This window comes from Salinarimonas sp. (assembly GCF_040111675.1).
Lineage (GTDB): Bacteria > Pseudomonadota > Alphaproteobacteria > Rhizobiales > Beijerinckiaceae > Salinarimonas.
This window is the reverse complement of the sequence record NZ_CP157794.1, coordinates 225,090-447,490: the sequence shown is the minus strand read 5'-3', so window position 1 is coordinate 447,490 and position 222,401 is coordinate 225,090. Positions and strand designations below refer to the sequence as shown.

General features: G+C 70.9%; 205 protein-coding genes, 3 tRNA genes and 1 pseudogene (1 of these 209 only partly in view). 105 read left to right on the top strand and 104 right to left on the bottom strand.

Annotated elements, in window-relative coordinates:
* Positions 1–237 precede the first annotated feature (237 nt).
* Both ABL310_RS02065 and ABL310_RS02060 read left to right on the top strand, forming a co-directional pair.
* On the top strand, positions 238–2,433 hold the full coding sequence (locus tag ABL310_RS02065) for a bifunctional (p)ppGpp synthetase/guanosine-3',5'-bis(diphosphate) 3'-pyrophosphohydrolase (protein ID WP_349370059.1): 2,196 nt from the start codon (positions 238–240) through the stop codon (positions 2,431–2,433).
* A gap of 19 nt (positions 2,434–2,452) precedes the next feature.
* Complete coding sequence (locus ABL310_RS02060; RefSeq protein ID WP_349370058.1) at positions 2,453–2,905, top strand: DNA polymerase III subunit chi; 453 nt, start codon at positions 2,453–2,455, stop codon at positions 2,903–2,905.
* A 15-nt stretch (positions 2,906–2,920) separates the two neighbouring features.
* Here ABL310_RS02060 and ABL310_RS02055 read toward each other — a convergent pair whose 3' ends face one another.
* The 5 genes from ABL310_RS02055 to ABL310_RS02035 form a co-directional block, all read right to left on the bottom strand.
* Positions 2,921–3,448: a GNAT family N-acetyltransferase gene (locus tag ABL310_RS02055; RefSeq protein ID WP_349370057.1), complete on the bottom strand. Its 528-nt coding sequence runs from the start codon at positions 3,446–3,448 to the stop codon at positions 2,921–2,923.
* A complete protein-coding gene (gene xth / locus ABL310_RS02050) occupies positions 3,445–4,260 on the bottom strand; it encodes an exodeoxyribonuclease III (RefSeq protein WP_349370056.1) in 816 nt (271 codons plus the stop codon). Before xth ends, ABL310_RS02055 begins: the two co-directional genes overlap by 4 nt.
* Before the next feature lie 121 nt (positions 4,261–4,381).
* A complete protein-coding gene (locus ABL310_RS02045) occupies positions 4,382–5,389 on the bottom strand; it encodes a KpsF/GutQ family sugar-phosphate isomerase (RefSeq protein ID WP_349370055.1) in 1,008 nt (335 codons plus the stop codon).
* A gap of 93 nt (positions 5,390–5,482) precedes the next feature.
* Positions 5,483–6,061 (bottom strand): cysteine hydrolase family protein, encoded by a 579-nt coding sequence (locus ABL310_RS02040; RefSeq protein WP_349370054.1) that lies wholly within the window; start codon positions 6,059–6,061, stop codon positions 5,483–5,485.
* A 64-nt stretch (positions 6,062–6,125) separates the two neighbouring features.
* Positions 6,126–6,623, bottom strand: coding sequence for a DUF427 domain-containing protein (locus ABL310_RS02035; protein WP_374730361.1), 498 nt, complete (start codon positions 6,621–6,623; stop codon positions 6,126–6,128).
* A gap of 198 nt (positions 6,624–6,821) precedes the next feature.
* Here ABL310_RS02035 and ABL310_RS02030 point away from each other — a divergent pair, with 198 nt between their 5' ends.
* On the top strand, positions 6,822–7,133 hold the full coding sequence (locus ABL310_RS02030) for a DUF2293 domain-containing protein (RefSeq protein WP_349370052.1): 312 nt from the start codon (positions 6,822–6,824) through the stop codon (positions 7,131–7,133).
* A 7-nt stretch (positions 7,134–7,140) separates the two neighbouring features.
* Here the strand turns inward: ABL310_RS02030 and ABL310_RS02025 are convergent, their stop codons facing one another.
* Together ABL310_RS02025 and ABL310_RS02020 are read right to left on the bottom strand one after the other, a co-directional pair.
* Positions 7,141–7,716 (bottom strand): cytochrome b, encoded by a 576-nt coding sequence (locus tag ABL310_RS02025; RefSeq protein ID WP_349370051.1) that lies wholly within the window; start codon positions 7,714–7,716, stop codon positions 7,141–7,143.
* A complete protein-coding gene (locus ABL310_RS02020) occupies positions 7,709–8,458 on the bottom strand; it encodes a RibD family protein (protein ID WP_349370050.1) in 750 nt (249 codons plus the stop codon). The genes ABL310_RS02025 and ABL310_RS02020 overlap by 8 nt, the downstream gene beginning before the upstream one ends.
* Positions 8,459–8,688: 230 nt before the next feature.
* Between ABL310_RS02020 and ribA the strand changes: the two genes are divergently transcribed.
* The gene (gene ribA / locus ABL310_RS02015; RefSeq protein ID WP_349370049.1) at positions 8,689–9,798 is read left to right on the top strand and encodes a GTP cyclohydrolase II RibA; all 1,110 of its coding nucleotides are present in this window, start codon (positions 8,689–8,691) and stop codon (positions 9,796–9,798) included.
* Between the two features lie 273 nt (positions 9,799–10,071).
* Here the strand turns inward: ribA and ABL310_RS02010 are convergent, their stop codons facing one another.
* Positions 10,072–10,329: a hypothetical protein gene (locus ABL310_RS02010; RefSeq protein WP_349370048.1), complete on the bottom strand. Its 258-nt coding sequence runs from the start codon at positions 10,327–10,329 to the stop codon at positions 10,072–10,074.
* Positions 10,330–10,589: 260 nt separating this feature from the next.
* Between ABL310_RS02010 and ABL310_RS02005 the strand changes: the two genes are divergently transcribed.
* The 12 genes from ABL310_RS02005 to ABL310_RS01950 all read left to right on the top strand — a co-directional run bounded on the left by ABL310_RS02005 (position 10,590) and on the right by ABL310_RS01950 (position 25,871).
* Positions 10,590–11,174 carry a hypothetical protein gene (locus ABL310_RS02005; protein WP_349370047.1) on the top strand — a complete coding sequence of 195 codons (585 nt, stop codon included), beginning with the start codon at positions 10,590–10,592 and terminating at the stop codon, positions 11,172–11,174.
* Between the two features lie 275 nt (positions 11,175–11,449).
* Positions 11,450–11,863, top strand: coding sequence for a universal stress protein (locus tag ABL310_RS02000; protein ID WP_349370046.1), 414 nt, complete (start codon positions 11,450–11,452; stop codon positions 11,861–11,863).
* A 55-nt stretch (positions 11,864–11,918) separates the two neighbouring features.
* Positions 11,919–13,583, top strand: a complete 1,665-nt coding sequence (locus ABL310_RS01995; protein ID WP_349370045.1) for a BCCT family transporter — start codon at positions 11,919–11,921, stop codon at positions 13,581–13,583.
* A 124-nt stretch (positions 13,584–13,707) separates the two neighbouring features.
* Complete coding sequence (locus ABL310_RS01990) at positions 13,708–14,457, top strand: SDR family oxidoreductase (protein ID WP_349370044.1); 750 nt, start codon at positions 13,708–13,710, stop codon at positions 14,455–14,457.
* 110 nt (positions 14,458–14,567) lie between these two features.
* On the top strand, positions 14,568–15,773 hold the full coding sequence (locus tag ABL310_RS01985; RefSeq protein ID WP_349370043.1) for an FAD-binding domain-containing protein: 1,206 nt from the start codon (positions 14,568–14,570) through the stop codon (positions 15,771–15,773).
* Positions 15,774–15,954: 181 nt separating this feature from the next.
* Positions 15,955–18,618, top strand: a complete 2,664-nt coding sequence (gene clpB, locus ABL310_RS01980; protein ID WP_349370042.1) for an ATP-dependent chaperone ClpB — start codon at positions 15,955–15,957, stop codon at positions 18,616–18,618.
* A 385-nt stretch (positions 18,619–19,003) separates the two neighbouring features.
* Complete coding sequence (locus ABL310_RS01975; protein ID WP_349370041.1) at positions 19,004–20,293, top strand: amidase; 1,290 nt, start codon at positions 19,004–19,006, stop codon at positions 20,291–20,293.
* Between the two features lie 67 nt (positions 20,294–20,360).
* Positions 20,361–21,620 (top strand): phosphoribosylamine--glycine ligase, encoded by a 1,260-nt coding sequence (gene purD, locus ABL310_RS01970; RefSeq protein ID WP_349370040.1) that lies wholly within the window; start codon positions 20,361–20,363, stop codon positions 21,618–21,620.
* Between the two features lie 39 nt (positions 21,621–21,659).
* On the top strand, positions 21,660–22,568 hold the full coding sequence (locus ABL310_RS01965) for an alpha/beta hydrolase (protein ID WP_349370039.1): 909 nt from the start codon (positions 21,660–21,662) through the stop codon (positions 22,566–22,568).
* A 181-nt stretch (positions 22,569–22,749) separates the two neighbouring features.
* Positions 22,750–23,718, top strand: coding sequence for a patatin-like phospholipase family protein (locus ABL310_RS01960; protein WP_349370038.1), 969 nt, complete (start codon positions 22,750–22,752; stop codon positions 23,716–23,718).
* 97 nt (positions 23,719–23,815) lie between these two features.
* The gene (locus ABL310_RS01955; RefSeq protein WP_349370037.1) at positions 23,816–25,048 is read left to right on the top strand and encodes a Fic family protein; all 1,233 of its coding nucleotides are present in this window, start codon (positions 23,816–23,818) and stop codon (positions 25,046–25,048) included.
* A 97-nt stretch (positions 25,049–25,145) separates the two neighbouring features.
* A complete protein-coding gene (locus ABL310_RS01950; RefSeq protein ID WP_349370036.1) occupies positions 25,146–25,871 on the top strand; it encodes a DUF805 domain-containing protein in 726 nt (241 codons plus the stop codon).
* A gap of 4 nt (positions 25,872–25,875) precedes the next feature.
* Here the strand turns inward: ABL310_RS01950 and ABL310_RS01945 are convergent, their stop codons facing one another.
* Positions 25,876–26,616 (bottom strand): 16S rRNA (uracil(1498)-N(3))-methyltransferase, encoded by a 741-nt coding sequence (locus ABL310_RS01945; protein WP_349370035.1) that lies wholly within the window; start codon positions 26,614–26,616, stop codon positions 25,876–25,878.
* 220 nt (positions 26,617–26,836) lie between these two features.
* Here ABL310_RS01945 and ABL310_RS01940 point away from each other — a divergent pair, with 220 nt between their 5' ends.
* The 6 genes from ABL310_RS01940 to ABL310_RS01915 all read left to right on the top strand — a co-directional run bounded on the left by ABL310_RS01940 (position 26,837) and on the right by ABL310_RS01915 (position 31,956).
* The gene (locus ABL310_RS01940) at positions 26,837–27,313 is read left to right on the top strand and encodes a hypothetical protein (RefSeq protein ID WP_349370034.1); all 477 of its coding nucleotides are present in this window, start codon (positions 26,837–26,839) and stop codon (positions 27,311–27,313) included.
* Between the two features lie 45 nt (positions 27,314–27,358).
* Positions 27,359–28,264, top strand: a complete 906-nt coding sequence (gene ubiA / locus ABL310_RS01935) for a 4-hydroxybenzoate octaprenyltransferase (RefSeq protein WP_349370033.1) — start codon at positions 27,359–27,361, stop codon at positions 28,262–28,264.
* A gap of 129 nt (positions 28,265–28,393) precedes the next feature.
* Positions 28,394–29,713 carry a glucose-6-phosphate isomerase gene (locus ABL310_RS01930; RefSeq protein WP_349370032.1) on the top strand — a complete coding sequence of 440 codons (1,320 nt, stop codon included), beginning with the start codon at positions 28,394–28,396 and terminating at the stop codon, positions 29,711–29,713.
* Between the two features lie 142 nt (positions 29,714–29,855).
* Positions 29,856–30,497 (top strand): DUF6498-containing protein, encoded by a 642-nt coding sequence (locus ABL310_RS01925; protein ID WP_349370031.1) that lies wholly within the window; start codon positions 29,856–29,858, stop codon positions 30,495–30,497.
* A gap of 183 nt (positions 30,498–30,680) precedes the next feature.
* Positions 30,681–30,878 (top strand): hypothetical protein, encoded by a 198-nt coding sequence (locus ABL310_RS01920; RefSeq protein WP_349370030.1) that lies wholly within the window; start codon positions 30,681–30,683, stop codon positions 30,876–30,878.
* Positions 30,879–31,023: 145 nt separating this feature from the next.
* Positions 31,024–31,956: a histone deacetylase family protein gene (locus ABL310_RS01915; protein WP_349370029.1), complete on the top strand. Its 933-nt coding sequence runs from the start codon at positions 31,024–31,026 to the stop codon at positions 31,954–31,956.
* Positions 31,957–31,984: 28 nt separating this feature from the next.
* Here ABL310_RS01915 and ABL310_RS01910 read toward each other — a convergent pair whose 3' ends face one another.
* From ABL310_RS01910 to ABL310_RS01900, 3 genes are all read right to left on the bottom strand, one after another.
* Positions 31,985–32,185: a CsbD family protein gene (locus ABL310_RS01910; RefSeq protein ID WP_349370028.1), complete on the bottom strand. Its 201-nt coding sequence runs from the start codon at positions 32,183–32,185 to the stop codon at positions 31,985–31,987.
* Between the two features lie 117 nt (positions 32,186–32,302).
* Positions 32,303–32,734 (bottom strand): hypothetical protein, encoded by a 432-nt coding sequence (locus tag ABL310_RS01905; RefSeq protein WP_349370027.1) that lies wholly within the window; start codon positions 32,732–32,734, stop codon positions 32,303–32,305.
* A 361-nt stretch (positions 32,735–33,095) separates the two neighbouring features.
* A complete protein-coding gene (locus ABL310_RS01900) occupies positions 33,096–34,409 on the bottom strand; it encodes a hypothetical protein (protein ID WP_349370026.1) in 1,314 nt (437 codons plus the stop codon).
* 197 nt (positions 34,410–34,606) lie between these two features.
* Between ABL310_RS01900 and ABL310_RS01895 the strand changes: the two genes are divergently transcribed.
* A protein-coding gene (locus tag ABL310_RS01895) for an IS630 family transposase (protein WP_349368028.1) occupies positions 34,607–35,559 on the top strand; the annotation gives its coding sequence in 2 pieces (ribosomal slippage) (positions 34,607–34,949 and positions 34,949–35,559; 954 coding nt in all).
* On the top strand, positions 35,553–36,311 hold the full coding sequence (locus ABL310_RS01890) for a hypothetical protein (RefSeq protein ID WP_349370025.1): 759 nt from the start codon (positions 35,553–35,555) through the stop codon (positions 36,309–36,311). The genes ABL310_RS01895 and ABL310_RS01890 overlap by 7 nt, the downstream gene beginning before the upstream one ends.
* Positions 36,312–36,756: 445 nt before the next feature.
* Here ABL310_RS01890 and ABL310_RS01885 read toward each other — a convergent pair whose 3' ends face one another.
* The 6 genes from ABL310_RS01885 to ABL310_RS01860 all read right to left on the bottom strand — a co-directional run bounded on the left by ABL310_RS01885 (position 36,757) and on the right by ABL310_RS01860 (position 41,918).
* Positions 36,757–37,038: a GIY-YIG nuclease family protein gene (locus ABL310_RS01885; RefSeq protein ID WP_349370024.1), complete on the bottom strand. Its 282-nt coding sequence runs from the start codon at positions 37,036–37,038 to the stop codon at positions 36,757–36,759.
* Between the two features lie 247 nt (positions 37,039–37,285).
* Positions 37,286–38,524 (bottom strand): bifunctional glutamate N-acetyltransferase/amino-acid acetyltransferase ArgJ, encoded by a 1,239-nt coding sequence (gene argJ / locus ABL310_RS01880; protein WP_349370023.1) that lies wholly within the window; start codon positions 38,522–38,524, stop codon positions 37,286–37,288.
* Positions 38,525–38,615: 91 nt separating this feature from the next.
* On the bottom strand, positions 38,616–39,452 hold the full coding sequence (locus ABL310_RS01875; protein WP_349370022.1) for an SAM-dependent methyltransferase: 837 nt from the start codon (positions 39,450–39,452) through the stop codon (positions 38,616–38,618).
* Positions 39,449–40,516, bottom strand: coding sequence for a glycosyltransferase family 4 protein (locus ABL310_RS01870; RefSeq protein ID WP_349370021.1), 1,068 nt, complete (start codon positions 40,514–40,516; stop codon positions 39,449–39,451). The genes ABL310_RS01875 and ABL310_RS01870 overlap by 4 nt, the downstream gene beginning before the upstream one ends.
* A 2-nt stretch (positions 40,517–40,518) precedes the next feature.
* Positions 40,519–40,917 (bottom strand): 6-carboxytetrahydropterin synthase, encoded by a 399-nt coding sequence (locus ABL310_RS01865; protein WP_349370020.1) that lies wholly within the window; start codon positions 40,915–40,917, stop codon positions 40,519–40,521.
* Positions 40,918–40,922: 5 nt separating this feature from the next.
* Positions 40,923–41,918, bottom strand: a complete 996-nt coding sequence (locus tag ABL310_RS01860; RefSeq protein WP_349370019.1) for a zinc-binding alcohol dehydrogenase — start codon at positions 41,916–41,918, stop codon at positions 40,923–40,925.
* A gap of 74 nt (positions 41,919–41,992) precedes the next feature.
* On the opposite strand from ABL310_RS01860, the gene mdoH reads away from it, so the two are divergent.
* The 3 genes from mdoH to ABL310_RS01845 all read left to right on the top strand — a co-directional run bounded on the left by mdoH (position 41,993) and on the right by ABL310_RS01845 (position 44,986).
* Positions 41,993–43,849 (top strand): glucans biosynthesis glucosyltransferase MdoH, encoded by a 1,857-nt coding sequence (mdoH, locus tag ABL310_RS01855; RefSeq protein WP_349370018.1) that lies wholly within the window; start codon positions 41,993–41,995, stop codon positions 43,847–43,849.
* Positions 43,846–44,589 carry an FkbM family methyltransferase gene (locus ABL310_RS01850; protein WP_349370017.1) on the top strand — a complete coding sequence of 248 codons (744 nt, stop codon included), beginning with the start codon at positions 43,846–43,848 and terminating at the stop codon, positions 44,587–44,589. Before mdoH ends, ABL310_RS01850 begins: the two co-directional genes overlap by 4 nt.
* Before the next feature lie 67 nt (positions 44,590–44,656).
* Entirely contained in the window at positions 44,657–44,986 is a 330-nt protein-coding gene (locus ABL310_RS01845; protein ID WP_349370016.1) for a hypothetical protein, read from the top strand.
* Here the strand turns inward: ABL310_RS01845 and ABL310_RS01840 are convergent.
* Positions 44,946–45,712: pseudogene (locus tag ABL310_RS01840) on the bottom strand (IS5 family transposase). The gene ABL310_RS01845 and the pseudogene ABL310_RS01840 sit on opposite strands and share 41 nt — an antisense overlap.
* Positions 45,713–45,848: 136 nt before the next feature.
* Complete coding sequence (locus tag ABL310_RS01835; protein ID WP_349370015.1) at positions 45,849–46,601, bottom strand: hypothetical protein; 753 nt, start codon at positions 46,599–46,601, stop codon at positions 45,849–45,851.
* Between the two features lie 173 nt (positions 46,602–46,774).
* Between ABL310_RS01835 and ABL310_RS01830 the strand changes: the two genes are divergently transcribed.
* The 3 genes from ABL310_RS01830 to metH are packed head-to-tail and all read left to right on the top strand — an operon-like array spanning position 46,775 to position 52,490.
* The gene (locus ABL310_RS01830) at positions 46,775–47,785 is read left to right on the top strand and encodes a metalloregulator ArsR/SmtB family transcription factor (RefSeq protein ID WP_349370014.1); all 1,011 of its coding nucleotides are present in this window, start codon (positions 46,775–46,777) and stop codon (positions 47,783–47,785) included.
* On the top strand, positions 47,785–48,684 hold the full coding sequence (gene metF, locus ABL310_RS01825) for a methylenetetrahydrofolate reductase [NAD(P)H] (RefSeq protein ID WP_349370013.1): 900 nt from the start codon (positions 47,785–47,787) through the stop codon (positions 48,682–48,684). The genes ABL310_RS01830 and metF overlap by 1 nt, the downstream gene beginning before the upstream one ends.
* 56 nt (positions 48,685–48,740) lie before the next feature.
* A complete protein-coding gene (metH, locus tag ABL310_RS01820) occupies positions 48,741–52,490 on the top strand; it encodes a methionine synthase (RefSeq protein WP_349370012.1) in 3,750 nt (1,249 codons plus the stop codon).
* A 27-nt stretch (positions 52,491–52,517) separates the two neighbouring features.
* On the opposite strand, the gene ABL310_RS01815 is transcribed toward metH, so the two are convergent.
* Positions 52,518–53,264 carry an SDR family NAD(P)-dependent oxidoreductase gene (locus tag ABL310_RS01815; RefSeq protein WP_349370011.1) on the bottom strand — a complete coding sequence of 249 codons (747 nt, stop codon included), beginning with the start codon at positions 53,262–53,264 and terminating at the stop codon, positions 52,518–52,520.
* 166 nt (positions 53,265–53,430) lie between these two features.
* On the opposite strand from ABL310_RS01815, the gene ABL310_RS01810 reads away from it, so the two are divergent.
* From ABL310_RS01810 to ABL310_RS01800, 3 genes are all read left to right on the top strand, one after another.
* Complete coding sequence (locus ABL310_RS01810; protein WP_349370010.1) at positions 53,431–54,105, top strand: hypothetical protein; 675 nt, start codon at positions 53,431–53,433, stop codon at positions 54,103–54,105.
* 216 nt (positions 54,106–54,321) lie between these two features.
* Positions 54,322–54,918: a transposase gene (locus tag ABL310_RS01805; protein WP_349370009.1), complete on the top strand. Its 597-nt coding sequence runs from the start codon at positions 54,322–54,324 to the stop codon at positions 54,916–54,918.
* Positions 54,900–55,316: a transposase gene (locus ABL310_RS01800; protein ID WP_349370008.1), complete on the top strand. Its 417-nt coding sequence runs from the start codon at positions 54,900–54,902 to the stop codon at positions 55,314–55,316. The genes ABL310_RS01805 and ABL310_RS01800 overlap by 19 nt, the downstream gene beginning before the upstream one ends.
* 291 nt (positions 55,317–55,607) lie before the next feature.
* On the opposite strand, the gene ABL310_RS01795 is transcribed toward ABL310_RS01800, so the two are convergent.
* Complete coding sequence (locus tag ABL310_RS01795) at positions 55,608–55,841, bottom strand: hypothetical protein (protein ID WP_349370007.1); 234 nt, start codon at positions 55,839–55,841, stop codon at positions 55,608–55,610.
* A 44-nt stretch (positions 55,842–55,885) separates the two neighbouring features.
* Between ABL310_RS01795 and ABL310_RS01790 the strand changes: the two genes are divergently transcribed.
* From ABL310_RS01790 to ABL310_RS01775, 4 genes are all read left to right on the top strand, one after another.
* A complete protein-coding gene (locus ABL310_RS01790; RefSeq protein ID WP_349370006.1) occupies positions 55,886–57,031 on the top strand; it encodes a type IIL restriction-modification enzyme MmeI in 1,146 nt (381 codons plus the stop codon).
* Positions 57,032–57,106: 75 nt separating this feature from the next.
* Positions 57,107–58,059, top strand: a protein-coding gene (locus tag ABL310_RS01785) for an IS630 family transposase (RefSeq protein ID WP_349368028.1) whose coding sequence is annotated in 2 segments (ribosomal slippage) — positions 57,107–57,449 and positions 57,449–58,059 — 954 coding nt in all. Because the reading frame shifts where the segments join, the coding sequence is not laid out codon by codon here.
* 90 nt (positions 58,060–58,149) lie between these two features.
* Positions 58,150–59,469, top strand: a complete 1,320-nt coding sequence (locus ABL310_RS01780; RefSeq protein WP_349370005.1) for a DNA methyltransferase — start codon at positions 58,150–58,152, stop codon at positions 59,467–59,469.
* Between the two features lie 15 nt (positions 59,470–59,484).
* Entirely contained in the window at positions 59,485–60,555 is a 1,071-nt protein-coding gene (locus tag ABL310_RS01775) for a type IIL restriction-modification enzyme MmeI (RefSeq protein ID WP_349370004.1), read from the top strand.
* Positions 60,556–60,639: 84 nt separating this feature from the next.
* Here ABL310_RS01775 and ABL310_RS01770 read toward each other — a convergent pair whose 3' ends face one another.
* Positions 60,640–61,569, bottom strand: coding sequence for an HNH endonuclease (locus tag ABL310_RS01770; RefSeq protein WP_349370003.1), 930 nt, complete (start codon positions 61,567–61,569; stop codon positions 60,640–60,642).
* A gap of 189 nt (positions 61,570–61,758) precedes the next feature.
* Between ABL310_RS01770 and ABL310_RS01765 the strand changes: the two genes are divergently transcribed.
* From ABL310_RS01765 to ABL310_RS01745, 5 genes are all read left to right on the top strand, one after another.
* Positions 61,759–62,784 carry an IS110 family transposase gene (locus tag ABL310_RS01765; RefSeq protein WP_349370002.1) on the top strand — a complete coding sequence of 342 codons (1,026 nt, stop codon included), beginning with the start codon at positions 61,759–61,761 and terminating at the stop codon, positions 62,782–62,784.
* Positions 62,785–63,304: 520 nt separating this feature from the next.
* A complete protein-coding gene (locus tag ABL310_RS01760) occupies positions 63,305–64,756 on the top strand; it encodes a LutB/LldF family L-lactate oxidation iron-sulfur protein (protein WP_349370001.1) in 1,452 nt (483 codons plus the stop codon).
* Between the two features lie 10 nt (positions 64,757–64,766).
* The gene (locus tag ABL310_RS01755) at positions 64,767–65,471 is read left to right on the top strand and encodes a lactate utilization protein (protein WP_349370000.1); all 705 of its coding nucleotides are present in this window, start codon (positions 64,767–64,769) and stop codon (positions 65,469–65,471) included.
* A 101-nt stretch (positions 65,472–65,572) separates the two neighbouring features.
* A complete protein-coding gene (locus tag ABL310_RS01750) occupies positions 65,573–66,136 on the top strand; it encodes a PilZ domain-containing protein (protein ID WP_349369999.1) in 564 nt (187 codons plus the stop codon).
* A 179-nt stretch (positions 66,137–66,315) separates the two neighbouring features.
* The gene (locus ABL310_RS01745; RefSeq protein ID WP_349369998.1) at positions 66,316–68,664 is read left to right on the top strand and encodes a mechanosensitive ion channel domain-containing protein; all 2,349 of its coding nucleotides are present in this window, start codon (positions 66,316–66,318) and stop codon (positions 68,662–68,664) included.
* A 22-nt stretch (positions 68,665–68,686) separates the two neighbouring features.
* Here the strand turns inward: ABL310_RS01745 and polA are convergent, their stop codons facing one another.
* On the bottom strand, positions 68,687–71,677 hold the full coding sequence (gene polA / locus ABL310_RS01740; protein ID WP_349369997.1) for a DNA polymerase I: 2,991 nt from the start codon (positions 71,675–71,677) through the stop codon (positions 68,687–68,689).
* Positions 71,678–71,852: 175 nt separating this feature from the next.
* Here polA and ABL310_RS01735 point away from each other — a divergent pair, with 175 nt between their 5' ends.
* The 5 genes from ABL310_RS01735 to ABL310_RS01715 all read left to right on the top strand — a co-directional run bounded on the left by ABL310_RS01735 (position 71,853) and on the right by ABL310_RS01715 (position 75,035).
* Positions 71,853–72,083: a colicin E3/pyocin S6 family cytotoxin gene (locus tag ABL310_RS01735; protein WP_349369996.1), complete on the top strand. Its 231-nt coding sequence runs from the start codon at positions 71,853–71,855 to the stop codon at positions 72,081–72,083.
* Positions 71,995–72,339, top strand: a complete 345-nt coding sequence (locus ABL310_RS01730) for a hypothetical protein (protein ID WP_349372147.1) — start codon at positions 71,995–71,997, stop codon at positions 72,337–72,339. Before ABL310_RS01735 ends, ABL310_RS01730 begins: the two co-directional genes overlap by 89 nt.
* 6 nt (positions 72,340–72,345) lie before the next feature.
* On the top strand, positions 72,346–73,080 hold the full coding sequence (locus ABL310_RS01725; protein ID WP_349369995.1) for a DUF429 domain-containing protein: 735 nt from the start codon (positions 72,346–72,348) through the stop codon (positions 73,078–73,080).
* Between the two features lie 97 nt (positions 73,081–73,177).
* Positions 73,178–74,134 carry a threonine/serine dehydratase gene (locus ABL310_RS01720; RefSeq protein WP_349369994.1) on the top strand — a complete coding sequence of 319 codons (957 nt, stop codon included), beginning with the start codon at positions 73,178–73,180 and terminating at the stop codon, positions 74,132–74,134.
* A gap of 334 nt (positions 74,135–74,468) precedes the next feature.
* Positions 74,469–75,035: a PAS domain-containing protein gene (locus tag ABL310_RS01715; RefSeq protein WP_349369993.1), complete on the top strand. Its 567-nt coding sequence runs from the start codon at positions 74,469–74,471 to the stop codon at positions 75,033–75,035.
* On the opposite strand, the gene ABL310_RS01710 is transcribed toward ABL310_RS01715, so the two are convergent.
* Together ABL310_RS01710 and ABL310_RS01705 are read right to left on the bottom strand one after the other, a co-directional pair.
* Positions 74,946–75,302, bottom strand: coding sequence for a phage tail protein (locus ABL310_RS01710; RefSeq protein WP_349369992.1), 357 nt, complete (start codon positions 75,300–75,302; stop codon positions 74,946–74,948). The genes ABL310_RS01715 and ABL310_RS01710 overlap by 90 nt on opposite strands.
* A gap of 126 nt (positions 75,303–75,428) precedes the next feature.
* Positions 75,429–75,890, bottom strand: coding sequence for a hypothetical protein (locus ABL310_RS01705; protein ID WP_349369991.1), 462 nt, complete (start codon positions 75,888–75,890; stop codon positions 75,429–75,431).
* Positions 75,891–76,172: 282 nt separating this feature from the next.
* Between ABL310_RS01705 and ABL310_RS01700 the strand changes: the two genes are divergently transcribed.
* The 12 genes from ABL310_RS01700 (at position 76,173) to ABL310_RS01645 (ending at position 95,715) form a co-directional block, all read left to right on the top strand.
* Entirely contained in the window at positions 76,173–76,808 is a 636-nt protein-coding gene (locus ABL310_RS01700) for a GbsR/MarR family transcriptional regulator (RefSeq protein WP_349369990.1), read from the top strand.
* A 63-nt stretch (positions 76,809–76,871) separates the two neighbouring features.
* A complete protein-coding gene (locus tag ABL310_RS01695; protein WP_349372142.1) occupies positions 76,872–78,260 on the top strand; it encodes a cytochrome ubiquinol oxidase subunit I in 1,389 nt (462 codons plus the stop codon).
* A 12-nt stretch (positions 78,261–78,272) separates the two neighbouring features.
* The gene (locus tag ABL310_RS01690) at positions 78,273–79,280 is read left to right on the top strand and encodes a cytochrome d ubiquinol oxidase subunit II (protein WP_349369989.1); all 1,008 of its coding nucleotides are present in this window, start codon (positions 78,273–78,275) and stop codon (positions 79,278–79,280) included.
* 226 nt (positions 79,281–79,506) lie between these two features.
* A complete protein-coding gene (locus tag ABL310_RS01685; RefSeq protein WP_349369988.1) occupies positions 79,507–80,127 on the top strand; it encodes a hypothetical protein in 621 nt (206 codons plus the stop codon).
* A complete protein-coding gene (locus ABL310_RS01680; RefSeq protein WP_349369987.1) occupies positions 80,124–82,928 on the top strand; it encodes an EAL domain-containing protein in 2,805 nt (934 codons plus the stop codon). Before ABL310_RS01685 ends, ABL310_RS01680 begins: the two co-directional genes overlap by 4 nt.
* 97 nt (positions 82,929–83,025) lie before the next feature.
* Positions 83,026–83,556, top strand: a complete 531-nt coding sequence (locus tag ABL310_RS01675; RefSeq protein WP_349369986.1) for a MarR family winged helix-turn-helix transcriptional regulator — start codon at positions 83,026–83,028, stop codon at positions 83,554–83,556.
* Between the two features lie 401 nt (positions 83,557–83,957).
* Positions 83,958–86,105, top strand: a complete 2,148-nt coding sequence (locus tag ABL310_RS01670) for an EAL domain-containing protein (protein WP_349369985.1) — start codon at positions 83,958–83,960, stop codon at positions 86,103–86,105.
* On the top strand, positions 86,102–88,699 hold the full coding sequence (locus ABL310_RS01665) for an ATP-binding protein (RefSeq protein ID WP_349369984.1): 2,598 nt from the start codon (positions 86,102–86,104) through the stop codon (positions 88,697–88,699). The genes ABL310_RS01670 and ABL310_RS01665 overlap by 4 nt, the downstream gene beginning before the upstream one ends.
* Before the next feature lie 287 nt (positions 88,700–88,986).
* Entirely contained in the window at positions 88,987–90,081 is a 1,095-nt protein-coding gene (locus ABL310_RS01660) for a hypothetical protein (RefSeq protein ID WP_349369983.1), read from the top strand.
* Positions 89,966–91,543: a DNA polymerase Y family protein gene (locus ABL310_RS01655; protein ID WP_349372141.1), complete on the top strand. Its 1,578-nt coding sequence runs from the start codon at positions 89,966–89,968 to the stop codon at positions 91,541–91,543. Before ABL310_RS01660 ends, ABL310_RS01655 begins: the two co-directional genes overlap by 116 nt.
* Positions 91,544–92,071: 528 nt before the next feature.
* Complete coding sequence (locus ABL310_RS01650) at positions 92,072–95,509, top strand: error-prone DNA polymerase (RefSeq protein WP_349369982.1); 3,438 nt, start codon at positions 92,072–92,074, stop codon at positions 95,507–95,509.
* 129 nt (positions 95,510–95,638) lie between these two features.
* Positions 95,639–95,715, top strand: a tRNA-Arg gene (locus tag ABL310_RS01645).
* 19 nt (positions 95,716–95,734) lie between these two features.
* Here the strand turns inward: ABL310_RS01645 and ABL310_RS01640 are convergent.
* Positions 95,735–96,622: a LysR family transcriptional regulator gene (locus ABL310_RS01640; RefSeq protein ID WP_349369981.1), complete on the bottom strand. Its 888-nt coding sequence runs from the start codon at positions 96,620–96,622 to the stop codon at positions 95,735–95,737.
* 85 nt (positions 96,623–96,707) lie between these two features.
* Between ABL310_RS01640 and ABL310_RS01635 the strand changes: the two genes are divergently transcribed.
* On the top strand, positions 96,708–97,358 hold the full coding sequence (locus ABL310_RS01635) for a class I SAM-dependent methyltransferase (protein WP_349369980.1): 651 nt from the start codon (positions 96,708–96,710) through the stop codon (positions 97,356–97,358).
* Between the two features lie 19 nt (positions 97,359–97,377).
* On the opposite strand, the gene ABL310_RS01630 is transcribed toward ABL310_RS01635, so the two are convergent.
* Positions 97,378–98,424, bottom strand: coding sequence for a MaoC family dehydratase (locus tag ABL310_RS01630; protein WP_349369979.1), 1,047 nt, complete (start codon positions 98,422–98,424; stop codon positions 97,378–97,380).
* A 259-nt stretch (positions 98,425–98,683) separates the two neighbouring features.
* Positions 98,684–98,953 (bottom strand): hypothetical protein, encoded by a 270-nt coding sequence (locus ABL310_RS01625; protein WP_349369978.1) that lies wholly within the window; start codon positions 98,951–98,953, stop codon positions 98,684–98,686.
* A gap of 375 nt (positions 98,954–99,328) precedes the next feature.
* On the opposite strand from ABL310_RS01625, the gene ABL310_RS01620 reads away from it, so the two are divergent.
* The gene (locus ABL310_RS01620; RefSeq protein ID WP_349369977.1) at positions 99,329–101,947 is read left to right on the top strand and encodes a TIGR02302 family protein; all 2,619 of its coding nucleotides are present in this window, start codon (positions 99,329–99,331) and stop codon (positions 101,945–101,947) included.
* 6 nt (positions 101,948–101,953) lie between these two features.
* On the opposite strand, the gene ABL310_RS01615 is transcribed toward ABL310_RS01620, so the two are convergent.
* From ABL310_RS01615 to ABL310_RS01600, 4 genes are all read right to left on the bottom strand, one after another.
* Positions 101,954–102,316, bottom strand: a complete 363-nt coding sequence (locus ABL310_RS01615) for a DUF427 domain-containing protein (protein WP_349369976.1) — start codon at positions 102,314–102,316, stop codon at positions 101,954–101,956.
* A 100-nt stretch (positions 102,317–102,416) separates the two neighbouring features.
* Entirely contained in the window at positions 102,417–105,113 is a 2,697-nt protein-coding gene (locus ABL310_RS01610; RefSeq protein WP_349369975.1) for a bifunctional acetate--CoA ligase family protein/GNAT family N-acetyltransferase, read from the bottom strand.
* 148 nt (positions 105,114–105,261) lie between these two features.
* The gene (locus ABL310_RS01605; protein WP_349369974.1) at positions 105,262–105,825 is read right to left on the bottom strand and encodes a PAS domain-containing protein; all 564 of its coding nucleotides are present in this window, start codon (positions 105,823–105,825) and stop codon (positions 105,262–105,264) included.
* Between the two features lie 93 nt (positions 105,826–105,918).
* Positions 105,919–107,184, bottom strand: coding sequence for a lytic transglycosylase domain-containing protein (locus ABL310_RS01600; protein WP_349369973.1), 1,266 nt, complete (start codon positions 107,182–107,184; stop codon positions 105,919–105,921).
* Positions 107,185–107,462: 278 nt separating this feature from the next.
* Between ABL310_RS01600 and ABL310_RS01595 the strand changes: the two genes are divergently transcribed.
* The 6 genes from ABL310_RS01595 (at position 107,463) to ABL310_RS01570 (ending at position 112,276) form a co-directional block, all read left to right on the top strand.
* Positions 107,463–107,741: a hypothetical protein gene (locus ABL310_RS01595; protein WP_349369972.1), complete on the top strand. Its 279-nt coding sequence runs from the start codon at positions 107,463–107,465 to the stop codon at positions 107,739–107,741.
* Positions 107,742–107,943: 202 nt separating this feature from the next.
* Complete coding sequence (gene sdhC, locus ABL310_RS01590) at positions 107,944–108,351, top strand: succinate dehydrogenase, cytochrome b556 subunit (protein WP_349369971.1); 408 nt, start codon at positions 107,944–107,946, stop codon at positions 108,349–108,351.
* Positions 108,352–108,363: 12 nt separating this feature from the next.
* Entirely contained in the window at positions 108,364–108,762 is a 399-nt protein-coding gene (sdhD, locus tag ABL310_RS01585; protein WP_349369970.1) for a succinate dehydrogenase, hydrophobic membrane anchor protein, read from the top strand.
* A 16-nt stretch (positions 108,763–108,778) separates the two neighbouring features.
* Positions 108,779–110,620: a succinate dehydrogenase flavoprotein subunit gene (gene sdhA, locus ABL310_RS01580; protein WP_349369969.1), complete on the top strand. Its 1,842-nt coding sequence runs from the start codon at positions 108,779–108,781 to the stop codon at positions 110,618–110,620.
* Between the two features lie 12 nt (positions 110,621–110,632).
* Positions 110,633–111,415 (top strand): succinate dehydrogenase iron-sulfur subunit, encoded by a 783-nt coding sequence (locus ABL310_RS01575; RefSeq protein WP_349369968.1) that lies wholly within the window; start codon positions 110,633–110,635, stop codon positions 111,413–111,415.
* A 243-nt stretch (positions 111,416–111,658) separates the two neighbouring features.
* Positions 111,659–112,276, top strand: coding sequence for an AprI/Inh family metalloprotease inhibitor (locus ABL310_RS01570; RefSeq protein WP_349369967.1), 618 nt, complete (start codon positions 111,659–111,661; stop codon positions 112,274–112,276).
* Between the two features lie 92 nt (positions 112,277–112,368).
* Here the strand turns inward: ABL310_RS01570 and lpdA are convergent, their stop codons facing one another.
* The 8 genes from lpdA to zapE all read right to left on the bottom strand — a co-directional run bounded on the left by lpdA (position 112,369) and on the right by zapE (position 123,662).
* Entirely contained in the window at positions 112,369–113,772 is a 1,404-nt protein-coding gene (gene lpdA, locus ABL310_RS01565) for a dihydrolipoyl dehydrogenase (protein WP_349369966.1), read from the bottom strand.
* A 74-nt stretch (positions 113,773–113,846) separates the two neighbouring features.
* The gene (gene odhB, locus ABL310_RS01560) at positions 113,847–115,118 is read right to left on the bottom strand and encodes a 2-oxoglutarate dehydrogenase complex dihydrolipoyllysine-residue succinyltransferase (RefSeq protein ID WP_349369965.1); all 1,272 of its coding nucleotides are present in this window, start codon (positions 115,116–115,118) and stop codon (positions 113,847–113,849) included.
* A 79-nt stretch (positions 115,119–115,197) separates the two neighbouring features.
* Complete coding sequence (locus ABL310_RS01555; protein WP_349369964.1) at positions 115,198–118,161, bottom strand: 2-oxoglutarate dehydrogenase E1 component; 2,964 nt, start codon at positions 118,159–118,161, stop codon at positions 115,198–115,200.
* Positions 118,162–118,344: 183 nt separating this feature from the next.
* Positions 118,345–119,229: a succinate--CoA ligase subunit alpha gene (sucD, locus tag ABL310_RS01550; RefSeq protein ID WP_349369963.1), complete on the bottom strand. Its 885-nt coding sequence runs from the start codon at positions 119,227–119,229 to the stop codon at positions 118,345–118,347.
* A gap of 21 nt (positions 119,230–119,250) precedes the next feature.
* Positions 119,251–120,447, bottom strand: coding sequence for an ADP-forming succinate--CoA ligase subunit beta (gene sucC, locus ABL310_RS01545; protein ID WP_349369962.1), 1,197 nt, complete (start codon positions 120,445–120,447; stop codon positions 119,251–119,253).
* Positions 120,448–120,520: 73 nt separating this feature from the next.
* A complete protein-coding gene (mdh, locus tag ABL310_RS01540) occupies positions 120,521–121,483 on the bottom strand; it encodes a malate dehydrogenase (protein WP_349369961.1) in 963 nt (320 codons plus the stop codon).
* A gap of 318 nt (positions 121,484–121,801) precedes the next feature.
* Positions 121,802–122,413, bottom strand: a complete 612-nt coding sequence (locus ABL310_RS01535; protein WP_349369960.1) for a TetR family transcriptional regulator — start codon at positions 122,411–122,413, stop codon at positions 121,802–121,804.
* Positions 122,414–122,456: 43 nt separating this feature from the next.
* A complete protein-coding gene (gene zapE / locus ABL310_RS01530) occupies positions 122,457–123,662 on the bottom strand; it encodes a cell division protein ZapE (protein ID WP_374730360.1) in 1,206 nt (401 codons plus the stop codon).
* A 152-nt stretch (positions 123,663–123,814) separates the two neighbouring features.
* On the opposite strand from zapE, the gene ade reads away from it, so the two are divergent.
* From ade to ABL310_RS01505, 5 genes are all read left to right on the top strand, one after another.
* Positions 123,815–125,530: an adenine deaminase gene (ade, locus tag ABL310_RS01525; RefSeq protein ID WP_349369959.1), complete on the top strand. Its 1,716-nt coding sequence runs from the start codon at positions 123,815–123,817 to the stop codon at positions 125,528–125,530.
* A gap of 223 nt (positions 125,531–125,753) precedes the next feature.
* Positions 125,754–126,023, top strand: coding sequence for a 30S ribosomal protein S15 (gene rpsO / locus ABL310_RS01520; RefSeq protein WP_349369958.1), 270 nt, complete (start codon positions 125,754–125,756; stop codon positions 126,021–126,023).
* 240 nt (positions 126,024–126,263) lie between these two features.
* The gene (pnp, locus tag ABL310_RS01515) at positions 126,264–128,477 is read left to right on the top strand and encodes a polyribonucleotide nucleotidyltransferase (RefSeq protein ID WP_349369957.1); all 2,214 of its coding nucleotides are present in this window, start codon (positions 126,264–126,266) and stop codon (positions 128,475–128,477) included.
* A gap of 160 nt (positions 128,478–128,637) precedes the next feature.
* Positions 128,638–129,696 (top strand): N-acetyltransferase, encoded by a 1,059-nt coding sequence (locus ABL310_RS01510; RefSeq protein ID WP_349369956.1) that lies wholly within the window; start codon positions 128,638–128,640, stop codon positions 129,694–129,696.
* Between the two features lie 81 nt (positions 129,697–129,777).
* A protein-coding gene (locus ABL310_RS01505; protein WP_349368304.1) for an IS5 family transposase occupies positions 129,778–130,544 on the top strand; the annotation gives its coding sequence in 2 pieces (ribosomal slippage) (positions 129,778–130,087 and positions 130,087–130,544; 768 coding nt in all).
* Positions 130,545–130,553: 9 nt separating this feature from the next.
* Here ABL310_RS01505 and ABL310_RS01500 read toward each other — a convergent pair.
* Both ABL310_RS01500 and ABL310_RS01495 read right to left on the bottom strand, forming a co-directional pair.
* Complete coding sequence (locus tag ABL310_RS01500; RefSeq protein WP_349369955.1) at positions 130,554–131,039, bottom strand: ASCH domain-containing protein; 486 nt, start codon at positions 131,037–131,039, stop codon at positions 130,554–130,556.
* 137 nt (positions 131,040–131,176) lie between these two features.
* A complete protein-coding gene (locus ABL310_RS01495) occupies positions 131,177–131,521 on the bottom strand; it encodes a DUF1902 domain-containing protein (RefSeq protein ID WP_349369954.1) in 345 nt (114 codons plus the stop codon).
* Between the two features lie 11 nt (positions 131,522–131,532).
* Between ABL310_RS01495 and ABL310_RS01490 the strand changes: the two genes are divergently transcribed.
* From ABL310_RS01490 to ABL310_RS01475, 4 genes are all read left to right on the top strand, one after another.
* Entirely contained in the window at positions 131,533–132,042 is a 510-nt protein-coding gene (locus tag ABL310_RS01490) for a GNAT family N-acetyltransferase (RefSeq protein ID WP_349369953.1), read from the top strand.
* Positions 132,043–132,177: 135 nt separating this feature from the next.
* A complete protein-coding gene (gene ppa / locus ABL310_RS01485) occupies positions 132,178–132,714 on the top strand; it encodes an inorganic diphosphatase (RefSeq protein WP_349369952.1) in 537 nt (178 codons plus the stop codon).
* A 99-nt stretch (positions 132,715–132,813) separates the two neighbouring features.
* Positions 132,814–133,488 (top strand): DsbA family protein, encoded by a 675-nt coding sequence (locus ABL310_RS01480; RefSeq protein ID WP_349369951.1) that lies wholly within the window; start codon positions 132,814–132,816, stop codon positions 133,486–133,488.
* Between the two features lie 18 nt (positions 133,489–133,506).
* Positions 133,507–134,067 (top strand): thioredoxin family protein, encoded by a 561-nt coding sequence (locus ABL310_RS01475; protein ID WP_349369950.1) that lies wholly within the window; start codon positions 133,507–133,509, stop codon positions 134,065–134,067.
* A gap of 76 nt (positions 134,068–134,143) precedes the next feature.
* On the opposite strand, the gene ftsH is transcribed toward ABL310_RS01475, so the two are convergent.
* The 8 genes from ftsH to ABL310_RS01435 all read right to left on the bottom strand — a co-directional run bounded on the left by ftsH (position 134,144) and on the right by ABL310_RS01435 (position 144,318).
* Positions 134,144–136,072: an ATP-dependent zinc metalloprotease FtsH gene (gene ftsH / locus ABL310_RS01470; protein ID WP_349369949.1), complete on the bottom strand. Its 1,929-nt coding sequence runs from the start codon at positions 136,070–136,072 to the stop codon at positions 134,144–134,146.
* A 182-nt stretch (positions 136,073–136,254) separates the two neighbouring features.
* Positions 136,255–137,268, bottom strand: coding sequence for a tRNA lysidine(34) synthetase TilS (gene tilS, locus ABL310_RS01465; protein ID WP_349369948.1), 1,014 nt, complete (start codon positions 137,266–137,268; stop codon positions 136,255–136,257).
* Between the two features lie 11 nt (positions 137,269–137,279).
* Positions 137,280–138,194, bottom strand: coding sequence for a tol-pal system protein YbgF (gene ybgF / locus ABL310_RS01460; RefSeq protein ID WP_349369947.1), 915 nt, complete (start codon positions 138,192–138,194; stop codon positions 137,280–137,282).
* Positions 138,195–138,304: 110 nt separating this feature from the next.
* On the bottom strand, positions 138,305–138,820 hold the full coding sequence (pal, locus tag ABL310_RS01455) for a peptidoglycan-associated lipoprotein Pal (protein ID WP_349369946.1): 516 nt from the start codon (positions 138,818–138,820) through the stop codon (positions 138,305–138,307).
* Positions 138,821–139,051: 231 nt separating this feature from the next.
* Complete coding sequence (gene cueR, locus ABL310_RS01450) at positions 139,052–139,441, bottom strand: Cu(I)-responsive transcriptional regulator (RefSeq protein ID WP_349369945.1); 390 nt, start codon at positions 139,439–139,441, stop codon at positions 139,052–139,054.
* Between the two features lie 15 nt (positions 139,442–139,456).
* Entirely contained in the window at positions 139,457–141,892 is a 2,436-nt protein-coding gene (locus tag ABL310_RS01445) for a heavy metal translocating P-type ATPase (RefSeq protein WP_349369944.1), read from the bottom strand.
* Positions 141,893–142,007: 115 nt separating this feature from the next.
* Entirely contained in the window at positions 142,008–142,967 is a 960-nt protein-coding gene (locus tag ABL310_RS01440) for a CAP domain-containing protein (protein ID WP_349369943.1), read from the bottom strand.
* Between the two features lie 238 nt (positions 142,968–143,205).
* Complete coding sequence (locus ABL310_RS01435; RefSeq protein WP_349369942.1) at positions 143,206–144,318, bottom strand: S-(hydroxymethyl)glutathione dehydrogenase/class III alcohol dehydrogenase; 1,113 nt, start codon at positions 144,316–144,318, stop codon at positions 143,206–143,208.
* A gap of 310 nt (positions 144,319–144,628) precedes the next feature.
* Here ABL310_RS01435 and ABL310_RS01430 point away from each other — a divergent pair, with 310 nt between their 5' ends.
* The 3 genes from ABL310_RS01430 to ABL310_RS01420 all read left to right on the top strand — a co-directional run bounded on the left by ABL310_RS01430 (position 144,629) and on the right by ABL310_RS01420 (position 148,171).
* On the top strand, positions 144,629–145,897 hold the full coding sequence (locus tag ABL310_RS01430; RefSeq protein ID WP_349369941.1) for an aromatic ring-hydroxylating dioxygenase subunit alpha: 1,269 nt from the start codon (positions 144,629–144,631) through the stop codon (positions 145,895–145,897).
* A gap of 43 nt (positions 145,898–145,940) precedes the next feature.
* Positions 145,941–147,032, top strand: coding sequence for a hybrid-cluster NAD(P)-dependent oxidoreductase (locus tag ABL310_RS01425; RefSeq protein WP_349369940.1), 1,092 nt, complete (start codon positions 145,941–145,943; stop codon positions 147,030–147,032).
* A gap of 77 nt (positions 147,033–147,109) precedes the next feature.
* Positions 147,110–148,171: a GSU2403 family nucleotidyltransferase fold protein gene (locus ABL310_RS01420; protein WP_349369939.1), complete on the top strand. Its 1,062-nt coding sequence runs from the start codon at positions 147,110–147,112 to the stop codon at positions 148,169–148,171.
* Between the two features lie 15 nt (positions 148,172–148,186).
* On the opposite strand, the gene ABL310_RS01415 is transcribed toward ABL310_RS01420, so the two are convergent.
* Entirely contained in the window at positions 148,187–149,020 is an 834-nt protein-coding gene (locus ABL310_RS01415) for an isocitrate lyase/phosphoenolpyruvate mutase family protein (RefSeq protein ID WP_349369938.1), read from the bottom strand.
* Between the two features lie 85 nt (positions 149,021–149,105).
* On the bottom strand, positions 149,106–149,393 hold the full coding sequence (locus ABL310_RS01410; RefSeq protein WP_349369937.1) for a hypothetical protein: 288 nt from the start codon (positions 149,391–149,393) through the stop codon (positions 149,106–149,108).
* A 204-nt stretch (positions 149,394–149,597) separates the two neighbouring features.
* Between ABL310_RS01410 and ABL310_RS01405 the strand changes: the two genes are divergently transcribed.
* A complete protein-coding gene (locus ABL310_RS01405; protein ID WP_349369936.1) occupies positions 149,598–150,074 on the top strand; it encodes a PRC-barrel domain-containing protein in 477 nt (158 codons plus the stop codon).
* Positions 150,075–150,097: 23 nt separating this feature from the next.
* Here the strand turns inward: ABL310_RS01405 and ABL310_RS01400 are convergent, their stop codons facing one another.
* Complete coding sequence (locus ABL310_RS01400) at positions 150,098–150,325, bottom strand: hypothetical protein (RefSeq protein ID WP_349369935.1); 228 nt, start codon at positions 150,323–150,325, stop codon at positions 150,098–150,100.
* Positions 150,326–150,475: 150 nt separating this feature from the next.
* Between ABL310_RS01400 and ABL310_RS01395 the strand changes: the two genes are divergently transcribed.
* Positions 150,476–151,615: an anhydro-N-acetylmuramic acid kinase gene (locus ABL310_RS01395; RefSeq protein WP_349369934.1), complete on the top strand. Its 1,140-nt coding sequence runs from the start codon at positions 150,476–150,478 to the stop codon at positions 151,613–151,615.
* Here the strand turns inward: ABL310_RS01395 and ABL310_RS01390 are convergent.
* A complete protein-coding gene (locus ABL310_RS01390) occupies positions 151,588–151,959 on the bottom strand; it encodes a hypothetical protein (RefSeq protein ID WP_349369933.1) in 372 nt (123 codons plus the stop codon). The genes ABL310_RS01395 and ABL310_RS01390 overlap by 28 nt on opposite strands.
* 251 nt (positions 151,960–152,210) lie before the next feature.
* On the opposite strand from ABL310_RS01390, the gene acs reads away from it, so the two are divergent.
* Positions 152,211–154,169, top strand: coding sequence for an acetate--CoA ligase (gene acs / locus ABL310_RS01385; protein ID WP_349369932.1), 1,959 nt, complete (start codon positions 152,211–152,213; stop codon positions 154,167–154,169).
* A gap of 93 nt (positions 154,170–154,262) precedes the next feature.
* Here acs and ABL310_RS01380 read toward each other — a convergent pair whose 3' ends face one another.
* Positions 154,263–155,228, bottom strand: coding sequence for a hypothetical protein (locus ABL310_RS01380; protein ID WP_349369931.1), 966 nt, complete (start codon positions 155,226–155,228; stop codon positions 154,263–154,265).
* 294 nt (positions 155,229–155,522) lie between these two features.
* On the opposite strand from ABL310_RS01380, the gene ABL310_RS01375 reads away from it, so the two are divergent.
* Entirely contained in the window at positions 155,523–156,572 is a 1,050-nt protein-coding gene (locus ABL310_RS01375; RefSeq protein ID WP_349369930.1) for an ester cyclase, read from the top strand.
* 55 nt (positions 156,573–156,627) lie between these two features.
* The gene (moaB, locus tag ABL310_RS01370) at positions 156,628–157,179 is read left to right on the top strand and encodes a molybdenum cofactor biosynthesis protein B (protein ID WP_349369929.1); all 552 of its coding nucleotides are present in this window, start codon (positions 156,628–156,630) and stop codon (positions 157,177–157,179) included.
* Here the strand turns inward: moaB and ABL310_RS01365 are convergent.
* Entirely contained in the window at positions 157,176–157,676 is a 501-nt protein-coding gene (locus ABL310_RS01365) for a hypothetical protein (RefSeq protein WP_349369928.1), read from the bottom strand. The genes moaB and ABL310_RS01365 overlap by 4 nt on opposite strands.
* Before the next feature lie 236 nt (positions 157,677–157,912).
* Between ABL310_RS01365 and ABL310_RS01360 the strand changes: the two genes are divergently transcribed.
* The 7 genes from ABL310_RS01360 (at position 157,913) to flgI (ending at position 162,907) form a co-directional block, all read left to right on the top strand.
* Positions 157,913–159,151, top strand: a complete 1,239-nt coding sequence (locus ABL310_RS01360) for a PA0069 family radical SAM protein (RefSeq protein ID WP_349369927.1) — start codon at positions 157,913–157,915, stop codon at positions 159,149–159,151.
* Positions 159,152–159,291: 140 nt separating this feature from the next.
* A complete protein-coding gene (gene flgB, locus ABL310_RS01355; protein ID WP_349372139.1) occupies positions 159,292–159,669 on the top strand; it encodes a flagellar basal body rod protein FlgB in 378 nt (125 codons plus the stop codon).
* 5 nt (positions 159,670–159,674) lie between these two features.
* Positions 159,675–160,091: a flagellar basal body rod protein FlgC gene (gene flgC / locus ABL310_RS01350; protein WP_349372138.1), complete on the top strand. Its 417-nt coding sequence runs from the start codon at positions 159,675–159,677 to the stop codon at positions 160,089–160,091.
* Entirely contained in the window at positions 160,091–160,435 is a 345-nt protein-coding gene (locus ABL310_RS01345) for a flagellar hook-basal body complex protein FliE (RefSeq protein WP_349369926.1), read from the top strand. Before flgC ends, ABL310_RS01345 begins: the two co-directional genes overlap by 1 nt.
* 14 nt (positions 160,436–160,449) lie before the next feature.
* A complete protein-coding gene (flgG, locus tag ABL310_RS01340; RefSeq protein WP_349369925.1) occupies positions 160,450–161,235 on the top strand; it encodes a flagellar basal-body rod protein FlgG in 786 nt (261 codons plus the stop codon).
* 44 nt (positions 161,236–161,279) lie between these two features.
* The gene (gene flgA / locus ABL310_RS01335; RefSeq protein WP_349369924.1) at positions 161,280–161,753 is read left to right on the top strand and encodes a flagellar basal body P-ring formation chaperone FlgA; all 474 of its coding nucleotides are present in this window, start codon (positions 161,280–161,282) and stop codon (positions 161,751–161,753) included.
* Positions 161,750–162,907: a flagellar basal body P-ring protein FlgI gene (gene flgI / locus ABL310_RS01330; RefSeq protein WP_349369923.1), complete on the top strand. Its 1,158-nt coding sequence runs from the start codon at positions 161,750–161,752 to the stop codon at positions 162,905–162,907. The genes flgA and flgI overlap by 4 nt, the downstream gene beginning before the upstream one ends.
* Here flgI and ABL310_RS01325 read toward each other — a convergent pair.
* Both ABL310_RS01325 and ABL310_RS01320 read right to left on the bottom strand, forming a co-directional pair.
* Positions 162,864–163,586, bottom strand: a complete 723-nt coding sequence (locus ABL310_RS01325; RefSeq protein WP_349369922.1) for a hypothetical protein — start codon at positions 163,584–163,586, stop codon at positions 162,864–162,866. The genes flgI and ABL310_RS01325 overlap by 44 nt on opposite strands.
* Entirely contained in the window at positions 163,583–163,924 is a 342-nt protein-coding gene (locus ABL310_RS01320) for a hypothetical protein (RefSeq protein ID WP_349369921.1), read from the bottom strand. Before ABL310_RS01320 ends, ABL310_RS01325 begins: the two co-directional genes overlap by 4 nt.
* A 74-nt stretch (positions 163,925–163,998) precedes the next feature.
* Here ABL310_RS01320 and ABL310_RS01315 point away from each other — a divergent pair, with 74 nt between their 5' ends.
* On the top strand, positions 163,999–167,340 hold the full coding sequence (locus ABL310_RS01315; protein ID WP_349369920.1) for a CHAT domain-containing tetratricopeptide repeat protein: 3,342 nt from the start codon (positions 163,999–164,001) through the stop codon (positions 167,338–167,340).
* Between the two features lie 19 nt (positions 167,341–167,359).
* On the opposite strand, the gene ABL310_RS01310 is transcribed toward ABL310_RS01315, so the two are convergent.
* From ABL310_RS01310 to ABL310_RS01295, 4 genes are all read right to left on the bottom strand, one after another.
* Positions 167,360–167,677 (bottom strand): DUF6916 family protein, encoded by a 318-nt coding sequence (locus ABL310_RS01310; RefSeq protein ID WP_349369919.1) that lies wholly within the window; start codon positions 167,675–167,677, stop codon positions 167,360–167,362.
* A 109-nt stretch (positions 167,678–167,786) separates the two neighbouring features.
* A complete protein-coding gene (locus ABL310_RS01305) occupies positions 167,787–169,565 on the bottom strand; it encodes an ABC transporter ATP-binding protein (RefSeq protein ID WP_349369918.1) in 1,779 nt (592 codons plus the stop codon).
* Positions 169,566–169,625: 60 nt separating this feature from the next.
* Entirely contained in the window at positions 169,626–170,345 is a 720-nt protein-coding gene (locus tag ABL310_RS01300) for an endonuclease/exonuclease/phosphatase family protein (protein WP_349369917.1), read from the bottom strand.
* A gap of 45 nt (positions 170,346–170,390) precedes the next feature.
* Positions 170,391–171,539 carry a hypothetical protein gene (locus ABL310_RS01295; protein WP_349369916.1) on the bottom strand — a complete coding sequence of 383 codons (1,149 nt, stop codon included), beginning with the start codon at positions 171,537–171,539 and terminating at the stop codon, positions 170,391–170,393.
* Positions 171,540–171,694: 155 nt separating this feature from the next.
* On the opposite strand from ABL310_RS01295, the gene ABL310_RS01290 reads away from it, so the two are divergent.
* Positions 171,695–172,951 (top strand): CaiB/BaiF CoA-transferase family protein, encoded by a 1,257-nt coding sequence (locus ABL310_RS01290; protein WP_349369915.1) that lies wholly within the window; start codon positions 171,695–171,697, stop codon positions 172,949–172,951.
* On the opposite strand, the gene ABL310_RS01285 is transcribed toward ABL310_RS01290, so the two are convergent.
* Positions 172,952–173,836 carry a uracil-DNA glycosylase gene (locus tag ABL310_RS01285; protein ID WP_349369914.1) on the bottom strand — a complete coding sequence of 295 codons (885 nt, stop codon included), beginning with the start codon at positions 173,834–173,836 and terminating at the stop codon, positions 172,952–172,954.
* A gap of 213 nt (positions 173,837–174,049) precedes the next feature.
* Between ABL310_RS01285 and ABL310_RS01280 the strand changes: the two genes are divergently transcribed.
* Together ABL310_RS01280 and ABL310_RS01275 are read left to right on the top strand one after the other, a co-directional pair.
* A complete protein-coding gene (locus tag ABL310_RS01280; RefSeq protein ID WP_349369913.1) occupies positions 174,050–175,621 on the top strand; it encodes a pilus assembly protein TadG-related protein in 1,572 nt (523 codons plus the stop codon).
* An 87-nt stretch (positions 175,622–175,708) separates the two neighbouring features.
* Positions 175,709–176,839, top strand: a complete 1,131-nt coding sequence (locus tag ABL310_RS01275) for a mechanosensitive ion channel domain-containing protein (RefSeq protein ID WP_349369912.1) — start codon at positions 175,709–175,711, stop codon at positions 176,837–176,839.
* 28 nt (positions 176,840–176,867) lie between these two features.
* Here the strand turns inward: ABL310_RS01275 and glcF are convergent, their stop codons facing one another.
* The 3 genes from glcF to ABL310_RS01260 all read right to left on the bottom strand — a co-directional run bounded on the left by glcF (position 176,868) and on the right by ABL310_RS01260 (position 181,122).
* Entirely contained in the window at positions 176,868–178,229 is a 1,362-nt protein-coding gene (gene glcF / locus ABL310_RS01270) for a glycolate oxidase subunit GlcF (protein WP_349369911.1), read from the bottom strand.
* Between the two features lie 254 nt (positions 178,230–178,483).
* A complete protein-coding gene (glcE, locus tag ABL310_RS01265) occupies positions 178,484–179,662 on the bottom strand; it encodes a glycolate oxidase subunit GlcE (RefSeq protein WP_349369910.1) in 1,179 nt (392 codons plus the stop codon).
* Positions 179,659–181,122: an FAD-linked oxidase C-terminal domain-containing protein gene (locus ABL310_RS01260; RefSeq protein ID WP_349369909.1), complete on the bottom strand. Its 1,464-nt coding sequence runs from the start codon at positions 181,120–181,122 to the stop codon at positions 179,659–179,661. Before ABL310_RS01260 ends, glcE begins: the two co-directional genes overlap by 4 nt.
* A gap of 137 nt (positions 181,123–181,259) precedes the next feature.
* On the opposite strand from ABL310_RS01260, the gene ABL310_RS01255 reads away from it, so the two are divergent.
* Positions 181,260–182,165 (top strand): LysR family transcriptional regulator, encoded by a 906-nt coding sequence (locus ABL310_RS01255; protein WP_349369908.1) that lies wholly within the window; start codon positions 181,260–181,262, stop codon positions 182,163–182,165.
* 50 nt (positions 182,166–182,215) lie between these two features.
* Complete coding sequence (locus ABL310_RS01250; protein WP_349369907.1) at positions 182,216–183,943, top strand: acyl-CoA dehydrogenase family protein; 1,728 nt, start codon at positions 182,216–182,218, stop codon at positions 183,941–183,943.
* Here ABL310_RS01250 and ABL310_RS01245 read toward each other — a convergent pair.
* Complete coding sequence (locus tag ABL310_RS01245) at positions 183,940–184,854, bottom strand: 2-dehydropantoate 2-reductase (protein WP_349369906.1); 915 nt, start codon at positions 184,852–184,854, stop codon at positions 183,940–183,942. The genes ABL310_RS01250 and ABL310_RS01245 overlap by 4 nt on opposite strands.
* A 231-nt stretch (positions 184,855–185,085) precedes the next feature.
* Here ABL310_RS01245 and ABL310_RS01240 point away from each other — a divergent pair, with 231 nt between their 5' ends.
* Positions 185,086–185,343: a hypothetical protein gene (locus ABL310_RS01240; RefSeq protein ID WP_349369905.1), complete on the top strand. Its 258-nt coding sequence runs from the start codon at positions 185,086–185,088 to the stop codon at positions 185,341–185,343.
* A gap of 64 nt (positions 185,344–185,407) precedes the next feature.
* Here ABL310_RS01240 and ABL310_RS01235 read toward each other — a convergent pair whose 3' ends face one another.
* Both ABL310_RS01235 and ABL310_RS01230 read right to left on the bottom strand, forming a co-directional pair.
* Entirely contained in the window at positions 185,408–185,563 is a 156-nt protein-coding gene (locus ABL310_RS01235; RefSeq protein WP_349369904.1) for a hypothetical protein, read from the bottom strand.
* 103 nt (positions 185,564–185,666) lie between these two features.
* Positions 185,667–186,257, bottom strand: a complete 591-nt coding sequence (locus ABL310_RS01230; protein ID WP_349369903.1) for an NADPH-dependent FMN reductase — start codon at positions 186,255–186,257, stop codon at positions 185,667–185,669.
* Positions 186,258–186,391: 134 nt separating this feature from the next.
* On the opposite strand from ABL310_RS01230, the gene xseA reads away from it, so the two are divergent.
* Entirely contained in the window at positions 186,392–188,047 is a 1,656-nt protein-coding gene (xseA, locus tag ABL310_RS01225) for an exodeoxyribonuclease VII large subunit (RefSeq protein WP_349369902.1), read from the top strand.
* Between the two features lie 4 nt (positions 188,048–188,051).
* On the opposite strand, the gene ABL310_RS01220 is transcribed toward xseA, so the two are convergent.
* Positions 188,052–188,450 (bottom strand): DUF302 domain-containing protein, encoded by a 399-nt coding sequence (locus ABL310_RS01220; RefSeq protein ID WP_349369901.1) that lies wholly within the window; start codon positions 188,448–188,450, stop codon positions 188,052–188,054.
* 122 nt (positions 188,451–188,572) lie between these two features.
* On the opposite strand from ABL310_RS01220, the gene ABL310_RS01215 reads away from it, so the two are divergent.
* From ABL310_RS01215 to ABL310_RS01205, 3 genes are all read left to right on the top strand, one after another.
* On the top strand, positions 188,573–188,956 hold the full coding sequence (locus ABL310_RS01215; RefSeq protein ID WP_349369900.1) for a type II toxin-antitoxin system RelE/ParE family toxin: 384 nt from the start codon (positions 188,573–188,575) through the stop codon (positions 188,954–188,956).
* Positions 188,953–189,291 carry a helix-turn-helix transcriptional regulator gene (locus tag ABL310_RS01210; RefSeq protein WP_349369899.1) on the top strand — a complete coding sequence of 113 codons (339 nt, stop codon included), beginning with the start codon at positions 188,953–188,955 and terminating at the stop codon, positions 189,289–189,291. Before ABL310_RS01215 ends, ABL310_RS01210 begins: the two co-directional genes overlap by 4 nt.
* 70 nt (positions 189,292–189,361) lie before the next feature.
* Positions 189,362–189,589, top strand: coding sequence for a DUF2093 domain-containing protein (locus tag ABL310_RS01205; RefSeq protein ID WP_349369898.1), 228 nt, complete (start codon positions 189,362–189,364; stop codon positions 189,587–189,589).
* Here ABL310_RS01205 and lpxK read toward each other — a convergent pair.
* The 5 genes from lpxK to ABL310_RS01180 form a co-directional block, all read right to left on the bottom strand.
* Complete coding sequence (lpxK, locus tag ABL310_RS01200) at positions 189,580–190,581, bottom strand: tetraacyldisaccharide 4'-kinase (protein WP_349369897.1); 1,002 nt, start codon at positions 190,579–190,581, stop codon at positions 189,580–189,582. The two genes, ABL310_RS01205 and lpxK, sit on opposite strands and share 10 nt — an antisense overlap.
* A complete protein-coding gene (locus ABL310_RS01195) occupies positions 190,581–191,873 on the bottom strand; it encodes a 3-deoxy-D-manno-octulosonic acid transferase (protein WP_349369896.1) in 1,293 nt (430 codons plus the stop codon). Before ABL310_RS01195 ends, lpxK begins: the two co-directional genes overlap by 1 nt.
* Positions 191,870–192,619 carry a lysophospholipid acyltransferase family protein gene (locus ABL310_RS01190; RefSeq protein WP_349369895.1) on the bottom strand — a complete coding sequence of 250 codons (750 nt, stop codon included), beginning with the start codon at positions 192,617–192,619 and terminating at the stop codon, positions 191,870–191,872. The genes ABL310_RS01195 and ABL310_RS01190 overlap by 4 nt, the downstream gene beginning before the upstream one ends.
* 30 nt (positions 192,620–192,649) lie before the next feature.
* On the bottom strand, positions 192,650–192,916 hold the full coding sequence (locus tag ABL310_RS01185; RefSeq protein WP_349369894.1) for a DUF4170 domain-containing protein: 267 nt from the start codon (positions 192,914–192,916) through the stop codon (positions 192,650–192,652).
* Positions 192,917–192,990: 74 nt separating this feature from the next.
* Positions 192,991–193,827 carry a 3'(2'),5'-bisphosphate nucleotidase CysQ gene (locus ABL310_RS01180; protein ID WP_349369893.1) on the bottom strand — a complete coding sequence of 279 codons (837 nt, stop codon included), beginning with the start codon at positions 193,825–193,827 and terminating at the stop codon, positions 192,991–192,993.
* Positions 193,828–194,223: 396 nt separating this feature from the next.
* Here ABL310_RS01180 and ABL310_RS01175 point away from each other — a divergent pair, with 396 nt between their 5' ends.
* Positions 194,224–194,709 carry a DUF6101 family protein gene (locus ABL310_RS01175; RefSeq protein ID WP_349369892.1) on the top strand — a complete coding sequence of 162 codons (486 nt, stop codon included), beginning with the start codon at positions 194,224–194,226 and terminating at the stop codon, positions 194,707–194,709.
* Positions 194,710–194,775: 66 nt separating this feature from the next.
* On the opposite strand, the gene ABL310_RS01170 is transcribed toward ABL310_RS01175, so the two are convergent.
* The 28 genes from ABL310_RS01170 to ABL310_RS01035 form a co-directional block, all read right to left on the bottom strand.
* On the bottom strand, positions 194,776–195,180 hold the full coding sequence (locus ABL310_RS01170; RefSeq protein ID WP_349369891.1) for a group II truncated hemoglobin: 405 nt from the start codon (positions 195,178–195,180) through the stop codon (positions 194,776–194,778).
* A gap of 18 nt (positions 195,181–195,198) precedes the next feature.
* Positions 195,199–195,546, bottom strand: a complete 348-nt coding sequence (locus tag ABL310_RS01165; RefSeq protein ID WP_349369890.1) for a DUF1467 family protein — start codon at positions 195,544–195,546, stop codon at positions 195,199–195,201.
* A gap of 5 nt (positions 195,547–195,551) precedes the next feature.
* Entirely contained in the window at positions 195,552–195,956 is a 405-nt protein-coding gene (mce, locus tag ABL310_RS01160) for a methylmalonyl-CoA epimerase (protein ID WP_349369889.1), read from the bottom strand.
* A 35-nt stretch (positions 195,957–195,991) separates the two neighbouring features.
* Positions 195,992–197,662: a ribonuclease J gene (locus tag ABL310_RS01155; protein ID WP_349369888.1), complete on the bottom strand. Its 1,671-nt coding sequence runs from the start codon at positions 197,660–197,662 to the stop codon at positions 195,992–195,994.
* Between the two features lie 45 nt (positions 197,663–197,707).
* Positions 197,708–198,493: a biotin--[acetyl-CoA-carboxylase] ligase gene (locus ABL310_RS01150; protein WP_349369887.1), complete on the bottom strand. Its 786-nt coding sequence runs from the start codon at positions 198,491–198,493 to the stop codon at positions 197,708–197,710.
* A gap of 5 nt (positions 198,494–198,498) precedes the next feature.
* Positions 198,499–199,959 carry an NADH-quinone oxidoreductase subunit NuoN gene (nuoN, locus tag ABL310_RS01145; RefSeq protein WP_349369886.1) on the bottom strand — a complete coding sequence of 487 codons (1,461 nt, stop codon included), beginning with the start codon at positions 199,957–199,959 and terminating at the stop codon, positions 198,499–198,501.
* A 9-nt stretch (positions 199,960–199,968) separates the two neighbouring features.
* Positions 199,969–201,480, bottom strand: a complete 1,512-nt coding sequence (locus ABL310_RS01140; protein WP_349369885.1) for an NADH-quinone oxidoreductase subunit M — start codon at positions 201,478–201,480, stop codon at positions 199,969–199,971.
* Positions 201,480–203,537 carry an NADH-quinone oxidoreductase subunit L gene (gene nuoL / locus ABL310_RS01135; RefSeq protein WP_349369884.1) on the bottom strand — a complete coding sequence of 686 codons (2,058 nt, stop codon included), beginning with the start codon at positions 203,535–203,537 and terminating at the stop codon, positions 201,480–201,482. Before nuoL ends, ABL310_RS01140 begins: the two co-directional genes overlap by 1 nt.
* 10 nt (positions 203,538–203,547) lie before the next feature.
* Positions 203,548–203,856 (bottom strand): NADH-quinone oxidoreductase subunit NuoK, encoded by a 309-nt coding sequence (nuoK, locus tag ABL310_RS01130; protein WP_349372137.1) that lies wholly within the window; start codon positions 203,854–203,856, stop codon positions 203,548–203,550.
* A 14-nt stretch (positions 203,857–203,870) separates the two neighbouring features.
* Positions 203,871–204,482, bottom strand: a complete 612-nt coding sequence (locus ABL310_RS01125) for an NADH-quinone oxidoreductase subunit J (protein ID WP_349369883.1) — start codon at positions 204,480–204,482, stop codon at positions 203,871–203,873.
* 161 nt (positions 204,483–204,643) lie between these two features.
* On the bottom strand, positions 204,644–205,132 hold the full coding sequence (gene nuoI, locus ABL310_RS01120) for an NADH-quinone oxidoreductase subunit NuoI (protein ID WP_349369882.1): 489 nt from the start codon (positions 205,130–205,132) through the stop codon (positions 204,644–204,646).
* Positions 205,133–205,168: 36 nt separating this feature from the next.
* A complete protein-coding gene (locus tag ABL310_RS01115) occupies positions 205,169–205,414 on the bottom strand; it encodes a hypothetical protein (protein WP_349369881.1) in 246 nt (81 codons plus the stop codon).
* Positions 205,415–205,418: 4 nt separating this feature from the next.
* The gene (nuoH, locus tag ABL310_RS01110) at positions 205,419–206,447 is read right to left on the bottom strand and encodes an NADH-quinone oxidoreductase subunit NuoH (RefSeq protein ID WP_349369880.1); all 1,029 of its coding nucleotides are present in this window, start codon (positions 206,445–206,447) and stop codon (positions 205,419–205,421) included.
* A 16-nt stretch (positions 206,448–206,463) separates the two neighbouring features.
* Entirely contained in the window at positions 206,464–208,545 is a 2,082-nt protein-coding gene (nuoG, locus tag ABL310_RS01105; RefSeq protein ID WP_349369879.1) for an NADH-quinone oxidoreductase subunit NuoG, read from the bottom strand.
* 14 nt (positions 208,546–208,559) lie between these two features.
* Entirely contained in the window at positions 208,560–208,937 is a 378-nt protein-coding gene (locus tag ABL310_RS01100) for a VOC family protein (RefSeq protein ID WP_349369878.1), read from the bottom strand.
* Positions 208,938–208,950: 13 nt separating this feature from the next.
* Positions 208,951–210,252, bottom strand: a complete 1,302-nt coding sequence (gene nuoF, locus ABL310_RS01095) for an NADH-quinone oxidoreductase subunit NuoF (protein WP_349369877.1) — start codon at positions 210,250–210,252, stop codon at positions 208,951–208,953.
* A gap of 15 nt (positions 210,253–210,267) precedes the next feature.
* Positions 210,268–211,497, bottom strand: a complete 1,230-nt coding sequence (gene nuoE, locus ABL310_RS01090; RefSeq protein WP_349369876.1) for an NADH-quinone oxidoreductase subunit NuoE — start codon at positions 211,495–211,497, stop codon at positions 210,268–210,270.
* Between the two features lie 92 nt (positions 211,498–211,589).
* On the bottom strand, positions 211,590–212,780 hold the full coding sequence (locus ABL310_RS01085; protein ID WP_349369875.1) for an NADH-quinone oxidoreductase subunit D: 1,191 nt from the start codon (positions 212,778–212,780) through the stop codon (positions 211,590–211,592).
* A gap of 20 nt (positions 212,781–212,800) precedes the next feature.
* Positions 212,801–213,433, bottom strand: a complete 633-nt coding sequence (locus tag ABL310_RS01080; protein ID WP_349369874.1) for an NADH-quinone oxidoreductase subunit C — start codon at positions 213,431–213,433, stop codon at positions 212,801–212,803.
* Positions 213,434–213,446: 13 nt separating this feature from the next.
* Entirely contained in the window at positions 213,447–214,028 is a 582-nt protein-coding gene (locus ABL310_RS01075) for an NADH-quinone oxidoreductase subunit B family protein (RefSeq protein ID WP_349369873.1), read from the bottom strand.
* Positions 214,019–214,384 (bottom strand): NADH-quinone oxidoreductase subunit A, encoded by a 366-nt coding sequence (locus ABL310_RS01070; RefSeq protein ID WP_349369872.1) that lies wholly within the window; start codon positions 214,382–214,384, stop codon positions 214,019–214,021. The genes ABL310_RS01075 and ABL310_RS01070 overlap by 10 nt, the downstream gene beginning before the upstream one ends.
* A 294-nt stretch (positions 214,385–214,678) precedes the next feature.
* On the bottom strand, positions 214,679–215,086 hold the full coding sequence (locus tag ABL310_RS01065; RefSeq protein ID WP_349369871.1) for a DUF4760 domain-containing protein: 408 nt from the start codon (positions 215,084–215,086) through the stop codon (positions 214,679–214,681).
* Between the two features lie 64 nt (positions 215,087–215,150).
* A tRNA-Asp gene (locus ABL310_RS01060) sits at positions 215,151–215,227 on the bottom strand.
* Positions 215,228–215,364: 137 nt separating this feature from the next.
* A tRNA-Val gene (locus ABL310_RS01055) sits at positions 215,365–215,440 on the bottom strand.
* Between the two features lie 108 nt (positions 215,441–215,548).
* Positions 215,549–215,839 carry an HU family DNA-binding protein gene (locus ABL310_RS01050; protein ID WP_349372136.1) on the bottom strand — a complete coding sequence of 97 codons (291 nt, stop codon included), beginning with the start codon at positions 215,837–215,839 and terminating at the stop codon, positions 215,549–215,551.
* Positions 215,840–216,032: 193 nt separating this feature from the next.
* Positions 216,033–218,456, bottom strand: a complete 2,424-nt coding sequence (gene lon, locus ABL310_RS01045; RefSeq protein ID WP_349369870.1) for an endopeptidase La — start codon at positions 218,454–218,456, stop codon at positions 216,033–216,035.
* Positions 218,457–218,733: 277 nt separating this feature from the next.
* A complete protein-coding gene (locus ABL310_RS01040; protein WP_349369869.1) occupies positions 218,734–219,816 on the bottom strand; it encodes an acyltransferase family protein in 1,083 nt (360 codons plus the stop codon).
* 130 nt (positions 219,817–219,946) lie between these two features.
* Positions 219,947–220,714: a protein phosphatase CheZ gene (locus tag ABL310_RS01035; protein WP_374730420.1), complete on the bottom strand. Its 768-nt coding sequence runs from the start codon at positions 220,712–220,714 to the stop codon at positions 219,947–219,949.
* Positions 220,715–220,985: 271 nt separating this feature from the next.
* Between ABL310_RS01035 and ABL310_RS01030 the strand changes: the two genes are divergently transcribed.
* Together ABL310_RS01030 and ABL310_RS01025 are read left to right on the top strand one after the other, a co-directional pair.
* Positions 220,986–221,759 (top strand): L,D-transpeptidase, encoded by a 774-nt coding sequence (locus ABL310_RS01030; protein ID WP_349369867.1) that lies wholly within the window; start codon positions 220,986–220,988, stop codon positions 221,757–221,759.
* 161 nt (positions 221,760–221,920) lie between these two features.
* A protein-coding gene (locus ABL310_RS01025) for a homospermidine synthase (RefSeq protein ID WP_349369866.1) crosses the window boundary here: on the top strand, positions 221,921–222,401 show its 5' portion. It continues 953 nt past the right edge of the window; 481 of the gene's 1,434 nt are visible here — the first part of the coding sequence; the start codon lies at positions 221,921–221,923; its stop codon lies beyond the right edge, outside the window.

Here is a 222,401-nt window from a genome sequence, read left to right as displayed (position 1 = left end):
CGTTAGAGTGGAACTTGGCGAAACGCCAAGGCCGTCTGGGCGGCTTCCTGAGCGGAATCCGACGAATTCAGGATTTGTTGACGACGACGCCGCACGGCGGCCCGGCCGGCGCCGCACCCTGCTGAATTCCCCCCGCGCATCCCGCCTTTTCGCCGCACGGCCCTGTTCAGACGCCGCGAAAACCCTCAAATTGGGAGGAGAGCGCGAAACGTCCGCGCATGGAGGTCCCTCACGCGCATGATGCGTCAATACGAGCTCGTGGAGCGGGTGAAGCGCTACAATCCCGCCACCGACGAGGCCCTTCTCAACCGCGCCTACATCTACGCCATGCGTGCGCACGGCACGCAGACGCGCGCCTCGGGCGACCCGTTCTTCGCGCATCCGCTCGAGGTCGCCGCCATCCTCACCGACCTGAAGCTCGACGACGCGACCATCGTCGCCGCCGTGCTGCACGACACCGTGGAGGACACCGAGGCGACGCTCGACGAGATCAACCGCAGCTTCAACCCGGAGATCGGCGCCCTCGTCGACGGGCTGACCAAGCTCAAGCGGCTCGACCTCGTCTCCAAGCGCGCCGCCCAGGGCGAGAATTTCCGGAAGCTGCTGCTCGCCATCGCGCAGGACATCCGCGTGCTGCTGGTCAAGCTCGCGGACCGGCTGCACAACATGCGCACGCTGCACTTCATGCCGGCGGAGAAGCGCGCGCGCATCGCCGAGGAGACGCTCGACATCTACGCGCCGCTCGCGGGGCGCATGGGCATGCAGGAGATGCGCGAGGAACTCGAGGACCTCGCCTTCCGGCACATCCGCCCGGACGCCTACGAGACCATCACCAAGCGCCTCGTCGACCTCTCGGCGCGCAACGAGCGCCTCGTCGAGGAGATCGAGCGCGACCTCGCAGAGCGCCTCGCCGCGCGCGGGGTCGCGGCCGCGGTGAAGGGGCGGCGCAAGCGCGCCTATTCCATCTGGAAGAAGATGGAGCGCAAGTCGGTGGCCTTCGAGCAGCTCTCCGACATCTTCGGCTTCCGGATCCTGGTGGGCGACGTCGGCGCCTGCTACGCCGCGCTCGGGCTGGTGCACTCCACCTGGCCGATGGTGCCCGGGCGCTTCAAGGACTACATCTCGACGCCCAAGCAGAACGACTACCGCTCGATCCACACCACGGTCGTCGGCCCCGGCCACCAGCGCGTGGAGCTGCAGATCCGCACCCGCTCCATGGACGAGATCGCCGAGCTCGGCATCGCCGCGCACGCGCTCTACAAGGACACGGGCGAGAGCTCGCGGCGCGTCACCGAGAGCCGCGCCTATCAGTGGCTGCGGCGCACCATCGACCTCCTGGCGGAGGGCGACAACCCGGAGGACTTCCTCGAGCACACCAAGCTCGAGCTGTTCCACGACCAGGTGTTCTGCTTCACGCCCAAGGGCCGGCTCATCGCGCTGCCGCGCGGGGCGACGCCGATCGACTTCGCCTACGCGGTGCATACGGATGTCGGCAACACGGCGGTGGGCGCCAAGATCAACGGACGCATGGCCCCGCTCCTGACCGAGCTCGCCAACGGCGACGAGGTCGAGATCGTGCGCGCGGGCGGCAACCAGGTGCCGCCCGCGGCCTGGGAGAGCCTCGTCGTCACCGGCAAGGCCCGCGCCGCCATCCGCCGCGCCACCCGCACCGCCGTGCGCAAGCAATATGCCGGGCTCGGCATGCAGATCCTGGAGCGCGCCTTCGAGCGCGCCGGAAAGGCCTTCTCCGAGGAGAAGCTCAGGGCCGCCCTCCCCCGTCTCGCCCGCACCTCGGTGGACGACGTGCTCGCCGCGGTGGGTCGCGGCGAGATGTTCTCGGGCGACGTGGTGCGCGCGGTCTATGCCGACTTCAAGGACGTCGGCCGCCTCACCAGCGGCCTCGCGGCGAACGGCGCGGGCTGGGTCGCGCTCGGCGCCGACCCGTTGAAGATGAAGCTCCCGGACGGCTCGGACGACAAGACCGCCATCCCCATCCGCGGGCTCAACGCCGATCTGCCGGTGCGCTTCGCGCCCGAATCGGGCGCGGTGCCGGGGGACCGCATCGTCGGCATCATCACGCCGGGCGAGGGCGTGACCATCTACCCGATCCAGTCCCAGGCGCTCGCCGCCTACGAGAACGCGCCGGAGGCCTGGGTCGACGTGCGCTGGGACGTGGAGGCCATCGCGACGAAGCGCTTTCCCGCCAAGGTGAAGCTCGAGGCCATCAACGAGCCGGGCTCGCTCGCGCAGATCGCGCAGGTGGTGGCCGACCACGACGGCAACATCGAGAACATCCACATGCAGCGCCGCACGCCGGACTTCACCGAGATGGCGATCGACGTCTCGGTGTGGGACCTGAAGCACCTCAACGGCATCATCGCGGAATTGCGGGCGAAGCGGGTGATCTCGAAGGTCGAGCGGGTGACGGGGTGATGGCACGCGCGAGAGCACGATGAGCGACGTCTGGTTCTACCATCTGCAGAACGCGAGCCTCGCCGAGACGCTGCCGAAGCTCGTCGCCAAGGCCCGCGCGGCCGGCTGGCGCGTCGCCGTGCGCGCCGCGAGCGAGGAGCGCCGCGACGCCCTCGACGACCTCTTGTGGACCTACGAGGAGGACGGCTTCCTCCCCCACGTGACCGACGCCGACCCCGACGCCGCGGAGGAGGCGGTGGTGATCCAGGCGGGCGAGGCCGACCTCAACGCCCCCGACGCCGTCCTCCTCGTCGACAACGCCCCGCTCCCCCCCGATCTCGCGCGCTACACCCGCGTCATCCTGATCTTCGACGGCAACGACGCGGAGGCCACCGCCGCGGCCCGCGAGCGCTGGAAGGCGGTGAAGTCCGCGGGGCACCAGGCGTCCTACTGGGCGCAGGACGAGGGGGGGCGCTGGGTGAAGAAGGGGTGAGCCCCGACGCGAGGCTCACCGCGGCGGCAGCGCCATGACTCGCCGGCCCGGCCGTGCGCCGGGCTCGCCCGTCTCGACGAAGCCGAGGGCGCGCAGCAGCCGGGCGGAGGCGTGATTGTCCGGGTGCACCTCGGCGAGGATGGCGGCCTCGGGCGCGAGCGCCCGCAGGCGGGCGATCAGGCCGCTTGCCGCCTCGCGGGCATGGCCGCGCCCCCGCGCATCGGCGCCGAGCCAGTAGCCGATCTCGACCACCGGCGCGCCGCCCCGCGAGGGGTGCGCGTGCGCGCCGATCACGCCGACCAGCGTTCCCTCATGAAAGATGCCGAGGAAGCGCTCGCATGCGTCCGGCGCATTGCGCGCCACGAGCGCCCGCGCGTCGTCCTCGCCGAAGGGAAACGGCAGGAACGAGATCGCCGGGGCGACCGCGGGATGGTTGGTGAGCGCCGCCAGGGCCGGCGCGTCCGCGGGAGCGAGCGGGCGCAGGACGAGACGCTCGGTGTCGCAGGCGAGGGCGGACCAGAGGCTCCCGGGAAGGTCGCTCACAACTCCAGCCGCGCCGTTACCGGGGCGTGGTCGGAGGGCCGCTCCCAGCCCCGCGCGGCCTCGAGGATCGCGACCTCGCGGCAGGTCCCCATCAGGTCCGGCGACAGCCAGACGTGGTCGAGGCGTCGGCCCTTGTTCGCCTTCGCCCAGTCCGGCGAGCGGTAGCTCCACCAGGTGTAGATCTTCTCCGGCTCGGGCGTCAGCACCCGCGCCGCGTCGGCCCATCCGGCCTCTTGGCGCAGGGTCTCCAGCGCCTCGGTCTCGACGGGCGTATGCGAGACCACGTCGAGGAGCTGCTTGTGGCTCCACACGTCGTGCTCGAGGGGCGCGACGTTGAGGTCGCCGACCAGGATCGCCGGGGCCGCAGCGGGCCGATCGCGCCCGCCCCAGGCCCGCATCTCCTCGAGGAAGGCGAGCTTGTGCGCGAACTTGTCGTTCACCGCCGGGTCGGGCACGTCGCCGCCGGCCGGGACGTAGAAATTGTGGATCACGAACCCGGCCGCCGCGCCCGCCTCGCGCCCGAGCGTCACGGCGATGTGGCGCGCGTCGCCCTTGCCGCAGAAGCTCATCGAGCGCGTCGTCTCGATCGGCAGGCGCGAGACCACCGCGACGCCGTGATAGCCCTTCTGGCCGAGGAACTGGATGTGCGGGTAGCCGGCCTTGCGCAGCTCGGAGGACGGGAACTTGTCGTCCGGGCACTTGGTCTCCTGCAGGCACAGGACGTCGGGCCCGTGCTCGGCGAGGAAGCGCAGCACCAGAGGCAGGCGCAGGCGCACGGAATTGATGTTCCAGGAGGTGATCGTCAGTCGCACGGGCGGCTCCTTCTCGCCTCCCCCGTACGACGACCGCCCCGGTGGAGGGAAGCGGGACCGTGCGCCGCGGCCCGCCTTGTCAACAGCCGAGGCTCACGCCGCGCAAGTCACGCCGCTCGAGTCACGCCGCCCCTGCGCGCAGCAGGTCGAGCACGTGCACGAGGCCGATCGGCCGCCCCTCCGCCACGACCACGAGGGCGGAGACCTTGCGCGTCTCGACGAGCTCCAGCGCCTCGCCGAGCAGCATGTCCGGGCCGATGGCGAGGGGGCGCTTCGTCATCACCTCCTCCACCGTGCGGGAGAGGAGGTCGTTCGCCATGTGCCGGCGCACGTCGCCGTCGGTGACGATGCCGGCGAGGCGCCCGTCGGCGTCCACCACGATGGTGCAGCCGAAGCTCTTCTCGCTCTGGATCCGCAGCGCCTCGCTCATCGGCGTGCCGACGGGGGCGAGCGGCAGGCGCTCGCCGACATGCATCACGTCCTTGGCCGTCTTGAGCAGCGCGCCGAGCTTGCCGCCGGGGTGGTAGAGCCGGAAATCCTGCGCCGTGAAGCCGCGCGCCTCGAGCAAGGCCACGGCCAGCGCGTCGCCGAGCGCGAGCTGCATCGTCGTCGAGGTCGTCGGCGCGAGCCCGTTCGGGCAGGCCTCCTTCGCCTTCGGCAGCGTCAGGCAGACGTCGGCGGCGCGCCCGAGCGTCGAATCGGCGCTCGAGGTGAAGGCGACGAGCGCGACGCCGTGCCGCTTGGCGTAGGCGATGAGATCGGAGAGCTCCCCCGTCTCCCCCGACCAGGACAGCGCGAGGATCGCGTCCTCGCGCATGATCATGCCGAGATCGCCGTGGCTCGCCTCGCCGGGATGGACGAAATGAGCGGGCGTGCCGGTCGAGGCGAGGGTCGCCGCGATCTTGCGCCCGACATGGCCGGACTTGCCCATGCCGGTGACGATGACGCGCCCGCCGAGATCCTTGAGCGTCGCCACCGCCGCCGCGAAGGGCGCGCCCAGCCCGTCGCAGAGCGCCTCCTCCAGCGCGGCGAGGCCGCCGCGCTCGGTGGCCACCGTGCGCAGGGCGGAGGCGAGCACCGCGTCGGCGCTGGCGGGGTCGAGATCGAGGGGAAGGGGCTGTGGGGTCATGTCGGCTGTGCTTTGGGCGCGCGAGTCGCGGCGCGAACGGCGCCTCTCTAGCACGGGCGCGGGGCGGAGGCGACCTTTCCGGACCTCGGCCCCTCACCCTCGGGCGAGGGCCTCCGTCACCTCCTGCGCCGTGACGATGGTCGCGAATTCGCCCGAGAGGTTGGCGAGGGTCACCGCGTGGATGGTCTCGGCCGGGATCGTCTCGCCGTCGAGGCCGGGATGGTCGAACGTCCAGGTGGCGTCGCGCACGAAGACGGTGCGAAAGCCGAGATTGCCGGCCATCCGCGCCGTGGTCTCGCAGCAATGGTTCGTCGTCGCGCCGACGATCGCCACCGTGTCGATGCCGCCCGCCCGCAGGCGCGCCTCGAGATCGGTGCCGATGAAGGCGCTGTTGACGTGCTTCACCAGGACGGGCTCGCCCTCCCGTTCCCGCGCGAGCGCGAGGGCGGCGTAGCCCGGCCGGTCCGGACGCAGGCGCGAGCCGGGCCTGGTCGAGGCGTGGCGGATGTGGATCACGGCCGCGCCCGCCGCGCGGAAGGCCTCGAGCAGCGTGGCGATCCGCGCCTCCGCGCCGGGATTGTCGCGGCGCTCGCCGGCGGCCTCGCGCTCCGCGAAGGCCTCCTGCACGTCGACGAGGATCAGGGCGGTGCGGGCGGGCTCCAGCGGGCTCATTGGCGATTCTCCGGGGACGACGCCTCGCGCTAGAGCCTCCGCGCCCCGCCGGCAAGCGTCTCGCTCACCAGAAGCGCGTGCCCGGCGCCCCCTTGAACGGCCCGACCACCGTCGAGGTGATCCAGCCGCCGTAGAAGCCGCCCTCCTGCGGGGTCACCCGCTCGCCGTCGACGAAGCAGGCCTCCATCGCCGCCGGGTAGAAGGTCACGTAGCCCGCCATCGGCCCGAACGCGGGCGTCGGGCTCGGATAGCACCAGGCGGCCCGCCGGGCGCGGGCCTCGCCCGCCACCACGTCGAAATAGGCGGCCTGCCCCTTCCATTCGCACAGCGAGCGCTCGCCGGTGGGCGCGAGCGCGGCGGCGTCGACATCCTCCGGAGGGAAGTAATAGGATGGCGGATGCGAGGTCTCCAGCACGCGATAGCCGCGCGTCGTGCGCGCGATCGTGCGCCCGCCGAAGACGACCTCGAGGCGCGCGGGCGTCGGCTCGCAGATCGCCGGGCGCGGATAGTCCCAGACGCTCTCCTGCCCCGGTCCCGGAGGTATCGGCTCGGGCCTGAACATGACCATGCTCCCTCGGTTCTATCCTTTGATGAAGTCTCGAACGGGTTCCCGCGTATCCGCGAGTCCGTCCGGGTGCGTCTTTGCCTGTTGTTCGGACATCGGTAACCCTGCTCCATGCCTCCAGAAAGAACAGGAGGCGACACCATGGGTTTTCTTCCGTCGACCGCGGTCCGGGCCAGCCTTCCTTCGGCGGGCGTCATGAGCGCCAGGAGCAACGCCAAGCGCCTGCGTATCGGCGAGGCGCTCGATCGCCTCGCCCCGCGCGTCCCGGATTTCGAGCGCGAGGCCATCCTCGATCACGCGCTCGACAGCCGCGGCCTGTCGACGGCGACGCCCGAGACCGCCGCCTGGCTCTCGATGGTGTCCTACGTCCGCCATGTGATGACGGATTACGACGCCCTGCTCGCGGAAGGCTACGATCGCGACTCGGCGCGCTTCTTCGTCGCCGACGCCGCCAGCGAGATCCTCGAGGGCTGGGGCTGCCGGCGCCGCCTCGACGAGGAGGGCTGAGGCCGCGTCACTCGAGCGTGAGCCCCGCCTTGCGCGGGCGCCCGCTCGTCATCCGCGCGAGCGTGTCGTCGCGCCGGGAATAGTGGTGGTGCAGCGCCGCGCCGGCATGGACGAGGACCACGAAGGTCAGAAGGTAGGCGGCGTAATTGTGCACGACGAAGATCGGGCGGGCGACGTCGAAGCCGCGCGCGACCGGCAGCGTCATGTCCACCGTCCAGAACAGGTTCACCGGCGCGCAGCAGGCCGAGGTGGCCGCCCAGCCCGACAGCGGCACGATCACGATCAGCAGGTAGAGCGCCACGTGGCTGATCCGCGCCGCGAGGATCTGCCAGCCCGGCATCGGCGCGTGCTCCGGCGCGCCGTGGGCGGCCCGCGCCAGGAGCCGCGCGAGGACGAGCCCGACCACGATCAGCCCGAAGGACTTGTGCAGCTCGTAGAGGGCGTTCGTCAGCGTCCCCGGCCCGATCCGGGTCATGATCAGCCCGGCGGGGATCAGGCCGACGATGCACAGGGCCGTCAGCCAGTGGATCCAGATCTGGACCGTGGCGTAACGCGGCGCCGCGGCCGCCGTCACCCTAGCCATGCTCCCCTCCCTCCGCTCCGTGGCGACGCAGGTCGCAGTCGAACAGGACGTCGCCGTCCTCCAGGAGATAGGCGCGCGCCCGCGGACGCAAGGCCTCGCCGAGGCGATCGATGGGCGCGAGGGAAAGCCCGATCTGCCCCGAGCCGATGAGCAGCGGCGCGACGAGCACGTGCAGCCGGTCGAGGCAGCCCGCCTCGAGGAAGCGCGAGACCGTGTTCGCCCCGCCCTCCACCAGGATGCGCGCGAAGCCGAGCCGGCCGAGCGCCGCGACGATCGTCGTCGGCGCCACCGCGCCCTCACCCGGCAGGTCGAGCCGCTCGACGCCCGCGGGCAGCGGGGCGCCGACCCCGGCCCGGCGCAGGGCAATGCGCCGCGTCCCGTCGTCGCGCCAGACCTGGGCGCGCGGGGGCAGGCGCCCGTTCGGGTCGAGCACGACGCGCGCGGGGCTCTGGCCCGGCACGCGCCGGACCGTCAGCAGCGGATCGTCGGCGAGCGCCGTGCCGACGCCGACGAGGACGGCGTCCACCCGCGCGCGGATCGCATGCAGGTGATCGAGGGCGGCCGATCCGTTGATGTACTTGGAATCGCCGGTGGGCGTGGCGATGCGCCCGTCGAGCGACTGGCCGAGCTGCCCCACGACGAAGGGCGCGTCCGGCCGGCCCGCCGCGAACGGCCCGAACAGGGCCGCCTCCCGCGAGGCCCGCGTTCCGCTCTCCTCCCTCGCTCCGCCGCCGAGATCCATGCCGTGCCCCCTGCCTGATCCGCCCCGAGCGGTACCACGTACGTGATTTGCGTTTGCGCCCGAACGCGACGATATGAACGATCGTCGCCGGCAAAATGCGCCCTAGTTCGACATCGGCGCCAGCTCGAGGAGGAGCTAGCGGAGCCGGAACGAACGGCCAGGGCCGCGGCTTGACCGTAGCTCGGCCGGCGTTCCGCTACGGGAGCCCGTGCAAAGGCCAGGATGTGATGATGCGTCTCGTTTTGGGGTTGAGCGGCGACATCGACCGGATGCAGGTCGAACGCGCCATCGCGGAGTTCCGGCACGGCCGTCCCGTGCTGATCGAGGACGGCGAGGCCGCGCTGCTCGCGATCGGCGTCGAGGATCTGGACGCGGAGGCCTGCGCGCGGCTCGACGTCGTGGCCATGGGGCGCGCCCGCCTCGTCCTCACCGACAAGCGGCTCGGGCGTCTCGGCAAGGAGCGGACCGTGCCCGGCGCCGTCGCGCTGCCGACGGTCGACGCCGCGCGCATCGAGGCGCTCGCCCGTCGCATCGATGCGCGCCTCGATGCGCCCGCGCATCCGATCGCGCCGCTCGACGCCGACGCGCTGGAGCTCGCCCGCCTGTCCTTCGTCACGCCCGCCGTCGTGACCGTTCCCGTCCCGGCCGAGGTCGAGCGCGAGCCGAGCCTGGTGCGCGTTCCCGGCGCCGCCGTGCGCGGCTTCCGCCGGGCGCAGGCGCGGCTCCTGCGCGTCGCGAGCCGCGCGCCGGTGCCGCTGGACGGCGCCGTCGAGACCGAGTTCGTCGTCTTCCGCGGCGGCGAGGGCATGCGCGACCAGGTCGCCGTCGTGGTCGGCGCGCCGGACCTCTCCCAGCCGGTCCTCGTGCGGCTGCATTCCGCCTGCCTGACCGGCGACCTGTTCGGCTCGCTGAAATGCGATTGCGGCGACCAGCTGCGCGGCACCGTCCAGGCGATGGCGCAGGGCGAGGGCGGCGTGCTCCTCTACCTCGACCAGGAGGGCCGCGGCAACGGCATCGCCAATAAGATCCGCGCCTACGAGCTGCAGGCCGAGGGCTTCGACACCTACGAGGCCGACGAGGCGCTCGGCTTCGGGCTCGACCAGCGTCGCTTCGACTTCGCCGCCGAGATGCTGCGCCAGCTCGGCGTCGCCAAGGTGCGGGTGATGACCAACAATCCCGAGAAGATCGCCGCGCTCGAAGCCGCCGGGCTCGAGGTCGTCTCCGACCTGCGCAGCGTCGGGCGCCGCACGGCCGAGAACGTGCGCTATCTCGCGACGAAGCGCGACAAGGCCGGGCACATGATCGAGCTGGACGGGGCGACGGCGCCGAAGGCCGACTGAGCAGGGGAGCGCGGGACCCGGACCGGGCGGAGAAGGCGGCGGGAAAAGATCGGGGCGGCCGTCTCGGGCTCTTCCCCGCGCCTCCCACGGGCTCGCTGGGCAGCCTAGCCGTCGCTACGGCGAGGTCCAGGGTCCGCCGCGCGATTGTTCACAGCTTTGCGGCAGCGCGGTTCCCGGCGGTCTGCGCGACCTTAAGCCGCACAAGGCTTTGCGTCGTTCGTGTGCATCACCGCATATGCGAATGGGCGGAACCGCTCGGGCGGATGCGGCGGCTCAGAGGTCGAGCGAGCCGTCCGGGTCGACGAGCCCGGCGCGCAGGCCGGCGGCCTCGCCGCGCGCCAGCAACGCCGCCACCCGCAGCTCGCGGGCGCTGACGACGGCGTCCTGGGCGTCGCGCGCGAGGCCCCAGCGCCGGCAGTCCTCGGCATAGCCGAAAAACGCGTCGGCCGCCGCCTCGTCCGCCGTCGCGCGGGACAGCACGCGGGCGATGTCGCGCAGCCTCTGGAGGATCGAATCGGCGTCGTCGGTCATGAGCCCCGCTTAGCATAGGCGAGAGGCGGACGCGAGCGATCCGGCGACGCCCTCCACAGCTGCGTGCCGGCGGCGTGACGCGACCGCGACCTTAACATTCGTTAATGTATTCGCCTGTAAATCAAAGTAAGTAACTTCATATCGACTGCTCATGCCGGGTCGGGCCACAAAATGGCCTTGATCCCTCGAAAGTAAATGCGCTAACAGAAACCGAAAAACAAGGTAAGGGGGCTCCGCTTACGACAACGGTGGAGGACCAGATGCCGACGTCGGAGATCGAAGAGCTGAACGCGGGCATGAGCGAGATCGTGCGCAGCGAAGTCGCCAGGGAAGTCGCCAAGAGCGCGAACGGCGCCGCGCATCCGAACGGGCACGAGCCCGCCCCGCACAACGGTCACGCCGCCCCGACCATGGCCGCCTCGCGCGAGCCTGTCCGGCTGCCCCGGCGCATCGCCGGCGGCTTCCGCGGCCTGACCGACGACCTCGACCGCCGCGCCCGCGACTGGCGCGCCGTCGTGCGGCTGATGGAGCAGCAGCGTCCTCAGCTGGAGATGGCCGAGACCGAGCGCGAACGCCTCGCCGAGATGCTGGCGCGCGCCGTCTCGGAGGTGCAGGAGAGCGGCAAGAACCTCAAGGCCATGCTCGACAACACCCGCTCGGGCGACGTGTCCGGAGACCTCGCGGCGCAGTTCGCGCGACAGGTCGGCGCGCTCGAGCAGCTCGAGGACGTGACCGAGAGCCTCATCGCGAACTTCATCATGCTGCGCTCGACCTGGGAGCAATACGCCCGCAGCGTCATCCAGGCGCAGGGCCTGCGGGACGAGCTCAAGCCGAGCGCCACCTGAGGCGCCGCCCGGCGGCGGTTCGCGCCGCCCCCGTCGCAACACCGTCGCGACCGTCGCCGGGCTTCCGAAGATCTCGGCATGGCGCCGGCCGCTCGCGCGCGCACGCGTGAGCGTATAAGCGCGGCCGTTGAAAATCCAGACGGGTCTACGCATTGTTTCCGAAGCATTGCTGACGTAGTATCACCCTCCGAGCGCGCGACGGTGCAGCGGGTTTGCTGTCCGGCGCCGCGCATCGACATCGGACGAGCCGCAAGGCTGACGGGCGGAGGGCCGACTTGTACAAGAAAATCCTCGTTCCCATCGATCTCGCCCACAAGGACCGGCTCGCCAAGGCCGTCGACGCCGCCGTGGATCTGGCGCGCCATTACGGCGCGGCGCTCGTCGTCGTCGGCGTGACGGAGGAGACGCCGAGTCCGGTCGCGCACAATCCGCGGGAATACGCGCAGAAGCTCCAGGCCTACGCCGCCGAGCTGGCCGGCGCGCACGGGATCGCGACCGAGGCGAAGGCCTATTCCGCGCACGACCCGGCGGTCCAGATCGACGAGACGATCCTGAAGGCGATCGGCGAGACCGGCGCGGACCTCGTGGTGATGGCCTCGCACGCGCCGACGATCGGCGACGCGCTGGTCCCCTCGCACGGCGGCAAGGTCGCCTCCCACACGGCCGTCTCGGTCTTCCTCGTGCGCTGAGCGCGCGACAGACGCGGACCGGAGCCTCCCCGAGGACACAACGCGAGGAATCGATATGGACGATCAACCGACGCGCCAGGAGCCCCCCGTCGAGGAGACGGGCATCGAGCCGATCCCGGCGCCCGAGGGCGAGACCACCCTGATCGAGACCGATTACACGGTCGGCCAGAGCAATGTCGAGTTCAAGCTCGGCCCCATTCCCGTCGACATCCACAACCCGGTCTTCCCGATCTCGGGCGTGATCATCCTGGCCTTCGTGATCCTCACGCTGGCCTTCCAGAACTCGGTCGAGCCGCTGTTCGTCGGCCTGCGCGACTGGCTCACCGGCGCCTTCGACTGGTTCTTCCTCGGCGCGGCCAACGTCTTCGTCATCCTCTGCCTGGTGCTGATCGTCACGCCGCTCGGGCGGGTGCGGCTGGGCGGCAAGGAGGCGACGCCGGACTATTCCTATACCGGCTGGTTCGCGATGCTGTTCGCCGCCGGCATGGGCATCGGCCTGATGTTCTACGGCGTCTCCGAGCCGATCTCGCACTATTCGACGGCGCTCGGCGGCACGACGGTCGAGAACGGCGTACGCACCGACTGGGCGCCTCTCGGCGCCGCCGCCGGCGACCCGGCCGAGGCCGCGCGGCTGGGCATGGCGGCGACGATCTTCCACTGGGCGCTCCACCCCTGGGCGATCTACGCCACCGTCGCCCTCGCGCTCGCCCTGTTCTCCTACAACAAGGGCCTGCCGCTGACGATCCGCTCGATCTTCTATCCGATCTTCGGCGAGCGCGTCTGGGGCTGGACCGGGCACATCATCGACATCCTGGCCGTGCTCGCGACCCTGTTCGGGCTCGCGACCTCGCTCGGCTTCGGCGCGGAGCAGGCCAATGCCGGCCTCGCCTTCCTCTTCGGGCTGCCGAACGACGACACGTCGAAGGTGGTGCTGATCCTCGTCATCACGGCCGTCGCCCTGGTCTCGGTCGTGGCGGGCCTCGACGCCGGCGTGAAGCGGCTCTCCGAGATCAACATGGTGCTCGCCGCCCTGCTGCTCGGCTTCGTCGTCCTGGTCGGGCCGACCATGCTGATCCTCACCGGCTTCTTCCAGAACCTGTGGGCCTACGCCGAGTACCTGCCGGCCCTGTCGAACCCGATCGGGCGCGAGGACGAGAACTTCAGCCAGGGATGGACGGCGTTCTACTGGGCCTGGTGGATCTCCTGGTCGCCGTTCGTGGGCATGTTCATCGCGCGCGTGTCGCGCGGGCGCACGGTGCGCGAGTTCGTCACCTGCGTGCTGATCATCCCCTCCATGGTCTCGGTCCTGTGGATGACCGCCTTCGGCGGCACCGCCATCGACCAGATCGTGAGCCAGGGCATGTCGGCCGTGCAGGACGCGCCGCTCGAGCTCAAGCTGTTCGAGATGCTGGCCGGGCTGCCCTGGACGGCGATCACCTCCTTCATCGGGATCGTGCTGGTGATCGTGTTCTTCGTCACCTCGTCGGACTCGGGCTCGCTCGTGATCGATACGATCACGGCCGGCGGCAAGGTGAACGCGCCGGTGCCCCAGCGCGTGTTCTGGGCCATCTTCGAGGGTCTGATCGCCGTGGCGCTGCTCCTCGGCGGCGGGCTCGCGGCCCTGCAGGCCATGGCGGTCTCGACCGGCTTCCCGTTCACGATCGTGCTGCTGCTCGGCTGCTACGCCATCGTGAAGGGGCTGATGGACGAACCGCGCTGAGGCGTCCTCCTCGCGCGCGTCGGCGCAGGAGCGCACGGCGCGCGTGAGCCCCCGCCGGATTGGCGCGCCCGTCCCCGCGGTCTAGTCTCGCCTCCACAGACGCGAACGAGAACGGGAGGACGGGATGCGCAAGGTGGCGGTCGTGACGGGGGCGGGCTCGGGCATCGGGGCCGCCTCCGCGCTCGAATTGGCGCGCGGCGGCTTCGACGTGGCGCTCGCGGGGCGCAGGCCCGAACCGCTCGAGGCGGTGGCCGGCGAGATCCGGGCGCTCGGCCGCGAGGCGCTGCCCGTCCCCACCGACGTCGGCGACGAGGAGGCCGTCGCCGCCCTCTTCGCCAGGGTGGGCGAGGCCTGGGGCCGGCTCGACTTCGTCTTCAACAACGCCGGCGTCTCGCCCCGCGCCGTCGACATCGACGCGCTCTCCGTCGCCGAATGGCGCCAGGCGGTGGACGTCAACCTCACCGGCGTCTTCCTGTGCGCCCGCGAGGCCTTCCGCATGATGAAGGCTCAGGACCCGCAGGGCGGGCGCATCGTCAACAACGGCTCGATCTCGGCCACCACCCCGCGGCCGAACTCCGCGCCCTACACGGCGACGAAGCACGCGGTGACCGGCCTCACCAAGACGCTCGCGCTCGACGGGCGGCCCTATTCCATCGCGGTCGGGCAGATCGACATCGGCAACGCGCACACGCCGCTCGCCCAGCGGCTCGGCGAGGGCGCGCGCCAGCCGGACGGCTCGGTCCGGCCCGAGCCGATGATGGACGTCGTCCACGCGGCGCGCGCGGTGGCGCACATGGCGAGCCTGCCGCTCGACGCGAACGTGCTGTTCATGACGGTGATGGCGACCAACATGCCCTTCGTCGGGCGCGGTTGAGAGCCGGTCGCGACCGCGGGTCGCGACGTTAAGCCGCGCGGCGATGGGCGCAGGTCCGCGCCGCGCTATCTGAGCACAGCATCGACAGATCTCCGTCGAAGGAGGCGGCGATGCAGCACCCCCCCACCCGCGCCGAGGGCCTGGCGCGGCTCGAGCGCTTCGTACCGCGCGCCGGCGCGGACTACGCCCGCACGCGCAACGAGGATCGCGGGCCCCACGACCGCGGGAACGTCTCGACGCTGTCTCCCTACATCCGCCACCGCCTCGTCACCGAGCACGAGGCGCTGGAGGCCGTGCTCGCCCGGCACACGCCGGAGGCGGCGGAGAAGTTCGTGCAGGAGGTGCTCTGGCGGACCTACTGGAAAGGCTGGCTCGAGCAGCGCCCGGGAATCTGGACGCGCTACCAGGTGCGGCTCGCGGCCGATCTGGACGGGCTCGCGGGGGACATCTCCCTGCGCCGGCGCTACGAGGAGGCGATCGAGGGGCGCGTCGGCATCGAGGGCTTCGACGACTGGGCGCGCGAGCTGGTCGAGACCGGCTACCTCCACAATCACGCGCGCATGTGGTTCTCCTCGATCTGGATCTTCACCCTGCGCCTGCCCTGGACGCTCGGCGCGGATTTCTTCCTGCGCCATCTCCTCGACGGCGACCCCGCCTCGAACACGCTGTCCTGGCGCTGGACCGCCGGGCTTCAGACCCCGGGCAAGACCTATCTGGCGCGGGCCGACAACATCGCCCGCTACACCAACGGCCGCTTCTCCCCGCGGGATCTCTCGCGCAGCGCCGAGCCGCTGATCGAGCCCGCGCCGCCGCCGCCGGCCGGCGTGCCGCCGGCCGATCCCTCGCGAAGCGGCGAGGCCGCGCTCCTCCTCACGGAGGAGGACCTCACCCCCGAGCAATGGGCGCTCGGCGGCCTGCGCCCGCGCGCCGTTCTCGCCGGCCACGCGGCGGCGCGGCGCTCGGCGCTGCCGGTCTCGCGCCTCGTCCTCGACTTCAGCGACGGGGCGCTCGCCGACGCCGGCGCGCGCGCCGCGAGCCGTTACGGCGTGCCGGCCCACGCCGTGGCGCTGGAGCCGCAGACCCTGCTCGACGCCGCACGGGCGCTGCGGGTCGGCGCCCTCGTCACCGGCTACGCGCCGGTCGGCCCCGCCGCGGAGGCGCTGGCGCGGGCGAAGGCCGCCCTCGCGGATGCCGGCATCGCCCTCGTCCAGCTGCGCCGCAGCCTCGACGAGCGCGCCTGGCCCCACGCGACGCGGGGCTTCTTCGGCTTCAAGAAGCGCATCCCGGAGCTCCTGGCGGCGGAAGGGCTGGGCTGACGGCGGTGTCGCCGGCGCGTCCCGATGCGCCTTCCGTAAAGCCCCGGAGCAGCTTGCGCGGCGAAAATGCCACACCCATCTCAAGGCGGAGCCGGTCGCTCGCGAGGAGGGCCGGGTGATGCGTATCGCGGCGCGCGCGCCTCTTCCGAGGGCGTTCGCCGCCCGTCATGAAGGTTCGGACATGAACATCGAGAAATACACCGAACGGGCGCGGGGCTTCCTCCAGTCCGCGCAGACCCTGGCGCTCCGCGAGGGTCATCAGCAATTCTCCCCCGAGCACGTCGCCAAGGTGCTCCTCGACGATGCGGACGGCATGGCCGCGGGCCTGATCGCCCGCGCCGGCGGCGACGCGAAGGTGGCCAGGCAGCTCGTCGAGCAGGCGCTCGCCCGCATGCCGAAGGTCGAGGGCGGCGGCGGCCAGCTCTATCTCCAGCCGGCGCTGGCGCGCGTCTTCGACGCCGCCGAGAAGGCCGCCGACAAGGCGGGCGACTCGTTCGTCACCGTCGAGCGGCTGCTCCTCGCGCTCGCCGTCGAGAAGGACACCGAGGCGGGCAAGGCGCTCGCCAAGGCCGGCGTCACCGCCGCCTCGCTGAACCAGGCGATCAACGCCCTGCGCAAGGGCCGCACGGCCGATTCCGCCTCCGCCGAGAACCAGTACGAGGCGCTGAAGAAATACGCCCGCGACCTCACCGAGGCGGCGCGCGAAGGCAAGCTCGACCCGGTCATCGGCCGCGACGAGGAGATCCGCCGCGCGATCCAGGTCCTCTCCCGGCGCACCAAGAACAACCCCGTCCTCATCGGCGAGCCCGGCGTCGGCAAGACCGCCATCGTCGAGGGCCTCGCCTTGCGCATCGTCAACGGCGACGTGCCCGAGAGCCTGAAGGACAAGAGCCTCCTCGCCCTCGACATGGGCGCGCTCATCGCCGGCGCGAAATATCGCGGCGAGTTCGAGGAGCGGCTCAAGGCCGTGCTCCAGGAGGTCACCTCCGCCGAAGGCGGCATCGTCCTGTTCATCGACGAGATGCACACCCTCGTCGGCGCCGGCAAGGCGGACGGGGCGATGGACGCCTCGAACCTCCTCAAGCCCGCCCTCGCCCGCGGCGAGCTTCACTGCGTCGGCGCCACCACCCTCGACGAATACCGCAAGCACGTCGAGAAGGACGCGGCGCTCGCCCGGCGCTTCCAGCCGGTCTTCGTCTCGGAGCCGACGGTGGAGGACACGGTCTCCATCCTGCGCGGCCTCAAGGAGAAGTACGAGCAGCACCACGGCGTGCGCATCACCGATTCCGCGATCGTCGCGGCCGCGACGCTGTCGAACCGCTACATCACCGACCGCTTCCTGCCCGACAAGGCGATCGACCTCGTCGACGAGGCCTCCGCGCGCCTGCGCATGCAGGTCGATTCGAAGCCCGAGGAGCTCGATTCGATCGACCGCGAGATCGTGCGCCTGAAGATCGAGGCCGAGGCGCTCAAGAAGGAGACGGACGCCGCCTCCAAGGACCGTCTCGCCAAGCTCGAGGGCGAGCTCGGCGAGCTCGAGGCGCAGTCGGCCGCGATCACCGGGCGCTGGCAGGCGGAGAAGAACAAGCTCGGCCGCGCCGCCGACATCAAGAAGCGCCTCGACGAGGCCCGCACCGAGCTCGCCCAGGCCCAGCGCAAGGGCGAGTACCAGCGCGCGGGCGAGCTCGCCTACGGCGAGATCCCGCAGCTCGAGCGCGAGCTCTCCGAGATCGAGGCCGCGGGCGGCGACGTCGCGGAGGTCGGGGCGGGCAACGGCGGCGACAAGGGCCTGATGGAGGAGGCGGTGACGCCCGACCACGTCGCCTCCGTCGTCTCGCGCTGGACCGGCGTGCCCGTCGACAGGATGCTCGAGGGCGAGCGCGAGAAGCTGCTGCGCATGGAGGAGGCGATCGCAAAGCGCGTCGTCGGCCAGGCGGAGGCGGTGACCGCCGTCTCGACCGCGGTGCGGCGCGCCCGCGCCGGGCTGCAGGACCCGAACCGGCCGATCGGCTCGTTCATGTTCCTCGGCCCCACCGGCGTCGGCAAGACCGAGCTGACCAAGGCGCTGGCGCACTTCCTGTTCGACGACGAGACCGCGCTCGTGCGCCTCGACATGTCGGAATACATGGAGAAGCACTCGGTGGCCCGCCTCATCGGCGCGCCTCCGGGCTATGTCGGCTACGAGGAGGGCGGCGCCCTCACCGAGGCCGTGCGCCGGCGGCCCTACCAGGTCGTGCTCTTCGACGAGATCGAGAAGGCGCATCCGGACGTGTTCAACGTCCTCCTCCAGGTGCTCGACGACGGGCGGCTGACGGACGGGCAGGGCCGCACGGTCGACTTCCGCAACACGCTGATCGTCATGACCTCGAATCTCGGCGCCGAGTACCTGGTCAACCAGCCCGAGGGCCAGGACACGGACGCCGTGCGCGACGAGGTGATGGGCGTGGTGCGGGCCTCCTTCCGGCCCGAGTTCCTCAACCGCGTGGACGAGATCATCCTCTTCCACCGCCTCCAGAAGAGCGAGATGGGCGCCATCGTCGACATCCAGATGCGCCGGCTCGCCCGGCTGCTGGAGGAGCGCAAGATCGTGGTCGAGCTCTCCGAGGACGCCCGCACCTGGCTCGCCGAGAAGGGCTGGGACCCGGCCTACGGCGCGCGGCCCTTGAAGCGCGTGATCCAGAAGTCGGTCCAGGACCCGCTCGCCGAGCTGATCCTGTCCGGCGCGATCAAGGACGGCGAGAGCGTGCCGGTGACGGTGGGGCCGCTCGGCCTGATGATCGGCGAATACGCCGCCGGCGAGGACCGCGCGGCGCGGCTGAAGCCCACGGGCGCCGCGCTGCATTGAGCATGGGACGAGCGCGAGCCGCCGCCGGGTGACCCCGGCGGCGGTCTTGGATTCGGTGAGCGCGCCGCCACCCCTGTCATCCCCGGCCGGAGCCGCGAAGCGGCGCAGGAGAAGGGGACTTGGGTGCAGGATGTCGCGCCGAAGGCGCTCATTGCGCCGCCGACCAGGCGGCTGGTCGCCGCCGACGGACGCCGCTTCGCGGCGAGCAAGTCGTGCTGGGTCCCCTTCCCCTTCGTTCGCTTCGCTCACTTCGGCCGGGGATGACACGGGAGAGCGCCGCCAGCCGTGCCATCCCCCCTGCGCATTCCCGAACGCGCCGCGGCCTTGACGCCCGCGCGCCCACATGTCCGCATGGCCGCTCGTTTCCGCCATGCAGAAGAGACCGATGCCATCCGTCCGCGATCGCCTGGAGAGCGTCCTCTCCCGCCTCGACGCCCGCGCCGCCGAGGAGCGCGTCTTCACGAAGCTCTACCATGCCCCCGCCCGCGCCGCCGCGGACGCCGCCGACGCGCGGCGCGCCGCCGGCCTTTCGCTCGGGCCCCTCGACGGCGTGATCGTCTCGATCAAGGACCTGTTCGACGTCCAGGGCGAGCCGACGCTCGCGGGCTCCGCCATCCTGCGCGAGGCCGCGCCGGCGGAGCGCGACGCGCCGGTCGTCGCCCGGCTGCGCCGCGCCGGCGCGGTGATCGTGGGGAAGACCAACATGTCCGAGTTCGCCTTCTCCGGCATCGGCATCAACCCGCATCACGGCACGCCCGGCAACGCCGCCGATCCGGCGCGCGTGCCCGGCGGCTCCTCCTCCGGCGCGGGGGTGAGCGTCGGCGAGGGCACGAGCGAGATCGCGATCGGCACCGACACAGGCGGCTCGGTGCGCATCCCCGCCTCGCTCAACGGCGTCGTCGGCTTCAAGCCGACCACCGGCCGCGTGCCCACCGAGGGCGCCTATCCGCTCTCCTGGAGCCTCGATTCCATCGGCCCGCTGGCGCGGAGCGTGGCAGAATGCGCGGCGGCCGACGCGGTGATGGCGGGTCTCGAGCCGCAGGCGCTCGACGCCATGCCGGTGGCGGGCCTGCGCATCGGCGTGCCGCGCGGCCTGCTCTTCACCGAGACGGAGGACGTGGTCGCGCAGGGCTTCGAGGAGGCCCTGTCGCGCCTCTCGGCCGCGGGCGCGCGCATCGTCGAGCACGGCATCGACGACCTCCTCGCCGCCATGAACGACGCCACAGCGGCGGCCCCCCTCGTCGCCATCGAGGCGGCGGCGGTGCACGCGGACATGCACGAGCCGCACGCGGCGCGCTACGACCGCAACGTGCTCGCCCGCATCCGCCGCGGCGCGGGCGTCAGCGCGGCCGCCTACCTGCGGCTGACGGAGACCCGCCGCCGGCTCATCGCCGCCATGGACCGGCGGCTCGCCCCCCTCGACGTCCTGGTCCTGCCCGCCACCGCCACCACCGCGCCGCCCATCGCGGCGCTCGAGGCGGACGACGAGGCCTTCATGCGGGCGAACCTGCTGATGCTGCGCAACACCACCTGGGGCAACCTGTTCGACCTCACCGGCGTCAGCCTGCCCATGCCGGGCCTCCCGCGCCCGGCCGGCCTGATGCTGATGAAGCGCAACGGCCACGACCGCGCCCTGCTCGAGGTGGCGGCGGGGATGGAGCCGCTGCTCGTGTGAGGCGGGCGAGCCCTCCCCGCGCACGTCCCGATGGACGCCGCGCCCCCGCCTGCGCTAGACGATCGCCATGAACATCCTTCTCATCGGATCGGGCGGGCGCGAGCACGCCCTCGCCTGGGCCATGGCCGAGAGCCCGCTCTGCGAGCGGCTCTATTGCGCGCCGGGCAATGCCGGCATCGCGTGCGAGGGCGAGACCGTCGTCCTCGACGTCGCCGACCACGCGGCGGTGATCGCCTTCTGCCGGACGATGGGGATCGGCCTCGTCGTCGTCGGCAACGAGGCGCCCCTCGTCGCCGGCCTCGTCGACGATCTCGCCGCGGCGGGGGTCCGGGCCTTCGGACCCACCGCGGCGGCCGCCCGGCTCGAGGGCTCCAAGGCCTTCACCAAGGCGCTGTGCGACGAGACCGGCATCCCCACGGCCGCCTATGCCCGCTTCGAGGCGGTGGAGCCGGCCCTCGCCTATCTGCGCGCGCAGGGCGCGCCGATCGTGGTGAAGTACGACGGCCTCGCCGCCGGCAAGGGCGTCGTCGTGGCGCAGACGCTTCCCGAGGCCGAGAACGCCGTGCGCGCCATGCTCGCGGGCCCGCAGGACGTCGTCGTGATCGAGGCGTTCATGGAGGGCGAGGAGGCGAGCTTCTTCGCCCTCTGCGACGGGACGACGGCGCTCCCCCTCGCCTCCGCGCAGGATCACAAGCGCGCCTTCGACGGCGACCAGGGCCCGAACACGGGCGGCATGGGCGCCTATTCGCCGGCCCCGGTGCTCACCCCGGACCTCGAGGCGCGGGTGATGGCCGAGATCGTCGAGCCGACGCTCGCGGCCATGGCCGCGCGCGGCACGCCCTTCGTCGGCGTGCTCTATGCCGGCCTGATGATCGGCCCCGACGGCGCGCCCCGCCTCGTCGAGTACAACGTGCGCCTCGGCGACCCGGAGGCGCAGGCGCTCATGCCGCGGCTCCTGTCCGATCCGGTCGAGGCGATGCTCGCCGCCTGCGACGGGCGGCTGAGCGAGGTCACCCTCGCCTGGCGCGAGGAGGCCGCCCTCGTCGTCACGCTCGCGACGACGGGCTATCCGGGCGCGGTGGAGAAAGGCTCCGAGATCCGCAACCTTGAGGCCGCGGCCGCGCTGCCGGGCGTGCGGATCTTCCACGCCGGCACGAAGCGCGACGGGGACCGCATCCTCGCGAACGGCGGCCGCGTTCTCTCGGTCGTCGGCCTCGGCGCCGACATCGCGGAGGCCCGCGCGCGCGCCTATGCGGCGGTGGACGCCATCGACTGGCCGGAGGGATTCTGCCGGCGGGACATCGGCTGGCGGGCGCTCGCGCGTTAGGCTGGGGCACGCACCACGCACCCGCTAGGAGGCTTTCGCATGTCGGACCTGTTCCCGGGCTTCACCTCTCACTGGCTCGACACGGAGGTCGGCCGCGCCTTCGTGCGCAAGGGCGGCGAGGGGCCGCCGGTGCTGCTCCTCCACGGCTTCCCGCAGACCCACGCCATCTGGCACCGCGTGGCGCCCGAGCTCGCGAAGACGCACACCGTCGTCCTGATGGACCTGCGCGGCTACGGCTGGTCGACGGCGCCGGCGGGCGATCCCGCCCACGAGACCTATTCGAAGCGCGCCATGGGCGCCGACGCCATCCGGGTGATGTCCGATTTCGGCTTCGCCCGCTTCGCGCTCGTCGGCCACGACCGGGGCGCGCGGGTGGGCTATCGCCTGGCGCTCGACCATCCGGGGCGGCTGTCGCATCTCGCCATGCTCGACATCCTGCCGACCTTCCACGTCTGGCGCGAGATCGACGCCGGGCGCTTCCCCGGAGCGCACTGGGAATTCCTGGCGCGCCCGGCGCCGGAGCCCGAGGAGGCGATCGGCAGGAACCCGAACGGCTTCTTCGACAAGCTGATGGCCGGCTGGACGCGGGAGGGCACGCTCGCGCCCTTCGATGCGCGGGCGATGGAGTCCTACCGCCAGGGCGCCAACGAGCCCTTGCGCATCCACGCCATGTGCGAGGACTACCGCGCCGGCGCCACCCTCGACCGCATCGCCGACGAGGACGACCTGCGCGCGGGCCGCACGATCTTCTGCCCCGTGGCGCTCGCCTGGGGCACCTTCTTCCTCACCGGCCGCGACGAGGGCGGCCCCACCCCGCTCGACGTCTGGCGCGCGAGCTTCGCCCCGGACGCCTTCGGCCGGCAGGTGGAGGCGGGACATTTCGTGCCGGAGGAGGACCCGGCGGGGACGCTCGCGGTGGTCCGGGAGCTCCTGGGGAGGGAGGCGTGAGGACACGGAACGATGCGACGAGCGCGCCGACCCTTCTCCTTCCCTGTAGGGGAAGGACAGACGATGCGTCGCTCGCGAACCCGACGTCGCGATCGATCGGCGGGCCGTTCGGCGTTCGCGAAGGTGGGCGGTCCACTGATGCCGTCGAGCGACACGGTTCCGTCCGGCGGAGCCCCGCCCCATGACCACCCCGACGAACCCCTTCCCCACGCCCTCCCAGCAGGCGCGCCGGCGGGCCGCGCTCGCGCCGCGGGAGCGGCGGGGCCGGCTCGAGCCCACCGACAGCGGGCCGACGGTGGCGCTGGCGCTCGGATCGGGCGGGGCGCGCGGGCTCGCCCACGTCGTGGTGCTCGAGGCGCTCGACGAGCTCGGGATGACGCCGTCCGCGATCGTCGGCTGCTCCATGGGCGCCGTCGTCGGCGCCGCCTATTGCGCCGGCATCCCGGCCAGGGCGCTGCGCCGGCACGCCCTGGACAGCCTGCTCGACAAGCCGAAGGTCATGGCGCGGCTGATCGAGGCGCGGGTCGGCAAGCTCATCGACGTCTTCAACGGCTTCGGCAACCCGCTCCTCCTCGACGCCGAGAAGGTGCTCGACGCCTTCCTGCCGGGCGGGCTGCCCACGCGGATCGAGGAGATGCGCGTCCCCTTCTCGGCCGTGACCTGCGATTTCTTCGCCCGCACCGAGGTGGTGTATTCCGAAGGGCCGGTGCGGCCGGCGGTGGCGGGATCCATGGCCATTCCGGGCCTGTTCAAGCCCGTGACCCACGGCGCGCGCACGCTGATCGACGGCGGCGCGGTCAACCCGCTGCCGTTCGATCTCCTCATCGGCAAGGCCGACGTCGTGATCGCGGTGGACGTCGCGGCCGGGCCCGAGCCCGATCGGGACCGCCTGCCCGGCGGCCTCGACGTCACGATCGGCGCGATCCAGATCATGCAGGAGGCGATCGTCCAGGCGAAGCTCAAGCTCGCGCGCCCGCAGATCCTGCTGCGCCCGGACGTGCAGCGCTTCCGCGTGCTCGACTTCTTCGACGCCGAGGCCCTGTTCGCCGCGGTCGACGCCATGAAGGACGACCTCAAGCGCGAGATCGCCCGCCAGATCGAGGGCGCCGCCCCCCGCGAGATCGGCCCGCCGCCGCCGGAGACGAGCTGAGCCGCGAGATCGGCCGGAAAGATCGGCAAGAATCGGCTTGTGGCGTCGGAAAAGCATTCATATTCTGTTTCTTAGCCCGCCCCGAGATCGGCAGGAAATGATCGAGACCCCCGCCCGTATCGAGCCCTGCTTCTTCGAGGACGAGATCCCGCGCGTCCTCGCCGACCTCGTGAGCGAGATCCAGGCCGAAGCCGGCGAGCTCGGGCGTGGTCTTCATGCGGACGCCGCGGCGGAGCTCGCCGAGCTCGTCCGCGTCATGAACTGCTACTATTCGAACCTGATCGAGGGCCACGACACACGGCCGAAGGACATCGAGCGGGCGCTCGCGGGGGCCGAGCTCGACCCCGAACGTCGACCCTTGGCGCTGGAGGCGCGGGCGCACGTGCTCGTGCACCGCGCCATCGACGAGGCGCATGCGGAGGGCCGGCTGGAGAGCCCGACCTCCGTCGCCTTCGTTCGGTGGGCGCATCGGCGCTTCTACGAGGAGATGCCCGACGAGTTCCGGGCAGCGCGGGGGCGTGACGGCGCGCTGCTGCCGGTCGTGCCCGGCTCTTTTCGGACCGACGACCGGGAAGACGTCGCGGTTGGCCGGCATGTCCCGCCGTCGTCGCACCGGGTCGCGGACTTCATGGCGCATTTCGAGCGCCGCTTCGCCACGGCTGAGAGGTGGCCGAGCACCCGCGTGATCGCCATCGCCGCGGCGCACCATCGGCTGAACTACATCCATCCTTTCGTCGACGGGAACGGCCGGGTGAGCCGCCTGATGTCGCACGCCATGTGCCTGAGGGCCGGAATCGGCGGGGGCGGGCTCTGGTCGATCTCGCGGGGCCTGGCCCGGGGCCTCGCGGATCGCGGCGAGTACAAGCGTATGATGGACCACGCCGACAGCCCGCGGCGGGGCGATCTGGACGGGCGGGGCAATCTCTCCCAGGCGGCGCTGCGGGACTTCTGCGAGTGGTTCCTGTCCGTCGTGCTCGACCAGATCCGGTTCACCCGGGCGGCGTTCCGGCTGGACACGCTGGAGGACCGCTATCGCCGCCTGCTTCGGGATCTCGGCTACGACGCCCGCTCCGAGGGCCTGGTCGCGGCGGCGCTCCGGTTCGGCCGGATCGACCGCGGCGACGCGCATATCGTGCTGAAGGCGCCCGAGCGCACGGCGCGGACCGTCCTTTCGAAACTGGTCAAGGCCGGCTTCCTGACCTCGGCCACGCCGAAAGGACCGGTACGGATCGCCTTCCCGCTGGACCATCGCGATCGTCTGTTTCCGAACCTGTTCGCCGATGGCGTCATCGACGCGCCGGAGCCTCGGGCGATCGGGCGTGGGACCTGACGGACCTGCGGCCTGGGGCGGACGCACGTTTACAGTCACCTTGCAGCTGCGCAATATGCGCCCGCCGAACGGCGAACCGGAGGGCGAGGGGAGCGGCATGAACGACGGGCAGACGTGGTACTACGCCGAGAACGGCGCGCAGCGCGGTCCCTACTCCGAGGCGCAGATGACGGCCCTCGTCCGGGACGGCGCGCTCGCCCGCGAGACGCTGGTCTGGAATCCCGGCCTGACGGAATGGACCGCGCTCGGCGAGACGAGCCTCGGCGGCCTCCTGCCCGCCGTGCCGCCGCCCCCGCCGCCTCCGCCGCCGCCCGCCGGGAGCGGCTCGGTCCCCTCCGTCGGCGCCCCGAGCCTCGCCAAGAACGCCCCGGCCGGCGCCCCCGCCCCGGCCGCCGCCGGCGCGCCGCCCCATGCCGACGCTCGGCCCGCGCCGGACGACGCCGATCTCTCGATGTGGGACTATTTCGTGCGCGCCGTCACGCGCGACTACGTCGGCTTCCAGGGCCGCGCCCGGCGCAAGGAGTACTGGAGCTACGTGCTCTTCTCCTTCCTGATCATCGTCGGCGCGACCTTCGTCGCCGCCCTCCTGTTCGGGGAGGAGCTCGGCAACGTCGTCAACGGCCTCCTCGGCCTCGCCTTCCTGCTGCCGGGCCTCGCGGCGCTCGTCCGGCGCCTGCACGACGGCGGCTATTCCGGCTGGCTCGTGCTGCTGCTGCTGATCCCCTTCCTCGGCTTCGTCGCGCTCCTGGTGCTCGCGGTGCTGCCCACCGAGCCGCGCCCGAACAAGCACGGCCCCGTCCCCGCCGGCGTCGACGTGGCCTGACCCGTCAGCGCCAATCGCCCCGCGCCGCCTGCACCAGCGCGAGCGCCGCCACCGCCGCGGTGTCGGCGCGCAGGATGCGCGGGCCGAGCGACAGGCGCACGATCCGCTCGCGGGCGAGCAGGACCTCCCGCTCCGCGGGATCGAAGCCGCCTTCCGGCCCGATCAGCACGGCGAGCGGTCCTTCCGGCGCGGCCGCGAGCGCCGCCAGCGGATCGGATACGGGGGCGTTCTCGTCGCAGAAGACGAGCACGCGCTCGGGCTCCAGCGCGGCGAGGGCGGCGTCGAGCTTCGCCTCCTCCGCGACCTCCGGGATGACGAGGATGCCGCATTGCTCGGCCGCCTCGATCGCGTTGGCGCGCATGCGCTCCAGGTTGACGCGCGCGGCCTGGGTGCGCCGCGTGAGGACGGGGCGCAGGCTCCCCGCGCCCATCTCCACCGCCTTCTGCGCCATGTAGTCGAGCCGTGCGTGCTTGAGCGGCGCGAACAGCCAGGCGAGCGCCGGGCGCGGGGTCTGCGGGCGCGTCTGCTCGAGGGCCAGCAGGGAGGCGGCCTTGCGACCCTCCGGCTGCACCTGCGCCCGCCATTCCCCGTCGCGCCCGTTGAAGACGAGCACGTCCGCGCCGGGGCCGAGCCGCAGCACGTTGAGCAGATAGTTCGCCTGCGCCCGCTCGAGATCGAGCCGCGCGCCGCGCGTGAGCGGGCGATCGAGGTAGAGCCGCGGGGCGGCGAAGTCGGTGGCGGCCAAGGCGGTCTCCTGGCAGGTCGAGCGAAAGGCGGCATTCTCGCCACAATGGAATGGTTCACCCGCGCGGTTCGTCGGCGCGGTTCGCCGGGGTTCGCCGCGACGGCGCGCGCGCTGGCGTGGCCGGCCCGGATCTGATAAGCGCGAACGAACCGATCGAGCAAGTCGCCGCGCCGGACGCGGCGCGGGGCAGGGGCGAGGGCGAGATCCCTCGACGAGGACCATGAGCATCGACACCACCCGTCCGAAGCGGCTTTTCCCGGAGCGGATCCTTCCGGCGCTCGGCCTCGCCGCCGCCGTCGCTCTCGCGCCGAGCGCGGCCGTCGCGCAGGCCAACGTCTGCCAGAGCGTCGGCCCGATGCTGGAGGAGCGCCGCTCCATCGTCGAGAAGCTGAACGCGCTCGGCGACGAGAACGTCGATCCGCGCCCGGCCTGCTCGGCCCTGCGGGAGCTCGAGGCGAACGGCCAGAAGCTCGTCGACTTCATCGGCGAGAACCAGGCCTGGTGCCAGATCCCCAACGATTTCGCCCAGAACGTCCGCCAGGATCACGAGCGCGTCTCCGGCATGCGCGCCGAGGCCTGCCAGGTGGCCGCGCAGGTGAACCAGGCCGAGCGCGCCGCGCGCCAGGCCGCCGAGCAGCAGCAATTCGGCGGGCCCGGCCTCACCGGCCGCTTCCCGATCCCGCAGGGCGCGCTGTAACGCGCCGTGCGTCGCTCAGGGTTCTTCCGCGGCGCCGACCGGCCCGTGCCAGACGCGGTCCGGGGGCATTGGGCCGATCGGTTCACGCCGGTCTCGGCGCGCCCCTACCTGCGCCTCGCCCGAATCGAGCGGCCGATCGGCTGGTGGCTGCTGCTGATCCCCTGCTGGTGGTCGGCGGCGCTCGCCGCGCTCGCCGCCGACGCGCCCTTCCCGAACCTCTGGCATCTCGCGCTCTTCCTCGTCGGCGCGGTGGCGATGCGCGGGGCGGGCTCGACCTACAACGACATCGTCGACCGCGAGCTCGACGCCCGCGTCGCGCGCACGCGCGACCGCCCGCTGCCCTCGGGCCGCGTCTCGCTGAAGGGCGCATGGGCCTTCGTGCTGGCCCAGTGCGCGGTCGGTCTCGCGGTGCTCCTCCAGTTCGACCTCTTCGCCATCGCCACCGGCTTCGCCTCGGTGGCGATCGTGCTCACCTACCCGTTCATGAAGCGGGTGATCTGGCTGCCGCAGCTGGTGCTGGGCCTCGCCTTCTCCTGGGGGGCGCTGATGGGCTGGGCCGCCGCCTTCGGGTCGCTGGCGCCCGCCCCGCTCCTGCTCTACGCCGCCGCCATCGCCTGGGTGGTGGGCTACGACACGATCTACGCGCTCCAGGACATCGAGGACGACGAGATCGCCGGCATCAAGTCGGCGGCGCGGCTGTTCGGGGAACACGTGCGCCCGGCGGTGGGCGCCTGCTACGCGCTGAGCGTCGCCCTCCTCGCCGGCGCGCTGGCCGCCATCGACGCCGGCCCGATCGCCTGGCTCGGCCTCCTCGCCTTCGCCGCCCATCTCGCCTGGCAGGTCGCGACCCTCGACCCCGAGGACGGCGCGCGCGCGCTCACGCTCTTCCGCGCCAACCGCGACGCCGGGCTGATCCTGTTCCTCGGCCTGTGCCTGCAGGCGCTGGCGTGAGGGCACGGGGGCGAGCGCCTGCATCGTCCGCGCCGCTCGCGCGTTGACCCCTCGAGGCATGCGCGCGGCGGGCTGGCCCGCGACCCGCGCTGGGATTATCGTCGGCGCAAACCGAACAGGGAGACAGGGATGGCTTTCAAGCACGCGATCGACCTCGCGCTCGGCCGGCAGATCGGCGGCGCCGGCATTCCGGAGACGGCGATCGAGGCGGCGCAGACGCTCTCGCAGACCGGAATGGAGCGCCTGCGCCAGGAGGCGCAGGCCGGCAAGCTGCCGCTTCTCGCGGTCCCCGCCGACACGAGCGACCTCGCCGCGATCCACGAGGCGGCCGAGCGCATCCGCGGCGGCGGGACGACCGACGTCGTCTTCCTCGGCACCGGCGGCTCGAGCCTCGGCGGGCAGACGCTCGCCCAGCTGAAGGACTACGCGGTGCCGGGGCTGGGCCGCCTGGCCGAGGGGCCGCGGGTCCATTTCCTCGACAATCTCGACCCGCTCACCTTCGATCTTCTGATCGAGAAGCTCCCGCTCGAGACGACGCATTTCGTCGCGATCTCGAAATCCGGCGGCACCGGCGAGACCCTGATGCAGACGATCGCCGTGCTCTCGGCGCTCGGCCGCGCGGGCGTGAGCGCCGGCGCGCGGATGACGGGCCTCTCCGAGCCCCGCGGCGCCGGCGGCGCCGGCACGAACGCGCTCAGGGACCTGCTGGAGCCCGAGGGCGTGCCGTTCCTCGACCACCACACCGGCATCGGCGGGCGCTACTCGGTCATGACCAATGTCGGCCTCCTGCCGGCCGCGGTGATGGGGCTCGACGTCGACGCGATCCGCGCCGGCGCGCAGGACGCCGTCGCGCCGATCCTGGACGCGAAGCAGGCCTCCGAGATCCCGGCCGCGGAAGGCGCGGCGCTCGCCATCGCCTCCGCGCTCGAGGGCAAGCCGATCAGCGTGATGATGGCCTATGCCGATCGGCTGGAGCGCTTCACCCGCTGGTGGGTGCAGCTCTGGGCCGAGAGCCTCGGCAAGGACGGCAAGGGCTCCCAGCCCGTCGCCGCCATCGGGCCCGTGGACCAGCACTCCCAGCTGCAGCTCTATCTCGGCGGGCCGAACGACAAGGTGTTCACCGTGATCACCACCGGCTGCGCCGGTCTCGGTCCGCACATGGACGCCGAGCTCGCGAAGCGCGCCGGCCAGGAGGGCTTCGCCGGCAAGACGATCGGCGATCTCGTCGCCGCGCAGGGGCGCGCCACGGCCGACACGCTGGCCAAGAACCACCGCCCCGTGCGCACCATCCACGTCGACCGGCTGGACGAGCGCGCCATGGGCCACCTCCTCATGCACTTCATGCTGGAGACGATCCTCACCGGCTACGCGCTCGGCGTGAACCCCTTCGACCAGCCCGCGGTCGAGGAAGGCAAGATCCTGGCGAAGCGTTACCTGGCGGAGGGTTGAGCGGGGGAGCGGGGCGCCCCCGGGGCGCCCTTCTTCCGACGATCTCGGACGATCTTCTCGGAAAACCGCGCGGGCGCGGTCGACACGGGGACGAATTGCGGCTCCAATGCGGCGTCCCGTCGCAGACGCGTTCCGGCCGCCCATGATTCGCTCCCCGCGCCGCCCCCTCCTCGTCTCCGCGACGGCGCTCGTCGCCGCCAACCTGATCCCGCTCGCCGGCGTTCTCGCCGGCGGGTGGCGCGTCTACGACGTGCTCCTGCTGTTCTGGGCCGAGAACGTGATCATCGGCCTCGTCAACGTGGCGCGGCTCCTCACCCTCTCCGCCCGCGGCGATCTCGGCGCGGCGGGCCTCGCCGCCTTCTTCGCCGTGCATTACGGCCTCTTCACCCTGGTCCACGGCGTCTTCGTCGTCACCCTGTTCGGGCCGGCGGGGGCCTCGCCCGTCGTGGCGCTGGGGCTGCTCGCGAACCCCGCGCTGGCGCTCCCCCTCGCCGCCCTGGCGGCGAGCCACGGCGTCTCGTTCCTCGCGAATTTCGTCCTCGGCGGCGAGATGGACCGGGTGACGCCCGGCGCGCTGATGAAGGCGCCCTACGGACGCGTCGTGGTCCTGCACGTCACCATCATCTTCGGCGGCTTCGCCGTGGAGGCCTCCGGCGCGCCGATCGTCGCGCTCGCGCTGCTCGTCGCGCTCAAGATCGCCGTCGATCTGGCCGCCCACCTCGCCGAGCATCGGCGCATGGGGGCTCCCAGGGAGGCTCGAAGGCCCGCGCCGCGCTCGGCCTGATCACGCCGATTTCACGCTCCTTTCGCGCGGAACCCGTGTCCGGAAAGACACGTTCACCCCGATTGCAGGCGCCTGCGGTGCCGGCCCACCGGCCGCCACAATCCCGCCGCAAGCTGGGACCGTTCGCGACCTACGCGTCGACCCGCGGCCGACCCTGTGAGCCGCGCAAACGATGGACCCGACATGCCGGACAACGCCGACCCTCAGCCTCGTCAGACCGCCTCCACCGCCGGAGGCGCGCCAACCACGTTCAAGCCGGTCGCGCTGCCGGCGCTCGCCGGCGTGCTGAACGCCCGCAAGGTCTGCGAGCGCAAGGCCGCCCAGCAGGCGACGCCACGGCACGAGGATCTCGACCGCTTCGGTCGGTCCTACACGGCCTGAGGACACGGCCCGCGGCGTCGGCGCGCGCTCACGGCGCGACGCCGGCCGCATGCGGACAAACCCGCGGGGGATGGACAGCCTCCGGCGCGGCTGCGACGATGCGGCGAGAAGAACACGAGCTCGCACGAGCCGAGGCACGCCGCTTATGCAGACGCTGTATCTCTGCCATCCCGCCGCTCTCGATCACGAGACGCCGCTCGGCCATCCCGAGCGGGCGGACCGCATCCGCGTGATCGAGCGCGCCCTCGAGGACGAGGCGTTCATGACCCTCGTGCGCGAGCAGGCGCCCTGCGCCGAGCGGGACACGCTCGCGCTGGTTCATCCGCGCCGCTACGTCGACGCGCTGATCGAGGCCTCCCCGCGCGAGGGGATCGTGCCGATCGATTCCGACACGGTGCTCTCCCCCGGCACGATCGAGGCGGCCTTGCGCTCGGCCGGCGCCGCCGTGCAGGCGGTCGACGAGGTGATGTCCGGCAAGGTCGCCAACGCTTTCGCGGCCATGCGCCCGCCCGGCCATCACGCCGAGACGGCCCAGGCGATGGGCTTCTGCTTCTTCAACAATGCGGCGATCGCCGCGCGCTTCGCGCAGAAGACGCACGGGGCCGAGCGCATCGCCATCGTCGATTGGGACGTGCACCACGGCAACGGCACGCAGGACATCTTCTGGGACGATCCCTCCGTGCTCTACTGCTCGACGCACGAGATGCCGCTCTATCCCGGCACCGGCGCGCTCGGCGAGCGCGGCGAGCACGACACCATCGTCAACGCCCCGCTCTCCGCCGGCGACGGCTCCGACATCTTCCGCGAGGCGATGGAGACGCGCGTCCTGCCCCGCATCGAGGCCTTCGCGCCCGACCTCGTGGTGATCTCGGCCGGCTTCGACGCGCATTGGCGCGATCCGCTCGGCAACGTCATGCTGACGGAGGCGGATTTCAGCTGGGCGACACTGAAGCTGATGGAGATCGCGGACCGCCGCGCGAAGGGCCGCGTCGTCTCGCTGCTCGAGGGCGGCTACGACCTCGAGGGCCTCGCCCGCTCCGTCGCCGCCCACGTCAAGGCGCTGATGGGGCAGGCCTGACGCCCGCCCCACGGCCGCGCCCGGGCCTTCAGGAGAGCCCGCGCTCCCAGTCGGAGACCTGGCGTTCGGCCTCCTCCTTCTGGATGCCGTAGCGCTCCTGGATGCGCCCGACGAGCTCGTCGCGATGGCCCTCGACCCGCGTCAGGTCGTCGTCGGTGAGCTTGCCCCATTGCTGCTTGGCATTGCCCTTGAACTGATTCCAGTTCCCGCGCACCTGCTCCCAGTTCATGATCTCGCTCCTCGTCTCGTGACGTGTGCAAGCCGAACGAGGACGGGCGGAGCCGGGTTCCGGGTGTCGCCCCCGCGCGCCCGACGCCCCGGCCGTGAATGACAGGGGTGGGGTGCCTCACTCCGCGAGCCAGCCCAACGGATCGCCGTCGACCTGCATCCAGCGGCTCGACACCGGGCCGGGGAGGGGCTCGTCGGTCTCGAGGAAGGCGCGGAGCGCGTAGAGCCGGCGACGCAGCCGGGCGGCGGCGTCGGTGTCCTCCCCGACGGTCTTCCCGGCGCTCGTCCCTGCGAGCGTCTCGGCGTCCGCGGCGGCGAGGGCCAGCGTGAAGAGCGCGCCGCGGCGGCTCTCGGGCCTGAGGTCGCTCGCCCGGGCGGCGATGTGCGCGAGCGAGAGATCCGCCTCCCGCACCACCCGCGCCGCATGCTCCCGCTCCTCCGGATACCGCGCCTCCTCCACCACCCGCTCCGCCGCCGACCGGCGTACGAGAAGCCGCTCCGCCTCGGCGCACAGACGCGCGAGCGGACACGCGGAAGCGTCGTCCGGCATGGGGTGGGACTTTCGTTGCGTTGTGGGTCTAGGGGACTGTATAGTCGAGATCGCAGTCCAATGCAAGATGCTATATCTCACTTTTTGCGAGTTTCGCGTGCCGAAGTCGTCGATCAGCAGCGAGCAGGTGCGGGCCGCCCGAGCGCTGCTGCGCTGGGAGCAGACGGACCTCTGCCGCGAGTCGGGGGTCTCGCTGGCGACGATCCGTCGGCTGGAGGGGCGGCCGGGGCCGCTGGCCGGGCATGCGAGTACGGTGGAAAAGCTGCGGGGGGCGTTCGAGCGGGCGGGGGTGAAGTTCTTGGGGGCGGATGGGGCCGAGGGTGAGGGATTGCGTCTTTCAGGAGCGCCGCAGAGGGTACTTTCAATCCGGCAGGTACAAAGATGAACCGGGGAAAACAACTCGCAACAGTGGATTCAGGGCCCGACTGATTGCCGAAAAGTCTTTAGCGACATCAATTGCCAGTTCGAGACCGCGCTTCTCGCCCTTCAATTTTCTCAAATCGCTCTTCGAAAATCCATTAGATCGAAACAAGGCCAGAACGATCTCGGACCATATCAGTTCCTTCTTATTTAAATTGTCGATTACCCAAAACACGTCGTTACCGTTATTTGTATATCCTAAGGCAGGTCGTAGTTGGTTCTGTTCAAGAGAGAAGCCGATTCGGAGAATATGTTCGATCGATCTGTGTCTTATGCCTCGAAGCCCAAACTGCTCAAGGAGGTGATCAAGCGCATTCTCATACTCGATGTAACCAACGTTGCCTTGAAAATACATCCTTAGAGTATCAACGTTCTCCTTGAATTTTCCATGCAATTGCAGAGATTGCATTTCGACTGGATCCGTCAAAAAATACGACTGGCTGAATGGATGAGCTTTCAACGATGAGAATGCGACGCAAGCGGTCTTGAGTATATTCATTTCACCGCTGATGTCGGGTTCGAACCAAAATACTTTTAGGTGGAGATGGCCATGATTAAGAGACTCTTGAAATGCGCCTTCGTCAAGGGCAAAACCATTCCACTGATTGCAGTGAATGATCTCAAGAAACTTTCGGCTTTCGAAGATCCGGTCAATTGTGTCAAAAACCCAAATCACCTTCGCATTCGTTATTTCGGAGAATCGTCTTCTGAAGTAGTGATCCCTATGCAAAGGAGAGCTAACCTGACACTCAAAGTGCAGGAGCTGCGAGCCCATCTGCGCCGAGATATCAGGACGCCGACGAAGATTTGTTGTTTTGTCTACAACTGTCTGCTCAAGCCGTACATCCGAGAACGAACCATCCCTGAGCAATATGTTCAATAGGCGAGCCTCAAGCTCTCGGTGGGTCTCGCTTTCTTGGCGGCCTTGGTACTTGTCTTTTCGTTCAAAGTGTCTGTCTCCAGTGTACCAAGGGCAGTTTTCATTCGCATCTTTATGCTTGAAGAATACCGATTTCATATCTACGTCGTCTATAGTTTCGTATACAAAATAATCAGAATTATCTGAACGTCGCCTATATGCGCAAAGCAGCTCGCCTGCGCAAATCGCACAGCGAAAAGCTGCCTGGTGGGAGGTTCTGCTAGAGAGAATTTGCTCGCGAAGCGGCGCTAGACTCGCGTACGCATCGAGAATAGCATCTGCGTCACGAATTTGCCCTAGTCTGGTTTCGTAGACGCGCTTTATTCTGCGGTCCATTCTGGCAATCTCCAGCCTGATTCGGATAGAATAGTACAATATGGGCGAGCGGATCCAGCTCGCCGTCGGCGTTCGCAAGGGAGATTTTTGAGTGCGCACACCTAGAGCAGATCGCTTCCTGATGGAATCGCGCGGGGGATTCCCTTCGAGGCCAGTTCGTGATTCACGGTAGAGGCTGGCGGAGGAGGCCAGCCGCCATGACGAAGCCCCTCTCGATGGATCTGAGGCAGCGCGTCCTCGCTGCGGTCGATGCCGGCATGAGCCGCCGGGCCGCGGCGGACCGCTTCGGGATCGCGCCGTCCGCGGCGGTGAAGTGGTTCAACCTTCGGCGCGAGACGGGCTCGGTCGCGCCGCGGGCGCAAGGCGGCGACACGCGGTCCGGGCGGATCGAGGCGCTCGGCCCGGTCATCCTCGCGATGGTGGAGGAGGCGCCGGATCTCACCCTCGTCGAGATCGCCGAGCGGCTCGAGCGCGAGCACGGCGAGCGCTTCGCGCCCTCGACGGTGCACCGCTTCTTCGGCCGCCACGGCCTGACGTTCAAAAAAAGTCCGGCCACGCCAGCGAGCAGGACCGCGCCGACGTCGCCGCGGCCCGCGAGGCCTGGTTCGAGGAGCAGCCCGAGCTCGACCCGCAGCGGCTGATCTTCATCGACGAGACCTGGCTCAACACCAAGATGGCGCGGTTGCGGGGCCGCGCCCCCGAAGGCGAGCGCCTGCGCGCCGGCATCCCTCACGGCCATTGGCGCACCACGACCTTCGTGGCCGGGCTCAGGATCGGCGGGATCGACGCGCCGATGCTGATCGACGGCGCGATCAACGCGGCGAGCTTCCTCGCCTACGTCCAGCAGGTCCTGGTTCCGACGCTGAGCCCCGGCGACGTGGTGATCATGGACAACCTCGCCAGCCACAAGACCCCCGCCGTGCGCGAGGCCATCGAGGCGGCCGGAGCCGAGCTGCGCTTCCTGCCGCCCTACAGCCCGGACTTCAACCCCATCGAGAACGCCTTCGCCAAGCTGAAGGCCCTGCTCAGGAAGGTCGCCGCCCGGACGCGCGACGCCCTCTGGAGCGCCGTCGCCGACGCCATCGAAGCCTTCCCGCCAGAGGAATGCGCGAACTTCTTCACCGCAGCAGGATATGAACCCGAGTGGTGAGAATCTGCTCTAGTGAGCGGAAGCCCTTGTCGCTCTCCACACTAACCGCCGCAATCGCGCCCGGACTCGTGACCGTCAAGGATTACGGGGACGCGAGCTTCATCAGCCTGCCGATGGTCTATCCCAGCGGCGCCTTCGTCGCCGTGCGGCTGACCTATGCTCCGGCGGGCATTCGGGTGAGCGATTCCGGCTTCGCCTATCGCGAGATCGAGAGCTTCGGAGCGGGGCGGTCGTTCGCGAAGACGGCGCGCGCGATCGCCGACGAGCACGACGTCGAGGTCGGCCCCCGCGAGGTGTTCGTCGACGTGCCGGTGGATCAGGTCGAGCGGGCCATCTTCGACGTGAGCGCCGCCTCGAAGGCGATCGCCGAGCGCATCGTCACGAACGCATCGCAGGCGGCGGAGATCGCCATCGAGGAGGTGCTGCAAGAGCGGCTCGAGCGCGTGTTCCCCAAGGCGGTGGAATATCGCGGCAAGCTCCAAGGCGCCTCGGCGACCGAATGGGATCTGACCGCGATCGCGCGGCTGAACGGCCGCGTCGCGGTTTTCCATGCGGTGCCGAACTATCCCGTCTCGGTCTTCAAGGCGAGCACCGCCTTCCACGACCTCGCGGCCCGCACCGATCCGCCGGGCCTCGTCGCCGTCGTGCGCAGCAAGGCCGAGATGGGGCCTTCCTATGCGCTGCTCGCGCAGGCGGGACGGGTGATCGAGGTGGACCAGGCGGACGAGGCGTTCATGCGCGCGGCGGCCTAGAGCCGGAGCGCTGCGTCCCCACCGGGGGAAGGATGATGTCCCACGGGAGCCGTCGCTCCTGCATCGTTCCCGTGTAGAGTCGGGCGCGGTCGTGTTCCCGCGGAGCCGTCGTGCCTGCCCTCCGCCGGCGCGCGCAGGGGAGGTCACCGCGCAGCGGCCGAAGCGTAGCGGAGGAGGGCGAAGCCCTTGACCGGACCGAGCACGACGGCACGCTCGGAAAAGGAGACGACAACGCGCCGCTCCCCGTGTCATCCCCGGCCGGAGCCGCGAAGCGGCGCAGGAGAAGGGGACCCAGCACGACTCTTCGCCGCGCAGCGGCGGCTTCTGGCGGCGACCAGCCGCCCGGCCGGCGGCAATAGAGCGCCTTCGGCGCACTTTCTGCGCTGGGTCCCCTTCCCCTGCGCGCCTTCGGCGCTACGGCCGGGGATGACAGGGGTGGCGCGGGTCAGGTCGGAACGAGCTCCTCCCAGTCGGGGTTGCCGGCCTCGATCAGCTTCAGCTTCCAGGCCCGGATCCAGCCCTTGAGCTGCTTCTCCCGGGCGATCGCCTCGCCGACATCCTCGTAGGTCTCGTAGTAGACCAGCGTCGCCACGCCGTAGCGTCGGGTGAAGCCCGGGACGTCGCCGCGCTTGTGCTGCCCGGCGCGGCGCGCCAGGTCGTTCGTGACGCCGATGTAGAGCGTCCCGTTGCGGCGGCTCGCGAGAATGTAGACGTAGTAGAGGCGCATGGGTCATAGAAGTTGTACTTCACCGCATCATACGACCAAACGCCGCCCCTGTCATCCCCGGCCGGAGCGCGCTTGCGCGCGCAGGGGAAGGGGACCCAGCGAAAGAATGCTCGCGGCGAAGCCGCGTCTCATTGGCGGCGACCAGCCGCCTGGTCGGCGGCCATGGAGCGCCTGCGGCGCACATCCATGCGCTGGGTCCCTTCCCCTCCGCGCCTGCGGCGCTCCGGCCGGGGATGACAGCCCCACCTTACGACCGGTAATCCCCGTTGATTTCCACATAGGCCTTGGTCAGGTCGCAGGTCCACACCCGCGCCTCTCCGGCGCCGAGCCCGAGATCGGCGGTGATCAGGATGTCCTCGCCCTTCATGTAGGCGGAGGTCGCCTCCTCCGAATAGGCCGGGTCGCGGGCGCCCTCGTGGGCGACGCGGATGTCGCCGAAGGAGATCGAGAGCCGGTCGCGGTCGGCCGGCTCGCCGGCCTTGCCGACCGCCATCACCACGCGGCCCCAATTGGCGTCCTCGCCGGCGACCGCGGTCTTCACCAGCGGCGAGTTGGCGATGGAGAACGCGACCCGCTTCGCCGAGGCGTCGTCGACCGCCCCCCGCACCCGCACGGTGACGAACTTGCGCGCGCCCTCCCCGTCCTTGGCGACGAGCTGGGCGAGCGCGACGAGGAGATCCTCCAGCGCCGCCGCGAAGGCGGCCGCGCGCGGATCGTCCTTCTGCGCGATCGGCGCGAGCGCCGCCTTGCCCGTGGCGAAGGCGATGAGCGTGTCCGAGGTCGAGGTGTCGCCGTCCACCGTGACGCAGTTGAACGAGCGCTCCGTCGCGGCCGAGAGCAGCGCCTGCAGCACGGGCGCGGCGACGGGCGCGTCGGTGAAGACGAAGGAGAGCATGGTCGCCATGTCGGGCTGGATCATGCCCGCGCCCTTGGCGATCCCGTTGATCGTCACGCGCGCGCCGTCGATCTCCACCGTGCGGGTCGCGAGCTTGGGGAACGTGTCGGTCGTCATGATCGCCTCGGCCGCCGCGCGCCAGGCGGCGGCGTCGCCCGTCGCGCGCCCGGCGCACTCCTCCAGCACGCCCTCGAACTTGGTGGCGTCGAGGGGCTCGCCGATCACGCCGGTGGACGCCACGAACACTTCCGCAGGCCGGCACCCGGCCGCCCGCGCGGCGATGTCGGCGGTGAGCGTCACCGCGTCCGCGCCCTTGCGGCCGGTGAAGGCGTTGGCGTTGCCCGAATTGACGACCAGCGCCCGGGCCGACCCGCCGGCGAGGTTCGCCCGGCACCAGTCCACCGGCGCGGACGGGCATTTCGAGCGCGTGAACACCCCCGCCACGCTCGTCCCGGCGTCGAGCCCGACATAGAGCACGTCGGTGCGCCCCCGATAGCGGATCCCCGCCGCGGCGGTGGCGAGCCGCACGCCGGCGATCTCCGGCAGGTCGGGATGGGTCTTGGGCGCGAGCGGGGAGACGGGATGAGCCATGGCGGGTTTCGTCCGATGCGAAAGTGGCGACGCGCCGCCTCTATCGCATTCCCGCGGGCGTTCGGGAAGACGGGTGGGGTCCCCACATCCCTCACGGCCGTGCGAACAGATCCTTGTGCCCGATCGTCGCCGCCCGCGCGCCGACCCGGGCGGCGCGCCAGCCCGCCAGCGTGTCGGCCGCCACGCGCCCGGTCTCGGCGACGGCGTCCGCCTGGCCCTCGGCGAGGGCGCGGAGAAGGGCCGCGTCGCGGGGGGCCTCGAGCCGCCAGGGGCTGTCGCCGATCTGCGTCTCGTAGCCGGCGGCGGCGAAGGCGCTGGCGAGCGCGCGGGTGGCGGCGGGACCGGCGGAGGGGCCGAAGCCCTTGTCCTCGCCCTGGTGCGACAGGAAGGCCGCGCGCACGGCGTCGTCGGCGGGATGCGCCGGCTCCCAGGTCTCGCGGCCGTCGTAGGTCAGCGCGGTGTGGAACAGCGCGCCCCGCCGCGCCACGGCCTGCGCGAAGCCGGCGATCCAGTCCGCGCCGCACAGGTCGAACAACGCCGCCGCCGTGACGAGATCGGGCCGCTCGCCGAGCGCCGCGTCGAGATCGCGCGCGAGGTCGGCCTCAGCGAAGCGCACGGTCAGGCGCCGCCCGTCCTTCCCCAGGAGAAGCGCCTCCCCCTCCTCCCGCGCCGTGTCCGCCCAGGCGGCGAGGCGCGCGCGCGCCCCGGCGAGGAGCGCCGGGTCGTGGTCGACGAGCCGCCAGTCCTGCCGGGTCGGCAGCGCGCGCCAGAGCCCGCGCAGGTTCGAGCCGAGCCCGCAGCCGAGATCGACCACCGAGACCGCCTCGCGGTCGGCGAGGCAAGTGGCGAGCCGCTCGGCGAGGGCGGGATTGCGCGCGCGCCGGTCGGAATCCTCGCGCAGGTCGAGCCAGTCGGCGGAAAAGCTCATCGGGTCGCCTCCAGGCTGGCGCGCAGGGTGGCCGCGATGCGCGCGCTCGCGTCGTCCCAGGTGGGCAGAAGCCGGCCGGCCGCGTAGGACGCCTCCGCGAGGCGCGCCCGCAGCGCCGTGTCGTCGAGCACGCGGACGAGCGCGGCGGCGAGGGCGTCGACGTCCCCCGGCGGGACCTTCAGCGCGGCGGCGTCCGGCACCGTGTCCGCCGCCGCCCCGCCGGTCGAGGCGACGAGCGGCAGGCCCCGCGCCAGCGCCTCCGCCAGCACCATGCCGTAGCCCTCGTAGAGCGAGGCCGAGACGAACACGTCCGCCCCGGCATAGAGCGCATCCCGCGCCGCGTCGTCGACCGACCCCGTGAAGCGCACGCGATCCGCGAGACCGGCCTCGCCCGCCTGCGCCCGGAGCGCGGCGACGGTGGCCGGATCGCGGTCCGTCGGTCCGACGACCGTGAGCGTCCAGTCCCGGTCCGCGAGCCGCGCCAGCGCCGCGATCAGCACGTCGTAGCCCTTGCGCGGCGAGATCGCCCCCACCGCCAGCAGGGCCGGCGGCGCGCCCTCCGGCGAGCCGCTCGCCCGCGGGGCGGGCGCGGTCCCCGGCTCGGCGACGACGAGCCTGTCCTCCGGCACGGCGAAGTCGCGCACGAGCGTCGCCGCGGTCGCCGGGCTCGTCACCACGACACGCACCGCGCGGGCGAGCGCCGCGCGCTCGCTCGCGACCAGGGCCGCCGCGCGCACCGGGGAGAGCCCCGCCTCGAGCCCCAGCGGATGATGGCACAGCGCCACGATCGGCCGCGCCAAGGCGTCGATCGTCGCCGCCGGGATCGCGCCGTAGGCGAGCCCGTCGACGAGGAGCGCCGCCTCCGCCGGGACGTCCGCGAGAAGCCGCGCCGTCTCGACGAGGTCGGGCTCGCTCGGGTTCGGGAAGCCGTCCGGCAGCCGCACGAGCGTCGCGGCGATCCCGTGCGCCGCAAAGCGCGCCAGGATCGCGCGGGCATAGGCGTAGCCGCCGGTCGGCGTGTCGAGCGCGCCCGGCACGGCGAAGGCCGCGGGAAGCGGGGTCATCGTCAGAGCGCGGCCTCGTACCAGGCCCGAGCCACGTGCGATTCCTCGATCGAGACGCGGATCTTCGACACGCCCTCGCCGCCCGGCCCGAGCCGCCCCTCGCGCGCCGCCGCCGCCATGGCGTCGAAGACGTGCTTGCACAGGAACTCGGTCGTCGTGTTCTGCCCCGAGAATTGCGGCAGCGCGTCGAGGTTCTGATAGTTCAGCGGCGAGAGCGTCGCCTTCAGGGCGTCGTGCGCCCGGCCGATGTCGACCACCACCCCGTCCTGCGTCAGCGCCTCACGGAAGAAGGCGACGTCGATGACGAAGGTCGCGCCGTGCAGCTTCTGCGCGGGGCCGAACAGGTCCCCCCGGAAGCTGTGGGCGATCATGATGTGGTCGCGGACCTCGACGGCGAACATGGATCTCACTCTCCTGATGAATAGCGAATGGCGGTGGCGAGCCCCGGCGCGCCCGGCGCGAAGAGCCGCGGCAAAGCCTCGGGCAGGTCGTCAAAGGCGACCTCCTCGGTGATCAGCGCGTCGAGGCGATCGTCGTCGAGGAGCGCCAGCGCCTTGGCGAGGCGGCGTGCGTAGGACCAGCGCCCGCGCCGGCTCTCGGAGACGCGCCCGACCTGGCTCGAGACCAGCTTCAGCCGGCCCGAATGGAAAGCGGCGCCGAGCGAGACACGGGTCGAGGCCTCGCCGTACCAGGACATCTCGACGATGGTCGCCTCGTCCCCGGCGCAGGCCAGCGCGCAGGACAGGCCGGCGGAGGTCGCCGAGGTGTGGAAGACGAGATCGGCGTTCCCCGGCGCGTCGAGCGGCTTCGAGAAACGGCAGCCGAGCCGCTCCGCCACCGCCCGGCGGGAGAGGTCGACGTCGACGAGCGTCACCTCCGCCCCCGGCAACCGGCTCGCCAAGGCGGCGACCAGCGCCCCGACGACGCCCGCGCCGACGACGACGATCCGGTCTCCCGGCCCCGCCCCGCCGTCCCAGAGCGCGTTCAGGGCCGTCTCCATGTTGGCGGCGAGCACGGCCCTGCGCGCGGGAACGTGATCGGGCACGGGCTGGACGAAATCGGCGGGAGCGTCGAAGACGGTCTCATGTGGGTTGAGCGCGAAGACCGTGCGTCCGACGAGCTCGTGGGGGCCTTCGCGCACGATGCCGACGGCGGCATAGCCGTATTTCACCGGGAACGGGAAAGCCCCCTCCTGGCGCGGCGCCCGCATCCGCGCGTATTCGGAGGCCGGCACCCGGCCCGTGAAGACGAGCCGCTCCGTGCCCCGGCTGAGCCCGCTCCACAGCGTCTCGACCCGCACCTCGTCGTTTTGCCGCGGGGAAAGCGGGCGCGCGCGCAAAACCGCACGGCCGCGGGACGCGTACCACAGAGCGCGCGCCTGTCCCGCCGGCGCGTCCGTCACGGCGTTCCTCCCTGTCCAGCGTCGTCGCGCGGCATGGTTCCCCCTGGCTCCCCTGCTGACTTCGAGGACGGCTGATGAACGACATCGTGCGCCCGACCGACCTGACGAGCCCGACCCCGCTCGGCGCGCATGACATCGCGCCCGCGGCCCCGGGTTCTTCCCATACGGCCGCGCGCGCTGTCCAGACCAGCCTGTTTCGTCGCCGGCTCCTCGTTTCGACGCTCACGCTCCTCGTCTTCGGCGCCCTGCTGGCGGCCGCGGCCGCGATCCTCGCCGCGGACGGGCTCGGCGCGCTCGACGCCGTCCTCCTCCTCGCCTTCGCCGCGAGCGCGCCCTGGACCGTGCTCGGCGTCGTCAACGCCGGCATCGGCTTCGCCCTCGCCCGCCTCGCCCGCGACCCCTTCGCTTCGGTCGCGCCCTTCGCCGCCGCGGGCGAGCGCGCGACCCCGATCGCCTCGCGCGTCGCGGTCTTCATGACGCTGCGCAACGAGGACGCCGCGCGCGCCATCCGTCGCCTCGCCCGGGTGCGCGACGGCCTGGAGGCGACCGGCGAGGGCCGCGCCTTCTCCTTCTTCGTCCTCTCCGACACGTCCGACCCCGCCGTCGCCGCCGCCGAGGAGGCCGAGATCGCCCGCTGGCGGCGCGAGGCCGGGCCCTCCGCGCGCATCGCCTATCGCCGCCGCGCGGAGAACGTGGGATACAAGGCCGGCAACGTGCGCGACTTCCTGGAGACGCACGGGGACCGGTTCGCGCTGATGTTGCCGCTCGACGCCGACAGCCTGATGTCCGGGGCGGAGATCGTGCGCATGACGCGCATCATGGAGGCGCATCCCGAGATCGGCATCCTGCAGAGCCTCGTCGTCGGCGCGCCGTCGGGCAGCGCCTTCGCGCGGATCTTCCAGTTCGGCATGCGCCAGGGCATGCGGCCCTACACGCTGGGCTCCGCCTGGTGGACGGGCGATTGCGGGCCCTATTGGGGCCACAACGCGCTCGTGCGCGTCGCCCCCTTCCGCGCGCATTGCCGGCTGCCGATCCTCCCCGGCCGGGGGCCGCTCGGCGGCCATATCCTGTCGCACGACCAGGTCGAGGCCGTGCTGATGCGCCGCGCCGGCTTCGAGGTCCGCGTGCTGCCCCGCGAGGGCGGCTCGTGGGAGGAGACGCCGCCGACCTTCCTCGACTTCTCCAAGCGCGACCTGCGCTGGTGCCAGGGGAACCTGCAATATCTCGAGCTCCTGCGGATGCCGGGGCTCCTGCCCATGAGCCGGCTCCAGCTCGTCTTCGCCATCATGATGTTCGCCGCCGTGCCGGCGATGACGCTGATCCTCGCCCTCGCGCCGGTCCTCGCCGCCACCACCGATCCGGAGGCCTTCCCCGTCGCCGCGGCGCTCGGCTTCTACGCCGCCTTCCTCGCCCTCTCCCTGACGCCCCGCGCGCTCGGCGTTCTCGACGTGGCGCTGACGAACGGGGGCATGGCGTCCTATGGCGGGCGGGCGCGCTTCCTCGTCGGAGCCGCGGGCGAGTTCGTGTTCTCCGCCTTTCTCGGCGCGGCGGCCTCGATGCGCATCACCTTGTTCATGATCGGGCTCCTCTTCGGCAGGGCCGCCGTCTGGAACGGCCAGGCGCGCGACGCCCACGGCCTCGCCTGGCGCGACGCCGCCCGCGCTTTGTGGAGCACGACGCTGTTCGGGGTGGCGATGATCGGGCTCGTCGCGGCGCTGGTCCCCGTCGCCCTGCCGATCGCGCTCGTGATGTGCGCCGGCACCCTGCTCTCGATCCCCTTCGCCGTCCTCACCGCCGACCCGCGGCTCGGCCGGGCCATGGTCCGTAGGGGGCTCTGCGCGACGCCGGAGGAGGTGGCGCGCCTCCCGGATCTCGCTGGGCTCGACGCGCCGCCCGCGGCCGCCCCGCGTGCGGAAAGGCGCGCCGCATGAGCGCCGCCACGGCGATCGGCCGGTCGCTCCGCATCTATTACGGCGACCCCGCCCGCGGGGCGGCGATGGACGCGCTCTACCGCCCGCATCTCGCGCCCGGCGACCTCGCCTTCGACATCGGCGCCCATGTCGGGGACCGGATCGCGTCCTTCCGCCGGCTCGGCGCGCGCGTGGTTGCGCTGGAGCCGCAACCGGCCCCGTTCCGGGCCCTGCGCCTGATCCACGGCCGCGACGCGGACGTCATTCTGGTTCAGGCCGCGGCGGGAGACGAAGCGGGCGAGGTGCGGCTCGCCGTGAACAGCGCCAACCCCACCGTCTCCACCGCCTCCGCCGATTTCGTCGCCGCCGCGGCGGGCGCGCAGGGCTGGGAGGGCCAGGCCTGGGACCGGGAGATCCTCGTCCCCTGCCTCACGCTCGACGCCCTGATCCGCGCCCACGGCGTGCCCGCCTTCGTCAAGATCGACGTCGAGGGCTTCGAGGACCGCGTGCTCGCCGGCCTCTCGACGCCGGTCCCGGCCCTCTCCTTCGAGTTCACCACCATCGCCCGCGCCGTCGCCCACCGCTGCCTCGCCCGCATCGCGGCGCTCGGCCATTACCGCTTCGCCCTGTCGCTGGGCGAGAGCGCCCGGCTGGAGGAGCCCGCCTGGATCTCGGCGGTGGAGATGGCCGCCACCCTCGACGCCCTGCCGCACGAGGCGAATTCCGGCGACGTCTACGCCACGCTGACGCCGCCGGGGTGACGGGGGCGATGGAACTAGTCGTCCGGGATGAACCTTGCTATCTTATGTCGAGCACTGGAACGAGCCCATGATCGTTGCACGCCACCGCGAACGAGATCTCTGCTTCGTCGAAGCCTACGACGCGGGCGTCGGCGTGCCGCTCATTCGGCATCCGGACGGCGCATGGGAGCTCGCCGCCGTCGACCCCGAGGAACTGTGGGACGACTACATGGACGTCGGGAATTCGTCCGAGCGCTCGGCGCTTCTCGACGAAGCCAAACGAGCCTGGCAGGTCTTCAGGGCGAGTGTGGGCGAGGTGGAACTCGATATCCTCACCGTCTCGCAGATTCGTGATCGTATCTCTCTAGGATGCGGACTCATTTCGCGGCAAGCCAAATCCGGATCGCGGCGAGCTTGAGCGCGGCGAGGAAGTTGTCGGGCGAGCGGTCGTAGCGCGTGGCGAGGCCGCGGAAGTGCTTGATGCGATTGAAGAAGCGCTCAACGAGGTTTCGCTGGCGGTAGAGCCAGGAGCTGAACGGGAAGCTGCCCTTTCGGATCGCGCGGGGCGGGATGTTCGCCCAGGCGCCGCGTTCGGTCACCGTCGCGCGGATCGCGTTCGTGTCGTAGGCGCGGTCGGCGATCAGGATGGCGTCTTTCGCGACGAGCGGAAGGAGCTGCTCGCAGGCCGGTGCGTCGTTTGCCTGCCCTGCGGTGAGCAGGAGGCGAACCGGCCGCCCTTCCGCATCGACGAGGGCGTGGATCTTGGTCGTCAGGCCGCCGCGGGAACGTCCCATGCGACCATCTCCGGCGGCCTCCGAATCCCCCTTTTTCCCGCGGCCCCGTGCTGGTGGACGCGGACGCAGGAGCTGTCGATCATCACGATGTCGCCGTCGTAAGCCTCTGAGACGGCGTCCAGAATTCGGTCCCAGACGCCTGCTTTCCGCCATCGGACGAAGCGGTTGTAGAGCGTCGTGCGCGGGCCGTAGCGCTCGGGCACGTCGCGCCAGGGCGCACCCGTCCGGAAGCGCCAGACGATCCCGTTGATCACCCGCCTGTCGTCCACCCGGGGCACGCCGCGCACCTTGTTCGGCAGAAGCGGCTGGATGATCGCCCATTCCTCGTCGGTCAGCTCATGGCGGCGCATCGAATCCTCCCTCGATCAGGAAGGTTGAATCATCCTACGCTCGAGCGATCAAATCCGCTTTGCCGTTTATGGGGCCAGAGCCTAGCCGGCGACCTCGTCCTCTATCCCGCGGACCTCCGCGAGCGCTCCGCACACGCTAAAGCTGGGTCTTGAGTCGGTCCATCGTTCGGCAGAAGCTTTCGGCTGAACAGGCGACCTCTGCGCGAAGCATCTCGAGCAGGTCGGCGAGGCCCGGGTCGTCGCCTCGTCCCGCGGCCTCAGCGAAAATGGTCAGGTTGGCGGTCCTGCACAGGCCGATCTCGGCGACCATGCGCTTCCGATCGGCGATGGTCAGGTCCTCGCCACGAGGCCGCCATCGCTCGTACACGGCGTGCGTCATCGCTCCGTTCGCCAGGATCATGTCCGCGTAGGACATGTAGTGCTCCACGATCATTCCCGTACTGGCAAGCCTGATGTCCGTCGCGATCATGCGCCAGCCATAAGGGTTGGGGCGCGCGAACTTCGCCGTCTCGAACTTGACGATGCCAAGGCGGCCATGGTCTGCTTCGAGGGTGAAGAACGCCAGAATGGTCAGAGCCTCATCAAGGCTCGTAAATCCGGTTCGAAAGCGAAGGAAATCACGAATATGCGCAATCGTGAACCAAGGTTTACTTTTTAGTGTTGACGGGCGATTCGCTTTTTCTTCGGTCGAATTTCGCGTCTTCGCATTAATTTCGCTGCGCAACCCTGTTCCGGCCTCCATTCGCTTTGTCAGCTCCTTCAGCTGCGGCAGCGATTCTTCGCGCAATTCGTGCAGGGCAACCAACAAACCTTCGGGAGAGCCGAGCAAGCTCAGCGGAATAGGGTTCACGATCGCTTCAGGGCGGCTCTGGTCTTCCTCGGTGCGCATGTCCGGGTCTCGAGATCGTCGGGATCGCGGAAAGCTAGCAGACGCCCCTTGATGGTCAATCTCCAGTACACATTCCGGCCACCCTCCACATGTAGATATCTTTATATCTTTCTTCCCGCCGCCGACGGTGCTATGGTCGGCTCTCATCGCGACCGCCCGCCGGAGGTGCGCCCATGACCGATCCGACGCTGACCTCGTCGACCGCCCTCGCCGCCCTGCGCGCGGCGGGCGAGGAGACGCGTCTGCGCATCCTGGCGCTCCTCGCCCAGGGAGAGCTGTCGGTCTCGGACCTGACCGACATTCTCGGCCAGTCCCAGCCGCGGATCTCGCGGCATCTGAAGCTCCTCGTCGAGGCCGGCCTGGTCGAGCGCCACCGCGAGGGCGCCTGGGCCTTCTTCCGCCTCGCCGATCGCGACCCGGCGGCGTCGCTGCTGCGGCCGCTGCTCGATGCCCTTGACGAGCGCGATCCCACCATCACCGGCGACCGGGACCGTCTCGCCGCCGTTCGCGCGGCGCGGGCTGAAGCGGCGCAGGCCTATTTCGCCCGCCTCGCGCCGGACTGGGACCGCGTCCGCCAGATGCAGGCGCCGGCGGAGACCGTGGAGGCCGCGATCGAGGAGGCGCTCGGCGACCGGCCCGTGCGCGCCCTCGTCGATCTCGGCACCGGAACGGGGCGCATGCTCACCCTGCTCGCCCCCCGCGCCCGGCGCGCGGTCGGCCTCGACGCGAGCCACGCCATGCTGTCCGTCGCCCGCGCCAACCTGGAGAAGGCGGGCGTGCGCGGGGTCGAGCTGCGCCAGGGCGACATCCACGCGCCGCCCGTGGAGCCCAACGCCTTCGATCTCGTGATCATCCATCAGGTGCTGCATTATCTCGACGAGCCGGCCCGCGCCCTGCGCGAGGCCGCGCGCCTCGTGGCGCCGGGCGGCAGGCTTCTCGTCGTCGACTTCGCCCCGCACGAGTTCGAGTTCCTGCGCACCGCGCAGGCGCATCGTCGCCTCGGCTTCGCGCGCGAGCAGGTCGCCGGCTGGCTGGGCGAGGCCCGTCTCGCCTGCACACTCCACCGCGATCTCGCGCCTCCCGACGGCGCCGAGAACGCCCTCACCGTGTCGCTGTGGCTCGGCCAGGATCGCCGCGCCGTGACCGACATGCCCTTCCGCAATCCCGACAGAGAGGTCGCCTGATGACGTCCGCCTCCGAGAGCCGCGCCCGCCCGGCCATCGACGTCTCCTTCGAGTTCTTCCCGCCGAAGACCGAGGAGATGGAGAGGACGCTGTGGGCCTCCATCGAGCGGCTCGCGCCCCTGTCGCCGCGCTTCGTCTCGGTGACCTACGGCGCCGGCGGCTCCACCCGCGAGCGCACCCACAACACGGTGGCGCGCATCGTCCGCGAGACCGCGCTCGAGCCCGCCGCCCACCTCACCTGCGTCGCGGCGACCCGCGCGGAGGTGGACGAGGTGGTGCGCGGCTACTGGGACGCCGGCGTGCGCCACATCGTGGCCTTGCGCGGCGATCCCGTCGGCGGGCCCGGCACGGCCTACGAGGCGCATCCGGGCGGCTACGCCCAGGCCTGCGACCTCGTCGCGGGCATCCGCAAGGTCGGGGATTTCGAGATCTCGGTCTCGGCCTATCCCGAGAAGCACCCGGAGGCGGCGACGTTCGACGCCGACATCGACGCGCTCAAGAAGAAGGTCGACGCCGGCGCGACGCGGGCGATCACGCAGTTCTTCTTCGACAACGCGATCTACTACCGCTACGTCGATCGCGTCCGCGCGGCCGGCATCGAGATCCCGATCGTGCCGGGCATCGTGCCTGTGCAGAACTTCAAGCAGACGGCGAACTTCGCGCGCCGCACCGGCGCCTCCGTGCCGGATTGGCTCGCCCGTCGCTTCGAGGGGCTCGACGACGACGTCGAGACGCGCAAGCTCGTCGCGGCCGCCGTCGCCTCCGAGCAGGTCATGGACCTGCGGGCGCACGGCGTGGAGGAGTTCCACTTCTACACGATGAACCGCGCCGAGCTCGCCTACGCCGTCTGCCACATGCTGGGCCTGCGCCCGGCCGAGGCGTCCGCCGCCGCGGCCTGATCCGCGCGGCGCGCCCGTCGCCAACGCCCCGTTCCCGTCGAGAGAAGAGCGCTTTCATGTCCGACATCCGCCCCGCCGACGGCGCCGAGATCCTCGCAGCCCTGAAGGACGCCGCCCGCGAGCGCATCCTCGTGCTCGACGGCGCCATGGGCACCGAGATCCAGAACCGGAAGTTCTCGGAAGAGGACTTCCGCGGCGCGCGCTTCGCCGATCACGGCCACGATCTCAAGGGCAACAACGATCTCCTGATCCTGACCCAGCCCGACGCCATGCGCGACATCCACCTGGACTACTTCCGGGCGGGGTCGGACATCGTGGAGACGAACACCTTCTCGGGCACCTCCATCGCCCAGGCCGATTACGGCATGGAGGACATCGTCTACGAGCTCAACCGCGAGGGCGCGCGCCTCGCCCGCGAGGCGGCGGCGATCGCGGCCGCGGAGGACGGGCGCCGGCGCTTCGTCGCGGGGGCGATCGGGCCGACGAACCGCACGCTCTCGATCTCGCCGGACGTGAACAACCCGGGCTACCGCGCCGTCACCTTCGACCAGGTGCGCGAGGCCTATGCGGAGCAGATCCGCGGCCTCGTCGACGGCGGGGCGGAGATCGTGCTGATCGAGACGATCTTCGACACGCTCAACGCCAAGGCGGCCATCGTCGCCGCGCGGCAGGTCTTCGCCGAGCGCGGCGTGGCGCTGCCGATGATGATCTCGGGCACGATCACGGACCTCTCCGGGCGCACGCTGTCGGGCCAGACCCCGGAGGCGTTCTGGCATTCGGTGCGGCACGCCGAGCCCTTCACCATCGGGCTCAACTGCGCGCTCGGGGCCAAGGAGATGCGCGCCCACATCGCCGAGCTCTCGCGGGTGGCCGACACCTTCGTGTGCGCCTACCCGAATGCGGGCCTGCCCAACGAGTTCGGGCTCTACGACGAGAGCCCGGAGGCGACGGCGGCGATGATCGCCGAGTTCGCCGAGGCGGGCCTCGTCAACATGGTGGGCGGCTGCTGCGGCACGACCCCGGCGCATATCCGCGCCATCGCCGAGGCGGTGGCCGGCAAGGCCCCGCGGCAGTTCGGCGAGAAGCCGCGCATGCTGCGGCTGTCCGGCCTCGAGCCCTTCACGCTCACCCCGGACATCCCCTTCGTGAACGTGGGCGAGCGCACGAACGTGACGGGCTCGGCCAAGTTCCGCAAGCTCATCACCAACGGCGACTACGCCGCCGCCCTCGACGTCGCCCGCGACCAGGTGGCGGCGGGCGCGCAGGTGATCGACGTCAACATGGACGAGGGCCTGCTCGATTCGCACAAGGCCATGGTCGAGTTCCTCAACCTCGTCGCCGCCGAGCCCGACATCGCCCGCGTGCCTGTGATGATCGACTCGTCGAAGTTCGAGGTGATCGAGGCGGGCCTGAAGTGCGTGCAGGGCAAGGCCATCGTCAACTCGATCTCGATGAAGGAGGGCGAGGACGCCTTCCGCGCGCAGGCCCGGATCTGCCGGGACTACGGCGCGGCGGTCGTCGTCATGGCCTTCGACGAAGAGGGGCAGGCCGACACGGCGGCGCGCAAGATCGAGATCACGAAGCGCGCCTACGACATCCTGGTCGAGGAGGTCGGCTTCCCGCCGGAGGACGTGATCTTCGACCCGAACGTCTTCGCGGTCGCCACCGGCATCGAGGAGCACGACAATTACGGCGTCGACTTCATCGACGCGACGCGCGCCATCCGCACGAACCTGCCCCACGCCCACGTCTCGGGCGGCGTCTCGAACCTGTCCTTCTCGTTCCGCGGCAACGAGCCGGTGCGCGAGGCGATGCACACCGTGTTCCTCTACCATGCCATCCAGGCGGGGATGGACATGGGCATCGTCAATGCCGGCCAGCTCGGCGTCTACGACGAGCTCGACCCGGAGCTCAAGGAGCTGTGCGAGGACGTCGTCCTCAACCGCCGCTCGGACGCCACCGAGCGCCTGCTCGAGGTCGCGCCCCGCTTCAAGGGCGACGGCTCCGGCGCGGCGAAGACGCAGAACCTCGAATGGCGGACCTGGGAGGTCCAGAAGCGCCTCGAGCACGCGCTGGTCAACGGCATCACCGAGTACATCGTCGAGGACGTCGAGGAGGCCCGGCAGACGGCCGAGCGCCCGCTCCACGTCATCGAGGGCCCGCTCATGGCGGGCATGAACGTGGTCGGCGACCTGTTCGGCGCGGGCAAGATGTTCCTGCCGCAGGTGGTGAAGTCGGCGCGCGTGATGAAGCAGGCGGTGGCCCATCTCACCCCCTACATGGACCGGGAGAAGGAGGAGATGGGCCTCGCCGACAAGCCGGCGGCGGGCAAGGTTCTGATGGCGACCGTCAAGGGCGACGTGCACGACATCGGCAAGAACATCGTCGGCGTCGTGCTCGCCTGCAACAATTACGAGGTGATCGACCTCGGCGTCATGGTGCCGGCGGCGAAGATCCTCGACGAGGCGAAGAAGCACGGCGTCGACATCATCGGCCTGTCCGGCCTGATCACCCCCTCTCTCGACGAGATGGTGCACGTCGCCGCCGAGATGGAGCGCGAGGGCTTCGACATTCCCCTCCTCATCGGCGGGGCGACCACGAGCCGCGTGCACACGGCGGTGAAGATCCACCCGGCCTACGAAAAGGGCCAGGCGGTCTACGTCACCGACGCCTCGCGCGCGGTCGGCGTGGTGTCGAGCCTGCTCTCCGACGAGCAGAAGGGGCCCTACGTCGAGACCCTGCGCAAGGAATACGCCCGCGTCGCCGACGCGCACGCCCGCGCCGAGCAGGACAAGCAGCGGCTTCCCCTGCCAAAGGCGCGGGAGAACGCGACGCGGATCGACTGGTCGGGCTACACGCCGACGAAGCCGAGCTTCACCGGAGCGCGGGTGTTCCGCACCTACGACCTCGCCGACCTCGCCGCCTGCATCGACTGGACGCCCTTCTTCCAGACCTGGGAGCTGAAGGGGCGCTTCCCCGCGATCCTCGAGGACGAGAAGCAGGGCCCGGCGGCGCGCCAGCTCTACGAGGACGCGCAGGGCATGCTGCGCGAGATCGTCGAGAACCGCTGGTTCACGCCCAAAGCCGTGATCGGCTTCTGGCCGGCGAACAGCGTGGGCGACGACATCCGCCTCTACAAGGGCGAGAGCCGGGCGGAGACGCTCGCGACCTTCCACGGCCTGCGCCAGCAATTGTCCAAGCGCGACGGGCGGCCGAACCAGTGCATCTCCGATTTCGTCGCCCCGGCGGAGACGGGGATCGCCGATTACGTCGGCGCCTTCGTGGTCACCGCGGGCCTGGAAGAGGTGCGCATCGCCGAGCGCTTCGAGCGCGCCAACGACGACTACCGCTCGATCATGGTCAAGGCGCTCGCCGACCGCATCGCGGAAGCCTTCGCCGAGCGCATGCATCAGCGCGTGCGCACGGAGTTCTGGGGCTACGCGCCGGACGAGGCCCTCTCCAACGAGGACCTGATCAAGGAGACCTATCAGGGCATCCGCCCCGCGCCGGGCTACCCGGCCCAGCCCGACCACACCGAGAAGGAGACGCTGTTCGCGCTGCTCGGCGCATCGAAGGCGATCGGCGTCACCCTCACGGAGAGCTACGCCATGTGGCCGGGCTCCTCGGTCTCGGGCCTCTACCTCGCCCATCCGGAGGCGCATTATTTCGGCGTCGCCAAGATCGAGCGCGACCAGGTCGAGGACTACGCCGCACGCAAGGGCATGGACGTGCGCGAGGTCGAGCGCTGGCTCGCGCCGGTGCTGAACTACGACCCGGCGCGCTACCTCGCCGCCGCGGCTGAGTGAGGTCGGGACGCGTCGTGGAGAGGTCCCTCAATACGTCGCGCGCCCGCCGCTGAGGTCGAACACCGCGCCCGTGGTGAAGCTGTTCTCCGCCGAGACCAGCCACGCCACCATGGCGGCGATCTCGGCGGGCTCGACGAAGCGGCCGCGGGGGATCTTCGAGAGCATGTAGGCCACGTGCGCCTCGCTCATCTGGTCGAAGATCGCCGTGCGCGCCGCCGCCGGCGTGATGCAGTTCACCGCGATGTCGTGCGCGGCGAGCTCCTTGCCGAGCGACTTCGTCAGCGCGATGGCGCCCGCCTTGGCGGCGCTGTAGGCGGCGGCGTTGGGGTTGCCCTCCTTGCCGGCCACAGAGGCCGTGATCACGACGCGCCCGTAGTTCCGCGCGATCATGCCCGGGATCAGCGCCCGGCAGGTGAGGAAGACGCCGGTGAGGTCGATGTCGACCACGCGCCGCCATTCCTCCACCGGATAATCCCAGGTCTTGCCGTTGGCCCCGGCGATGCCGGCATTCGCGCACAGGATGTCGATCCCGCCCATCAGCCGCTCGGCCTCGGCGGCGGCCGCGGCGACGGCGTCGGCGTCGGTGACGTCCACCGCCTGCGCCGAGACCGCGGCGCCGAGCGCCTCCGCCGTGCGCGCGGCGAGATCCGCGTCCCGGTCCCACAGCACGACGCGGGCGCCGCTGTGCACGAGCCGCTCGGCGATGGCGCGCCCGATGCCCTGCGCGCCTCCGGTCACCACCGCCCGCCTGCCGTTGAGCCCGTAATGGATCATGGCCGTCCTCCCTCTCGCGTCTCCCGCGGCGAGCCTAGCACGGCGGGCGCGCGACACGCCCCTGCGCGGCGGGCCAACACGGATGAGGAAGACGCGCGCACGGGGGCTTGACGCGGCGGCGCAGCGTGTTCTATCTTTGTTCCGTCATTGCGAGGGAGGAGCGCGCATGGTGCGGGTGCCCCTGTTCGAGCCGACGGTGATCCGCATCCGCCCATGCGGCCTCGCGGGGGAGCCGCCGCGGGTGCACGAGCGCCAGGCGCATCATCCCTCGACCGTCGCGCTGGTGCGCTCCTACATTGAGGGCACCACCTGGTCGCACCGGATCATCGCCGGGAAGACGAAGGTGAACCCCGGCACGATCTCGCGCTGGCAGGCCCGCCACGGCTGGCGCCGCCCGCCCGGCGCCTGCCGCCCGGCCCCGCGCCCGGAGGCGGCGCGCTACGGGCCGAACCTCACCGGCCGGGCGCTGGCGCGCGCGCTCCTCGTCCAGGTCGAGCGGCTGGTGGTCGAGATCGCCGACGAGGAGCGCGTCGACCCCGCCCGCATTCGCGAGGCCCTCGACCTCCTCGCCCGCGCGCGGGAGGAGGACAAGATCCGCCGCGGCAAGCGCCTGAAGCCTCCCGAGACCCCGCCTGCGCCGAAGCGCAAGCCCAAGCGCAAGCCCGGGGACCCGCCCATCCGCCGCCGCTCCCGCCGCGCGCTGAACGAGGCCCTGCGCCGCATGGAGGGCCTGCGCCCCGAGGACACCCTCGCCGCCGAGCTCCGCACCCAGCTCCGCCGCGAGCCGCGCCGGCGGGGCCCGCGGAGGCGGGTCGAGGGGGAGGGATGGGGGCGGGCGTGACGCCCCGCAGGCTCGCCGCATCATGAAGCCCGCCGCGCGCCTCCCCTCTCCCGAACGGGAGAGGGGCCCCGGGGTGAGGGCCTGCCGCCAGCCGGCCTCGCGCAGGACGCACGCCCCCGTCTCTCCTTCCCTGTAGGATTTCTCTGCGAAACTCCGGCTTGGCCGCGGCGGGGCGTTCTGATTCACTGAGGATGGATCGGGTTCTGGAGATTCGTCATGGCGCCTTCTCAGATCAGCTTCGCCGACCATTTCACGGATTCTCGCCTCGGGTCGAACAAGCCGTTGGAGGCGATCGACGCACTGATCGACTGGACCCCGCTGGAAGCGCAGGCGCGGGAGATCCGCAAGGGGCAGACCGGTCGCCCGCCCTACGCGGCGCTCGCGATGCTCAAGGCGTTGTACCTCCAGACGCTTTATCAGCTCTCCGATCCGCAGCTGGAATCGGCCCTGCTCGACAGGCTCTCGTTCCGCCGCTTCTGCGGCTTCGGGCTGGACGAGCGCACGCCCGACGAGACGACGATCCTGCGCTTCCGGCACGCGGCGGCGGAGGTGGGGCTTCTGGAGGCGTGCTTCGAGGCGGTCAACGCCCAGCTCGAAACCAAGGGACTGATCGTCAAGAAGGGCACGCTGATCGACGCCACGCTGACCGAGGCGGCCCACAACAAGCCGCCTTTCGAGAAGGGAGCGGCGTCGGCGCGCAGCCCGCACTCGCCGGACGCGACCTTCACGCGCAAGAACAACAAGACCTATTTCGGCTACAGCAGTCGATCGGCGTCGACGAAGGGTCGCTCCTGGTGCGCCGGATCGTGGTGACGCCCAATTGCGTGTCGGACAGCGAGGCGGCCGACGCGCTGATCTGCGGGGACGAGCGGGCGGTCTACGCCGATCGCGGCTACACGCAGAAAGCGCGCCGCGAGCGGCTCGCGGGTGCCGGCATCAAGGACCGGATCATGCACCGGCGCACGAGCAACCGTAAGCCGCTGCCGCCCTGGAAGGAGCGTCTCAACAAGCTGATCTCCCGCCGTCGCGCCCCCGTAGAAGGCGTCTTCAGCGTCGTGAAGCGTCTCTACGGTCAGGGCCGCGCGCGATGTCATCGTCTCGGCACGGTGAGCGTCGACGCTGTCGCGGCAGTGACGGTCTACAATCTCAAACGCGCGGTGCGTCTCCTCGAGCCTCCGAACCGGCGCCGACGGGCGCCGGCGGGCGCATGAACGCCGCCCGAAACACGCCTCGGGCGCCCGCTCTGGCGCCCGAGGCGCCCCCGAGACGGGGCTCTGCGCCACCCGCGGCGCCCCCGAAGGGCTGGGATCGCGCGAACCGGCGCTCGAAAAAACGCCTCCTGAGCGCCCATGGCGGCGTAGGCCGCCGTTTCGCAGAGGAATCCTGTAGGGGAAGGTGGCTCGGCGAAGCCGAGACGGATGGGGCGCGGCGCGAAGCGACGCGTTCCGCGAAGCGGAACCCTCCCGGCGACCACCCCGCGCTGGAAGACCGGCCCGCCGCCCTCACCCCTCCCCGGAAACCTCCCCCTCCCCCGAGCCCTCCCCCGCGAGCCCCTTCGCCGCCAGCCGCCGCAGCGCCTCCGGCCGCGAGGGCCTCGGCTCGGGCTGGCGCGCGATCCACGCGTCGAGCGCCGCCAGCTCCTCCGGCGGCACCCGCACGGTGAGCGGCTTCGCATCCACCCGGGGCCGGCCACGGGGCTTTCGGATCGGTTTTCCGATGTCGGATATTGCGCTCATGGTCTTTTCTGATGTTGTTTATTTTTGCTTTTGACTCGTCCTAATTGCACCGTCAAGATGCCGTATCAAGACATCCGGGGGCGGTCGAATTGGCGTCGGCGTACGAGGACGAAGCGCGCGCGGAGGCGTTCATCCGCGCTTGGAAGCATCAGCCCGGAAGCGAGCGCGCGGACGCGCAGAGCTTCCTCAACGAGCTCTGCGACCTGATCGGCGCTGAGCGGCCGCACGCGGCGCGCGCCCGCGGCGTGCCGGATCTCGATTACGGCTTCGAGCGCCCCGTCCACTTTCGCTTCGAGGACGGCTCGACGGCGCCGGGCCGAATCGATCTCTACAAGAAGGGCGCCTTCGTCCTGGAGGCGAAGCAGTCCTTCAAGCGCCGCTCCGGGGGCGAGACCTTCGAGCAGCTGCCGCTCGAATTGCGCGGCGGCGTCGCCGCGCTGGAGCGCCCGCGCGCCAGGCCGAAGCCGCCGCCGAACTGGGACGCGTTGATGCGCGCGGCCAAACATCAGGCGGTCGATTACGCCCGCTGCCTCGACGAGTGGCCGCCCTTCATCGTCGTCGTCGACGTCGGCCACGTCATCGAGCTCTACGCCGATTTCTCGGGCCAGGGGAAGAACTATGCCCAGTTCCCGACGCGCACCGAGTTCCGCATCGCCATGGACGACCTGCGCGATCCGACCGTGCGGGATCGGCTGCGCCTCGTGTGGGACGATCCGTTCTCCCTCGATCCCAGCGCCAAGGCGGCCGCCGTCACTCAGGAGATCGCGGCGCTGCTGGCCCACATGACGCGCTCGCTCGAAGCGCGCGCGAAGCTCACCGAGCCCGTGCAGAAGGCGGAGTACGCCTACAAGGTCTCGAAATTCCTGATGCGCTGCATCTTCGCGATGTTCGCCGAGCGCATGGGCCTCCTGCCCGCCGCGGGCTTCCAGCGGCTCATCGCGCTCTACAAGGACAGGCCAGAGCGCTTCCATCTGGCCGCCGACGACTTTTTCCGCACCATGGACGAGGGCGGGCACGCCACCGCCATCCAGGAGGACATCAGGAAGTTCAACGGCGGCCTCTTCCGCGAGGCCGTCACCGTCGAGATCACGGGCGACGAGCTCGCCTACCTCGAGGTCGCCGCCTCGAAGGACTGGACCAACGTCGAGCCGGCGATCTTCGGCACGCTGCTAGAGCAGATCGCTTCCTGATGGAATCGCGCGGGGGATTCCCTTCGAGGCCAGTTCGTGATTCACGGTAGAGGCTGGCGGAGGAGGCCAGCCGCCATGACGAAGCCCCTCTCGATGGATCTGAGGCAGCGCGTCCTCGCTGCGGTCGATGCCGGCATGAGCCGCCGGGCCGCGGCGGACCGCTTCGGGATCGCGCCGTCCGCGGCGGTGAAGTGGTTCAACCTTCGGCGCGAGACGGGCTCGGTCGCGCCGCGGGCGCAAGGCGGCGACACGCGGTCCGGGCGGATCGAGGCGCTCGGCCCGGTCATCCTCGCGATGGTGGAGGAGGCGCCGGATCTCACCCTCGTCGAGATCGCCGAGCGGCTCGAGCGCGAGCACGGCGAGCGCTTCGCGCCCTCGACGGTGCACCGCTTCTTCGGCCGCCACGGCCTGACGTTCAAAAAAAGTCCGGCCACGCCAGCGAGCAGGACCGCGCCGACGTCGCCGCGGCCCGCGAGGCCTGGTTCGAGGAGCAGCCCGAGCTCGACCCGCAGCGGCTGATCTTCATCGACGAGACCTGGCTCAACACCAAGATGGCGCGGTTGCGGGGCCGCGCCCCCGAAGGCGAGCGCCTGCGCGCCGGCATCCCTCACGGCCATTGGCGCACCACGACCTTCGTGGCCGGGCTCAGGATCGGCGGGATCGACGCGCCGATGCTGATCGACGGCGCGATCAACGCGGCGAGCTTCCTCGCCTACGTCCAGCAGGTCCTGGTTCCGACGCTGAGCCCCGGCGACGTGGTGATCATGGACAACCTCGCCAGCCACAAGACCCCCGCCGTGCGCGAGGCCATCGAGGCGGCCGGAGCCGAGCTGCGCTTCCTGCCGCCCTACAGCCCGGACTTCAACCCCATCGAGAACGCCTTCGCCAAGCTGAAGGCCCTGCTCAGGAAGGTCGCCGCCCGGACGCGCGACGCCCTCTGGAGCGCCGTCGCCGACGCCATCGAAGCCTTCCCGCCAGAGGAATGCGCGAACTTCTTCACCGCAGCAGGATATGAACCCGAGTGGTGAGAATCTGCTCTAGAACAGGCGCTCTCCGAACAGGAGCGCGCCAAGCTCGGCGCGCACTACACGCCCCGCGCCTATGTCGAGCGCCTGCTGGTGCCGACCATCATCGAGCCCCTGCGGGAGGACTGGGAGAGCGCCCAGGCGGACGCGACGGCGAAGCTGCTCGCCGGAGACGCCCGCGGGGCGCGCACCGCCGTGAAGCGCTTCCACGACAGGCTCTGCGACACGATCGTGCTCGACCCGGCCTGCGGCACCGGCAACTTCCTCTACGTCGCCCTCGAACTGATGAAGCGCCTGGAAGGCGAGGTGCTCGACTTCCTCAAGCTCCTCGGCGAGACCGCCGAGCCGCTGCGCACCGTCGACCCGCACCAGTTCCTCGGCATCGAGAAGAACCCGCGCGCCGTGCCCATCGCCGAACTGGTGCTCTGGATCGGCTATATCCAATGGTGGTTCCGCACCCGCGAGCGAACCGTGATGACCGAGCCGATCCTCAAGGATTTCGGGATGATCCGCGAGGGCGACGCGGTTCTGGAGCACGACGGCGAGGAGATCGTGCGCGACGCGCAGGGGCGGCCGGTCACGCGCCATGACCCGAACGCCCGCAAGCTTCATCCCGTCACCGGCGAACTCGTTCCGGACCCGGAGGCGCGCATCCCGGTCACCCGCTTCGAGAACCCGCGCCCGGCGCGCTGGCCGGAGGCGGATTTCATCGTGGGGAATCCGCCGTTCATCGGCAAAGGCGAGGATATGCGGACTCAGCTTGGAGATGGTTACGTCCACGCTCTTTGGGCCAGCCGCAAAAAGAAGTCCGATTCGGTTGACTTTGTGATGTATTGGTGGGAGCAGGCAGCGAGTATATTAGCATTAGAAAACTCTAGGCTCCGTCGCTTTGGCTTTATTACGACTAATTCAGTAACACAAACATTCTCTCGTCGAATCATTGAACAATACGCATCTACAGGCAAAGCCTCGCTTATATTTGCTGTCGCCGATCACCCGTGGATCAAGGTGCCGAAAGGCATCCGGGGACGACGGGCTCGAAAGGCCGCTGTGCGCATCGCCATGACGGTCGCAGAACGTGGTTATCGAACTGGAAAGATCCTGACCGTTTCCACAGAGGAAAACCTCGACTCCGATAACCCAACGCTCGGGATTCGGGTCGATTTCGGTTACATAAACTCTGATCTTTCGATCGGGCCTGACCTGGGGTCAATTTCTAAGCTGAATGCGGCGAAAGAACTTGCACTTAACGGCGTCCTTCTCGCTGGCAAAGGTTTCGTCTTGGAACCGCCCCAAGCCCGGGCGCTTATCGCGGCCAGTCACGAAAACATTGTTCGTCCCTATGTCGACGGACGCGAATTGGTAACGCGCCCACTCGGACGATATGTGATCGACGCATTCGGCCTCGATTAGGCGGAGTTTCGGCGTTTGTATGCACCGCTGTACCAGAGACTTAGCATTGATGTTAAACCTGAAAGGGAGACAAACAATCGACGGAGTTATCGAGAGAACTGGTGGATTTTTGCCGAACCCCGCCCTACGCTAAGAGCGTCTTTAGAAAATTTGAGCCGGTATATCGCTACAACCGAAACAAGCAAGCACCGAATTTTCCAGTTTCTTCCGCAATCCTATCTCCCAGATCACATGGTGATCGCGATATGCTCAGGCGACGCGGCGGCTCTTGGGGTACTTTCGTCTCGCGTCCACATCGTGTGGGCCGAAGCCGTTGGAGGGTGGCTCGGCGTCGGAAATGATCCGCGTTATAATAAGTCGCGGTGCTTCACCACCTTCCCCTTCCCCGCCGCCACCGACGCCCAACGCGCCGCCATCGGCGCGCTCGCGGAGGAACTCGATGCGCTGCGCAAGCGCGTCATCGCCGATCACGACTTCCTCACCATGACGCGGCTCTACAATGTGCGCGAACGCATCGCCGCGCTGGAGGACTGGGAGCGCCGGCCCGATCCGGGGCGCGCGCCGCCGGCGCCGCTCGACGAGGGCGAGCGCGCCATCTACGACAAGGGCTGCGTCGGCGTGATCCACGATCTGCACCGGCGCATCGACGCCGCCGTCGCCGAGGCCTACGGCTGGCCGGCGGATCTCTCCGACGAGGCGATCCTGGAGCGGCTCGTCGCCCTCAATCGCGAGCGGGCGGAGGAGGAGGCGAACGGCCTCGTGCGCTGGCTGCGGCCCGACTACCAGATCCCGCGGTTCGGCCGCGGCATGAAGCGCCGCGAGGTGCAGATCGAGGCCGACTTCGCCGCACCTGTCGCGGCCGTCGAACCGCCGCCGCTGCCCAAGGAAGACGAGAAGCTCGTCGAGGCCGTGCGCCGGGCGCTCCGCGCCCGCGGCCGCCCCACCGACCCGCGCGACCTCGCCCGCGCCTTCCGCAACGGCGGGCGCAGCGTGGCGCGCGTCGAAAAGGGCCTGCGCATCCTCGCCGCCATCGGCCTCGCCCGCCGCACCGAAGCCGGCTGGTTCGCCGCCGACCGGATGCGCTAAAGCCGGCGCGATCGGAGCGCGCCGCCATCTCCCCGCAGGGGAGGTGGGCCGCGAAGCGGCCCGGAGGGGACGCGGCGCCTCCCCTCACCCGCGAAACACATTCTCATTGTGCCAGCGCAGGAAGGCCGTATCCGGCTTCAGCTCGGACCTCGTCGGTGTCCTGAGCCGCTGCCCGTGCAGCCGCCGGTACTCCTCGCCGTTGTTGAACAGCGTCCTCACCTTGTCGCTGACGACGAAGCAATAGTCGGGGTCGATCGTGGCGAAGCCCGCGTCGAAGACGCTGTGGATGTCCTTGCGCAGGAGAATTCCGTTCGAGACGGCGTGCGCGCCGCCCCTCCCGAACGGCACGATGTGCGCCGCGTCCAGCGCGGGCAGCACCTTGCCGTTCGAGATCGCGCATTGCCGGCCGTAGGCCTGCGCCACGGCGAGGCGAAATCCGCCCTGGCCCAGACGCGGCGCGACGAGGGCCGGCTCGCCGTAGCGGGCCTGATCGCCTTCGGCCAGGCCGGCGGCGAGAGTGGGCGCGCGCAGTTCTTCCGCCGCGGCGAGAAGCGCGTTGTAAACGCGTCGTCCTTCGCCGGCCTGCGCGTCGTAGGTCTTTCCGCCCACTATGTTAGGCGACCAGTCGTCCGGCACGGGAATCCAGAGGCGCTCGGGCAGAAACACCGCGTCGATCAGAATGCGGCAGCCGATCTCGGAGAACTCAGTGACGTCTTGCTCTTTCCTGAGGCGCGCGATCGCCGCGACGAGCGCGTCCTTGGAGGCGCACCCGTTGCGCTCTCCGAAGGCGTCCCAGGCCCAACCGATGGGCGACGGCTGGGCGAACGCGAAGACGCCGAACCCGGCGATGGCGTTGCGCGGGGCTTTCAGCCTGAAGGCGAACATCTCACCGGCCCCGATCGCAGAGAAGCCGCCCGCAGACGGCTTCCAGAAATTGACCTCGTCGAGATCCGGCCGCGCCGCCAGAAAGTCGAACCAGGCGTTGTCCGTGTTCGCGATGTAGAGCCGAGCCACCGCACTCCCCCCCCAGCGTACGATCTCGGGTTAGAGTTGCGCTGCAGTGCGGTTCGGGCAAGTTCGGAAAACGCCCGAGTGTAGACCATCACGCGCCCCCATCCCCCTGATGGTGTGGATGCCCCCTCCCAACGGCATCGCGATGTGCCATCGTGGTCCTGTCACAACCCACGAGCGGAGGGAGCATCCATGGGCGAAGTTACGATGATCGCGGTCGATCTGGCAAAGCGTCTCTTCCAAGTCCACGGGGCGCGGGCGGACGGGTCGGTGGCCTTCCGGAAGACGCTGACGCGGGCGCGGTTCCTGCCGTTCCTGGCGGCGCAGCCGCGGTGCGTCGTCGCGATGGAGGCTTGCGCGACCGCACATGGCTGGGGGCGCGAGATCATGAAGCTCGGGCACGAGGTGCGCTTGATTCCGCCGGCCTACGTCAAGCCGTTCGTCAAGCGGCACAAGAACGACGCCGCGGATGCGGAGGCGATCGCCGAGGCGGCCGTACGCCCGACGATGCGGTTCGTGGCGGTGAAGACGCAGGAGCAGCAGGCGAGCGCCATGCTGTTTCGCAGCCGCGATCTGTTCGTGCGCCAGCGCACGCAGCTGATCAACGCGCTGCGCGGCCATCTCGCCGAGTACGGCCTCGTCGCTCCCCGCGGGGTCGCGCAGGTCGACCGGCTGGCGAAGGCGCTCGAGGAAGGCGCGGATCTGCCGGAGGACGTCGTCGTCCTCGCGCGCATGCTGCTCGAGCAGATCGCCGTACTCGATGCGCGGGTCGCCGAGCTCGACGAGCGCATGCGCGCGGCCTCGCGCGCCTCCGGCACGGCTCGGCGCCTCCAGACGATGCCGGGGATCGGACCCGTGACGGCGCTCGCCGTGGAGACCTTCGCGCCGGCGATGGCGAGCTTCCGCCGAGGGCGCGACTTCGCGGCCTGGCTCGGGCTGACGCCGCTGCAGCACTCCAGCGGCGGGAAGCAGCGGCTCGGGAAGACCTCCAAGATGGGCCAGCGCGACATACGCCGGCTCTTGATCACCGGGGCGATGGCGGTGGTGCGATCGGCAGTGCGCACGCCGCCGCCGGTAGGCTCCTGGATCGGGAACATGCTGGCGAGGAAGCCGCGCATGCTTGTGGCCATCGCGCTCGCCAACAAGATGGCCCGGACGATCTGGGCGATGCTGACGCGCGAGGAGGATTACAGAGATCCGGCCGGTGCGGCCTGCTGAGCGCAGGCCGTCGCCGTCCGGTGTGTCGAGCGTAAGGAGGTGCATCGATCCGTAAGGGCAAACCGATCGGCAAGATCGGGGTCGGGAAAACCAGGACTCTCCGCTGGGCTTCGAGCCCTCTCCCTTGATCCGGACCCGGCCCGCGCATCGCCATACCGGCCCGCGGCCATGGTCGGCCGCACTCGTGAGGTCTGACACATGGACGCATCCGATCACATGCCCCGAGGATCGAAAACCGGCTTGCCTCGACGGGGGGCATCCACACATGGCGAGTCGGGCGCCCGTCATCCCCCCGGAGCCGTCGTGCCTCGCACGCACCGCCGCGCGCAGGGGAGCGCACCCGAAGGGCCGCAGCGCAGCGGAGGAGGGCGAAGCCCTTGCGCGGACCGAGCACGGCGGTACCGTCGCAGGTAAGGACGGCGCCCTCCCCCCTCCCCCATCCCCCCGCGACCCTCCGCCCCCCTCGCCAACCCGCGCATCCCCCGCTACAACGGTTCCAACCAGAACCCCGGGAGCCGCCATGTCCGTTCACGCCACCTCCCCCCAGTTCAAGGACAACGCCCACCGGGCCCTGCACGACGTCCAGCTGCAGCGGGCGATGGGGAACGTGCGGGTGGGGTTCATCGAGAAGCGGGTGAAGGCGGCGGAGCGGCTGCCGGAATTCGAGGCGCTGCGAGATTCGGCGCGGGACATCAAGAACCACACGCTCGCGCATCTCGACCTCTATCTCGAGGCCTACGTCGCCAAGGTGGAGGAGACGGGCGGGATCGTGCATTTCGCCCGCGACGCGGCGGAGGCGCGCCGCATCGTCACCGAGATCTGCCGGGAGGCGGGGGCGCGGACCGTCACCAAGGGCAAGTCGATGATCGCCGAGGAGATCGGGCTCAACGCCCATCTCGAGGGCGAGGGCATCGAGCCGGTGGAGACCGATCTCGGCGAGTACATCATCCAGCTGCGGCACGAGGCGCCCTCGCACATCATCGCGCCCGCCGTGCACGTCAACGCCACCCAGGTGGAGGAGGATTTCCGCCGGGCGCACACCCATCTCGACCCCAAGCGCGACCTCTCCGAGCCCGTGAGCCTCCTCACCGAGGCCCGCGGCGTGCTGCGCGACCGCTTCCTCGCCGCCGACGTCGGCATCACGGGCGCGAACTTCCTGATCGCCGAGACGGGCTCCTCCGTCATCGTGACGAACGAGGGCAACGGCGACCTCACGCAGATCCTGCCCAAGACCCACGTCGTGCTGGCCTCGCTCGAGAAGCTCGTGCCGACGCTGGAGGACGCGTCTCAACTTCTGCGTGTTCTCGCCCGCTCCGCCACCGGCCAGGAACTCTCCGTCTACACCACCTTCTCCACCGGCCCCCGCCGCGATGTTGACGAGGACGGCCCGGCGTCGTACCATGTGGTGTTGCTGGACAACGGCCGCTCGGCGATGCTGGGCACCGACTTCGAAGAAATGCTGCGCTGCATCCGCTGCGGCGCCTGCATGAACCACTGCCCCGTGTATCACGCGGTCGGAGGCCATGCCTACGGGTGGGTTTATCCGGGTCCGATGGGGGCGGTGCTGACGCCCTCGCTGATCGGCGTCGACAAGGGCGGCCACCTGCCCAACGCCTCCACCTTCTGCGGGCGCTGCGAGAGCGTGTGCCCCGTGCGCATCCCGCTGCCGAAGCTGATGCGGCACTGGCGCGAGCGCGAGTTCGAGCGCCACCTCTCCCCCGCCACCGTCCGCTCCGGCCTGAAGGCCTGGGCCTTCTTCGCGCGGCGCCCGGCGCTCTATCGCCTCGCGACCCGGATCGGCATGGGCGCGCTGGCCTTCGCCGGGCGCTCGAAGGGCCGTTTCGCCTGGCTGCCCCTCGCCGCCGGCTGGACGAAGTACCGCGACTTCCCCGCCCCCCAGGGCGGCACCTTCCAGGAGCGCTTCGCCCGCGAGCGCGCCGGGCGCGCGGCGCCCGCGAAACGCGCGGCGTGAGGAGGGGACGATGAGCACCGCCCGCGACACCTCCGCCCGCGACGACATCCTCGCCACCATCCGCCGCTCGCTCGGGGTCACCGGGCGCGAGGCCCCCCGCCGCGCCGTCGTCGCCGAGCGCCTCGCCGGCGCGCCGGCGGGGGTCGTGCCCGCCCGCGGGCAGGTGGAGGGCCGCGCCCGCCTCGAGCTGTTCATCGCCCAGGCCGAGGCGGCGCTCGCCACCGTGGCCGAGGTCGAGGCGCCGGGCGAGGTCCCGGCGGCGATCGCGGCCTATCTGCGCTCGCACAACCTGCCCGCCACGCTGCGGATGGGCTCCGATCCGCGGCTCTCCGCCCTGCCCTGGGACGACACGCCCCTCGAGATCGCCATCGGCCCGAGCGACGGGCGCGACCTCAACGCGGTGAGCCACGCCATGGGCGGCGTCGCGGAGAGCGGCACGCTCGCCCTCGTCTCCGGGCCCGAGAACCCGACGACGCTCAATTTCCTGCCCGACAACCACATCGTCGTCCTCGACGCGGCGGAGGTGGCGGGCGACTACGAGACGCTCTGGGCGCGCCTGCGCGAGCGCCTCGGCAAGGGCGCGATGCCGCGCACGGTGAACTGGGTCACCGGCCCCTCCCGCTCGGCCGACATCGAGCAGACCATGTTCCTCGGCGCCCACGGCCCGCGGCGGCTGCACATCGTCCTCGTCGGCGGGGGCGCGTCCGGCGGCTGAGCGTCGGGCGCCGACGCTGCCGCAAGCTCCGCGCAAGAGGCCGCGCGCATGCTCTCGGGATCGGCGCGGGCGGTTTCCGCGCCGCGCACGAGGGCGTTGCGATGCGGCTCGACCAGGCCTATTCCCCGTTCCATGTCGACCGCCGGCGGGCGGAGCGGATCGCGATCGCGCTGCCCTGCCGGGTCGCGCTCGGCGACGGATCGGCCTTCCTCGCCGAGACGACCTGCGTCTCCGCCGACGGCGCGGCGCTGGCCTGCGCGGCGCCGGTGGTCGAGGGCGAGATCGTCTCGGCCCTGATCGGGCAGATCGGCCTCGTGCGCGGCCGCGTGGCGCGCTTCCTCGAGGACGGCTTCGCGATCGCCTTCGACCGGGACGGCCGGCCGGACCGGGTCGCCGCCTTGATCTGGCTGGAGCAGCGGCTCGACGGCGCGCGGGCGGAGCTGCGCCGGCACGAGCGGCACCTGCCGCCGCCCGCCGCCGCCACCCTCGCCCTCGACGGCGAGGCGGCCGAGGCGGTCGTCGTGCGCGATCTCTCCTTCGGCGGCGCGCGCCTCGAGACCGCCGCGCGCCCGCCGATCGGGACCCGCGCGCGGCTCGGGGCCATGCCGGCGCAGGTGGTGCGGCATACGGCGGACGGGATCGCCATCGCCTTCACGGGCGCGTGAGCAGAGCCGATATGCGGGAGGGGCGGTTTTCCTCGCGCAGCATTTCCCTATAGTGCGGCCTTCGCGCCGGCGCGGATTCGCGCGGGCTTCTTCTCCGGATCCCCTGTCCCTCCCCCGACTTCATGCGCCATCGCCCGTCTCTCATCGTCTTCGCCCGTTCGCACACGCGCCTCGCCGCCGTGGCCCTGATTCTCGCTCTCGCTTTCGCCATCGCGGTCCTGGCCGGTGCGGCCGCGCAGGCGCAGATCCCCGGCCTCGCTGCGCCGGTCCAGGCTCAGGAGGCCGAGGGCGAGACGGCGCCCGCGGGCGAGGAGACGGCCACGCCGGTCTCGCCCGAGCTCGAGGCGCTGCTCGGCGTGCTGGAGGACGACGCCGCTCGCGCCCGGCTGATCGAGGCGCTCTCCGCCGCCGCGCCGGAGGCGGCCGCCGATCTCGCGGCGCAGGCCGAGGAGGCGCAGCCCGTTCCGTTCGCGCGCATGATCGCCGAGCAGACCCGCGGCATCGCCGAGGAGATCGCCGGCGTCTTCGCCGTCACCGGCCGGGCGATCGACACGGTGGGGGCGCTCTGGCGCGACGTCTCGATGGACGACGTCGAACGGCTCGGGCGCGTGCTCGCCGGCCTCGCCCTCGTCATCGCGGTGATCGTCGCGACCTATCTCGTGCTGCGCTGGGTCGCGGGCCGCATCGCCGACCGCCTCGCCCGGCACCGCCACACCGAGACCTGGATCGGCCGCACGATCTTCTCCCTCGCCACGCTCGCGCTCGAGGCGACGGCGCTCGCCGCCGCCTGGGCGATCGGCACCTTCGTCGCCGTGCGCTGGGGCGCCACGGGCATGAACGCGCTCAACCAGCAGCTCTTCATCAACGCCTTCGTGATGGCGGAGGGCATCAAGCTCGCCGCCCGAAGCGTGCTGCGCCCGCGCCGCTCGAGCCTGCGGCTGTTCCCGGTGATCACCGACACCGCCGCGGCGTATTGGTATTTCTGGATCGCGCGCACGACCTCGATCGTGGTGTACGCCTTCCTCTTCGTCGCCCCGATCGCGGCCTGGAACGTGTCCTTCACGGCCGGCCAGGCGGTGCGCGTGCTCGCCATCCTCACCGCCTGCCTGATCGGCATCCTGGTGACGCTGCAGAACCGCGACGCCGTGCGCGACCTGATGATGCGGCGCGCCGTCAACGGCGAGAACGACGCCACCGCCAAGTTCATGGCGGCGCTGGCGCGGGTCTGGCATATCTTCGCGATCCTCTATTTCGTGGCGCTGTTCCTGATCTGGATGACGCGCCCGCGCGGCGCGCTCACCTACATGCTCGGCGCGACGCTGGAGAGCGTGATCGCGCTCGGCATCGGCGTTCTGGTGGCGAGCTTCCTGTCGCGGGTGATCTCGGGGGGCATGCGCCTGTCGCCCGACGTCAAGCAGCGCCTGCCTCTGCTCGAATCGCGGCTCAACGCCTTCGTGCCGAAGGTGCTCCACGTGATCCGGCTCGTCGTGCTGATCGGCGTGCTCGTCGCCGTGGCGCAGGCCTGGGAGCTGTTCGACTTCCTCGCCTGGGCCTCGACCGGCGTCGGCTTCGAGGTGACGACGGCGCTGATCTCGGCCTTCCTGCTGATCCTGTTCGGGATCGCCGCCTACATCATCGTCTCGTCCTGGGTGGAATACCGGCTCAACCCGGATTACGGCACGCCGCCGACGGCGCGCGAGCGCACGCTGCTCTCGCTGTTCCGCAACGCCTTCACGGTGACGCTCGTCGTCGTCGTGGCGATCATGGTTCTGGCCGAGCTCGGCGTGAACGTCGGCCCGCTCCTCGCCGGCGCGGGCGTGGTCGGCCTCGCGGTGGGCTTCGGCGCGCAGAAGCTGGTGCAGGACGTCATCACCGGCGTGTTCATCCAGCTCGAGAACGCCATGAACGAGGGCGACGTCGTCTCCGCCGGCGGCATCTCCGGCGTGGTCGAGCGGCTGACGATCCGCTCCGTCTCGATCCGCGACCTGCAGGGCACGTACCACGTCGTTCCGTTCTCGTCCGTCGACATGGTCTCCAACATGATGCGCCACTTCGCCTATTACGTGGCCGACATCGGCGTCGCCTATCGCGAGAACGTGGTCGAGGTGAAGCAGGCGATGCAGGAGGCCTTCGACCTGCTCACGCAGTCGGAGGAGCACGGGCCGGACATCCTGGGGCCGTTCGAGCTCTGGGGCGTGGAGGCGCTGGCCGATTCCGCCGTCGTCATCCGCGCCCGCATCAAGACGGCGCCCGGCAAGCAATGGGCGACGGGCCGCGCCTATCTGGAGATGGTCAAGCAGGTCTTCGACGCGCGCGGCATCGAGATCCCCTTCCCGCACCTCACCCTGTACGCCGGCGAGGGCAAGGACGGCTCGGCCCCGCCGCTGCGCATCCTCGCCGAGCGCGCGACCAACGGCGCGGCCGACGCGTCGAAGCCGCAGGTCCCGGTCACCACCGACGCCGAGGCGGTGGAGAGCATCTCGGCGAACACGACGGGCGCGCCGGAGGAGAGCGGCGCGAAGGCGTGAGGCGGATGCGGGGCGCGCGCCCTCAGTGGGCCTCCTCCCAGTTCCCCGCCGCGCGCGCCTCCACCGCCAGCGGCACCTTCAGCGTCAGCGCCGGGTGGGGGGCCTCCTCCATCACGCGCGTGACGACCGGCAGCGTGGCGTCGACCTCGTCCTCGGGCACCTCGAAGACGAGCTCGTCGTGGACCTGGAGCAGCATGCGCGCCGAGAGCTTCGCCTCCGTGAGCGCGTCCTCCATGCGGGCCATGGCCCGGCGGATGATGTCGGCGGCGGAGCCCTGGATCGGGGCGTTGATGGCCTGGCGCTCGACGCCGGCGCGCTCCGCCGGGTTGCCGGCGCGGATGCCCGGATAGTGGCAGACGCGCCCGAAGAGTGTGGTGACGAAGCCGGTCTCCCGGCAGAACTTCTTGGTCTCGTCCATGTAGACGCGGATGCCGGGGAAGCGCTCGAAATAGCGCTTGATGAAGGCCGCCGCCTCGCCCTGCGGGATGCCGAGCCGGTTGGCCAGCCCGAAGGCGGAGATGCCGTAGATGATGCCGAAATTGATGGTCTTGGCCTGCCGGCGCAGGTCGGACGTCATCTGGTCGAGGGGCACGCCGAACATCTCTGACGCCGTCGTCGCGTGAATGTCGACCCCGTCGGCGAAGGCCTTCTGCATCTGCGGGATGTCGGCGATGTGGGCGAGGAGGCGCAGCTCGATCTGGCTGTAGTCGGCCGAGACGATCCGGTAGCCCGGCTCGGCGACGAAGGCCGTGCGGATCTTGCGGCCGGCCTCGGTGCGGACCGGGATGTTCTGCAGGTTCGGGTCGGACGACGACAGCCGACCCGTCGTGGTGGCGGCGAGCGAGAAGCAGGTATGCACGCGCCCCGCCTCGTCCATGTAGCCCGGCAGCGAATCCGAATAGGTCGACTTCAGCTTCTGTACCTGCCGCCATTCGAGTATCTTAGCCGGCAATTCATGCCCCGCCTCGGCGAGCTCCTCGAGCGCCGAGGCCGGCGTCGCCCATTGGCCGGACGGCGTCTTCTTGCCGCCGGGAAGGCCGAGCTTGCCGAACAGGATTTCCCCGATCTGCTTTGGGCTTCCCACCGAGAAGCGCTCGCCGGCGTCCTCCTGGATCTCCTCCTCGAGCCGCGCCATGGTCTGGGCGAAATCGGAAGAGAGCCGGCTAAGAACCTGCCGATCGACCTTGATGCCGCGCTCCTCCATCCGCGCCAGCACGGCCGCCATCGGCCGCTCCAGCGTCTCGTAGACCGTGGTCTTGCGCTCGGCGACGAGGCGGGGCTTGAGCAGGCGCCACAGCCGCAGCGTCACGTCGGCGTCCTCGGCGGCGTAGGTCGTCGCCTTGTCGATCGCCACGCGGTCGAAGCTCACCTGCGCCTTGCCGGAGCCCGCGACCTCGGCATAGGCGACGCAGGTATGGCCGAGATGGCGCTGGGCGAGGTCGTCCATGCCGTGGTTGTTGCGCCCGGCGTCGAGCACGTAGGACATCAGCATCGTGTCGTCGAAGGGCTCGACGACGACGCCGTGGCGCTTCATCACCAGCCAGTCGTATTTCATGTTGTGCGCGATCTTGAGGACGCCCGGGTCCTCCAGCATCGGCCGCACGATGGCGAGCGCCTCGGTGATCGGGATCTGGTCCGGCAGGAGGCCGTTGCCGGAGAACAGGTCGCCCTCCGGGTCGCGGTGCTGGAGCGGCACGTAGCAGGCCCGGCTCGGGCCGGTGGCGAGGGAGAAGCCGACGAGGTCGGCCTTGTGCGCCTCGAGCGCGGTCGTCTCGGTATCGAAGGCGACGAGCCCGACGGCGCGCGCCTCCTCGACCCAGGCCTGGAGGCGCTCCCGCGTCGTCACCCGCTCGTAGCGCTCGCGATCGACCTTGACATCTGTGGCCTCCTTGAGGCGCAGCGCCACCACCCGGGCGGGCGTCGCGTCCTCGTCGGCGCTCGGCGCGACGCCCCCCTCGCCGCCCGGCGCCTCCGCTCCCTCTTCGGCCGCGCCCGCACCGGCGGCGCGGGCGAGCGCCGGATCCGGCTCGACGCTGTTGAGATCGATGTCGTACTCGGCGGCGACACGCTTCGTCACCGTGGTGAACTCCATCGCCTTGAAGAAGGCGATCAGCCGGCGGGCGTCGAGCTCGCCCAGCGCCAGATCGTCGAGGGGCACGGGAACCGGCGCCTTGTCGTCGAGCTCGACGAGCCGCCTGGAGAGCCGGGCGATATCGGCGTTGGCGATGAGCGCCTCGCGCCGCTTGGGCTGCTTGATCTCCTCCGCCCGGGCGAGCAGCGTCTCGAGGTCGCCGTACTCGCCGATGAGCTGCGCGGCCGTCTTCTGGCCGATGCCGGGGACGCCCGGCACGTTGTCGGAGGTGTCGCCCATCAGCGCCAGCATGTCGACGATCTTCGCCGGCGGCACGCCCCAGCGCTCGATCACCGCCGCCTCGTCGAGGTCGCGCTCGGGGCGGTAGCCGGGCTTGCCCTTCACGCCCGATTCGAAGTCGAAGAACCGCACCTTCGGGCCGACGAGCTGCATCAGGTCCTTGTCGGCGGAGACGATCAGCACCTCGGCCCCGCGGGCGGCCGCGTCCTTGGCGTAGGCGGCGATGAGGTCGTCGGCCTCGTAGCGCTCGAGTTCGACCGGCTCGAGCCCGAAGGCCCGCACCGCGTGGCGCATCAACGGCATCTGCGCCTTGAGGTCCTCCGGCGCGTCGGGGCGGTGGCCCTTGTACTCGGGATAGACCTCGCGCCGGAAGCCGCCCTCGGACTTGTCGAGCACGATGGCGAGATGGGTCGGCTTCACGCCCGCCGCGCCGTCCTTGAGGAATTGCAGCAGCTTGACGCAGAACAAGCGCACGGCCCCGGTCGGCAGGCCGTCCGAGCGGAAATTGTAGCGCGCGTCCTGGTTCATGGACTGGAAGAAGGCCCGGAACACGAAGGACGAGCCGTCCACCAGGATCAGCCGGTCGCCCTCGCCGAGCGGCTTGGCGGCGACGGGACGGGGCGGGGAGGCGGCGGCGGTCATGACGGGCTCCGGGGTGATGCGACGCGCCGGAGATTAGGGCGAGAGGGCCGCGGGGTCACGGGGGGAGTTTGGGTGGGCTTTCGGCTCGGTGAGACGACAGGAGATATTTCCGCCTGGCGTGCCGCATCCCAATGCTGTATCCGGGTGAAAGTCTGGAGTCGACGGAACTGCGCGCGTGCGGAAGACCGTTCCAAGTCCGTCCATCGTCGATACGCTCGAGCCGATAGGCGCCCCCCGGGGCAGGAAAGTGTGGCGCAGCGCGGACCCGGAGCGCATATACGAATGGGACTCGCTGCACGGGGAGCTGGAGATGTCCGGTGTCCGCGGACGCCACCTCGGCGTCGTCGATCCGATTGCCGGGGACAAGACGAAGCGAGCGGTCAAGGGAAGGCGAATCGATGTCTAGACGCACATTCATCGGCCTCTTGGCGGCTGGCGAAGCGCGCCCGGAGGGAATTCTGGACCACGTCGAAGAGTGGCACGACAGGTACGACGGCCCTCTCGAGCTCCACGAGTTCCTGGGCATGACGGAACCCGAGTACGACAGGTGGATGCGCGACCCTAAGGCGCTGGAGACCATCCTGGAAGCGCGCCGGTCCGGTCGTCCGTCGGCGGGTCGCGGCGTCCGTGAGGCTCGCCGGGTCGGGGACCGCATCCACTAGCCCGCCATGACCTCCCCCTGGATCGCCGGCGCCGACGGCTGCCCCGCCGGCTGGGTCGTCGCCTTCGCGCGGCTCGACGGGGCCGAGCCGCCGCGGCTGCGCGTCGCGCCCGAACTCGCCGCCATCCTCGACGCGCCGGAGGCGCCGCGGGTCGTCGCCATCGACATGCCGATCGGCCTCCCCGACCGGATCGTCGGCCCCGGCCGGGCGGCCGAGCAGGCGGCGCGCCCGCTTCTCGGCGCGCGCCAGTCGAGCGTGTTCTCCATCCCCGCCCGCGCGGCGGTGGAGGCGGCGACCTACGCCGAGTCCTGCGCGGCGGCGCTCGCGACCTCGACGCCGCCGCGCAAGGTCTCGAAGCAGGGCTTCCACCTCTTCCCCAAGATCCGCGAGATCGACGCCGTGCTGCGCGCGCGACCCGGCGCCTCCGAGCGGGTCTTCGAGGTGCATCCCGAGCTCGCCTTCTGGCGCATGAACGGCGATCGCGCGCTCGAAACGCCGAAGAAGGTGAAGAGCCGCCCGCACGAGCCGGGCCTCGCCCAACGCCGCGCGCTCCTCGCCGCGGCCGGGATCGCGCCGGCGCTGATCGAGGCCGCGCGGCCCCGGGGCGTCGGGCCCGACGACCTCCTCGACTCGCTCGCCTGCCTCGTCGTCGCGGGGCGTCTGGCGGAGGAGCTGGCGCGACCCTTCCCCGATCCGCCGGAGCGCGACGCCTTCGGCCTGCCGATCGCGATCTGGGCCTGAGGCCGGCGCTTTCGCGCAGACGGGGCTTGCGGCGCATCGCTGGCGTCGGCTCGTGCGCGCGACTAAGGAGAAACGGCTCGCATCCGAGGAGGCTTCCATGACCGCGCCCGCAGCGCTTCCCGTCACGCCGGACGACATCCGCGCGGCACATGCCCGCATCGCGCATCACGTGCGCCGCACGCCGGTCTGGACGCTTCCCTCCGCCTTCGGCCACGACGGGCCGGTGAGCCTGAAGCTCGAGTTCCTGCAGCACGCCGGCTCGTTCAAGGCGCGCGGGGCCTTCAACAACCTGCTCGTCGAGAGCGTGCCGGCGGCCGGCGTCGCCGCGGCGTCGGGCGGCAACCACGGCGCGGCCGTGGCCTACGCCGCCCACCAACTCGGCCACAAGGCGACGATCTTCGTGCCGGAGATCTCGCCCAAGGCGAAGGTCGACGTGATCCGGCGCATGGGCGCCGAGGTGACGATCGGCGGGCCGCGCTACGCCGACGCGCTCTTCGCCTGCGGCATGCACATCGCCGCCACCGGCGCGCTGTCGGTCCACGCCTACGACGCGGAGGCGACCATCGCCGGGCAGGGGACGGTGGCGCTCGAATGGGAGGAGGACGCGGCGGGCGGCCTCGACACCGTGCTCGTCGCCGTCGGCGGCGGCGGGCTGATCGCCGGGATCGCCGCCTGGTTCGGCGGGCGAGTGAAGGTGGTGGGCGTCGAGCCGGAAAATTCCCGCGCGCTCCACGCCGCGCTCGCGACGGGGGAGCCCGTCGACGTCGAGGTCCAGTCCGTGGCGGCCGATTCGCTGGGGGCGCGCAGCGCCGGGCGTCTCGTCACGGAGATCGCGCGCGCCGCCGTCGACCACGTCGCCCTCGTGCCCGACGAGGCGATCACCGACGCTCAGCGTGCGTTGTGGCGGGACTTTCGAATCGCCACCGAGCCCGGCGGGGCGGCCGCGCTCGCCGCGCTCCTGTCGGGGGCCTACAGACCCGAGCCGGGCGAGCGTGTGGGCGTCCTCCTCTGCGGCGCGAACGTCGACCTCGCCAAGCTCGACGCCCTCGCCTGAGGGCGCGGCCGGAACGAAGCGGCGACGCGTGCGGTTCGCTCCCCGAAAGGAGGGACCGCATGTTCGTCTTCTTCTCCAGCCGAATCGGTTGCTTGGGTTCCTTGGCGGTTTCCGTAGTTCTGACGCTCGTCCTTCTACTCGTACTCGGGGTCGTGTGAGCCGACCCCAGAGGTGTTCGAAGCACGACACCGGTCTAGAGCCTGCCGATCGGAGCCCTATCCTCGGACGAACTTGGAAGGTTAACCTACATTAATTCACGATGTCGCCTGCCGACGTGGACGGCCGCTCGGTATTAACCGATTTTTAATTCGTCTCCATCGACACTGACGTCATCATGCTGATGTCCGATGTGCTGGCCCTTTCCGCCGATTCCCCCCAGACCGCCCTCCTGCTCACCGAGGCGGATCTCGCGCGTCCCGGTCCCACCATCGTTCACGTGAACGCCCCCTTCCTCGCCATGGTGAAACGCGGGAAGGACGAGGTTCTCGGCCGCTCGCCACGATTGCTGCAAGGTCCGGAGACGAGCCGCCTCGCGACGATGAAGATCGCCCGCGGCCTGCGCCGCCGCGAGCCGGTTTCCGAGTGCCTGGTCAATTATCGCCCGGACGGGACGAGCTATCTCTGCGCGGTCGAGATACACCCGGTCTTCGCGAGCTCCGGGCGGCTCGACTATTTCGTCGCGTTCGAGAAGGAGGTGGTGCGCCGCCGTGGACGCCCGCGCGCGGGCTTCGCTGGTCGCTTCCAGCCGGTCGACCCGGACGCCTTCCTGCCGAGCGAGCTCGGTTTCCGGGACGGCGGCCCGAGCGGCTGTTCAGGTGCGTGCCGGCTCGGGGATCTCGCCGCGCAAGCAGATGATCCAGTTGATCGCTACCGCCCCGCGCGGGGCGTCGCCGTCGGGTGAGCCCGAGCGGGGCGGGGCCGACGTGACATGCCCGAGCGGCACGTCGTACGCGTCGGCGCTCGTGCCCGCGCCGTAGAGCGTGCGCCCGACGAGGTCCGGCAGCGCGAAGCTGCGCTCGCCGTCGCCGCCATAGGTTTCGCGAATGAGCAGGAAGAGCTCCGGATACGCCCGCGGGTCGAGCAGCTGGCCGCGGCAGATGGCCCAGCCCTCGGGGGCGTAATCCCCGGCGAACGGAAGGATGAGGCCGACGATCGGACGGTCGAGCATGAGCGTCTCCATACACGCGCAAAGCGGGTTTAGACCGATTGCAAGCCACTCACAATTGGCGCAAAACGCGATCCACAGTCAACCTTGTTTCCCGAAAGGCATCCAGACGTCAACCGTCGGCCGAGCTCACGGCTCGGCGGCCGGAGGAGCTTCTGCGCCTTCTGATAGTATAGCGACGCGGATCCGGGCGTGCAGCGCCACCAAGGCGCGGGTCGCCGCTGCGTGATCGGCGGCCGCGGTCGCGACGGCTGCGGCATCCTCGACCTTTTCAGCCTCGGAGCGAGCGTGGTCGCAGCGGCCGATCTCGGCGTCCAGCGCCTGCCACTCGGCGAGCCAAGCGACAGCCTCGGGACGGCCGCGGGCCCGCAGGGCGAGGACGGCGTCGCGCAGAACGTAACGAGCAGTCGTATGCGCACAGGCGATGTTGACCGATCGTGACATTCTGTCGCAGAAGAGCGGCGCACCCGTGCGGCCCCGCCAACCCTCGTGCGCGAGCCCGCAGGCGCGCGCCTCCAGCCGGTCGAGCGCGGCGGCGAGCTCGGGGAGGGAGGGACCGAGGGTACGGCCTCCAGCGCCTGTCTCGTCCATAACGGCTCCGCTCGTGCGATGCGCGCGTCGCGGCCGACCGAATCGGCGCCCGCGCTCGAACCGCGAGCCTAGCCGCAATGCCCGAGCGAGCAAGTCCGTCCCGGCGCATTCAGGACGTGGGTCCTGCGCAGACGACGGCCGGCGCGCCGCGGCGGTGACGCTCCCTTCACCAATCCCGCCACAGCGACGCCCCGTCGCATGGATGTTTTCCCAGAAGATCCGATATTTCAGAAAAATCTGAAAGTTCGGAAACAGCGGATCCCCCCGCCGAAAGCCACAGCCATGAACCTTCCCCCGCTGGTCCAGACCTTCGTGCTCCATTTCGGCGAGATGGGCGGCCGCTGGGGCGTCAACCGCACGGTCGGGCAGATCTACGCCCTGCTCTTCGTCGCCCCCGAGCCGCTCAACGCAGACGACATCGTCGAGGCGCTGGGCGTCTCGCGCTCGAACGTCTCCATGGGGCTCAAGGAGCTGCAGGCCTGGAGCCTCGTGCGCCTGCAGCACAAGCCCGGCGACCGGCGGGACTATTATTCCGCACCGGAGGACATCTGGCAGATCGTCCGCACGCTCGTCGAGGAGCGCAAGAAGCGCGAGATCGACCCGACCTTGTCCATGCTGCGCGAGGCGCTGATGGAGGCGCCCGAGAGCGCCTACGAGCGGCACGCCCAGGAGCGCATGCGCGCCATGCACGACCTGATGGACATGATGTCCGACTGGTACGACGACGTGCGCCGCATCGAGACCGAGCGCCTCGTCCAGCTGATGAAGCTCGGCTCGCGCATCACCCGCCTCCTCGACGCGGCCGACCGCCTGAACTTCATGGCGCCCAAGAAGAAGAAACCGGCGCACGAGACCACCGACGACGCCTCCTCCGACCGCCAGGAACAGCGCCCCGGAGGCGATCCCGACGAACCGTGACGACGCCGCATCCCCCGCGAGACGCCGTCGCCAATCCCCCGCTCGAGACCGTGACACGCCATGATGGACGCCTTTCTCCTCTCCCGTATCCAGTTCGGCGCGAACATCACCTTCCACATCCTGTTCCCGACGATCACCATCGCGCTCGGCTGGGTGCTGCTCTATTTCAAGCTGCGCTACAACGCCTCCCGCGACGAAGGCTGGATGGACGCCTATCGCTTCTTCGTGAAGGTGTTCGCGCTCTCCTTCGCGCTCGGCGTCGTGTCGGGCATCACCATGTCCTTCCAGTTCGGCACCAACTGGCCGGGCTTCATGGAGCGCGTCGGCAACGTCGCGGGACCGCTCCTCGCCTACGAGGTGCTGACCGCCTTCTTCCTGGAGGCGACCTTCCTCGGCATCATGCTGTTCGGCTTCCGCAAGGTGCCGAACTGGCTGCACACGCTCGCCACCGTGCTCGTCGCCTTCGGCACGACCATGTCGGCCTTCTGGATCCTGGTCCTGAACTCCTGGATGCACACGCCGGCCGGCTACGAGGTCGTCGACGGCGTCGTGCACGCGACCGACTGGTGGGCGATCGTCTTCAACCCGTCCATGCCCTACCGGCTCGCGCACATGCTCCTCGCCTCGGGTCTCACCGCCGCCTTCCTGGTGGCCGGCCTCTCGGCCTGGCGCTGGCTGCGCGGCGACCGCTCGGGCGGCGTCATGGCGGCCCTGCGCACCGGCGTGTTCCTGGCGGCCGGCCTGATCCCGCTGCAGATCCTCGCCGGCGACATGCACGGCCTCAACACGCTCGAGCACCAGCCCGCCAAGGTCGCGGCCATGGAGGCGAACTGGGAGACCCGCGGCAACGTGCCTCTCGTCCTCTTCGCCCTCCCGGACGAGGAGACCCGCGAGAACCGCTTCGAGATCGCCATTCCCAACGGCGCGAGCCTGATCCTGAAGCACGACCCGGAGGGCGTCGTGCCGGGGCTGAACGACTTCGTCGCCGAGGACGGCACGGTGGAGCACCCCCCCGTCGCGCCCGTGTTCTGGGGCTTCCGGATCATGGTCGGCGTCGGCTTCCTCATGCTGGCCGTGTCCTGGGCCGCGAGCTACGGCGTGTGGAAGCGCGGCGAGCCGGGCCGGCTCCTCGCCTGGGCGCTCGTCGCCATGACCTTCTCGGGCTGGGTCGCGACCACCGCGGGCTGGTACGTCACCGAGATCGGCCGCCAGCCCTGGCTGGTGACGGGGGTGCTCTCGACCGCGGACGCGGTGACGAAGACCGCCGGCGCCGGCATGGTCTGGACCACGCTCGCCATGTACCTCGCGCTCTACGTCGTCCTGCTCGCGGCCTATGTCGCGACGCTCTACCACCTCGCGGGCAAGGCGTCCGCGACCGCGACCGGCCAGGCCGGCCCCGCGGCCCCCATCGCGCAGGGCGGCGAGCGCCTCGCCGCCTCCCCCGCCGCGTAACCGGTGACCGACATGGACCTCCTCGCACACGGCCAATCCTGGCTTCCCGTCGCCTTCGCGGGCCTGCTCGGGCTCTCGATCCTGCTCTACGTCGTCCTCGACGGCTACGATCTCGGGGTGGGCATCCTCACGGGCGCCACCGACGCCCACAAGGACCGGATGATCGCCTCGATCGGGCCGTTCTGGGACGCGAACGAGACCTGGCTCGTGCTCGCGGTGGGCCTCCTCCTCGTCGCCTTCCCCTTCGCCCAGGGGACGATCCTCGGCGCGCTCTACCTGCCGGTCGCGGCGATGCTCGCCGGGCTGATCCTGCGCGGCGTCGCCTTCGACTTCCGCGCCAAGGCGCAGGACGGCCACCGGATCTGGTGGGACCGCGCCTTCTTCGCCGGCTCCCTCGTCGCGACGCTGGCGCAGGGCTACATGCTCGGCCTCTACATCACCGGCTTCGAGCGCACCGCCGGCAACGTCGCCTTCGCCGTCCTCACCGCCGTGTCGCTGGTGGCGGGCTACGCCTTCATCGGCGCGTCCTGGCTGATCCTGAAGGGCGAGGGCGATCTGCAGCGCCGGGCGGTGCGCTGGGCGCGGGGCACGCTGTGGCTCGTGGCGCTCGGCTTCGTCGCGGTTTCCGTGGTTACGCCGCTGATGAGCGAGCGGATCTTCGCCAAATGGTTCGAGCTGCCCTACCTCCTGCTGCTGGCGCCGGTGCCGCTCGTCACGGCGGGGCTGTTCGTCCTGCTCGACCTCGTCCTGCGCGTCCTGCCGACCGCGAGCGACCGTTTCGCCTGGGCGCCCTTCGCCGGCGCGATCGCGCTGTTCGCGATGGGCTTCTACGGCCTCGCCTATTCCTTCTTCCCCTACGTGGTGCCGGAGCAGACGACGATCTGGGAGGCGGCGGCGTCGGACGCCTCGCTGATGATCATGTTCGTCGGCGCCTGTCTCGTCCTGCCGATGATCGCGGGCTACACGGCCCTGTCCTACTGGATCTTCCGCGGGAAGGCCGGCGCGCTCAGATACGATTGAGCGCGTCGGCCGGCGGTGGGGACAGCCTTCGATCGCCAACTATGTCGATCTCCGGCTGTTCGCTTCGTTCGGGTTCCCAACTGCCGCGGTATGGATTAAATCGGTTGAAGTTTACGCTTGCATCGGGTGGCTAGGTATTGCACACAGTCTTCTCTGAAAATGGGTTCATGTATGTTAGTCGTGTCGCTCGCGCGGAGAGAAATCTAAGGTCGAGGTCCGCCGTCCCATGTTCGATGCCGCCGTGGAGCCCCTGCCCGCCACGTCCCCGCCCGCCACGCGCCTGTCCGCCGTCCTGCGCCTGGAGACCCGGGCAGCCCATGCAGCGGCGGAAAAGCGCTTCGTGAAGGCCGCCAAGGCGCGGCCGGGAAGCGGGCCGTCTCTCTTGATGGCGCTGAACCTGGGCCTGGTGTCGTGGCTCGAGCGCGCGGCGCGGCGGCTGCCTCCAGGCCGGCTGCGGGACGAGATCGGCGTCTTCTCCGCCGCGGTGCTCGACGCGCACGGCGCCGACGGCCCCGCGGAGGCCGACGAGCTCGCCCTCGCGGACGAGGCCGCCATCATCGGCGCGGCCTACGCCGTCTGCGGCTCGACCCTCGGCGCATCCGTGCTCGCGGACGCCTGGCGCGAGGAGCGCGACCCGCGCTGGGTGCGCTTCTGCGGGGCGAGCCGTGCGCTCGAGCGGCGGTGGCCGCTCTTCGCCGCCGCCCTCGACGAGTGGGGCGGCACGCACGGCGAGGCGGACGCGCGCGCCGCCGTCGCCGGCGCGCAGGAGGCCTTCGCTCGCGCGGGCGCGCTCGTCGCCACGCTCGCCGACACCTCACGAGAGAACGAACGCCGCGCGAGCCGATGAGCACCGACCCGTTGAGCCCGCATGACCACCACGACGCCCTCTGCGAAGCGGAGCCCCTGACCTTTCCCGGGCGCATCCAGCCCTTCGGATTCCTTCTCGCGGTGGAGGCGGATACGGACGCCATCGCCTTCACGAGCGAGAACGTGGTCGCCCATCTCGGCCGTGCGCCGCGGGATCTGGTCGGTCGCCCGCTGTCGGAGGTGCTGTGCTCCGATTCGCTCACGCGGCTGCGCGAGCTCCTGCGCACCGAGCGCTACGCGCCCACCAACTTCACCACCGTGCGCACCCCGGACCGCACCCGGGCCTTCGACGCCGTCGCCCACCGCAGCGACGGCTACGTCATCATCGAATGCCTGCCGCCCGCGGACCCCCGGGACGCCGCGCGCGCCGTCTCCGACGCTCAGCGCCTGATCCAGCGGCTCCGGGCGGCGCCCGATCTCGCCACGATGCTCGAGGCGACGACCGACGAGGCCCGCGCGCTCACCGGCTTCGATCGCGCCATGGTCTACCGGTTCGACGAGGACATGCACGGCGAGGTCGTCGCCGAGAGCCGCGAGCCCCGGCTGGAGCCCTATCTCGGCCTGCACTATCCCGCCTCCGACATTCCAGCGCAGGCGCGGCGCATGTACCTGCTCCAGCGGGTGCGCCAGATACCGGACGTGCGCCACGAACCCGCCGCGCTCGTCGGCGCGCCGGGTCGCAGCGGCGCGGTGCTGGACCTCACCTACGCCGTTCTGCGAGCGGTCTCGCCCTATCATCTCACCTACCTCGAGAACATGGGCGTGCGTGCGACGCTCGCGGTGTCGCTGATCGTCGACGACGCGCTCTGGGGGATGCTGGTGCTGCATCACGGCGTCCACAAGGACGTCGACTGCACCCTGCGCGGCCTCGTCGACCTCATCGGGCAGACCCTGTCCGCGCTCATCGACATTCGCCTCGCCACGGAGCGCAAGGCGGTCCTCGCGCATCGCGCGTCCGCGATCACCGCGGTCGAGAGCGAGCTCGCCGAGACCGACAGCGTGGCCCGCGCCGTCACCGCGCGCGGGGACCAGCTGCTCGCGGCGATGAACGCGACCGGCTGCTACGCCAAGATCGGCGGCGGCGTGCTGCGCCTGGGCGAGACGCCGCCGGAGGCGGTCTGCCGGACCGTGATGGCGCGGCTCGCCCACGACGAGACGAGCTACGCCGCCACCGAGGAGACGCGCGCGCTCGACCCGAGCCTCGCGGCCTGGGCCGGCTGCGCCAGCGGAGCGGCGGCGATCTTCCTGCCGAACCATCCGGGTGACGGCGTCGTCTGGTTCCGTCCCGAGCGCAAGCGCGACGTGTCCTGGGGGGGCAACCCGAACCGCCCGATGGAGCCCGATCCGAAGACGGGCCGCCTGGGGCCGCGGCGCTCCTTCGCGGTCTGGCAGCAGACGGTCGGCGGGACGAGCACGCGGTTCGACGCCGCCGACGCCGAGATCGCCGCCCGGCTGCGCCGCGCCTTCGTCTCGACGCTGCTGCGGATCTCGGAGGAGCGGCTCCACTGGATCAAGAATTTCGACGCGCTCACCGGGCTCCTGCGCCGGGAGATCGCCGAGGCGCGCCTGCGCCGCACGGTGGCGGCCGTGGAGACCGGCGTCGTCGGGGTGATCGTGGTGGCGCTCAATCGGCTCGCGCCCATCGTCGAGCGCCACGGCGCGCGCATGGGCGACCAGCTCCTCGTCGGCGCCTCCCGCCGGCTGCAGGCGCTGCTCAGGAAGGGCGAGTATCTCGCCCGCTTCGGCGAGGATTCCTTTCTCTTCGTGGCGCGTCGGGACGGGGCGGACGACCTGCGCCGGCTCGGCGCCGAGATCCTCGACGCCTTCCGCACGCCCTTCGAGGAGGGCGCGAGCAGCATCACCCTCGCCGTGCGGGCCGGGATCGCCGTCCACCCCGGCTGCCCGGTGGACACCCTGGTCGCCACCGCCACGGCCGCCGAGCGCGAGGCGGCGAGGGACAAGCGCGGCCGCTGGGTGCTGCTGGAGCGCCCTCCGGAGCGCGCCGCCCCCACGGCCGCGGACTACGAGCTGGAGATCGCCCCGGCGCTCGCCCGACAAGAGTTTCGCTCGGCGTTCCAGCCGATCGTCGCCGTCGCCGACGGGCGCGCCCGCGGCGTGGAGGCGTTGTGCCGCTGGCGCAGCCCGAGCCTCGGCGACGTGCCGCCGAGCCTGTTCATCCCCGCCGCCGTCGAAAGCGGCCAGATCTTCGCGCTCACCGTCGCCATGCTGGACATGGCGCTGCGCGGCGCGGCGCCGGAGATCGCCGCCGGGCGTATCGGCTACGTCACGGTCAACCTCGACCTGACGCTGCTGGAGCGTCGCAGCTTCGCGGCCGTGGTGCTCTCCGCGCTGCACCGCAACGGGCTGCCTCCCGAGGCGCTCGTGCTGGAGGTCACCGAGACGGCCTTCGGCTCCGACGCCGCCGTGGCCGCGCTGGCGGAGTTGCGCTCACGAGGCGTGCGAATCGCCATCGACGATTTCGGGGTCGGCCATTCCTCCCTCGCCTCGCTCAGCCGCATGCCCGTCGATCTCGTGAAGATCGATCGGGGCTTCCTGGCCTGCGCGCTCGACGGGGGGCGCGGCGAGGCGCTGTTCACGGCGATCCTCGCCCTGATCCGCTCGCTGGGCTTCGAGAGCGTGGTCGAGGGGGTCGAGACCGAGGCGCAGCACGCCTTCGTGCGCGACCTCGGCTGCGAGGCCGCGCAAGGCTTCCTCTACGCCCGTCCCCTCGAGGCGGACGCGCTCGGTCCCTGGCTCATCGGGCGCGGGTCGCCTGCCTGAGCCGCCGCGGCCGGCGGATTTATTTCGACGGCTGTCATCTCAGTTTCATGGCTTTCGCCGATCTAAGGGCGCACAGCCCGCGGAGGGGGTCACGGCGATGAGCGCGAAGAGCAAGCATCCGGGATCGAAGAGCGTCGGCTGGGCGCTCGTCCAGGCGGCGCGCCTGCACCGGTCGCGCATGGGCGACAAGCTGGCGGAGCTCGGCCTGTTCGCCGGCCAGGAGCAGGTCGTGCAGGCGCTCGCGGCCGAGGGCCAGATGACCATGGGCGAGCTCGCCGGCATCCTGCGCGTGCGCCCGCCGACCGCCTCGAAGACCGTCTCGCGCCTCGCCGCGCTCGGGCTCGTCGAGCGCCGGGCCGAGCCCGACGACGCCCGCGTGGTGCGCGTCGGCCTCACCGCCGAAGGCGCCGCCAAGGCCGAGGCCATCGCCACGATCTGGGAGGACGTGGAGACGGAGCTCCTCGGCGATTTCGACGCCAAGGACCGCAAGCGGCTGCGCAAGCTCCTGCGCAAGGTCGCGCGCAATCTCGCCGAGGTCACCGGCGCCGACGCCCGCGGCCTCGACGTCGCCGACGAGGAGCCCGACGACGTCGACACGCCGGCGCCGACGCTCGCGGAAACCGCCTGAGTGCATTTGCGGTTGAACGCATGCATACAAGTTTCCCAGGGGTTCGCAACCCAAGATAAGATCCGTTACGGTCTCCCGGCAGGTCGTCGCCGGTCGAGCCCGGCGTCGTCGTCAAGCTTGGGGCGGCGCCGCCGGCCGCGGCTTCGCGCGGAAACGCAGGAAAATGCTGAGACCGGCGGCACGCGACCCCATCGGCGTCTAATTTATATTTAGTCTACATTCGAATCGGGCCTGCTCGAATACATTACGAATAAAAGCGTCATAAACATCGAATCCGAGTGGTTTCGTCCAGAACCTCACCTTTTGCCTTTGTTGATTATTCTTTTAGGGTTGGTCGCTAGCATGCGTCGTCACGGGCCGGCTCCCCGGCGGGTCCGTGGAGAGGAAACGGTACTTCGCGCATGCCCTTGATCATCATCCTCGACGACCGGGTGACGAACAGAAACATCTTCTCGCGTCTCGCCGCGTCGATCGCGGACGATGTCGTGGTGGAGGCGTTCGGCGATCCCGCGAAAGCGCTCGAGCGGCTGGCGGAGACCACTCCGGATCTGGTCATCACCGATTTCAAGATGCCGAAGATGAACGGCGCGGAGTTCACGCGTCGGTTTCGCGAGCTGCCCGGCCGCGAGGACGTGCCGGTTATCGCCATCACGGTCTACGAGGAGCGCTCCTTCCGGCTGGAGGCGCTGGAGGCCGGCGCCACCGACTTCCTGCTGAGCCCCGTCGACCACGCCGAGTTCCTCACCCGCGCGCGCAACCTGCTGCGCATGCGTCGCCAGGCGCTGATCATCAAGAGCCGCGCCGTCTCGCTCGAGCGCGAGCTCGAGGATTCGGAGCGCTCGCGCGAGGCGCTCCTGCGCGACAGCCGCCAGCGGCTCGCCCAGGTCATCGACACGGTACCGGCGCTGATCAGCGCGCACGACCGCGAGGGCGCCTGCGTCTTCCTCAACGCGCACATGTCGGCCTTCACCGGCGTCGACCAGGCGGGCGCCATCGGCCGGCCCGCCGCGGACCTGATCGGCCCCGAGCGCGCCCAGCGCAGCCTCGCCCTCGACCAGCTCGTCTTCCGCTCCGCCCGGGCGCTGCCCAGCTACGAGGAGGAGGTGCAGGACAGGGACGGCGCCAAGCACGCCTTCGTGGTGACGAAATCGCCCTTGTCCGACGCCAACGGCCACGTCATCGCCGTGCTCACCACGGCGCTCGACATCACCGACCGCAAGAAGGCCGAGAGCCATCTCGTCCACCTCGCCCACCACGACGCCCTCACCGGCCTCGCCAACCGCACCCTGCTCCAGGACCGGATGCGCCGCGAGATCGCCCGCGCCCGGCGCGGCGATCGCTTCTTCGCGCTCCACCTCATCGACCTCGACCGCTTCAAGAGCGTCAACGACGCGCTCGGCCACCATCGCGGCGACGAGCTGCTGAAGACCGTCTCGGAGCGCCTGCGCCACGTGGTGCGCGAGACCGACACCGTGGCGCGGCTGGGCGGCGACGAATACGCCGTGCTGCAGGCGGACGTTCAGCGCCCCGAGGACGCGCGCGAGTTCGCCCAGCGACTGATCCACGCCATCGGCGAGCCGTTCCGCATCGCCGGCGAGGACATCGTCGTGGGCGCGAGCCTCGGCGTCGTGCTCTATCCCGGCGACGGCGAGGACACCGACGAGCTGATCAAGAACGCCGACATCGCCATGTACCGGGCCAAGGCGGAGGAGCGCAACGCGCACCGCTTCTTCGCGGCGGAGATGGTGACCGCCGCGCGCGAGGGCATCACGCTCGAGACCGACCTGCGCCGCGCCATCGCCAACCGCGAGTTCGAGCTGCACTACCAGCCGCAGATCGACCTGCGCTCCGGCCGCATCGTCGGCGCCGAGGCGCTGGTGCGCTGGCGCCATCCCAAGCGGGGCCTGGTGCGGCCGCTCGACTTCCTGCCCTTCGCGGAGGAGACCGGGATCATCATCCCGATCAACGAATGGGTCATGCGCGAGGCCTGCCGGGAGGCGAAATCCTGGCAGGGGATGGGCCTTCCGCGCCTTCGTGTGGGCGTGAACCTCTCGCCGATCCAGTTCCGCAAGCAGAACATGCGCGATCTCGTGGTCGACGTGCTCTCCGAATCGACGCTCGAGCCCGAGCTCCTCGACCTCGAGATCACCGAGACGATCCTGATGCAGAACGCCGAGGCCGTTGCGGCGGAGCTCGCGGAGCTGCGCAAGCTCGGCGTGACCTTCTCCATCGACGATTTCGGCACCGGCTATTCCTCGCTCGCCTACGTCAAGAAGTTCCCGGTCGATCGCCTGAAGATCGACCAGGGCTTCGTGCGCAACATGAAGAACGACCCCAACGACGCCGCCATCGTGCGCGCGATCATCAACCTGGGTCATTCGCTCGGCATCGAGACCGTGGCCGAGGGCGTCGACAGCCCCGATCAGGTCGGCCTCCTCCGCGCGGAGGGTTGCGAGGAGGCGCAAGGCTTCCTGTTCTCGAGACCGATCCCGGCAGCCGAGTTCGTGGCGCTCGTGCGCTCGAACGCGATCATGGCGCTCTCCGCATGAAGACCCGTCCCGCCTCCGTCGCCGCGCACACGCACGCGCTGGGCGCCGACCAGTCCCGCGGCTCGATGTTCCCCGTCTTCCGCGACCGGCCCGATCGCGAGCACGAGATGGTGGTCAACCGTCTCGTCATAGGCGGGATCATCCTGCTGTATCTGCTGGTGTGCTACCACCTCGGCATCGAAGGCGTGGACCAGCCGCTCGCCGTGGTGACGCTCTACTGGCTCGCCGGGCTGGGTTTCCTGGGCCACATCCTGTTCTCGCCCGGCATCAGCCCGCCACGGCGCATCGCGGCGATGATGCTCGACCTCGGCGCGCTCTCCTACGGCCTCGCCGTCGGCGGGGAGACGACGGCGGTCCTCTACCCGATCTATCTGTGGGTGATCTTCGGCAACGGCTTTCGCTTCGGCGTCGGCTACCTCTACGCCGCGATGGCGCTCGGGGTCGCGGGCTTCGGGCTCGTCGTGCTCCAGGACGGCTACTGGGGCGACCACCCGAAGCTCGCCGCGGGCCTCGCCCTCGGCCTCGTGATCCTGCCGCTCTACGCCGCCTCGCTGATCCGCAAGCTCTCGCGCGCCAAGCAGCAGGCCGAGGAGGCGAGCCGGCAGAAGAGCCTCTTCCTCGCCGGCGTCAGCCACGAGCTGCGCACGCCGCTCAACGCCATCATCGGCATGTCGGGCTTCCTCGAGGACACGAAGCTCGACCCCGAGCAGCGCGAGATGACCCGCACGATCAACACGGCGGGGCGCGTCCTGCTCGACCACATCAACGACATTCTCGACTTCTCGCGCCTCGAGGCCGGGCTGATGCCCTCCGACAGCGTGAGCTTCGACCTGCACGGGCTCCTGCAGGACACCACCGCCCTGGTGCGCGCCCAGGCCCGCGCCAAGGGGCTCGATCTCCTCCTCCACGTCGACGCCGCCACGCCCTGGCGGCTCTCGGGCAATCGCCGCCATTTCGAGGAGGTGCTGCTCAACCTCCTCGGGAACGCCGTGAAGTTCACGGAAAGCGGCCACGTCGCGGTGTCCTGCGAGGGCGTGCGCGAGGAGAACGGGCAGGTGCTCCTGCGCGTCGGCGTCTCCGACACCGGCATCGGCATCGCGCCGGAGGCGCGCGCGCGCATCTTCGATTCCTTCGCCCAGGCGGACGAGACCATCATCAACCGCTACGGCGGCACCGGGCTCGGGCTCGCCATCGCCAAGCAGTTCGTCGAGCTCAACGGCGGCGCCATCGAGGTGGAGAGCGAGCCCGGCGCGGGGTCGACCTTCCGCTTCACCTTCCGCGCCGAGGTTGCGGAGGCTGCGTCCGAGACCGCGCCCGGGCTCCCCGACGCCATCGTGCTCTCCGGCGCGGACGAGGGTCCGCGCCTCGCCGAGCGGCTCGTCGCGCTCGGCGCGGACGCGGCCGCGGCCACCGATCCGGCCGAGGCGGCCGACGCGCTCGCCGCGCGCGACGGCCGCGCCGTCCTCGTCCTCGACGCCCGCGCCTTCGCCGAGCCGCCCGAGACGGTCCTCGCCGCCATCGGCGCCGCGGGCGCGACGCCGGCCGCGAGCGCCCTCGTGCGCGCCGACGACGAGGCGAGCCATCCCGAGATCCGCCGCCTCTTCGCCTCGACGCTCCCCGGATACGCCGCCGACGCCCATCTCGTCGCGGCCCTGCGCGTGGCGGGGATGGTCGCGGGGCTCGTCGATCTCGGCTCCGCCCGCGCGGCGGGCTCGGCCGCGAAGCCGGACCGGCCTCTGAAGGTGCTCGTCGCCGAGGACAACGTCACGAACCAGAAGGTCGTCGCCAAGGTCCTGGAGCGCGAGGGCCACCGGGCCGCCATCGTCGGCGACGGCAAGGCGGCCCTCGACGCGATGCTGGCCGAGCCCTTCGACGTCGTGCTCATGGACGTCAACATGCCGGTGATGAACGGCGTGCTCGCCGCGAAGCTCTACCGCGCCGCCCAGCCGGACGCCGCCCTGCGCAGCCCCGTCGTGGCGCTCACCGCGGACGCCACGCCCGAGGCGCGCCGCCTGTGCGAGGAGGCCGGCATGGTCGGCTGCGTGACGAAGCCGATCGAGCCCGAGCGGCTCTTCGCCGTCCTCGCCGAGGTGGTCCGGGCCGAGCCGGCCGGCGGCTTCATCCACATCGCCGGCCCCGACGATGCGCCGGACGAGACCGAGGCCGCGGACGCCGAGGCGCCCGAGGCCGAGGCCGAGGTCGCCCCGTCCGGCGAGCGCCCGGTTCTCGCGACGAAGACGCTCGACGATCTCGAGCGGCTCGGCGGCGTGCGCTTCCGCGCCGAGGTGACGAGCGCCTTCGTCGGCGACGCGGAGGTGATCCTGGGCGAGCTCGGCGAGGCGGTGGACGCGGGCGACGCGGAGGCCTTCCGCGACCTCGTCCACGCCCTGCGCTCGAGCGCCGCGAACATCGGCGCGGTCGGCGTCTACGAGCTGAGCCTCGCCCTGCGCGGCATCGAGACCGACGAGCTCGCCGCCCGCGGCGTCGAGCACGTCGCGGCCTTGCGAGCCGAGTTCACCCGCGTGCGCGAGGCGCTCGCGGCACGGGACGGCGCCCCCGTGGACGCGTCGGAGCGGCGCGAGGACGCGGCGTAAGGCCGCGCCCGCGCGTTCCGAAGCGCGCCGGGCCCCCCTCCCCCTGGCGGCTCGTCGATGCACACGTCTCCTGCGGCGGATGCGCTTTGCGGGATGGTCGCGAGCCGTCAGCGTCGAGCGCCGACGGACTCCCCTCGCCGCGAGGGCGAGGGGAGAGCCTGCGCCGTCGGCGCGCTCCGATCACGCCTCGCTGCGATTGCGCTCCTTCGCCCGACTCCTCGCTTGACTCCCCGGATGGCCGGTGGAATCCATAGGCGAACGGATTGGGAACAGACAGGGATCGAAGCATGGCTCCGCAGCATGGCGGACCGGGCGACGGCGCGCCTCGCGCGCCGGCGGACGCCGAGGCTTTGCCGGAACGGCTGGAGCGCGCGCGGGCGGCCCTGAGGGCGGCCCTCGCCGCGCAGGGCGGTGACGCGCCCGAGGACGCTTTCTCCGACGGGACGTTCGAGGGCGGCTTCTCGGAGCCCGCGCAGGCGGCCTACGCCGCCGAGGCGGGGGACGGGTCCGCGCCGGCGCCGCCCCCGCCGCGCCGTCGCCGGCCACGGCCGGTTCCGCTCGGCGCGCCCGGGCTCGACGCCGTCCTCGGCGGCGGCCTCGCCCGGGGGACCATCCACGAGATCCTGGCCGCCGAGGCGGGCGATCTCGGGGCGGCGCACGGCTTCGCCTCGGCGCTCGCCGCGCGCCTCGCAAGGCGCGGGGAAAACCGCTCCGCCGGCCGCGTGCTCCTCGTCCAGGACGAGGCGTCCGCCCGCGAGGACGGCGCGCCCTACGCCCCGGGCCTCGCCATGCACGGGCTCGACCCGGAGCGGCTCGTCCTGGTGCGCGCCAAGGACGCGCGCGAGGCCCTGTGGGCGACGGAGCAGGCCCTGCTCTGCCGCTCGCTCGCGGCCGTGATCGCCGAGATCGCCCGCCTGCCGGGCGGGATCTACGACCTGACCGCCTCGCGCCGGCTCGTGCTCGCCGCGCGCGAAGGCGGGGGCGCCGCCCGCGGCGGCGGCGCGCCCACCGGCCTGATCGTGCAGGCCGCCGCCGGCGCGCGCGGGACGGTTCTCGCCAGCGCCGCCGAGACCCGCTGGATCGTATCCGCCGCGCCGAGCCGCCCCGGGCTCGCCGGCGAGCCCGGGGCGCCGGCCTGGCGCGCCTGGCTCGCCCGCCATCGCGGCGGCCGCGAGGGCCTGTTTCATCTGGAGTGGAGCCATGACGACCGCGCCTTCCGAGACGCGCCCGAGCGCGCAGCCGAGCCCCGCGCCCGCGAAGCGCTACCTGGCCCTCGTCCTGCCGACGCTCGCGACCGATCGGGCGCGCCGGGCGGGGCGGGCGGGACAGGCGGGACAGGCGGGGCGGGGCCGCGCCTCCTCCCCTTCGCCCGCCGCGCCTGAAGAGGCGCCGCAGGAGGCGCCCCTCGTCGCCGTCGTCAAGGAGCGCGGGGCCCTGCGCCTCGCCGCGTGCGACGCGCGCGCCGCCGCGCTCGGCCTGCGGCCGGGGATGTCGCTCGCCGACGCGCGGGCGCTGCATCCGGGCCTCGCCGTGGTCGACGCGGACCCCGAAGCGCAAGCGGCGACGCTCGCGCGCCTCGCCGATTGGGGCCGGCGCTGGACGCCCCTCGTCGCGACGCTGCCGCCGGACGCCATCGTGCTCGACGTCACGGGCTCGGCCCATCTGTTCGGCGGCGAGGCCGCGATGCGGGCGGACGCCGTGGCGCGGCTGGGCCGCCTCGGGTTCCACGCCCGCGCCGCCATCGCCGGCACGCCGGAGGCGGCCGCGGCGCTCGCCCGCGCCGCCGACGGGGCGATCGTCGCGACCGGCGAGGAGGAGCGGGCTCTGCGCCCCCTGCCGGTCTCGGCGCTCGCCGTCGCGCCGTCCGTGGTCGAGGGCCTGGCCAAGCTCGGCCTGCGCCGCATCGAGGACGTGGCCTTGCGCCCGCGCGCGCCCTTCGCCGCACGCTTCGGGGCCGACCTGATCGCGCGCATCGACGCCGCCTTCGGGCGCACCCGCTCGGCCATCGGCGCGCGGCTCGAGGCTCCGCCCTACGTGGTGGAGCGGCGCTTCTTCGAGCCGATCCTGACGCAGGAGGACGTCTCGCGCACGCTGGCGCGCCTCGCCGACGAGCTCGCCGGCATGCTGACCACGCACGGCGAGGGCGCGCGGGCGCTCGAGCTGTCGCTCTTCCGGGTCGACGGCGCGGTGCGCCGCATCCGCGTCGGCGCGAGCCGGCCCACCCGCGATCCCGCGCGCATGGCGCTCCTCTTCCGCGAGCGGCTCGCGGGGGAGCGCGACGAGCTCGACATCGGCTACGGGTTCGACGTGGTACGGCTGACGGCGCTCTCCGCGAGCCGGCTCGACGAGGCCGCGAGGCGGCTCGACGGGTCGGTGGCGGGCGAGGACCTCGCGCGCCTCGTCGACACGCTCGGCGCCCGGCTCGGGCCGGAGCGGGTGCGCCGGCTCGCCGCTTGCGACACGCATTGGCCGGAGGACGCCGCCGCACTGCTCGCGCCGGGGACGCCGCCACTGAGAGACGCCGTCCGCTGGACGCCGCCCCTGCCCGACGCGCCGGCCGACCGGCCGATCCGCCTCTTCGCCCGGCCCGAGCCGATCGAGGCGGTGGCCACCGTGCCGGACGGCCCGCCCCTGCGCTTCCGCTGGCGGCGCGTGCTGCACGAGACCGCGGCCTACGAGGGCCCCGAGCGCATCGCCCCCGCCTGGTGGGACGGGGCGGGGCTCACCCGCGACTATTTCCGCGCCGAGGACGTGGAGGGTCGCCGCTTCTGGCTCTTCCGCGAGGGCCTCTACGGCCGCGAGACCGCGGCCCCGCGCTGGTACGTGCACGGGCTGTTCGGATGAGCGGGCGGGACCGACATCTCTCCGAAGCGGAAGGGGGCCGCGACGCAGCCGCGGACCGGAGGGGACGGCGTCCAGCGGGCGCCTCTCGCGGCTCTCGGAAGAATGCGCCGATGCACAGGTATCCCGCAACGAGGCCTGTCGGATGATCACGACCCCCGATCCCGTCCTTCCCTGTAGGGGAAGGTGGCGCGCCGCCGCAGGCGGCGTGACGGATGGGGCGCGGCGCGCAGCGACGCGTTCCGCGAAGCGGAAGCCCCCGGCAGCCGCCGGTCGCGCCAGCTTTCGGCTTCGCCGAACGCGCCTGCCGGCGCGCCCCATCCGTCACCGCGCTTCGCGCGGCGACACCTTCCCTTACAGGGAAGGAGCCGGTTCGGCGCATTCGCCGCCCACCCTCCGAGAGGGCGGGGGACGAGCGGCCGGCGGCGCTCGCACGGAGCTTCGACTGCACGGGACACGATGTGCGGCTCATCGAGTTCGGAAGGGAAAGGGCCCGGGGGTGAGGGCATGTCGCCGTCCGGGAGGCCCGCCATGACCGGCCTCCTCCCCCTCCACGTTCCCTATGCCGAATTCGCCACGACCACGAACTTCTCCTTCCTGGAGGGCGGCTCGCATCCCGAAGAGCTCGTCGCCCAGGCGGCGGCGCTGGGGCTCGCCGGGCTCGGGATCGCCGATCGCAACTCGCTCGCGGGCGTGGTGCGCGCGCACGTGGCCTTGCGCGAATGGCGCGCCGAGAACGCGGCCGGCACGCGCGAGCTGAGGCTCGCCGTCGGGACGCGCCTCGTCTTCGACGACGGGACGCCCGACGTCCTCGCCTATCCGCGCGACCGCGCCGCCTACGGCCGGCTGTGCCGGCTGCTGACCCTCGGCAAGAGCCGCGCGCCCAAGGGGCAATGCGCCCTGCGCCTCCCCGATCTGCTCGAGCGGGCGCAGGGCCTGGAGACGATCGTCGTGCCGGACCTCGCCCGCCCCGACGACCACCTCGCCTTCGTGCCCGCCCTGAGGGAGGCGGCCGCGGGCGTGCGCCTCGCCGCCCGAGCCGGCTACGGCCGCGCGCCGCGCCATGCGCTGGCGAAGACCCGCGCGCTCGCCGCCGCGCACGGCGTCCCGCCGATCGCCATCGGCGACGTGCTCTACCACGCGCCCGAGCGGCGGCGGCTGCAGGACGTGATCGCCTGCATCCGCGAGGGCGTCACCCTCGACACCGCCGGCCGCCGGCTCGAAGCCCATGCCGAGCGTCATCTCAAGGCGCCCGCCGAGACGGCCCGCCTGTTCCGCGAGGCGCCCGAGGCGATCCCCGAGACCGTGCGGCTCCTCGAGCGCCTCGCCTTCTCCCTCGACGACCTGCGCTACGAGTATCCCGAGGAGGGCCGCGAGGGCTTTCCCGACCCGCAAGCGGCGCTGACGCACTACGCCTGGGAGGGCGCGCGCCAGCGCTTCGGCGAGGCGATCCCCGAGAAGGTGCAGGCCGCCATCCGCCACGAGCTCGCGCTCGTCGCCGAGCTGAGCTACGCGCCCTACTTCCTCACCGTGCACGACATCGTGCGCTTCGCCCGCCAGCGCGGGATCCTGGCGCAGGGGCGCGGCTCGGCGGCCAATTCCACCGTGTGCTTCTGTCTCGGCATCACCGAGGTCGACCCCACCAGGCACGACCTCCTGTTCGAGCGCTTCGTCTCCAACGAGCGCAAGGAGCCGCCCGACATCGACGTCGATTTCGAGCACGAGCGGCGCGAGGAGGTGATGCAGTACGTCTACGAGCGCTACGGCCGCGAGCGCGCCGGCCTCGCGGCGAGCGTCATCACCTACCGCGCCCGCTCCGCCGTGCGCGAGGTCGGCAAGGTCTTCGGCCTCTCCGACGACGCCGTCTCGGCGCTCTCCGGCTCGATCTGGGGCTGGTCGAAGGCGAGCGTGGAGGAGAAGGAGGTCGAGCGGCTGGGCATGGACCCCGCCGAGCACCGCCTCGCCCGGGTCCTGGAGCTCGCCGCCGAGCTCAACGGCTTCCCGCGTCACCTCTCGCAGCACACCGGCGGCTTCGTCATCACCCGCTCGCGCCTCGACGAGGTGACGCCGGTCGCGCCCGCGTCGATGGAGGGCCGCACCACCGTCGAGTGGGACAAGGACGATCTGGAAGCGCTCGGCATGCTCAAGATCGACCTCCTGGCGCTCGGCATGCTGTCGTGCCTGCGCCGGGCCTTCGATCTCCTGGAGGATCATTACGGCGAGCGCCTCACGCTGGCGACGATCCCGGCCGAGGACCCGCGGGTCTACGCCATGATCCAGCGCGCCGACACGCTCGGCGTCTTCCAGATCGAGAGCCGGGCGCAGATGTCGATGCTGCCCCGGCTCAAGCCGGCGAAGTTCTACGACCTCGTCATCGAGGTGGCGATCGTGCGCCCGGGCCCGATCCAGGGCGACATGGTCCACCCCTATCTCCGTCGCCGCGAGGGCCGCGAACGCGTGGTCTTCCCCTCCCCCTCCCCCGAGCACGGGCCCCCGGACGAGCTCGAGCAGGTGCTCGGCAAGACGCTCGGCGTGCCGCTCTTCCAGGAGCAGGCGATGAAGATCGCCATCGTCGCCGCCCGCTTCACGCCGTCCGAGGCCGACCGGCTGCGCCGGGCCATGGCCACCTTCCGGCGGGTCGGCACGATCGGCACCTTCGCGCAGAAGATGGTCGAGGGCATGGTGGCGCGCGGCTACGACCGCGCCTTCGCCGAGCATTGCTTCCGGCAGATCGAGGGCTTCGGCGAGTACGGCTTCCCGGAGAGCCACGCGGCGAGCTTCGCGCTCCTCGTCTACGCCTCCTGCTGGGTCAAGGCGCGCTATCCCGACGTGTTCGCCGCCGCCCTCCTGAACGCCCAGCCCATGGGCTTCTACGCCCCCGCGCAGATCGTGCGCGACGCCCGCGAGCACGGCGTCGCGGTGCGCCCGCCCGACGTCAACCATTCGGACTGGGACTGCACGCTCGAGCCCGGCCCGCCGGCGGCCGAGCGGCTGCACCGCGCCCACGCCTCGATGCGCGGCGACATCCGCGCGACGCACGCGCTGCGGCTCGGCCTGCGCTCGCTCAAGGGCGCGCGCGAGGAGGAGATGCGCCTCCTCGCCGCCCGGCGCGGCGCCGGCTACGATTCCGTGCGCGACGTCTGGCTGCGCACCGACCTGCCGCCCGCGACGCTGGAGCGGCTCGCCGAGGCCGACGCCTTCGCCTCGCTGGGCCTGTCGCGGCGCGACGCGCTCTGGGCGGTGAAGGCGCTGCGCCGCTCCGGCGACAAGGACGACCTGCCCCTGTTCCGCGCCGCCTCCATGGCCGAGCGCGAGCCCGACGCGGCGCTGCCGCCGATGCCGCCCGGCCAGGAGGTCGTGGCCGACTACCGCGCACTGTCGCTCTCGCTCAAGGCGCACCCGGTCTCGTTCCTGCGCGCCGCGCTCGAGAGGCGCGGCGTCACCCGCCACGTCGATCTCGACCGCATGCGCGACGGCGCGCGGGTGTCGGTGTCCGGCCTCGTGCTGATCCGCCAGCGCCCGGGCTCGGCGCGGGGCGTCATCTTCATGACGCTGGAGGACGAGACCGGCATCGCGAACCTCATCGTGTGGCCCAAGACCTTCGAGGCCTTCCGCCCGGTGGTGATCGGCGCGCGGCTCGTCGGCGTCCGGGGGCGCCTCCAGCGCGCCAACGGCGTCACCCACGTCGTCGCCGACACGCTGGAGGACTGGTCGGGCATGCTCACCCGCCTCCAGGGAGCCGAGGCGCTCGCGCTCCCGATGCCGGAGGCCCTCGCGCGGGCCGACGAGGTCAAGCGCTCCGGCCCCGACCAGCGCGACGGGGAGGCCAGGCGCGAGCGCGAGGCCCGCTTCCGCGCCCTGGTGCGCGAGGAGCCGGCGCTGGCCGCCGACGTCGAGGCCCACGAGCGCCTTCACGAAGCCCGCCGCGGCGTCGCCGCAGCCCTGCCAAAGGCGCGGAATTTCCGGTGAGGCGGCGTACGGCCCACCCCGCGCTCCCACCCCTCTCCCACCCCCCCTCGCCCCTTGTTCACCCCCTCTTGCCCGCCCCGGCGAACTCCTGTACCAACATCCCGCGCGCCGACGCGGCGTGCGGGGCAGGCGCCCGTAGCTCAGCTGGATAGAGCGTTGGATTCCGATTCCAAAGGTCACAGGTTCGAATCCTGTCGGGCGCGCCACCTTTCCTGATCCCCCGCCTCACCCCCGCACCATCTCCCCCAGCGCCTCTCCCAGCACGTCGTAGACCAGCCGCACGCGGCGGCTGGTGCGCAGCTCGCGGTGGGTGACGAGCCAGATCGGGATCGGCGTGGCGGGCAGGTCCGGCAGGACGCGCACGAGCTCGGGCACCCGCACGGCGACCTCGCGCATCATCACCACGACGCCAAGCCCCCGCCGCGCCATCTCCAGCACCGTGACCGCGTTCTCCGAGACGATGCGGAAGCCCTCCGCCGTGACGGGCACGCCGGCGGCCGCGAGATGGGCCGCGAAGCGCTCGACCGGGGCGAAGCCGAGCACGTCCTCCGGCGCGAGATCCCCGGGCGTGCGCGGCGCGCCGCGCTCCGCGATCCAGCGTTCCGACGCGTAGAGATGCGCCGACGTCTCGCCGACGAGCCGGCCGATCAGGTCCGGCTCGGCGGGCCGCACGTGCCGGATGGCGATGTCGGCCTCGCGCCGGCGCAGGTCGCTGATGGCGTTCGAGACGACGACGGCGACCGTGATGCCCGGCGCAGCCCGGCGGATGCGCGCCACGATGTCGGGCAGGAGATGCGCCGCCACCGCGTCGGAGGCCGAGATCGAGACCCGGCCCGCGACGCCCTCGGCCGCCCCCGCCGCGGCGAGCGCCATCGCGTCCGCGGCGGTGGCCATGGACTGCGCGGGTGCGAGGAGCGCGCGCCCCGCCTCGGTCAGCGCCAGGGCCTTGCCGACGCGCTCGAACAGCGTGACGCCGAGCGCCGCTTCCAGAGCAGCCACCTGGCGCGACAGTGTCGGCTGCGTCAGCCCCAGCCGGCGCGCGGCCGCCGACAGGGAGCCGGCCTCCGCCGTGGCGCAGAAGGCGCGCGCGAGGTTCCAGTCGAGCCTATCCATACGCGAATGTATGAGCGATAGACCGATCTCGGCAATTCCCGAATGGGCTCTCGTCGGCTATCCGCGGCGTCGAAGGAGACCCGCCATGCCAGCCATCGCCGCCGCACCCGTCGATACCCGCTTCTGGGACCGCATCGCCCGCAGGTACGCCGCGCGCCCCGTCGGCGACGCGGCCGCCTTAGCCCGCACCCTCGAGCGCACCCGCGCGGTCCTTCCGACGGACGCCGCGGTGCTCGAGCTCGGCTGCGGCACCGGCACGACCGCCCTGCGCCTCGCGCCGCATGTGGGCCGCATCCTCGCCACCGACGTCTCCCCCGAGATGATCGCGATCGCCCGCGAGCGCGCCGCCTACGCGGGCCCGGCGAACGTGTCCTTCGCCGTCGCGGCGGCGGACGACGCGGATCCGGGAGAGGAGCGTTTCGACGCCGTCCTCGCCTTCAACCTCGTCCATCTGCTGGCCGATCGGCGCGCGGCCCTGCGGGCGATCCACGCGCGCCTGAAGCCGGGCGGGCTGTTCGTCTCGAAGACGCCCTGCCTCGCCGAGATGAACCCGCTGGTGCGCCTGCTGGTCCCGGCGATGCGCCTCGTCGGCAAGGCGCCGTACGTCGCCTTTTTCACCGCCGACGCCCTCGAGCGCGAGCTCGCCGAGGCGGGCTTCACCATCGTGGAGCGCGACCGGCACGGCTCCGGGCGCAAGGACGCGCGCGTCTTCCTCGTCGCCCGCAAGGACGGGTGAGCGACCCGGCGCGGGCGGCTCAGCGCGGCATCAGCACCCAATAGTCCAGGTCGAGGATCACGCCCTCGGCGTAGCGATCGCCGTCCTTGAACGGGAAATCCGCGCACGCCCGGTTCTTCGTCGCCACGGTGCGCAGCCGCAGCGCGCCGATGTCGTCGCGCCCGACGAGCGGGCAGGTCTCGAGCACCTCCGACCAGGCGCTCACCGTGTCCCCGGCGAAGAGCGGCGCCACGTGCCGGCCGGAATTGATCGCGGCCACCGTGAAGGCGTTGGCGAGCCCGTTGAAGGAGAGGGCCCGCGCGAGCGAGATCACGTGCCCGCCGTAGATCAGCCGCTTGCCGAAGCGCCCCTGCGCCGCCGCCATGCCGTCGAAATGCACCCGCGCGGTGTTCTGGTAGAGGCGGGTGGCGAGCTGGTGCTCGGCCTCCTCCACCGTCATGGCGTCGACGTGGTCGATCTTCTCGCCCGTCTCGTAGTCCGAGAAGCGGTCGGCGGAGCCGGCGAGGTCGAAATCGTAGCTGTCGATTGTGAGCGGCGGCGCGTGCCGGGCGATCTCGGAGGCCTGCACCGCGTCCGCCAGCGTCGGCACGTGCGGCTCCGGCGCGGGCGAGGCCCCGTCGCGCTTCCTCACCAGAACCCAGCGGCAATAGGAGAGCACCCGCTCGCCGTTCTGGTTGAAGCCGGTGGTGCGCACGTAGACGACGCCCGTCTCGCCGTTCGAGCTCTCCTTGAGCCCGATCACCTCGGAGATCGACCACAGCGTGTCGCCGGGATAGGCCGGGGCCAGGAAGCGCCCTTCCGCGTAGCCGAGATTGGCCACCGCGTTGAGCGAGACGTCCGGCACGGTCTTGCCGAACACGGTGTGGAACACGAGCAGATCGTCGAGCGGCGCGCGCTTGTAGCCGATCGCCTGCGCGAAATGCTCCGAGGACGCCACCGCGAAGCGCGAGCCGTAGAGCGCCGTGTAGAGCGCCTGATCCCCCACCGTGAGCGTACGGGGCGTGGCGTGGCGGATGGTCTCGCCAAGCGTGAAATCCTCGAAGAACCGGCCGGTATTGGTCTTCATGCGCGCCTCCCGGGTGCCTGAGAACGATGTGGCGCGCGGAGGGAGGCGGGGTCAAGGCGGGCGGGGGTTGGCAAATGGGTGGGGGGTGGGGGGTGGGGGGCGCGGGAAGGGCGTGTCCTTGCGGGCTCTGCAGGAAGGGGTTGACGAGGGCGCGCGCCCACCTTAGTGTGTTCTTTATTCGTTCCGAAATGGGTCGCTGTCGAGAGCACTCCCATCCCTACGGTGTCCAAGCCGACGCGGGTCGATGGCGCAGCCACCATCACGGCCGCGCGACGAGCCGCTTCTCCTGCGTCTTCTCCACGCGACCCTCGCGCTGGAGTTCCTGAAGGAGCGCCCAGACGAGGTAGTTCTTCTGCGGCGTTCCGCGCGGCGATTCGAGGCCGAGGCTGCGCGCGACGTCGACGCTCCTCAGTCCTGCCGGGTTGGCGATGAGGAGGGCCAGGATCGCGGACTTCAGCACGGAACGGCCGCTCTGGGCGATCTCGAAAATCTGCTGAGGGACCTGAACCTGAAAGGGCGGTGTGCTCATGCCTGACTATGCCTTCGACTTGAAGCTGCGCGCGGTGGTTCGCCTTTCGGCTCGCGATCCGGAACATGCGATTGAGATCATACAACGGGTAATCGAATGCGTCACGGCAAACGTGCACGTGGAAGACCAGGAGACGGGGACCAGCCTCCGAATAACGGAGTGCTCGCACGACCACGGAGAGGATGATCCGCCGCATCTCTTCGAGGTCGACGGCGTGGATCCACCCCTCCCCCCGGACACCCCCACGCCATCGTGATCCCCCGCGCGCTTTCGTCTCGCTTTGCGGTGGAACGAAGCCTGCTTAAGCTCCTTCACCGAGACGGGGCGGGCGTCGGGTGGCGTCGGGCGGGAAGCGCCTGAACGGGAGAGGTGCGCATGAGCGATCCGCGCGAGCCGGTGCGGCTCACGAAGGAGCCCCGCCCGGCGGCGACGGGCCGCGGTCGAGAGGCCGGCGGTCCGGGGCGCCTCGGCCGTCTGCGGGCGCGTGCGTTCGGGCGGCGCGAGGCGGCCGGCGATCCGCAGGCGCGGCTCGAGCGGCTGGTGCGCCGGGCGGGCCTCGCGCTCCTGTGGGAGCGGGCCTGGCCGGCTCTGTGGGCGCCGCTCGCGGTGCTGATGGCCTTCGCCTCGGCCTCCTGGCTCGGCCTCTGGCTCGGGGTGCCCCCGCTCGCGCGGATGATCGGCGCGGGCCTGTTCGGCCTCGCGCTCCTCGCCTCGCTCGTCCCGCTCGCGCGCCTGCTGCTCCCCGGCGGGCGCGTCGGCCGCGCCGAGAAGCTCGCCCGGCTCGATCGCGATTCGGGCCTGCCGCACCGCCCCGCCACCGCTTTCGAGGATACGCTCGCGCTCGGCGCGACGGACGAGGGCTCGCGCGCGCTCTGGGCGCTCCACCGCGCCCGCGCGGAGGCGACGCTCGCCAGGCTCAAGACGGCGACCCCGCGCCCGGACATGCCGCGGCGCGACCGCTACGCCCTGCGCGGCGCGGGCGTCCTCGTGCTGGCGGCCAGCGCCTTCGTCGCCGGGCCCGAGATCGGCGGCCGGCTCGGCTCCGCCTTCGACTGGCGCGCGCCCGTTCCGCCCGCGCCGGACTTCCGGGTCGACGGCTGGATCGACCCGCCGCTCTACACCCGCCGCCCGCCGCTGATGATCGACCTCGCCGCGGGCGACGCGGCGCTGAGCGTTCCCGTCGGCTCGAACGTCGTCGTGCGCGTCGCCGGGCGCGAGGACGCGACCGTCGAGTCCGTGGGCGGGCTCGAGGAGATCGTCGCGGACGAGCCGGCGGCGACCGGCGGCGACCTGACGGAGAGCCGGTTCCGTCTCGTCGGCGACGGCGAGCTGAGCGTGCGCACGGGCCTCGTCGGCGGCGGCTTCCTCGCGCTGGAGGCCATTCCCGACCTGCCGCCGACCATCGCCTTCGCCGACCCGCCCGAGACGGGCGAGCGCGGCGCGCTGGTGCTCACCTACACGGGCGAGGACGATTACGGCATCGCCGGCGCCGAGGGCCAGGTGGAGCGGCCGGGCGCGGCGGGGGGCGGCCGCACCCTGGTGCCGCCGCCGGTGATCGACCTCGCCGTTCCCGCCGGCTCCGCCGACGACGCCATTCGCGAGGAGGTGGACCTCGCCGAGCATTACTGGGGCGGCGCCGCGGTCGACCTGACGCTCGTCGCCGTCGACGAAGCCGGCCAGGAGGGGCGCTCGGAGACGGTGTCCGTCACGCTGCCGCAGCGGCCCTTCTTCGATCCGCTGGCGCGGGCGCTGGTGGAGCAGCGGCGCGAGCTCGTCCTCGCCCCCGACGACCGCCGGCGGGTCCAGGTGGCGCTCGACGCGCTCCTGATCGAGCCGTCGCGCTACATCCCGGAATGGGGCGTCTTTCTCGGCCTGCGCTCGGCGGCGAACCAGCTCCGCGACGCGCAGAGCGACGAGGACCTGATCGCGGTGGCGGACTGGCTCTGGGCCATCGCCGTGCAGATCGAGGACGGCGATCTCACCGACGCCCAGCGCGAGGCGCTCGCCGCGGCCGAGCGCCTGCAGGAGGCGATGGAGCGCAACGCGCCGCAGGACGAGATCGACCGGCTGATGGCCGAGCTGCGCGAGGCGATGGACCGCATGCTCCGCGAGCTCGCCGAGCAGATGATGCGCGAGCAGCAGGACCGCGACACGGCCGAGACCCCGCCGAACGCCGATACGCAGACGCTCTCGCGCCAGGATCTCGACCGGATGCTCGAGGAGCTCGAGCGCGCCATGCGCGAGGGCGACATGGCCGAGGCGCAGCGTCTGATCAACCAGCTGCGCGACATCATGCAGAACCTGCGCACCGCCCAGCCGGACAGCCGCATGTCCGACCCGATGGCGCGCGAGATGGAGCGCCAGATGAACGAGCTCGACGAGCTCATGCGCGACCAGAGCGAGCTGCGCGACGAGACCTTCCGCGAGGGCCGGCAACAGCAGCAAGGCCAGCGAGGGCAGCAAGGCCAGCAGGGCCAGCAAGGCCAGCAAGGGGAGCAGGGTCTCTCCGAGCAGCAGCAGGCGCTGCGCGAGCGTCTGCAGGAGCTGCAGCGACGCATGCGCGAGCTCGGCATGCAGGGCGAAGAGGGCTTCTCCGACGCCGAGGAGGCCATGCGCGACGCCGAGGGCGCGCTCGGCGAGGGCGACCAGGGCCAGGCGGTGGACGACCAGGGCCGCGCGCTGGAGGGCCTCCAGCGCGGCATGCAGGGCATGGCCCAGCAGATGCAGGAGATGATGGGCCAGGGGGAGGGTCAGGGCCAGCAGGCGGGCCAGCCCGGCCAGCGCGGGCGCGCCGATTCCTTCGCCGACGATCCGCTCGGGCGTCCGACCCGCGGCCGCGACTATTCCGACGGCGACGTGCGCCTGCCCGAGGCCGGCGAGAGCGCCGCCCAGCGCGCGCGGCGCATCATGGAGGAGTTGCGCGACAAGCTCGGCGACCCGACCCGCCCGCGCGAGGAGCTCGACTATTTCGAGCGGCTGCTGCGCTCGAACTGAGCGGGTTCAGTTCAGCTCCTCGATCGCGTCCACCTTGGCGCGGTCGAAGGCGATGTGGCCGGCGATGGGCGCGACGGCCGGGAACGGCGTCTCGTAGGACCACGCGGCGTCCTTCGCCTCCATGCCGTGGCCGGAGACGGTGAACCAGCTGGCGTCGCCCTTGTAGGGGCAATGCGAATGCCGGGACGAGGGCTCGAGCAGCTCCATCTCCACGTCCCCGCGCGGGATGTAGAAGACCGGGGCGTAGCGGTTCTCCTCCATCCGCAGCGCGGCGTCGCTCTCCGCCACGATGGCGCCGCCGAGCACCACCCGCACGCGCTTGTCGTGCGGCGCGACGCTGATGGGGTGATCGGGGCCGGGTTCCTTCATCGTTCGTCTCCTGATTCCGTGGGCGGGAGACTAGCGCCGGGCGAAGCACGGCGGAAGCGCGGGCGTGTACGGACCGCCATGCCGCCGCAGCCGGGCGCCCTCACCCCTCCAGATCCAGTCGCACCACCTTCAGGTCCGGATCGTCCTTGTCCGTCGTGATCGCGAAGCCCAGCTGGCGGCACATCTCCAGCATGGTGCGGTTCTCGCGCAGCACCTGGCCCTCGACGTGGCGTAGCCCTTCCGCCTGCGCCCATTCGATCATCAGCTGCATCAGCCGCCAGCCGAGCCCGATGCCCTTGAGATCCGAGCGCAGCAGGATCGCGTATTCGCCGCTCTCGTGGTTGGCGTCCGCGTGGAGGCGCACGGCGCCCATCATCTCCCCGCTGTCCGGGTCGATCGCCACGAAGGCGATGGCGCGGGCGTAGTCGATCTGGGTGAGGCGCGCGATGAAGCTATGCGAGAAGTCGCGCACCGGCGCGAAGAAGCGCAGGCGCAGGTCCTCGTCGGTGACGCGCTTGAAGAAGGCCAGGAACAGGTCCTCGTCCTCCGGCCGCACCGGGCGCACGGAAGCCTCGCGGCCGTCAGGCAGCGGCAGCCGGCGCTCCCACTCGATCGGGTAGGGCCGCACGGCGAAGCTCGCATGCGGCGCCTTGGCCCGCCTGCCGGTGACCGGCGCGACGGCGACGCGGGCGTCGACCGCGATCACACCGTCCTTGTCGGCGAGGAAGGGGTTGATGTCGAGCTCGCGCACCTCCGGCAGGTCGGCGGCGAGCTGCGAGAGCTTCACCAGCACGAGCTTCACCGCCTCCAGGTCGGCGGCGGGCACGTCGCGATAGGCCCGCAGCACCCGCGAGACGCGGGTTCGGTCGATCAGCGTCTGCGCCAGGTTCATGTCGAGCGGGGGCAGCGCCAGCGCCTTGTCGCCGATCACCTCGACGGCGGTGCCGCCGCGGCCGAAGACGATGACGGGCCCGAACGTGTCGTCTGTGGCGATGCCGGCGATGAGCTCGCGCGCCTTGGGCTTCCTCACCATCGGCTGCACGGTGACGCCGGCGATGCGGGCGTCGGGCTTCATCGTGCGCGCCCGCTCGAGGATGTCCTGCGCCGCCGCGCGCGTCGCCTCCACGGAGGTGAGGTCGAGCGCCACGCCGCCGATGTCGGACTTGTGCACGATGTCGGGCGAGAGGATCTTCACCGCGACCATGCCGCCGTTCTCGACGAAGCGGCGCGCCGCCTCGCCGGCTTCCTCCGGCGTGCGCGCCAGCGTCACCGGCGCGTCGGGGATGCGGTAGGCCCGCATCAGGGCCGAGACCTCCATCGGGTCGAGCCAGGTGCGGCCCTCGGCGACGACGGTCTCGACGATGGCGCGGCCGGCGGCGCGGTCGGGCGCGAAATCCTCCGGCAGGCTGGACGGCGTCTGCATCAGCAGGTCCTGCGCCTCGCGATAGCGCACGAGATGCATGAAGCCCTGCACCGCGTCCGCCTCGGTGGCGTAGTGCGGAATGCCCGCCTGCTCGAAGGCGCGGGCCGCATCGGGATGCTCGCCGAGCCACACGGCGAAGACGGGCTTGCGGCGGTAGCCGGCGGCGCGGTCGCGCCGCATCGTCTCGACCACGGCCTGCGCCGCCTCCGGCGCGGAGGCGAGGGCGGTGGGCACGTTGAGGACGAGAACGGCGTCGTTCTCGGGGTCCTTCAGGAGCGCCTCCAGCGAGGCCGCATAGCGCCCGGCGTCGGCGTCGCCGATGATGTCGACGGGGTTGCCCTTCGACCAGGTCGCCGGCAGCGCCGCGTCGAGCGCGGCCATCGTCTCGGGCGAGAGCTCGGCGAGCCTGCCGCCGCGGTCGATGAGCCGGTCGACGGCGAGCACGCCGACGCCGCCGCCGTTGGTGAGGATGGCGAGGCGGTTGCCGGCGAAGGGCTTCTGCCGGCCGAGCGTCTCGGCGGCGGCGAAGAGCTCGTCGAGGTCGAAGACGCGCAGGAGCCCGGCGCGGCGGAAGGCGGCGTCGTAGACCCCGTCGGACCCGGCGAGCGCGCCGGTATGGGTCGCCGCCGCTTTCGCGCCCTGCGCGTGGCGGCCGGACTTGATCACGACGACGGGCTTCGCCCGCGCCGCCGCCCGCGCGGCGGACATGAACTTGCGCGCGGCGTTGATCGATTCGACGTAGAGCAGGATGGCGCGGGTGTGCCGGTCGGTCGCGAAATAGTCGAGGCAATCGCCGAAATCGACGTCGGCCTTGTCGCCCAGCGAGACCACGGCGGAAAAGCCGACGTTGCGCTGCGCGCCCCATTCCACCAGGCCCGCGGCGATGGCGCCGGACTGGGAGATCAGCGCGAGGTCGCCGGGCAGCGGCGGATTGGCGGCGAAGCTCGCGTCGAGGCCGGCGCGCGGGGCCATGACGCCGAGGCAGTTCGGCCCGACGAGGCGCAGGCCGTGGGCGCGCGCCGCCACGCGCGCCTCCTCCGCGAGGGATCCCGGGCCGTGCCCGAGCCCGGCGGTGATGACGATCGCCGCGCAGGCGTTCTTCTCGCCCGCCGCCTTCACCACACCCGGCACGGAGGCCGGCGGGGAGGCGATCACGACGAGATCCGGCGCCTCCGGCAAATCCGCCACGCGCGCGACGCAGGGCGTCCCGTCGATCTCGCGGTGGCGCGGATTGACGAGCCGGATCGGGCCCGAGAAGCCGGCGCGCTGGAGGTTGCGCAGCACCGTGCGGCCGAGCGAGCCCTCCCGCGGGCTCGCGCCGACGAGGGCGATCGAGCGGGGCGCGAACAGCTTGTCGAGGCGGTACGTGCTCATGGTCTCTCTCTTCCTCGGATCGGGCGGACGGACGACGACGGGATCGGGACGGCGGACGGGCGGCAGGGTGGCGCGCGACACGCTTCTTTCCAAGCGCGGCAAAGCACGCATGGTTCGGTGACGGGCGTGCGACGCCGCGTCGCCGCGCTCAGGGGCGGGCGAGCGCGGCCATCAGAGCGCCGTAGGTGGTGCCCATCTCGGCGAGTCTCGTCGCGAGGGCGGCGCGGGACGCGGCGAGCCCGGCGCGGCGGCTCGGATGCGCGCGCTCGATGGCGCGCAGCTCGGCATAGAGCGGCTCGACCGCGGCGCGGGCGCCGGCCGGGACCGGGCGGCGATTCGAATGGTAGCCGAGGATGCGCCCGGAGGCGTCGCGGCTCGGCGTGACGTGGGCGAGGACCCAGTAATGCGCCCCGTCGGCGGCGAGGTTGTTCACCACCGCGAAGACCTCGCGCCCGGCCTCGATCTCCTCCCACAGATGGGCGAAGACCGCGCGCGGCATGTCGGGATGGCGGATGATCGAATGCGGCGCGCCGAGCGCCTGCGATTCGCTCAGCGCCGCCATGCGCAGGAAGGTCGGGTTGGCGTAGGTGATCCGGCCCTTCAGGTCGGTCTTGGTGACGATCAGCGCCCCGGGCGGAAAGGCGCGCTCGATGCCGGTCGGCGCGACGCGGCGTTCGAGCCGCGGGGCGGGTGTGTCGGAGACGGCGATCACGGACGAGCTATCCCTGCGGTGGACGACGCTAGGGAACGCTAGGCCCGCGATGCGGCGCGGCGCGCTGATCTGGATCAACGCGCCGGCCCGATCTCAGCGGCCGCTCGCCACCGTCAGGGTGCGGCGCGGAGGCAGCGGCACGCGCGCGTCGCCCTCGCCCTTCACGGGCAGGTAGGCGAGCGCCTCCGCGGACTCGTCGGCCCCGTCGGCCTCTTCCTCCGGCGAGACCATCTCCATCTGGTCGCCCTTGAGCGAGGCGTAGTACGCGGTCTCGTGGGACAGAAGCCGCGCGAGGCGGCGCGCGCGCGGCGCCTCCGCCCAGGGATCGACCGACGCGTAGCGGTCGACCCGCTCGCCGATCACCTCGGCGAACAGGGCGTCGACCTCGGCGTAGCTGCGCGGGCGGGCGCCCCCTTCGTAGAAGATGGCGCGGTTGGCCCGTGCGGCCGCCTCGAATTCCGCGGAGGCGGGCGCGTCGGGATAGCCGTCCTTGAAGACGAGGAAGCGCGTCGCGCCGCCTCGCCCGAGGAAGTGCGCGAGATAGACCTCGTGCGGCGCGAGCTTGCGGCCGAGATCCTCCTCGATCCGGGCGCGGTCGCGGGCGAGCATCTCGCCCGCCATCAGGCCGGCGATCAGCGGCTCGCGCCGCAGCGCGAGGATCTCCTCGCGGCGAGCGGGGTCCTCGACGACGTAGCGCCCGTCCGCGTTCTGGACGATGTCCGCCGCCTCCTCCGCGAGGCCGTGCTTCTCGCCGAAGCTGGAGACGACCTCGAGCCAGGTCTGCTCGATGAACTGGTAGAGCCCTTCCGCCGAGGAGGTGCTGGCGCCGACGCTCGGACGCAGGCTCGATTCCTTGTCGGCGAGAGCGAGCATGAAGACCGGATCGCCGCCGGTCTGCGTCGCCGCCGCGGTGACGGCGGTGACGATCCAGCGCTCGACGCGCATCGCGCCGAAGCGCACCGTCCGCGTCTCGCGCTCGAGCGCGGCGTGCGCCGCGTCCGCGAGCGCGGTGATCCGGCCGGGCGCGGCAGGCGCCGCGGCGAGCAGCTGCGTCAGCGTGTCCCGGACCTCGGACCCGCCGAAGCGCGTTGCCAGCACGTCCGCGGTCGCCCGCGCGGTGAGCGCCGGCGCGAAGGCCGGAACGCCGAACGTGTATGCGCGCGCCTCGGCGGACGCCGGCGCGAGAGCGCCGTCCGCGACGACGCTGTTGGCCGCGATCCCGAGCGCGAGCGCCGCAGCGAGGCGGACCCCGCCGCGGATGCATCGCCGGCGCGCCGCTATCGGCGCGCACGCTCCCGTTCCGTCGGCGCGCGACCGACGGTTCGCGGCGCCCGCCGGCGCCGTGTTCGACTGCGTCATGCTGCCCCTCGACTGAACCCGCGCCGCGATGCGGCGCCGACGGCCTCCCGACCCTGCGGGACTACGCTGCGAGACTTGGCCCGGCAGTTTGGCGGCAATGGGTCAGCTTGGCCGCTGACCCTGCGACGGGCCGTCGCGCCCGCGCCTCTTCCGGATCTCCGATGCGCTCCGCGCGTCATCCAAACGCCGCCATGCGAGATTAGAAGAAGATCGCGCGGGTCCGGGTGGCGGTCCGACCCGCATCACATCGCACGCCCCACGGCGAGGAGGCCCCGAACGTGATCGACGTCGTCGCGCCAGCGCGCAGAGCGCCCTTCGACGGGCAGGGCCGGACCTGGAACGTGTTTCGGCGCAAGGACGCGGCCGAGCTGCGCTGCGCCGTGCCCGAGGAGCGGATCGTGCCCGGCTTCATCACGGACGGCGCCTGGGAGTTCGCGGGCCGCATCGGCGGCGGCGAGAGGCCGCCGGACGGATTCGACGCGCGCGCGGCCGGGCAATTGTCTCAATGGAACGGCTTCTACCTTTTCGAAACGTGGGGTCGCGCACCCCGCGGCTGAACCGGGTCCGAGGCCGGGCGGCGCCGAAAAACGCTCCGCGGCGAAACCCTTACGACCTTCGTCCAATCCCGTTTACAAAATTTCCAACCTGTAACACGACCGACCCGATGCCGCATTGTCGTCGGGGGAGGCATTGGTTAGTTACGCTCCCGAGCCTGTGTCATTTTTGCGGCACGACGCCGCAGGCGTGAGGAGTTGCCCGATGGCGGGAGCCGATACGGCGCGAGCCGAATCCAAGCGGCCTTTGTCGCCGCACCTGCAGATCTATCGCTGGACCTGGACGATGGCGATGTCCATCTTCCACCGTGCGACCGCGATCGTTCTCTATGTCGGGACGGTCTTCCTCGCCTTCTGGCTGCTCGCCCTGGCGGCTGGGCCCCAGGCCTACGAAACCGCGGCCTGGTTCTTCGGGTCCTGGCTCGGCTACCTGATCCTGTTCGCCTACACCTGGGCGCTGATGCATCACATGCTCGGCGGCGTGCGCCACTTCGTCTGGGATTTCGGCAAGGGCTTCGAGCCCTCGCAGCGCTTCCTGCTCGCGAAGCTCACCCTCGTCGGGTCGGTCTCCCTGACCCTCGTCATCTGGATCGTGGCGCTCATCGCGCGCTGAGGGAGCCCCGACATGGCCACCAGGAACTCCATCCGCACCCCGCTCGCCCGCGCCAAGGGGCTCGGCGCCGCCGGGGCGGGCACCGATCATTTCTGGCATCACCGCATCACGGCGGTGTCGAACCTGCTGCTCGTCTTCCCCTTCGTGGTGATCGTGGCGCTGGTCGCCGGGCGGCCCTACGCGGAGGCGGTCGCGATCGTGTCGCACCCCCTTGTCGCGATCCTGCTCGCGCTCTTCGTGATCAGCATCACGGTCCACATGCGGCTCGGCATGCAGATCGTCATCGAGGACTACGTACACGGCAAGGGCGCGAAGATCGCCGCCGTGATCGCGAACACCTTCTTCGCGATCGCCATCGGCGCGGCCAGCCTCTTCGCGATCCTGAAGGTCGGCTTCGGCCCCTTGCTCTGAGGGAGTATGTGACACAATGGCGAACGACGCTTCCCCCGCGGCCAACGGCGCCGCCCCGTCCGTCAACGGCGCGGCCTACCCGATCACGGACCACACCTTCGACGTCGTGGTCGTCGGCGCCGGCGGCGCGGGCCTGCGCGCGACGGTCGGCTGCTCGCAGGCGGGCCTGCGCACGGCCTGCGTGACCAAGGTCTTCCCGACGCGCTCCCACACCGTCGCGGCGCAGGGCGGCATCTCGGCCGCGCTCGGCAACATGGGCGAGGACGACTGGCGCTGGCACATGTACGACACCGTGAAGGGGTCGGACTGGCTCGGCGACCAGGACGCCATCGAGTATCTCTGCCGCCACGCGCCCGCCGCCGTCTACGAGCTCGAGCACTGGGGCGTGCCCTTCTCGCGCACCGATAGCGGCAAGATCTACCAGCGCCCGTTCGGCGGCATGACCACGCGCTACGGCGAGGGCACCGCCCAGCGCACCTGCGCGGCCGCCGACCGCACCGGCCACGCCATCCTGCACACGCTCTACGGCGCGGCGCTGAAGAACGACACGAACTTCTTCATCGAGTTCTTCGCCATTGACCTGATCATGGACGAGGAGGGTCGCTGCCGCGGCATCGTCGCCCTCGACATGACGACGGGGACGATCCATCGCTTCCGCGCGCAGATGGTGATCCTCGCCACCGGCGGGTACGGCCGCGCCTATTTCTCGGCGACGTCCGCCCACACCTGCACCGGCGACGGCAACGCCATGGTGCTGCGCGCCGGCCTGCCGCTGCAGGACATGGAATTCGTGCAGTTCCACCCGACGGGCATCTACGGCGCGGGCTGCCTCATCACCGAGGGCGCGCGCGGCGAGGGCGGGTACCTCACCAATTCCGAGGGCGAGCGCTTCATGGAGCGCTACGCCCCCTCCGCGAAGGATCTCGCCTCGCGCGACGTCGTCTCGCGCGCCATGACGATGGAGATCCGCGGCGGCCGCGGCGTCGGCAAGGACGCGGACCACATCTATCTCCACCTCGACCATCTCGACCCGAAGATCCTCCATCAGCGCCTGCCGGGCATCTCGGAGAGCGCCAAGATCTTCGCCGGCGTCGACGTGACGAAGGAGCCGATCCCGGTCCTGCCGACCGTGCATTACAACATGGGCGGCATCCCGACGAACTTCTACGGCGAGGTCCTCACCAAGAAGGGCGGCGATCCGGACGCGGTGGTGCCCGGCCTGATGGCCATCGGCGAGGCGGCCTGCGTCTCGGTCCACGGCGCCAACCGGCTCGGCTCGAACTCGCTGATCGACCTCGTGGTCTTCGGCCGCGCGGCGGGCCTGCGCTGCGCCGAGATCGTCAAGCCCGGCGAGAGCCAGGCGCCGTTGCCGGCGGGCTCTGCCGACAAGTCGCTCGCGCGCCTCGACCGCTTCCGCAACGCCAACGGCGCGACGCCCACCGCCGATCTGCGGCTCTCGATGCAGAAGACCATGCAGAACAATTGCGCGGTCTTCCGCACCGGCGAGGTGCTGAACGAGGGCAAGACGCTGATCCACGAGGTCTGGGGCGGGATCACGGACATCTCCACCAAGGACCGCTCGCTGATCTTCAACACCGACCTGATCGAGACGCTCGAGTTCGACAACCTGATCACCCAGGCCGTGGTGACCATGGAATCGGCCGCGAACCGCACCGAGTCGCGCGGGGCGCACGCCCGCGAGGACTTCCCCGAGCGCGACGACAAGGAGTGGATGAAGCACACCCTCGCCTGGTGCGACGAGGGCAAGGGCGAGGTCACGATCGACTATCGCCCGGTCCACACCTACACGCTCTCGAACGAGATCGAGTACATCGCGCCGAAGGCGCGGGTGTACTGAGGACGCGTACAGATGGCTGAATTCAAGCTCCCCAAGAACTCCCAGTATCGCGAGGGCAAGGTCTGGCCGAAGCCCGTCGACGGGAAGCGGCTGCAGGAGTTCCGGATCTACCGCTGGAACCCCGACGAGACCGAGAATCCGCGCATCGACACCTACTACGTCGATCGCGAGGATTGCGGGCCGATGGTGCTCGACGCCCTCATCTGGATCAAGAACAAGGTCGACCCGACGCTGACCTTCCGGCGCTCCTGCCGCGAGGGCATCTGCGGCTCGTGCGCCATGAACATCCAGGGGCAGAACACCATCGCCTGCACGCGCGGCATCGACGAGTGCGGCTCGGGGGCGGTGAAGATCTATCCTCTGCCGCACATGCCGGTGCTCAAGGACCTCGTCCCCGACCTGACGCAGTTCTTCGCCCAGCACGCCTCGGTGGAGCCCTGGCTGCAGACGCAGACGCCGGCGCCGGAGCACGAGTGGCGGCAGACGCCGGAGGACCGCGTCGAGCTCGACGGGCTCTACGAGTGCATCCTGTGCGCCTGCTGCACCACGGCGTGCCCCTCCTATTGGTGGAACGGCGACCGCTTCCTCGGCCCCGCCGCGCTGCTGCACGCCTACCGCTGGCTGGCCGATTCGCGCGACGAGATGACCGGCGAGCGGCTCGACAAGCTCGAGGATCCGTTCAAGCTCTACCGCTGCCACACCATCATGAACTGCGCCAACGCCTGCCCGAAGGGCCTCAACCCGGCCAAGGCGATCGCCGAGATCAAGAAGATGATGGTGACCCGCCACGTGTGAGGGCCCGCCTGCGGGGACCGCCGCGCCTGCGGCGCGCGCGCCACACCCGTTCCGAAAACGCCGCCGCCGGGTGAACCCCGTGCGGCGGCGCTCGTTTTTCAGGAGCGTTCAGGCCTGCTTCACCCTATTTCAACCACGATCGGCTAGGACGAGTTACCTCGGATGCGGCGCGAGCCGTACCCGCCGATGCGCCGGCCCCGTCGCCGGAACGCTCACGAGACGGATGAGACCCGGATGGACGCCATGACGCCCCGCCCCGCCCTCGGCCAGACTTCCCGCCGCGCCCTGCGCCTCACCGTGCTCGCGGCGACCGTCCTCGCGCTCGGCGCCTGCCAGTCCGCCCGGTTCGGCGGGCCGCAGCGCCCGGTCGTCGCGACCTCGCCCGGCGTCATCACCACGACGCCGCTCGAGCCCGGCATCGCGGCTCCGGCCGGCGTGGTCGAGGCCGAGCCGCTCGCCCCGCCGCCCGGCACGGGCGTCCTCGGCGACGGGCTCACGCAGTCGGACCAGATCGTCTCCGACGTGCCGTCCTCGCCGCAGGTGGCCGCCATCCCCGCCCCGGCGCCGGCGCAGCCGCGCGTGTCCCGCACGACCTTCGTGGGCACCTGGCGCGCCAGCGAGCCCGGCGGCGGCTCCTGCCGCGTGACGCTCTCCTCCTCGCCCTCGCTCGACCTCTACCGCGCCTCGACCTCGGGCTGCGCGAACGAGGACCTCAGCCGCATCTCGGCCTGGGACCTGCGCAACGACGAGATCTACCTCTATCGCCAGGGCGGCGCCGTGGCCGCACGCCTGCGCGCCTCGCCGGGCGCGATGCAGGGCGTCCTGTCCCGCTCCGGCGCGCCGGTGGCGCTGGCCCGCTGAGGCCGCCCGCAGCGCGTTACACCTGAAAAGAGAAAGCCCCGGGTCGCGGCGCGGCCCGGGGCTTTTCCGTTCGTCCACGGTGGGCGGCGCCCTCACATGTGCAGCGCGCGCTTCTCCACCGCCAGCGCGGCTTCCTTCACCGCCTCGGCCAGAGTCGGGTGGGCGTGGCAGGTGCGCGCCACGTCCTCGGAGGAGGCGCCGAACTCCATCGCCACCGCGATCTCGTGGATGAGGTTGCCGGCCTCGGGGCCGACGATGTGGGCGCCGAGCACGCGGTCGGTCTCGGCATGGGCGAGGACCTTGACGAAGCCGTCGGTCATCAGGTTCGCCTTGGCGCGGCCGTTGGCCGTGAAGGGGAACTTGCCGACGTTGTAGGGGATGCCCTGCGCCTTCAGGTCCTCCTCCGTCGCGCCGACGGCGGCGACCTCCGGATAGGTGTAGACCACGTTGGGGATCACGCCGTAATTCACGTGCCCGCCCTTGCCGGCGAGGAGTTCGGCCAGCGCAACGCCCTCGTCCTCGGCCTTGTGGGCGAGCATCGGGCCCGTGATCACGTCGCCGATGGCGTAGATGCCCGCGACGTTGGTGGCGAAGTGCCCGTCGGTGACGACGCGGCCCTTGTCGTCCCTGGCGACGCCGACCTCGTCCAGCCCGAGCCCGTCCGTGTAGGGCCGCCGGCCGACCGCCACGAGCACGACGTCGGCCTCGATGGTCTCGGCCTCCCCGCCCTTGGCCGGCTCGACCTTCAGCGTCACGCCCGCGTCCGTCGCGGTCGCCTCGGTGACCTTGGACGACAGCTTGAAGGTCATGCCCTGCTTGGTGAGGATCTTCTGGAACTGCTTCGCCGTGTCGGCGTCGATGCCGGCGAGGATGCGGTCGAGATACTCGATCACGGTCACCTTGGCGCCGAGCCGCCGCCAGACCGATCCGAGCTCGAGCCCGATCACGCCGCCGCCGATCAGCACGAGGTGCTCCGGGACCGTCTCCAGATCGAGCGCGCCCGTGGAGGAGACGATGCGCTTCTCGTCGATCGCGACGCCCGGCAGCGCGGTCACCTCCGAGCCCGTGGCGATGACGATGTTCTTCGTCTCGAGCGTGGTCGTCGCGCCGTCCTCGGCGGTCACCTCGACCTTGCCCGGCGCGACGATGCGGCCCGCCCCGTGGTGGGCGTCGATCTTGTTCTTCTTGAGCAGGAACTCGACGCCCTTGGTGTTGCCCTCGATCGCCTGGTCCTTGAAGGAGAGCATCTTCTTCAGGTCGAGCTTGGGCTCGCCCACCCCGATGCCGAAGGCGTCGAAATGGTGGGCGGCCTCCTCGAACAGATGCGAGGCGTGCAGCAGCGCCTTCGAGGGGATGCAGCCCACGTTGAGGCAGGTGCCGCCATGCGCCTTGCGCTTCTCGACGACGGCGGTCTTCAGCCCGAGCTGCGCCGCGCGAATGGCGCAGACGTATCCGCCCGGGCCGGTACCGATGATGACGAGATCGTAGGTGGACATGCAGCGAGCCTCGAATTCATGGGCGGCGCGCGGCGGTCCGCGCGCCGGAAAAGTGAAGAGCGATCAGGGGAGGATCACAGATCCAGCACGAGCCGCGCCGGGTCCTCCAGGGCTTCCTTCACCCGCACGAGGAAGGTCACGGCCTCCTTGCCGTCGACGATGCGGTGGTCGTAGGAGAGCGCCAGATACATCATCGGGCGCACCACGACCTGGCCGCCGCGCACCACGGGGCGCTCCTCGATGCGGTGCATGCCGAGGATGCCGGACTGGGGCGCATTGAGGATCGGCGTCGACATCAGCGAACCGTAGATGCCGCCGTTGGTGATGGTGAAGGTGCCGCCCTGCATCTCGTCGATGGAGAGCTTGCCGTCGCGGGCCTTCTTGCCGAAGACGCCGATCTGCTTCTCGATCTCGGCGATCGACATCTGGTCGGCGTCGCGCACCACCGGCACGACGAGGCCCTTCTCGGTGCCGACCGCGATGCCGACGTGGTAGTAGTTCTTGTAGACGATGTCCTGCCCGTCGATCTCGGCGTTGACGGCCGGGAGCTCCTTGAGCGCCTGCACGCAGGCCTTGGTGAAGAAGCCCATGAAGCCGAGCTTCACGCCGTGCTTCTTCTCGAATACGTCCTTGTAGGTCTTGCGCATCTCCATCACGGCCGACATGTCGACGTCGTTGAACGTCGTGAGCATGGCCGCGGTGTTCTGCGCGTCCTTGAGGCGGCGCGCGATGGTCTGGCGCAGCTTCGTCATGCGCACGCGCTCCTCGCGCGAGGCGTCGTCCGGCGCGGAGGGCGCGCGCATCTGCGCGGGGGCTGGGGCCGGCGCCGTGGGAGCCGTCGCGCCCCCGCCCGCGATGGCGGCGAGCATGTCGCCCTTGGTGACGCGCCCGTCCTTGCCGGAGGCCGCGACCTGCGCGGGATCGACGCCGCTCTCGCGGGCGAGGCGGCCGACCGCCGGGCCGTGATCCTCGGTCGAGAGGCCGGTCTTGGGCGCGTTGCCGTACCCCTGCGTCTGCACCGCGGGCTCCGCGGCCTTGGCGGCGGGCTTCTCCTCGGCCTTTTCCGGCGCCTTCTCGGCCTTCTTGGCCGGCGCCGCCGCCGCGGACGCGCCCTCGTCGATCGTGCCGAGCACGCCGCCGGGCTCGACCGTTGCGCCCTCCGCCTGCGCGATCTCGGCGATCACGCCGGACGCCGGCGCGTTCACCTCGAGCGTGACCTTGTCGGTCTCGAGCTCGACGAGCGGCTCGTCGGCGCTCACCGCCTCGCCGGGCTTCTTGAACCAGCGGGCGATGGTCGCTTCGCTGACGGATTCGCCCAATGTGGGTACGCGGATCTCTGTGGCCATCGGTTCGGGTCGCTTCGGTCGGAGGAGGAGGGGCGGGCGCCCGCCGCACGGGAGGCGGCGGGCGGCGGGGAGGCCGGGATCAGCCGGCGTAGACCTCGTCGAGGAAGGCCTGGAGCTGGTGGAGGTGCTTCGACATCAGGCCCGTCGCCGTCGCCGCGGAGGCCGGGCGGCCGGCGTAGCGCGGACGCGAGACCTTGGAGCCCGCGTGCCGCAGCACCCACTCGAGGTAGGGCTCGACGAAGGTCCAGGAGCCCATGTTCTTGGGCTCCTCCTGGCACCAGACCACGTCGGCGTTCTTGAAGCGCGAGAGCTCCTGCTGCAGCGACTTGAGCGGGAACGGGTAGAGCTGCTCCACGCGCATGAGGTAGACGTCGTTGACGCCGCGCTTCTCGCGCTCCTCGAACAGGTCGTAATAGACCTTGCCCGAGCACAGCACCACGCGGCGGATCTTGTCGTCGCGCACCAGCTGGATCTCGCCGACGCCGTAGTGCGCATCGTCGTGCAGGATGCGGTGGAAGGCCGAATCCGGGCCGAAATATTCCGCCGTCGAGACGCAGCGCTTGTGGCGGAGCAGGCTCTTGGGCGTCATCAGGATGAGCGGCTTGCGGAACTCGCGCTTCAGCTGACGGCGCAGGATGTGGAAGTAGTTCGCCGGCGTCGAGACGTTGGCGACCTGCATGTTGTCCTCGGCGCACATCTGCAGGAAGCGCTCGAGCCGGGCCGAGGAGTGTTCCGGCCCCTGGCCCTCGTAGCCGTGCGGCAGCAGGCAGACGAGGCCCGACATGCGCAGCCACTTGCGCTCGCCCGAGGAGACGAACTGGTCGAAGACCACCTGCGCGCCGTTGGCGAAGTCGCCGAACTGCGCCTCCCAGAGCGTCAGCGCGTTCGGCTCGGCCAGCGAATAGCCGTACTCGAAGCCGAGCACCGCCTCCTCCGAGAGCATCGAGTTGATGACCTCGTAATGCGCCTGGTCCTCGGCGATGTGGTTGAGCGGCGTGTAGCGCTCCTCCGTCTCCTGGTCGAGGAGCACGGAATGGCGCTGCGAGAAGGTGCCGCGCTCGCAATCCTGGCCGGACAGGCGCACGCGGTGGCCTTCGAGCAGCAGCGAGCCGAAGGCCAGCGCCTCGGCGGTCGCCCAGTCGATGCCCACGCCGCTCTCGATCATCCGGCGACGGTTGTCGAGGAAGCGCTTGATCGTGCGGTGGACGGCGAAGCCCTCCGGCACGGTGGTGAGCGCCTCGCCGATCTGCTTGAAGACCTCGTCGTCGATGCCGGTGCGCCCGCGGCGGGGATCGTCGACGTCCTCCTTCACGGCCTTGAGGCCGGCCCAGCGGCCGTCGAGCCAGTCCGCCTTGTTCGGCTTGAAGGCGGTGGCCGTATCGAACTCCTCGTCGAGGCGCTTGCGGAAGGAGGTCTTCATCTCCTCGATCTCGGCCTCGGTGACGACGCCGTCGGCGACGAGCTTCTTGGAGTAGAGCTCCAGCGCCGAGGGGTGCTGGCGGATGATCTTGTACATCCGCGGCTGGGTGAAGGACGGCTCGTCGCCCTCGTTGTGGCCGTAGCGCCGGTAGCAGAACATGTCGATGACGACCGGCTTCTGGAAGCGCTGCCGGTACTCCGTCGCGACCTTGGCGGCGAAGACGACCGATTCCGGATCGTCGCCGTTGCAGTGCAGGATCGGCGCCTCGACCATCTTCGCCACGTCGGACGGGTAGGGCGAGGACCGCGAGTAGCGCGGGTTCGTGGTGAAGCCGATCTGGTTGTTGATGATGAAGTGGATCGAGCCGCCGGTGCGGTGGCCCTTGAGGCCCGACAGCCCGAGGCACTCGGCCACGACGCCCTGGCCGGCGAAGGCCGCGTCGCCGTGGAGCAGCAGCGGCAGAACCGCGGTGCGCAGGTCCGGCGGGCAGCCGTGCTGGTCCTGCTTGGCGCGCACCTTGCCGAGCACCACGGGATCGACGATCTCGAGATGGGACGGGTTCGCGGTCAGCGAGAGATGGACGTTGTTGCCGTCGAAGGTGCGGTCGGACGAGGCGCCGAGATGGTACTTCACGTCGCCCGAGCCCTCCACCTCGTCGGGGGCGAAGGAGCCGCCCTTGAACTCGTGGAACAGCGCGCGGTGCGGCTTGCCCATCACCTGGGTGAGGACGTTGAGGCGGCCGCGATGGGCCATGCCGAGCACGATCTCCTTCACGCCGAGATTGCCGCCGCGCTTGATGATCTGCTCGAGCGCGGGGATCAGCGCCTCGCCGCCGTCGAGGCCGAAGCGCTTGGTGCCGGTGTACTTGAGATCGAGGAACTTCTCAAAGCCCTCGGCCTCGATCAGCTTGTTGAGGATGGCGCGCTTGCCCTCGCGGGTGAAGGCGATCTCCTTGTCCGGGCCCTCGATGCGCTCCTGGATCCAGGCCTTCTCGACCGGGTCGGAGATGTGCATGAACTCGACGCCGAGCGTCTGGCAATAGGTGCGCTCGAGGATCGCCAGGATCTCGCGGATGGTCCCGAACTCGAGGCCGAGCACCATGTCGAGGAAGATCTTGCGGTCGTAGTCCTCGGGCGTGAAGCCGTAATGCGCCGGCGAGAGCTCCTCGTCGGAGACGCGCTTCTCGAAGCCGAGCGGGTCGAGGTTGGCGTGCAGATGGCCGCGCATGCGGAAGGCGCGGATCATCATCAGCGCTTTCAGCGAATCGCGGGTGGCCTGCTGCACCTCCGCCTGGCTGATCTCGACGCCGCGCCCCTGCGCCTTCTTCTGGATCTTCTCGCCGAGGCTCTTCTCGACCTGCGCCCAGTTGCCGTCGAGCGCGGAGACGAGCTCGCCGTTCATCGGGATCGGCCAGTTCGGCCGCTTCCAGGAGGCGCCCTTCGCGTTCTTGGCGACGGTCGCGCTCTCCTCCTTCATCGCCCCGAAGAAGGCCTGCCACTCGGCGTCCACCGAGCGGGGGTCCTGCGTGTAGGCGGCGTAGAGATCCTCGATGTACGCGGCGTTGGTGCCGGAGAGGAAGGAGGTCTGGAGGAAACCTTCGTTGGCGTCGGTCTGGCGTGCCATGGCGATCTTACGTCCGTTTCGGCGCGGCGTCCCGCGCCTGCAGGTGTGAGGGCGAGAAGCCGCCCCCGGCTCGGTCGATCCGGTCGCCCGATCGGGCCCCCCGTTCCGGATCGGGTGGAGGACGCGAATCCTATCGCGGCCTCCCTTCGCGCGACGTTAACCGTCGCATCCGTTCACGCGGCCTCAGCCCTTGAGGACCTCGACCAGCGTCTTGCCGATGCGGGCCGGGGACGGGGACACCTTGATGCCCGCCGCCTCCATGGCCGCGATCTTGTCCTCGGCGCCGCCCTTGCCGCCGGAGATGATGGCGCCGGCATGGCCCATGCGGCGGCCGGGAGGGGCGGTGCGGCCGGCGATGAAGCCGACCATCGGCTTCTTGCGCCCGCGCTTGGCCTCGTCCGCGAGGAACTGCGCCGCGTCCTCCTCGGCCGAGCCGCCGATCTCGCCGATCATGACGATCGACTCGGTCTTGTCGTCGGCGAGGAAGAGCTCGAGCATGTCGATGAACTCGGTGCCCTTGACCGGGTCGCCGCCGATGCCGACGGCGGTGGTCTGGCCCAGGCCCTCGTTCGAGGTCTGGAACACGGCCTCGTAGGTGAGCGTGCCGGAGCGCGAGACGATGCCCACCGAGCCCTTCCTGAAGATGTTGCCCGGCATGATGCCGATCTTCGATTCGCCGGCGGTGACCACGCCCGGGCAGTTCGGCCCGATGAGCCGCGACTTCGAGCCCGAGAGCGCGCGCTTCACCTTCACCATGTCGAGGACGGGGATGCCCTCGGTGATGCAGACGATGAGCGGGATCTCGGCGTCGACGGCCTCCAGGATCGCGTCCGCGGCGCCCGGGGGCGGCACGTAGATCACCGAGGCGTCGGCGCCGGTGGCCTCGCGGGCCTCCACGACCGTGTCGAAGACGGGCAGGCCCAGATGCGTCGAGCCGCCTTTACCGGGGCTCGTGCCGCCGACCATCTTGGTGCCGTAGGCGATGGCCTGCTCGGAATGAAAGGTCCCGTTCTTGCCGGTGAAGCCCTGGCAGATGACCTTGGTGTTGGCGTCGATGAGAATGGACATGAGAGTTCGGCGTCCTTCGGCTCACGCGCCGCGCACGGCGTTGACGATCTTCTGGGCGGCGTCGTCGAGGTCGTCGGCGGGGATGACGTTGAGGCCCGACGAGCGGATGATCTCCTTGCCTTCCTCGACGTTAGTGCCCTCGAGACGCACCACGAGCGGGACCTGCAGGCCCACCGCCTTCACCGCCGCGATCACGCCGCGCGCGATGACGTCGCACTTCATGATGCCGCCGAAGATGTTGACGAGGATGCCCTTCACGTTCGGGTCGGCGGTGATGATCTTGAAGGCCGCGGTGACCTTCTCCTCCGAGGCGCCGCCGCCGACATCGAGGAAGTTCGCCGGCTCCTCGCCGTATAGCTTGATGATGTCGAGCGTCGCCATCGCGAGGCCGGCGCCGTTGACCATGCAGCCGATCGTCCCGTCGAGGGCGATGTAGGCGAGGTCGTACTTCGACGCCTCGATCTCCTTGTCGTCCTCCTCCGTCAGGTCGCGCAGCTCGGCGACCTCGGGATGGCGGAACATCGCGTTCGAATCGAAGGAGACCTTCGCGTCGAGGCAGCGCAGCTGGCCGTCCTTGGTGACGATCAGCGGGTTGATCTCGAGCATCTCCATGTCCTTCTCGACGAAGGCCGCATAGAGCTTCTTCACGAGATCCGCCGCCTGCTTGGCGAGATCGCCCGAGAGGCCGAGCGCCTTCGCCACGGCGCGGCCGTGATGCGGCATCACGCCGGTGACGGGATCAACCGTGAGCGTGACGATCTTCTCGGGGGTCTTGTGCGCCACCTCCTCGATGTCCATCCCGCCTTCGGTCGAGACGACGAAGGCGACGAAACCGGTGGCGCGATCCACGAGAGCGGAGAGGTAGAACTCCTTCTCGATGTCCGAGCCGTCCTCGATGTAGAGGCGCCCGACCTGCTTGCCCTCGGGGCCGGTCTGGGCGGTGACGAGGGTCTTGCCCAGCATCTGGCGGGCGAATTCCTTCACCTCGTCGACGGACTTGGCGAGACGCACGCCGCCCTTCTCGCCGGCGTCGGCTTCCTTGAACTTGCCCTTGCCGCGCCCGCCGGCGTGGATCTGGCTCTTGACGACCCAGAGCGGGCCGCCGAGCTCGTTGGCGGCCGCCTCGGCCTCCTCGGGCTTGAAGATGGCGACGCCGCGCGAGACGGGCGCGCCGTACTCCTTGAGGATCGCCTTGCCCTGGTATTCGTGGATGTTCATGAGATCGGTCCACCCTCTCTCGGGATCGGAATGGTCAGCGGCGCTCCGGTCGGGAGCGCCGCGGGAGAACGCGTCAGGCCAGCGACGGCTCGATGCCCTTGCAGGCCTCGACCAGCGACTTCACGGAAGCCACCGACTTCTCGAACATCGCCTTCTCCTCCTCGGTGAAGGAGACCTCGACGACCTTCTCGACGCCGTTCGCGCCGATCACGATCGGCACGCCGACGAACATGTCGGAGACGCCGTACTGGCCGGTGAGGTGGGCGGCGCAGGGCAGCACGCGGCGCTTGTCCTTGAGGTAGCTCTCCGCCATGGCGATGGCGGAGGCCGCCGGCGCGTAATAGGCGGAGCCCGTCTTGAGCAGGTTGACGATCTCGCCGCCGCCCTTGCGGGTGCGCTCGACCATGGCGTCGAGCTTCTCCTGCGTGGTCCAGCCCATCGCCACGAGGTCGGGCAGCGGGATGCCGGCGACCGTCGAGTAGCGCACGAGCGGGCACATGTCGTCGCCGTGGCCGCCGAGCACGAAGGCCGTGACGTCCTCGACCGACACCTGGAACTCCTCGGCGAGGAAGTGGCGGAAGCGGGCCGAGTCGAGCACGCCGGCCATGCCGACGATCTTGTTGGCGGGCAGGCCCGAGAACTTCTGCAGCGCCCAGACCATGGCGTCGAGCGGGTTGGTGATGCAGATGACGAAGGCGTCGGGGCAATGGGCCTTGATGCCCTCGCCGACCGCGCGCATGACCTTGAGGTTGATGCCGAGCAGGTCGTCGCGGCTCATGCCCGGCTTGCGCGGCACGCCGGCGGTGACGATCACCACGTCGGCGCCGGCGATGTCGGCGTAGTCCTGCGTGCCCGTGTAGCCCGCGTCGAAGCCGTCCACCGGCGCGCTCTCGGCGATGTCGAGACCCTTGCCCTGCGGCACGCCCTCGGCGATGTCGAACAGGACCACGTCGCCAAGCTCCTTGAGGCCGACGAGGTGGGCGAGCGTGCCGCCGATCTGGCCGGCGCCGATGAGCGCGATCTTCTTGCGTGCCATGAGGGAAACGCCTTTTCGAGGGATGGACCGTGTGGATGCCGCGCGGGCGTCCTCGTCGCCCCCGTCGGCGGGTTCGGGTGCTTAAAGCCCAAGAGCCTTTCGCGTTCAACCCGTTGAAAACCCTAGGATCTCGGCTCGCGCAGCGCTTTGCGGACGGAGTCCGCGGGGGCGGGGCCCGGAAAAATCTCCGAAATTCAAGGGGTTCGCCTCCCGCGAGGGAAGCGCGCCGGCCCACGCGCAGGGGCGACGAAGGTCGAATTACAAGTGACGAGAAACGTCATTCGTTATGATTAAGGTTTTCCGAACCGCGCGCCGGCCTCAGACCCAGCCGGCGTGCAGGGCCCGCAGGGTCACGTTCAGCATGGTGTTCAGGCGTTGGTCGAGCACGGTCGCCGGCACCCGCACGTCGATGCGCACCATCACCGGGTTCACGAAGCGCTGCACGGCGTCGATGACGAAGGCCATGGCGCGCTCGCGATCCTTCGGCGCGAAGGTCTCGGTGGCGACGCCTTCCTCCAGGATGCGCTCGAGCAGCCGCAGCTGCCGGCCGCGATGCTTGCGGGCGATGCCGCGCGAGGCCTCCACCGCCGAGACGTAGACGTCGAACACCGCCGGGTTCTCCACCGCGCAGTCCCGATAGGCGCGGGCGATGGCGAGCACGAAGCGCTCGAGCTTGTCCTCCACCGGGTCCGGGCTGTCGACGATGTCGGCGAGCGCGTCCTCGACCTCGCGCAGCCATTGCCCGGCGACCGCGTCGATCAGGTCGGCCTTGGACGGGTAGTAGCGATAGACGTTGGCGTGCGTCATCCCCGCCTCCTCCGCCACCGCGGTGACGGTGAGGCGGCGCGCGCCGAAGCGCGCGAGATGGTCGGCGGCGATGCGCAGGAGGCGGACGTCGGTCGCGGTCTCGGGCAGCGGACGCGGCGGCACGGTTCGCACTCCCTGTTCCGCCGCGGGGCTCACGTCTCCGGGCTCACGTCTCGACCAGCCCCGTCGTGTCGTCCGAGGCCCGCGAATCGGGCCGGCCGTGCGGCAGGGACAGGTAATCCTCCGACGCCATCTCGATCAAGCGCGACACGGTCCGGTCGAACTCGAAGGCCTCGCGTCCCGTCGTGGCGGTGTAGAGCCCGTCCGGCGCCGCGGCGGCGGAGGCCAAGAGCTTCACCCGCTCGTCGTAGAGCGCGTCGATCAGCGTGATGAAGCGCTTGGCCTCGTTGCGCTTCGCCAGGTCCATGACCGGGATGCCCTCGATCATCACGGTGTGGAAGTCCCGCGCGATGGCGAGATAGTCGGAGGCGCCGAGCGGCTGCTCGCAGAGATCGGCGAAGCCGAAGCGCGCGACACCGGCCGCCGCCTGCGGCACCGCCACGGCGCGCCCCTTCACCGCGACCTCGATCCGCTCGCCCCTCGGGCGGCCGGTGAGCTTGCGGAAGGCGTCGTCGAGCGCGGCGCCGGCGGCGTCGTCCGCCGGCACGTGCCAGACCGGCGCGCCGGCGAGCTTCTCCAGCCGGAAGTCGGTGCGCGCATCGAGGCGCACGACGTCCATGTGCGCCTCGATCATGTCGATGAAGGGCAGGAAGAGCGCACGGTTGAGCCCGCCCTCGTAGAGCCGCTGCGGCTCGACGTTCGAGGTCGCCACCACGCTGACGCCTTCCGCGAAAAGCGCCTTGAACAGTCGCCCGAGGATCATGGCGTCGGCGATGTCGGTGACGGTGAACTCGTCGAAGCAGAGCACCCAGCTCTCCGCGGCGATGGCCTTCGCCGTCGGCGCGATCGGGTCGTCGCCCTTCACCTTGCCGGCCTTGAGGTCCTGCCGGTAGGCGTGGATGCGCCCGTGCACGTCGGCCATGAAGCTGTGGAAGTGCGCCCGGCGCTTGCGGCGCACGGGCAGCGCCTCGAAGAAGAGATCCATCAGCATGGTCTTGCCGCGCCCGACCGAGCCCCAGACGTAGAGGCCCTTGATCGGCGCGCGCGCCGTGCCCTTGCGGGCGAAGAGCCAGCCGAGCGGGCTCGCCTTGCGCGCGAGCCGCCGCTCGCCCAGCGCCACCGAGAGCGCATCGAGGCGGCGCAGGAGCGCCTTCTGCGCCGGATCGGGCTCGATCGCGCCCGCGGCGACGCGCTCCTGGTAGGCGCGGGACACCGGGCGCTGCGGATCGGGATGGGGACGGGGCGTGCTCACGAGGGCAAGCGTTTAGCGCCGTGCGGGGCGTTGAGCAATGCCCCGCGACCGCGCCCCGCCTTGCCCGCACGGCCGCGATCGCACAGACTCGCGTCCGTCTCTCGTCCACGACGCCGCCGCGCCTCCGGCCGGCCGACCACGGAGCTGCCCCGATGCCCTCGACCGAGATCCTCGCGCGCCGGATCGCCCAGGCGAGGGGGCGCGAGCCCGCCGATCTCGCGGTGAAGGGCGTGCGGCTCCTCGATCTCGTCACGGGCGACGTCACGGAGACCGACGTCGCGATCTGCGGGGACACGATCGTCGGCACCCACGGCGCCTATCGCGGGCGCGAGGAGATCGACGGGTCCGGGCTCTTCGCGGTCCCGGGCTTCGTCGACACGCATCTGCACATCGAGAGCTCGCTCGTCACGCCGGCCGAGTTCGAGCGCTGCGTGCTGCCGCGGGGCACGACGACGGCGATCTGCGATCCGCACGAGATCGCCAACGTGCTCGGCCGCGCCGGGATCGACTATTTCCTCGCGGCTTCCGAGGCGCTGGTCATGGACCTGCGCGTGCAGATCTCCTCCTGCGTGCCCGCGACCGACATGGAGACCGCCGGCGCCGTGCTCGAGGCCGGCGATCTCGCGCCCTATCGCGGCCATCCGCGCTCCATCGGGCTGGCCGAGTTCATGAACTATCCCGGCGTCGTCCACGCCGACCCGAAGGCGCTCGCCAAGCTCGCGCTCTTCGGCGAGGGCCGCATCGACGGGCACGCGCCGCTCCTCGGCGGGCTCGACCTCAACGCCTATCTCGCCGCCGGCATCGGCACCGACCACGAGGCGACGAGCTACGAAGAGGCGCGGGAGAAGATCACGAAGGGCATGCAGATCCTCATCCGCGAGGGCTCCGTCTCCAAGGACCTGCACGCGCTGGCGCCGCTGATCACGGCCGAGACCTGGGCGCGGCTCGCCTTCTGCACCGACGACCGCAACCCGCTCGAGATCCTGGAGGAGGGCCATATCGATTTCCTGGTGCGCACGGCGATCCGGCTCGGCGCGCGCCCGCTCGACGCCTATCGCGTGGCGAGCTGGTCGGCGGCGCTCGGCTTCGGGCTGCGCGATCGCGGCCTCGTCGCGCCGGGCTACCGGGCGGACGTCGTCCTCGTCTCCGATCTCGAGGCGTGCTCGGTGGAGCGGGTGATCGCCGCCGGCCGGCCGGTGACGCCGGCGCTGTTCGAGAACCGCACGCATCCCGCCCCCGTCGGCTACGGCTCGGTGAAGCGCGATCCCGTGACCGCGGCGGATTTCGCCGTACCCGGCGAGGCGGGCGAGAAGCGCGTCATCGGCGTCGTGCGCGATCGCATCATCACCGAGGCGCTCGTCCGTCCCGTGCCCGCGCGCGACGGCCTCCTCGTCGCCGACCCGGCCGCGGACGTCCTCAAGATCGCGGTGCTCGCCCGCCACGGGGTCAACGCCAATATCGGGCGCGGCTTCGTCTCCGGCTTCGGGCTGCCGGCGGGCGCGCTCGCGAGCTCGATCGGCCACGACGCGCACAACGTCTGCGTCGTCGGCGCGAACGACGCGGACATGGCGGCGGCGGTCAACCACCTCATCGCGATCCAGGGCGGGCTCGTCGCCGTGCGCGACGGGGGGATCCTGGGCGAGCTCCCGCTCCCCGTCGCGGGGCTGATGAGCGACCGGCCGTTCGAGGAGGTGGCCGAGCGGCTGACCGCCCTGCGCGAGGCGGTGGCCGGCCTGGGCTGCGCCCTGCCCGAGCCCTTCCTGCAGCTCGCCTTCCTGCCCCTGCCGGTGATCCCGCACCTGAAGATCACCGATCGCGGCCTCGTCGACGTCGACGTCTTCCGCGTCGTCGACCTCGCAGCGCCCTGACGCTGCTCCGCATTCGGACTGGCGTTCCCGAAAAATTCGTCTATGGTCCGCGCCGTTCGCTTCGCTTTCGGAGCGGGCCGGACGCGCACGACCTCGCTGGACGACATCCCGGCCAGGCCGCGTCGCGGACGCCAAGAGCCGAAGAGCCGCCGAAGAGCCGCCGACACGCCACTCCCGGCGACCGGCGCCGCGGCTCACCACATGCCAACCAAGAGGACAGACGATGTCGATCACGCAGGAGCGCAAGGCCGCGCTCATCAAGGAATACGCGCAGAAGGACGGCGACACCGGCTCGCCGGAGGTCCAGGTGGCGATCCTCACGGAGCGCATCACCAACCTGACCGAGCACTTCAAGTCGCACGCGAAGGACAACCATTCCCGTCGCGGGCTCCTGAAGCTGGTCTCCCAGCGCCGTTCTCTGCTCGACTACCTCAAGCGCGGCGACGAGGCGCGGTATCGCAGCCTCATCGAGCGCCTCGGCATCCGCCGCTGACCTTTCGTCGGGCGCTCGGGTCGACCCGGGCGCCCGACGCTTTCGCCCCGCCGATCCCGGATCGGAAAGGGGCCACCGGAACGGAAACGGGATGCGTCCCGCGCGTTCCGCCATCGCCCGGTCGATGACCATGGACAGGATCGCCGGGGGCTCCCTCTCGAGGGAGGGGAGCCCCCGGCAATCTTGCCCATGGCGTCGCGCGGGCCGCACGACCGCATGCAGGCAAGAGAGACAAGACGCATGTTCGACATTCAACGCGAAGAGCTGATCTGGGCCGGCCGCAAGCTCGTCCTCGAGACCGGCAAGATGGCGCGCCAGGCCGACGGGGCCGTGGTCGCGACCTATGGCGAGACCACCGTTCTCGCGACCGTCGTCGCCGCCAAGGAGCCCAAGCCCGGCGTCGACTTCATGCCGCTCACGGTGAACTACCAGGAGCGCACCTACGCCGCCGGCCGCATCCCGGGCGGCTACTTCAAGCGCGAGGGCCGCCCGACGGAGAAGGAGACGCTGGTCTCCCGCCTGATCGACCGCCCGATCCGCCCGCTCTTCCTCGACGGCTGGCGCAACGACACGCAGGTGATCGTGACCGTGCTCTCGCACGATCTCGAGAACGACCCGGACGTCGTCGCCATGGTCGCCGCCTCCGCGGCGCTGACGCTGTCGGGCGTGCCCTTCACGGGCCCGGTCGGCGCGGCGCGCGTCGGCTGGATCAACAACGGCTACGTGCTGAACCCGACGCTCGCCGAGATGGAGGACTTCGCCCTCGACCTCGTCGTCGCCGGCACGCAGGACGCGGTGCTGATGGTCGAGTCCGAGGCGCGCGAGCTCCCCGAGGACGTGATGCTCGGCGCCGTGATGTTCGGCCACAAGCACTTCCAGCCGGTGATCGACGCCATCATCCGTCTCGCCGAGAAGGCCGCCAAGGAGCCGCGCGACTTCTCCTCGCCGGACCGCGAGGAGGTGATCGCCGCCGTTCTCGAGGTCGCGGGCGACGACCTGCGCGAGGCCTACAAGATCACCGACAAGCAGGCGCGCTACGCCGCCGTCGACGCCGCCAAGGCCAAGGTCGTGGCCGCGCTCGTGCCGGCGGAGGGCGAGGCCCGCTTCGAGGCGGAGGCCGTCAAGGGCGCCTTCAAGGAGGCCCAGGCCAAGGTCGTGCGCTGGAACATCCTCGACACCGGCTCGCGCATCGACGGCCGCGACACCAAGACGGTCCGCCCGATCGTGGCGGAGGTCGGCGTGCTGCCGCGCACCCACGGCTCGGCTCTGTTCACCCGCGGCGAGACGCAGGCGCTCGTCGTTGCGACGCTCGGCACCGGCGAGGACGAGCAGTTCATCGACCAGCTGGAGGGGACCCGCAAGGAGAGCTTCCTGCTGCACTACAACTTCCCGCCCTTCTCGGTGGGCGAGACGGGCCGCATCGGCTCGCCGGGCCGCCGCGAGATCGGCCACGGCAAGCTCGCCTGGCGCGCGCTCCATCCGATGCTCCCGCCGGCGCACGAGTTCCCCTACACGCTGCGCGTCGTCTCCGAGATCACCGAGTCGAACGGCTCGTCCTCGATGGCGACCGTCTGCGGCGCCTCGCTGTCGCTGATGGACGCGGGCGTGCCGCTGCGCCGTCCCGTGGCGGGCATCGCCATGGGCCTCATCCTCGAGGGCGAGCGCTTCGCGGTTCTGTCGGACATCCTCGGCGACGAGGACCATCTCGGCGACATGGACTTCAAGGTCGCGGGCACCGAGACGGGCGTCACCTCGCTGCAGATGGACATCAAGATCGCCGGCATCACCGAGGAGATCATGAAGATCGCCCTCGACCAGGCCAAGGGCGGTCGCGAGCACATCCTCGACGAGATGTCGAAGGCGCTGACCGCGCCGCGCGCCGAGCTCGGCGAGTACGCCCCGCGCATCGAGGTGATGCAGATCCCCACCGACAAGATCCGCGAGGTCATCGGCACCGGCGGCAAGATCATCCGCGAGATCGTGGAGAAGACCGGCGCCAAGGTGAACATCGAGGACGACGGCACGGTGAAGATCGCCTCCTCGGACGGCGCCTCGATCAAGGCGGCCTACAACTGGATCCGCTCCATCGTGGCCGAGCCGGAGCCCGGCGCGGTCTACGACGGCAAGGTCGTCAAGGTGATGGAGTTCGGCGCCTTCGTGAACTTCTTCGGTTCGCGCGACGGCCTCGTCCACATCTCCGAGCTCGCGCCCCAGCGCGTCGCCACGGTCAAGGACGTGGTGAAGGAGGGCGACACCGTGAAGGTGAAGTTCCTCGGCACCGACGACCGCGGCAAGGTCCGCCTCTCGATGAAGGCCGTCGACCAGGCCACCGGCGAGGACATCTCCAAGAAGCGCGCTGAAGGCGGCGAGGGCGGCGAGCCCGAGCCGGCCGAAGCCGGCGCCGGCAACGGCGACGGCCGCCCGCGCCGCCGCGGCGGCCGCCGCGGGGAGTGAGGACGGGCCGGGGCGGTGGTGCGCCGCCCCGCGTCGTCTGTGAGATTGGGAAGCGCGGTCCTTCGGGGCCGCGCTTTTTTGTGGAGTTTGGCGTGAAGCGATCTCTCTTGCGTTCCACGCGTGTAATCGCCATGCTCATGCTCGACGTTGGAGCGATTCGATGCCTGGCACCCTTCAGCTGAAAGCCTTGAGCGACATTGATTTGGACGATCCCTTTTTCGACTCTTTGAAAAATCAGTATGGTGAGTTTCCGCAATGGTTCGCTGGCAAGGCTGCTTCGGGTGAACAAGCCTACGTGATCTACGACGAGGGTGTCGACGAGCTCCGCGGCTTCCTTTATCTCAAGCTGGAAGACGGACCCGTAACGGATGTGCAGCCACCACTACCTGCGGCACGGCGGATCAAGGTCGGCACCTTCAAAATCGTTGCACACGGGACAAAGCTCGGCGAGCGCGCGGTAAAGAAGATCTTTGACCACGCGATAGCTTCTGAAGCAGAACAAATCTACGTGACTGCTTTTCCGACACACAAGCCTTTGCTCCGACTGCTAGAGCGGTATGGCTTTGAAGAACGTGGAAATAAAATCACGCCGAACGGCGAGGAAATTGTCCTCGTCAAGGAGCTTACAGACTCCTCGGATGAGCTTGTTGAAAGATACCCGATCATTAGACAGGAATCTGGCCGCTGCTTTCTTTTAGCGATATACCCCGAGTTCCACACGCAGCTTTTTCCAGACTCAATCCTTGTTACCGAGCCCCCCGATATTCTGTCCGATGTTTCTCATACGAATACCATTCATAAGGTTTATGTCGCAGGGCTCCCACTAACAATGATGAAAAAAGGCGACGCCGTTGTAATCTATCGCACGACAGACAAGGGTGGACGGGCGCGTTACAGGTCGGTAGCGACTTCGGTCTGTGTCGTTGAAGAAACGAGAAGCAGGCGTGATTTCGCGAACGTTCAAGAATTTGTCGACTACTGCCTTCCTCATAGCGTGTTCTCAGAAGAAGAGCTCCGAGAGCGGTTCAATAGCACCAAAAGGCTTTTTACTGTCAGAATGACCTATAATATTGCGTTTCCGAAGCGCCCCAACCGGGACAGGCTGCTCGACGTCGTAGGCTTGACCGACCCCCCACGATTTCAGTTTCGCCGCATCACAGACGGCGAGTTCAGACATATCCTCGAACTTGCTGAGGTTCCCGCCCGACTTCTGGCTTAGGCTCTGGCCCCATAAACGGCAAAGCGGATTTGATCGCTCGAGCGTAGGATGATTCAACCTTCCTGATCGAGGGAGGATTCGATGCGCCGCCATGAGCTGACCGACGAGGAATGGGCGATCATCCAGCCGCTTCTGCCGAACAAGGTGCGCGGCGTGCCCCGGGTGGACGACAGGCGGGTGATCAACGGGATCGTCTGGCGCTTCCGGACGGGTGCGCCCTGGCGCGACGTGCCCGAGCGCTACGGCCCGCGCACGACGCTCTACAACCGCTTCGTCCGATGGCGGAAAGCAGGCGTCTGGGACCGAATTCTGGACGCCGTCTCAGAGGCTTACGACGGCGACATCGTGATGATCGACAGCTCCTGCGTCCGCGTCCACCAGCACGGGGCCGCGGGAAAAAGGGGGATTCGGAGGCCGCCGGAGATGGTCGCATGGGACGTTCCCGCGGCGGCCTGACGACCAAGATCCACGCCCTCGTCGATGCGGAAGGGCGGCCGGTTCGCCTCCTGCTCACCGCAGGGCAGGCAAACGACGCACCGGCCTGCGAGCAGCTCCTTCCGCTCGTCGCGAAAGACGCCATCCTGATCGCCGACCGCGCCTACGACACGAACGCGATCCGCGCGACGGTGACCGAACGCGGCGCCTGGGCGAACATCCCGCCCCGCGCGATCCGAAAGGGCAGCTTCCCGTTCAGCTCCTGGCTCTACCGCCAGCGAAACCTCGTTGAGCGCTTCTTCAATCGCATCAAGCACTTCCGCGGCCTCGCCACGCGCTACGACCGCTCGCCCGACAACTTCCTCGCCGCGCTCAAGCTCGCCGCGATCCGGATTTGGCTTGCCGCGAAATGAGTCCGCATCCTAGGCGCACCCGGCTTTGACGCAGCTACCGCTCTCCGAAAAATCGAAAGCCATTTGTCTCGGATCATCAAAGCCGGCATCTGGCAAGCTATGGCTCAACTCGCGAGGAAGATACATGAACGCCTGTGGTGGAGTAATACCACGAAGCAGCAGCTGTTCGCGCTCAATAGGCACCGGCATCCGGCAAGGTTGTTCAAGCCGGATCGCGAAAGCAGTCTGTGATGGACTCAAGTAATTCACGAGAGCGCTCTTGTCGATTAAAATCGCGTCTCCATAACGCTCCAGGAGACGATCGACACCCAGAATTTCCACACCCGCAATCCGAGCGGTGCCTATAATTGCACCTATCGGCTTCGTCGCATAGATAAACATAGTTCCCCCGACCGTTTCCCTCAGCGGGTAGCGACGGCGCACCTCAACATGTTTCCGCCCAGAAAGTATCGCGTCAGCATAGATCGGGTGAATGCTAAAAAGGACATCGCGCACTTTGTTAGCCCACCTCTGAATGGTCGATAAGGACGCTATACAATTAGCTTGAACTCATCTGCGCATCAAGAGCATACGCATGGCTCTCAGGGAACATACAGAAAACTACGATAATGCTTGGCCGATTGTGCTAAGCGTCAGGGTATATAGCCCCGCTGCCTCGGATCGGAAATCGGCTCACCCTCCGCCCCGTTCTCCTCGATCAGGTCCGCCACCATCCCCGGCAGCCGGGCGATGAGCGCGTCGTGGCTCGCGGCCTCGCGGCAGAGGCCGGGGATCGCGCTGTGCTCGACGGTCCTGACGTCGGATCGTCGTCGAAAGCGGCCTCGATCAGGACGAGACGGCTTCGCATGGGAGGTGCTCCGGACCGACCGGCGGTCAGGATAGCCTCGGCCCGGCCCATGCGCGAAGCGCGAGCCCGCGCCCGTGCGTCGCAACGCCTCCTTCGAAAGCGGCTCTTCCCAGCCGCGGCGAGCCGTCATAAGCTTCTCCCATGAGCGAGCTCGTCACAGGCATCCGACACGCCAAGCCCGCCGACGCCGCCGCGATCTCGAAGGTCTTCGACGCGGCCTGGCGGGAAGCGTATACCGGCATCATCCCCGGCGTCACGCTGGAGCGGATGATCCAGCGGCGCGGCCCGCGCTGGTGGGCCTTCTCGCTGCGCCGCGGCCGTCCGCTCGCCGTGCTCGACGTCGACAAGAAGATCGTCGGATACGCCTCCTACGGCCGCTGCCGCGACCGCATGCTCAAGGCGGACGGGGAGATCGACGAGCTCTACCTCGCCCCGGAATACCAGGGGCTCGGCTTCGGCCGGCGTCTGTTCCGGGCGGTGATGAACGACCTGCACCATCGCGGCGCGCGCTCCGTGGCGATCTGGTCGCTCGCGGACAACGAGCGCGCCTGCGCCTTCTACGAAGGGCTGGGCGGGCGCGTCATCGCCGAGAGCCGCGAGCGGCTCGGCTCCGATTCGCTGCCGAAGAAGGCGTTCCTTTTCACCCGCTGAGGCGCTCGCAGCGGGGTCGGGCGAGAGGGTCGGGCGAAAGTCGTTCTTGTGCGTTGCGGCATTGACCGCTACCAACCCCACGAAGCCAGGGGCCGCCCGCTTGCGGCCGCGCAAAGGCCTTGAGGAGACAACTTTATGCGCATCGATGCTGTTTCCGTGGGTAAGAACCCGCCGCACGAGGTGAACGTCGTCATCGAGGTGCCGATCGGCGGCGAGCCGATCAAGTACGAGCTCGACAAGGCCGCCGGAACGCTGGTCGTCGACCGCTTCCTCTATACGTCGATGCGCTATCCCGGAAATTACGGCTTCGTCCCGCACACCCTCTCCGACGACGGCGACCCCGTCGACGTGCTCGTCGCCAACACCCGCGCCATCGTGCCCGGCGCGATCATCGCCGTGCGGCCCGTCGGCGTGCTGATCATGGAGGACGAGGCGGGGCAGGACGAGAAGATCATCGCCGTGCCCACGACGAAGCTCACGCGCCGCTACGAGAGCGTGAAGACGATCGCCGACATGCCGGACATCACGCTCAAGCAGATCGAGCACTTCTTCGCGCACTACAAGGACCTCGAGCCCGGCAAGTGGGTGAAGATCGTCCGCTGGGGCGACGCCGAGGAGGCGCTGGAGATGGTCACCCGCGCCATCGAGCGCGCGAGGAAGGATCAGGGCTGATCCGCACGCGCGTTCGCCCGCGTTCGCCCGCGGGGTTCGCAGGGGCGGCCGACGCGCCTATCTGAGTGGGAGACGCGCGTCCCCTACCCGGAGCCCCGCATGCCAGACCCCACCCGGCCCGTCCTCGTCGTCGCCACCGATCCGCTCTGCGGATGGTGCTACGGCTTCGGGCCGCCCCTGCGCCGCCTGCGCGAACGCTTCGCCGACGCCGCCACCTTCGACGTCGCCATGGGCGGGCTCGTCACCGGCGGGCGCGAGCGCATGATCGGGCTCGACGCGCCCTATCTGATGCGCGGCCTCCAGGCGATCTACGCCCGCACCGGCGTGAAGGCCGGGCCCGCCTTCTTCGAGCGCGTGCTGGAGCCCGGGCGCTGGGTCTCGCGCTCGGAACCCGCCTGCCGCGCCGCCCGGGTGGCCCGCGAGATGGCAGGCCCCGAGGCCGGGCTCGACGTCGCCTTCGGCCTCGGCGAGGCGCTCTACGGCGAGGGGCGCACGCCCGACGACCCGCGCACCGTGCGCCGTGTGGCGCGCGCCGCCGGCCTCGACCCGGACGCCCTGGAGGAGCGCTGGAGCGCGCCGGAGGCCTTCGCCGAGACGATCGCCATGTTCGACGCCGCGCGCCGGCGCGGCGTGACGAGCTATCCCACGCTCTATCGCGAGACGCCGGAGGGCGCACTCCACGAGATCTTCGCCGGCTTTCTGCCTGCGGATGCCGCCGTCGCGGCTGTGGAGGAGGCGCTCGCCACCGCCGATCGAACCCCGCACGAGACCTGACAGGCAAGGAGAGACGCCATGGCCGCGACCGAGACCCCGATCTGCGACTTCGGCTGGAAGGCCCCCGACTTCCGCCTCCCCGCCGCCACCGACGGGCGTGAGATCGCGCTGGCGGACATCGCCGGCGAGAGGGGCACGCTCGTCATGTTCCTGGCGAATCACTGCCCCTACGTGAAGGCGGTCATCGACCGCATCATCCGCGACGCGGCGGAGCTGAAGGCGCTCCGGATCGGCGTCGTCGCCATCTCCTCCAACGACGCCGAGACCTATCCCGAGGACGGGCCGATGGCGATGAAGCGCGTCGCCGAGGAGAAGGGCTTCCCCTTCCCCTATCTCTACGACGAGAGCCAGGAGGTGGCGCGCGCCTACGGCGCCGTGTGCACGCCGGACTTCTTCGGCTTCGACGCGACGGGCGGCCTGCAATATCGCGGCCGCCTCGACGCCTCGCGCAGCCAGGCCGGCGCGCCCGGCCTGCGCCGGGAGCTCTACGAGGCGATGCGCCAGGTCGCCGAGACGGGCGCGGGCCCGCGCGAGCAGATCCCCTCGATCGGCTGCTCGATCAAGTGGAAGACGGCCTGAGCGCCACGCGGCAGGTCCGGAATCGAGAACGCCCGCCTTTCGGCGGGCGTCGTCGCATTTCGGGACGGATCCGGCGTCAGCCCTGGGGCTGCGGCTCCAGGCCGCCGGCGCCGGGCTCGTCGCGCGGCGGGCGCGGCTTGCCGGCGACGGGGACCGTGACGCCACGCACCGGCTGGGCCGGCTCGGACGCGTCGCGCGAGGGGCGCTTGCCCTCGATCAGGTCGCGGATCTCCTGGCCGGTCAGCGTCTCGTACTCGAGCAGGCCCTTGGCCAGCGTCTCGAGCTGGTCGCGCTTCTCGGTGAGGATGCGACGCGCCTCCGTGAGGCCGCCGTCGACGAAGCGGCGCACCTCGGCGTCGATCGTCTGCGCGGTCGCCTCGGAGATGTGAGCCTGCCGGCCCATCTGCATGCCGAGGAACGGGTCGTCGTTGTTGTCGCCGTAGGCGACGGTCCCGATCTCGTCGGAGAAGCCCCAGCGGGTCACCATCATCTTGGCGAGGCGGGTCGCCTGGTCGATGTCGGACTGGGCGCCGGAGGTCACCTTGTCCTTGCCGAAGATGATTTCCTCGGCGACGCGACCGCCCATCATGATGGCGAGGCGGGACGTCATCTGCTCGAAGGACATGGACAGCTTGTCCCGCTCGGGGAGCTGCATGACCATGCCGAGCGCCCGCCCGCGGGGGATGATGGTCGCCTTGTGGACGGGGTCGGTCGCGGGCACGTTGAGCGCGACGATGGCGTGGCCGGCCTCGTGATAGGCGGTGAGCCGCTTCTCGTCGTCGGTCATGACGAGGGTGCGGCGCTCCGCGCCCATCATCACCTTGTCCTTGGCGTCCTCGAATTCCTGCATCGTGACGATGCGCTTGCCGCGCCGCGCCGCGAGCAGAGCCGCCTCGTTGACGAGGTTCATCAGGTCCGCGCCCGAGAAGCCGGGCGTGCCGCGGGCGATGACGCGGATGTCGACGTCGGGCGCGAGCGGCACCTTGCGCACGTGAACCTTGAGGATCTTCTCGCGGCCGGTGACGTCCGGGTTGGGCACAACGATCTGACGGTCGAAGCGGCCGGGCCGCAGCAGCGCCGGATCGAGCACGTCGGGGCGGTTCGTCGCGGCGATGATGATGACGCCCTCGTTGGCCTCGAAGCCGTCCATCTCGACGAGGAGCTGGTTGAGCGTCTGCTCGCGCTCGTCGTTGCCGCCGCCGAGGCCGGCGCCGCGGTGACGGCCCACCGCATCGATCTCGTCGATGAAGATGATGCAGGGCGAGTTCTTCTTCGCCTGCTCGAACATGTCGCGCACGCGGCTCGCGCCGACGCCGACGAACATCTCGACGAAGTCGGAGCCCGAGATCGTGAAGAACGGAACGTTCGCCTCGCCCGCCACCGCGCGGGCCGTGAGCGTCTTGCCGGTGCCCGGAGGGCCGACGAGCAGCACGCCGCGCGGGATGCGCCCGCCGAGGCGCTGGAACTTCTGCGGATCGCGCAGGAACTCGACGATCTCCTGGAGATCCTCCTTGGCCTCGTCGATGCCGGCGACGTCGTCGAAGGTGACGCGCCCGTGCGCCTCCGTCAGCAGCTTGGCCTTCGACTTGCCGAAGCCCATGGCGCGGCCCGCGCCGGACTGCATCTGGCGCGACAGGAAGATCCAGGCGGCGATGAAGATCAGGATCGGCAGCCAGTTGATCAGGAGCGCGATGAACCAGGGCGTGTTGTCCTGGGGCGGGCGCGCGTTGATCTGCACGCCGTTCTCCTGCAGCGTCGGGACGAGCGTGGCGTCCTCGGGCGCGTAGGTGGAGAAGGCCGTGCCGTCCTGGTAGACGCCGGTGACCTCGTTGCCGGAAATGGTGACGGACGAGATGCGGCCCGACTCGGCGGCCGTCAGCAGCTGGCTGTAGGCGATCTCGCGACCCTGGACGCGCTGGCTCGGCGACTGGAACAGCGTCACGAGCGCGAGCACCAGCAGGAAGATGATGACCCACAGGGCGAAGTTTCTGAAGTTCGGGTTCATCGCGGTCCGTTCGTCGCCGGGCTGTGTGCGTGCCGCTCTTCGGCGGGCCTGCCGCGAGCCCTCGCCCGACAGGAGACGCTCGCAAGCCTCAATCTAGGTGCGCGCGTCTTGCGTGCCAAGTGGAACCGGCCGCAGGAGGGCGCTCCTGCGGCATTTCTGCGCCCTCGCGACGCGGGTCCGGGTCAGCGATGCCGCCGCGGCGGCTCGGGCGCGACGCGGATGCGGCCCCCGGCGGCGTCGACGAGGGCGCCCGCGAGAGTCGCCCGGAAGGGCGCGTTCGCGTCGAGCGCCGGGGCGAGCCGCGCCCACAGAGCTTCGAGACGCAGCAAACGATCGTAGCCGACGCCGCCGCCCGCCTCGCGCAACGCGCGGGCGAGGACGCGCAGGGCGATCTCCTCCGGCTCGGCGCGCAGGAGCCCTGCGTCGAGGAGAAGCGGGGCCTCGCCGATCCGGATACGCGCGAAGGCCGCCTCCGTCGCGGCCTCGAGGGCGTCGTCGGCGCGGGCGGCGCGACCGGCGAGGCGGGCGAGCCGCGCGGCGTCGAGCCCCTCGGCCGCCAGCAGCGGGGCGATTCCGCGCAGGCGCGCCCGGGCGAAGCGCGCGGCCGCGTTGGACGGGTCCTCGACGTGGGGCCAGCCCCGCGCCCGGCAGGTGGCGACGAGGCGGGCCTTCGGCAGGTCGAGGAAGGGCCGCGCCAGCACGAGGCCGTCGAGGTCGGCGCGGGCGCGCATGCCCGCGAGCCCGGCGATGCCGGAGCCGGCGGCGAGGCGCATGAGGACGGTCTCGGCCTGGTCGTCGCGGTGATGCGCGGTGGCGAGGGCGCCGGCGCCGATCTCCCGGGCATGGACCGCGAGGAGGGCGTAGCGCGCCGCGCGGGCGGCGTCCTGGAGGCCGGCATGCGGCTTTTCGCCCGTCCAGGCGAGGGTCCGATGCGGCAGGCCGGCGTCGCGGGCCCATCGGGCGACGGTCTCGGCCTCGGCGGCGGAGCCCTCGCGCAGGCCGTGATCGACGGTGGCGACGGACAGGCGCGCGCCGGCGTCGCGGGCGAGCGGCGCGGCGAGACGCATCAGCGCGACGGAATCGGGGCCGCCGGAGACGGCGAGGAGAAGGCCGGTCTCGGCGCGCTCGGCGAGGAGCGGCGCGAGGCGCGCATTCGCCTCGGCGTCCGAGAGCGGCGCGTCTTCACGCTCCCCCATGGCGGGGCGCCTCAGGCGCAGGAGGCGCGCCGGCGCTCGCGCTCCACCGCCTCGCGCACCGGCAAGGCGGCGTCGTCGTAGCGGCGCGTCAGCTCGGAGAAGGTGGCGCAGGCCTGCTCGCGGGCGCCGAGCTCGATCAGCGAGGTGCCGAGCTTGAGCATGGCCTCGGGCGCCTTGGCGCTCTCCTCGTGCTCGGTCGCGACCTTCAGGAACTGCTCGGCCGCCTCGCGATGGCGGCCGCGCTGGGCGTAGGTCTCGCCGAGCCAGAAGGTCGCCTCCGGCACCAGCGCGTCGCGCGGATGCGACTGGAGGAACTGGCGAAAGCCCATCTCGGCGCGCTCGTACTGGCGCTGCAGCAGGTAGGCGTAGGCGCTCTCGTAGTCGAAGCGCGGGTCCTCGGTGCCGGTGGCGGCGATGGAGGGGCCGGTGCGCGGCTCCACCGAGGGGAGGGGCGCCTCGCCGCGCAGGATCGCGGCGATGTCGAGCGGCGCGCCGCCGCCCTCCGGCGGAGGCGCCTCGACGCCGGCCAGCGGCGCGGAGGGCGTCGTCGTGCCGAGCGGCTGCGGCGCGCCGGCCGCCGAGGGGCTCGCCGTCGGGTCGAACGCGTCGGAGCGCTGCCCCGTCGCGTCCTGGCCCGGCGGCGGAAGGGTCGAGGGCGGCGCGCCGAGCTCGTCGAAGCGGAAGTCGACGTCCTGCTGCAGGCGCGAGAGCTGGTCGCGCAGCTGCCGGTTCTCGAACTGCAGCTCCTCGACCTGGCCGGAGAGGCTGCGCACCGTCTCCTCGAGCTGGTTGAGACGCAGCACGATCTCGCTCGCGCTCTGCGCGCGCGCGCCGGGCGCGACGGCGAGGAGGCCGGCGACGAGACCGGTGAGGCACAGGGCCGCGAGGGCGAAGGCGCGCGCGGGAACGGGGGGGGCGAATCGCATCGGGATGGAAGGCCGATCTGTGGGGAGTGGCTCGTTCGATACCACAGACGGCGGCGGGGGCCAAAATGTGGCGGGTCGGCCCCCGCTCGCGCTCCGGCGAGCGCCGGCGCTCACACCCCCGCGCCACCCTCCAGCACGGTCACCGCGCGGCGGTTCTGCGACTGGCAGGACGGATCGGCGCAGGCGGCGACGGGGCGCTCCTTGCCGTAGGAGACGGTGCGGATGCGGCCGGCATCGACGCCGCGGGCGGCGAGATAGTCGCGCACCGCCTGGGCGCGCCGGGCGCCGAGCGCGAAATTGTACTCGCGCGTGCCGCGCTCGTCGGCGTGCCCCTCGATCAGGACCGCGTAGCGCGGATAGCGCGCGAGCCACTGGGCCTGGAGGTCGAGCGTCGCCTGGGCGGTGGGCGTGAGGGTCGACTGGTCGGTCTCGAAGAAGACGCGGTCGCCGACGTTGACGGTGAAGTCCTGCGCCGAGCCGGGCGTGGCCGCGCCGGGTGCGCCGGGGCCGCCGTTGAGCGCCGTGTCGACGTCGGGCGGGGTCGCGGCGCAGGCGGCGGCGCCGAGGGTCAGGGCGAGCGCGGCGGCGAGCCGGAGGCCGCGGAAGGACATGGCGGACGCGAACATGGCGGGGGTGAGCTCCTCGGCTTGCGATCGTGCGGCGGCGCGGGCGTGCCCCGTTCGCGCAACGCCGCCACACCCTCCCGTCTTCGGCCCTCGTGGTTGACGAAGCCTTACCCGGAGGCGCGCGAATCCGCGTCGCCGCATCACGATTCGGTCAGGGTTAATCGATCCTGAATGCGGCTTTACGGGGGCGCGCCGGTCCGCGCCAGGGCAGCGCCGTTCACGGGATCGCGATCAGGCCTCGGCGAGATCGGCGAGGATCGGGCAGTCCGGGCGATCGTCGCCGGCGCAGCAATGCGAGAGATGCTCGAGCTGGTCGACCATGCCCTGCAGGTCCGCGATGCGCGTCTTCAGCTCGGCCACGTGCCGGTCGGCGATCTGCTTCACCTCCCGGCTCGGCCGCCCGCGGTCGCGCCACAGCGCGAGGAGCCGCGTGATCTCGTCGATGGAGAAGCCGAGCGCCCTCGCCCGGCGGATGAAGACGAGCTCGTGCACCTCGCGGTCGTCGAAGTCGCGGTAGGAGTTCCCCGCCCGCCCCGCGGGCTTCAAGAGGCCGATCTCCTCGTAGTAGCGGATCATCTTGGCCGAGACGCCGGAGCGCTTGGCCGCTTCGCCGATCTTCATGGCTCGGCCCTCCCCTCAGCGCTCGCCGGCCGGCTTCCACCGGCGCAGCAGCAGCGCGTTCGTGACCACCGAGACGCTCGAGAACGCCATGGCCGCGCCGGCGATGATCGGGCTGAGGAAGCCCAGCGCCGCGAGCGGGATGCCCGCCGTGTTGTAGGCGAAGGCCCAGAACAGGTTCTGGCGGATCTTCGCCTGGGTCGCCCGGGCGATCTCGATGGCGTCCGCCACCGCTTCCGGGTCGGCGCGCATCAGGGTGACGCCGGCCGCCTCCATGGCGACGTCGGTGCCCGAGCCCATGGCGATGCCGAGATCGGCCGCGACGAGCGCGGGGGCGTCGTTGATGCCGTCGCCGACCATGGCGACCTCGCCGAAGCGGATCTTCAGCTCGGAGACGATGCGCGCCTTGTCCTCGGGGAGCACCTCGGCCACGACCTCGTCGACGCCGATGGCGCGGGCGACCGCGTGGGCGGAGCCCTTGTTGTCGCCCGTGACCATGACGCTCGTGATGCCCATGGCCTTCAGGCGCGCCACCGCATCCGCGGCGCTCGGGCGCGGCAGGTCGGCGAAGGCGAGGAGCGCGACGAGGCGCGGCGTCTCGCCGAGCGCGGCGAGGTAGGAGACCGACCGGCCCTCCGCCTGCTGCGCGGCGGCCCGATCGGCCACAGCGTCCAGGGAGAGGCCGAGATCGCCCATATGCCGGGCGCTGCCGACCGCGTATCGGGCCTCGCCGACGCGGCCCTCGAGCCCGCGGCCGGCGATCGCCTTCACGTCGGCGGCGGAGGAGACGGTGACGCCCTCCGCGACGGCGGCGTCGACGACGGCGCGGGCGAGCGGATGCTCGCTGCCGGCCTGGAGCGCGGCGGCGATGCCGAGCGCGGCGGCGCGGTCGCCGTCGAGCGCCTCGAATTCGGCGAGCTCGGGCCTGCCCTCGGTGAGGGTGCCGGTCTTGTCGAAGGCCACGGCGCGGATGGCCTTGGCGCGCTCGAGGCTCTCGGCGTCCTTGATCAGCACGCCGCCGCGGGCGGCGGCGCCGGTGCCGGCCATGATCGCGGCGGGCGTGGCGAGGCCGAGCGCGCAGGGGCAGGCGATGACGAGCACGGCCACCGCCGTGACGATGGAGAGCTCGAGGTTCCCCGTCGCCCAGAACCAGGCCGCGAAGGTGAGGATCGCGATCGCGACCACGACGGGCACGAAGATCGCCGCCACCCGGTCGACCAGCTTCTGGATCGGCGCCTTCGAGGCCTGGGCGTTCTCGACGAGGCGCACGATGCGCGCGAGCGTCGTGTCGGCGCCCACCGCGGTCGCCTCGGCGGCGAGGACGCCCGTGCCGTTCACCGAGCCGCCGATGATCGGCGCGCCCCGCTCGCGCAGGACGGGGAGGCTCTCGCCCGTGACCATGCTCTCGTCCATCTCGGACGCGCCCTCGCGGATCGTCGCGTCGACGGGCACGCGCTCGCCGGGCCGCACGACGACGACGTCGCCGCGGGCGACATCCGAGACCGGCACCTCGACCTCGGATCCGTCGGGCCGGCGGATGCGGGCCGTGTCGGGCCGCAGCGCCATCAGCGCGCGCACGGCGTCGGCCGTCTTGCGCTTGGCGCGGGCCTCGAGATGCTTGCCGAGCAGCACCAGCGTGATGATCACGGCCGACGCTTCGAAATAGTATTCCGGCATGTGGTGGCCGGAGGCCGTCAGCAGCACGTAGACCGACAGGAAGTAGGCCGCGCTCGTGCCGATGGCGACGAGCAGGTCCATGTTGCCGGAGCCGGCCTTCAACGCCTTGAAACCCGCCTTGTAGAAGCGCCAGCCCAGCCAGAACTGCACCGGCGTCGCCAGCAGGAACTGCACCCAGCCGGGCGGCATCCAGTGCACGCCGAAGGGAATGGCGAGCATCGGCAGGACGAGGGGGAGCGTCAGCAGGACGCCGATCGCGACCTGCGTGCGCTCGCGCCGCTCGGCCTCGGCGATCGCCGCCTCGCGGGTCGTCTCGGCCTCGTCGGCGATCGGCTTCGCCTCGTAGCCCGCTTCCTCGATGGCGAGGCGCGCGGCGCTCTCGAGGTCGCGGCCGAGGCCGGTGACGCGGGCGCGCTCGTTGCCGAGGTTGACGCTGGCCTCGACGATGCCCGGCGTCGCCTTCAGCGCCGTCTCGATGCGCGCGACGCAGGAGGCGCAGGTCATGCCTTCCACCGCGAGCTCGATCGTGCGCAGCTTCGGCTCGTAGCCGGCGTCGTCGATGGCTTGCGCGATCGCGGCGGCGCCGACTTGGCGGGGGTCGAAGTCCACCGACACGCGCTCGGCGCCGAGATTGACGGAGACGCCGGCGACGCCCGGCAGGGCGCCGGCCGCGCGCTCGACATGGCGGACGCAGGACGCGCAGGTCATCTCCTCGACCTCGAAATCGAGGCTGGCGAGGGGTGCGGCGGCGGTCGGCGTCTTGTGGGCGACGGTCATGAGCAGGCTCCGGGGACGGCGCGGGTGGGGTCCCGCGTCTCGTGTCCCGCTCCTGATAAAGTCTCCCATCATGGGAAGGTCAATGCGGGAAAGCCCGTGTTTCTTCGCCCGTGCCTCAGCGGCTCCGCGCCAGGACGAGGACCGCGGTCTTGGCGCCCTCCCCGTCCGCGCCGAGCGCGAAGCCGAGGCGGTCGAAGCCGGATGCCGTCAGCCGGTCCCGGCGGCTCTCGGCCCATTGCGCGACGAAGTCGGCGACATCGGTGCGGGTCGGCGTCGCGCCGCAGCCGGAGCAGGTCCCGGCGAGGACGGCGACGGCGCCGAAATCCGCGCGGGCGCCCGCGGGCAGCGCCGCGTCGAGATCGAGCGCGGGCGCGTCGGGGCTGGCGCCGCCCTCGGGCAGCATGGATCGGGCCGCTCGCGTCAACGAGTCGCTCGCCTGCAGCGGCGCGACCTCGGCGGCCTTGCGCAGCCCGTTCACCGCGTCGACGGCGGCCGCGGCGCGCCCGGCCTCGTCGAGCGGCTCGGGCTCCTCGCCTGCCGCGAGGCCGCGCGGGACGCCCGGGCCGGCGAAGGTCTGCACGGCGACGACGCGCTCGGTCTCGGGGTCGGCGGCGATGCCGAACCCGAAGCGAGCGACCCCGCGGCGCAGCAGGTTCTCGCGATGCTCGGGGCTGTCCATCCAGCCGGCCTCGAAGGCCTCGACGCGCGCCCGCGTCGGCGGAATCGGGCAGCCCGTGCAGGTTGCGAGGTTCTCGGCGACGACGGCGCTGCGGGACCCGCCGGCCTCGCGGAAGCGCGCACCGACGCCCTCCCCGTCCGGCGAGGCGTGGGAGAAATAGTCGCGCGCGAGCATGTCGTGCGCGTGCGCCTGGGCGATCTCGTCGAGGACGGCGCCCGGCTCGAGGGGGGCGAGCCCCGCCTCGCGGCGATCGGCGTTCGCCTCCGCGAGCGCCGCCGCGCGCAGGGCGGCGAGGTCGCCGGTGACGAAGCGGCCCGCGTCCTGCGCGGCCACCGGCGCCACGGTGAGGAGCGCCGCGAGCGACGCGGCGCGGGCGAACGGGGCGAGCGTGTCCATTGGCCGGCAACGCCCGCCGCGCCCCGCGGGTTCGCGCCCGGCGCGCGCTCAGCCTTCCCCCGCATCGTCGCGCCGGCGGATCAGGCCGCGCTCGGTGAGGGCACGGGCGTCCGTCACGGTGACGAAGCCGAGGTCGCGGCCATGCGAACGAGCGGGAGGGAGGCGGGGGGGAGCATGGAGGCGCCTCCGGTCTCGCGAGGTCGCGGAGACCCCTTCGTCTCGGAGGCGCCGTCCGCGATCAGTAGATCACCACCGAGCGGATCGACTTGCCCTCGTGCATCAGGTCGAAGGCGGTGTTGATCTCGTCGAGGGGCATCGTGTGGGTGATCAGGTCGTCGATGTTGATCTTGCCGTCCATGTACCAGTCGACGATCTTGGGCACGTCGGTGCGCCCGCGCGCGCCGCCGAAGGCGGTGCCCTTCCAGACGCGGCCGGTGACGAGCTGGAACGGACGGGTCGCGATCTCCTTGCCGGCCTCGGCGACGCCGATGATGATCGACTCGCCCCAGCCGCGGTGGCAGCACTCGAGCGCCTGGCGCATCACGTGGGTGTTGCCGGTGGCGTCGAAGGAGAAGTCCGCGCCGCCGCCGGTGAGGTCGACGATCGCCTGCACCACCTTGTCGAGGCCGACCTCGTTCGGGTTGACGAAATCCGTCATGCCGAACTTTTCGGCCATGGCCCGCTTGCCGGGATTGATGTCGACGCCGATGATCTTGTCCGCGCCGACCATGCGCGCGCCCTGGATCACGTTGAGGCCGATGCCGCCCAGCCCGAAGACCACGACGTTCGCGCCCGGCCACACCTTGGCGGTGTAGAGCACCGCGCCGATGCCGGTCGTCACGCCGCAGCCGATGTAGCAGATCTTGTCGAAGGGCGCGTCCTCGCGGACCTTGGCGAGGGCGATCTCCGGCAGCACCGTGAAGTTCGCGAAGGTCGAGCAGCCCATGTAGTGGAACACCGGCGCGTCGTCGCAGCGGAAGCGGCTCGTGCCGTCGGGCATGACGCCCTGCCCTTGCGTGGAGCGGATCGCGGTGCACAGGTTGGTGCGCTGCGACAGGCAGCTCTTGCAGTTGCGGCACTCGGGCGTGTAGAGCGGAATCACGTGGTCGCCGACCTTGAGCGTCGACACGCCCGGGCCGACCTCGCGCACGATGCCCGCGCCCTCGTGGCCGAGGATCGCCGGGAACTTGCCCTCGGAGTCCATGCCCGACAGGGTATAGGCGTCGGTGTGGCAGACGCCGGTGGCCATCACCTCGACGAGCACCTCTCCGGGCTTGGGTCCCTCGATGTCGATGGTCTCGATGGTCAGCGGCTTGCCCGCTTCCCATGCGACCGCGGCGCGGGTCTTCATGAGCGTCTCTCCGGAAACTGGTGTCGTGAGGGTCGGTTCGTCCTCGCTCCGGCGTGCGGCCGGGCTCGCGCGATCATCGGCGCGCCGCCGCGCGAACGCCAGTACGCAGGCGACATCGATTGACGCTGGAGCGACGCTGTGGAGCGGTCGCATCGCCGGTCCAGCCCCCTGCGGCGATCACCCGCAGCCGGCCGGCCGGACGAAGCGAGCCGATGGCGTAAAAGCGACAGCGAACGTCGCTCGCGTGAAAGGCGAAGACGGCCCGTGTCGCGCAATGTCGTTTCGTAGCGGACGCGCCGAGAGTAACGCCATGGCAAGCCTCACCCCGAAGTCGGTCGAATCCCTCCTCGCGGCCCGCCGCCGCGGCTACGCGCTCGAGGCGCCGTTCTACACCGATCCCGACATCTACAAGCTCGACCTGGAGCACATCTTCCAGAAGCACTGGATCTTCGTCGGCGTCGAGGCCGACCTGCCCGAGCCCGGCGACTACTTCACCGTGGACATCGGCTCGGCCTCGGTGATCGTGCTGCGCGACGACGACATGAACGTCGCCGCCTTCCACAACGTCTGCCGTCATCGCGGCGCGCGCCTCGTGGAGGAGCCGCAGGGCGTGCTCGGCAAGCTGGTCTGCCCCTATCACCAGTGGACCTACGAGCTCGACGGCAGCCTGATCCACGCCGAGCACATGGGCGCGGATTTCGACCGGACCTGCCACAATCTCAAGACCGTGCACGTGCGCAGCCTCGCGGGGCTGATCTACATCTGCATCGCCGAGGAGGCGCCGGCGGATTTCGACGAGATGGAGGAGGCCATGAGCCCCTATCTCGCCCCGCACGGCCTGCGCGAGGCCAAGGTCGCGGCCTCGATCGACCTGATCGAGGAGGGCAACTGGAAGCTCACGATGGAGAACAATCGCGAGTGCTATCACTGCGCGACGAACCATCCCGAGCTCACCATTTCGCTGTTCGAGTACGGCTTCGGCTTCGCGCCGGAGGACGCCGATTCCGACCGCGAGGCGGCGATGGCGGAATACGAGCGCATCTGCGGCGAGTTCGAGAGCCGCTGGACCCGCGAGGGCCTGCCCTTCGCCGAGGTCGACCGTCTCTCCGGCTGCGCCACCGGTTTCCGCACGCAGCGCCTCGCCATCGATCGCGCCGGCGAATCGCAGACGATGGACACCAAGGTCGCCTGCAAGCGGCTCCTCGGCGCGCTGTCCGAGCCGCGGCTCGGCGGGCTGTCGTTCTGGACCCAGCCGAACGCCTGGTTCCACTTCATGAGCGACCACGTGGTGGTGTTCATGGCGATCCCGCTCTCTCCGGACCGCACGCTCCTGCGCACCAAGTGGCTCGTCCACAAGGACGCCGTCGAGGGCCTCGACTACGACGTCGACAACCTCACCGAGGTGTGGCGCGAGACCAACGCCCAGGACGGCCGCCTCGTCGGCCTCACCCACAAGGGCGTGGTGAGCCCGGCCTACGTGCCCGGCCCGTACTCGCCCTACACGGAAGGCCTCGTGGAGAAGTTCTGCGTCTGGTACGTCGAGCGCCTCTCGGCCGCTCTCGCCGCCGCGCGGGCCTGACTAGAGACGCCCTCTCGACACCCCCACACGAAAGCCGACGCCGATGCCCCAGCGCCACAATCTCGTTCTCGAGGCGCTCTATCCCGTCTGGGATTGCGAGGAAGACGACCGCCTGATCTGCCGGGCGGTCTACGAGGAGACGCACGACGTCAGGACCTTCGTCTTCGTCTCCCCGGAACCGCGGCAGTTCAACTTCGCGCCGGGCCAGTTCCTCACCTTCGAGTTCCAGATCGACGGCGAGGCGGTGAACCGCTCCTACACCATCGCCTCCTCGCCGACGCGCCCGCATACGGTGGCGATCACGGTCAAGCGCACGCCACAGGGCGTCGTCTCGAACTGGCTGCACGACAACCTGCGCGTCGGCGACGTGGTGCGCGCCATCGGCCCCATGGGCGAGTTCTCGACCTGGGCGCATCCGAACAAGAAGCGCCTGTTCGTCTCGGGCGGCGTCGGCGCCACCCCGTTGATCAGCCACGTGCGGCGCGACTTCGACGTGGGCGAGGATCTCGACACGGTCTACCTGCACTTCGCGCGCACCCCGCGCGACATCATGTTCCGCACCGAGCTCGAGCTGATGGCGCATCGCCGTCTCGGGCTGAAGGTCGCGCACGTGGTGGAGAACGTGGAGGGCGAGCGCTCCTGGTCGGGCTATCGCGGGCGCTTCTCCCCGGATCTCGTCTCCAACATCACGCCCGATTTCGCCGAGCGCGAGATCTTCTGCTGCGGACCGCCCGCCTTCATGGCGGCCGTGCGCTACTTCTTCGAGAGCGCCGGCCACGACATGCGGCGCTATCACGAGGAGAGCTTCGACTTCGACGCGCTCTCCCCGGCCGAGCAGCAGGCCGCGCCGCCGCCGCCGGACGAGACGCTCAAGACCTACGAGATCACCTTCACCAAGTCGGGGCGCACGGTCCCCTGCGACGAGAACACCACGATCCTCGCCGCCGCGCGCCTCGCGGGCATGCGCCTGCCGGCCTCGTGCACCAAGGGCCTGTGCGGCACCTGCAAGACCAAGAAGCGCGAAGGCCAGGTCGAGATGACCCACGCCGGCGGCATCCGCCAGCGCGAGATCGACGCCGGCATGGTGCTCTTGTGCTGCGCGAAGCCGCTGTCGGACGTGGTGATCGACCGCTGAGCCCGCAGACCGGCTAGGGTCTTGATTCGAAATGGTTTTCCACTATCCTTCCCGAATTCGGGCGGGAGAGTGGAAAAGTGTTCTATCTCAACAGCTTGAGCAATGAGCAGCGCCGTCAGCTGATCGACGCGCGCCAGGTCTTCGAGGCCTGGGACGCCGCGCGCGGGAGGCTCGCGGCGCATTATGCCGGGAGCATGCGCTGGGCCGCGCGGTCCGGCAAGGACTACCTCCTGCACAAGCGCCGCAGCGTCGAGCGGAGCATCGGGCCCCGCAGCGCAGGCACCGAGGCCATCCTCGCCCGTTTCGAGACGGGTCGCGCCGAGGTCCAGGACGAGATCGCGCGGCTCGAGGAGCGCCTCGCGCGCATGGCGCCGGTCAACGTCGCGCTCGGGCTCGCACGCGTGCCCCGCGTCACGGCGCGCATACTCCGACGCCTTCGCGACAAGGGCCTCTCGGGATCACACCTGCGCGTGGTCGGCACGAACGCGCTCTTCGCCTACGAGGCGCGCGCGGGCGTGCTCGTCGGAGCGGAGCTCCTCGCTACCGGCGATGCGGATCTCCTCCTCGATGCGCGCCGCAGCCTGCGGCTCCTTTCCGACGACACCCGTCGGGAAGGCGTCCTCGGCGTCCTGCGCCAGGTGGACCGTTCGTTCGCCCCGCGCTCCGCCGGGGACTTTCGCGCCGTCAACCGCGACGGTTTCTTCGTCGACATGGTTCGCCCGCAGGCGAAGGACGAGGTCCGCTCGCGCAAGCGGGATCGGATCGGCGAGGCGCCCGCCGACCTGCGCGCGGCGCCGATCGCAGGCCTGGACTGGCTGGTCAGCGCGCCGTCGTTCTCGGAGACGTGCTTCGACGACGCCGGCTATCCCGTCGTGGTCGACACGATCGACCCCCGCGCCTTCGCCCTGCACAAGGCATGGCTCGCGGACCAGCCCGCGCGCGATCCGGTCAAGCGCGGGCGGGACGCCGCTCAGGCGCGCGCCGCCGCGACGATCGCGCAGCGCCATCTCGGGCTCGACATGGACGATCCCGCACTTTCGGCCTTGCCGGCGGTGCTGCGGGAACGAGCGGCCGCCTTGCCGTCGCCGCACGGACCGGAGGCGTCCTCCGGCGGCGACGAGCCGCCCCCCTGGTGGTGACCCGATCCGGCGGCCTCACCCCTCCCGCGCGCCGCGGGCGAGCAGCGCGTCGACATCGCCGCCCGGGACCGAGCGCGACAGAGCCGAGAAGTCTCCCGCGGGGCCCAGCATCGCCTCCGCCGCGTCGCGGATCAGCCGGTGCGTGGCGCGGGCGAGCGCCGAGCCGAGCGAGATGCGCGCGACGCCGGCCCGGGCGAAGTCGGCGCGCGTCGCGGCCGTGAAGGACCCCGCGGCGATGGCGTTGACCGGCTTGTCCACGCCGGCGCAGATGCGGGCCACGTCCTCCATGGACGGCGGCATCGGCAGGTAGAGGCAATCCGCCCCCGCCGCCGCGAAGGCCCGCAGGCGGCGGATGCCTTCCTCGAGATCGTAGACGCCGGTCATCACCCCGTCGGCGCGGGCGACGAGGACGAGATCGCGCGGGCAGGCGCGCGCCGCCGCGGCCGCGGCGCGGATGCGCTCCACGGCGAGATCGAACGGATAGGCCGCGCCGTCCGGCGGCATCGTGTCCTCGATGGAGAGGCCGGCGAGGCCCGCCTCGCAGGACAGCCGCACCGTCCCCGCCACGATGTCCGGCGCGTCCCCGAAGCCGTTCTCGAAGTCGCCCGAGACCGGCAGCGGCGTCGCCGCGACCAGCGCCTCGGCATGGGCGAGCGCGTCCTCGCGCGTCACCCGCCCCATGTCGGGCAGGCCCAGGGTGAAGGCGTGGGCCGCCGACGACGTCCCGATCGCCTGGGCCCCGAGGGCGGCGAGCATGCGGGCGGAGCCGAGGTCCCAGGCATTGGCGAGGACGAAGGGATCGCCCGGCCTGTGGAGGGCGCGGAAGGCGGGACCGGGATCGTGGGGCACGGGGAGCGTCTCCGAACGTCGCGCCGGGCGGGTTGCCGCAGCGTTCGGATGATCGCAGACCGTGCGCGGGGAGGAAAGATCGGATTCAGCCTTCCTCGGCGAGGGCGCGGCGCACCGCGGCCTGCTCGCGGCGGCCCTCCTGGATGAGCTCGAGCCCTTCGTCGACGAGCGCCTCGCCCTCGCGGACGCGCGCGCGGCCGCGCTCCACCAGGGTCTCGCCGCGGGCCACCGCACGCTCGCCGGCGACCGCCCGCTCGCCGAGCGCCGCGGTCGCCTCGCCGCGGGCGAGCAGGCGCTCGCCGAAGGTCGGATCGGAAGCGCAGGCGGCGAGGCCGAGAGGAAGAAGGGCGGCGAGCAGAAGGGGACGCGGCATCGATACGCTCCATCGCGTTCGGGGGAAGTCGGATGCGGCCCGCCCGGCGCCGGGCGGGCCCGGTGGGCGAACCTTCGCCGTCCCGCTCCGTTCCCGCGGCGCGAGGGCGCAGCCGGCCGCTCGGCCGTCGAGCCGTCGCGAAACGGAGGGGCGGGCTGTGGCGTTTCGCCCAGGACCCGCCGCCCCATCGTGAGGAGTGCGCCCGTGCCCCCCGCCCCGACCGCTCGCTTCGCCGTCGCCGCCTGTCTCGCCCTCGCCGCCCCGCTCTGCGCAGGCCCCGCCGTCGCGCAGACGGACGAGGCCGTCACGGCGCCGATCACGCCGCTCGCGCCCGGCGAGGCCGCCGACGCTGTCGCGACAGGCGCGGGGCCGCTCGCGGTCACGGGGGACGCGCCGCTCTATCGCCTGGAGGAGATCACCGACGTCAGCGTGGTCAACGCGCTGGGCGAGGAGATCGGGGAGGTGGACGGCTACGTGGTCCAGGGCGACAGGGTCGTCTACGCGCGCATCTCCATCGGTGGCATCCTGGGACTGGGCGACACCGAGATCACGGTCCCCTTCGGCGCGCTCGCCTTCCGCCAGGCGCAGACCGGCCGCGAGGCGACGCTCGAGGCCGTGATCGAGACCGTGCGGACGCAGGACCAGCTCGACGCCCTGGTGCGCGCCGCCCCGGCGCGCTGAGAAGCGGGCCGCGCGCGGCGTCTTCAGCGTTCGTCGACCATCGAGCCGCCGGACGCGAGCCAGCGGGAGAGGCTCTCCACCAGCGGACCGAGCGCCCGCCGCGCCGCCTCCGGCGCGGGGCCGCCGGTCGCGACCCGGTCGATCTCGATCCGGGCCGTGTGCGTCCCGTAGGCGACGTGCAGCACGGCCTCGCCGTCCTGGAAGCTGGTCAGGCGCACCTCGACCTCCGCGTTCGGCGTCTCGCTCGGCATCGGATGTCCTCCTTCGGTCTCGCGGCTGCGCGGTCGCCCCGTGGGATGAGGACGCGCCGGACCGCTCGCCCGTTCCGTGCCCGTGTGGCCGCTGCATCGAGACGCGGCGCGTGCTATGCCGGCGGGAGGACGAATCGCGAGAGGCGCGGGATGCCCTGGACGCTGGGCCTGATGACCGGAACGGTGCTCGACGGGAACGTCGACATCGCGGCGCTCGACACCGACGGCGTGCGGATCGCCGCCTTCGGGCCGTGGACGCTCGCCCCCTACCCCACCGACCTGCGGCCGCTGCTCGCGCGCACGCTCGCGGCCGCGCGGGCGTGGAACTTCGAGGGGCCGGAGCCGGCGCTCTTCGCCGAGGCGGAGGACGCGCTCACCCGCGCGCAATCGGCTGCGGTGACGGCGTTCCTCGCCGCGCACGGCATCCCCGCCGGCGAGGTCGCGGCGATCGGCTTCCACGGCCAGACCGTGCTGCATCGCGGGCCCGGCGACGGCCGCTGCGGCGCCACGCGCCAGCTCGGCGACGGCGTCCTGATGGCGGCGCTCACCGGCATCGAGACGGTCTACGACTTCCGCTCGGCCGACGTCGCGGCCGGCGGCCAGGGCGCGCCGCTGGCGCCGGTCTACCATGCCGCCCTGCTCGATGCGATCGGCGCCGGCCCGGACGACGCGGTGCTCAATCTCGGCGGCGTCGCGAACCTGACCTGGCGCGATGGCGACGGCCGGCTGCACGCCTTCGACACCGGCCCCGCCAACGCGCCCGTGAACGACTGGGTGTCCCGTCACGACGCCGGCGCCTTCGACGTCGACGGCGGGCTCGCCGCGCGCGGCGCCGTCGACGAGGTGCGGCTGGCGCGGCTACTGGCGCACCCCTACCTCGCCGCGCCCTATCCGAAGAGCCTCGACCGCTTCGACTTTCCCGCCGCCATGGCCGACGGGCTCTCGCTCGAGGACGGCGCCGCGACGCTCACCGCCTTCTCGGCGGCGGCGGTGGCGCGCGCGCTCGAGCGCCTGCCCGGACGTCCCCGCCGGCTGGTCGTCTCCGGCGGCGGGCGGCGCAACCCGACGCTGATGCGGTTCCTCGCCGAGCGGGCGGATGTCGAGGCGGTTCCCGCCGAGGCCGTCGGCTGGCGCGGGGACGCGATCGAGGCCGAGTGCTTCGCCTTCCTCGCCGCGCGCAGCCGCGCCGGCCTGCCGCTGTCCTTCCCGACGACGACGGGCGTGCCCGCGCCGACGCGCGGCGGGCGCATCGCCAGCCCCGCTCAGGCGATCACGGCCACGCCCATGTAGACCACGGTCCAGACGCTCGCATAGGCGCCGAGGACGAGCCCGCGGCGTTCCTTGGCGAGCACGCGGCTGGCTTCGTCCGGCCCGGGCGCCTGGGCCGGCGGCGTTGGCCGCAGCAGCCGCCAGGCGAGCCAGCCGGCGAGCACGGTCCAGAAACCGGTGGCGAGGAGGAACAGGTTCATCGCCACCCACCCGGCGCTGGCGCCGCCGGCCGCGAGGTCGACGAGCGGCAGCGTCGAGAGGAAGGGCCACAGCGCCAGCACCGGCGTGAAGGCCGCCCAGGCCAGAAGCCGCAGCGCCTGCGCCCGCATCGTCTGCGTGCGTTGTTTCGTACCATACGCGACCATCGTCCGCTCCACCCGCTCGTCGACCCGTACCACACGGCTACGCCGCCTGCGCCCGATCGGATGACCGCGCGCGGCGCGACATCTCGTCCGCGCGGCCGCGTGTCCTCGCGTGCGCCTTCCGTCGCCCCACCAAAGTGCGAGTTCGCCCTACCTTGCCGCCGCGCCATCCCCTCCTTTAACGTGCGGCGCAACAATCCCCGCAAGCGGGCCGGCAGGGCGCGTGCGGGGCGAGCACGACGCGGGAGGGACGCATGTCGGAGAAGATCTACGAAGTCTCGGGCGATTGGGCCGAGCGCGCCTATGTCGACGCCGCGAAATACCGCGAGATGTACGACGCGAGCATGGCCGATCCGGAAGCGTTCTGGGCCGAGCACGGCAAGCGCATCGACTGGTTCCGCCCCTACACCAAGGTGAAGAACACCACGTTCGGACCCGGCGACGTCTCGATCAAGTGGTTCGAGGACGGCACCACCAACGTCTCCTACAATTGCGTCGACCGCCATCTCGAGACCCGCGGCGACCAGGTCGCCATCATCTGGGAGGGCGACGACCCGGGCGAGTCGAAGCACATCACCTACCGCGAGCTCCACGGGCACGTGTCGCGCTGGGCCAACGTGCTGCGCAACCGCAACGTCGGCAAGGGCGACCGCGTCACGCTCTACCTGCCGATGATCCCCGAAGCCGCCTACGCCATGCTCGCCTGCGCGCGGCTGGGCGCCATCCACTCCATCGTCTTCGGCGGCTTCTCGCCGGACGCGCTCGCGGGGCGCATCGAGGACTGCGCCTCGAAATGCGTGATCACGGCGGACGAGGGCCTGCGCGGCGGCCGCAAGGTTCCGCTCAAGGCCAACGTCGACGCCGCGCTCGAGCGCCTGCCGAAGGACGCGGTGGACCACGTGATCGTGGTCAAGCGCACGGGCGGCGACATCGCCATGGATCCGGGCCGGGACGTCTATTACGACGACGCCGCCGCCATGGTCACGGACGAGTGCCCCTGCGAGGAGGTGAACGCGGAGGATCCGCTGTTCATCCTCTACACGTCGGGCTCGACCGGCAAGCCGAAGGGCGTGCTGCACACCACCGGCGGCTATCTCGTCTACGCCTCGATGACGCATCGATACGTCTTCGACTACAAGGACGGCGAGGTCTACTGGTGCACGGCCGACGTCGGCTGGGTGACCGGGCACTCCTACATCGTCTACGGCCCGCTCGCCAACGGCGCCACCACGCTGATGTTCGAGGGCGTGCCGACCTATCCCTCGATCTCGCGCTTCTGGGACGTGGTCGACAAGCACAAGGTCAACATCTTCTACACGGCCCCCACCGCTATCCGCTCGCTGATGGGCGCGGGCGAGGAACCGGTGAAGAAGACGTCGCGCGCGTCCTTGCGCCTGCTCGGCTCGGTCGGCGAGCCGATCAACCCGGAGGCGTGGGAGTGGTACCACAAGGTGGTGGGCGAGGGCCGCTGCCCCATCGTCGACACCTGGTGGCAGACCGAGACCGGCGGCATCCTGATCACGCCGCTGCCGGGCGCCATCGCGCAGAAGCCGGGCTCGGCGACGCTGCCCTTCTTCGGCGTGAAGCCCATGGTGGTCGACGCCGAGGGCAAGGAGCTCACCGGCGCCTGCGAGGGCAACCTGTGCATCGCCGACTCGTGGCCCGGCCAGATGCGCACCGTGTTCGGCGATCACGAGCGCTTCATCCAGACCTACTTCTCGACCTATCCGGGCAAGTACTTCACCGGCGACGGCTGCCGCCGCGACGCGGACGGCTATTACTGGATCACGGGCCGCGTCGACGACGTCATCAACGTGTCGGGCCACCGCATGGGCACGGCCGAGGTCGAGAGCGCGCTCGTCGCCCACGCCAAGGTCTCCGAGGCCGCCGTGGTCGGCTACCCGCACGACATCAAGGGCCAGGGCATCTACGCCTATGTCACGCTGATGGAAGGCGTCGAGCCCTCCGACGACCTGCGCAAGGAGCTCGTCAAGCACGTGCGCCAGGAGATCGGCCCCATCGCGACGCCCGACAAGATCCAGTTCGCCCCCGGCCTGCCCAAGACCCGCTCCGGCAAGATCATGCGCCGCATCCTGCGCAAGATCGCCGAGGACGAGTTCGGCGCGCTGGGCGACACCTCGACGCTGGCCGACCCCGCCGTGGTCGACGACCTGATCGAGCACAGGCAGAACAAGCGCGACGCGGCGGCGTGAGGTGAGGGGCGGGCGTCGCGGGCGCGGCAGCCTGCTGGGGGTGTCCCGTCTCGCCACGGCGGGCGGGGTTCGCGCGGAGGCGCTTGCCCGCTTCTAAGACGCGGGCGCGCGTTCCGGCGACAGCTCGTCGAACACGTGTCGGTGCGCCCTCCAGAACAGGAGGAGATCCCGGGCGGCCGCGTACGCTTCGCGAACGTTCGTCTCAATCACCTCGGCGCCGTCGGCGAGACGAAACGGTGCTAGGCCGCCGATGCGGATCGCCGCCGACTTCTCGTTCTCGACGAGGACGCCCGGGGCCGATTTGCCGGCGAGCGCCGCTGCCAGATCTTGAAAGGGGACGTTCTTGAACGCGAGGTCGACCTCTCCCTTGTGACCCTTGAGATCGACGCGAATGTAGTCAGGCATTCCTGCCGTCCGCGGAGCGATGAAGACGCTCCGCGGATAGCGCACCTTCGGAGCGATGAAGAACCCGGCGAATTCACGGTCCAGCATCGCGTAGACCGCGTCCCACCATTCGACCAAGTAAGGCTCCGCTTCGAGCAATCGAGTCTCCTGCGCCAGGCGTCCGAGGGCGGCGCGCTCGAGAAAGGAGGCGCGGTAGCGAGATCGAGCGTCTCCGCACAGGCGCCGCAGGGCGGCCGCTGCGGCCTCGAACGAAATTCGAGCGACCCGTTCGGGAATCGCGGCCGCATACGTCAGAGGTGCGAACAGGACGACCGCATACCCGACGATCTCTCCGCGGCCTCGGTCCGCCTCTGCGCGGGCGAGATATCGTTCGAGCTGAAGGGGCATCATTCCCGCGCTGATCTTGTCCTCGATGTAGATGCGGAAGATACCGCCTCCATGGACCTCGAAGCACGCGATCACGTCGGCCTCGCTGGAATCGGAGACGATGGACACCCGTGTCCTGCATGCGGGTACCCGAAGCGACAGCCCCGTCAGCGCCTGCGACGCGAACCAGGACGCGAACGCGGGCTGCACCCTGAGCTCCTCGGCCAGGAGGAGATCGATGTCGCGCTCTTCGAAACGGTGGATCGCACACACGTCTTCGTCCGCCATGGCTTCCCTCGAAACGCAGCTCCCTTACTTCGTAATCTGCTGCGCGCATCTAGAAGAAGGCAAGCCAGAGATCGCCGCACGGTCTCTGTGGAACTGCGGCCGGGCCGTCGTCGACGCCTCTGTCTACCGGGCAGCGGAGCAAGCGAAGGCGCGGCGGCGCGAAGGCCTGGGCGACGTGAGACGCCCGTCGTAACCTGGACGAGGAAGCGTCTTTTCCTGTTGCGCTCGGCCCTTGAATGGCGTTCGGCTACACCCACACGCGCACGCATGCCGCCTTCACCAACGAGGCCCCCGATGGACCTCCCCACCCGCCACAAGGCCCTCCTCGCCCCCCTGCGCCGCGCCATGCGCGACTTCGCGGAGGCGCCCGTGCGCGCGGCGCTGGAGGGGCTCTTCGCGCCCGACGCCCGGGTGCGGCTGTGCCATCCGTTCGGGGATCGCGCCGGGCCGGAGGCGCTCTACGAGGCGGCCTATGCGCCGCTCCTCGCCGCCTTCCCCGATCTGGAGCGGCGGGACTACATCGTCGTCGCGGGGCCGACGCCGGAGGGGGAGGACTGGGTCGGCTGCGCGGGGGATTATTGCGGCACGTTCGCGCGGCCCTTCCTCGACATCCCGCCGACCGGGCATCTCGCGTCCTTCCGGTTCCACGAGTTCTACCGGTTCGTGGAGGGGCGCGTCGTCGAGATGCAGGCGGTCTGGGATCTGCCCGAATTGATGATGCAGGCGAACGCCTGGCCGTTGGCGCCGGGCCTCGGCGCGGACCGGCGCGCGCCGGCGCCGGCGACGCAGGACGGGCTCGCGCCGGGGCCCTACGACCCCGAGGCGAGCGAGGCGTCGCGGGCGCACGTCGTGGCGATGCTCGCCGCCATGATCCGCCACCCGGCCGAAGGCGGGCCGGAGGTGATGGAGCTCGAGCGCTACTGGCACCCGCGCTTCACCTGGTACGGCCCCGCCGGGATCGGCACGGCGCGAGGCGTGCGCGGCTTTCGCGCCTTCCACCAGATCCCCTTCCTCGCCGCCATGCCCGATCGCGGGCGGCGCCCGGAGGGGACGACGCACCACTTCTTCGGGGACGGCCCCTACGCCGCCGTCACCGGCTGGCCGAACATGCGCCAGACGCTCACCGGCGGCGGCTGGCTCGGGCTGCCGCCCACGGGCGCCGAGATCACCCTGCGCAGCCTCGATTTCTGGCGCATGGAGGACGGGCTGATCCGCGAGAACTGGGTCCTCGTCGACCTCCTCCACCTGCACGACCAGATCGGCGTCGACGTGCTCGCGCGCCTGCGGGAGCTCAACAAGGCGCGGCTCGGCTTCGACCCGCAGACCGGGCGCGCCCTTCCTTGAAATCGGGCGCGGGGCGTGGCCATCTGCAGGCCGCGCGCCCCGCCGGAGACCGACCATGCCCATCGACGACAGCCTTCCCTTCGTCCCCGTGCGGATCGCGGTGCTCACCGTCTCCGACACCCGGGAACTCGCGCAGGACCGCTCCGGCGATACGCTCGCCGCGCGCATCGAGGCGGCGGGACACGTTCTGGCGGATCGGGCGATCGTCAAGGACGAGGTGGCCGAGGTCCGCGCGCGCGTGCAGGGCTGGATCGCCGACCCGGGCGTCGACGTGATCGTCACCACGGGCGGCACCGGCTTCACCGGCCGCGACGTCACGCCCGAGGCGATCGAGCCGCTCTTCGAGAAGCGCATGGAGGGCTTCTCGGCGGTGTTCCACCGCATCAGCTACGACAAGATCGGCACCTCCACGCTGCAGTCGCGCGCCACCGCCGGCGTCGCGGGCGCGACCTACGTGTTCGTGCTGCCGGGCTCGCCCGGCGCCTGCAAGGACGCCTGGGACGGCATCCTCCAGCCCCAGCTCGACTATCGCCATCGGCCCTGCAACTTCGTCGAGATCATGCCCCGGCTCGACGAGCACCTGAAGCGCGGGAAGCTGAGGTCCTAGCCTTCCTCCCGCGTCACGCTCGCCGGGAGGCGAACGACCTTCGGGCGGGCGCCCGGCTTCAGATGGCCGACATGGACGAGGTCGCCCGCGCGGATGCGGGGGGTGCGGGCGCGCAAGGCCTCGCGCAGGCGCGGCCCGAGCCCCTCCACGCGCCGGTGCAGGCGGGCCATGGCGGGCGGCGCCGGGGCGGGCGCGGCCGTGGCGAAACGCTCGACCGCCCGCGCCCAGCCGTCGAGGGGCACGTCGCCGGCATCGAGGCAGAACAGCCAGTCCCGCCGCGCCGCGCGGGCGCCGACGCGCCAGGGATCCTCGCCGGCCCCGGCGATCACGAGCTCCGCACCGGCGGCGTCGGCGAGCGCCTCGATCGCCGCCGCGCGGGCGGGGGCGATCACCACGGCATCCCCGATCACGCCGTCGGCGACGCCGGCGACGAGGGCGGAGATCGTGGCGGCGAGGGGACGCGGGTCGTCGCCCGCGCGGATGAGGGCCGTGATCATGGCGGCGTGTATAGCGCGGCCTCGGGCGGGCGGGTAGGCCGCGGGTCCGCGACAGGCGGCCTGCGGAGGCGACATCGGTGCGGGTATCGGCCGCGAAGCGCATCCGGATCGCGGATTCGAAAAAGGGGCTTGCAATGTTCCGCATTCGTTCATAACGTATGGAACAAGAACAAAGACGGTACGCGTCGTTCCACCGCCGGTCGTCACGTCACGACGGGATTTCCGAGGAGGTCGTCATGAGCCCTGCCGCGCTCGCCGAAACGCCACGTGCAGAGAGCCCGCGCCGGCACGTCATCGTTCCGGGGCCCCGCGAGGGCGTCCGCGAGCCCTCCGCGCGCGATCTGCAGCGCCGCGCGCTCCTGCGCGACACCGGCCGGCCGGAGGCGCTGGCGGACGTCCTGCGCCGCGGCCGCGGCGCGCCGACGAACGAGACCGGCCGCTTCGAGCGCATCGCGCGCGAGGCCTTCGTCGAGGAGATGCCGGGCGAGGAGGAGGACGAGCCGCGTCCGCTGCGCACGGAGGTGATCGAGGAGCGCCCGCGCACGATCATCGCGCGGAACGATTCGCCCGACATCGGCTTCGACCGCTCGATCAATCCCTATCGCGGCTGCGAGCACGGGTGCTTCTACTGCTTCGCCCGCCCGACCCACGCCTATCACGGCCTCTCCGCCGGGCTCGATTTCGAGACGAAGCTCTTCGCCAAGCCGAACGCGGCCGAGCTGCTCGAGCGCGAGCTCGCCGCCAAGGGCTACGTCCCCAAGGCGATCGCGCTCGGGGCCAACACCGATCCCTACCAGCCCGTCGAGCGGCGCTACCGCATCACGCGCGGCATCCTGGAGGTCCTCTCCCGGCGCGATCACCCGGTGGGGATCGTCACCAAGTCGCATCTCGTCACGCGCGACATCGACATCCTCGGCCCGATGGCCGAGCGCGGCCTCGCCAAGGTGGCGATCTCGCTCACCACGCTCGACCCCGTCCTGGCGCGGAAGATGGAGCCGCGGGCGGCCTCGCCGGCACGTCGGCTCGACGCCATCAAGCGCCTCACGGACGAGGGCGTCCCGGTCACCGTGCTCGTCGCGCCGATCGTCCCGGCGATCAACGACCACGAGATCGAGCGCATCCTGGAGGCGGCGCACGCCGCCGGGGCGCGGGAGGCGGGCTACGTCCTGCTGCGGCTTCCGCACGAGCTGAAGAATCTCGCGCGGGACTGGCTCATCGACCATTATCCCGACCGGCTCGACCGCGTCCTGTCGCTGGTGCGCGATACGCGCGGCGGCAAGGAATACGACGCGACCTGGGGCGCGCGGCAGACGGGCCAGGGCCCCTACGCCTGGATGATCGGCCGGCGTTTCGAGACCGCCGCGAAACGGCTCGGCATGAACGAGCGCCGCGCGCGCCTGCGCACGGACCTGTTCACGCCGCCGGCCCGCGAGCGCAAGCGCGCCGACGCGGACCAGCTCTCGCTCTTCGCCTGAGCCGGGGGCGGCGGGCCGGCGGGACCCGTCCCCCGGCTCCCAGGCCTCCGTCCCCGCCCCGGCCCTCCCCGCAAGCCAGGCGCAAGCCACGCCGCCTAGCCTCGCTCCCGATCGCAACACGACCGGGAGCCCCGCACGTGCTGGACGGCATCCATCTCTTCAGCCTCGCCTCGCGCAAGTCCGAGTGGCTGTCCGTGCGCCAGGCGACGATCGCCGAGAACGTGGCGAACGCCCACACGCCGGGCTTCCGCGCCCGCGACGTCGAGCCCTTCGTCGACGTGCTCGACCGCACGCATCTGCGGCTGGCCGCGACCAGCCCCGACCACCTGATTCCCGACGGCGATCCGCGCGTCTCCGAGACCCGCACGCGCGACGGCTGGGCGATCACGCATTCGGGCAACTCGGTGAGCGTCGAGGAGGAGCTGATCAAGGCCTCCTCCAACAGCCGCGAGCACACGCTCGCGACCTCCGTCGTGAAGTCCTTCCACCGCATGATCCTGCAATCGGTCCGGGGGTGAGCATGATCGACCCGCTGACGTCCGCCTCGCGCATCGCCGGCTCGGGCCTCGAGGCCCTCTCCACCCGCATGCGCATCATCGCCGAGAACCTGGCCAACGCGAACTCCACCGGCGAGACCGCCGGCGCGGATCCCTATCGGCGCAAGACCGTGACCTTCGAGAGCGCGCTCGATCGCGCCTCGGGCGCGAGCCTCGTCCAGGTCGAGGGCGTCGGCGCCGACGAGGCCGCGTTCCGTACCGAGTACGATCCCTCGCACCCGGCCGCCGACGAGAACGGCATGGTCAAGCTGCCCAACGTCAACATGTTGGTCGAGATGGCCGACATGCGCGAGGCGAACCGCGCCTACGAGGCCAACCTCTCCGTCATCAAGCAGACCCGCGGCATGGTCGCCGCCACCATCGACCTCCTCAGGAGCTCCTGATGATCGACGCCGTCTCCTCGCTCTCCTCCCTCGTCGGCCCCGGCGGCGCCGCCGCGACCCGCGCGGCCGAGCGCCTCGCCGCCGGCTCCCCCGCGGGGCCGATCGCGCCCGCCTCGTCCACCGGGCTGCCCGATTTCGGCAGCGTCCTCGCGGACGTCGCGAACCAGGGCGTCACCGCCGTCCGCGAGGCCGAGGCGGCCTCGCTCGCGGGCATGAACGGCAAGGCCTCCGTCCAGCAGGTGGTCGAGGCCGTGATGAACGCCGAGCGCACCCTCCAGACCGCCATCGCGGTCCGCGACAAGGTGGTCCAGGCGTACCAGGAAATCAGCCGGATGCAGATCTGAGGAGGATCTCAGCCATGAAAGCGCTCGCCATCGCCGCCACGGGCATGAACGCCCAGCAGCTCAACGTCGAGGTCATCGCCAACAACATCGCCAACATCAACACCACCGCCTTCAAGCGGGCGCGGGCCGAGTTCACGGATCTGCTCTACCAGACCGAGCGGCTCCAGGGCGTGCCCATGCGCGGCGGCGAGGCGGCGATCCCGGAGGGCGCCAATCTCGGGCTCGGCGTGCGCGCCGCCGCGATCCGGAACCTGCACATGCAGGGCGCCCTCTCGCAGACCGGCAACAAGCTCGACCTCGCGCTCGACGGGCGCGGCTGGTTCCAGGTGCAGGGCCCCGAGGGCGAGATCCTCTACACCCGCGCCGGCTCGTTCAACACCAACGCCGAGGGCCAGCTCGTCACCATCGAGGGCTTTCTCGTCGAGCCGGCGATCCTGGTGCCGCAGAACACGGTGGAGATCGTGGTCAACCAGTCTGGCCAGGTCTTCGCTCGCGTGCCGGACCAGCAGCAGCTGGAGGAGCTCGGCCAGCTGACCCTCGCCAACTTCGCCAACGAGACCGGCCTCGAGCCGATGGGCGGCAACCTCTATCGCGAGACCGTCGCCTCCGGCCAGCCGGTGGTGGGCGTCCCGGCCGATCCCGGCTACGCCAAGATCCACCAGGGCTATCTCGAGGCGTCCAACGTCGATCCGGTGAAGGAGATCACCCAGCTCATCTCGGCCCAGCGCGCCTACGAGATGAATTCCAAGGTGATCCAGGCCGCCGACCAGATGGCCGCCACCGTCACCAACGTCCGCTGATCCCGCCCGAGGCGCCCCTCCCGAGACGACCGGAGCCCCGATCGATGCCCCGCCTCCTCCCCGCGCTCGCCGCGGCCGCCCTCGCGCTCGTCGCGAGCCTCGCCCCGCTTCCCGCGCGCGCCGCCGGCGGCGTGACCATGCCGGTGCCGACCATCACCATCTATCCCGGCGAGACGATCAAGGAGACGGTCTTGGCCGAGCGCGAATTCCCCCGCAGCGCCGGGCGGATGCCGGTCGTGCACGACATGCGCGCCCTCGTCGGCAAGGTCGCGCGCCGCACGCTGCTCCCCGGCCAGCTCGTGCCGCAGAACGCGGTGGAGGACGCCAAGCTCGTCCTGCGCGGCGAGACGACGCAGATCGTGTTCGAGGCCGACGGCCTCGTGATCTCGACCCTGGTCACCCCGCTCGAATCCGGCGGGGCGGGCGAGCAGGTGCGCGCGCGCAACCTCGATTCGGGCCTCGTGATCGTCGGCACCGTCCACGAGGACGGCACCCTGCGGGTGGGGGCCGCCCGATGATCCGCCTCCCCCGCCTGCGGCGCGCCGGCGCGCGCGCGCGCGCGCTCGTCATCGGGCTCGCCCTCGCCCTCGCGAGCCCCACGACGGCACAGGCCGACGCCTTCCTCTCCGGCGCGACCCGCATCAAGGACATCACCACCCTCAAGGGCATGCGCGAGAACCAGCTCGTCGGCTACGGGCTCGTGGTGGGGCTCGCCAATACCGGCGACACGCTGCGCAACGCGCCCTTCACCGAGCAGTCGCTCGCCTCCATGCTCGACCGCATGGGCGTGAACACGCAGGGCAGCTCCCTGCGCGCCCGCAACGTCGCCGCCGTCGTGGTCACGGCGGAATTGCCGCCCTTCATCGGGCGCGGCTCGCGCATCGACGTCACGGTCTCGGCCTTGGGAGACGCGCGCTCGCTGCTCGGCGGCACGCTCGTGATCACGCCGCTCATGGGCGCCGACGGGCAGATCTACGCCGTCGCGCAAGGGCCCGTCGCCGTCACCGGCTTCTCCGCCGCCGGCGAGGCCGAGATCGTCACGCAGGGCGTGCCGACCACGGGCCGCGTGCCGAACGGCGCGCTGATCGAGCGGGAGCTGCCCGACCATTTCGGCAACATGCGCTCGCTGATCCTCGAGCTCAGGAACCCGGATTTCCGCACGGCGGTGCGCATCGCCGACGCCATCAACGTCTACACCCAGGCGCGCTTCGGCGGGCGCGGCGCCTACGAGCGCGACTACCGCTCGGTGCTCCTGGTGAACCCGCCGGAGGTGAGCCCCGTGCGCTTCCTCGCCGAGATCGGCGACTTGATCGTCCAGCCGGACACGCCCGCCCGCGTCGTCGTCGACGAGCGCACCGGCACCGTCGTCATCGGCGCGGACGTTCGGATCTCGACGGTGGCCGTCACCCACGGGAACCTCACCGTGCGCATCACCGAATTGCCGGTCGCCTCGCAGCCGGCGCCCTTCTCGGACGGGCAGACGGTGGTCCTCCCCGACACCCGCGTCGAGGTCGCCCAGGAGGAAGGCCGCCTCGCCATCCTCCAGGGCTCGTCCCTCCAGACCCTCGTCGCCGGCCTCAACCAGATCGGCCTGCGCCCCGCCGGGATCATCGCCATCCTCCAGGCGATCAAGTCGGCGGGGGCGCTGCAGGCGGATCTGGTGATTCAGTAGAGGGCCGCTCGCACAGGTCGGCGACGCCGGTGACGATACGGACGTAGGCGATCTCGGCGCGCGGCAGCACCAGGATGTCCGGGCGCGCCGGAGGGGGCGCCGATGGCGGCGGCGCGTAGCCGAGATAGGCGTAGACGTTGGTGCGATCGGCGAAGATCTCGCGCAGGCAGGTGCTCGCGCCGATGTCGCGCGGCGGCCCGAGCACCGCCTGGAGCGGGCTTTCGGGCAGCGGGATCACGGCGATGCGGGGGAAGTCGACGTAGCCGGTCTCGAACAGCCGCTCGACCTGATCGCTCGCCCGCATGGCGCCGAGCTGGGCGGCGCCGAGCAGCGAGGCGAGCGCCAGCACCACCGCGCCGAGCGCCACCGGCTCCGGCCCGCCGCCGAGCCTCCCGCGCCAGCGCCACAGCGCGACGAGCAGGCCCACCGCGAGCGCGAGGAAGCCGAGGCTCCAAGCCCAGGCGTCGCGCAGCACCCAAAGCGCGTAGACGGCAACGTCCTCGACGCCGAACCCGTCGAGCTCGGAGAGCCCGATGCCGAGCTCCGCGAACCAGCGATCGGCATAGGACCACCCGGCCACGTAGGCGAGGGCGGCGGCGTAGGCGGTGAGCACGCCGGCCTCCCCGAAGATCGCGGGCAGGGATGGCGGCGGGGCGACCGGGGGCGTGCCGGCGCTCATTGCGTGGCGGCCTCGTCGTCTTCGTCCTCGCCGCGCGGACGGGTCTCGCGATCGTCGAGCGAGATCCGCGGCCGGCACGGGTTGCACCCCGCCTCGCCGGCGGGCAGGCGATCGAAGGCGGCGACGTCGCGGATGGTGCCGATCGCGCCGGTGCGCAGGTCGGTGCATTGCGCGACCGGCGTCCCCCCCGTCGGCGGCGTCGCCTCCGTGCAATTGCGATATGTGACGAACTCGGTTCCCCGCTCCGCGAGGCAGAAGCACAGCGGCGCCTGCGCCGCCGCGGGGGCGGCGAGGAGCGGCAGCAGCAGGAGCGCGAGGCGCCACGGCGCGACGATCATCGGAACCATCCGGAATAGAGTTATCTCGCAACTCATGCTTAATTGATCAGATCGAAGCGCGAAAGAGGGACGCCATGCGCCGCCTCGCCTCCGCCCTCCTCTGCCTGCTGCTGGTTCTCGCCGTCGCGCGCGCACCGGCGCAGGACGGCGAAGTTCCGGGCGGGATGGGCGACGTGCAGGCGCGCGTCGTCGAGCTGTACCGAGCCGGTGACTACGCCGGCGCCCTCTCGCTTGCCCGTGCCCACCTCGCTTCGCTGGAGGTCGAATTCGGCACGCGTCATCTGCGCACGGTCGAAGGTCTGAATCTCTACGCGGCGATCCTCAGCCTGAGAGGTCGCGATGCAGAGGCGAGGCCGCTGACGAGACGGGCGTTCGAAATTCGCCTGCGTGTTCACGGACTGCCGCACCCGGAGACGACGGCAGCCATGTTCGATCTCGCTATGGTGAATCTCCGATTGGACCAGAATACAGCGGCGGAAAAGCTGCTTCGAGCGGTGGTGAAGATACGCGCCAAGACTCTCGGTGTATGGCACGAGGGTACGCTTGCCGCAGCTTATGAACTCGCCGGAGCTTACTCGCGGCAGGCGCGCCTTCGTGAGGCCGAGCCGATCTACAGATGGGTACTTCAGGGATCGAGTAAGAAATTCGGCCCTGAACACCGGGATACGCTCGTTGTCTTCGAGAGCCTCGCAGGCTTGCTGGAGCAGGAAAGACGCTTCCCGGAGGCCGAGCTGCTCAGACGACGTGTCCTCGCCGCCTACGAGCGGACGCTCGGGGCGGAACACGAACGAAGCCGCTCCGCATTGACCGCATTGGCACGTCATCATCTCGAGAGAGAGCAGCTCGATCGAGCCGAGAAGCTGTTTCTTCAGATAGTCGAGATGAACGAGACGACCTACGGAGAAGACAATCCGGCAACGCTCGAAGCGATCTCAAATCTTGCCTATATTCTCGATATTGTCGGCAATTACTCGGAAGCAGAAGAGCTTTATATATCAGTCATAAGCAGGTCGAGCGACGGCGGCGGCCTTGATCGCCACACGCTTCTGCGGGTCCTTTCCAACCTGGCAGGGAACTATTGGGATCGAGGCAGGTTCGGCGAAGCAGAGACCCTGCTTCTGCGGGTCCTTCGGTCCCGCGAGGACGTGCTGCGGCCGGACCACCCGGATATCGTTCGCGCGCTGAACAATCTAGGGCTGATCTACCTCGCCCAGGAGAGATACGAAGAGGCCGAAGAGCTGATCGCTCGTGCCCTGGATGCGCAGAACGCAACTACAGAGTCTTTGAGTATCGAGAAAGCAATTACATTGAATAATCTTGCTTTAGTACTTCTGGAGAGAGAGCATCTGAAGGAAGCTGGCCTTTTTTACCTAAGGGCTTTAGTCCTCTCAGAAGAACTATCCTCCATGAACTCTACGATCTCTGCAAATATCATGCATAATTACTCGATTTACCTCGGCCGTCTTGGTCAGCACGACGATGCGCAACACCTCTCCCAACGTGCGCTGGAAAGCTTCGAGCGGCGCTTCGGGCGCGAGCATCCGCAGACGTTGAGCTCGCGGGCGGCGAGAGCCGCGATTCTGTTTTCTTCTGGCCGCATCCGAGAGGCGCAATCCATGTTCGAGCGGCTTCTCAACGAGCCGACCAGGGCCGACCTGTTGCCTCCCTTGGCCGCCGTCGCCGCTCGCGCGAATCTCGCCGCGCTCTATCAATATCGCGGTCTTCCGAGCCGCGCGCTCGCTCAGCTTCGGCTTGCGGACGAACGCCTTGCGAGAGCGCTCACAGTCGAGCTGCGGACAACGCACGCCGAGCCTACGCGCCGCACGGCTCTGGAGGCCGCGTCCCGCTACCAAGACGCCGCCTTCTCGCTCGCCGTCGCGCATCCCGCCCCCGAGGCGACGACGTTCGCCTTCGATCTCCTCTTGCGCTGGAAGATGCGCCGTGCGCTCGACGACGCCGTCGTCGTGCGTCTGCTGAACGAGAGCGACGACCCCGAGGCCGTGGAGGCGGCGCGAGCCGTCCGCGACGGCGCACGCGCTCTGTCGCGGGCTGTCTTCGACGCCGAGCAGGATCCCGAGGGAGTGAACGACGTCATCGAAGCGCTCGACGCCGCGGAGGCGCGGCTGCGTCTGCGTTCGCCCGAATACGCGGAAGCGCAACAGCGGGGCGCGGTCGGCACGACGGACGTTCAGGCCGCGCTCGAATCGGACGAAGCGCTCGTCGAGCTTCGTCTTTATCGGCAGCCCGAGGTTCCCGCCGCGCGCCCCGGCGCATGGCGTCTCCTCGCCGGCGTCCTGCGTGCGGACGGCGCGCCGACGCTCGTCGACCTCGGCGAGGCCGCGCCGCTCGAAGCCCTCCGCGAACGGATCGTCCAGCCCGGCGACGACGCGCAGGGGCGCGCGCGACAGGTCACGGCGGCGCGAGACCTCGATGCGGCGCTGATCGCCCCGCTCCTGCCGCACCTGGACGGTGTCGATCGTCTCTACCTCGTGCCGGACGGCGCCTTCAACGCGATGCCGTTCGCCGCGCTGAAGGACCGGCAGGGGCGGCTCCTGATCGATCGCTTCGACCTGCGCCTGCTTCAGACCGGACGTGATCTCGCGGCGCCGAAGACGCCCTTGAACGCGAACGGTCTCCTGGTATTCGGCGGGATCGACTACGGCCCCCTCCCTCGAAGCACCGACGCTTCGGCGGCGCTCCTCGTTCCCGCGGGCGTCACGAGCGCCGGTCCGGAGTCTCGCGCCGCGCTCGGGGCGCTGCGCGCCGGCGACCTGACGGGATTCGCACCGCTCGCCTACAGCGGGGCGGAAGCCGAGGCGATCACCGAGCTGTACGCCGCGTTACGGCCGGAGGAGCCGGTTTCGCCTCCTCGGCTCGGTCGCGACGCCAGCGAGGCGGCGCTGATGTCCCTCGCTCAAGCGCCGCGCGTCCTGCATCTCGCGACGCACGGGTATTATCTCGACGACATGCTCGTTCCGGGCCGTCCGCTTCTTCAGGCGGGGGTCGCGCTCGCGGACGCGAACCGCGCACTGGACGGCGGCACCGGCGCCGATGGTGAGAACGGTATCCTCCACGCCTTCGAGGCGCAGGCGCTGGACCTTCGTGGGACGGAGCTCGTGGTCGTGTCGGCCTGTCGGACGGCGCTGGGTGCCGTGGACTATTCGGAGGGCCTCGAGGGGCTGCCGCGCGCCTTCTACGTCGCCGGCGCTCGGAACGTGCTCCTTGCGTTGTGGAACATCGACGATCTTCTGACCCAGCGCTTCATGGCCAGCTTCTACTGGAATTGGCTCACCCAGACCGGCCCCAGCGACCCCGCCGCCGCCCTGCAGGCCACGCAGCGGGAGTTCGCCGGGAGCGCCGACCCGGTCGAGGCCGATCCGGCGACCTGGGCGGCCTTCGTGCTGTTCGAGGGGTGAGCCCGAGGGGCCGCCGCCCTCAGTTGAACACCGCCTCGTAGACGCGCCTGCCGTTGAGCTTCTCCATGTCCTCGGCGGCGGGGAAGACGGGGGTGATGAAGACGCCTTCCATCAGGCCCCGGCGGGGGTGGCGGATGTTGTACATCTGGTTGTCGAGCGCCGGGGTGGGCGCGGTGACGAAGAGGATGGCGAAGCCGCGTCGGCGGGCGGGCAGCGCCGGATAGGGCGAGAGCCGGGCGGCGATCAGCTCCATCTCGACGCGCCCGCCGATGCCTTCGAGCACGAAGGTCTTGCCGATGTCGTCCTTGAAATCCTCGTAGGTCAGCTGGTCCAGCATGCGCCCCTCCCTCGCCTCGACGAGACAGGGATAGCGCAGGGGCGCACGCCACGAAACTCGCGGATGCAGGTTATCCCCAAGGCGGCGCTACCGGTGCGCGGGTCGCCCCTCAGCCGGCGTCGAGGTGTTCGCCCGTGAACTGCAGGCGCTCCAACCGCGCATAGGCGCCGCCGGCGGCGACGAGCGCCGCATGCGTCCCGCGCTCGACGATGCGGCCGGCCTCCAGCACCACGATCTCGTCGGCGTCGCGCACGGTGGAGAGGCGGTGGGCGACGACGAGCGTCGTGCGCCCCGCCATCAGCCGCTCGAGGGCGTCCTGGACGAGCCGCTCGGACTGGGCGTCGAGCGCGCTCGTCGGCTCGTCGAGGAGGAGGATCGGCGCGTCCTTCAGGAAGGCGCGGGCGAGCGCCACGCGCTGGCGCTCGCCGCCGGAGAGCCGCCCGCCGGCCGAGCCGACGCGGGTGTCGTAGCCGTCGGGGAGGGCGGCGATGAAGTCGTGCGCCGCCGCCGCCTGCGCCGCCGCGACGATCTCCGCCTCGCTCGCCCCGGGGCGGCCGAAGGCGATGTTGGCGCGGATCGTGTCGTCGAACAGGATCGCGTCCTGCGACACGACGGAGATGGCGCCGCGCAGGCTCTCGAGCGACAGGCCGCGCACGTCCTGCCCGTCGATCAGGACCGCGCCCTCGGTCGGGTCGTAGAGGCGCGGGACGAGGGCGAGCAGCGTCGACTTGCCCGAGCCCGAGCGGCCGACGAGCGCCGTCGTCCCGCCGCCGCGGGCGACGAGATCGATGCCCTCCAGCGCCGGTGCGTCCGGGCGATAGCGGAAGCGCACGTCCGCGAAGCGCACCTCGCCCTTGACGAGGTGGAGGGGCTCCGGCGCCGGCGGATCCTGGATGCGCGGCGCCTCGTCGAGGATCGCCCAATGGCGGTGGAGCGCGGCGACGGCCTCCTGCACGATGGCGTTGAGGTTGCCGAGCGCGCGGATCGGCTGCGCCGCCATCAGCAGCGCCGTGACGAAGCCGGTGAAGTCGCCGATCGTGGTCTCGCCGCGCCCGATACGAAAGCCGATCAGCGCGAGCACCGCGGCGACGGCGGCGCCCCCGGCGATCTCGAGCAGCGGGTCGAGCCGCGCGCGCTGGGTCGCGGCCTTGATCTTGAGGTCGCGTACCTGGTCGAAGGCGGCCCGCGCGCGCCCCTCGAGATAGGGCTCCATCCGGTAGGTCTTGGCGATGCGCACGCCGGAGAGGCTCTCCGAGACGAGGCCCGCCATGTCGCCGATCTGCTCCTGCGTCGCCGTCGAGACGCGGCGCAGGCGCTTGCCGATCCGCGCGATGGGCGGCGCGATGAAGGGCGCGACCAGGGCGGCGATGAGCGTCATCCACGGGTCGATCACGATCATCGCCACGACGAGGGCGAGGATGGTGGCGATGTCGCGGAAGAACACCGTGAAGATCCGCACCATCGCCTCGCGGATGTAGGTGAAGTCCGTGGTGAAGCGCTGGGTCAGCGAGGCGGGGCTCTCGCGCCCGAGCTGGGCGAGGTCGAAGGACAGGAGGCGCGCGTAGAGCGCGGCCTGCATGTCGGCCTCGATGCGGGCCACCGTGCGCTGGGTCAGCGCGGTCTGGCCGAACAGGGCGAAGCCCTTGATCGAGGTGACCACGACGACGACGAGAGGCGCCCAGAAGATCAGGTCGAGGTCACGCCGGTCGAAGGCGTCGAAGGCCTCGCGGATCAGGAGCGGGTAGAGCGCCGTCGCCGCCGCGCCGATGGCGATCAGCACGAGGACGATGGCGAGGGTGCCGCGATGCGCGCGCATGCGATCGCGCCACAGCCGGCGCATCATCGGCCAGGTGTCGCCGGACATGAGGACGTTCTTTTTCTTCGCCATCGGGTCTTCAGGCCTCCGCGAGCGCGTCTAGCACGCTTTCGCCCGCGATGGCACGCCCGCTCAGTGAGGCGGGGCGAGCTCGGCGACGAAGGGGAGGTGGTCGGAGGCGACGCGGGTGAGCGCGGTGCGCAGCGCATGCGCGTTCTCGAGCCGCGCCCCGTTGGCGCCCATGATGTGGTCGATGCGCGTCAGCGGCATCCAGGAGGGAAAGGTCGGGTGCCGGTCCGGCAGGTCGCTGCGGGCGCAGGCGAGGGCGGCGGCGAGGCGCTTGTAGGCGGGGGCGCGCATGCCGGCGTTGAGATCGCCCATCAGCACCGCCGGCCCCTCCGCGCCGCCGAGCCAGTCGGGCCCGAGCAGCGCCTCGGCCTGGGCCATGCGGTCGCGGCGCGAGAGCACCGCGAGGTGCGTGCAGATCACCTGCAGCGTCCCCTGCGCCGTCTCGACCTCCACCCACAGCGCCGAGCGCCGCTCCGGCAGGGCCGGCCCGAGCCGCGGCAGCGGGCCGCCCTTCACGAGCCGCATGGGCAGGTCCGAGAGAATAGCGAGCCCGAACTGCTCGCCGGCGAAGGTGGCGGTGCGCTGGAAGCGGAAGTCCATCTTCAGGTCGCGCGCGAGCGTTTGCAGCGCGTGCGCGCCCTCGTGGCGCGCGCTCCAGCGCACCTCCTGGAGCGCCACGACGCGCGCGCCGCTCTCGCGGATCACGTGCTCGATGCGGCGCGGGTCGCGCTTGCGGTCGGTGCCGATGAAGGAATGGACGTTGTAGGTCAGGAGACGGGCCATCGCGTCCCATGTAGGCGCACGACGGCCCGGAGGAAAGCGCGCGCCTCAGCGCAGGGTGATGCGCCCCTCGGCGAAGAGCCGGCTGCAATCGCTGGCGTCGCGCATCCGGTCGTCCTCCACGGTGGCGACGGCCATGCCTTCACCCTCGAAGCGCGGGTCGTCGCACTCCCCGTCGTTGGCCCAGCGGCTCGAATCGTCGCCGAAATCGATGCCCGCCGGGGCTGACGGCGCCGCCGGGGCCGCGGGCATGGCCGGTGCGGCCGGGGCGACGTCGGCCCGCGTCTCCCCGATCAGGTCGATGGCGCCCAGCTCGTAGAGCCGGCGGCAATCGGTGGCGTCGCGCAGCCGATCCTCCTCGACCAGCACCGCCGCCATGCCCTCGCCCTCGAAGCGCGGGTCGTCGCATTCGCCGTCGTTGGCCCAGCGCCCCGTGTCGTCGCCGAAATCGACGCCGGCGACGTCCGGTCGCCCGGGTGCGGCCGGCGCGGCGTCGCCGCGCAGGGCGATCGCGCCCTGCTCGTAGAGCCGGCGGCAGTCGCTGGCGTCGCGCAGCCGATCCTCCTCGACCAGCACCGCCGCCATGCCCTCGCCGTCGAAGCGCGGGTCGTCGCATTCGCCGTCGTTCGCCCAGCGGCCCGTGTCGTCGCCGAAATCGACGCCGGCGACGTCCGGTCGCCCGGGCGCGGCCGGCGCGGCGTCGCCGCGCAGGGCGATCGCGCCCTGCTCGTAGAGCCGGCGGCAGTCGCTGGCGTCGCGCAGCCGATCCTCCTCGACCAGCACCGCCGCCATGCCCTCGCCCTCGAAGCGCGGGTCGTCGCATTCGCCGTCGTTCGCCCAGCGGCCCGTGTCGTCGCCGAAATCGAGGTCCGTGCCGGCGACGGCGACGGACGGGGCGTCCGCGCGCAGGACGATGCGGCCGCGCTTGAACAGCTCGAAGCAGTCGCTCGCGTCCGCGCCGATATTCGCGTCGTCGAGGACCTTGGCCATGCCGGGTCCCTCGAAGCGCGGATCGTCGCATTCGCGGTCGTTGGCGAAGGCGCTCGTGTCGGCGCCCCAATCGATGTCGGGGGCTTGCGCCCAGCCTCTCGTCGCCGTCGTCGCAGCGCCGAGCCCGACGCCGATCGCCGCGATGAGAAGAGCGCGCCCCGCCGCGCTGGTGAACCCGCCTGCGCGGCCCGCCGCTCGTCCGATCATCCCGCCCCCCCTCGGCCGTCTTTGCGCTTCACGCAAGATTTACCGCCTCGCGACGGCGCGCGAAAGCGGAATTCGCCCTTGCGAACGCCCGGCGGCTTCCGTCGCGGGGAGCGGTCGGCTAAGCCGGGCGGCGCGTCCCCTCGCGAGGAGCCCCGATGCCGACCGATGCCAGCCGTCCCGCCGGCCCGCCCGCCGCGCCCCGCAGCCTCGCCGGGCTCACCGTGCTCGACCTCACCCGCGTTCTCGCCGGCCCGAGCGCGACGCAGCTCCTCGGCGATCTCGGCGCGCGGGTGATCAAGGTCGAGCGTCCCGGCGCCGGCGACGATACGCGATCCTGGGGCCCGCCCTTCGTCGCCGACGAGGCGGGCGAGCCGACCGAGCTCTCCGCCTATTTCCTCGCCGCCAACCGCAACAAGAGCTCGATCGCGGTCGACATGGCGACGCCCGCGGGCGCGGGCCTGATCCGGGATCTCGCCCGGCGGGCCGACGTGGTGGTCGAGAACTACAAGCCCGGCGACCTCGCCCGCCGCGGGCTCGGCTACGCCGACCTGAAGGCCGTGAAGCCCGACCTCGTCTGGTGCTCGATCACCGGCTTCGGCCACGACGGGCCCTATGCCGACCGGATCGGCTACGACTTCCTGGTCCAGGCCATGGGCGGCATCATGAGCATCACCGGCGAGCCCGAGGGCGAGCCGATGAAGGTGGGGGTCGGCATCTCCGACCTGATGTGCGGCATGTACGCCGTCGTGGGCATCCTCGCCGCCCTGCGCCACCGCGACGCCACCGGCGAGGGCCAGTTCTTCGAGGTGTCGCTCTACGACACGCAGATCTCCTGGCTCGTCAACGCCGCGACGAACACGCTCGTCTCGGGCAAGGCCCCGCGGCGGCTCGGCAACCGCCACCCGAACATCGCGCCCTACCAGACCTACCGCGCCGCCGACGGGCATCTGGTCGTCGCGGTCGGCAACGACGGCCAGTTCCGCCGCTTCTGCGAGACTCTGGGCCTCGCCGCGCTCGCCGAGGACCCGCGCTTCGCCCGCAATTCCGGACGGCTCGCCAATCTCGACGCGCTGAACGCGCTCGTCGATCCGGTGATCGAGACGGCCCCGGTGAGCGAGTGGGTGGCGCGGCTCAACGCCGTCTCGGTGCCCTCCGGCCCGGTGGCGAGCGTGCCGGAGGCGCTCGAGAACGAGCACACCCGCGCCCGCGAGATGGTGATCGAGATGCCCTCGCCGGCGGGCGGCGCGCCGCTGCGGCTCCTCGGCAACCCGCTGAAGATGCGCGCCACCCCGGTCGCCTATGACCAGGCTCCGCCGCGCCTCGGCGCCGATCGCGTCGCGGTCCTGCGCGAGGTGCTCGGCCTCGACGAGGCCGCCATCGCCGCCCTCGCGAAGGACGGCGCCTTCGGGTGATCAGCTCTCCCGCAGCGCCTTCCTCAGCGCGCGGAGATCCCGCCAGGCGAGGCGCTTCTGCAGCGGCTGGCGCAGCAGGTAGGCCGGGTGGAGCATCGGCAGGGCGCGGATCTCGCGCCGGCCGGTATCGTAGGCGAGCCAGCGCCCGCGGGCGCGCAGGATGCCGTCCTTGACGCCGAGCAGCGTCTGCGTCGCCGGCGCGCCCATGCAGACCAGGATGTCCGGATCGGCCAGCGCGATCTGGCGGCGGGTGAAGGGCAGGCAGGCCGCGACCTCCTGGGTCGTCGGCGTGCGGTTTCCCGGAGGCCGCCAGGGAATGACGTTGGCGATGTAGACGTCCGTGCGGGCGAGATCGATCGCCGCCAGCATCCGGTCGAGGAGCTGCCCCGCGCGGCCGACGAAGGGCTTGCCGGTGCGGTCCTCGTCGGCGCCCGGCGCCTCGCCCACGATCATCACCCGCGCGCCCGGCGTGCCGTCGGCGAAGACCAGGCTCTTGGCCGAGGCCTTGAGCGCGCAGCCGTCGAAGCCCGCGAGCGCGGCCTCGAGCGCCGCGAGATCCCCCGCCGCCTCGGCGAGGGCGCGCGCGCTCGCGGCGGCCTCCTCGGCGTCGAGCGCGCCGGGCGGGACGGCAGGCCCCCGCGAGACGGGCGCGGCGTTCGCCGCCGGCGCCGGGGTCCGGGGCGGGAGCGGGAGGCGGTCGCGGGAGGCGGCCTCGCGCGCCGCCGCCTCGCCGGCGCGGCGGGCGGCTTCGTCGGCGAAGCGGTCGTGCGGCGTCTCGTCGAGCGCCAGGTCGACGCCCGCCGCCACGTGGAAGTCGACGAGCGCGATCAGGGCGTCGCGCAAGCCCGCCTCGTCCCGCCAGATCTCGTCGTCGCCGTCCGCCATGCGCGATCTCTAGCCAGAACCGGGCCGCGACGCCAGCAGCGACGAGGGCGATCGTCTGCCTCTGGACCGCTGCGCGCTGGAGCGGTCCGGCATTTCGGGGAGATGCATCGCATTTTAGCGAAATCGTCCGCGCGATCGCAACGTGTTCCGGTGCAGTGTCGCCACCGACCGGCGCGGATCGCGCCGACGATCGAACGCCAAGAGGGTCGAGGAATGTTCGAGACCTTTCGCAAGGATCGACGCGGCGCCGTCGGCGTCGCTCTCGGGCTCGCGATCGTGCCCGTCATCGCCATGGCGGGGGCCGCGGTCGACTATTCGCGCGTGAACGGAGCCCGGGCGCAGGCTCAGGCCCTGGTCGACGCCGCCGCGCTCGCCGCCATCTCGCGCGAGACGACCTTCGCCCGCAAGACCGCCGCCGAGGAATTCGTCGAAGCGCGGCTCGGCGACCTTTCCGGGGGCACGACGCTCGTCGCCGTGCGGCCCACGGACGTGGTCGATCCCGAAACCGGCGCGCCGCGCCTTCGGGTCGAAGCGGACCTGCGCATGCGCACCTCCTTCGCCGGGCTGATCGGCGTCGAGGAGATCGACTTCACCGTGGAGAGCGAGGTCACGACGTCCGACAAGAGCTACGAGATCGTGCTCGTCGTCGACGTCACCGGATCGATGAAGGGCAGCAAGATGCGGGCCCTGCGCGATTCCGCCAGGCGCTTCGTCGAGACGCTCCTCCCGGAGGGGCGCACCGACGACCGCATCCGCGTCGGCATGGTTCCCTATTCCTCCGCCGTGAACATCGGCCGCGCCCGCCAGGACTGGCTCGGGCCCGCCCCCGGCGGCCTCTCGGCGATCGTGGAGAACCGCTACGTCTTCTCCGGCGACGAGGTGCCCAAGCCGCATTGCCGGGGCACGAACGTGACCTGGGACGCCGATCTGGAGCTCTGCTACATCGGCGAGCTGCACGAATGGACCGCGGCGGGCGCCTGCCCGGGGGTCGAGGTCGACGGCGCCTGCCACGTCGCCGACGGCTGGGCCGGCTGCGTGATGGAGCGCTATCGGACCGACTACGAGCTGACCGCCGACACGCCCGCGACGGAGCCCTTCCGGCCGTTCTATTGGCCGTCCTGGCGGGGCCTCGGCGGCGGCAGCGCCCGCTTCAATTCCTACCTCCCCGGACCGATCGACGAGGAGTGGAACACCAACGCCAGCTCCAACAACGGCCGCGGCCCCAATCTCGGCTGCCCCAAGAACGAGATCATCGCCTTCACGAACGACCGCCGGCGGCTCGTCGACGAGATCGACGACTTCGAAGCCTGGCACCGGGGCGGCACGTTGGGGCATATCGGCATGCTCTGGGGCTGGCGCATGCTGAGCTGGCAAGGCCTGTGGGGCGACGAGGGCTGGCCGCACGCCTTCGACCGGGGGGAGACGGAGAAGATCGTGGTCTTCATGACCGACGGCGAGAACAACTTCTTCAGCGGCATGGCGCCGGCGGGCGACAGCGACTTCACCGCCTACGGCCGCCTGTCCGACACCGACGGCCTCACCCGCTCCAACAACCGCGACGCTCTCGACGACAAGATGCAGACGGTCTGCGCCGCCATGCGCGCGCAGGGCATCGAGATTTTCACCGTCGGCTTCGCGCTGAACTCGAACAGCGCCCACTCGCTGCTGAAGGGATGCGCCACGTCGCCCGCCCACGTGTTCCGCTCGGAGGTGAAGACGCTGGTCTCGCATTTCGAGACGATCGCGAACGACATCGCCGACCGGCGCATCGCGATCTCGCGCTGACCGCGCGCCGCCGCTCCGCCTCGGCGGCGGCGGAACCGCCAAGCTCCCCTCGCGTTCGACAATCCAGGCGACGAGGGGAGAGGCACCGTGGAGACGCTGTCGCGGCTCGCGCGCGACGCGGGCCTGCTGATCGAAGGCCTGCCCGCCTGGGCGGAAGCCACGCTCGTGCTGGCGCTGTTCGCGCTCGCCGCCCTGGTGCTGCACGGCATCGCCGTCCGGGCGATCCGGGCGAGCTTCGGGCGGCGGATGGGCGAGCTCGGCCGCGGCCTCCTCGCCCGCATCCGCCGGCCGACCCGGCTCGCCCTCGTCCTCGTCTTCCTCGCCGGCGCGCTTCCCGCGACCCCGCTCGATCCGGAGGTCCGCGGCTGGTTCGCCTACGGGCTCCTCCTCGCCTTCATCGTGGTCTGCGGATGGGCGGCGATCGTGGTCGTCGACGTCTCGGCCGAGATCTACCTGGCGCGGCTGCCGGGCGAGAGCGAGGACGTGACGCTCGCCCGCAAGGCGCAGACGCAGGTGCGGCTGCTGCGCCGGATCGCGGTGATCCTGGTGGGCTTCCTCACCTTCGCCGCGCTGCTGACGACGAGCCCCGTCGCGCGGCAATACGGGACGAGCCTGTTCGCCTCCGCCGGCGTCGCGGGCCTCGTCATCGGGCTCGCCGCGCAGCCGGTGCTCTCCAACATCATCGCCGGCCTGCAGATCGCCATCACCCAGCCCATGCGCATCGACGACGCGGTGATCATCGAGGGCGAGTTCGGCTTCATCGAGGACATCCGCACGAGCTACGTCGTGGTGCGCACCTGGGACCTGCGTCGCCTCGTGATCCCGCTCAAGCGCTTCATCGAGCAGCCGTTCCAGAACTGGACGCGCCACGAGCACACGCTGATCGGCTCGGTCTACTGGTATCTCGACTATTCGACGCCGGTGGACGCCGTGCGCGAGAGGTTCGAGGCGCTGGTGCGGGCCTCCCCGCTCTGGGACGGCGAGACCGTCGGGCTTCAGGTCGTCGACGCCGACCGGCACACGATCACGGTGCGCTGCATCATGAGCGCGCGCACGCCCGGCGAGGCCTGGGACCTGCGCTGCGCCGTGCGCGAGGCGATGGTCGCCTGGCTGCGGGAGACCCATCCGAACGCCCTGCCGCAGGTGCGCACGCGCTCGCTCGACGAGGGGCCGCCGGTGCGCGCGGCCGCCGCGGCGCGGAGCGCAGGGGAGGGGTGAGCCGCGAGGCAGAGGGGAGACGGCGGCGTCATTCCGCCGCCTGCCGCGCGGCGACCGCCATCGGGCGGTCCTCCCACCCGGCCGCCTCCAGCGCCCGCGGCAGCGGGCCGCCGCCGGCCCAGTCGATCAATTCGGCGGTGTGGACGATGGGGATGTCGGTGCCCTTCCCGATCTGCGTCATGCAGCCGATATTGCCGGTGGCGATCAGGTCGGGCTTCGTCTTCTCGATGTTCGCCACCTTGCGGGCGCGCAGCTGGCCGGCGATCTCGGGCTGGAGCAGGTTGTAGGTGCCGGCCGAGCCGCAGCAGATGTGCCCCTCCGGCACGTCCTTGACCGCAAAGCCCGCCTTCTTGAGCAGCGTCTTCGGCTCGAGCCGGATCTGCTGGCCGTGCTGCATCGAGCAGGCGGAATGGTAGGCCACCGTGAGCCCCGAGACGTCGCGGCCGGGCGCCACCACCTTCAGCGTGGTGAGGTACTCGGTGACGTCCTTGGCCAGCCCGGAGACGCGCTTCGCCTTGTCGGCGTAGGCCGCATCCTCGCGCAGCATGAAGCCGTAATCCTTGATCGTCGTGCCGCAGCCCGACGCCGTGATCACGATGGCGTCGAGCCCCTCGCCCTCGATCTCGCGGGTCCACACGTCGATGGCGCGCTTGGCGAAGGCGTGGCCGTCGTGCTCGCGGCCCATGTGGTGGACGAGCGCGCCGCAGCAGCCCTCGCCCTTGGCCTGCACCACCTCGATGCCGTTCCTGGTGAGGAGCCGGATCGCCGCCTCGTTGATGCCCGGATCGAGCACGCGCTGGGCGCAGCCCTGGAGGATCGCCACGCGCCCGCGGCGCTCCCCGACCGCGGGGAACACCTGCGGCCCGTCGATCGCCGAGCGCGCCGGCAGGCGCCTGGGCGCGAGGTCGAGCATGCCGGCGAGGCGCTGGCCGACGAGCGGGATCGCCCGCGCCACGCCCTTGAACGGCGCGCCGAGCTTCGCGCCGAGAAGCGCCAGCCGGAAGCGGTTCGGATAGGGCAGGATCGCGGCGAGCACCGAGCGCAGCAACCGGTCGTGCCAGGGGCGCTGGTAGGTCTGCTCGATATAGGCCCGCGCGTGATCGACGAGGTGCATGTAGTGCACCCCCGAGGGGCAGGTCGTCATGCAGGAGAGGCAGGAGAGGCAGCGGTCGACGTGCTTGACGACCTCGGCGTTCGCCGGCTTGCCGTTCTCCAGCATGTCCTTCATCAGGTAGATGCGGCCGCGCGGCGAGTCGAGCTCGTCGCCGAGCAGGAGGTAGGTCGGGCACGTCGCCGTGCAGAACCCGCAATGCACGCAGGTGCGCAGGATCTTCTCGGATTCGCGCGTGGCGGGATCGCGGAGCTGCTCTTCGGTGAAGTTGGTTTGCATGGCCCTGCTCTCACCCTATCCGAACAACGCATCGTCTCTCCTTCCCTGTAGGGGAAGGTGGCGCCGCGCGAAGCGCGGTGACGGATGGGGCGCGCGAAGCGCGTTCCGCGAAGCGGAAGCGGCGCGACGTCTGCCGGAGGTCGAGCCATTCTTCGGCTTCGCCGAACGCGCGTCCCGCGCGCCCCATCCGTCTCGGCTTCGCCGAGCCACCTTCCCCTACAGGGAAGGACAAGGAACGGCCCGCGGTCCCGTCCTCACACCCCCGCATACATCCGCCCCGGCTCGAAGATCCCCTTCGGATCGAAGCTCGCCTTGATGCCCCTCGTCAGCGTCATCATGGGCGCCGGCAGCGGCTCGAACACGTCGACCGCCGCGCGCAGATCAGCCGGGGCGCGCACGAGCGTCGCGTGGCCGCGGTGCGCCCGGGTCGCCTCGCGCACCGCCGCCGCGGCCGCCTCGTCGGCCGCCGTCGCGAGCCAGATCAGCCCGCCGCCCCAGTCGTAGAACCAGCGCGCCTCGCAGGCCGCGCCGATCGCGGCGGCGAGCGCCGGGCCGCGGGAGGGCGCGGTGGAGATCTTCCACACGGCGCGCTCGGAGGGCTGCACGAGCGGGGCCGCGTCGCGCACGCCGCGCCAGAGCGCCGCGCCGTCCTCCCCCTCGACGAGCCCCGGCTCGCCGTATTCGGAGAGGAGCGTCTTCAATTCGCCGAGCCGGTAGCGCACGGAGGCCTCGAAGCCCTCGATGCGCACCAGCGTGCCCGCCCCGCCGCCATCGCCCGGGATATGGGCCGCGCCCGTCACCTCGTAGGGCGAGCCCAGAGCCGCCGAGAGCGCCGCGATCGCCCGCTCGTCGTCCAGCCCGCTGAAGACCAGCGTCGCCGTGCGCTCCGGGATCGGTAGCACCTTGAAGGTCACCTCGGTGAGGACGCCGAGCGTGCCCCAGGCGCCGGCGACGAGCTTCACGAGGTCGAGCCCGGTGACGTTCTTCATCACCCGCCCGCCGTTCTTCACCGCCTCGCCGCGACCGTTGACGAAACGCACGCCGATCAGCGCGTCGCGCGCCGCGCCCACCATGATCCGGCGCGGGCCGGAAATGTTGCCCGCCGCCACCGCGCCGATCGTCGGCTCGCCCTCGGACCCGAGCAGCGCGCGCCAGTCCGCCGGCTCGAAGGCGAGGCGCTGGTTCTTCTCCGCGAGCGTCCGCTCCACCTCGGCGAGCGGCGTGCCGGCGCGCGCGCCGATGACGAGCTCCGCCGGCTCGTAGAGCGTCACGCCGGTGAGACCCGCGGTGGAGACGGTCTCCTGGGTCTGCGCCGGGCGGCCGACGGCGCGCTTCGTCGCGCCGCCGGCGAGTGCGAGCGGGACGGCGCGGGCGGCGGCGTCGGAGACGAGGGCGCGGACGTCGTCCTCGCTCGCGGGGCGATGGGTCGTCACGCCGCCTCCCGCCCGTTCGCGCCCGCCTCGTCGAGATCGCGCCCCTCGAGCGGAAACACCTTGGCCGGGTTGAGCAGCCACATCGGATCGAACACGCCGCGCACCCGCAGCTGCTGGCGCAGATCCTCCCGGTTGTACTGCGTCGTCATCAGGTCGCGCTTCTCGATGCCGACCCCGTGCTCCCCGGTGAGGCAGCCGCCGACCTCGACGCAGAGCTTGAGGATGTCGGCCCCCGCCTCCTCGGCCTTCTCCATCTCGCCCGGCTTGTTGGTGTCGAACATCACGAGCGGATGCAGGTTGCCGTCGCCGGCGTGGAAGACGTTGGCGACGCCGAGCCCGTAGCCCTTCACGATCTCGTCGATGCGCTTGAGCACGTATTTCAGCTGGCCGGTGGGGATGGTGCCGTCCATGCAGATGTAGTCGGCGACGCGGCCGGTGGCGCCGAAGGCGGACTTGCGGCCCTTCCAGATCGCGGCGGCCTCGGCCTCGGTCTGCGCCACCTTGAGCGCCCGCGGGTTGAAGGGCTTCGCGATCTCGACGATGCGCGCGAGCGCGTCCTCCATCTCCTCGTCCGAGCCCTCGACCTCGATGATCAGCATGGCCTCGACGTCGAGCGGGTAGCCGGCATGGGCGAAGGCCTCGCAGATCTCGATCGCGGGCTTGTCCATGTATTCGAGCGCGACGGGGATGATCCCCGCGCCGATGATCGCCGCGACGCAGGCGCCGCACTCCTCGATGCTCTCGAAGCCCATCAGCGCCGGGCGGGCGCCCTCGGCCGCGCGCAGGATGCGCACGGTCGCTTCCGTCACGATGCCGAGCTGGCCCTCCGAGCCCGTCATCAGGCCCAGGAAGTCGTAGCCCGGCGCGTCCAGCATGTCGCCGCCGATCTCGACCACGGTGCCGTCGACGAGCACGACCGTGAGGCCGAGAAGGTTGTTGGTGGTCACGCCGTATTTCAGGCAATGCGCGCCGCCGGAATTCATGGCGACGTTGCCGGCGATGGTGCAGGCGAGCTGGCTCGACGGGTCGGGGGCGTAGAAGAAGCCCTCGTGCGCCACGGCCTGCGAGATGGCGAGGTTGGTGATGCCCGACTGCACCCGCATGGTGCGGTCGGCGAAATTCGTCTCCAGCACCCGGTTGAGCTTCGAGACGCCGATGACGACGGCGTCCTCCTGCGGGATCGCCCCGCCGGCGAGCGAGGTCCCGGCGCCGCGCGCGACCACCTTCACGCCGTTCTCGCTGCAGAAGCGCATCACCGCCGAGACCTCCTCGGTCGTCGACGGCAGCACCACGGCGAGCGGGAGCTTGCGATAGGCGGTCAGCGCGTCGGTGTCGAAGGCGCGGCGCTCGTCCTCTGTGACGATGAGCGCGTCCGGCGCGACGAGCGGGGCGAGCCCCTCCAGGATCGCGTCGCGGCGCGCCAGGACGGCCTCGTCTGGGGTCGGGAAGGCGATCGACATCGGCGCTCCTCCTCGCGTCTCTTCTGGACCGGTTCCAGGGGACGGCTTCGACCCGCAACATAGGCCGAACGTTTCCCGCTTAACAGGGGCGCGGCCTGCGTTAGATTGTTTCCCCCACGGAAACAATCGGGGCATTTATGGACCGTCTGGGTGATCTCGACATCTTCGCACGCATCGTCGCGGCGCGCTCCATGTCCGCCGCGGGGCGCGATCTGGGGCTCTCGCCCGCGGTGATCTCGAAGCGCATGCGCCGGCTGGAGGAGCGGCTCGGCGTGCGCCTCATCCAGCGCACGACGCGGCAATTGGCGCTCACCGAGGTGGGCAAGGGCTTCCACGAGCGGGTGGTGGCGATCCTCGCCTCGGTGGAGGAGGCGGAGGCGTGGGCGTCCTCCGGCGCGGCGGAGGCGCGCGGGCTGCTGCGCGTCTCGGCGCCCACCTCCTTCGGGCGCATGCACATCGCCCCCCATCTCGTGCGCTTCCTCGACGCCGAGCCGCACGTCTCCGTGGAGCTCGCCCTCTCCGACGGCTTCGTCGACGTGGTGGGCGAGGGCTTCGACCTCGCCATCCGCATCGCCGACCTCTCCGACTCGAGCCTCATCGCCAAGAAGCTCGCGCCGAACCACCGCCTCCTCGTCGCGACGCCGGGCTACCTCGCCTCCCACGGCACGCCTTCGACCCTCGCAGACCTCGCCGGCCACACGCTCCTCGTCCACGGGACGCCCGAATGGCGGCTCGAGGGGCCGGACGGCCCCGAGACGGTGCGCATCGCCTCGCCGCTGCGCACGAATTCGAGCGAGGTGGTGCGCGAGGCCGTGATCGCCGGCGCCGGCATCGCGCTGCGCTCCACCTGGGACGTCGGGCCCGAGCTGCAGACCGGCGCGCTGGTGCGTGTCCTCCCCGCCTGGCGTTCCTCGAGCCGCGTCGCCATCCACGCGGTCTATCCGAGCCGGCGGCATCTCGAGCAGAAGACGCGGGCCTTCATCGGCTTCCTGGAGGGGCTGTACGGCGCGACGCCGTACTGGGACGCGGGGCTGGCGCTCTGACCTCCCGCCGCCCCGCTTGGTGCGCGCCCGCCGCGGCGCTAGAGTGCGGCATGACAGGGCCTCTCGACGATCCCGCCGCCGGCTTCGGCGTCTACGGGCTCGACGCCGCGCCGCCGCGGGCCGAGCTCGCGACGCACGCCGTCGCGAACCAGCCGCCGCTCTTCGCCGGCCGCAACGCCTTCACCACCGATCCCGCCTTCCGCGAGGCCGCCCTGCGCGAGGCGGGCGGGGCGCGGGAATGGGCGGAGCCCGCGCTGACGGCGCTCGGCGCGGAGGTCGGCTCGGCCGCGGTGCTGGAGGCGGGCGCCCTCGCCAATCGCCACCCGCCGGAGCTCGCCACCTTCGACAGGACCGGCATGCGCCTCGACGAGGTGCGCGTCCACCCGAGCTATCACGCGCTGATGGCGCTCGCGACGGCGCACCGCATCCACGACATCGCCTGGGCGCGCGACGCCGAGGGGAAGAGCGGCGGGCACGTGCTGCATGCCGGCCTGCTCGCGCTCTTCACCCAGGCCGAGCCCGGGGTGATGTGCCCGATCTCGATGACCTATGCGAGCGCGCCGCTCATTCGGCGCACGCCGGCCCTCGCCGAGGCATGGCTGCCGAAGCTGGTGGGCGGGCGCTACGACCCGCGGCTTCTGCCGGTCTCCGAGAAGGCCGGGATCACCATCGGCATGGCGATGACGGAGAAGCAGGGCGGCTCGGACGTGCGCGCCAACGAGACGCGCGCCGCGCCCGATGGCGCCGGCGGCGAGGGCGCGCCGTATCGGCTCACCGGCCACAAATGGTTCTGCTCGGCGCCGATGTCCGACGCCTTCTTCACGCTGGCCCATGCGCCGGGCGGCCTGTCCTGCTTTTTCGTGCCGCGCGTGACGCCGGACGGCGCGCGCAACGCCATCCACCTGATGCGGCTCAAGGACAAGCTCGGCAACCGCTCCAACGCCTCCGCCGAGATCGAGTATCACGGCGCCTGGGCGCTCCTCGTCGGCGAGGAGGGGCGCGGGGTCGCGACCATCATCGAGATGGTGCACGGCACGCGGCTCGACACGATCTTCGGCTCGCTCGGCATCATGCGCGCGGCCCTGGCGCGGGCGCATCATCACGTCTCGCACCGTCGCGCCTTCCAGAAGACGCTCGTCGACCAGCCGCTGATGCGCGCCGTCATCGCCGACCTGCAGATCGCGTACGAAGCGGCCGTGGTTCTCGCCTTCCGGATCGCCCGGGCGGTGGAGGGCGCGGATCCCGGAGAGCGCGCCTTCGCCCGGCTCGCCGTGGCGCTCGGCAAGTACCTGCTGAACAAGAGCTGCGCGCCCTTCGTGGCGGAATGCCTCGAATGCCTGGGCGGCTCCGGCTACGTCGAGGAGAGCGGCATGCCGCTCCTCTACCGCGAGGCCCCGCTCAACGCGATCTGGGAGGGCTCGGGCAACGTCATCGCGCTCGACGTGCTGCGCACGCTGGCGAGGAGCCCCGAGGCGCTCGATGCGGTGCGGGCCGAGCTCGCCCTCGCCCGCGGGGCGGACCCGCGGCTCGACGCGGCGGTCGCGGCGCTGGAGCGCGACCTCGGGGGCGGGCGCCTTTGCGAAGCCTCGGCGCGCCACGTGGCCGAGCGGCTGGCCCTCGCCCTTCAAGGCGCGCTCCTGGTGCGCCACGCCCCGGCGGCCGTCGCCGACGCGTTCTGCGCCACGCGCCTCGCCGGCGGGCCGACGCTGACCTACGGCGCGCTGCCGGGCGGGATCGACGCGGGCGCGATCGTGGCGCGGATGACGGAGGTGCGCTAGCGTCCTTCGGCGTGCAGCTTCAAGGCGAGCGCCGCGGTCTCGTGCGCGGGGGTCGGCACGCCGGCGCGGCGTCCGCCGGCGACGACCCTGCCGCCGAGCCAAGGCAGCTCGAGCCGCGCGCCGCGCTCGAGATCGTCCAGCATCGAGGCGCGCATGGTCGGCGGCAGGGCCTCGGTGAAGGCCAGCGTGCGCGCGACCTGGTCGTCGGGAAGGGCCACGCCCTCCGCGCGCCCCACCGCGACGGCCTCCTCGAAGAGCCGGATCAGGAAGGCGCGGGTCTCCGCATCCGCGAGGATCGGCCCGACGCCGGCGCGGAAGACGCCGCAGGCGGAGCTGAGCGAGGCGATGAAGACGAATTTCGCCCACAGCTCGACGTCGATCTCGGGCGTCTGCCGCGCCTCGATGCCCGCATCGATGCAGGCCGCGACGAAGCGGTCGAGCCGCGCGCTCGGGCGCCCGTCCGGCTCGCCGACGATGATGCGCGCGAACGGGCTGCGGTGGACGACGACGCCCGGCTCGTCGATCACCGCCGAGATCTGGGCGATGCCGGCGACGACGCGGTCCGCGCCGAGGATCGGGGCCAGCCGGTCGCGGCTGTCGACGCCGTTCTGCAGGGTGATCACGAGAGTGTCCGGCCCGACCAGCTCACGCGCCGCCTCGCCGGCCTCCTCCGTGCCCCAGAGCTTCACCGCGAGGATCGCGACGTCGGCGACGCCGAGATCGGCGGCGACGTCGCTCGCGGTCAGGGTCGGGGTGCGCGCAACGCCGTCGCGCACCACGGTGAGGCCGCGCTCGCGCATGGCCGCGAGATGCGCCCCGCGCGCGAGCAGACGCACGTCGTGCCCCGCCTCGGCGAGCAGCGCGCCGTAGGCCGCGCCGACCCCGCCCGCTCCCACGATCGCGATCCGCATGGCTCTGCCCTTCCCCCGCCTCGTTGCATACCCGATCGCGAGCGTACCGCTCCCGGGCCGTCCTGTCAGCGAGGAAGCGCGCGGCTGCCGAGTCGCCCATGCCGAATTCGTTACATGCATGGATGCAAGCGAGCGGCTGCGCGCTCTGCGGTAAGATCGGGCGTCTCCCTGCGAAGAAGGGGCATCGGGCGACGATGGACGCCGCCCCCCAACGCATCAAGGAGACACGCCATGACCAAGCTGACCCGCTTCCTCGCCGTCGCCGCCCTCGCCGCCACGGCTTCCTCGCCCGCCCTCGCGCAGCAGGTGAACGGCGAGATCACCCTCTACGATCAGCCGCAGCAGCAGGACTTCTTCTTCCAGTCGCAGCGCGGCGGCCTCGTGCCGGACGTCTCGGCGACGGGCTCGATCGGCGCCCCGCGCGGCACGGGCGGCGACTTCTACGGCGCGCACGAATACGTCCGCAAGAGCGCCGAGGACAACGGCTGACGTCTTGCTCCACCGCAAGAAAGCAGGCCCGTCGGGACGCGCGTCCCGGCGGGCCGTCGCGCGCTCAGTCGCCGCCGTCGCCGTCACCGTCGAGCTCGATCCCGAGCTCGCCGCCTGGGCGGACGAAGGCGCCGAGGAGCGCGAGCAGCGCCAGCACGCCGCCGGTGACGAGGAGGAAGACGAGGATCCCGTCGAGGGACCCGGAGGATGCGACGATCATGGCGGCGTCTCCGAGGGGGCCGACGCCTACGAGCCTGCCACGACCGACCTTTCCGTCCGCTTGACGCGGCTGGCGAATTTCCGGCCTGACGATCAGCGATTCGTCAATAAGGCGTCCCCGCCGCGCGCTTCTGCGCCCGCGCCGCCTCCGCCCACCAGAACAGGTCGCCGAGGAACTTGGCGCTCGCCTTGCCGAGGAAGTCCGACTTGTCCTCGCCATCGGGCGTGACCGCCGATCCCACCTGCGGCACGGGCAGCAGCGAGGAGATCGTCGGCATGCCGAGCTCGGCCAGCGTCATGCGCAGCTGCATCGCCGCGCGCACGCCGCCGTAGCGGCCAGCCGAGTAGCAGGCGATGCCCGCGGGCTTGAAGAACCACTCCTCCAGGTAGTGATCGAGCAGGTTCTTCAGCGCCGGCGGGATGCCGTGATTGTACTCGCCCGAGACGACGCAGACCCCGTCGGCCTGGCGGATCATCCCCGCCATCCGCTCCATCGGCTCGGGCGCCTCGCCTTTCGGGTATTCCTTGTACATCCGGTCGAGCAGCGGCAGCCGGATCTCCAGCGGGTCGGCGAGGAGCGCACGGTGGCCCGCCTCGCCGATGCGCCGCTCGATCAGCCGCGCGAGCCCGATGCCCTGGCGCTCGGAGCGGACGGAGCCGTAGACGACGAGGAGTGTCAGCGGGTCGGTGGTCATGCGCGTCTCCAGGAACGGGGCCGCGGCAGAGAGTGCCGCCCTGCCGCGCGCCGCGAAACACACCATCGCGTGATCGCGGGCCCGCGACCCCGCGCGGGTTGCCGCCGGCGCGCGGCTCGTCCAATGTCGCCGCCATGGCCGGCTCCGCATCCAACGCCCCCGAATGGTCCGTCTCCGAGCTCTCGAGCGCGCTCAAGCGCACGATCGAGGACGCCTACGGCTATGTCCGCCTGCGCGGCGAGATCTCGGGCTTCCGCGGCCCGCATTCCTCCGGGCACTGCTATTTCTCGCTCAAGGACGAGGGGGCGAAGATCGACGCGGTGGTCTGGAAGGGCACCTACGCGCGGCTGAAGACCAAGCCTCAGGAAGGGCTCGAGGTGATCGCCACGGGCAAGATCACCACCTTCCCCGGCAAGTCGAGCTACCAGATCGTCATCGACCAGATCGCCCCCGCCGGCGTCGGCGCGCTGATGGCGCTGCTCGAGGAGCGCAAGAGGAAGCTCGCCGCAGCCGGCCTGTTCGCGCCCGAGCGCAAGCGGCCGCTGCCCTACCTGCCGCGGGTGATCGGCGTCGTCACCTCGCCGACGGGCGCGGTGATTCGCGACATCCTGCACAGGCTGCAGGACCGCTTTCCGCGGCATGTGCTGGTCTGGCCGGCGCGGGTGCAGGGCGAGACCTGCGCCGAGGAGGTCGCCGCCGGCGTGCGCGGCTTGAACGCCCTCTCCGCGGGCGGACCCCTGCCGCGCCCGGACGTCATCGTCGTCGCCCGCGGCGGTGGCTCGATCGAGGACCTGTGGGGCTTCAACGACGAGGACCTGGTCCGCGCCGTGGCCGAGAGCGCGATCCCGGTCGTCTCGGCCGTGGGCCACGAGACCGACTGGACGCTGATCGACCTCGCCGCGGACGTGCGCGCGCCGACACCCACCGGCGCGGCCGAGATGGTGGTCCCCGTGCGCGCGGAGCTGCTCGCCATCGTCCACGACCGGGCGCGGCGGCACGAGGAGGCGTGGCTTCGCCGCGTCGAGCGCCTGCGCGCGGACCTGCGCTCTGCGGCCCGCGCCCTGCCGCGGCCGGAGGATCTCACCGCCACGCAGCGCCAGCGGCTCGACCTCGCCGCCGCGCGGCTCGGCCCGGCGCTCGCCGCCAACGCGCGCGCCTACGAGCAGCGCCTCGCCGCGGCGAGCCGGCTCCTCGACCGCGCCTCGCCGCGCGTGCGCCTCACCCGCGAGCGCGGGCGGCTCGACGCGCTGGCCGAGCGTCCCGGACGGGCGCTCCGCGCAGGGCTCGAGCGCAGGCGCGACCGGCTGGAGGCGCTCTCCGCCCGGCTCGTCGCCGGGCGCGGGCGCATCGTCGCGCTGGAGCGCGCTCGCATCGACCACGGCCGCAAGCAGGTCGACGCCTGCGGTGATCGGCTGAAATCTCTGGCGAAGGCCGGCGTGCGCGAGCGTCGCCGCGCGCTGGCGAGCCTCTGGCAGCTCGCCGAGAGCCTGAGCTACAAGTCGGTGCTCTCGCGCGGCTACGCGCTCGTGCGCGACGCCGCCGACCGGCCGCTGCGCGCGGCGGGCGATATCGCGCCGGGTGCGGCGCTGACGCTGGAATTCGCCGATGGCCGCGTCGCCGCGCGGGCGGAGGGCGCCGGCGAGCCGCACGCGCCCGGGCCGCAGGCCGCACCGGCCGAGCCCGTCGAGAGGCCGTCTCAGCCACCAGCGGCGCGCAAGCCCCGCCCCGCGCCGGCCAAGGCGCAGGGCAAGGCGCAATCCAAGGCGCAGGGCAGCCTGTTCGACCTGTGAGGCGTCAGGAGCGGGCCTCGAGATCGGCGATCGCCTGACGCAGGCCCTCGCGGACCGACCCGGCGACCTCGCCCAGCGACGGGTTCTCCACCGCCTGCATGGAGGCGACGGGGTCCACCGCCGCGATCTCGACCCGGCCGGGCGCGTGCTCCTGGACGATGACGTTGCAGGGCAGCATCACGCCGATCTTGTCCTCCGCCTGCAGCGCCTGATGCGCCATCTGCGGATTGCAGGCGCCGAGGATGCGGTAGGGACGGAACTCGGCGCCGATCTTCTGCTTCAGCGTGTCCTTCACGTCGATCGTGGTCAGGACCCCGAATCCATGCGCCTTCAACGCCTCGGTCGCGGCGGTAACGGCCTCCTCGAACGGCATCGAGACGGTGGTGGAGATGGTGTAGGCCATGGCGCGCTCCCTTCGGCACGGGGTGGGATCGCCGGGAGAACGCGGGACGTATCTCGAAGTTCGCATGTTTTCCGGCGGCTCTCCGCCTTGACGAAACATGAGTATAAGCTCATAGTGATCTCATGCCGCTACCGTTCCTGCAGCCCCGCCCGTTGCTGTGGATCGCCTCCAGCAGGCGCGACTACCTGGAATTCCCGGGAGAAGTTCAGGATGTCTTCGGCTTTGCCCTTCACCTCGCCCAGGAGGGGCTTCAGCCGCCAGAAGCGAAGCTCTTGCGAGGATTGGGCAGTGGGGTCGTGGAGCTGGTCGACGAACACGACGGCGATGCCTACCGTGCGGTGTACACCGTGCGGTTCGCCGAGTGCGTTTACGTGCTGCACGCGTTCAAGAAGAAGTCGAAGCGAGGCAACGCGACGCCGCAGACCGACATCGAACTGATCCGACGACGGTTACGCGACGCCGAAGCGGACCACGCACAGCGCTTCGGGAAGGAGAAAATGCGATGAGCCCTGGAACCGACGTCCACGAGACCCGCGGGAGCGTGTTCGCCGATCTCGGCCGTCCCGATGCGGACGTCCACCACCTGAAGGCGCAGATCGTCACCGAGCTGTACCGGCTCGTCACCGCACGAGGGTTGACGCAGACGGCCGCCGGCGCGGAGATGGGCATTTCCCAGCCGGAAGTGTCGCGGCTCTTCCGCGGCCACTTCCGGGAGTACAGCGTGGAGCGCCTGCTCGGATTCCTCACCGCTTTCGAGCGGGACGTCGAGATCGTGGTTCGGCCGCACGGTAAGCCGGGCGAGTCCGGGCGCGTGTCGATGAAGGTCGCCGACCCGAGTTGAACCCGCACGCCCCTTTCCGCTATTGCTCTGCGCGAGGGCGCGCGAGGCGGCGCGCGAGACGGATGGGCGCATGAACAAGCTGGAACGGCCGGGCGGCGAGGCCGAGGTCGAGTATCTCGATTCCACGATCCGGGTGGTGAAGCCCGGCTCCTACGTGCGCTGCGGCGTGACCGGGGCGGCGATCCCGCTCGACCAGCTGCGCTATTGGAGCGTCGAGCGGCAGGAGGCCTATGCCTCGCCGCAGGCGGCGCTGGCGCGGCTCGGCCGCGCGCCGGCGGACGGGCTGGATCAGGGCTGAGCGGCGGCGCGCCGGCGCGCCAGGGCGGCCGCGAGCAGCGCGCGCAGGCCGGCCGGGTCCTCGAGCCGCGCCGTCACCGGCAGCGCGAGGAGGCCCTCGAGCGCGGGAAGCCGCGCCGCGTCCTTCTCGGTGGTGACGGCGAGGAGCCCCTTCGCGCGGGCATGCGCCAGGAGGGCCTGCGCCTCCCCCGGCCGATAGACGTGATGGTCGGCCAGCGCCACGCGCTCGACCACCGTCGCCCCGCAATCCTCCAGCGTCCGGAAGAACTTCTCCGGCCGGCCGATGCCGGCGAAGGCGAGCACGCGCGCGCCGTCGAGCCGCTCCGAGACCGCGGGATCGGGCGCGAGCCGGGCGCGAAAGACCGGCAGGCCGCGCGCCTGCGCCTCCGCCGCGAGCCGCGCCCCGGCGGCGCCGCGGCCCATCAGCACGAGCCCGTCGACACGCGGCCATTGCGCGGAGAGCGGCGCGCGGAGCGGCCCGGCGGGCAGGCACAGGCCGTTGCCGGCCCCCGTCTCGCCGTCGACGACGGCGAGGGCGAGATCCTTCTTCAGCGAGGGGTTCTGCAGCCCGTCGTCCATGAGGACGAGGCTCGCCCCGGTCGTCGCCGCGAGCGCCGCGCCGGCGGGGCGATCGGGCGAGACGATTGTCGGCCCGGCGCGGGCGAGGAGGAGGGGCTCGTCGCCCACCGCGCGGTGGTCGTGGACGGCCGGGTCGACGAGGAGCGGCGTCCGCGCCCGCCCGCCATGCCCGCGGGTCAGGAAGGCGGGGCGCTCGCCGATCTCGCGCAGGAGGGCCGCCAGCGCGAGCGCGGTCGGCGTCTTGCCGGCGCCGCCGGCGGTGAAGTTGCCGATGCAGATCACCGGCAGCGCGGCGCGGGCGCCGTCCCGCGCCATGCGCCGTGCGGCGATCGCGCCATAGATCGCGGCGGCCGGCTGGAGCAGGCGCGCCGGCCAGCCAGGGCTCTGCGCCGACCAGAAGCCCGGCGCGCGCATCAGCCCGGCCCGCTTGCGCGCAGCCCGACCAGGAACGGGTCGATGGCGCGGATCGTGCGCTCGAGCGCGCCGCCGAGCCCCTCGACCGCCGCCGTCCCGGCGCGGCCCATGGTGCGCATGCGGCCCGGATCGGAGAGGAGATCCGCCAGCGCCTGGGCCAGCGCGCGCGCGTCGTTCACCGGCAGGGCGCCGCGGGCGCGGTCGATGGCGGCGTAGACGTCGGTGAAGTTGTGCACGTGCGGTCCGTGCAGGATGGCGGCGCCGAGCTTCGCCGGCTCGATCGGGTTCTGCCCGCCGTGGGGCACCAGCGAGCCGCCGACGAAGACGAGCGGCACGAGCCGGTAGAACAGGCCGAGCTCGCCGATCGTGTCCGCCACGTAGAAGTCCACGGCGCGGTCGGGCTGCATGCCCTCTGCCCGGCGCACGGCGACGAGGCCGGATTCCTGCGCCATCGCGGCGATGTCCGGCCCGCGCTGCGGGTGGCGCGGCGCGACGATGGTGAGGAGATCGGGATATCGCTTGGCGAGCGCCCGGTGCACTGCGATCGCGGCCTCCTCCTCGCCGGGATGGGTCGAGGCCGCCATCCAGACCGGCCGGCCGGCGGTGAGCGCCTGCAGGCTCGCGACCGTGCGCGGATCCGCCGGCGGGGCGGGGGAATCGAATTTCAGGTTCCCCGCGATCGAGACCCGCGGCGCGCCGAGCCGCTGCAGCCGCTCGGCGTCGCCGGGGGACTGGGCGAGGCAGAACGCGAAGCGCGAGAGCATGGCCTCCGCCGCCTGCGGCACCCGCATCCAGCGCCGGAACGAGCGCTCGGACAGGCGGGCGTTGATCAAGACCAGCGGCACGCCGCGCCGGTCCAGCGCGTGGACGAAGTTCGGCCACAGCTCCGATTCGGCGAAGAGCGCCAGGTCCGGCCGCCAATGGTCGAGAAAGCGCTTGATGTAGAGCGGCACGTCGAGGGGCATGAACTGGTGGATCGCCCCGGGCGGCAGGCGCCGCGCCACCAGCTGCGCCGAGGTGCGCGTGCCCGACGTGACGAGCACCGTCACGCCCCGGCGGGTCAGGCGCTCCACCAGGGGCAGGATCGACAGCGTCTCGCCGACGGAAGCCCCGTGCAGCCAAACCAGCGGCCCGGCGGGCCGGGCGCGGCCGGCATGGCCGCGGCGCTCGCCGAGGCGGGTCGGGTCCTCCTTGCCCTTGCCGCGCCGCCACAGCAGCAGGCCGGAGGCCGCCGGCGTCATCAGGGTGACGCCGAGCCGGTAGGTCCACAGGAGCGGCGAGCCGCGCTTCATGCGCGCTCCTCCGAGGCCTGCCGGCGGGCGGCGGCGAGCGCGGCGCCCGGGTCGCTGGCGCCGATGCGGGCGTAGGCGCGGGCGTGCACGTCGTCGAGGCCGCGCTCGACGGCCTGCCGCGCGGCCTCGATCGCCGCGGGGTCGGCGTCGCGGGCGACGTGGATCGGCTCGCCGATGACGATGGCGCCGCGGCCGAAGGGCAGCCCCAGCGTCGCGCGGTCCCAGCTGTCGAAGATCTTGCGGCGGCTCGTCACCACGGCGACGGGGACGATCGGCCGCCCCGAGAGACGCGCCAGCGTGACGATCCCCTCCCCCGCGCGCCGGGCGATCTTCGGCACGTCGGCGGTCATCACCACGCTCTCGCCGCCCTCCAGCGCGCGCAGCATCGCGCGCAGGGCCTGCGCACCGCCTTTCTCGCGCGCGCGCCCGCGTCCACGATCGCCGGAGCCGCGGATCGGCCGCACGCCGAGATGCACGAGCGCCTGCGCGTTCAGCTCCCCGTCGCCCGAGCGGGAGACGAGGCAGGCGGTCGGGTCCTGCGGGCGTTTCGCGAGGTGGATGAGGAAATGCTGCCCGTGCCACATCGCCGCGACGACCGGCATCAGCGGGCCGACGCGCGCGTGCGCGTCCGCCGGCTCCATCACGAACCGATTGGTGCGGCCCACGAGGCCGAGATAGCGCGCGAACAGGTATCCCGCCGCGGCCTGGACCCGAGGATGCCTGCCGATGCGCTTGAGGAGGGACATGCGCGGGAGGGCCTGGCTGGCGACGCCGGATCAGCCGACCGGCGGCTCGAGCAGACGATGCAGGTGGACGATGAAGTAGCGCATGTGCGCATTGTCGACGGTGGCCTGCGCCTTGGCCTTCCAGGCGGTGTAGGCGGTGGCGTAGTTCGGGTAGATCCCCACGACGTCGAGCGCGTTCAGGTCGCGAAAACGCACCCGCTGGGGGTCGTCCAGCTCTCCGCCGAAGACGAGGTGCAGGAGCTGCTCGCCCTGCGTGGCGTTCCTGGTCTCGGGCTCGCCGTGCTTGATCTCGGTCATTCGCTTCGTCCCGATCGGATCGGGCTCCCGTTCTCGTTGGTCGGGGGCCGGGCCGCCCCGCGCCGGGCCACGTCTCAGGGGACCCGCGCGAGCCGCCGCTCGCCGCTCTCGTCGCTCGTCATGGCCTCAACCAGCCGCGGATGCAAGGCGCGCGACGCAGCGAGGAGCGCGCCGTGGACCGGCTCCGGGCGGTTGTAGACCGGGGCGTCGCCCGTCAGGCTCGACAGCGCGCCGCCCGCCTCGGCGAGAACGAGGTCGGCCGCCGCGAGATCCCAGTCCCGCGCATTCGCCGTGACCAGCGCCGCGTCGACGTCGCCCGCGGCGACGCGGGCGATGCGGAGCGCGAGCGAGGGCACCTTCGGCATCTCGCTGATCGGCCCCGCGCGCCGGGCGAGCGTGTCCATCATCGGCTTGGGGCCGGTGACCCGGGTCCCGCCGACGCCCTGGGGGGCGGAAACGGCGATGGGCGCGCCGTTGAGCCGCGCGCCGCCGTCGGCGCGGGCGTCGTAGAGGCTCTCCAGCGCCGGCGCATGGACGATGCCGAGCGTCGGGCGGCCCTCGACCAGCAGCGCGATGGCGACCGACCAGTCGGGATTGCCGTTGAGAAAGGCCCGGGTGCCGTCGATCGGGTCGACGATCCAGACGAGCGTGCGCTCGAGCCGCGCCGGATCGTCGCGGGTCTCCTCCGAGAGCCAGCCGGCTTCCGGCAGGATCTGCGACAGGCGCACCTTGAGAAAGGCGTCCACCGAGACGTCCGCCTCGGTGACCGGCGAGCCGCCGGCCTTGTTCCAGATCCGCGCCGAGGTCTTCTCGCCGTGGCGGAAGTAGCCGCGCGCGATCTCGCCCGCCTCGCGGGCGGTCTCCTCGAGCGCTGCGGCCAGCCTGGTCTTGTCGTCGTGCGAAAGGGTCATGCGGTTCGTTCTGTCGCCGGCCGGGAGAGAGACCGGGCGAGGGGGCTGGGCGAGAAGGGCCGCGCCCGGCTATCCGGGCGGCGGGATACGCGCGCGTCGCGCGGGCGTTACGAGCCGGCGACCGGGCACGAGCCGCGAGCGTCCCGTACATCGTCGAAAGTAGGGTCGGGCAGCCTTTCCCGCAAGGACCGTGACGGCGATCGCTCGATTGTCCACAAGCGTCGCAAGCATTCGTTCAGCATCGGTCCGATTGAGCGTCTTTTAACCGAAAAGCTTAAGCCCGCGAAGGAGAAGCATCGGCATAGTCGGGCCATGGAACGAGCGGCCTCCGACAAGAAAAGCCGCCGACCGCAACACGCTGACAGGGCGTCGAACATGATGGCGGAAACCAAGCGCATGGCCGGAGCCGTCCTCGACGACGGCTCCGGCCGACCGGAGATCGAGTCGCAAATCGGCGAGAGCGCCTTCGACACGCTCGGCCTGTGCATCCCGCCGGGCCGTCTCGTCGGCCTCGCGATGCGCATCGCCGATCGCGCCGAGGGGGAGAGCGAGGGCGGCCCCGCTTTCGAGGTCGCGGCGATCGCCGAGGACGGCGCGATCGCCGCCGTGCTCGGGCGCTTCACCGAGGAGGAGATCGTCGCCGTCTGGCGCCGGCTCGGCCAGTCGAGCGGCCTTCCGTTGATGCTGCAGAACCCCGACGGCAGCCTGATGGCGCCCTATCCGCAGATCGGCCCGCTGGCGCTGGGCGACGTGCGCCAGCGCCGCCGGCACGGCCTCCTGGCCCACCGCCGCCCTCGTTTCCTCACCCGCCGCAAGATCGGGCGCCCCTCGGCGCGCCCGCTCGTGTTCAAGGAGCGGGAGATCGTCTCCGGCCTGAGCTGAGGCGGCGTGCAGCACCGATCCGCCCGCATCAGCCGGACGCCCTCGGGACGGCGAAGCGCCGCGCGCTCACCCCTCGCGGTTGCGCATGTGCCAGGCGAGCGCCCGCACCTTCGGCATGATCGCCTCGTCGAGCCGCCGGTCGGCGACGGTCTCGGCCCAGGCGCGCTCGAAGCAGGCGAGCCAGCCCTCGATCTCCGCCGTGGCGATCGGCGCGTGCAGGTGGCGGCGGCGCAGCATCGGCGGGCCGTGGCGCTCGACGTAGACCGGCGGGCCGCCGAGCCAGCCCGTGAGGTAGAGCGCGAGCTTCTCCCGGCTCTCGTCGAGGGAGGGCGGATGCACGTCCCGGCAGGCCTTCGCCTCGGGCAGCGTGTCCATCAGCTCGTAGAACCGCGCCGTGAACGCCGCGACCGCCGGCGCGCCGCCGATGGCGTCGTAGAGCGTCTTCACATGGGCGGGCGCGGCGTCGGCCATGGGAGGGGCTTCCGGCGGTCAGGCGAGGCCCGCGAACGGCAGCAGCGCCAGGGCGATGAGGAACACCACGCCCGCCACCATCGTCGTCCAGATCGCCTTCTCGACGAGGGCGGGGGAGACCGGCGCGCCGGGCTCGGTGCCGGGGGTCATGTCGTCGGATTCGTGCTGGCTGCGCACGCCGAAGGGCAGCACGGCGAAGAGCATGATCCACCAGACGACGAAATAGAAGGCGAGCGCGCCGGCGATGCCCGTCCCGAACAGGATCATGCCGAGCGCGACCGCGAGCGCGATCAGCGCGACGATGACGGTCACGGCGGCGGGCAGCGAGGTCGCCAGCAGCTTCACGGTGTCGGCGGGGGAGCGCATGACGATCAGGCCTGCTCCAGCTCGACGAGGGTGCCGCAGAAGTCCTTCGGGTGCAGGAACAGCACCGGCTTGCCGTGGGCCCCGATCTTCGGCTCGCCGCCGCCGAGCACCCGCGCGCCGTCCGCGACCAGCTTGTCGCGGGCGGCGATGATGTCCTCCACCTCGTAGCAGACGTGGTGGACGCCGCCGTCCGCGTTGCGGTCGAGGAAGTTCGCGATGGGCGAGCCCTCGCCCAGGGGCTCGAGCAGCTCGATCTTGGTGTTCGGCAGGGTGATGAACACGGTGGTGACGCCGTGCTCGTGCTGCGCCACCGGCGCGGAGACCTCCGCGCCGAGCGTGTCGCGGTAGACCGCGCTCGCCTCGGCGATGTCGCGCACCGCGATCGCCACGTGGTTCAACCGACCGATCATCGCGTTCACCCCTCCCGTTCAGCTCGACCCGTTCCTCATACCTCGACCACGAGGACGTGGCACGCGGGCTTTTTGCCCCATTGCCCGTTCACCGCCGCGCGCACGGCGCGGGCGACGGCGGTCTCGACGAAGTCGCTGTCGCGGCGCTTGCCCCGGGGCAGCCCGTCGAGGGTGCGCCCGACGGCGTCGGCGACGACGTCGATCAGCTCCTCGCCGGCGCGGGTCTTGAGCGGCAGGCCCATGACGTCGACCGCCGGGTCGCCCTGGATCTCGCCGCGGTCGTCGATGGCGATGGCGATGGTGACGATGCCGGCGGCGGCGAGCTTGCGGCGCTCGGGGATGGCGCGGTCGCCCTCGTCGACGACGATCTCGCCGTCCTTGTAGAGCCGCCCGACCTTGACGTGGTCGATCACCTCGGGCTTGCCCGGCGCGAGGCGCACCATGGCGCCGTCCTTGGCGACGACGGCGTGCGGCACGCCGCAGGTGCGGGCGAAGCGGGCGTGCTCGGCGATGTGCACGGCCTCGCCGTGGGCGGGCACGACGCAGGCGGGCTTGAGCCACTCGTACATCATCCGCATCTCGCCGCGGCGCGGATGGCCGGAGACGTGGACGAGCCCGTCGGCGTCGGTGACGATCTCGATGCCGCGCTCGGCCAGGCGGTTCATGATGTCGCCGATGGCCTTCTCGTTGCCGGGGATCTGGCGCGAGGAGAACACCACGCGGTCGCCGGCGGCGAGCGACAGGGTCGGGTGCTCGTCGCGGGCGATGCGCGCGAGCGCCGCGCGGGGCTCGCCCTGCGAGCCGGTGATGATCGCCACCACCTTGTCGCGCTGCAGGTACTGGAAGGCGTCGGCCGAGCGGAACGGCTTGACGCCGTCGAGATAGCCGAGCTCGCGGGCGACGTTGACGACGCGCTCCATGGCGCGGCCGACGACGATCACCTCGCGCCCGGTCTCCTCCGCCGCCATCGCCACCGCGCGCAGGCGCGCCACGTTGGAGGCGAAGGTGGTGACCGCGACGCGGTAGGGCGAGTTGCGGATCACCTCGGCGATCCCGTCCGCCACGTCGCGCTCGCTGGGGCTGACGCCCTCGCGCAGGACGTTGGTGGAATCGGAGATCGCGGCGAGGACGCCCTCCTCGCCGAGGCGGCGGAAATCGGCCTCGTCGGTGATGTCCCCGGCGGTGGGCGTCGCGTCGATCTTCCAGTCGCCGGTATGGACGACGAGACCCGCCGGCGAGCGGATGGCGAGCGCGTGCGATTCGGGGATCGAATGCGCCACGGGCACGTATTCCACCGAGAACGGCCCCGCCTCGATCCGCTTGCGCGGCTCGATCACCCGGATGTCGATCTTCGGGGCGCCCGGCTCGCCGAGGCGGCGCGCCTCGAGCAGGCCCGCGGCGAAGCGGGTCATGTAGACCGGCACCTGCAGGCGCGGCCACATCTCGATCAGCGCGCCGATGTGGTCCTCGTGCGCGTGGGTGATGAAGATCGCCGAGAGGCGCTTCTTGCGCTGCTCGATGTAGGAGAGGTCGGGCAGGACGAGGTCGACGCCCGGCGCCTCCTCGCCCGCGAAGCTCAATCCGCAATCGACCAGGACGAATCGGCGGTCGTTCTCCGGCCCGTAGCCGTAGAGCGCCGCGTTCATGCCGATCTCGCCCAGCCCGCCGAGGGGCAGGAAGACGAGCTCGTCGTTTCTGTCAGCCATGTTCGGTCTTCACCTTTTCGTTCGATAATCGTCGTGCGAACCCCGTCATTCGCTCGTCTCACGGGACAAGATCGTCAGGTCGCCGGCGTCGATGGTCTCGACGCCGGTCTCGGTCTCGAGCAGGAGGCGGCCTTGCGCGTCGAGGCCGGCCACCCGCCCGTACTTGAATCCGTCTCCGACGCGCACGCGCGCGCCGCCGTCGAGGCCCGCGGCCTCGCGCAGCCAGTCCTCACGTAGACGCGCGAACCGCGTCTTCGGGTCCGCCGCCTCGAACGCCGCGAGGCGCTCGGCCATCGCGTCCGAGAGCGCGAGGAACAGCCTCTCGCGCGTCGCGCCCGGGGCGACGTCCGTCAGGCGCGCCACCGGATAGGGCGCGCCCTCGGGAGCCCAGGCCACGTTGACGCCCAAGCCTATCACGAGACCGCCGCCCCCGCCCGGGAGGCCGACGCCGTCGAGCAGGATCCCCGAGATCTTGGCGCCGTCGAGGAGCAGATCGTTCGGCCATTTCAGCTTCAGCCGCGGCGCCGCCGCGTCGGGCGCGAGCGCGCGGGCGGCGTCGAGAAGGGCGAGGCCGGCGAGATAGCCGAGCTGCGGCGCCTCGCGCATGGGGCACGGGTCGCGCAGCGCCAGCGTGGCGTAGAGGTTCCCCTCCGGCGAGGTCCAGGAGCGCCCGAGCCGCCCCCGCCCCGTCTCCTGGCGCGCGGCGACGATCCAGAGCCGGCCCGGATCGCCGGCCCGCAGCGCCGCACCGGCGTCGTCGTTGGTCGACCCGGTGACGGCGCGCGCGTCGAGCCGATAGCCGAGGGCGCGGGCGTGCGGCGAGAGCTCCACCGGTCTCAGAACAGCGACCGGGCCGCGATCAGCGCCGCCGCGAACAGCGGGGCGGGCACGAGCCAGAAGACCACGTTGAAGACGCTGGATGCGATCATCACCCCGCCGATCGGCGCCGGCATCGGGTCGTAGGCCGCGACCGGCTCGTCGAAGTAGATCGTCTTGACGATGCGCAGGTAGTAGAACGCCCCCGGCACGCTGGCGACGACGGCGATCACGGCGAGCCAGATCAGCCCCGCCTCGACGGCGGCGAGGAAGACGTAGAGCTTGGCGAAGAAGCCGGCGAGCGGCGGGATGCCGGCGAGCGAGAGCACCACGGCGGCGAGGCAGAAGGCGAGCCCCGGATGGTGGCGGTAGACGCCGGCCAGGTCCTTGATGTCCTCCAGCACCACGCCGCCGCGGCGCATGCCGAGGATCGCCGCGAAGCCGCCCAGCGTGAGCACGAGATAGATCGCCATGTAGATCAAGACGGCCTGCACGCCGGTCTCGGTGCCGGCGGCGAGGCCGACCAGCGCGAAGCCGATATTGCCGATGGAGGAATAGGCCATCAGGCGCTTGAGGTTCGTCTGGCCGATCGCGGCGAAGGAGCCGAGGATCACGGAGGCGAGCGAGATGAACACCACGATCTGGCGCCACTCCTCGACGATGGTCGGGAAGGCGTCCATGAACACCCGAACCGCGAGCGCCATCGCCGCCATCTTCGGCGCGGAGGCGAAGAACGCCGTCACCGGCGTCGGCGCCCCCTCGTAGACGTCCGGCGTCCACATGTGGAAGGGCACGGCGGAGATCTTGAAGGCGAGACCGGCGGCCACGAAGACGAGGCCGAAGATCGCGCCCGTCGAGGCGCCACCGGCCAGGGCGAGCTGGATGCCCTCGAAGGACACCGTTCCCGTGAAGCCGTAGACCAGCGACGCGCCGTAGAGCAGCATGCCGGACGAGAGCGCACCGAGCACGAAGTACTTCAGGCCGGCCTCGGTGGACTTGGCGTCGTCGCGGTGGATCGAGGCGATGACGTAGGCGGCGAGCGACTGCAGCTCGAGCCCCATATAGACGGCGATCAGGTCGTTGGCGGAGACCATCACCATCATGCCGATCGTGGCGAGCACGATCAGCAGAGGATACTCGAACCGGTCGATGCGAAGGCGCCTGAAGTGGTCGTGCGCCATCAGCAGCGCCACGATCGAGCCGATCAGCACCAGCACCTTGAAGAAGCGCGCGAAGGCGTCGTCGACGAAGGCGCCGAAGAAGGTCGTCTGGGTGCCCGCGGGGGCGAAGAACACCAGCGCGAGCGCCACCAGCATCAGCCCCACCGCGCCGGCGGAGACGATGCCGGTCGAGCGCTCGCCGCGGATGGCGCCGACGAGGACGAGGACGAGCGCGCCCGCCGCGAGCACGATCTCCGGCAGGGCCGGGCCGAGCGCGGGAACGGGGAAGACCGGGAGCGGGACGGTCGATTCGGGCAGCATGTCAGGTCCTCACTGCGCGCCGGCGAGGGCGGTGGCCGCCCCCTCGAGCGCGGGCGCCGCCGCCCGCAGGACCGCCTCCGTCGGCGCCGCGAAGGCGTCGAGGATCGGCTGCGGCTGGACGCCGTAATAGATGACGAGGATCGCGAGCGGCGCGAGCATCAGGATCTCGCGGCGATTGAGATCCGGGATCGCGGCGAGCGCCGGCTTCTCCAGCGGGCCGTTCATCACCCGCCAATAGAGCCACAGCGCGTAGGCCGCCGAGAGGATGACGCCGAAGGCGGCGAAGAACGCGACCCAGAAATTGGCGCGGAAGGCGCCGAGCATGGTCAGGAACTCGCCGACGAAGCCCGACGTGCCGGGAAGGCCGACATTCGCCATGGTGAAGGTGAGGAACGCCACCGCGTAGAGCGGCATGCGGTTCGTCAGCCCGCCGAAGGCGGCGATCTCGCGGGTGTGCATGCGGTCGTAGATCACGCCGACGCACAGGAACAGCGCGCCCGAGATCAGCCCGTGCGAGACCATCTGGAACATGGCCCCCTCGATGCCCTGCGGGGTCATCGTGAACAGGCCCATCGTGACGAAGCCCATATGCGCCACCGACGAGTAGGCGATGAGCTTCTTCATGTCCTCCTGCATCAGCGCGACCAGCGAGGTGTAGACGATCGCGATGACCGAGAGCGTGAACACGAGCGGCGCGAACTCCACCGACGCGTCGGGGAACATCGGCAGCGAGAAGCGCACGAAGCCGTAGCCGCCCATCTTCAGCAGGATGCCGGCCAGGATCACCGAGCCCGCGGTCGGCGCCTCGACGTGCGCGTCCGGCAGCCAGGTGTGAACCGGCCACATCGGCATCTTCACCGCGAAGGAGGCGAAGAAGGCGAGCCACAGCCACCATTGCAGGGACGGGTCGAAGCCGAAGGCGAGCAGGCGCTCGATGTCCGAGGTGCCCGCCGTCCAGTACATCGCGATCATGGCGATGAGCATCAGGACGGAGCCGAGCAGCGTGTAGAGGAAGAACTTGAACGAGGCGTAGATGCGCCTCTTGCCGCCCCAGACGCCGATGATGAGGAACATCGGGATCAGGACGCCTTCGAAGAAGATGTAGAACAGGAACAGGTCGAGGGACACGAACACGCCGATCATCAGCGTCTCGAGCACCAGGAACGCGACCATGTACTCCTTCACCCGCTTCGTGATCGTCTCCCACGAGGCGAGGATGCAGAACGGCATCAGGAAGGCGGTGAGCAGCACGAACGGCATCGAGAAGCCGTCGACGCCGAGCTTGAACGCGATCTCCTCGGAGATCCAGGCGTGGGTCTCGACCAGCTGGAAGTCGGAGACGCCCGTGTCGAAGCGCGCCCAGGCGACGAGCGCGAGCAGGAAGGTGACGATCGTGGTCGCCAGAGCCGCCCAGCGCACGTTGCCGATCGTCGCCTCGTCCTCGCCGCGCTGGACCAGGATGAAGGCCGCGCCGATCAGCGGCAGGACGAGGAGCCCGAAGAGTATGCCGAAGCCGAACATCAACGGGCTCCCGTGACGAGGTACCAGGTGACCAGCGCGGCGACGCCGATCATCATGACGAACGCGTAGTGGTAGATGTAGCCGGTCTGCAGCCGCACGACCCACGAGGTCGCGTCCAACACCCGGGCGGAGACGCCGTCCGGCCCGAGCCCGTCGATCACCTTGCCGTCGCCGGTGCGCCACAGGAAGCGGCCGAGGCGCTTGGCGGGACGCACGAAGAGCATGTCGTAGAGCTCGTCGACGTACCACTTGTTGAGCAGGAAGCGGTAGATCACCGGGTGGCGGGCGGCGAGGCGCACCGGCACCGAACGGTCGCGGACGTACATCCAGAAGGCCAGCGCGAAGCCCAGCACCATCATCACGAAGGGCGACCACACGACCCAGGCCGGGACGTAGTGGAAGTCGTCCATGATCGTGTTGCCCTCGCGGGTGTAGATCGCGCCCTCCCAGAAGTGCGACCAGTCGTGCCCCACGAAGCTCTCCTTGAACAGGAAGCCGGCCGCGACGGCGCCGACGGCGAGCACGCCGAGCGGGATCGTCATGACGAGCGGGCTCTCGTGCGGCGTATGGGCGTGTCCGTGATGCTCGTGCGGGGCGGCGGAGGCCGGCTCGAGATCCTGGTCGTGGGCGCCGTGGGCGACGCCCTCGTGGTCGTCGTGGCCATGCGACGCGTGAACCGCGTCGTGCCCGCCCGCCCAGCGCGGCGCGCCCTCGAAGGCGAGGAAGAACAGGCGCCAGGAATAGAACGAGGTCATCAGCGCCGCGATCACGGTGGCGACGAAGGCGATGTCGCCGGCGGTCGTCGGCGAGGCGTAGGCGGCCTCGATGATCGCGTCCTTGGAGTAGTAGCCGGCGGTGAAGGGGAAACCGGTCAAGGCCAGCGTGCCGATCGCCATCATCGCCGCGGTGAACGGGATGTGGCGGCGAAGCCCGCCCATGTTGCGCAGGTCCTGCTCGTGATGCAGCGCATGGATGACGGAGCCGGCGCCGAGGAAGAGCAGCGCCTTGAAGAAGGCGTGCGTGAACAGGTGGAAGATGCCCGCGCCGTAGGCCCCGATGCCGAGCGCGACGAACATGTAGCCGAGCTGCGAGCAGGTCGAGTAGGCGATGACGCGCTTGATGTCGTTCTGCACGAGACCGACGGTCGCCGCGAAGAAGGCGGTGAGCGCGCCGATGGAGGTGACCACGGTGAGCGCGATCGGCGTGAACTCGTAGAGCGGCGACATGCGCGCCACGAGGAAGACGCCGGCGGTGACCATGGTGGCGGCGTGGATCAGCGCGGAGACCGGGGTCGGGCCCTCCATCGCGTCCGGCAGCCAGGTGTGCAGCAGGAACTGCGCCGACTTGCCCATGGCGCCCATGAACAGGAGCAGCGCCGCGAGCTCGAGCGCGCCGACATTGGTCAGGCCGAGGAAGGTGATCGCCCCCTCGCCCGCCGCGAAGTCCGGGATCTGCGCGAAGATCGTCTCGAACTGCACCGAGCCGAACAGGAAGAACACGGCGAAGATGCCGAGCGCGAAGCCGAAATCGCCGACGCGGTTGACGACGAAGGCCTTGATCGCAGCCGCGTTGGCCGAGGGCTTCTGGTACCAGAAGCCGATCAGCAGGTAGGAGGCGAGGCCGACGCCCTCCCAGCCGAAGAACATCTGGACGAGGTTGTCCGACGTCACCAGCATGAGCATGGCGAACGTGAACAGCGACAGGTAGGCGAAGAACCGCGGCCGCGACGGGTCCTCGTGCATGTAGCCGATGGAGTAGAGGTGCACGAGGAACGACACGGTGTTGACGACGACCAGCATCACCACGGTCAGCGTGTCGATGCGGAAGGCCCAGTCCACCGCGAGATCGCCCGACATCATCCAGGTGGCGACCTGGACGCGGAACACCTCCGGCCCCTCGCCGAGCGCCACGTCGAAGAAGGCGACCCAGGACAGCAGCCCCGAGACCGCGAGCAGCGCGGTCGTGACGATCTCGCTCGGGCGCGCGCCGATGATCCGGCCGAAGACGCCGGCGATCAGGAACCCGAGCAGCGGCAGGAAGACGATCGCTTGATACATGGCGCGGCCTTCAGCCCTTCATCGCGTTGATGTCTTCCACCGCGATGGAGCCGCGGTTCCGGAAGAAGATGACCAGGATGGCGAGGCCGATCGCGGCCTCCGCCGCCGCCACCGTGAGCACGAACAGCGCGAAGACCTGGCCCACGATGTCGTTCAGGAAGGCGGAGAAGGCGACGAGGTTGATGTTCACCGCGAGCAGGATCAGCTCGACGGACATCAGGATGATGATCACGTTGCGCCGATTGAGGAAGATCCCGACCACGCCGAGCGTGAACAGGATCGCGGCGACGGTGAGGAAGTGGGTCAGGCCGATCATGATGTCCTTCGCGCTCCTCACACGCCTTCCCGCGAGCGCACCTTGACGACCTCGATGGAGGTCTCCTTGGTGCGCAGGCCCTGGGCGACGGCGTCCTGGCGCTTGACGCCCACCCGCTCGCGCAGGGTCAGGACGATGGCGCCGATCATGGCGACGAGCAGGATCAGCCCGGCCAGCTGGAAGAAGTAGACGTAGCGGGTGTAGAGCACCGAGCCGAGCGCGGCGGTGTTCGTCATCACGGGGGTCTCGCCGACGACCGGCTCGGCGGCGAGCAGCGCCGGGTCGACCGTGTAGGTGGTCACCACCAGGATCAGCTCGACGAGGAAGATCACGCCCACCGTCGCGCCGATGGGCAGGTATTGCAGCACGCCCTGGCGCAGGCTGGCGAAGTCGATGTCGAGCAGCATGATCACGAACAGGAACAAGACCGCGACCGCGCCGACATAGACGACGATCAGGATCATCGCCAGGAACTCCGCCCCGAGCAGCAGGAACAGGCCCGCCGCGTTGACGAAGGCGAGGATCAGGAACAGCACCGAGTGCACGGGATTCCTGGAGGCGATCACGAGGAAGGCCGAGGCCACCGTGATGCCGGCGAAGAGATAGAAGAAGGCAGCCGTGACGCTCATGCTCGCTCGCTCGAAGCCCGTCTGCGGGGGACGCCGCCGGGTGGCCGGGCGTCGCGGTAAGGCCTCTCAGGGAAAGCCGCCCGGAGGGGCCCGGGCGGTCGTGTCTATAGACCCGCGGTCCGGGGCGCACAACCCGATGCGCGCCGTATCCGCATCGGTCCTCAGCGGTAAGGCGCGTCCAGCGCGATGTTCTTGGCGATGGCGCGCTCGTAGCGCTCGCCGTTCTCGAGGAGCTTCTGCTTGTCGTAGTAGAGCTCCTCGCGCGTCTCCACCGAGAATTCCATGCCGGGCCCCTCGACGATGGCGTCCACCGGGCAGGCCTCGGCGCAGAAGCCGCAATAGATGCACTTCACCATGTCGATGTCGTAGCGCGTCGTGCGTCGCGTGCCATCGTTGCGGCGCGGGCCGGCCTCGATGGTGATGGCCTGGGCCGGGCACACCGCCTCGCAGAGCTTGCAGGCGATGCAGCGCTCCTCGCCGTTGGGATAGCGGCGCAGCGCGTGCTCGCCACGGAAGCGGGGCGAGCGCGGGTTCATCTCGAAGGGATAGTTCAGCGTCGCCTTCGGCTTGAAGAAGTAGCGCAGCGACAGCACGAAGGCGGACGCGAACTCCTTCAGGAACAGCGACTTGGCGCTCTGGTCGAGCCTCATGGCGAAACCTCCTCTCGAGGTCCTCTCGTATGTGCCTCAGCCGCCGAGCGCGCGCCCGGCGAAATAGCCGATGACGGGGAAGGCCACCACGGTCGCGGCGAGGAGAAGCACGCGCATCAGCTTGATGCGGCGCTCGAAATCCGCCTTGTCCGCCGCCGTCTCGCTCTTGTCGAGACGGCGCAGCCGGCCTTCCACGACGCCGGCGACGATCCTGTAGTCCACCCAGCCGATGACGAGGCCGATGAAGGCCCCGATCAGCCCGGCCGGGGACAGCCACGCCATCGCCTCACGCGCCCATTCCCGGGGCGAGCCCGGTGAGCTTGAGCACGAAGGCCACGATCACCACGGCCGCCAGCGACAGGGGCAGGAACACCTTCCAGCCCAGCCGCATCAGCTGGTCGTAGCGGTAGCGCGGCACGAACGCCTTCACCATCGCGAAGAGGAAGAAGACGAACGACACCTTGAGCACGAACCAGACGATCCCCGGCACCCAGGTGAAGGGCGCCACCGGGAACGGAGGCAGCCAGCCGCCCAGGAACATGATCGTCATCAGCGCGCACATGGTCATGATGGCCACGTACTCGCCGAGCATGAACAGCAGGTACGGCGTGGAGGAGTACTCCACCATGAACCCGGCCACGAGCTCCGATTCGGCCTCCGGGAGGTCGAAGGGCGGGCGGTTCGTCTCCGCGAGCGCCGAGATCAGGAAGATCACGAACATCGGGAAGAGCCACAGCCAGTACCAGCCGAAGATGCCCCATTCCGAGTTCTGCGATTCGACGATCGCGGTGAGGTTCAGCGAGCCGACGCACAGCAGCACCGTGATGATCACGAAGCCGATCGAGACCTCGTAGGAGATCATCTGCGCCGCCGACCGGAGCGCGCCGAGGAAGGCGTATTTCGAGTTCGAGGCCCAGCCGGCCATGATCACGCCGTAGACCTGCAGCGAGGACACGGCGAAGATGAACAGGATGCCGACGTTGAGGTCCGCGATCACCCAGCCGGCGTCCACCGGGATCACCGCCCAGGCGGAGAGCGCCAGGAACACGAGCACCAGCGGCGCGAGCAGGAACAGCCCCTTGTTCGCCGATGCCGGGATCACCGGCTCCTTGAGCACGAACTTGAGGAAGTCCGCGAAGCTCTGCAGCAGGCCCCAGGGGCCGACCACGTTCGGGCCGCGGCGCAGCTGCACCGCCGCCCAGATCTTGCGGTCGGCGTAGAGGACGTAGGCGATGTAGATCATCAGCCCCGACATCAGCGTCAGGCTGGCCAGGGCGATGAGGCCGATGTCGAGGGTGGCTTGCCAGAAGGTCATGATCCTACGTCCGTCCTCACTCGGCCGCTTCCTGCCGCGCTCCTTGAGCGAGCGCAGAGCATTCCGCCATGATCGCCGAGGCGCGGGCGATCGGGTTCGTCAGGTAGAAGTCCGTGATCGGGCTCGCGAAGGGCGCCTTCTCCACCGCCCCGCCGATGCCGGCGAGCGACGCGATCGCCGCCGGATCGGCCGGCTCGACCTGCTCGTCCCGCGCGAGATGCGGGTGGGCGGCGTGGAGCCCCTGGCGCAGCTGCGAGAGCGTGTCGAAGGGCAGGCGCGCACCGATGACGTCCGAGACCGCACGCAGGATGGCCCAGTCCTCACGGGCGTCTCCCGGCGGGAAGGCCGCGCGGAAGCCGGGCTGCGGGCGCCCTTCCGTGTTGACGTAGGTGCCGTTCTTCTCGGTGTAGGCCGCGCCCGGCAGGATCACGTCGGCGCGATGCGCGCCGCGATCGCCGTGGGTGCCCTGGTAGACCACGAAGGCTCCGGGAGCCACCTCGATCTCGTCGGCCCCGAGCAGCCAAATCACGTCGAGCGCGCCGGCCTGGGCCATCTCGCGGGCGGACTTCCCGCCCTCGCCCGGCGTGAAGCCGATGTCGAGGCCGCCGACGCGCGCCGCCGCCGTGTGCAGCACGGCGAAGCCGTTCCAGCCCTCCCTCACCGCGCCGAAGGCCTGCGCGGCCTTGGCGGCGAGCGAGAGCACGGCGCGCCCGTCGGGCCGCGTCAGCGCGCCCTGGCCGACGATGATCACCGGCCGCTCGGCCGCTTTCAGCGTGTCCGCGAATGAATGCTCGCCGTCGACGAGCGCCTGCAGCGTCTCCGGGCCGGCGCCGAGATAGTCGACGTCGTAGGTCAGGTTCGCCGGCTCGCCGACGAGGCCGATGGCGACCGGGCCCATGCGCCAGCGCTTGCGGATGCGCACGTTGACGAGCGAGGCCTCGATGCGCGGGTTCGCGCCGACGATGAGGATCGCGTCCGCCTGCTCCAGCCCCTGGATGGTGGGGTTGAACAGGTAGGAGGCGCGGCCCAGCGCCGGATCGAGCGCCGCGCCGTCCTGGCGGCAATCGACATTGGGGGAGCCGAGCGCGGTCATCAGCGACTTCAGCGCCCACATCTCCTCGACGGCGGCGAGGTCGCCGGCGATGGCGCCGATGCGGGAGGGGTCCTTGCCCTTCATCGCGCCGGCGATGGCCGCGAAGGCCTCGCTCCAGGAGGCCGGGGCGAGCCGGCCGTCGGCGCCGCGCACATACGGGCGGTCGAGCCGCTGGCGGCGCAGGCCGTCGACGATGTGGCGCGTCTTGTCGGTGATCCATTCCTCGTTGATCGCCTCGTTGACGCGCGGGAGGATGCGCATCACCTCGCGCCCGCGGGTGTCGACGCGGATGGCGGAGCCGACCGCGTCCATGACGTCGACCGATTCGGTCTTGGTCAGCTCCCAGGGGCGGGCGTTGTAGGCGTAGGGCTTCGAGGTCAGCGCGCCGACGGGGCAGAGGTCCGCCACGCAGGACTGGAGCTCCGAGCCCATCGCCTTCTCGAGATAGGTCGTGATCTCCATGTCCTCGCCACGGCCGATGGCGCCGAGGTCGGGCACGCCGGCGACCTCGGTGGCGAAGCGCACGCAGCGGGTGCAGTGGATGCAGCGATTCATCCACGTCTTCACCAGCGGGCCGATGTACTTGTCCTCGACCGCGCGCTTGTTCTCGTGGAAGCGCGTCGAGTCGACCCCGTAGGCCATCGCCTGGTCCTGGAGGTCGCACTCCCCGCCCTGGTCGCAGATCGGGCAGTCCAGCGGGTGGTTGATGAGGAGGAACTCCATCACCCCCTCGCGCGCCTTCTTGGTGCTCGCCGACTTCGTATAGACCGTCGGCGGCTCGCCGTTCGGGCCGGGCCGGCAATCCTTCACGCCCCAGGCGCAGGACGCGACGGGCTTCGGCGCGCCCTTGAGCTCGACCAGGCACATGCGGCAATTGCCGGCGATGGACAGCCGCTCGTGGAAGCAGAAGCGCGGGATCTCGGCCCCCGCGGCCTCGCAGGCCTGGAGCAGCGTGTACTCGGCGGGGACGTCGACCTCGATGTCGTCGACGATGATCTTGGGCATGGTCTCGCTCGTCCTCAGCCGGCTCTCTGGTCGTCCGCAGCGGGCTCGCCGAAGCGGATCAGGTTCCCGCTCGGATCCCATACGTAGAATTCGCGCATGCCCCAGTCGCGGGTGGCGACCGGGGAGATGCGCCCGCCGTCCGCGAGCGCCTCGGGGAAGGAGGCCCGGACGGCGTCGATCCCCTGCACCCGCAGATAGGCGGAGGTGTTCTCCGCGATGTGGCGGTCGGCGCAGGGATAGAGGTGGATCTCCGCCCCCTCCCGGCGCACGATGGCGTAGTCCTCCCGCGCCAGCGCGATCTCGAACCCCAGCGCCCGCGCATACCACTGCGCCGTCGCCGTGGGCTGCGGCGCCGGGAAGAGGGGGCAGGCGCTGGCGATGCGCGCGTTCACGGGACGTCTCTCCTCATTCGGCCGCGACCCGGACCGGGTCCGGATGCGGATTGGCGGCGTAGTCGTCGATGCGCTGCTCGATCTCGTGGCGATAATGCCGGATCAGGCCCTGGATCGGCCAGGCCGCCGCGTCGCCGAGCGCGCAGATCGTATGGCCCTCGACCTGCTTCGTCACCTCGAGCAGCATGTCGATCTCGCGCTTCTGGGCGCGGCCCTCCGCCATGCGCGAGACGACCCGCCACATCCAGCCGGTGCCCTCGCGGCAGGGCGTGCACTGGCCGCAGGACTCGTGCTTGTAGAAGTACGAGATCCGCGCGATCGCCCGGATGATGTCGGTGGAGCGGTCCATCACGATCACCGCGGCGGTGCCGAGGCCGGAGCCCAGCCCGCGCAGGGTGTCGAAGTCCATCGGCGCATCGATGATCTGCTCGCCCGGCACCAGCGGCACGGAGGAACCGCCCGGGATGACGCACTTGAGATTGTCCCAGCCGCCGCGGATGCCGCCGCAATGCGTGTCGATGAGCTCCCGGAAGGTGATGCCCATCTCCTCCTCGACGTTGCAGGGCTCGTTCACGTGCCCCGAGACGCAGAAGAGCTTGGTGCCGTGGTTGTTCGGCCGGCCGAGGCCGGCGAACCAGGCGCCGCCGCGGCGCAGGATCGTGCCCGCCACCGCGATGGACTCGACGTTGTTCACCGTCGTCGGGCAGCCCCACAGGCCCATGTTCGCCGGGAAGGGCGGCTTGAGGCGCGGCATGCCCTTCTTGCCCTCGAGGCTCTCGAGCAGAGCCGTCTCCTCGCCGCAGATATAGGCGCCGGCGCCGTGGGCGACGTAGCAGTCGAACGGGTAGCCGTGGACGTTGTCCTTGCCGATCAGGTTCGCCGCGTAGGCCTCGTCGATCGCCCGCTGCAGCGCCTCGCGCTCGGCGACGTACTCGCCGCGAATGTAGATGTAGGCCGCGTGCGCGCCCATGGCGACGCAGGCGAGGAGGCATCCCTCGATCAGGAGATGCGGGTCGTGCCGCATGATCTCCCGGTCCTTGCAGGTCCCGGGCTCGGATTCGTCGGCGTTGACCACGAGGTAATGCGGGCGCCCGTCGTTCTGCTTGGGCATGAACGACCACTTGAGCCCGGTCGGGAAGCCCGCGCCGCCGCGGCCGCGCAGGTTCGACTTCTTCATCTCGTCGATGATCCAGTCACGGCCCTGGTCGACGAGGAACTTCGTCTCGTCCCACGCGCCGCGCTTGCGCGCGGCCTCGAGGCCCGGCGACTGGAAGCCGTAGAGGTTGGTGAAGATGCGATCCTTGTCCTGAAGCATGACGATGGATTCCTCTCAGGACGTCTTGGTTTCCGCGGCGAGTGCGCGCGCCTGCTCGACCCAGTTCTCCCGGTCGATGCGACCGGGGAAGGCGAGATAGGCGCCGACCCAGCGGATCTGCGGGCGCTCCCAGCCGGCGATCTGGTCGTAATGATAGACGCCGAGCTCGTTGAGCTTGCGCTCGTTGGCGGGGCCGATGCCGAGGATCTTCTTGAGATCGTCGGCATCGCCGCCGCGCGGCGCGTCGAGGCCGGCCGGGCGCTCGCCCACCGCGTTCGCCTTGTCCTCGTTGGTCGCGTCCTTCGGCAGGGCGGCGAGGCGGGTGGCCATCTCCTCCTCTTCCTCGACGGCCTTCGGATCGACGGTGGTGCGGGTGTCGTCCTCGGAGGCCGTGACGCGCGCGCCCGGGTCGACCGGCCGCTCGCCGGCGGCGGCGCGCTGGGCGGGGGCGTCGGCGACGGGCGTCGCCGTGGCGCGACCGGAATCCGGCTTGCCCGGCTTCGGCTCGACCGCGGCCTCCTTCGTCGCGGCGGCGGCCTCCGCCTCGGCCCTCCTCTCGGCCTCCTTCGCCTCCGCGGCCTTGCGGATGGCCTCCTCCTCGAAGCGCTTCTTCCAGGCGCCGACGCGCGAGCCGTCGTAGAGGGTCGGGTCCTGCAGCGTGTGCACGGATTGCGTCGGCTCGGAGGAGACGCGGCCCGTCTGCGAGCCCTTGCGGACCGCGCGCCCGGCGGCGAGGTCGTCGAGGAGCGTCTCGAAATTCTCCTCGGTCAGGTCCTCGTAATAGTCGTCGTTGATCTGCACCATCGGCGCATTGCAGCAGGCGCCGAGGCACTCGACCTCGATCCAGGAGAACAGGCCGTCCTCGGTGACGTGGTGCGGCGCGCCGACCTTGCGGGATAGCACCTTCTTGATCGCGTCCGAGCCGCGCAGCTGGCAGGGCGTCGTCCCGCACATCTGGATGTAGAACTTGCCCACCGGCTCGAGATTGAACATCGTGTAGAAGGTCGCGACCTCGAAGACGCGGATGTAGGGCATGGCCAGCCGCTCCGCGACGGCCTCGATGGCCTTCTGCGGCAGCCAGTTCCCGCAATCCTTCTGCACGCGCCAGAGCAGCGGGATCACCGCGGAGGCCTGCCGGCCCTCCGGGAATTTCGTCAGCTGCTCGACCAGCCACGCCTCGGTCTCGGGCGCGAAGGCGAAGGATTTCGGTTGCACCGCATCGGGCGCCAGCCTGCGAACGGCCATCTGCCTCTACTCGCTCGTTGGAGCGACCCGCGAATGCGCGCCGCCCGCCAGTCGTCACGCCGCGCGGGAGCCCTCCCCCGCGCGGGTCGAAATCAGCGATCGACCTCGCCGAAGACGATGTCGATCGAGCCCAGGATCGCCGAGACGTCGGCCAGCATGTGCCCGCGGCACATGAAGTCCATCGCCTGGAGATGGGCGAAGCCCGGGGCGCGGATCTTCAACCGGTAGGGCCTGTTGCCGCCGTCCGAGACGAGATAGACGCCGAACTCGCCCTTGGGCGCCTCGACCGCCGCGTAGATCTCGCCTTCCGGCACGTGGAAGCCCTCGGTGTAGAGCTTGAAATGGTGGATGAGCGCTTCCATCGAGCGCTTCATCTCGGCGCGCTTGGGCGGGGCGACCTTGCCGTCCTTGGTGGCGATGGGACCCTGGCCGTCCGGCGCGCGCAGCTTCGTGATGCACTGGCGCATGATGCGCACGGACTGGCGCATCTCCTCCATGCGGATCAGCTGGCGATCGTAATTGTCGCCGTTCTTGCCGATGGGGATGTCGAACTCCATCTCCTCGTAGCACTCGTAGGGCTGCGCCTTGCGCAGGTCCCACGGCGCGCCCGAGCCGCGCACCATCACGCCGGAGAAGCCCCACTTCCAGCATTCCTCGAGCGTCACCACGCCGATGTCGACGTTGCGCTGCTTGAAGATGCGGTTCTCCATCACCAGCGCGTCGAGGTCGTCGACCACCTTCAGGAAGGGGTCGCACCAGGCCTCGATGTCGTCGATCAGGTCCGGCGGCAGGTCCTGGTGGACGCCGCCGAAGCGGAAGTAGTTGGCGTGGAGCCGCGCCCCGGAGGCGCGCTCGTAGAACACCATCAGCTTCTCGCGCTCCTCGAAGCCCCAGAGCGGCGGGGTGAGCGCGCCGACGTCCATGGCCTGGGTCGTCACGTTGAGGAGGTGCGAGAGGATGCGGCCGATCTCGCAGAAGAGCACGCGGATGAGCTGCGCCCGGCGCGGCACCGTGATGCCGAGCATGCGCTCCGCCGCGAGGCAGAAGGCGTGCTCCTGGTTCATCGGCGCGACGTAGTCGAGCCGGTCGAAATAGGGCGTGCCCTGGAGATAGGTCTTGTACTCCAGCAGCTTCTCCGTGCCGCGGTGCAGGAGCCCGATATGCGGGTCGACGCGCTCGACCACCTCGCCGTCGAGCTCGAGCACGAGGCGCAGCACGCCGTGCGCCGCCGGATGCTGCGGGCCGAAATTGATCGAGAAGTTGCGAATGTCGTGCTCGCCCATGGGGCCCCTCTCCTCGATCCTCAGCGCTTCTCGGAACCCGCGGCCTTCTCGTCGCCCGGAAGCACGTATTCCGTGCCCTCCCACGGCGAGAGGAAGTCGAAGTTGCGGAATTCCTGATTGAGCTTCACCGCCTCGTAGACCACGCGGCCCTGCGCCTCGTCGTAGCGCACCTCGACGAAGCCCGTGAGCGGGAAGTCCTTGCGCAGCGGGAAGCCCTCGAAGCCGTAATCGGTGAGGAGCCGGCGCAGGTCCGGATGGCCCGAGAACAGGATGCCGTACAGGTCGTAGGCCTCGCGCTCGTACCAGTTCGCCGCCGGGAAATCGTCGATGATGGAGGGCACCGGGGTGCGCTCGTCGGTCTGCACCTTCACCCGCACGCGCGTGTTGTGCTTCGGCGACAGGAAGTGGTAGACCACGTCGAAGCGCTTCTCGCGCTCGGGGAAGTCCACCCCGCAGATGTCGATGAAGCAGACGAACAGGCATTTCGGGTCGTCGCGCAGGAAGGCGACGACGTCGCGGATAGCCGCGCCCTCGACCTCGATCGCGAGATCGCCGTGCGCGACCGAAAAGCCGGTGACGGCCGCGGGCATGGCGTCCTGGATGTGGCGGCCGAGCGCGAAGAGCGGATCGGCGGCGATGGTCGTGTCGGTCATCCGGTCCGCTCCCTCAGCGCTCGATCGTTCCGGTGCGGCGGATCTTCTTCTGCAGGAGCAGCACGCCGTAGAGGAGCGCCTCGGCGGTGGGCGGGCAGCCCGGCACGTAGACGTCCACCGGCACGATGCGGTCGCAGCCGCGCACCACCGAATAGGAATAATGGTAGTAGCCGCCGCCGTTGGCGCAGGACCCCATGGAGATCACGTAGCGCGGCTCCGGCATCTGGTCGTAGACCTTGCGGAAGGCGGGCGCCATCTTGTTGGTCAGCGTGCCGGCGACGATGATCACGTCCGACTGGCGCGGGGAGGCGCGCGGGGCGAAGCCGAAGCGCTCCGCGTCGTAGCGCGGCATCGACATCTGCATCATCTCGACGGCGCAGCAGGCGAGCCCGAAGGTCATCCACATCAGCGAGCCGGTGCGCGCCCAGGTGATCAGGTCGTCGACCGAGGTGACGAGGAAGCCCTTGTCGGCGAGCTCCGCCGAGACGTTGGCGAAGAAGGGGTCCTCGCCCCGCGGCGCGCCGTGCTTCAGCCCGAACGTGTCCTCGGTCTGCGGCGCCTCGAGGCGCGTCTTGCCGGGATCGATCAGTCCCATTCCAGGGCTCCCTTTTTCCACTCGTACACGAAGCCGACGGTGAGCACGCCGAGGAAGATCATCATCGACCAGAAGCCGAACCAGCCCACCTCGCCGAACGTCACCGCCCAGGGGAACAGGAAGGCGACCTCGAGGTCGAAGATGATGAACAGGATCGCGACGAGGTAGAAGCGCACGTCGAACTTCATCCGTGCGTCGTCGAAGGCGTTGAAGCCGCACTCGTAGGCCGAGAGCTTCTCCGAGTCGGGCTTCTTGTAGGCCACCACGAAGGGTGCGGCGAGGAGGACCACGCCGATGAACAGAGCCACGCCCATGAAGATCACGAGCGGCAGGTAATCGGCCAAAAGCGAGGTCATGACGCTCCCTTCCCACGAGACCCGGGGAACGCCGCGCGGCTCCACCTTCGAACGAGGGCGGACTGGACGGCGTTTCGCGAGGCGACGCTTAGCCCACGCCTCCCCGGGTGACAAGGCCCCGAGGGGTCGCACGGCCCCGCGTTCGATGCGGTTTCGCGGCGTTTTCGTCGGTGGCGGCGACGGGCCGTCGGAGGTCCGCATCGCCGCCACGCCCGACATAATCAACGCGAAAGCGTGCACACAGGGGGTGTTACCGTGCGCCGCAGGCGTCGGCGCGGGGATGGGAGGGCCCAGCTACCACCAGCGCCGCTCCTTCCAGCTGCGCCTCGGGAGCTTCTCCTCCTTCATCCAACCGACCATCTCCTCGAAGTCGTGGAAGAGCGTTTCGTTGCCGGTGCGGTCCGGCAGCGCGGTGATGAAGGGGAGGGCGTTGCGCCGATAGGCCAGCGTGCCCTGGCGCTGCCAGCGCTCGTAGAGCTCGAAATCGATGATGCCGCCCTGGATGCCGATGGAGATGAGCTCGAACTCGTTCAGGACGAGCGCGATCGCCTGCGTCTCCTCGGTCCGCTCCGTGTCGTCGGCGGCCCAGACGGCGAGGCCCGGCGGCGCCTTCGCGAGCCGGATGAAGAGGCGGCGCGCCTTTATCAGGTCGCCGTCCGCTTCGCTGCGGGCGATGAACTCGATCGTGACGACTGAAGGCAAGTCGAATGGCAGCGCAACTCGGAGAGTTATCAACGAGTGACGAGTGTTCTTCAAGCTGCGAGGGTGGCGCGGGCGACGGGGCTCGAACCCGCGACCTCCGGCGTGACAGGCCGGCACTCTAACCGACTGAGCTACGCCCGCTGACCAGGCCGCCTGGGTGGTCTCCGCGGCGGCAGTGGCGGGGGTTTACGGCCCCCCGCGACCGGTGTCAAGCGATCCCGCACCGCGCCGCGCGCTTTTTCTGCGGGGCCTCCCGGAACCCTTGGAGACCAGGGACTTGGTGGGCGGTGACGGGCTCGAACCGCCGACCCTCTCGGTGTAAACGAGATGCTCTACCAGCTGAGCTAACCGCCCGTGCCCGGCGAGGCGTCGCGCGCCCGCGCCGAACGAAACCTACATAAAAACGCGAAGCCGCCGGCGCAAGCGCGCCGACGGCTTCGCACGTCCCGAGCGGAACGACGATCAGCCGTTGACCGCGTCCTTGAGGCCGGCGCCGGCCTTGAACTTCGGGGTCTTGGACGCGGGGACCTGCACCTTCTCGCCGGTGCGCGGGTTGCGCGCCTCGCCCGCGGGGCGGTCGGCGACGGTGAAGGTGCCAAAGCCGACGATCTTCACTTCCTCGCCCTTCTTCAGCGTCTCCTGGATCGACTCCAGTGCGGCGTCGAGGGCCTCGCCGGCCTGAGCCTTGCTGAGGCCGGTCTTCTCGGCCACGGCGCTGACGAGCTCGCCTTTGTTCATCGCAACCTCCTCCAGAGCTTGATCGGCGCGCAAACCCTTGCTCCGCCGTCGTTTGGTCCTTCCCCGTTTAGCGGAAAGCGAGAGCGTCGCAAGCGCGAAAAGCGCGATTTCGTTGTGGATAGCCCCTCTCGGGCCGGAAAAAAGGCCTCCGAACGGGGTCCGGAGGCCTCTGGAGAGGTCGAGAGGGGCCGTCGCGACGGCCCCGCCCTCAATGAGCGACGAAGCCGGGCTGCTCCTCTTCCGTGGAGCGCGCGGGAGCGGGAACCGTCGATTCGTCCCACTCGATCGGCTCGGGCCCGCGCACGAGCGCGTGCTTCAGGACCTGCTCCATGCGGGACACCGGGACGATCTCGAGGCCGGACTTCAGGTTGTCCGGCACGTCGGCCAGGTCCTTCACGTTCTCCTCGGGAATCAGCACCGTCTTGAGCCCGCCGCGGAGCGCCGCGAGCAGCTTCTCCTTCAGGCCGCCGATGGGCAGCACCCGCCCGCGCAGCGTCACCTCGCCGGTCATGGCGATGTCCTTGCGCACGGGGATGCCCGTCATGATCGAGACGATGGCGGTCGCCATGGCGATGCCGGCGGACGGGCCGTCCTTCGGCGTGGCGCCTTCGGGCACGTGGACGTGGATGTCCTTGCGGTCGAAGAGCGGCGGCTCGAGACCGAAATCGACCGCCCGCGAGCGCACGTAGGACGCCGCCGCCGAGATCGATTCCTTCATCACGTCGCGCAGGTTGCCCGTGACCGTCATCTTGCCCTTGCCGGGCATCATGACGCCCTCGATCGTGAGCAGCTCGCCCCCGACCTCGGTCCAGGCCAGGCCCGTGACGACGCCGACCATGTCCTCCGCTTCCGCCTCGCCGAAGCGGTACTTCGGCGCGCCGAGATAGTCGGAGAGGTTCTGCTCGGTGACGACCACCCGATCCGTCTCGGTCATGAGGATCTCCTTCACCGCCTTGCGGACGAGGTTGGAGATCTCGCGCTCGAGATTGCGCACGCCCGCCTCGCGGGTGTAGCGGCGCACGAGGAGCAGCAGGCCCGCATCGTCGATGGCCCATTCCTCGGACTTCAGGCCGTGCTTCTTGACCGCGTTCGGGATCAGGTGCCGACGCGCGATCTCGGCCTTCTCGTCCTCGGTGTAGCCGGCGATGCGGATCGTCTCCATGCGGTCGAGGAGCGGCGCCGGGATGTTGAGCGTGTTCGCCGTCGTGACGAACATCACGTTCGAGAGGTCGTAGTCCACCTCGAGATAATGGTCGTTGAAGGTGTTGTTCTGCTCCGGGTCGAGCACCTCCAGGAGCGCCGCCGACGGATCGCCGCGGAAGTCCTGGCCCATCTTGTCGATCTCGTCGAGCAGGATGAGCGGGTTCGAGGTCTTGGCCTTGCGCATCGACTGGATGATCTTGCCGGGCATCGAGCCGATGTAGGTCCGCCGATGGCCGCGGATCTCCGCCTCGTCACGCACGCCGCCCAGCGACATGCGCACGAACTCGCGGCCCGTGGCGCGCGCGATCGACTTGCCGAGCGAGGTCTTGCCGACGCCGGGCGGGCCGACGAGGCACAGGATCGGCCCGGTGAGCTTGTTCGCCCGCTGCTGCACGGCGAGGTACTCGACGATCCGCTCCTTGACCTTGTCGAGGCCGAAATGGTCCGCGTCGAGGATCGCCTGCGCCCCGGGGAGGTCCTTCTTGACCTTGGACTTCTTGTTCCACGGGATCGAGAGCATCCAGTCGAGATAGTTGCGCACCACCGTCGCCTCCGCGGACATGGGCGACATCTGGCGCAGCTTCTTGACCTCGGCGGTGGCCTTGTCGCGGGCCTCCTTCGAGAGCTTCGTCTTCTCGATCTTCTGCTCGATCTCGGCGATCTCGTCCCGGCCGTCCTCGTCGCCGAGCTCCTTCTGGATCGCCTTCATCTGCTCGTTCAGGTAGTACTCGCGCTGCGTCTTCTCCATCTGACGCTTCACCCGCGTGCGGATGCGCTTCTCCACCTGGAGCACGGAGATCTCGCTCTCCATCAGCCCGAGCACGCGCTCGAGGCGCTGGGCGACGGTCGGGGTCTCCAGCAGCTCCTGCTTGTCGGAGATCTTCACCGCCAGGTGCGAGGCCACCGTGTCGGCGAGCTTGGCGGGCTCCTCGATCTGCGTCACCGCGGCGACGATCTCGGGGGAGACCTTCTTGTTGAGCTTCACGTAGTTCTCGAACTCGCCGACCACCGAGCGGGCGAGCGCCTGCGCCTCGATTCGGTCGCCGAGCTCGTCGGCCAGCACCTTGGCCTGCGCCTCGTAATACTCGTCGGTGCGGACGTAGTCCGTCACCTTCGCCCGGCCCGCGCCCTCGACCAGCACCTTGACGGTGCCGTCGGGCAGCTTGAGCAGCTGGAGCACGTTGGCGAGCGTGCCGACCTCGTAGATCGCGTCGGCCGCCGGATCGTCGTCGGCGGCGTTCTTCTGGGTCGCGAGCAGGATGTGCCGGTCGGTCTTGACGACCTCCTCGAGGGCGCGGATCGACTTCTCGCGGCCGACGAAGAGCGGCACGATCATGTGCGGGAAGACGACGATGTCGCGCAGAGGCAGCACCGGATAGGTGCCCTCGGACCCCGGAACGACGGGCTGCCGCGTCTTGGATTGAGTCATGAAGGGTGATCCTCTTCCCTTTGCGCCCCGGCGCGCCTCTCGCGAGAAGCAGGCCGCCGCGAGCGGTCCCGCCCCGCGCTCCCGTCTCGATCGACGCGCGGGACATGCGTGGCGGGCGCCTGATGGGTGAGCGCGCCCGCTTCGCACATTCGATAAGGTGGCGCGTTCGGCCCGGCGTTTCAAGCGCGGCGCGCCCGCGGCGTCCGCGATGCACAGGAGACGCGAGGCGCAAGCCGAGGTCGGCGCAGGCGCAAGGTCGCGGGCGACGGCCCTCCCGTCACTCGGCCGGCTGGACGACGGCGCGCGGACGTGGCGTCAGCCGGGCGAAGGCCGGCCGCTCGAAGAGGAAGGAGAGCGGGGTGCGGCGCACGATCCGCTCGAGCACGAGCGGCGCGATCACGGCGACGAGGGTCACGACGAGCGAGACGAGGCCGACGTCCTCGACGATCCCGGTCCGGATCAGGATTTCGCGCGTCGCCGCCATGGGGAAGAAGAAGGCGAGATAGACCGCGATCGAGTGCCGCCCCGCATAGGTGAACGGCGCGGCCGCGGGCGTGCGTGCGAGGAGGGCCGAGACCACCACGATCGCCGCGGCGCCCGCGGCCCCCAGCGCGAGGCTCACGACCGGCAGAGCGGCGAGCGTCGTCGTCGCGCCGGAGACCTCGACCGTGGCGAGCGCGAGGGCGCCGTTGACGGCGGCCCAGGCCGCGAGACAGGCGAGCGCCGCCGCGGGCCTCGCCTGCCCCGCCGCGGCGAGGCGGAAGATCGCGGGCGCGAGGCGCCATCCGGCGACGAAATAGACGAAGCGGGCGCAGAACTCGTCGACGAGCAGCGAGCCGGTATGGATCGGCGCGATCTCGAGCGCCGCCGCGATCGCCAGCAGCACGACCGGGTTCACCCGCCGCACGAGCTTCGCCACGATCGAGAAGATCGCCAGCATGTAGACGAACCAGAGCGTCGAGAAGGGCTCGACCAGCGAGACGACCAGATGCTCGACGAAGCCGGCGAGCGATCCGCCCGAGACCGAGCCGACCTTCACCACCGACTGGACGACGAGCCACAGCAGATAGAAATAGACGAAATGCAGGATGCGCTTGTCGCCGTAGGTGCGCCAGTCGCGATCGATCACGCGGGCGAGGAACAGCCCCGAGATCAGGAAGAAGTCCGGCATGCGGAACGGCGCGGCGAAGGCCACGACGGAGTGCATGAAGCCCTCGCCTCCCATCGCCTCGCCGACGCCGAGCGTCGCGTGCATCATCACCACGAGGACGATGCACACGCCCTTGGCCGCGTCGACCCAGCCGACCCGGGGCGCGGCGGCGGCGGGCGTTCCGGAACGGGACAGGGCGTGGTCGGGCATGGCCGGCTCTCCTCGTCGCAGGGGCGCGGCCGTGTCGTTTTCGAGCGGTCGCGTCCCGCCACGCGCCGAACGCGTGGCATTCGCGTCGAATTGCGCAAGTTCCGGGCCGGGCCCCGCCGGCCGCGACCCGTCAGTCGAACAGCGAGTCGATGTCGTCCTGCGAGACGTGGCCGTGGTCCTCCTCGAGCTTCGGCCCGTTGAGGAGCGCCTTTTCCTCGTCGAGCGCCGGCGCGATGGCCTCGTGCTGGATCAGCTCCTGGAAGGCGTCGAGCCCGCCCCAGACGTCGATCATCTTGTCGAGGCGCTCCTCGACGAACTTCAGCACGTTGACGATCTTGGTGATGCGCTGCCCGGTCAGGTCCTGGAAGTTGCAGGCCTCGTACATCGAGATCACGCGATCGAGGATCGCGCCGATCTCGTCGCCGGCGCCGCTGCCGCCCGACGCGCGCAGCATGTTGGCGTAGGACTCGATGTCCTCGAGGCCGGACAGGATCGAGCCCGTCGCCGCCTCGGTGGCGGAGACCACGGCGTCGAGCTCGCCCGCGACGCGGCGCATGCCCTTGCCCTCCTCCTCGGACTTGTAGAGCGAGGCGATCTCGCGCTTGGTCTGCGTGATCGCCGCCTTCATGGCGTCGATCTCCTGGCGCAGCGCGTAGACCTCGGAAATCTCCTTGCGATAGGCCTCGATCACGTCGGACGCGAGCCGGTGGGACGGATCGAGGAAGTGTCGCAGCTCCTGCACGGCCGCGAGGATCTCGTCGATGCGCGGATCGCCGCCCGGCGCCCCCGCCTCTCCGGCCGGCGCCGGCGGCGGGCCGGCGTGACCGTTCAGGGGTCGCGGCAGCGTGATCGGGTCACGGCGCAGGGTTTCCTCGATGCGGTATCGCTTCTGGGGCAGGGTCATCGGTGACGGGCGCTTCTGCGGAGAGGACGATCTCCCTGAAGCCTGCTTCGAAAAACTTTAGGATTGCGTGAACGGGGGCGACGACGCCGCGATCGGCCGCCGTCCGGGCACGCCGTTTACGATGAATGCCCACGCGCGCTTAAGGTTAAGCGCAGGTCGTCGGGGCGCGTCCACGTCCCGGCAAGACCTCCTCCCGTTCCGTTGCGGCGACGCGCGGGCGGCCCGTTCCGGCCGGTCCGCGCCTCGGGGAGAGGAGGGAGACACCATGTCCACGATCCGGGCGCGCCTGCGCCGCCTAGCCGCCATCGCCGCCGCCGCGGCGCTCGCCGTCGCGACCGCGCCCGACGCCCGCGCCCGGGGCCAGGGGCAGGAGCAGCCGATCGTCACCGCCGATCTCGGCGGCGGCTTCATCGAGCTGCTGCTCACCGGCCGCGACCCGACGCCGGGTCGCCAGGCCGCAGCCCGCTACGCCGCCCCGCCGCCCGCCGCGGCGGCGCCGACCCGCGCCGCGCCGCCGGTCCAGCGCCGCCAGGCCGCGCCGCAGCCGCAGGCGCGGCCGCAGGTCGCGGCGGTGACGCCCGGCGGCGGCGCCGTCGCCGACGTCTTCCGCCGCCGGACCGTGCCCTACGACGGCCCGCACCGGCCGGGCACCGTCGTGGTCGATACGGGCCGGAAATTCCTCTACCTGGTCCAGGAGGGCGGCACGGCCCTGCGCTACGGGGTCGGCGTCGGCCGCGAGGGCTTCGAATGGCGCGGCACGGAGCGGATCACCCGCAAGGCGGAGTGGCCGGACTGGCGCCCGCCCGCGGCCATGCGCCGGCGCCAGCCCGAGCTGCCGGCCTTCATGCCCGGCGGCCCGGCGAACCCGCTCGGCGCCCGCGCGCTCTATCTCGGCGGCACGCTCTACCGCATCCACGGCACCAACGACCCGAGCTCCATCGGCCGCGCCATGTCCTCGGGCTGCATCCGGATGATGAACGACGACGTGATCGACCTGTACGGGCGGGTCGGGATCGGCACGCGGGTGGTGGTGATGTGAGGGTCAGTGGGGCGCGGCCGGGAGCGGCCGCGCCTAATCGCTCCGCCACTTTCCTCCCCCGCGACGCCCTCCACCGTTGACGCGGGCGGCGCACGAACTAAAGGTGCGCGCTCCCGTTCCCGCGGAGGCTTGTCCCCGCACCCCGAAGGAGACAGCGCGCGATGACTGCCGTCTGGCCCGTGCATGGCGAGATCACCGGCCCGATCGTGATGATCGGCTTCGGCTCGATCGGCAAGGGCGCCCTGCCCCTGATCGAGCGTCACTTCACGTTCGACAAGGACCGTTTCACGGTCGTCGACCCGAACGACGCCGACCGGGCCATGCTCGACGATCGCGGCATCGCCTTCGTGCACGAGTCGGTCACGCGCGAGAACTATCGCGAGCTGCTCACCCCGCTGCTCACCAAGGGCGAGGGCCAGGGCTTCTGCGTGAACCTGTCGGTCGACACCTCCTCGCGGGACCTGATGCGGCTGTGCCGCGAGCTCGGCGTGCTCTACATCGACACCGTCGTCGAGCCGTGGAAGGGCTTCTACTTCGACAAGAGCGCCGGGCCGGAGGCGCGCACGAACTACGCGCTGCGCGAGACGATCCTGGCCGAGCGCCGCGAGCGGCCGGGCGGCACGACCGCCGTGTCCTGCTGCG

What these genes read in the sequence shown, in the direction of transcription:
- flgA (WP_349369924.1), top strand. Translation starts at nt 161,280, where the DNA reads ATGCCCCGCCTCCTCCCCGCGCTCGCCGCGGCCGCCCTCGCGCTCGTC.
- pal (WP_349369946.1), bottom strand. Translation starts at nt 138,820, where the DNA reads ATGTTCGCGTCCGCCATGTCCTTCCGCGGCCTCCGGCTCGCCGCCGCG.
- ABL310_RS01690 (WP_349369989.1), top strand. Translation starts at nt 78,273, where the DNA reads ATGGACCTCCTCGCACACGGCCAATCCTGGCTTCCCGTCGCCTTCGCG.
- ABL310_RS01810 (WP_349370010.1), top strand. Translation starts at nt 53,431, where the DNA reads ATGGTGCGGGTGCCCCTGTTCGAGCCGACGGTGATCCGCATCCGCCCA.
- ABL310_RS01955 (WP_349370037.1), top strand. Translation starts at nt 23,816, where the DNA reads ATGATCGAGACCCCCGCCCGTATCGAGCCCTGCTTCTTCGAGGACGAG.
- metH (WP_349370012.1), top strand. Translation starts at nt 48,741, where the DNA reads ATGTCCGACATCCGCCCCGCCGACGGCGCCGAGATCCTCGCAGCCCTG.
- ABL310_RS01425 (WP_349369940.1), top strand. Translation starts at nt 145,941, where the DNA reads ATGCCCCAGCGCCACAATCTCGTTCTCGAGGCGCTCTATCCCGTCTGG.
- ABL310_RS02025 (WP_349370051.1), bottom strand. Translation starts at nt 7,716, where the DNA reads ATGGCTAGGGTGACGGCGGCCGCGGCGCCGCGTTACGCCACGGTCCAG.
- ABL310_RS02045 (WP_349370055.1), bottom strand. Translation starts at nt 5,389, where the DNA reads ATGACCCCACAGCCCCTTCCCCTCGATCTCGACCCCGCCAGCGCCGAC.
- ABL310_RS01075 (WP_349369873.1), bottom strand. Translation starts at nt 214,028, where the DNA reads ATGGGACTGATCGATCCCGGCAAGACGCGCCTCGAGGCGCCGCAGACC.
- ABL310_RS01300 (WP_349369917.1), bottom strand. Translation starts at nt 170,345, where the DNA reads ATGGCCCGTCTCCTGACCTACAACGTCCATTCCTTCATCGGCACCGAC.
- sdhA (WP_349369969.1), top strand. Translation starts at nt 108,779, where the DNA reads ATGGCGAACGACGCTTCCCCCGCGGCCAACGGCGCCGCCCCGTCCGTC.
- ABL310_RS01720 (WP_349369994.1), top strand. Translation starts at nt 73,178, where the DNA reads ATGACCGCGCCCGCAGCGCTTCCCGTCACGCCGGACGACATCCGCGCG.
- ABL310_RS01660 (WP_349369983.1), top strand. Translation starts at nt 88,987, where the DNA reads ATGGCTCCGCAGCATGGCGGACCGGGCGACGGCGCGCCTCGCGCGCCG.
- ABL310_RS01295 (WP_349369916.1), bottom strand. Translation starts at nt 171,539, where the DNA reads ATGATCGGACGAGCGGCGGGCCGCGCAGGCGGGTTCACCAGCGCGGCG.
- ade (WP_349369959.1), top strand. Translation starts at nt 123,815, where the DNA reads ATGCCCTCGACCGAGATCCTCGCGCGCCGGATCGCCCAGGCGAGGGGG.
- ABL310_RS01490 (WP_349369953.1), top strand. Translation starts at nt 131,533, where the DNA reads ATGAGCGAGCTCGTCACAGGCATCCGACACGCCAAGCCCGCCGACGCC.
- sdhC (WP_349369971.1), top strand. Translation starts at nt 107,944, where the DNA reads ATGGCGGGAGCCGATACGGCGCGAGCCGAATCCAAGCGGCCTTTGTCG.
- ABL310_RS01290 (WP_349369915.1), top strand. Translation starts at nt 171,695, where the DNA reads ATGCCGACCGATGCCAGCCGTCCCGCCGGCCCGCCCGCCGCGCCCCGC.
- ABL310_RS01240 (WP_349369905.1), top strand. Translation starts at nt 185,086, where the DNA reads ATGACCAAGCTGACCCGCTTCCTCGCCGTCGCCGCCCTCGCCGCCACG.
- ABL310_RS01220 (WP_349369901.1), bottom strand. Translation starts at nt 188,450, where the DNA reads ATGGCCTACACCATCTCCACCACCGTCTCGATGCCGTTCGAGGAGGCC.
- ABL310_RS01235 (WP_349369904.1), bottom strand. Translation starts at nt 185,563, where the DNA reads ATGATCGTCGCATCCTCCGGGTCCCTCGACGGGATCCTCGTCTTCCTC.
- ABL310_RS01325 (WP_349369922.1), bottom strand. Translation starts at nt 163,586, where the DNA reads ATGAGCGCCGGCACGCCCCCGGTCGCCCCGCCGCCATCCCTGCCCGCG.
- ABL310_RS02040 (WP_349370054.1), bottom strand. Translation starts at nt 6,061, where the DNA reads ATGAGCCCGCTGGAGCCCGCCCGCACCGCCCTGATCCTCGTCGACGTG.
- ABL310_RS01670 (WP_349369985.1), top strand. Translation starts at nt 83,958, where the DNA reads ATGCCCTTGATCATCATCCTCGACGACCGGGTGACGAACAGAAACATC.
- ABL310_RS01635 (WP_349369980.1), top strand. Translation starts at nt 96,708, where the DNA reads ATGCCAGCCATCGCCGCCGCACCCGTCGATACCCGCTTCTGGGACCGC.
- ABL310_RS01870 (WP_349370021.1), bottom strand. Translation starts at nt 40,516, where the DNA reads ATGACCCCGCTTCCCGCGGCCTTCGCCGTGCCGGGCGCGCTCGACACG.
- nuoL (WP_349369884.1), bottom strand. Translation starts at nt 203,537, where the DNA reads ATGTATCAAGCGATCGTCTTCCTGCCGCTGCTCGGGTTCCTGATCGCC.
- ABL310_RS01925 (WP_349370031.1), top strand. Translation starts at nt 29,856, where the DNA reads ATGATTCGCTCCCCGCGCCGCCCCCTCCTCGTCTCCGCGACGGCGCTC.
- ABL310_RS01805 (WP_349370009.1), top strand. Translation starts at nt 54,322, where the DNA reads ATGGCGCCTTCTCAGATCAGCTTCGCCGACCATTTCACGGATTCTCGC.
- ABL310_RS01710 (WP_349369992.1), bottom strand. Translation starts at nt 75,302, where the DNA reads ATGCTCGACCGTCCGATCGTCGGCCTCATCCTTCCGTTCGCCGGGGAT.
- ABL310_RS01760 (WP_349370001.1), top strand. Translation starts at nt 63,305, where the DNA reads ATGTCCGTTCACGCCACCTCCCCCCAGTTCAAGGACAACGCCCACCGG.
- ABL310_RS01040 (WP_349369869.1), bottom strand. Translation starts at nt 219,816, where the DNA reads ATGCCCGACCACGCCCTGTCCCGTTCCGGAACGCCCGCCGCCGCCGCG.
- ABL310_RS01205 (WP_349369898.1), top strand. Translation starts at nt 189,362, where the DNA reads ATGAACAAGCTGGAACGGCCGGGCGGCGAGGCCGAGGTCGAGTATCTC.
- ABL310_RS01965 (WP_349370039.1), top strand. Translation starts at nt 21,660, where the DNA reads ATGTCGGACCTGTTCCCGGGCTTCACCTCTCACTGGCTCGACACGGAG.
- ABL310_RS01990 (WP_349370044.1), top strand. Translation starts at nt 13,708, where the DNA reads ATGCGCAAGGTGGCGGTCGTGACGGGGGCGGGCTCGGGCATCGGGGCC.
- ABL310_RS01985 (WP_349370043.1), top strand. Translation starts at nt 14,568, where the DNA reads ATGCAGCACCCCCCCACCCGCGCCGAGGGCCTGGCGCGGCTCGAGCGC.
- odhB (WP_349369965.1), bottom strand. Translation starts at nt 115,118, where the DNA reads ATGGCCACAGAGATCCGCGTACCCACATTGGGCGAATCCGTCAGCGAA.
- ftsH (WP_349369949.1), bottom strand. Translation starts at nt 136,072, where the DNA reads ATGAACCCGAACTTCAGAAACTTCGCCCTGTGGGTCATCATCTTCCTG.
- ABL310_RS01650 (WP_349369982.1), top strand. Translation starts at nt 92,072, where the DNA reads ATGACCGGCCTCCTCCCCCTCCACGTTCCCTATGCCGAATTCGCCACG.
- ABL310_RS01815 (WP_349370011.1), bottom strand. Translation starts at nt 53,264, where the DNA reads ATGATCCATTACGGGCTCAACGGCAGGCGGGCGGTGGTGACCGGAGGC.
- ABL310_RS01620 (WP_349369977.1), top strand. Translation starts at nt 99,329, where the DNA reads ATGAGCGATCCGCGCGAGCCGGTGCGGCTCACGAAGGAGCCCCGCCCG.
- ABL310_RS02060 (WP_349370058.1), top strand. Translation starts at nt 2,453, where the DNA reads ATGAGCGACGTCTGGTTCTACCATCTGCAGAACGCGAGCCTCGCCGAG.
- pnp (WP_349369957.1), top strand. Translation starts at nt 126,264, where the DNA reads ATGTTCGACATTCAACGCGAAGAGCTGATCTGGGCCGGCCGCAAGCTC.
- ABL310_RS01305 (WP_349369918.1), bottom strand. Translation starts at nt 169,565, where the DNA reads ATGGCGAAGAAAAAGAACGTCCTCATGTCCGGCGACACCTGGCCGATG.
- ABL310_RS01995 (WP_349370045.1), top strand. Translation starts at nt 11,919, where the DNA reads ATGGACGATCAACCGACGCGCCAGGAGCCCCCCGTCGAGGAGACGGGC.
- nuoI (WP_349369882.1), bottom strand. Translation starts at nt 205,132, where the DNA reads ATGAGGCTCGACCAGAGCGCCAAGTCGCTGTTCCTGAAGGAGTTCGCG.
- ybgF (WP_349369947.1), bottom strand. Translation starts at nt 138,194, where the DNA reads ATGCGATTCGCCCCCCCCGTTCCCGCGCGCGCCTTCGCCCTCGCGGCC.
- ABL310_RS01380 (WP_349369931.1), bottom strand. Translation starts at nt 155,228, where the DNA reads ATGGCGGACGAAGACGTGTGTGCGATCCACCGTTTCGAAGAGCGCGAC.
- ABL310_RS02065 (WP_349370059.1), top strand. Translation starts at nt 238, where the DNA reads ATGATGCGTCAATACGAGCTCGTGGAGCGGGTGAAGCGCTACAATCCC.
- ABL310_RS01070 (WP_349369872.1), bottom strand. Translation starts at nt 214,384, where the DNA reads ATGACCTCGCTTTTGGCCGATTACCTGCCGCTCGTGATCTTCATGGGC.
- lpxK (WP_349369897.1), bottom strand. Translation starts at nt 190,581, where the DNA reads ATGCGCGCGCCGGGCTTCTGGTCGGCGCAGAGCCCTGGCTGGCCGGCG.
- ribA (WP_349370049.1), top strand. Translation starts at nt 8,689, where the DNA reads ATGCGTCTCGTTTTGGGGTTGAGCGGCGACATCGACCGGATGCAGGTC.
- ABL310_RS01440 (WP_349369943.1), bottom strand. Translation starts at nt 142,967, where the DNA reads ATGGACACGCTCGCCCCGTTCGCCCGCGCCGCGTCGCTCGCGGCGCTC.
- tilS (WP_349369948.1), bottom strand. Translation starts at nt 137,268, where the DNA reads ATGGGGGAGCGTGAAGACGCGCCGCTCTCGGACGCCGAGGCGAATGCG.
- ABL310_RS01885 (WP_349370024.1), bottom strand. Translation starts at nt 37,038, where the DNA reads ATGCGCCTCTACTACGTCTACATTCTCGCGAGCCGCCGCAACGGGACG.
- ABL310_RS01365 (WP_349369928.1), bottom strand. Translation starts at nt 157,676, where the DNA reads ATGATCACGGCCCTCATCCGCGCGGGCGACGACCCGCGTCCCCTCGCC.
- ABL310_RS01765 (WP_349370002.1), top strand. Translation starts at nt 61,759, where the DNA reads ATGGGCGAAGTTACGATGATCGCGGTCGATCTGGCAAAGCGTCTCTTC.
- ABL310_RS01610 (WP_349369975.1), bottom strand. Translation starts at nt 105,113, where the DNA reads ATGAGCACGTACCGCCTCGACAAGCTGTTCGCGCCCCGCTCGATCGCC.
- ABL310_RS01960 (WP_349370038.1), top strand. Translation starts at nt 22,750, where the DNA reads ATGACCACCCCGACGAACCCCTTCCCCACGCCCTCCCAGCAGGCGCGC.
- ABL310_RS01915 (WP_349370029.1), top strand. Translation starts at nt 31,024, where the DNA reads ATGCAGACGCTGTATCTCTGCCATCCCGCCGCTCTCGATCACGAGACG.
- argJ (WP_349370023.1), bottom strand. Translation starts at nt 38,524, where the DNA reads ATGGCTCATCCCGTCTCCCCGCTCGCGCCCAAGACCCATCCCGACCTG.
- polA (WP_349369997.1), bottom strand. Translation starts at nt 71,677, where the DNA reads ATGACCGCCGCCGCCTCCCCGCCCCGTCCCGTCGCCGCCAAGCCGCTC.
- ABL310_RS01615 (WP_349369976.1), bottom strand. Translation starts at nt 102,316, where the DNA reads ATGAAGGAACCCGGCCCCGATCACCCCATCAGCGTCGCGCCGCACGAC.
- ABL310_RS01175 (WP_349369892.1), top strand. Translation starts at nt 194,224, where the DNA reads ATGGCCGGAGCCGTCCTCGACGACGGCTCCGGCCGACCGGAGATCGAG.
- ABL310_RS01125 (WP_349369883.1), bottom strand. Translation starts at nt 204,482, where the DNA reads ATGAGCGTCACGGCTGCCTTCTTCTATCTCTTCGCCGGCATCACGGTG.
- ABL310_RS01900 (WP_349370026.1), bottom strand. Translation starts at nt 34,409, where the DNA reads ATGGACCGCAGAATAAAGCGCGTCTACGAAACCAGACTAGGGCAAATT.
- ABL310_RS01495 (WP_349369954.1), bottom strand. Translation starts at nt 131,521, where the DNA reads ATGACGGCTCGCCGCGGCTGGGAAGAGCCGCTTTCGAAGGAGGCGTTG.
- cueR (WP_349369945.1), bottom strand. Translation starts at nt 139,441, where the DNA reads ATGAAGATCGGCGAAGCGGCCAAGCGCTCCGGCGTCTCGGCCAAGATG.
- clpB (WP_349370042.1), top strand. Translation starts at nt 15,955, where the DNA reads ATGAACATCGAGAAATACACCGAACGGGCGCGGGGCTTCCTCCAGTCC.
- ABL310_RS01170 (WP_349369891.1), bottom strand. Translation starts at nt 195,180, where the DNA reads ATGGCCGACGCCGCGCCCGCCCATGTGAAGACGCTCTACGACGCCATC.
- ABL310_RS01430 (WP_349369941.1), top strand. Translation starts at nt 144,629, where the DNA reads ATGGCAAGCCTCACCCCGAAGTCGGTCGAATCCCTCCTCGCGGCCCGC.
- ABL310_RS01375 (WP_349369930.1), top strand. Translation starts at nt 155,523, where the DNA reads ATGGACCTCCCCACCCGCCACAAGGCCCTCCTCGCCCCCCTGCGCCGC.
- ABL310_RS02010 (WP_349370048.1), bottom strand. Translation starts at nt 10,329, where the DNA reads ATGACCGACGACGCCGATTCGATCCTCCAGAGGCTGCGCGACATCGCC.
- nuoE (WP_349369876.1), bottom strand. Translation starts at nt 211,497, where the DNA reads ATGGCCGTTCGCAGGCTGGCGCCCGATGCGGTGCAACCGAAATCCTTC.
- ABL310_RS02005 (WP_349370047.1), top strand. Translation starts at nt 10,590, where the DNA reads ATGCCGACGTCGGAGATCGAAGAGCTGAACGCGGGCATGAGCGAGATC.
- ABL310_RS01255 (WP_349369908.1), top strand. Translation starts at nt 181,260, where the DNA reads ATGGACCGTCTGGGTGATCTCGACATCTTCGCACGCATCGTCGCGGCG.
- ABL310_RS01230 (WP_349369903.1), bottom strand. Translation starts at nt 186,257, where the DNA reads ATGACCACCGACCCGCTGACACTCCTCGTCGTCTACGGCTCCGTCCGC.
- sucD (WP_349369963.1), bottom strand. Translation starts at nt 119,229, where the DNA reads ATGTCCATTCTCATCGACGCCAACACCAAGGTCATCTGCCAGGGCTTC.
- ABL310_RS01875 (WP_349370022.1), bottom strand. Translation starts at nt 39,452, where the DNA reads ATGAGCTTTTCCGCCGACTGGCTCGACCTGCGCGAGGATTCCGACCGG.
- ABL310_RS01625 (WP_349369978.1), bottom strand. Translation starts at nt 98,953, where the DNA reads ATGAGCACACCGCCCTTTCAGGTTCAGGTCCCTCAGCAGATTTTCGAG.
- ABL310_RS02030 (WP_349370052.1), top strand. Translation starts at nt 6,822, where the DNA reads ATGAGCGCCAGGAGCAACGCCAAGCGCCTGCGTATCGGCGAGGCGCTC.
- ABL310_RS01315 (WP_349369920.1), top strand. Translation starts at nt 163,999, where the DNA reads ATGCGCCGCCTCGCCTCCGCCCTCCTCTGCCTGCTGCTGGTTCTCGCC.
- ABL310_RS01210 (WP_349369899.1), top strand. Translation starts at nt 188,953, where the DNA reads ATGAGCCCTGGAACCGACGTCCACGAGACCCGCGGGAGCGTGTTCGCC.
- ABL310_RS01930 (WP_349370032.1), top strand. Translation starts at nt 28,394, where the DNA reads ATGGCTTTCAAGCACGCGATCGACCTCGCGCTCGGCCGGCAGATCGGC.
- xseA (WP_349369902.1), top strand. Translation starts at nt 186,392, where the DNA reads ATGGCCGGCTCCGCATCCAACGCCCCCGAATGGTCCGTCTCCGAGCTC.
- ABL310_RS01905 (WP_349370027.1), bottom strand. Translation starts at nt 32,734, where the DNA reads ATGCCGGACGACGCTTCCGCGTGTCCGCTCGCGCGTCTGTGCGCCGAG.
- ABL310_RS01575 (WP_349369968.1), top strand. Translation starts at nt 110,633, where the DNA reads ATGGCTGAATTCAAGCTCCCCAAGAACTCCCAGTATCGCGAGGGCAAG.
- metF (WP_349370013.1), top strand. Translation starts at nt 47,785, where the DNA reads ATGACGTCCGCCTCCGAGAGCCGCGCCCGCCCGGCCATCGACGTCTCC.
- ABL310_RS01510 (WP_349369956.1), top strand. Translation starts at nt 128,638, where the DNA reads ATGCCTGGCACCCTTCAGCTGAAAGCCTTGAGCGACATTGATTTGGAC.
- ABL310_RS02035 (WP_374730361.1), bottom strand. Translation starts at nt 6,623, where the DNA reads ATGTTCAGGCCCGAGCCGATACCTCCGGGACCGGGGCAGGAGAGCGTC.
- ppa (WP_349369952.1), top strand. Translation starts at nt 132,178, where the DNA reads ATGCGCATCGATGCTGTTTCCGTGGGTAAGAACCCGCCGCACGAGGTG.
- ABL310_RS01030 (WP_349369867.1), top strand. Translation starts at nt 220,986, where the DNA reads ATGTCCACGATCCGGGCGCGCCTGCGCCGCCTAGCCGCCATCGCCGCC.
- ABL310_RS01665 (WP_349369984.1), top strand. Translation starts at nt 86,102, where the DNA reads ATGAAGACCCGTCCCGCCTCCGTCGCCGCGCACACGCACGCGCTGGGC.
- ABL310_RS01570 (WP_349369967.1), top strand. Translation starts at nt 111,659, where the DNA reads ATGACGCCCCGCCCCGCCCTCGGCCAGACTTCCCGCCGCGCCCTGCGC.
- ABL310_RS01085 (WP_349369875.1), bottom strand. Translation starts at nt 212,780, where the DNA reads ATGGGCGAGCACGACATTCGCAACTTCTCGATCAATTTCGGCCCGCAG.
- ABL310_RS02020 (WP_349370050.1), bottom strand. Translation starts at nt 8,458, where the DNA reads ATGGATCTCGGCGGCGGAGCGAGGGAGGAGAGCGGAACGCGGGCCTCG.
- ABL310_RS01395 (WP_349369934.1), top strand. Translation starts at nt 150,476, where the DNA reads ATGCCCTGGACGCTGGGCCTGATGACCGGAACGGTGCTCGACGGGAAC.
- ABL310_RS01845 (WP_349370016.1), top strand. Translation starts at nt 44,657, where the DNA reads ATGATCGTTGCACGCCACCGCGAACGAGATCTCTGCTTCGTCGAAGCC.
- ABL310_RS01750 (WP_349369999.1), top strand. Translation starts at nt 65,573, where the DNA reads ATGCGGCTCGACCAGGCCTATTCCCCGTTCCATGTCGACCGCCGGCGG.
- purD (WP_349370040.1), top strand. Translation starts at nt 20,361, where the DNA reads ATGAACATCCTTCTCATCGGATCGGGCGGGCGCGAGCACGCCCTCGCC.
- ABL310_RS01630 (WP_349369979.1), bottom strand. Translation starts at nt 98,424, where the DNA reads ATGAAGACCAATACCGGCCGGTTCTTCGAGGATTTCACGCTTGGCGAG.
- ABL310_RS01435 (WP_349369942.1), bottom strand. Translation starts at nt 144,318, where the DNA reads ATGAAGACCCGCGCCGCGGTCGCATGGGAAGCGGGCAAGCCGCTGACC.
- nuoN (WP_349369886.1), bottom strand. Translation starts at nt 199,959, where the DNA reads ATGCTGCCCGAATCGACCGTCCCGCTCCCGGTCTTCCCCGTTCCCGCG.
- ABL310_RS01400 (WP_349369935.1), bottom strand. Translation starts at nt 150,325, where the DNA reads ATGCCGAGCGAGACGCCGAACGCGGAGGTCGAGGTGCGCCTGACCAGC.
- ABL310_RS01410 (WP_349369937.1), bottom strand. Translation starts at nt 149,393, where the DNA reads ATGCCGCGTCCCCTTCTGCTCGCCGCCCTTCTTCCTCTCGGCCTCGCC.
- ABL310_RS01345 (WP_349369926.1), top strand. Translation starts at nt 160,091, where the DNA reads ATGATCGACGCCGTCTCCTCGCTCTCCTCCCTCGTCGGCCCCGGCGGC.
- glcF (WP_349369911.1), bottom strand. Translation starts at nt 178,229, where the DNA reads ATGCAAACCAACTTCACCGAAGAGCAGCTCCGCGATCCCGCCACGCGC.
- ABL310_RS01850 (WP_349370017.1), top strand. Translation starts at nt 43,846, where the DNA reads ATGAGCGCCGCCACGGCGATCGGCCGGTCGCTCCGCATCTATTACGGC.
- acs (WP_349369932.1), top strand. Translation starts at nt 152,211, where the DNA reads ATGTCGGAGAAGATCTACGAAGTCTCGGGCGATTGGGCCGAGCGCGCC.
- ABL310_RS01320 (WP_349369921.1), bottom strand. Translation starts at nt 163,924, where the DNA reads ATGATCGTCGCGCCGTGGCGCCTCGCGCTCCTGCTGCTGCCGCTCCTC.
- ABL310_RS01715 (WP_349369993.1), top strand. Translation starts at nt 74,469, where the DNA reads ATGCTGATGTCCGATGTGCTGGCCCTTTCCGCCGATTCCCCCCAGACC.
- lpdA (WP_349369966.1), bottom strand. Translation starts at nt 113,772, where the DNA reads ATGTCCACCTACGATCTCGTCATCATCGGTACCGGCCCGGGCGGATAC.
- sdhD (WP_349369970.1), top strand. Translation starts at nt 108,364, where the DNA reads ATGGCCACCAGGAACTCCATCCGCACCCCGCTCGCCCGCGCCAAGGGG.
- ABL310_RS01700 (WP_349369990.1), top strand. Translation starts at nt 76,173, where the DNA reads ATGAACCTTCCCCCGCTGGTCCAGACCTTCGTGCTCCATTTCGGCGAG.
- ABL310_RS01830 (WP_349370014.1), top strand. Translation starts at nt 46,775, where the DNA reads ATGACCGATCCGACGCTGACCTCGTCGACCGCCCTCGCCGCCCTGCGC.
- ABL310_RS01445 (WP_349369944.1), bottom strand. Translation starts at nt 141,892, where the DNA reads ATGACCGTCGCCCACAAGACGCCGACCGCCGCCGCACCCCTCGCCAGC.
- ABL310_RS01865 (WP_349370020.1), bottom strand. Translation starts at nt 40,917, where the DNA reads ATGTTCGCCGTCGAGGTCCGCGACCACATCATGATCGCCCACAGCTTC.
- ABL310_RS01260 (WP_349369909.1), bottom strand. Translation starts at nt 181,122, where the DNA reads ATGTCGATCGCCTTCCCGACCCCAGACGAGGCCGTCCTGGCGCGCCGC.
- nuoF (WP_349369877.1), bottom strand. Translation starts at nt 210,252, where the DNA reads ATGCTTCAGGACAAGGATCGCATCTTCACCAACCTCTACGGCTTCCAG.
- ABL310_RS01920 (WP_349370030.1), top strand. Translation starts at nt 30,681, where the DNA reads ATGCCGGACAACGCCGACCCTCAGCCTCGTCAGACCGCCTCCACCGCC.
- mdh (WP_349369961.1), bottom strand. Translation starts at nt 121,483, where the DNA reads ATGGCACGCAAGAAGATCGCGCTCATCGGCGCCGGCCAGATCGGCGGC.
- ABL310_RS01940 (WP_349370034.1), top strand. Translation starts at nt 26,837, where the DNA reads ATGAGCATCGACACCACCCGTCCGAAGCGGCTTTTCCCGGAGCGGATC.
- mce (WP_349369889.1), bottom strand. Translation starts at nt 195,956, where the DNA reads ATGATCGGTCGGTTGAACCACGTGGCGATCGCGGTGCGCGACATCGCC.
- ABL310_RS01390 (WP_349369933.1), bottom strand. Translation starts at nt 151,959, where the DNA reads ATGGTCGCGTATGGTACGAAACAACGCACGCAGACGATGCGGGCGCAG.
- ABL310_RS01215 (WP_349369900.1), top strand. Translation starts at nt 188,573, where the DNA reads ATGCCGCTACCGTTCCTGCAGCCCCGCCCGTTGCTGTGGATCGCCTCC.
- rpsO (WP_349369958.1), top strand. Translation starts at nt 125,754, where the DNA reads ATGTCGATCACGCAGGAGCGCAAGGCCGCGCTCATCAAGGAATACGCG.
- ABL310_RS01080 (WP_349369874.1), bottom strand. Translation starts at nt 213,433, where the DNA reads ATGACCGACACGACCATCGCCGCCGATCCGCTCTTCGCGCTCGGCCGC.
- ABL310_RS01140 (WP_349369885.1), bottom strand. Translation starts at nt 201,480, where the DNA reads ATGTTCGGCTTCGGCATACTCTTCGGGCTCCTCGTCCTGCCGCTGATC.
- flgI (WP_349369923.1), top strand. Translation starts at nt 161,750, where the DNA reads ATGATCCGCCTCCCCCGCCTGCGGCGCGCCGGCGCGCGCGCGCGCGCG.
- ABL310_RS01695 (WP_349372142.1), top strand. Translation starts at nt 76,872, where the DNA reads ATGGACGCCTTTCTCCTCTCCCGTATCCAGTTCGGCGCGAACATCACC.
- ABL310_RS01360 (WP_349369927.1), top strand. Translation starts at nt 157,913, where the DNA reads ATGAGCCCTGCCGCGCTCGCCGAAACGCCACGTGCAGAGAGCCCGCGC.
- ABL310_RS01165 (WP_349369890.1), bottom strand. Translation starts at nt 195,546, where the DNA reads ATGCGCTCCCCCGCCGACACCGTGAAGCTGCTGGCGACCTCGCTGCCC.
- ABL310_RS01285 (WP_349369914.1), bottom strand. Translation starts at nt 173,836, where the DNA reads ATGGCGGACGGCGACGACGAGATCTGGCGGGACGAGGCGGGCTTGCGC.
- ABL310_RS01835 (WP_349370015.1), bottom strand. Translation starts at nt 46,601, where the DNA reads ATGCGCACCGAGGAAGACCAGAGCCGCCCTGAAGCGATCGTGAACCCT.
- ABL310_RS01685 (WP_349369988.1), top strand. Translation starts at nt 79,507, where the DNA reads ATGTTCGATGCCGCCGTGGAGCCCCTGCCCGCCACGTCCCCGCCCGCC.
- ABL310_RS01475 (WP_349369950.1), top strand. Translation starts at nt 133,507, where the DNA reads ATGGCCGCGACCGAGACCCCGATCTGCGACTTCGGCTGGAAGGCCCCC.
- ABL310_RS01975 (WP_349370041.1), top strand. Translation starts at nt 19,004, where the DNA reads ATGCCATCCGTCCGCGATCGCCTGGAGAGCGTCCTCTCCCGCCTCGAC.
- ABL310_RS01195 (WP_349369896.1), bottom strand. Translation starts at nt 191,873, where the DNA reads ATGAAGCGCGGCTCGCCGCTCCTGTGGACCTACCGGCTCGGCGTCACC.
- ABL310_RS01155 (WP_349369888.1), bottom strand. Translation starts at nt 197,662, where the DNA reads ATGGCTGACAGAAACGACGAGCTCGTCTTCCTGCCCCTCGGCGGGCTG.
- ABL310_RS01115 (WP_349369881.1), bottom strand. Translation starts at nt 205,414, where the DNA reads ATGGCGTGGCTGTCCCCGGCCGGGCTGATCGGGGCCTTCATCGGCCTC.
- ABL310_RS01640 (WP_349369981.1), bottom strand. Translation starts at nt 96,622, where the DNA reads ATGGATAGGCTCGACTGGAACCTCGCGCGCGCCTTCTGCGCCACGGCG.
- ABL310_RS01555 (WP_349369964.1), bottom strand. Translation starts at nt 118,161, where the DNA reads ATGGCACGCCAGACCGACGCCAACGAAGGTTTCCTCCAGACCTCCTTC.
- ABL310_RS01680 (WP_349369987.1), top strand. Translation starts at nt 80,124, where the DNA reads ATGAGCACCGACCCGTTGAGCCCGCATGACCACCACGACGCCCTCTGC.
- flgG (WP_349369925.1), top strand. Translation starts at nt 160,450, where the DNA reads ATGAAAGCGCTCGCCATCGCCGCCACGGGCATGAACGCCCAGCAGCTC.
- ABL310_RS01480 (WP_349369951.1), top strand. Translation starts at nt 132,814, where the DNA reads ATGCCAGACCCCACCCGGCCCGTCCTCGTCGTCGCCACCGATCCGCTC.
- ABL310_RS01250 (WP_349369907.1), top strand. Translation starts at nt 182,216, where the DNA reads ATGACAGGGCCTCTCGACGATCCCGCCGCCGGCTTCGGCGTCTACGGG.
- ABL310_RS01185 (WP_349369894.1), bottom strand. Translation starts at nt 192,916, where the DNA reads ATGACCGAGATCAAGCACGGCGAGCCCGAGACCAGGAACGCCACGCAG.
- moaB (WP_349369929.1), top strand. Translation starts at nt 156,628, where the DNA reads ATGCCCATCGACGACAGCCTTCCCTTCGTCCCCGTGCGGATCGCGGTG.
- ABL310_RS01795 (WP_349370007.1), bottom strand. Translation starts at nt 55,841, where the DNA reads ATGAGCGCAATATCCGACATCGGAAAACCGATCCGAAAGCCCCGTGGC.
- ABL310_RS01705 (WP_349369991.1), bottom strand. Translation starts at nt 75,890, where the DNA reads ATGGACGAGACAGGCGCTGGAGGCCGTACCCTCGGTCCCTCCCTCCCC.
- ABL310_RS01310 (WP_349369919.1), bottom strand. Translation starts at nt 167,677, where the DNA reads ATGCTGGACCAGCTGACCTACGAGGATTTCAAGGACGACATCGGCAAG.
- nuoG (WP_349369879.1), bottom strand. Translation starts at nt 208,545, where the DNA reads ATGCCCAAGATCATCGTCGACGACATCGAGGTCGACGTCCCCGCCGAG.
- lon (WP_349369870.1), bottom strand. Translation starts at nt 218,456, where the DNA reads ATGACTCAATCCAAGACGCGGCAGCCCGTCGTTCCGGGGTCCGAGGGC.
- ABL310_RS01755 (WP_349370000.1), top strand. Translation starts at nt 64,767, where the DNA reads ATGAGCACCGCCCGCGACACCTCCGCCCGCGACGACATCCTCGCCACC.
- ABL310_RS01190 (WP_349369895.1), bottom strand. Translation starts at nt 192,619, where the DNA reads ATGTCCCTCCTCAAGCGCATCGGCAGGCATCCTCGGGTCCAGGCCGCG.
- ABL310_RS01950 (WP_349370036.1), top strand. Translation starts at nt 25,146, where the DNA reads ATGAACGACGGGCAGACGTGGTACTACGCCGAGAACGGCGCGCAGCGC.
- ABL310_RS01675 (WP_349369986.1), top strand. Translation starts at nt 83,026, where the DNA reads ATGAGCGCGAAGAGCAAGCATCCGGGATCGAAGAGCGTCGGCTGGGCG.
- ABL310_RS01280 (WP_349369913.1), top strand. Translation starts at nt 174,050, where the DNA reads ATGTTCGAGACCTTTCGCAAGGATCGACGCGGCGCCGTCGGCGTCGCT.
- nuoH (WP_349369880.1), bottom strand. Translation starts at nt 206,447, where the DNA reads ATGACCTTCTGGCAAGCCACCCTCGACATCGGCCTCATCGCCCTGGCC.
- ABL310_RS01600 (WP_349369973.1), bottom strand. Translation starts at nt 107,184, where the DNA reads ATGACGCAGTCGAACACGGCGCCGGCGGGCGCCGCGAACCGTCGGTCG.
- ABL310_RS01725 (WP_349369995.1), top strand. Translation starts at nt 72,346, where the DNA reads ATGACCTCCCCCTGGATCGCCGGCGCCGACGGCTGCCCCGCCGGCTGG.
- ABL310_RS01910 (WP_349370028.1), bottom strand. Translation starts at nt 32,185, where the DNA reads ATGAACTGGGAGCAGGTGCGCGGGAACTGGAATCAGTTCAAGGGCAAT.
- sucC (WP_349369962.1), bottom strand. Translation starts at nt 120,447, where the DNA reads ATGAACATCCACGAATACCAGGGCAAGGCGATCCTCAAGGAGTACGGC.
- ABL310_RS01180 (WP_349369893.1), bottom strand. Translation starts at nt 193,827, where the DNA reads ATGACCCTTTCGCACGACGACAAGACCAGGCTGGCCGCAGCGCTCGAG.
- ABL310_RS01245 (WP_349369906.1), bottom strand. Translation starts at nt 184,854, where the DNA reads ATGCGGATCGCGATCGTGGGAGCGGGCGGGGTCGGCGCGGCCTACGGC.
- mdoH (WP_349370018.1), top strand. Translation starts at nt 41,993, where the DNA reads ATGAACGACATCGTGCGCCCGACCGACCTGACGAGCCCGACCCCGCTC.